At 66.4% G+C, this 230,686-nt stretch carries 185 protein-coding genes, 1 tRNA gene and 1 pseudogene (1 of these 187 cut by a window edge); 96 read left to right on the top strand and 91 right to left on the bottom strand.

Annotation, left to right across the window (positions count from 1 at the left end; translation table 11 throughout):
- The first annotated feature begins 171 nt into the window (after window positions 1-171).
- Entirely contained in the window at window positions 172-1,980 is a 1,809-nt protein-coding gene (locus FHW58_RS08315) for a family 16 glycosylhydrolase (RefSeq protein WP_179672568.1), read from the top strand.
- 93 nt (window positions 1,981-2,073) lie between these two features.
- Here FHW58_RS08315 and FHW58_RS08310 read toward each other — a convergent pair whose 3' ends face one another.
- Together FHW58_RS08310 and FHW58_RS08305 are read right to left on the bottom strand one after the other, a co-directional pair.
- Window positions 2,074-3,276, bottom strand: coding sequence for a DUF4861 family protein (locus tag FHW58_RS08310; RefSeq protein WP_179672567.1), 1,203 nt, complete (start codon window positions 3,274-3,276; stop codon window positions 2,074-2,076).
- 13 nt (window positions 3,277-3,289) lie between these two features.
- Complete coding sequence (locus FHW58_RS08305) at window positions 3,290-4,690, bottom strand: glycoside hydrolase family 88 protein (RefSeq protein ID WP_179672566.1); 1,401 nt, start codon at window positions 4,688-4,690, stop codon at window positions 3,290-3,292.
- Window positions 4,691-4,959: 269 nt separating this feature from the next.
- Here FHW58_RS08305 and FHW58_RS08300 point away from each other — a divergent pair, with 269 nt between their 5' ends.
- On the top strand, window positions 4,960-6,150 hold the full coding sequence (locus FHW58_RS08300) for an acyl-CoA dehydrogenase family protein (protein WP_179672565.1): 1,191 nt from the start codon (window positions 4,960-4,962) through the stop codon (window positions 6,148-6,150).
- Between the two features lie 9 nt (window positions 6,151-6,159).
- The gene (locus FHW58_RS08295; RefSeq protein WP_179672564.1) at window positions 6,160-7,296 is read left to right on the top strand and encodes an acyl-CoA dehydrogenase family protein; all 1,137 of its coding nucleotides are present in this window, start codon (window positions 6,160-6,162) and stop codon (window positions 7,294-7,296) included.
- Window positions 7,297-7,411: 115 nt separating this feature from the next.
- Here FHW58_RS08295 and FHW58_RS08290 read toward each other — a convergent pair whose 3' ends face one another.
- From FHW58_RS08290 to FHW58_RS08215, 16 genes are all read right to left on the bottom strand, one after another.
- On the bottom strand, window positions 7,412-8,338 hold the full coding sequence (locus tag FHW58_RS08290) for a diguanylate cyclase domain-containing protein (RefSeq protein WP_179672563.1): 927 nt from the start codon (window positions 8,336-8,338) through the stop codon (window positions 7,412-7,414).
- Window positions 8,335-12,864, bottom strand: a complete 4,530-nt coding sequence (locus tag FHW58_RS08285; protein ID WP_179672562.1) for a response regulator — start codon at window positions 12,862-12,864, stop codon at window positions 8,335-8,337. The genes FHW58_RS08290 and FHW58_RS08285 overlap by 4 nt, the downstream gene beginning before the upstream one ends.
- 105 nt (window positions 12,865-12,969) lie before the next feature.
- Window positions 12,970-14,037, bottom strand: a complete 1,068-nt coding sequence (locus FHW58_RS08280) for a phosphotransferase (RefSeq protein WP_179672561.1) — start codon at window positions 14,035-14,037, stop codon at window positions 12,970-12,972.
- A gap of 66 nt (window positions 14,038-14,103) precedes the next feature.
- Window positions 14,104-14,667, bottom strand: a complete 564-nt coding sequence (locus tag FHW58_RS08275; RefSeq protein WP_179672560.1) for a prepilin-type N-terminal cleavage/methylation domain-containing protein — start codon at window positions 14,665-14,667, stop codon at window positions 14,104-14,106.
- A gap of 40 nt (window positions 14,668-14,707) precedes the next feature.
- Window positions 14,708-15,511, bottom strand: a complete 804-nt coding sequence (locus tag FHW58_RS08270; RefSeq protein WP_229265084.1) for a hypothetical protein — start codon at window positions 15,509-15,511, stop codon at window positions 14,708-14,710.
- A gap of 7 nt (window positions 15,512-15,518) precedes the next feature.
- A complete protein-coding gene (locus tag FHW58_RS08265; protein ID WP_179672559.1) occupies window positions 15,519-16,286 on the bottom strand; it encodes an ABC transporter permease in 768 nt (255 codons plus the stop codon).
- On the bottom strand, window positions 16,283-16,996 hold the full coding sequence (locus FHW58_RS08260) for a type II secretion system protein (RefSeq protein ID WP_179672558.1): 714 nt from the start codon (window positions 16,994-16,996) through the stop codon (window positions 16,283-16,285). The genes FHW58_RS08265 and FHW58_RS08260 overlap by 4 nt, the downstream gene beginning before the upstream one ends.
- Window positions 16,986-17,558: a hypothetical protein gene (locus FHW58_RS08255; RefSeq protein WP_179672557.1), complete on the bottom strand. Its 573-nt coding sequence runs from the start codon at window positions 17,556-17,558 to the stop codon at window positions 16,986-16,988. The genes FHW58_RS08260 and FHW58_RS08255 overlap by 11 nt, the downstream gene beginning before the upstream one ends.
- Entirely contained in the window at window positions 17,555-18,244 is a 690-nt protein-coding gene (locus FHW58_RS08250; protein ID WP_179672556.1) for a hypothetical protein, read from the bottom strand. The genes FHW58_RS08255 and FHW58_RS08250 overlap by 4 nt, the downstream gene beginning before the upstream one ends.
- Window positions 18,241-19,815, bottom strand: a complete 1,575-nt coding sequence (locus tag FHW58_RS08245) for a hypothetical protein (protein WP_179672555.1) — start codon at window positions 19,813-19,815, stop codon at window positions 18,241-18,243. Before FHW58_RS08245 ends, FHW58_RS08250 begins: the two co-directional genes overlap by 4 nt.
- Window positions 19,816-19,822: 7 nt before the next feature.
- Window positions 19,823-21,025 (bottom strand): type II secretion system F family protein, encoded by a 1,203-nt coding sequence (locus FHW58_RS08240; protein WP_179672554.1) that lies wholly within the window; start codon window positions 21,023-21,025, stop codon window positions 19,823-19,825.
- A complete protein-coding gene (locus tag FHW58_RS08235; protein WP_179672553.1) occupies window positions 21,025-22,728 on the bottom strand; it encodes a GspE/PulE family protein in 1,704 nt (567 codons plus the stop codon). Before FHW58_RS08235 ends, FHW58_RS08240 begins: the two co-directional genes overlap by 1 nt.
- A 3-nt stretch (window positions 22,729-22,731) precedes the next feature.
- On the bottom strand, window positions 22,732-24,579 hold the full coding sequence (locus FHW58_RS08230) for a lipopolysaccharide assembly protein LapB (RefSeq protein WP_229265083.1): 1,848 nt from the start codon (window positions 24,577-24,579) through the stop codon (window positions 22,732-22,734).
- Complete coding sequence (gene mshL, locus FHW58_RS08225; protein ID WP_179672552.1) at window positions 24,576-26,396, bottom strand: pilus (MSHA type) biogenesis protein MshL; 1,821 nt, start codon at window positions 26,394-26,396, stop codon at window positions 24,576-24,578. The genes FHW58_RS08230 and mshL (FHW58_RS08225) overlap by 4 nt, the downstream gene beginning before the upstream one ends.
- A gap of 75 nt (window positions 26,397-26,471) precedes the next feature.
- Window positions 26,472-27,410 carry an ExeA family protein gene (locus tag FHW58_RS08220; RefSeq protein ID WP_373996642.1) on the bottom strand — a complete coding sequence of 313 codons (939 nt, stop codon included), beginning with the start codon at window positions 27,408-27,410 and terminating at the stop codon, window positions 26,472-26,474.
- A complete protein-coding gene (locus FHW58_RS08215; protein WP_179672551.1) occupies window positions 27,407-28,123 on the bottom strand; it encodes an ABC transporter ATP-binding protein in 717 nt (238 codons plus the stop codon). The genes FHW58_RS08220 and FHW58_RS08215 overlap by 4 nt, the downstream gene beginning before the upstream one ends.
- A 132-nt stretch (window positions 28,124-28,255) precedes the next feature.
- Here FHW58_RS08215 and FHW58_RS08210 point away from each other — a divergent pair, with 132 nt between their 5' ends.
- The 15 genes from FHW58_RS08210 to FHW58_RS08140 all read left to right on the top strand — a co-directional run bounded on the left by FHW58_RS08210 (window position 28,256) and on the right by FHW58_RS08140 (window position 41,747).
- Complete coding sequence (locus FHW58_RS08210; RefSeq protein ID WP_179672550.1) at window positions 28,256-29,962, top strand: GspE/PulE family protein; 1,707 nt, start codon at window positions 28,256-28,258, stop codon at window positions 29,960-29,962.
- A 3-nt stretch (window positions 29,963-29,965) separates the two neighbouring features.
- Window positions 29,966-31,192, top strand: coding sequence for a type II secretion system F family protein (locus FHW58_RS08205; protein ID WP_179672549.1), 1,227 nt, complete (start codon window positions 29,966-29,968; stop codon window positions 31,190-31,192).
- A gap of 10 nt (window positions 31,193-31,202) precedes the next feature.
- Window positions 31,203-31,721, top strand: coding sequence for a type II secretion system protein (locus tag FHW58_RS08200; RefSeq protein ID WP_179672548.1), 519 nt, complete (start codon window positions 31,203-31,205; stop codon window positions 31,719-31,721).
- A gap of 39 nt (window positions 31,722-31,760) precedes the next feature.
- On the top strand, window positions 31,761-32,297 hold the full coding sequence (locus tag FHW58_RS27785) for a type II secretion system protein (RefSeq protein WP_179672547.1): 537 nt from the start codon (window positions 31,761-31,763) through the stop codon (window positions 32,295-32,297).
- Window positions 32,297-32,920: a prepilin-type N-terminal cleavage/methylation domain-containing protein gene (locus tag FHW58_RS08190; RefSeq protein ID WP_179672546.1), complete on the top strand. Its 624-nt coding sequence runs from the start codon at window positions 32,297-32,299 to the stop codon at window positions 32,918-32,920. Before FHW58_RS27785 ends, FHW58_RS08190 begins: the two co-directional genes overlap by 1 nt.
- Window positions 32,910-33,560, top strand: a complete 651-nt coding sequence (locus FHW58_RS08185; protein ID WP_179672545.1) for a type II secretion system protein — start codon at window positions 32,910-32,912, stop codon at window positions 33,558-33,560. Before FHW58_RS08190 ends, FHW58_RS08185 begins: the two co-directional genes overlap by 11 nt.
- Window positions 33,557-34,495: a type II secretion system protein J gene (locus FHW58_RS08180; protein WP_179672544.1), complete on the top strand. Its 939-nt coding sequence runs from the start codon at window positions 33,557-33,559 to the stop codon at window positions 34,493-34,495. The genes FHW58_RS08185 and FHW58_RS08180 overlap by 4 nt, the downstream gene beginning before the upstream one ends.
- Window positions 34,492-34,989 carry an agglutinin biogenesis protein MshP gene (locus FHW58_RS08175; RefSeq protein WP_179672543.1) on the top strand — a complete coding sequence of 166 codons (498 nt, stop codon included), beginning with the start codon at window positions 34,492-34,494 and terminating at the stop codon, window positions 34,987-34,989. Before FHW58_RS08180 ends, FHW58_RS08175 begins: the two co-directional genes overlap by 4 nt.
- Window positions 34,990-35,107: 118 nt before the next feature.
- Window positions 35,108-36,052, top strand: a complete 945-nt coding sequence (locus FHW58_RS08170; RefSeq protein ID WP_179672542.1) for an agglutinin biogenesis protein MshI — start codon at window positions 35,108-35,110, stop codon at window positions 36,050-36,052.
- Window positions 36,049-36,729 carry a hypothetical protein gene (locus tag FHW58_RS08165; protein WP_179672541.1) on the top strand — a complete coding sequence of 227 codons (681 nt, stop codon included), beginning with the start codon at window positions 36,049-36,051 and terminating at the stop codon, window positions 36,727-36,729. The genes FHW58_RS08170 and FHW58_RS08165 overlap by 4 nt, the downstream gene beginning before the upstream one ends.
- A complete protein-coding gene (locus FHW58_RS08160; RefSeq protein WP_179672540.1) occupies window positions 36,726-37,466 on the top strand; it encodes a hypothetical protein in 741 nt (246 codons plus the stop codon). The genes FHW58_RS08165 and FHW58_RS08160 overlap by 4 nt, the downstream gene beginning before the upstream one ends.
- Complete coding sequence (locus tag FHW58_RS08155) at window positions 37,463-37,810, top strand: MSHA biogenesis protein MshK (RefSeq protein ID WP_179672539.1); 348 nt, start codon at window positions 37,463-37,465, stop codon at window positions 37,808-37,810. The genes FHW58_RS08160 and FHW58_RS08155 overlap by 4 nt, the downstream gene beginning before the upstream one ends.
- Before the next feature lie 15 nt (window positions 37,811-37,825).
- Window positions 37,826-39,589 (top strand): pilus (MSHA type) biogenesis protein MshL, encoded by a 1,764-nt coding sequence (gene mshL, locus FHW58_RS08150; RefSeq protein ID WP_179672538.1) that lies wholly within the window; start codon window positions 37,826-37,828, stop codon window positions 39,587-39,589.
- 2 nt (window positions 39,590-39,591) lie between these two features.
- Window positions 39,592-40,485, top strand: coding sequence for an ExeA family protein (locus tag FHW58_RS08145; RefSeq protein WP_179672537.1), 894 nt, complete (start codon window positions 39,592-39,594; stop codon window positions 40,483-40,485).
- Window positions 40,482-41,747, top strand: a complete 1,266-nt coding sequence (locus tag FHW58_RS08140; protein ID WP_179672536.1) for a tetratricopeptide repeat protein — start codon at window positions 40,482-40,484, stop codon at window positions 41,745-41,747. The genes FHW58_RS08145 and FHW58_RS08140 overlap by 4 nt, the downstream gene beginning before the upstream one ends.
- A 30-nt stretch (window positions 41,748-41,777) precedes the next feature.
- Here the strand turns inward: FHW58_RS08140 and FHW58_RS08135 are convergent, their stop codons facing one another.
- Genes FHW58_RS08135 through FHW58_RS08125 form a run of 3 tightly spaced genes read right to left on the bottom strand, consistent with a single transcriptional unit; the run spans window position 41,778 to window position 44,402 of the window.
- Window positions 41,778-42,749 carry an HD-GYP domain-containing protein gene (locus FHW58_RS08135; protein WP_179672535.1) on the bottom strand — a complete coding sequence of 324 codons (972 nt, stop codon included), beginning with the start codon at window positions 42,747-42,749 and terminating at the stop codon, window positions 41,778-41,780.
- A 13-nt stretch (window positions 42,750-42,762) separates the two neighbouring features.
- Window positions 42,763-43,941, bottom strand: coding sequence for a pyridoxal phosphate-dependent aminotransferase (locus FHW58_RS08130; RefSeq protein ID WP_179672534.1), 1,179 nt, complete (start codon window positions 43,939-43,941; stop codon window positions 42,763-42,765).
- Window positions 43,942-43,967: 26 nt separating this feature from the next.
- Window positions 43,968-44,402 (bottom strand): putative toxin-antitoxin system toxin component, PIN family, encoded by a 435-nt coding sequence (locus FHW58_RS08125; protein ID WP_179672533.1) that lies wholly within the window; start codon window positions 44,400-44,402, stop codon window positions 43,968-43,970.
- 36 nt (window positions 44,403-44,438) lie between these two features.
- Here FHW58_RS08125 and yaaA point away from each other — a divergent pair, with 36 nt between their 5' ends.
- Window positions 44,439-45,209, top strand: a complete 771-nt coding sequence (gene yaaA, locus FHW58_RS08120) for a peroxide stress protein YaaA (RefSeq protein WP_179672532.1) — start codon at window positions 44,439-44,441, stop codon at window positions 45,207-45,209.
- 94 nt (window positions 45,210-45,303) lie between these two features.
- On the opposite strand, the gene FHW58_RS08115 is transcribed toward yaaA, so the two are convergent.
- Window positions 45,304-46,119, bottom strand: coding sequence for an outer membrane protein assembly factor BamD (locus tag FHW58_RS08115; RefSeq protein ID WP_179672531.1), 816 nt, complete (start codon window positions 46,117-46,119; stop codon window positions 45,304-45,306).
- An 87-nt stretch (window positions 46,120-46,206) separates the two neighbouring features.
- Here FHW58_RS08115 and FHW58_RS08110 point away from each other — a divergent pair, with 87 nt between their 5' ends.
- Both FHW58_RS08110 and pgeF read left to right on the top strand, forming a co-directional pair.
- Entirely contained in the window at window positions 46,207-47,229 is a 1,023-nt protein-coding gene (locus tag FHW58_RS08110; protein ID WP_218892645.1) for an RluA family pseudouridine synthase, read from the top strand.
- Window positions 47,229-48,017: a peptidoglycan editing factor PgeF gene (gene pgeF, locus FHW58_RS08105; protein ID WP_179672529.1), complete on the top strand. Its 789-nt coding sequence runs from the start codon at window positions 47,229-47,231 to the stop codon at window positions 48,015-48,017. The genes FHW58_RS08110 and pgeF overlap by 1 nt, the downstream gene beginning before the upstream one ends.
- 2 nt (window positions 48,018-48,019) lie before the next feature.
- Here the strand turns inward: pgeF and FHW58_RS08100 are convergent, their stop codons facing one another.
- The gene (locus FHW58_RS08100; RefSeq protein WP_179672528.1) at window positions 48,020-48,238 is read right to left on the bottom strand and encodes a hypothetical protein; all 219 of its coding nucleotides are present in this window, start codon (window positions 48,236-48,238) and stop codon (window positions 48,020-48,022) included.
- A gap of 29 nt (window positions 48,239-48,267) precedes the next feature.
- Here FHW58_RS08100 and phaC point away from each other — a divergent pair, with 29 nt between their 5' ends.
- The 8 genes from phaC to FHW58_RS08060 all read left to right on the top strand — a co-directional run bounded on the left by phaC (window position 48,268) and on the right by FHW58_RS08060 (window position 59,101).
- The gene (phaC, locus tag FHW58_RS08095; protein WP_179672527.1) at window positions 48,268-49,917 is read left to right on the top strand and encodes a class I poly(R)-hydroxyalkanoic acid synthase; all 1,650 of its coding nucleotides are present in this window, start codon (window positions 48,268-48,270) and stop codon (window positions 49,915-49,917) included.
- Between the two features lie 255 nt (window positions 49,918-50,172).
- Complete coding sequence (phaR, locus tag FHW58_RS08090) at window positions 50,173-50,724, top strand: polyhydroxyalkanoate synthesis repressor PhaR (protein ID WP_179672526.1); 552 nt, start codon at window positions 50,173-50,175, stop codon at window positions 50,722-50,724.
- 188 nt (window positions 50,725-50,912) lie between these two features.
- Window positions 50,913-52,259 (top strand): GH1 family beta-glucosidase, encoded by a 1,347-nt coding sequence (locus FHW58_RS08085; RefSeq protein WP_179673328.1) that lies wholly within the window; start codon window positions 50,913-50,915, stop codon window positions 52,257-52,259.
- Window positions 52,260-52,302: 43 nt separating this feature from the next.
- Window positions 52,303-53,547, top strand: a complete 1,245-nt coding sequence (locus FHW58_RS08080; RefSeq protein ID WP_179672525.1) for an ABC transporter substrate-binding protein — start codon at window positions 52,303-52,305, stop codon at window positions 53,545-53,547.
- Window positions 53,548-53,550: 3 nt separating this feature from the next.
- The gene (locus FHW58_RS08075; protein ID WP_179672524.1) at window positions 53,551-54,435 is read left to right on the top strand and encodes a carbohydrate ABC transporter permease; all 885 of its coding nucleotides are present in this window, start codon (window positions 53,551-53,553) and stop codon (window positions 54,433-54,435) included.
- 50 nt (window positions 54,436-54,485) lie between these two features.
- Window positions 54,486-55,406 (top strand): carbohydrate ABC transporter permease, encoded by a 921-nt coding sequence (locus FHW58_RS08070; RefSeq protein ID WP_179673327.1) that lies wholly within the window; start codon window positions 54,486-54,488, stop codon window positions 55,404-55,406.
- Between the two features lie 3 nt (window positions 55,407-55,409).
- A complete protein-coding gene (locus FHW58_RS08065) occupies window positions 55,410-56,495 on the top strand; it encodes an ABC transporter ATP-binding protein (protein ID WP_179672523.1) in 1,086 nt (361 codons plus the stop codon).
- Between the two features lie 188 nt (window positions 56,496-56,683).
- A complete protein-coding gene (locus tag FHW58_RS08060) occupies window positions 56,684-59,101 on the top strand; it encodes a TonB-dependent receptor (RefSeq protein WP_179672522.1) in 2,418 nt (805 codons plus the stop codon).
- A gap of 111 nt (window positions 59,102-59,212) precedes the next feature.
- Here FHW58_RS08060 and FHW58_RS08055 read toward each other — a convergent pair whose 3' ends face one another.
- Window positions 59,213-60,247: a LacI family DNA-binding transcriptional regulator gene (locus FHW58_RS08055; RefSeq protein ID WP_179672521.1), complete on the bottom strand. Its 1,035-nt coding sequence runs from the start codon at window positions 60,245-60,247 to the stop codon at window positions 59,213-59,215.
- Between the two features lie 95 nt (window positions 60,248-60,342).
- Between FHW58_RS08055 and rimO the strand changes: the two genes are divergently transcribed.
- The 5 genes from rimO (at window position 60,343) to hisC (ending at window position 66,125) form a co-directional block, all read left to right on the top strand.
- Window positions 60,343-61,734, top strand: a complete 1,392-nt coding sequence (gene rimO / locus FHW58_RS08050) for a 30S ribosomal protein S12 methylthiotransferase RimO (RefSeq protein ID WP_179672520.1) — start codon at window positions 60,343-60,345, stop codon at window positions 61,732-61,734.
- Window positions 61,735-61,814: 80 nt separating this feature from the next.
- Entirely contained in the window at window positions 61,815-62,672 is an 858-nt protein-coding gene (locus FHW58_RS08045; protein WP_179672519.1) for a creatininase family protein, read from the top strand.
- Complete coding sequence (locus FHW58_RS08040) at window positions 62,669-63,898, top strand: YncE family protein (protein WP_179672518.1); 1,230 nt, start codon at window positions 62,669-62,671, stop codon at window positions 63,896-63,898. Before FHW58_RS08045 ends, FHW58_RS08040 begins: the two co-directional genes overlap by 4 nt.
- Before the next feature lie 2 nt (window positions 63,899-63,900).
- Window positions 63,901-65,070, top strand: coding sequence for a cystathionine beta-lyase (locus tag FHW58_RS08035; RefSeq protein WP_179672517.1), 1,170 nt, complete (start codon window positions 63,901-63,903; stop codon window positions 65,068-65,070).
- A complete protein-coding gene (gene hisC / locus FHW58_RS08030) occupies window positions 65,067-66,125 on the top strand; it encodes a histidinol-phosphate transaminase (RefSeq protein WP_179672516.1) in 1,059 nt (352 codons plus the stop codon). The genes FHW58_RS08035 and hisC overlap by 4 nt, the downstream gene beginning before the upstream one ends.
- Here hisC and FHW58_RS08025 read toward each other — a convergent pair.
- Together FHW58_RS08025 and FHW58_RS08020 are read right to left on the bottom strand one after the other, a co-directional pair.
- The gene (locus FHW58_RS08025) at window positions 66,106-67,491 is read right to left on the bottom strand and encodes an MFS transporter (protein ID WP_179672515.1); all 1,386 of its coding nucleotides are present in this window, start codon (window positions 67,489-67,491) and stop codon (window positions 66,106-66,108) included. The two genes, hisC and FHW58_RS08025, sit on opposite strands and share 20 nt — an antisense overlap.
- 80 nt (window positions 67,492-67,571) lie before the next feature.
- On the bottom strand, window positions 67,572-68,393 hold the full coding sequence (locus FHW58_RS08020) for a TauD/TfdA family dioxygenase (RefSeq protein WP_179672514.1): 822 nt from the start codon (window positions 68,391-68,393) through the stop codon (window positions 67,572-67,574).
- 325 nt (window positions 68,394-68,718) lie between these two features.
- Here FHW58_RS08020 and FHW58_RS08015 point away from each other — a divergent pair, with 325 nt between their 5' ends.
- Genes FHW58_RS08015 through FHW58_RS08005 form a run of 3 tightly spaced genes read left to right on the top strand, consistent with a single transcriptional unit; the run spans window position 68,719 to window position 73,077 of the window.
- Entirely contained in the window at window positions 68,719-70,344 is a 1,626-nt protein-coding gene (locus tag FHW58_RS08015; RefSeq protein WP_179672513.1) for a methyl-accepting chemotaxis protein, read from the top strand.
- A 58-nt stretch (window positions 70,345-70,402) separates the two neighbouring features.
- Window positions 70,403-71,635, top strand: a complete 1,233-nt coding sequence (locus FHW58_RS08010) for a putative DNA modification/repair radical SAM protein (protein ID WP_179672512.1) — start codon at window positions 70,403-70,405, stop codon at window positions 71,633-71,635.
- Entirely contained in the window at window positions 71,611-73,077 is a 1,467-nt protein-coding gene (locus tag FHW58_RS08005) for a UdgX family uracil-DNA binding protein (protein ID WP_229265081.1), read from the top strand. Before FHW58_RS08010 ends, FHW58_RS08005 begins: the two co-directional genes overlap by 25 nt.
- Here the strand turns inward: FHW58_RS08005 and FHW58_RS08000 are convergent.
- Together FHW58_RS08000 and FHW58_RS07995 are read right to left on the bottom strand one after the other, a co-directional pair.
- Window positions 73,049-73,411 (bottom strand): hypothetical protein, encoded by a 363-nt coding sequence (locus FHW58_RS08000; RefSeq protein ID WP_179672511.1) that lies wholly within the window; start codon window positions 73,409-73,411, stop codon window positions 73,049-73,051. The genes FHW58_RS08005 and FHW58_RS08000 overlap by 29 nt on opposite strands.
- Before the next feature lie 34 nt (window positions 73,412-73,445).
- Complete coding sequence (locus tag FHW58_RS07995; protein ID WP_179672510.1) at window positions 73,446-74,345, bottom strand: alpha/beta fold hydrolase; 900 nt, start codon at window positions 74,343-74,345, stop codon at window positions 73,446-73,448.
- A 58-nt stretch (window positions 74,346-74,403) separates the two neighbouring features.
- Here FHW58_RS07995 and FHW58_RS07990 point away from each other — a divergent pair, with 58 nt between their 5' ends.
- Window positions 74,404-74,880 carry a low molecular weight protein-tyrosine-phosphatase gene (locus FHW58_RS07990; RefSeq protein WP_179672509.1) on the top strand — a complete coding sequence of 159 codons (477 nt, stop codon included), beginning with the start codon at window positions 74,404-74,406 and terminating at the stop codon, window positions 74,878-74,880.
- A 59-nt stretch (window positions 74,881-74,939) separates the two neighbouring features.
- Window positions 74,940-75,908, top strand: coding sequence for a sensor domain-containing diguanylate cyclase (locus FHW58_RS07985; RefSeq protein WP_179672508.1), 969 nt, complete (start codon window positions 74,940-74,942; stop codon window positions 75,906-75,908).
- A gap of 24 nt (window positions 75,909-75,932) precedes the next feature.
- Here FHW58_RS07985 and serB read toward each other — a convergent pair whose 3' ends face one another.
- From serB to FHW58_RS07970, 3 genes are all read right to left on the bottom strand, one after another.
- Window positions 75,933-76,775: a phosphoserine phosphatase SerB gene (gene serB / locus FHW58_RS07980; RefSeq protein WP_179672507.1), complete on the bottom strand. Its 843-nt coding sequence runs from the start codon at window positions 76,773-76,775 to the stop codon at window positions 75,933-75,935.
- Between the two features lie 47 nt (window positions 76,776-76,822).
- Window positions 76,823-80,275 (bottom strand): transcription-repair coupling factor, encoded by a 3,453-nt coding sequence (gene mfd, locus FHW58_RS07975; RefSeq protein WP_218892644.1) that lies wholly within the window; start codon window positions 80,273-80,275, stop codon window positions 76,823-76,825.
- 155 nt (window positions 80,276-80,430) lie between these two features.
- Complete coding sequence (locus FHW58_RS07970; RefSeq protein WP_179672505.1) at window positions 80,431-81,357, bottom strand: 5'-nucleotidase; 927 nt, start codon at window positions 81,355-81,357, stop codon at window positions 80,431-80,433.
- 131 nt (window positions 81,358-81,488) lie between these two features.
- Between FHW58_RS07970 and FHW58_RS07965 the strand changes: the two genes are divergently transcribed.
- Window positions 81,489-82,622, top strand: a complete 1,134-nt coding sequence (locus tag FHW58_RS07965) for a GGDEF domain-containing protein (RefSeq protein ID WP_373996641.1) — start codon at window positions 81,489-81,491, stop codon at window positions 82,620-82,622.
- Window positions 82,623-82,674: 52 nt separating this feature from the next.
- Window positions 82,675-83,415: a TetR/AcrR family transcriptional regulator gene (locus tag FHW58_RS07960; protein ID WP_229265080.1), complete on the top strand. Its 741-nt coding sequence runs from the start codon at window positions 82,675-82,677 to the stop codon at window positions 83,413-83,415.
- Here the strand turns inward: FHW58_RS07960 and FHW58_RS07955 are convergent.
- Window positions 83,384-85,792 carry a penicillin-binding protein 1A gene (locus FHW58_RS07955; protein WP_179672504.1) on the bottom strand — a complete coding sequence of 803 codons (2,409 nt, stop codon included), beginning with the start codon at window positions 85,790-85,792 and terminating at the stop codon, window positions 83,384-83,386. The two genes, FHW58_RS07960 and FHW58_RS07955, sit on opposite strands and share 32 nt — an antisense overlap.
- Window positions 85,793-85,897: 105 nt before the next feature.
- On the opposite strand from FHW58_RS07955, the gene glpD reads away from it, so the two are divergent.
- A complete protein-coding gene (gene glpD / locus FHW58_RS07950) occupies window positions 85,898-87,430 on the top strand; it encodes a glycerol-3-phosphate dehydrogenase (protein ID WP_179672503.1) in 1,533 nt (510 codons plus the stop codon).
- A gap of 149 nt (window positions 87,431-87,579) precedes the next feature.
- Here the strand turns inward: glpD and FHW58_RS07945 are convergent, their stop codons facing one another.
- Window positions 87,580-89,079 carry a peptide MFS transporter gene (locus FHW58_RS07945; RefSeq protein WP_179672502.1) on the bottom strand — a complete coding sequence of 500 codons (1,500 nt, stop codon included), beginning with the start codon at window positions 89,077-89,079 and terminating at the stop codon, window positions 87,580-87,582.
- Window positions 89,080-89,299: 220 nt separating this feature from the next.
- Here FHW58_RS07945 and ppnN point away from each other — a divergent pair, with 220 nt between their 5' ends.
- Window positions 89,300-90,670 (top strand): nucleotide 5'-monophosphate nucleosidase PpnN, encoded by a 1,371-nt coding sequence (ppnN, locus tag FHW58_RS07940; RefSeq protein ID WP_179672501.1) that lies wholly within the window; start codon window positions 89,300-89,302, stop codon window positions 90,668-90,670.
- Window positions 90,671-90,852: 182 nt separating this feature from the next.
- Window positions 90,853-91,551 carry a hypothetical protein gene (locus FHW58_RS07935; protein WP_179672500.1) on the top strand — a complete coding sequence of 233 codons (699 nt, stop codon included), beginning with the start codon at window positions 90,853-90,855 and terminating at the stop codon, window positions 91,549-91,551.
- A 48-nt stretch (window positions 91,552-91,599) separates the two neighbouring features.
- Here the strand turns inward: FHW58_RS07935 and lysS are convergent, their stop codons facing one another.
- The 3 genes from lysS to prfB form a co-directional block, all read right to left on the bottom strand.
- Entirely contained in the window at window positions 91,600-93,138 is a 1,539-nt protein-coding gene (lysS, locus tag FHW58_RS07930) for a lysine--tRNA ligase (protein ID WP_179672499.1), read from the bottom strand.
- 27 nt (window positions 93,139-93,165) lie between these two features.
- Entirely contained in the window at window positions 93,166-93,834 is a 669-nt protein-coding gene (locus tag FHW58_RS07925) for an HAD family phosphatase (RefSeq protein WP_179672498.1), read from the bottom strand.
- Window positions 93,834-94,938, bottom strand: a protein-coding gene (gene prfB / locus FHW58_RS07920) for a peptide chain release factor 2 (RefSeq protein WP_179672497.1) whose coding sequence is annotated in 2 segments (ribosomal slippage) — window positions 93,834-94,856 and window positions 94,858-94,938 — 1,104 coding nt in all. Because the reading frame shifts where the segments join, the coding sequence is not laid out codon by codon here. The genes FHW58_RS07925 and prfB overlap by 1 nt, the downstream gene beginning before the upstream one ends.
- A 266-nt stretch (window positions 94,939-95,204) precedes the next feature.
- Here prfB and FHW58_RS07915 point away from each other — a divergent pair.
- The 6 genes from FHW58_RS07915 (at window position 95,205) to FHW58_RS07890 (ending at window position 102,821) form a co-directional block, all read left to right on the top strand.
- Window positions 95,205-97,220 carry a bifunctional 2',3'-cyclic-nucleotide 2'-phosphodiesterase/3'-nucleotidase gene (locus tag FHW58_RS07915; protein ID WP_229265079.1) on the top strand — a complete coding sequence of 672 codons (2,016 nt, stop codon included), beginning with the start codon at window positions 95,205-95,207 and terminating at the stop codon, window positions 97,218-97,220.
- Window positions 97,217-97,807 carry a tetratricopeptide repeat protein gene (locus FHW58_RS07910; protein WP_179672495.1) on the top strand — a complete coding sequence of 197 codons (591 nt, stop codon included), beginning with the start codon at window positions 97,217-97,219 and terminating at the stop codon, window positions 97,805-97,807. The genes FHW58_RS07915 and FHW58_RS07910 overlap by 4 nt, the downstream gene beginning before the upstream one ends.
- A 137-nt stretch (window positions 97,808-97,944) precedes the next feature.
- On the top strand, window positions 97,945-99,102 hold the full coding sequence (locus FHW58_RS07905) for an ABC transporter substrate-binding protein (RefSeq protein WP_179672494.1): 1,158 nt from the start codon (window positions 97,945-97,947) through the stop codon (window positions 99,100-99,102).
- A 137-nt stretch (window positions 99,103-99,239) separates the two neighbouring features.
- Window positions 99,240-100,130, top strand: coding sequence for a branched-chain amino acid ABC transporter permease (locus tag FHW58_RS07900; RefSeq protein ID WP_179672493.1), 891 nt, complete (start codon window positions 99,240-99,242; stop codon window positions 100,128-100,130).
- A gap of 3 nt (window positions 100,131-100,133) precedes the next feature.
- Complete coding sequence (locus tag FHW58_RS07895; protein WP_179672492.1) at window positions 100,134-102,086, top strand: ATP-binding cassette domain-containing protein; 1,953 nt, start codon at window positions 100,134-100,136, stop codon at window positions 102,084-102,086.
- A gap of 12 nt (window positions 102,087-102,098) precedes the next feature.
- On the top strand, window positions 102,099-102,821 hold the full coding sequence (locus FHW58_RS07890; RefSeq protein ID WP_179672491.1) for an ABC transporter ATP-binding protein: 723 nt from the start codon (window positions 102,099-102,101) through the stop codon (window positions 102,819-102,821).
- Window positions 102,822-102,851: 30 nt separating this feature from the next.
- Here FHW58_RS07890 and FHW58_RS07885 read toward each other — a convergent pair whose 3' ends face one another.
- Complete coding sequence (locus tag FHW58_RS07885) at window positions 102,852-103,688, bottom strand: transposase (protein ID WP_179672490.1); 837 nt, start codon at window positions 103,686-103,688, stop codon at window positions 102,852-102,854.
- A gap of 290 nt (window positions 103,689-103,978) precedes the next feature.
- Between FHW58_RS07885 and FHW58_RS07880 the strand changes: the two genes are divergently transcribed.
- The 5 genes from FHW58_RS07880 to FHW58_RS07860 all read left to right on the top strand — a co-directional run bounded on the left by FHW58_RS07880 (window position 103,979) and on the right by FHW58_RS07860 (window position 110,737).
- A complete protein-coding gene (locus tag FHW58_RS07880; protein WP_179672489.1) occupies window positions 103,979-104,674 on the top strand; it encodes a PEP-CTERM sorting domain-containing protein in 696 nt (231 codons plus the stop codon).
- A gap of 24 nt (window positions 104,675-104,698) precedes the next feature.
- Window positions 104,699-106,594 (top strand): S8 family serine peptidase, encoded by a 1,896-nt coding sequence (locus tag FHW58_RS07875; RefSeq protein ID WP_179672488.1) that lies wholly within the window; start codon window positions 104,699-104,701, stop codon window positions 106,592-106,594.
- Between the two features lie 86 nt (window positions 106,595-106,680).
- Window positions 106,681-107,517: an aldo/keto reductase gene (locus FHW58_RS07870; protein WP_179672487.1), complete on the top strand. Its 837-nt coding sequence runs from the start codon at window positions 106,681-106,683 to the stop codon at window positions 107,515-107,517.
- 13 nt (window positions 107,518-107,530) lie between these two features.
- Entirely contained in the window at window positions 107,531-108,613 is a 1,083-nt protein-coding gene (locus FHW58_RS07865) for a DUF4272 domain-containing protein (RefSeq protein WP_179672486.1), read from the top strand.
- Between the two features lie 72 nt (window positions 108,614-108,685).
- A complete protein-coding gene (locus FHW58_RS07860; protein ID WP_179672485.1) occupies window positions 108,686-110,737 on the top strand; it encodes an alpha/beta hydrolase domain-containing protein in 2,052 nt (683 codons plus the stop codon).
- Here FHW58_RS07860 and FHW58_RS07855 read toward each other — a convergent pair.
- From FHW58_RS07855 to FHW58_RS07835, 5 genes are all read right to left on the bottom strand, one after another.
- Window positions 110,703-111,020: a DUF2288 domain-containing protein gene (locus FHW58_RS07855; protein ID WP_179672484.1), complete on the bottom strand. Its 318-nt coding sequence runs from the start codon at window positions 111,018-111,020 to the stop codon at window positions 110,703-110,705. The two genes, FHW58_RS07860 and FHW58_RS07855, sit on opposite strands and share 35 nt — an antisense overlap.
- 1 nt (window position 111,021) lies before the next feature.
- Window positions 111,022-111,711 carry an RES family NAD+ phosphorylase gene (locus FHW58_RS07850; RefSeq protein ID WP_179672483.1) on the bottom strand — a complete coding sequence of 230 codons (690 nt, stop codon included), beginning with the start codon at window positions 111,709-111,711 and terminating at the stop codon, window positions 111,022-111,024.
- Window positions 111,712-112,146, bottom strand: coding sequence for an antitoxin Xre/MbcA/ParS toxin-binding domain-containing protein (locus tag FHW58_RS07845; RefSeq protein ID WP_179672482.1), 435 nt, complete (start codon window positions 112,144-112,146; stop codon window positions 111,712-111,714). It lies immediately after the preceding gene.
- 61 nt (window positions 112,147-112,207) lie between these two features.
- Window positions 112,208-113,902, bottom strand: a complete 1,695-nt coding sequence (gene recJ / locus FHW58_RS07840; RefSeq protein WP_179672481.1) for a single-stranded-DNA-specific exonuclease RecJ — start codon at window positions 113,900-113,902, stop codon at window positions 112,208-112,210.
- Window positions 113,899-114,918 (bottom strand): hypothetical protein, encoded by a 1,020-nt coding sequence (locus tag FHW58_RS07835; protein WP_179672480.1) that lies wholly within the window; start codon window positions 114,916-114,918, stop codon window positions 113,899-113,901. Before FHW58_RS07835 ends, recJ begins: the two co-directional genes overlap by 4 nt.
- Before the next feature lie 261 nt (window positions 114,919-115,179).
- Between FHW58_RS07835 and FHW58_RS07830 the strand changes: the two genes are divergently transcribed.
- The 5 genes from FHW58_RS07830 (at window position 115,180) to FHW58_RS07810 (ending at window position 126,734) form a co-directional block, all read left to right on the top strand.
- Window positions 115,180-123,150 carry an SdrD B-like domain-containing protein gene (locus tag FHW58_RS07830; RefSeq protein WP_179672479.1) on the top strand — a complete coding sequence of 2,657 codons (7,971 nt, stop codon included), beginning with the start codon at window positions 115,180-115,182 and terminating at the stop codon, window positions 123,148-123,150.
- 30 nt (window positions 123,151-123,180) lie between these two features.
- On the top strand, window positions 123,181-123,843 hold the full coding sequence (locus FHW58_RS07825) for a PEP-CTERM sorting domain-containing protein (protein ID WP_179672478.1): 663 nt from the start codon (window positions 123,181-123,183) through the stop codon (window positions 123,841-123,843).
- Window positions 123,844-123,987: 144 nt separating this feature from the next.
- Complete coding sequence (locus FHW58_RS07820) at window positions 123,988-125,253, top strand: lipoprotein-releasing ABC transporter permease subunit (protein WP_179672477.1); 1,266 nt, start codon at window positions 123,988-123,990, stop codon at window positions 125,251-125,253.
- Entirely contained in the window at window positions 125,246-125,935 is a 690-nt protein-coding gene (gene lolD, locus FHW58_RS07815) for a lipoprotein-releasing ABC transporter ATP-binding protein LolD (protein WP_179672476.1), read from the top strand. Before FHW58_RS07820 ends, lolD begins: the two co-directional genes overlap by 8 nt.
- 4 nt (window positions 125,936-125,939) lie before the next feature.
- A complete protein-coding gene (locus FHW58_RS07810; protein WP_179672475.1) occupies window positions 125,940-126,734 on the top strand; it encodes a TatD family hydrolase in 795 nt (264 codons plus the stop codon).
- 7 nt (window positions 126,735-126,741) lie between these two features.
- On the opposite strand, the gene FHW58_RS07805 is transcribed toward FHW58_RS07810, so the two are convergent.
- Complete coding sequence (locus FHW58_RS07805; protein ID WP_179672474.1) at window positions 126,742-129,699, bottom strand: TonB-dependent siderophore receptor; 2,958 nt, start codon at window positions 129,697-129,699, stop codon at window positions 126,742-126,744.
- 204 nt (window positions 129,700-129,903) lie between these two features.
- On the opposite strand from FHW58_RS07805, the gene FHW58_RS07800 reads away from it, so the two are divergent.
- Window positions 129,904-132,327: a DNA internalization-related competence protein ComEC/Rec2 gene (locus FHW58_RS07800; RefSeq protein ID WP_179672473.1), complete on the top strand. Its 2,424-nt coding sequence runs from the start codon at window positions 129,904-129,906 to the stop codon at window positions 132,325-132,327.
- On the opposite strand, the gene FHW58_RS07795 is transcribed toward FHW58_RS07800, so the two are convergent.
- Window positions 132,324-132,671 carry a hypothetical protein gene (locus FHW58_RS07795; protein ID WP_179672472.1) on the bottom strand — a complete coding sequence of 116 codons (348 nt, stop codon included), beginning with the start codon at window positions 132,669-132,671 and terminating at the stop codon, window positions 132,324-132,326. The two genes, FHW58_RS07800 and FHW58_RS07795, sit on opposite strands and share 4 nt — an antisense overlap.
- A gap of 121 nt (window positions 132,672-132,792) precedes the next feature.
- Between FHW58_RS07795 and FHW58_RS07790 the strand changes: the two genes are divergently transcribed.
- Together FHW58_RS07790 and dcd are read left to right on the top strand one after the other, a co-directional pair.
- A complete protein-coding gene (locus tag FHW58_RS07790; RefSeq protein ID WP_179672471.1) occupies window positions 132,793-133,632 on the top strand; it encodes an alpha/beta fold hydrolase in 840 nt (279 codons plus the stop codon).
- Window positions 133,633-133,669: 37 nt separating this feature from the next.
- Window positions 133,670-134,236: a dCTP deaminase gene (dcd, locus tag FHW58_RS07785; RefSeq protein WP_135200159.1), complete on the top strand. Its 567-nt coding sequence runs from the start codon at window positions 133,670-133,672 to the stop codon at window positions 134,234-134,236.
- A 27-nt stretch (window positions 134,237-134,263) separates the two neighbouring features.
- Here the strand turns inward: dcd and FHW58_RS07780 are convergent, their stop codons facing one another.
- Together FHW58_RS07780 and FHW58_RS07775 are read right to left on the bottom strand one after the other, a co-directional pair.
- A complete protein-coding gene (locus tag FHW58_RS07780) occupies window positions 134,264-135,808 on the bottom strand; it encodes an ATP-binding protein (RefSeq protein WP_179672470.1) in 1,545 nt (514 codons plus the stop codon).
- A gap of 3 nt (window positions 135,809-135,811) precedes the next feature.
- Window positions 135,812-136,504, bottom strand: a complete 693-nt coding sequence (locus FHW58_RS07775) for a response regulator transcription factor (RefSeq protein WP_179672469.1) — start codon at window positions 136,502-136,504, stop codon at window positions 135,812-135,814.
- Window positions 136,505-136,704: 200 nt separating this feature from the next.
- Here FHW58_RS07775 and FHW58_RS27780 point away from each other — a divergent pair, with 200 nt between their 5' ends.
- From FHW58_RS27780 to FHW58_RS07740, 7 genes are all read left to right on the top strand, one after another.
- Window positions 136,705-137,403: a Spy/CpxP family protein refolding chaperone gene (locus tag FHW58_RS27780; protein ID WP_304506255.1), complete on the top strand. Its 699-nt coding sequence runs from the start codon at window positions 136,705-136,707 to the stop codon at window positions 137,401-137,403.
- A 34-nt stretch (window positions 137,404-137,437) separates the two neighbouring features.
- Complete coding sequence (locus FHW58_RS07765; protein WP_179672468.1) at window positions 137,438-138,145, top strand: hypothetical protein; 708 nt, start codon at window positions 137,438-137,440, stop codon at window positions 138,143-138,145.
- A gap of 47 nt (window positions 138,146-138,192) precedes the next feature.
- Window positions 138,193-139,065: an intradiol ring-cleavage dioxygenase gene (locus tag FHW58_RS07760; RefSeq protein ID WP_179672467.1), complete on the top strand. Its 873-nt coding sequence runs from the start codon at window positions 138,193-138,195 to the stop codon at window positions 139,063-139,065.
- A 147-nt stretch (window positions 139,066-139,212) separates the two neighbouring features.
- Entirely contained in the window at window positions 139,213-140,430 is a 1,218-nt protein-coding gene (locus FHW58_RS27330; protein WP_218892642.1) for a hypothetical protein, read from the top strand.
- Between the two features lie 5 nt (window positions 140,431-140,435).
- Window positions 140,436-141,680: a hypothetical protein gene (locus tag FHW58_RS07750; protein ID WP_229265078.1), complete on the top strand. Its 1,245-nt coding sequence runs from the start codon at window positions 140,436-140,438 to the stop codon at window positions 141,678-141,680.
- 13 nt (window positions 141,681-141,693) lie between these two features.
- Window positions 141,694-143,856, top strand: coding sequence for an 8-amino-7-oxononanoate synthase (locus FHW58_RS07745; RefSeq protein ID WP_179672466.1), 2,163 nt, complete (start codon window positions 141,694-141,696; stop codon window positions 143,854-143,856).
- 18 nt (window positions 143,857-143,874) lie between these two features.
- Complete coding sequence (locus FHW58_RS07740; protein ID WP_179672465.1) at window positions 143,875-144,417, top strand: hypothetical protein; 543 nt, start codon at window positions 143,875-143,877, stop codon at window positions 144,415-144,417.
- On the opposite strand, the gene FHW58_RS07735 is transcribed toward FHW58_RS07740, so the two are convergent.
- The 17 genes from FHW58_RS07735 to wrbA form a co-directional block, all read right to left on the bottom strand.
- The gene (locus FHW58_RS07735) at window positions 144,414-145,766 is read right to left on the bottom strand and encodes a sigma 54-interacting transcriptional regulator (RefSeq protein ID WP_179672464.1); all 1,353 of its coding nucleotides are present in this window, start codon (window positions 145,764-145,766) and stop codon (window positions 144,414-144,416) included. The two genes, FHW58_RS07740 and FHW58_RS07735, sit on opposite strands and share 4 nt — an antisense overlap.
- Window positions 145,767-146,191: 425 nt before the next feature.
- The gene (locus FHW58_RS07730; protein ID WP_179672463.1) at window positions 146,192-148,444 is read right to left on the bottom strand and encodes an arginine/lysine/ornithine decarboxylase; all 2,253 of its coding nucleotides are present in this window, start codon (window positions 148,442-148,444) and stop codon (window positions 146,192-146,194) included.
- Between the two features lie 200 nt (window positions 148,445-148,644).
- Window positions 148,645-149,217, bottom strand: a complete 573-nt coding sequence (locus tag FHW58_RS07725) for a DUF4337 domain-containing protein (RefSeq protein ID WP_179672462.1) — start codon at window positions 149,215-149,217, stop codon at window positions 148,645-148,647.
- Between the two features lie 18 nt (window positions 149,218-149,235).
- Window positions 149,236-149,721, bottom strand: coding sequence for a dihydrofolate reductase (locus FHW58_RS07720; RefSeq protein WP_179672461.1), 486 nt, complete (start codon window positions 149,719-149,721; stop codon window positions 149,236-149,238).
- Between the two features lie 39 nt (window positions 149,722-149,760).
- On the bottom strand, window positions 149,761-150,186 hold the full coding sequence (gene yidD / locus FHW58_RS07715) for a membrane protein insertion efficiency factor YidD (RefSeq protein ID WP_179672460.1): 426 nt from the start codon (window positions 150,184-150,186) through the stop codon (window positions 149,761-149,763).
- The gene (locus FHW58_RS07710; protein ID WP_179672459.1) at window positions 150,183-150,881 is read right to left on the bottom strand and encodes an alpha/beta fold hydrolase; all 699 of its coding nucleotides are present in this window, start codon (window positions 150,879-150,881) and stop codon (window positions 150,183-150,185) included. Before FHW58_RS07710 ends, yidD begins: the two co-directional genes overlap by 4 nt.
- Entirely contained in the window at window positions 150,878-151,849 is a 972-nt protein-coding gene (locus FHW58_RS07705; protein WP_179672458.1) for a thymidylate synthase, read from the bottom strand. The genes FHW58_RS07710 and FHW58_RS07705 overlap by 4 nt, the downstream gene beginning before the upstream one ends.
- A gap of 63 nt (window positions 151,850-151,912) precedes the next feature.
- Window positions 151,913-153,520, bottom strand: a complete 1,608-nt coding sequence (locus FHW58_RS07700) for a DEAD/DEAH box helicase (RefSeq protein ID WP_179672457.1) — start codon at window positions 153,518-153,520, stop codon at window positions 151,913-151,915.
- Window positions 153,521-153,556: 36 nt separating this feature from the next.
- Window positions 153,557-154,645 carry a beta-eliminating lyase-related protein gene (locus FHW58_RS07695; protein WP_179672456.1) on the bottom strand — a complete coding sequence of 363 codons (1,089 nt, stop codon included), beginning with the start codon at window positions 154,643-154,645 and terminating at the stop codon, window positions 153,557-153,559.
- A 24-nt stretch (window positions 154,646-154,669) separates the two neighbouring features.
- Entirely contained in the window at window positions 154,670-155,410 is a 741-nt protein-coding gene (locus FHW58_RS07690) for a sterol desaturase family protein (protein WP_179672455.1), read from the bottom strand.
- Between the two features lie 66 nt (window positions 155,411-155,476).
- Entirely contained in the window at window positions 155,477-157,312 is a 1,836-nt protein-coding gene (locus FHW58_RS07685; protein WP_179672454.1) for an ABC transporter transmembrane domain-containing protein, read from the bottom strand.
- A 61-nt stretch (window positions 157,313-157,373) separates the two neighbouring features.
- Window positions 157,374-158,468 (bottom strand): lipocalin-like domain-containing protein, encoded by a 1,095-nt coding sequence (locus FHW58_RS07680; RefSeq protein ID WP_179673320.1) that lies wholly within the window; start codon window positions 158,466-158,468, stop codon window positions 157,374-157,376.
- A 5-nt stretch (window positions 158,469-158,473) separates the two neighbouring features.
- Complete coding sequence (locus tag FHW58_RS07675; RefSeq protein ID WP_179673319.1) at window positions 158,474-161,026, bottom strand: FtsX-like permease family protein; 2,553 nt, start codon at window positions 161,024-161,026, stop codon at window positions 158,474-158,476.
- 86 nt (window positions 161,027-161,112) lie between these two features.
- Window positions 161,113-161,544 (bottom strand): DUF4124 domain-containing protein, encoded by a 432-nt coding sequence (locus FHW58_RS07670; protein WP_179672453.1) that lies wholly within the window; start codon window positions 161,542-161,544, stop codon window positions 161,113-161,115.
- A gap of 11 nt (window positions 161,545-161,555) precedes the next feature.
- Window positions 161,556-162,962, bottom strand: a complete 1,407-nt coding sequence (locus FHW58_RS07665; protein WP_179672452.1) for an FAD-binding oxidoreductase — start codon at window positions 162,960-162,962, stop codon at window positions 161,556-161,558.
- Window positions 162,959-163,366 carry a DUF2069 domain-containing protein gene (locus tag FHW58_RS07660; RefSeq protein ID WP_179672451.1) on the bottom strand — a complete coding sequence of 136 codons (408 nt, stop codon included), beginning with the start codon at window positions 163,364-163,366 and terminating at the stop codon, window positions 162,959-162,961. Before FHW58_RS07660 ends, FHW58_RS07665 begins: the two co-directional genes overlap by 4 nt.
- 5 nt (window positions 163,367-163,371) lie before the next feature.
- A complete protein-coding gene (gene wrbA, locus FHW58_RS07655) occupies window positions 163,372-163,977 on the bottom strand; it encodes an NAD(P)H:quinone oxidoreductase (RefSeq protein ID WP_179672450.1) in 606 nt (201 codons plus the stop codon).
- A gap of 64 nt (window positions 163,978-164,041) precedes the next feature.
- On the opposite strand from wrbA, the gene FHW58_RS07650 reads away from it, so the two are divergent.
- Window positions 164,042-165,415: a YihY family inner membrane protein gene (locus tag FHW58_RS07650; protein WP_179672449.1), complete on the top strand. Its 1,374-nt coding sequence runs from the start codon at window positions 164,042-164,044 to the stop codon at window positions 165,413-165,415.
- Here FHW58_RS07650 and FHW58_RS07645 read toward each other — a convergent pair.
- Window positions 165,399-166,115 carry an alpha/beta fold hydrolase gene (locus tag FHW58_RS07645; RefSeq protein ID WP_179672448.1) on the bottom strand — a complete coding sequence of 239 codons (717 nt, stop codon included), beginning with the start codon at window positions 166,113-166,115 and terminating at the stop codon, window positions 165,399-165,401. The two genes, FHW58_RS07650 and FHW58_RS07645, sit on opposite strands and share 17 nt — an antisense overlap.
- A gap of 178 nt (window positions 166,116-166,293) precedes the next feature.
- On the opposite strand from FHW58_RS07645, the gene FHW58_RS07640 reads away from it, so the two are divergent.
- Window positions 166,294-166,749, top strand: a complete 456-nt coding sequence (locus FHW58_RS07640; protein WP_179672447.1) for a CBS domain-containing protein — start codon at window positions 166,294-166,296, stop codon at window positions 166,747-166,749.
- 85 nt (window positions 166,750-166,834) lie between these two features.
- Here the strand turns inward: FHW58_RS07640 and FHW58_RS07635 are convergent, their stop codons facing one another.
- Window positions 166,835-169,096 (bottom strand): EAL domain-containing protein, encoded by a 2,262-nt coding sequence (locus FHW58_RS07635; RefSeq protein WP_179672446.1) that lies wholly within the window; start codon window positions 169,094-169,096, stop codon window positions 166,835-166,837.
- A 265-nt stretch (window positions 169,097-169,361) separates the two neighbouring features.
- Between FHW58_RS07635 and aroC the strand changes: the two genes are divergently transcribed.
- From aroC to FHW58_RS07620, 3 genes are read left to right on the top strand one after another with little or no spacing between them, the layout of a single operon-like run.
- Window positions 169,362-170,459: a chorismate synthase gene (aroC, locus tag FHW58_RS07630; RefSeq protein WP_179672445.1), complete on the top strand. Its 1,098-nt coding sequence runs from the start codon at window positions 169,362-169,364 to the stop codon at window positions 170,457-170,459.
- Window positions 170,460-171,614 (top strand): MFS transporter, encoded by a 1,155-nt coding sequence (locus FHW58_RS07625; protein WP_179672444.1) that lies wholly within the window; start codon window positions 170,460-170,462, stop codon window positions 171,612-171,614.
- A 60-nt stretch (window positions 171,615-171,674) separates the two neighbouring features.
- Window positions 171,675-172,658 (top strand): cytosolic protein, encoded by a 984-nt coding sequence (locus tag FHW58_RS07620; RefSeq protein WP_179672443.1) that lies wholly within the window; start codon window positions 171,675-171,677, stop codon window positions 172,656-172,658.
- A 10-nt stretch (window positions 172,659-172,668) separates the two neighbouring features.
- Here FHW58_RS07620 and FHW58_RS07615 read toward each other — a convergent pair whose 3' ends face one another.
- From FHW58_RS07615 to FHW58_RS07600, 4 genes are all read right to left on the bottom strand, one after another.
- A complete protein-coding gene (locus FHW58_RS07615; protein WP_179672442.1) occupies window positions 172,669-174,165 on the bottom strand; it encodes an HDOD domain-containing protein in 1,497 nt (498 codons plus the stop codon).
- Window positions 174,162-175,883 carry a bifunctional diguanylate cyclase/phosphodiesterase gene (locus FHW58_RS07610; RefSeq protein ID WP_179672441.1) on the bottom strand — a complete coding sequence of 574 codons (1,722 nt, stop codon included), beginning with the start codon at window positions 175,881-175,883 and terminating at the stop codon, window positions 174,162-174,164. The genes FHW58_RS07615 and FHW58_RS07610 overlap by 4 nt, the downstream gene beginning before the upstream one ends.
- A 182-nt stretch (window positions 175,884-176,065) precedes the next feature.
- On the bottom strand, window positions 176,066-176,902 hold the full coding sequence (locus tag FHW58_RS07605) for an enoyl-CoA hydratase-related protein (protein ID WP_179672440.1): 837 nt from the start codon (window positions 176,900-176,902) through the stop codon (window positions 176,066-176,068).
- 2 nt (window positions 176,903-176,904) lie between these two features.
- Complete coding sequence (locus FHW58_RS07600; RefSeq protein WP_179672439.1) at window positions 176,905-178,095, bottom strand: acetyl-CoA C-acetyltransferase; 1,191 nt, start codon at window positions 178,093-178,095, stop codon at window positions 176,905-176,907.
- A gap of 74 nt (window positions 178,096-178,169) precedes the next feature.
- Here FHW58_RS07600 and FHW58_RS07595 point away from each other — a divergent pair, with 74 nt between their 5' ends.
- The 4 genes from FHW58_RS07595 (at window position 178,170) to FHW58_RS07580 (ending at window position 181,356) form a co-directional block, all read left to right on the top strand.
- A complete protein-coding gene (locus FHW58_RS07595) occupies window positions 178,170-179,849 on the top strand; it encodes an isovaleryl-CoA dehydrogenase (protein WP_179672438.1) in 1,680 nt (559 codons plus the stop codon).
- Between the two features lie 51 nt (window positions 179,850-179,900).
- Window positions 179,901-180,551 (top strand): uracil phosphoribosyltransferase, encoded by a 651-nt coding sequence (gene upp / locus FHW58_RS07590; protein ID WP_179672437.1) that lies wholly within the window; start codon window positions 179,901-179,903, stop codon window positions 180,549-180,551.
- 1 nt (window position 180,552) lies between these two features.
- On the top strand, window positions 180,553-180,906 hold the full coding sequence (locus tag FHW58_RS07585; RefSeq protein WP_179672436.1) for an Hpt domain-containing protein: 354 nt from the start codon (window positions 180,553-180,555) through the stop codon (window positions 180,904-180,906).
- A gap of 246 nt (window positions 180,907-181,152) precedes the next feature.
- Window positions 181,153-181,356, top strand: coding sequence for a cold-shock protein (locus FHW58_RS07580; RefSeq protein ID WP_008448165.1), 204 nt, complete (start codon window positions 181,153-181,155; stop codon window positions 181,354-181,356).
- Window positions 181,357-181,405: 49 nt separating this feature from the next.
- Here the strand turns inward: FHW58_RS07580 and FHW58_RS07575 are convergent, their stop codons facing one another.
- Complete coding sequence (locus FHW58_RS07575; RefSeq protein ID WP_179672435.1) at window positions 181,406-182,317, bottom strand: LysR family transcriptional regulator; 912 nt, start codon at window positions 182,315-182,317, stop codon at window positions 181,406-181,408.
- Between the two features lie 159 nt (window positions 182,318-182,476).
- Here FHW58_RS07575 and aceB point away from each other — a divergent pair, with 159 nt between their 5' ends.
- Window positions 182,477-184,069, top strand: coding sequence for a malate synthase A (gene aceB / locus FHW58_RS07570; protein WP_179672434.1), 1,593 nt, complete (start codon window positions 182,477-182,479; stop codon window positions 184,067-184,069).
- A gap of 3 nt (window positions 184,070-184,072) precedes the next feature.
- Here aceB and gloB read toward each other — a convergent pair whose 3' ends face one another.
- Window positions 184,073-184,879, bottom strand: a complete 807-nt coding sequence (gloB, locus tag FHW58_RS07565; protein ID WP_179672433.1) for a hydroxyacylglutathione hydrolase — start codon at window positions 184,877-184,879, stop codon at window positions 184,073-184,075.
- A gap of 20 nt (window positions 184,880-184,899) precedes the next feature.
- Here gloB and FHW58_RS07560 point away from each other — a divergent pair, with 20 nt between their 5' ends.
- The 7 genes from FHW58_RS07560 to FHW58_RS07530 all read left to right on the top strand — a co-directional run bounded on the left by FHW58_RS07560 (window position 184,900) and on the right by FHW58_RS07530 (window position 190,056).
- The gene (locus FHW58_RS07560; protein ID WP_179672432.1) at window positions 184,900-185,676 is read left to right on the top strand and encodes a class I SAM-dependent methyltransferase; all 777 of its coding nucleotides are present in this window, start codon (window positions 184,900-184,902) and stop codon (window positions 185,674-185,676) included.
- On the top strand, window positions 185,669-186,112 hold the full coding sequence (rnhA, locus tag FHW58_RS07555; RefSeq protein ID WP_179672431.1) for a ribonuclease HI: 444 nt from the start codon (window positions 185,669-185,671) through the stop codon (window positions 186,110-186,112). The genes FHW58_RS07560 and rnhA overlap by 8 nt, the downstream gene beginning before the upstream one ends.
- Window positions 186,113-186,145: 33 nt before the next feature.
- On the top strand, window positions 186,146-186,862 hold the full coding sequence (gene dnaQ, locus FHW58_RS07550; RefSeq protein ID WP_179672430.1) for a DNA polymerase III subunit epsilon: 717 nt from the start codon (window positions 186,146-186,148) through the stop codon (window positions 186,860-186,862).
- A 50-nt stretch (window positions 186,863-186,912) separates the two neighbouring features.
- Window positions 186,913-186,987: transfer RNA gene (locus FHW58_RS07545), tRNA-Val, on the top strand.
- A 1,112-nt stretch (window positions 186,988-188,099) separates the two neighbouring features.
- The gene (locus FHW58_RS07540) at window positions 188,100-189,173 is read left to right on the top strand and encodes a catalase family peroxidase (RefSeq protein WP_218892641.1); all 1,074 of its coding nucleotides are present in this window, start codon (window positions 188,100-188,102) and stop codon (window positions 189,171-189,173) included.
- Window positions 189,170-189,700, top strand: coding sequence for a cytochrome b (locus tag FHW58_RS07535; RefSeq protein WP_179672429.1), 531 nt, complete (start codon window positions 189,170-189,172; stop codon window positions 189,698-189,700). Before FHW58_RS07540 ends, FHW58_RS07535 begins: the two co-directional genes overlap by 4 nt.
- 83 nt (window positions 189,701-189,783) lie before the next feature.
- The gene (locus FHW58_RS07530; protein ID WP_179672428.1) at window positions 189,784-190,056 is read left to right on the top strand and encodes a DUF6447 family protein; all 273 of its coding nucleotides are present in this window, start codon (window positions 189,784-189,786) and stop codon (window positions 190,054-190,056) included.
- On the opposite strand, the gene kefC is transcribed toward FHW58_RS07530, so the two are convergent.
- The 6 genes from kefC to FHW58_RS07500 form a co-directional block, all read right to left on the bottom strand.
- A complete protein-coding gene (gene kefC, locus FHW58_RS07525) occupies window positions 190,034-191,878 on the bottom strand; it encodes a glutathione-regulated potassium-efflux system protein KefC (protein WP_179672427.1) in 1,845 nt (614 codons plus the stop codon). The two genes, FHW58_RS07530 and kefC, sit on opposite strands and share 23 nt — an antisense overlap.
- 64 nt (window positions 191,879-191,942) lie before the next feature.
- The gene (locus tag FHW58_RS07520; protein ID WP_179672426.1) at window positions 191,943-193,088 is read right to left on the bottom strand and encodes an FAD-dependent monooxygenase; all 1,146 of its coding nucleotides are present in this window, start codon (window positions 193,086-193,088) and stop codon (window positions 191,943-191,945) included.
- Window positions 193,081-193,725: a DsbA family oxidoreductase gene (locus FHW58_RS07515; RefSeq protein WP_179672425.1), complete on the bottom strand. Its 645-nt coding sequence runs from the start codon at window positions 193,723-193,725 to the stop codon at window positions 193,081-193,083. The genes FHW58_RS07520 and FHW58_RS07515 overlap by 8 nt, the downstream gene beginning before the upstream one ends.
- A gap of 21 nt (window positions 193,726-193,746) precedes the next feature.
- Window positions 193,747-193,872 carry a DUF2474 domain-containing protein gene (locus tag FHW58_RS07510; RefSeq protein WP_179672424.1) on the bottom strand — a complete coding sequence of 42 codons (126 nt, stop codon included), beginning with the start codon at window positions 193,870-193,872 and terminating at the stop codon, window positions 193,747-193,749.
- Window positions 193,872-194,894, bottom strand: coding sequence for a cytochrome d ubiquinol oxidase subunit II (cydB, locus tag FHW58_RS07505; RefSeq protein WP_179672423.1), 1,023 nt, complete (start codon window positions 194,892-194,894; stop codon window positions 193,872-193,874). Before cydB ends, FHW58_RS07510 begins: the two co-directional genes overlap by 1 nt.
- Complete coding sequence (locus tag FHW58_RS07500; RefSeq protein WP_179672422.1) at window positions 194,894-196,318, bottom strand: cytochrome ubiquinol oxidase subunit I; 1,425 nt, start codon at window positions 196,316-196,318, stop codon at window positions 194,894-194,896. Before FHW58_RS07500 ends, cydB begins: the two co-directional genes overlap by 1 nt.
- Before the next feature lie 258 nt (window positions 196,319-196,576).
- Between FHW58_RS07500 and FHW58_RS07495 the strand changes: the two genes are divergently transcribed.
- Window positions 196,577-196,975: a CrcB family protein gene (locus FHW58_RS07495; protein ID WP_179672421.1), complete on the top strand. Its 399-nt coding sequence runs from the start codon at window positions 196,577-196,579 to the stop codon at window positions 196,973-196,975.
- Window positions 196,976-197,101: 126 nt separating this feature from the next.
- Window positions 197,102-199,231, top strand: coding sequence for an ATP-binding protein (locus FHW58_RS07490; RefSeq protein WP_229265077.1), 2,130 nt, complete (start codon window positions 197,102-197,104; stop codon window positions 199,229-199,231).
- 4 nt (window positions 199,232-199,235) lie between these two features.
- Here FHW58_RS07490 and FHW58_RS07485 read toward each other — a convergent pair whose 3' ends face one another.
- From FHW58_RS07485 to galB, 5 genes are all read right to left on the bottom strand, one after another.
- A complete protein-coding gene (locus FHW58_RS07485) occupies window positions 199,236-203,405 on the bottom strand; it encodes an SNF2-related protein (protein ID WP_179672419.1) in 4,170 nt (1,389 codons plus the stop codon).
- Window positions 203,402-205,360: a hypothetical protein gene (locus tag FHW58_RS07480; RefSeq protein ID WP_179672418.1), complete on the bottom strand. Its 1,959-nt coding sequence runs from the start codon at window positions 205,358-205,360 to the stop codon at window positions 203,402-203,404. Before FHW58_RS07480 ends, FHW58_RS07485 begins: the two co-directional genes overlap by 4 nt.
- Window positions 205,353-206,579: a hypothetical protein gene (locus FHW58_RS07475; RefSeq protein WP_179672417.1), complete on the bottom strand. Its 1,227-nt coding sequence runs from the start codon at window positions 206,577-206,579 to the stop codon at window positions 205,353-205,355. Before FHW58_RS07475 ends, FHW58_RS07480 begins: the two co-directional genes overlap by 8 nt.
- Before the next feature lie 112 nt (window positions 206,580-206,691).
- On the bottom strand, window positions 206,692-208,674 hold the full coding sequence (locus FHW58_RS07470; protein ID WP_218892640.1) for a glycoside hydrolase 43 family protein: 1,983 nt from the start codon (window positions 208,672-208,674) through the stop codon (window positions 206,692-206,694).
- A gap of 27 nt (window positions 208,675-208,701) precedes the next feature.
- On the bottom strand, window positions 208,702-211,380 hold the full coding sequence (galB, locus tag FHW58_RS07465) for a beta-galactosidase GalB (protein WP_179672415.1): 2,679 nt from the start codon (window positions 211,378-211,380) through the stop codon (window positions 208,702-208,704).
- A gap of 113 nt (window positions 211,381-211,493) precedes the next feature.
- Between galB and FHW58_RS07460 the strand changes: the two genes are divergently transcribed.
- Window positions 211,494-212,504 (top strand): LacI family DNA-binding transcriptional regulator, encoded by a 1,011-nt coding sequence (locus tag FHW58_RS07460; protein WP_179672414.1) that lies wholly within the window; start codon window positions 211,494-211,496, stop codon window positions 212,502-212,504.
- On the opposite strand, the gene FHW58_RS07455 is transcribed toward FHW58_RS07460, so the two are convergent.
- Together FHW58_RS07455 and FHW58_RS07450 are read right to left on the bottom strand one after the other, a co-directional pair.
- Window positions 212,501-214,027 carry a cryptochrome/photolyase family protein gene (locus FHW58_RS07455; RefSeq protein WP_179672413.1) on the bottom strand — a complete coding sequence of 509 codons (1,527 nt, stop codon included), beginning with the start codon at window positions 214,025-214,027 and terminating at the stop codon, window positions 212,501-212,503. The two genes, FHW58_RS07460 and FHW58_RS07455, sit on opposite strands and share 4 nt — an antisense overlap.
- An 11-nt stretch (window positions 214,028-214,038) precedes the next feature.
- Window positions 214,039-214,962, bottom strand: a complete 924-nt coding sequence (locus FHW58_RS07450; RefSeq protein WP_229265076.1) for a MerR family transcriptional regulator — start codon at window positions 214,960-214,962, stop codon at window positions 214,039-214,041.
- 102 nt (window positions 214,963-215,064) lie between these two features.
- On the opposite strand from FHW58_RS07450, the pseudogene FHW58_RS27910 reads away from it, so the two are divergent.
- A pseudogene (locus FHW58_RS27910) lies at window positions 215,065-215,202 on the top strand (FAD-dependent oxidoreductase); the annotation flags it as partial.
- A 15-nt stretch (window positions 215,203-215,217) separates the two neighbouring features.
- A complete protein-coding gene (locus FHW58_RS07445) occupies window positions 215,218-215,559 on the top strand; it encodes a hypothetical protein (RefSeq protein ID WP_229265075.1) in 342 nt (113 codons plus the stop codon).
- Here the strand turns inward: FHW58_RS07445 and FHW58_RS07440 are convergent.
- Genes FHW58_RS07440 through FHW58_RS07430 form a run of 3 tightly spaced genes read right to left on the bottom strand, consistent with a single transcriptional unit; the run spans window position 215,552 to window position 220,215 of the window.
- Window positions 215,552-216,829: a M20/M25/M40 family metallo-hydrolase gene (locus FHW58_RS07440; protein ID WP_179672410.1), complete on the bottom strand. Its 1,278-nt coding sequence runs from the start codon at window positions 216,827-216,829 to the stop codon at window positions 215,552-215,554. The genes FHW58_RS07445 and FHW58_RS07440 overlap by 8 nt on opposite strands.
- A 9-nt stretch (window positions 216,830-216,838) precedes the next feature.
- Complete coding sequence (locus FHW58_RS07435; RefSeq protein WP_179672409.1) at window positions 216,839-219,043, bottom strand: ATP-binding protein; 2,205 nt, start codon at window positions 219,041-219,043, stop codon at window positions 216,839-216,841.
- An 8-nt stretch (window positions 219,044-219,051) separates the two neighbouring features.
- Window positions 219,052-220,215, bottom strand: a complete 1,164-nt coding sequence (locus FHW58_RS07430; protein WP_229265074.1) for a pyridoxal phosphate-dependent aminotransferase — start codon at window positions 220,213-220,215, stop codon at window positions 219,052-219,054.
- Between the two features lie 116 nt (window positions 220,216-220,331).
- Here FHW58_RS07430 and FHW58_RS07425 point away from each other — a divergent pair, with 116 nt between their 5' ends.
- Window positions 220,332-221,495: a branched-chain amino acid ABC transporter substrate-binding protein gene (locus tag FHW58_RS07425; RefSeq protein ID WP_179672408.1), complete on the top strand. Its 1,164-nt coding sequence runs from the start codon at window positions 220,332-220,334 to the stop codon at window positions 221,493-221,495.
- A 77-nt stretch (window positions 221,496-221,572) separates the two neighbouring features.
- Here FHW58_RS07425 and FHW58_RS07420 read toward each other — a convergent pair whose 3' ends face one another.
- Window positions 221,573-223,810 carry an outer membrane beta-barrel family protein gene (locus FHW58_RS07420; RefSeq protein WP_179672407.1) on the bottom strand — a complete coding sequence of 746 codons (2,238 nt, stop codon included), beginning with the start codon at window positions 223,808-223,810 and terminating at the stop codon, window positions 221,573-221,575.
- Between the two features lie 118 nt (window positions 223,811-223,928).
- Between FHW58_RS07420 and FHW58_RS07415 the strand changes: the two genes are divergently transcribed.
- The 3 genes from FHW58_RS07415 to FHW58_RS07405 all read left to right on the top strand — a co-directional run bounded on the left by FHW58_RS07415 (window position 223,929) and on the right by FHW58_RS07405 (window position 226,932).
- Window positions 223,929-224,318 (top strand): OsmC family protein, encoded by a 390-nt coding sequence (locus tag FHW58_RS07415; RefSeq protein ID WP_179672406.1) that lies wholly within the window; start codon window positions 223,929-223,931, stop codon window positions 224,316-224,318.
- A gap of 161 nt (window positions 224,319-224,479) precedes the next feature.
- Complete coding sequence (locus tag FHW58_RS07410) at window positions 224,480-225,532, top strand: choice-of-anchor J family PEP-CTERM protein (RefSeq protein ID WP_179672405.1); 1,053 nt, start codon at window positions 224,480-224,482, stop codon at window positions 225,530-225,532.
- The gene (locus FHW58_RS07405) at window positions 225,529-226,932 is read left to right on the top strand and encodes a PA domain-containing protein (protein WP_179672404.1); all 1,404 of its coding nucleotides are present in this window, start codon (window positions 225,529-225,531) and stop codon (window positions 226,930-226,932) included. Before FHW58_RS07410 ends, FHW58_RS07405 begins: the two co-directional genes overlap by 4 nt.
- Before the next feature lie 132 nt (window positions 226,933-227,064).
- Here the strand turns inward: FHW58_RS07405 and FHW58_RS07400 are convergent, their stop codons facing one another.
- The 3 genes in view from FHW58_RS07400 to FHW58_RS07390 are tightly spaced (at most 1 nt apart) and all read right to left on the bottom strand, a layout consistent with a single transcriptional unit that may run on beyond the window.
- A complete protein-coding gene (locus tag FHW58_RS07400) occupies window positions 227,065-228,486 on the bottom strand; it encodes an efflux transporter outer membrane subunit (protein WP_179672403.1) in 1,422 nt (473 codons plus the stop codon).
- Window positions 228,483-229,748, bottom strand: a complete 1,266-nt coding sequence (locus FHW58_RS07395) for an efflux RND transporter periplasmic adaptor subunit (RefSeq protein ID WP_179672402.1) — start codon at window positions 229,746-229,748, stop codon at window positions 228,483-228,485. The genes FHW58_RS07400 and FHW58_RS07395 overlap by 4 nt, the downstream gene beginning before the upstream one ends.
- A gap of 1 nt (window position 229,749) precedes the next feature.
- Window positions 229,750-230,686: the 3' end of an efflux RND transporter permease subunit gene (locus FHW58_RS07390; protein ID WP_179672401.1), read on the bottom strand. The gene runs 2,270 nt beyond the window's last position; only the last 937 of its 3,207 coding nucleotides appear in the window; its start codon lies beyond the right edge, outside the window; it ends in the stop codon at window positions 229,750-229,752.

The following is a 230,686-nucleotide window of genomic DNA, read 5'->3' as shown; positions in this document are numbered from 1 at the left end:
ATGGGTATTGCATAGCCTAGCATACGGAATTGTCGCGCAGTTGTCTATTTATTACAGCAGCGCGTTCCGTTTGCGCGGGGCGGTTGACAGGCAATATTAATCGGCCTATATTTTTCCGTAGCGATTGGAATCGTTTCCAAATCGCGTGGAGCGTGATCACAAGGAGACATAATGAACCACCAGAAATTCGTTTTGTCCGCCATTGCCGCCAGCGTCGCGCTGGCGTACGCCGCACCGGCGATGGCCAGCGTCACCAGTCCCGTCATCGGCACCTTGCTGTGGTCGGAAGAGTTCAACAATAGCACCCTCAACACCAGTTTGTGGAACACCTACGATGGCAACGGCTGCCAGATCAATCTGTGCGGCTACGGCAACCAGGAGCTGGAATACTACAGCCCCAACAACCTGGCCATCGTCAACGTGCCGTTCGAGCCGGCCACGCGGGCGCTGGCGATCCAGGCGCGCAGCCAGACGGTGGGCAGCAATGTCTTCACCTCCGGCAAGATCGATTCCTTCAACAAGGTGCAGATCCAGTACGGCATGATCGAGATCCGGCTGGCGACGCCGTCGCTGGGCACCGGCCTGTGGCCAGCCGCGTGGATGCTGGGCGTCAGTCCGCAGGCGTGGCCGCGCAAGGGCGAGATCGACATCATGGAAATGGGCCACAAGGCCAGCAGCCGGGCGGCGGCCGGCAGCCCGGCGCCAGCCATCGACAATTTCACCGGCGCCAACGTCATCACCTGGCAGCAGGCAGCCTGCGTGCCGGGCAACGAAAGCTGCGCCGCCTCGACCGCGTGGCAGACCAAGAACTGGTACGCGCCGGCGCAATCGCTGGCCAACCGCTTCGTCATCTACCGGCTGTACTGGACCGAATCGCAGATGCGCTTCACCGTGGTGGACAACGGCCTGGAGTACGACATGTACAACAGTCCGCTGCCGGTCAACTCGACCGCGCTGCAGGCGCCGTTCTACCTGCTGTTCAACCTGGCCGTGGGCGGCAACTTTACCGACGCCGCCACGCCGGCCCAGGTGACGGCGCCGCTGCCGGGCACGATGTACGTCGACTACGTGCGGGTGTACCAGCTGGACGGCAAGGGCTCGGTCAAGCTCGGCAACCAGACGCCGGCGGAGGTGGGCAAATTCGGCGTGTTCACCGACAACACCGTGGTCAACAACAAGCTGCAAGCCGGCACGACGTCGGATATTTTTGTGTGGAACAACGCATCCACCTCGGCCGGCACGATTCCGCCGTATGAAGGGGCCAACGCGCTGTCGTGGAGTTTCAACCAGCCGGGCTCGTGGTTTGGCGGCAGCGTGCAATCGCGGCAGGTGCGCGACATGAGCGGCTTCCGCAACGGCAATCTGAAGTTGAAGATCAAGATACCGGCCAACGTGGCGTTCACGGTGGGGATCCAGGACACCTACACCAACCAGAACGCGGTGAAGTTCCCGGCGAATGCCACCACCTACGGGCTGGTGCGCAATGGTGAGTGGGGCACGGCGACCATCCCGATTGCCGATCTGGCCGGGCCGAAGATCGCGTTGCAATCGATGCTGGACCTGTTCCAGATCGCCAGCGACGGCGCGGCCTTGCCGCAGGCGGCGTTCCAGATGTCGGTGGACGACATCATCTGGGACAGCGGCGTGCCGGCGCCCACCCCGACACCCACACCCACGCCAACGCCAACGCCAACGCCGACACCCACGCCAACGCCGACACCCACGCCAACGCCGGCCGCGGTGCAAACCAGCGCCACGATGCTGAAGTTCTCGCTGGCCAGCTCAAGCTGGGCGGACGTGCACTACACGGTCAACAACGGCGGCCAGTTGAACGTGCGGATGACGCAAAGCAGCGGCACCAACAGCTACACCGCCAGCGGCCTGAAGTCAGGCGACGTAGTCCGCTACAACTTCACCTACTGGGACAGCGCCAAGAACTACGCCGTCGACACCGCCCAGCAAACCTTCACCATGCAATAACACTCCGGGGTCAGGTCCTCCATTTCTACACGGCCTCTGCCGTACGCGCGCGTACGGCAGAGGCCGTGTAGAAATGGAGGACCTGACCCCGGGTTATGGGGCGACGGTGGCTTTTAGCGGGTGGGTGGCGCGGGCGGTCATGAGTTTGACTTTGTCTTGCCACTCGGCGGCCGTCCTGACGTGGCCGGCGCGGTCCCAGGCGGCGCCGATGTAGTAGCGCAGCGGCTTGCCGGATTCCACCGGCGCCAGGATCAGCTCGTTCAGCTTGTCTTCGGCGATGCCGCTGGCGCCCGGCAGCACGATGGCCGTGCCAAACGCGCCCTTGGTGGCTTGCGTTACCCACTGCGTCAGCGCCATGCCGTCCCGGCCGACGGTGATCTGCTCGTTCTGGTTCTTGTCGGCCGGCTTCTTGTTCAGGCCGACCGCCACCGTCAGCTGTTGCGGGCCGCTGAAGGTGAAGGTGCTGTCCATGGTGTCGAAGTCCTGCCCGGCGTCAACGGTGAAGCGCTTGACCTCGCTCACCCTGGTGCCGGCCGCGTCCCAGCCGTCATACGTCAGCTCGAAGACGCTGCGGATCGGGCCGTTGGCCAGCACTTTCCACGAGGCGTAGTTGCGGCCCACGTACAGTTGCTGGCCGTCCCACACGCCGGTGCCGCCGGCGCCGCGCGATTTGCCGACGTTGTACATGTCCATGCCTTCGCCCTCGTCGTGGTGGTAGTGGTCGTGCCCTTTGTTGTACCAGCGGTCGACGATCGGATAGCCAACGCGCTTGAACCAGATGTCCAGCCCGCTTGTGACCAGCACTTCCTTGCCCACGCCCGCGGTGTCCGGCGCGGCCAGCGCCGGGCCGTAGGTGCGGTGGCCGACATGGTCGTTTTCCCACGCGAAGTCGTCCAGCCGCTCGGGCACGTAACGCGCGAAGGTTTTGGCGGCGAACGGCGGCGTCACGCTGTCGGTTTTCTCAACCGTGAAGCTGGCCTGCTTCTCGCCTGCCGCAAAGCTGTGCTGGAAGTACAGCTCGCCATACGCGACGCCGATGCCTTTCGGGTCCTTGGCCTGCGGCGCCACATTGCTCACCTGGTAGGGCAGTACGTTGCCCTGGCTGTCCTTGACCGCGATTTTCTGGATCAACGCGCCCGGCAGCGCGCGATTGATCTCGCTCCACGGAATGGCGATGGTTTCCGCCGGCCGCGCCATGTCGAGGTCGTTGGTGACGGTGATCCTGGCCACCTCGGCGGCATGGGCGGCGCCGGCCGCCAGCAACGCGGCGGCGAGCGGCAAGAAACTGGTACGCATGACGGTGGTCTCCTTATTCATGGCTGTAGTTGGTGGCGCCGGCGTCTTTCGGCACGTAGTGGTAGGTGCGCAGCTTGACCTGGATGTCGATGTTCGGATTGGTGAGCAGCCGGATCATCTCGGCGCCGGCCAGCAGCGTCGGCCCGTAGCCGTGCAGGGCGTCGACGCTGGTCGGGCGGTTGTAGTAGTAGATGTGGTCGCTCGCGAAGGTGGTGCCGACGCAAGTGCCTTCCACCTGGCCGCGCCCGTTGATGCGGGTCGACAGGCCCACCCAGCCGGCCTGGGCGATCGAGCCATAGGTCGCCGGGCTGATCCAGCCTTCATTGATGGCGTGGGCGATGACGTAGGTGAACATGGCGCTGGCCGAGGTTTCCAGGTATGAATCGTGGCGCTCCAGCATCTGGTGCCACAGGCCTGCGCCGGATTGCTGTTCGGCGATGCCGCGCAGCGTGGTGCGCAGCTGCGCCAGTACTTTCGGATAGCCGGGATGGTCCTTGGGCAACACATCCAGCAGGTCGCTCATGGTCAGCACCGCCCAGCCGTTGGCGCGCGCCCAGTAGAAGCGCGGCGCGTCCGGGTTGTTGGCGTTCCAGCCGTGGGTGTACAGGCCCAGTTGCGGATTGAATAGGTAATGCGTCATCTGCAGCACGTTGCGGACGGCGTCGTCAAAGTAGGCGCGCTGGCCGGTCAGGTGGCCCAGTTCGGCCAGCGCCGGCACGCCCATGTACATATCGTCGGCCCACAGCGACACCGCTTGCGGCCGCTGGCGCGCCAGCGTGCCGTCCTTCAGGCGGAACTGCTGCTTGGACACCCAGTTGCCGCAGGTGTCGATGAACTGGCGCATGTCCGGCCCCACCTTGGCGAATTGGGCGCGGATCATGGCGGCGCACATGGAGCCGGCGTCGTCCAGCGAACGCGGCTCGATCACGCGGGCGAAGCTGTTGGCGCGCCCCAGGTGGAATTGCCGCTCCTGCGCGGCGAAGTAGGGCAGCTTGTCGGCCATGAACTGGAAGTGGCGCGCGGTCATGGCGGTGTACTTGCGGTCGCCGGTGACGGCGGCCATTTTCAGCAGTCCGGCATGCACCACGCCCATCTCGTACACCTGGATGCCCCAGTCGGCGCTGCTGGGTTCGACGATGGCGTCGGCCACCGGCTGGCTGAAGTCGGTGATCTGGATGCCGCTGTCCTTGTGGATCACGCGCGTTGGCGTGGTGGCTTCCATGTAGCCACGGATGCGGTCCAGCGAGGCGGTGATCTCGGCCACCGTCGGTTTCTTGTATGGCACCGGATACGTGCCTTCGCCGGCGTCGTAGACGCTTTTGTTGTCGGGGTTGCGGTAGGGGCCGTCGGCGTGGGCGGGCAGGGCGAGCAAAGCGGCGGCAACAGCCGCAATCAGGGCGGATGGGGAGGTCACAGGGTTGTCTCTTTATTTTAATTTGGTCAGACCATTCTAGATTGGTCCGGCCACTTTTGCAATCCGGACAGGCCACTTCGCGTCCCGCGTCGTTCCGGCGAAGGCCGAAACCCATAGAACGCTCGCCTGGGTATGGATTCCGGCCCGCAGCGGAATGACAACGCTGACTTAACGCCGCCAGCCCAAACGGTCGCCCTTTTTCCAGGACATGGGAGTACAATCATTTGGAACGGTCGTGCTTTTTCGTGCGCCGACAACAAGGAGACAGCATGGATTTGACTTACACGGCGGCGGATCTGGCGTTTCGTGACATGGTGCGCGCCTTTCTCGACGCCAACCTGCCCAGCGACCTGCAAAAGAAAGTGCGCAACCATCTGCGCCTGAGCCGGCAGGACTACGTGCGCTGGCACCAGATCGTCGCCCGCCAGGGCTGGGCGGCGCCGGCCTGGCCGGTCGAGTACGGCGGCCCGGGCTGGACGCCGACCCAGCGCCACATCTGGGAAGAAGAATGCGCCCGCGCCGGCACGCCGCCGATCCTGCCGTTCGGCGTCAACATGGTGGCGCCGGTCATCATGGCCTTCGGCAACGAGGCGCAGAAGGCGCACTACCTGCCGCGCATCCTCAATTGCGACGACTGGTGGTGCCAGGGCTATTCCGAGCCGGGCGCGGGTTCCGACCTGGCCTCGCTGAAAACCACCGCCGAGCGCGCCGGCGACCACTACATCGTCAACGGCCAGAAAACCTGGACCACGCTGGCCCAGCACGCCGACATGATCTTTTGCCTGGTGCGCACCGACACCACGGTGCGCAAGCAGGAGGGCATTTCCTTCCTGCTGATCGACATGAAAACGCCCGGCGTCACGGTGCGCCCGATCATCATGCTGGACGAAGACCACGAGGTGAACGAAGTCTTCTTCGACAACGTCAAGGTGCCGGTGCAAAACCTGATCGGCCAGGAAAACAAGGGCTGGACCTACGCCAAGTACCTGCTGGGCCATGAGCGCACCGGCATCACCGCCGTCGGCCGCTCCAAGCGCGAGTTGCTGTTCCTGAAAAAGATCGCCGCCGAACACTACAAGCACGGCAAGCCGCTGATGCAGGACCCGGTGTTTGCCGCCAGGATCGCCAACCTGGAGATCGATTTGATGGCGCTGGAAACCACGGTGCTGCGCGTCATCACGCGCGAGTCCCACGCGCCGGGGCCGGAAGCATCGATGCTCAAGGTGAAGGGCTCCGAACTCCAGCAGCAACTGACCGAGCTGATGGTGGAAGCGCTGGGGCCGGACGCGCTGCCGTTCGATACCGACTACCTCGAGGGCAAGGCCGACCACGCGGTCACCGGCGACGATGCCGCCGCACCGCTGGCCGCCTACTACTTCAACTACCGCAAGACCTCCATCTACGGCGGGTCGAACGAGATTCAGAAAAATATCATCACCCAGATGATTCTGGGCCTGTAAGGAGCGGCGATGGATTTCACTTTCAAGGAAGAACAGCAGCAGTTCGCGGACGCGCTGCGCCGCTGGGTGGACAAGGACTACACCTTCGACACCCGCAAGCGCATCGTGCATTCGGCCAGCGGGGTGTCGGACGTGGCATGGAACACGCTGGTCGAGCTGGGCATGACCGCCTTGCCGGTGCCGGAAGAGCAGGGCGGCTTCAGCGGCAGCGCGGTCGACATGCTGGTGGTGATGCAGGAACTCGGGCGCGGCCTGGTGGTCGAGCCGTACTTCGCCACCGTGTGGGGCGCCAAATTCCTGCAACTGGCCGGCAACCAGCACCACCGGCTGGAGGACGTGGCCGCGGGCAAACTGAAGCTGGCCTGCGCGCTGGGCGAAAAGCACGCGCGCCATGACCTGGCCGACATCAAGACCATCGCCAGCATCAACGGCGAAGGCTACCGCATCGACGGCACCAAGACCGTGGTGATCCACGGCGGCCAGGCTGACGCGCTGATCGTCTCGGCCCGCAGCGCCGGCACCCAGCGCGACACCAACGGCATCAGCCTGTTCGTGGTGCCGACCGAAACGCCGGGCGTGGTGGTGCGCGACTACCGCACCATCGACGGCCAGCGCGCGGCCACGGTGCAATTCAACCATGTGGCGGTGCCGGCCTCGGCGCTGCTGAGCAAGCTTGGCGGCGGCTGGGACCTGCTGGAAGAGGCGGCCGACTACGGCGTCAGCCTGCTGTGCGCGGAAGCGGTGGGGGCGATGGAGGCGCTGTTCAACGCCACGCTGGAGTACCTGAAAACGCGCAAGCAGTTCGGCACCGCCATCGGTGGTTTCCAGGCGCTGCAGCACCGCATGGCTGACATGTACATCCACCTGGAGCAGGCGCGCTCGATGGCGCTGCTGGTGGCGGCGCGCATGGTGTGTGATGCCGAGGAGCGCCGGCGCGTGGCCTCGGCGGCCAAGGCGCGCATCGGCCAGGCGGCCAGGTTCATCGGTCAGCAGGCGGTGCAGCTGCACGGCGGCATGGGCGTGACCGACGAACTGCCGGCCGCCCACCACTTCAAGCGCCTGAGCATGATTGAGCTGACCCTGGGCGATGTTGATCACCACCTGGAGCGTTTCGCCGCCCAGCGCGGCTTCCAGCAGCACTCCTGAACCGGAGCCGCGGCGGTGGATTGAGCGTTGGCCTACCCCGAAAAGGTCGGGGTCGGACCCCGTGCGGGGTCCGACCCCCGTTCGCCGCCGTGCGGGTTGTGCGGTTGCCGCCTGCTTAGCTGTCCAGGCTGATGCAGTAGCGGTTGCGGCCGGTTTGCTTGGCGCGGTAGAGGTTGTGGTCGGCCACGCGGATCAGGGGGCTGGGGTCGTGGCCTTCCAGCGGCGGCAGGGCGGTGGCCAGGCCCAGGCTGAGGCTGACGATGGGCGCGGTCGGCGAGGCGGCGTGGGGAATCGCCAGCTTGGCAACCTCGTCCAGGATGCGCTGCGCCACCACCTCGGCGCCGTCGGCCGCCTCCTGCGGCAGCAGCAGGATGAATTCTTCGCCGCCGTAGCGCGCCAGCAGATCCTGCGGCCGGGTGGCGCAGCGTTTCATCGCGGTGCTGACCTGCTGCAGGCAGGCGTCGCCGGCCTGGTGGCCGTAGTGGTCGTTGTACAGCTTGAAATGGTCGATGTCGATCATGATCACCGACAGCGGCAGGCCGGCGCGCGCGCAGCGGCGCCATTCGGCGTCGACGGTGTCGTTGAAGTTGCGGCGGTTGGCGACGCCGGTCAGGCCGTCGGTCATGCTCAGCTCGCGCATGGCGTCGGCCTGGCGCTTGATGGTCAGCTGGCTGCGCACCCGCGCCCGCACGACCGCCACGTTGAACGGCTTGCTGATGAAGTCGACCGCGCCGGCCTCCAGCGCGCGCGTCTCGTCTTCCGGCTGGCTCAGCGCGGTCACAAAGATCACCGGAATGTCCTGCAAGCGCGGCGAGGCGCGCAGCGCCGCCACCATCGCATAGCCGTCCATGCCGGGCATCACCGCGTCCAGCAGGATCAGGTCCGGCTGCTGGTCGCGCGCGATCTGCAGCGCCTGCTCGCCGTCCAGCGCGAACAGCACTTCGTGGTCCTCGCGCAGCGCGTGGTGCAGGATCTGGATGTTTTCCATGGCGTCGTCGACCACGAGGATGCGGCCATTCCGGGCCAGGTCGGTCCAACTCATGCACTTTCCTTTCGCTGCAACATCTCTTCCACCATCTGGCGCGCCGCCTTGAAGTTGAGGGTTTCCACTGCTTCACCCAGGGCTTGCGCGGCGCCGGCCGGGGCCAGCGCGGGACGCAAGGCCCGGAAGTGTTCAAGTGCTTTCAGATTGTTATTCTGAAGCAATTCTTGCAACTCCGCCAGTTTTTGCGCCAGGTCGGGCGGCGGCGTGTGGCTAGGCGCGACATCGGGGGCCGGCGCGGCCAGCGTGCGGGCGGTGCGGGCGACCAGCGCCAGGGCCTGTTCGAGGCGGTTGAGCGCGGCCGGCACGGCCAGCGTGTCGGCGGCGGCGTCGAGCAGCGCGGCCTCGGCGGCGGCGCTGAGGCGGGCAACGTCGCTGGCGCCGAGGTTGGCGGCCACGCCGCGCAGCCGGTGCAGCACCTGCGCCGCCGGCTGGCGCTGGCCGGCAGCCAGCAGTTGGCGCACTTCGCCGACGGCGCCGCCTTGCGACTGCTCGAAGCGCTTGAGCAGGCCGGTCAGCGCCGCCTGGTTGCCGCCCAGCCGGCCCAGCGCGGCATCGACGTCGATGCCGGGCAGCGGCGACAGCGGCGGCATCAGCGCGGCGGCCGGCACCGCGGCCGGCGGCGGCGCCACCATGTCGCGCGAGGCGTCGCGGATGGTCACCAGCCGCGTCAGCACCGCGATCAGCTCCTCGACGTCGATCGGCTTGGCCACGTGGGCGTTCATGCCGGCTTCGGCGGCGCGGCGGCGGTCGTCCTCCAGCACGTTGGCGGTCATGGCGATCACCGGCAAGGTCAGCAGGCCCTGGCGGCGGATTTCGCGGGTGGCGTCGTAGCCGTTCAGCACCGGCATCTGGATGTCCATCAGCACCACGTCGTAGCGCTCGGGCGCGGCGGCCAGCCGTTCGACAGCCAACTGGCCGTTGGACGCCACCTCGACCGAGGCGCCGGCGTGCAGCAGCATGTATTCCGCCACCTCCTGGTTGATTTCGTTGTCCTCCACCAGCAGGATGCGCATGCCACTGAGGCGGTCGTGCAGCGGCGTGTGTTCCAGTTGCGACAGGATGCCGGCCGTGGCCTGGTCGCCGGCCAGCAGCGCGCTGACCCGTTCCAGCAGCCGCGCCGGGCTGACCGGCTTGGCCAGCACCCCGGCCAGGCCCAGCGTGGTGGTCTGCTGGGCCAGCGCGGCGGCCCGGTGTTCCGAAGTCATCATCAGCACCGGCGGCAGTTCCAGCCCGTCCGGCAATTGTTGCAGCAGCGCCGGACCGTCGGTGCCGGGCATCTCGTGGTCCAGCAGCAGCAGGTCGTAGGGGCGGCCGGCGCGCGCGCGCTCCACCAGCAGTGTGCGGGCCTGCTCGGCACCGCTGGCGCAGGCAGTATGCCAGCCGAAGCTGCGGCCGGCATCCTGCAGCGCCTTGCGCACGCTGGCGTTGTCGTCGACGATCAGCACCGACAGCGTGGCGGTGGCCGGCGGCGGCGTGGTCGCGCCCAGCGGCCGGGTCGATTCCAGCGGGCAGGCGAACAGGAATTCGGCGCCCTGGCCCGGCGTACTGGTGACGCTGATGGCGCCGCCCATCATGTCGGCCAGCTGGCGGCAGATCGCCAGGCCCAGGCCGGCGCCGCCGAACTTGCGGCTGGTGCTGCTGTCGGCCTGCGAGAAGGCGTCGAAAATGTGGACCTGCTTGTCCGCCGGGATGCCGATGCCGGTGTCGCGCACGCGGAATTCCACCAGCAGCGCGTGGTCGCCCGGCCGCGCCGCGCCCGGCGCCGGCCGCACCGACAGCACCACCTCGCCGTGGGCGGTGAACTTGATGGCGTTGCTGACCAGGTTGAGCAGCACCTGCTGCAGCCGCATCGGATCGCCGCCCAGCTCGGTCGGCATGGCCGGATCGATGTCGTACACCAGCTCGATGCCCTTGTCGCTGGCGCTGCCGCTGAGCATGACGCTGATGCTGTCGAGGATGTGCTGCAGGTGGAAATGCGCGTGCTCCAGCACCAGCTGGCCGGCCTCGACCCGCGAGAAGTCCAGCACGTCGTTAACCAGACTCAGCAGCGACTGCGTGGCGAACTGGATTTTATGCAGGTAGCCGCGCTCGCGCGGCGCCAGCGGCGCCTCCTCCAGCAGCCGCGCCAGGCCGATGATGGCGTTCATCGGGGTGCGGATTTCGTGGCTCATATTGGCCAGGAACTCGCTCTTGGCGCGGCTGGCCGCCTCGGCGCGGTCGCGCGCCACGATCAGCTCTTCGTTGACTTCCTGCAGGTGCAATTCCGTTTCCTTTAACTCGGTGACATCGGAGACTAGCACAAAGAAACCCTTTACTGCGCCAGCCTCGTCCATATCGGGGATGTAATTGATCCAGGTATGGCTGGTGTCGCCGGACGGCCAGCGCAGTTTGCCGGCGAAACCCTGCGGCTCGCCGGCCAGCGCCGCCCGCACATAGGCCTCGCCCTCGGCGTATTCGTCGGCGCCCACCACGTCCGGCATGTAGGCCCCCATCATCTCCTCGTTGGCGCGGCCGTGCCACTCCCGGAAGAAGCGGTTGGCGAAGCGGCAGCGCAGCGTGGCGTCCCAGTAGGCCACCATGCCGGGCAGGTTGTCGGTGACGGCGCGCACGAAGTGCTCGCTGGCGGCCAGCCGCTCGGCGGTGGCGCGCAGCACCTCCTTGGCTTCCTTGCGGTCGGTGATGTCGAGCGAGATGCCGAGCACGTGGGTGGCGACGCCGTGCGCGTCGCGCAGCGCCACCTTGCGCGTGGTCAGGTAGCGGCTGCCGTCCGGCGTGGCGATCGGCTCCTCGGCGATCACGGTCACCTCGCCGGGCGCGCTGGCCAGCACGTGGCGGTCGGCGGCCTGGAATTCGGCGGCCTGCGCGGCCGGCACCAGGTCGTAGTCGTTCTTGCCGATGATCAGGTCGCTGCTGGTGCCCATGAGCTGGGCGCCGTGGCGGTTGAACATGGCGTAGCTGAGGTCGCCGGCGCGCTTGAGGAAGATCATCGCCGGCATGTGCTCGACCACCGAACTGAGCAGTTGGCGCGAGCGTTGCAGCTCGCTCTCCACCCGCTTGTAATCGGTTTCGTCCAGCACCAGCGCGGTGATGCCGATGATTTTGCCGTCGCTGCCGAATTGCGGGTAGTAGCTCAGCACCCAGTGGCGCAACTGCGCCGGCGCCGCCACCGCGTAGCCGGCGCGGCGGAGGCCGGTCAGCGGCTTGCCGCTTTCCAGCACGGCGCGGTAGTCGGCCAGCACCGCCGCGCGCATCGCGTCGTCGCGGATCACGTCGCCGATGTGGCGGCCCAGGTGCGCCACCACTTTTTCCTCGTTGAGCGCGGCCAGGTACTCGTTGATGCGGACGATGCGCAGTTCGCTGTCCACATAGCTCAGGCCGACCGGGGCGGTGGCGTACAGTGTTTCCAGCTGGGCGCGGTTGCGTTCGAGCTGGCTGGTGCGCTCGGCCACCAGGCTTTCCAGCTGGTGGTGGTGGCGCCGCAGGTCGCCCTCCAGCGCGAGCAGCGCCTGCGCCACCATGTCGGCCTCGCGGAAGGTGGTGGCCGGCATGACGTAGGGCTGGCCGCCGGCCAGCGCCTGCGCCGGCGCCACCAACTGGCGCACCGAGCGGGCGATGCGGCCGCCGACCGCCCACGCCAGCGAAAAGCCGGCCGCCAGCACCACGATCATGGTGGCGGCGATCGGCGCCACCGCGCGCAGCAGTTCGTGGTAGGCGCGCGCCTGCGGCGTGGCAATGCCGACCACGGCGCCGCTGACCGGGGCCCGGCTCAGGCCCAGGTACACCGGCGTGGCCTCGGCGTCCTCGGTGTCCAGCAGCGCTTCCGGCGCGCGCCGCAGGTGCTCGCGCAGCGTGGGCGCGGCCGCGTGGCCGAGCAGCAGGCGCGGCCCGCCGGCCTGGGCCATGACGTTGCCGTCGGCGTCGTACAAGGTCATGGCCTGGTCGGCGCCGATGTGTTCGTCCTTGAGGGTGCGCGCCAGCCGGTCCGGCTTGAGCAGCGCGGTCATGGCGTAGGCGACGTGGCTGTCGATGAACACCGGCACGTCGAGCGCCAGCAGGGCGCTGCCGGCCACCACCACCACCGACATCTGCGGCCGGCCGTGGCCGAACAGCGGCGCCAGCCGGCGGGCGTTGTTGACCGCGTTGAGCGTGTCCGGCAGCGCCGCGCCGACGTTCAGCGCCACGTCGCCGCCGCTGTTGCTCAAGATGAATTGCGATGCGGGAAATTGCGGACTGAGCAGGGCGCCGGCCTGCAGCCGCAGCGCGTCCAGGTCGCCGTTGCGCAGGCTGGGCGACGAGGCCAGCGCGCTGGCCGCGCCTTCGCTCTGCACCAGGTCGCGGTCGATGGCGGCAGCGACCGCGCGCGCGGCCTGCTGGGTGTCGTTCTTGAGGGTGTCCCGTTCGCGGCTGTAGAACTGGCCGACCAGGGCGCCGAAGCCGATCACGGTAGGCAGCGCGCATGCCAGCACCAGCAGCGCGATCTGCGAGCGGATGGATGGCAGTGGTTTGCGTTGTGTCTGTGGCACGCGCTTGGCCTCGGTCTGGTGCTGGCAGCACGATAGTAGCCGAGGCCGGGCTTTTCAGAAAGGGCTTTTGTCAGGGGCGGCGCCGGGCCGCCACACCCGCACGGCTCAGATCGGCTTGCCGCAGGCGTAGGCCCAGCCCAGTTCGGCCATCGGCCGCGCCATCTGGCCCGATTCCAGCGCCTGCGCGCTGGCGGCGGTGCCGTCCACATAACGTTTCATGATGCCTTGCATGATGCTGGCCAGGCGGAACATGTTGAACGCCAGGTAAAAGTTGAAGTCGCTCAGCTGGATGGTCTTGCCGGTGCGCTCGGCGTAGCGGGCGATGTACTCCTGCTGCGACGGGATGCCCAGCGCTGCCAGGTCCAGCCCGGCGATGCCGCGGAACTGGCCGGGCGGGATGTGCCAGCTCATGCAGTGGTAGGAAAAGTCGGCGAACGGGTGGCCCAGCGTCGACAGTTCCCAGTCCAGCACGGCCAGGATGCGCGGCTCGGTCGGGTGGAACAGCATGTTATCGAGGCGGAAGTCGCCGTGCACGATGGCGGTGTCGTCGCCGGGCGGGATGTGGGCCGGCAGCCAGGCGATCAGCTGGTCCATGGCCGCGATGGTCTCGGTCTGCGAGGCCAGGTATTGCCTGGTCCAGCGCTCGATCTGGCGCGCGAAGTAGTTGCCGGGCTTGCCGTAGTCCTGCAAGCCGATGGCGGCATAGTCGACCGTGTGCAACTGGGCGATCACACGGTTCAGTTCGTCATAGATGGCGGCCCGCTCGGGCGGCGTCATGCCGGGCAGCGACTGGTCCCACAGCACCCGCCCCTCGACGCATTCCATCACATAGAAAGCGCGGCCGATCACCGCTTCGTCGGTGCACAGCGCGTACTGGCGCGGCGCCGGGAAGCCGTGTTTCTGCAGCGCGTCCATGACGCGGTATTCGCGCTCGATGGCGTGGGCTGACGGCAGCAGCTTGGCCGCCGGTGCCGGCTTGGTGCGCAACACGTAGTGCTGGCCGCCGACGGTCAGCTTGAAGGTGGGGTTGGACTGGCCGCCCTTGAACTGCTCGGCGCTGAGTTCGCCGTCGGGGTAGCCTGCCACGTGCTGGCGCAGCCAGGCGTTGAGGGCGGCGGTGTCGAACTGGTGGCGCGCCGACACCGCCTTGGTGCCGATGAATTCTTCAAACATGCTGTCTCCCGCTTTTTTATGGTGACAGCCATTCTAGATTAAAAAAGTACGGTTGTGCTTTTAATTTCAGAAGAACACGGCGGTGCGCTGTATCACGCTGCCGTTGTTGGTGTAGGCGCCGGTGGCGCGCACCGAGCCGGTGTTGTATTTGCCGTCGTCCAGCTTGCTGTCGAGTTGTTCGGCGAACGAGTCGGGCAGGTTGTCGAGGCGGATGCCGTTGCCGCCGCGGCCGCCGACCACGTCGTTGTAGATGTAGACGGCGCCGCCCTGGGCGCTGGTCATGAAGTCGCTGGTGCCGTTGTAGGCGCCGGTGATGAAGCCGGCCAGCGCCAGGTGCTGCGGCGCCAGCAGGTACTCGGTGATCTGGCCGTCGCCGTTGCCGTTGCCGGTGGCGCCCGGCGCGTGGACCGTGCCTTGCACGTCGTCGCCGGGCAGGGCGCGGAATTTATCCTGGTAGGCATTGACGGCGGCGGTCAGCGAGGTCGATTGCTGGATGATGTTCTTGACGCGGGCGCTGTCGATCAGGCCCTGGCCCTTGAGCACGCCGCCCAGCAGCAGGCCGATGATGACCAGTACGATGGCGATCTCCACCAGGGTGAAGCCGCGTTGGCGTGCGTGATGTGGGCGCATGGCATGTCCTTTCTGATGATGGTGCGTAGTATAGCAAGCGCTAGTGTTTTTGGTTAAGCTGGTCCAGCCGTCCGGCCAGGAATTTCAGTTCGTTGGCATCGGTGATCTGGCCGCTTTGCAGCAGGCCGCCGATGAGGGCGCGCGCGGCGTCCGGTTCGTTCATGTCTTCGGCGATGAAGACTTCCATCTCCCTGGCCCAGGCGGGAACGCTGGCGGCGGTGGCTTGCATGCGGATCGCCGCCGCGTAACGGCGCGCCAGCGGCAGGTCGTGCAGGCGGTGCCTGGCCACCAGCGTGGCGTGGGCCAGCCATGGCCAGCGGCGGTTGGGGTCTTCGGTGAAGCGGGCGTAGACGAAGTCCAGCATCTGCCGCGCGCGCGCCGGGTCGCTGACCGAGCCGTAGACTTCGCTGGCGGCCAGCAGCGGGTATTGGCTGCGCGGGTCGAGGTCGAGCACGCGCTGCAGCCATTGCACCACCCGGGCGTAGTCGAGATTGCGCCAGGCGATGCTGATGCCGGCTTGGTCGTCGAAGCCCTGCACGTACAGCATGGTGGCTTTGGACAGCGCCACCGGGTCACCCAGCGCGGCCAGTTGCAGCGTGATGGTCGAAGGCGCCGGGGGCAGCTCCTGCGCGCGCGCGCGGGCCGGCGGGCGGCTGGCTTGCCAGAGGATATTCAGTGAGAGCGCCAGCAGCACGGCCAGCACGACCTGGCGCGGCGCGGCCCGTTGCCTGGCGCGCGGGTACGGCGGGGTCTGGGTCGGCGTCGGTTGCATCGGCGTCGGCGGTTGCGGGCGCGGCGGCGAAAGCGGGGATGGCGGCGGCGCGTTGGGCGGCGGCGTTGGCATGTGAGCCTCAGATGGCCTTGCGGTGCAGGTCGAACAGCGCGGCGGCGGCCAGCAGTGCGACGTAGAGCGCGGTCTGCGTGGCGATGGCGGCCAAGTCGGCGGCGCTGCCGCTGTGGTACACCAGCCAGTCGCTGCGCGTGAACTGGTCCAGATGCGGCAGCAGCAGCGCCAGGCCGTCGATGCCGGCGTTCAGCGCGTGCTGGCTTGCGCTTTGCACGGTGCTGGCGCCATGGCCGAGCAGTTGCAGCGTGCCGATCACGCGCGCCAGCAGGTAGAACGCAAACGCCGCCGCCAGCGCCGGCAGCACCTGGTGCAAGGTCAGCATGCACAACACGCTGAAGGCGGCCACGATCCAGCATTCGCACAGCAGCGAGCAAGCCCATAGCGCCGCCTGCGCCGGCGGCGCGAAGAACAGGCCGAGGACACCGAACAGGAGCGCGGGCAGCAGCGCCAGCGCGCCGAAGCCGGCCAGCTTGCCGGCCAGGTAGACCGCGCGCGGCAGGGGCAGCGCCATCAACAGTTCCAGGCCTTTGTCACTGGCCTCGCGCGCCATGCTGGTGACCACGAAGGTCGCCACCAGAAACACTGCCGCCAGCCGCAGCACCGCGCCCAGCAGCGCCGCCTGCAACTGGCGGCTTTCGGTCAGCGCCAGTTCGTTGAGAAAGCCGCTGACGGCTACCGCGCCGGCCATCAGGATCAACACCAGCCATAGCAGCCGGTTGCGCAAGGCTTCCAGCAGGGTGTAGCGGGCGACGGTGAGCGCGGGCCGCATCATGGCAGGCGCTGGGCCGCCACCATGCGGTTGTAGAGGATGTTCGGCGAGATCCACAACACCATGTCGTCGAAGGCGCCGCCGGGCGCGCGCGCGTCCTCGCTCGGGTCGCGCATGATCAGCGTGGTGCCGTCGTTTTGCAGATTGGTTTTTTCGTCAACGTTGCCAGCGCCGACGTCAGCGATGGTAGTGTTCTGATCACTGGTGGCACCGTAGCCATTGCGTCCGAACGAGATGATCGCCGCCGGAATATCGGCGATAGCGGTTGCCGCCACCAATTGGCCGCTTTGATTGCGGGTGCCGATGGTGATGTCACGTGGCGTTTGCAACGAGAACAGGTTGGCTGAATCGGTGAAGGCCGGTGTGACGCTATAGCCCATCAAACGCCCCCAGCCATCGAGCCGGCCAACGCCCAGCGTGGCCCAGGGCAGATAGCCGTAGCGCTTGTTGCATAGATTGCCGACGCGGTCTTCCAGCCCGTTGGTGGACGAGATGGCCGGGCAGGGCAGGTAGCCGTTGCGCAGCGCGAAGCCAAACAGCGCCTCACGTGCCTCCTCCATCGCGCGCTTGGTGTCGGTGACGTGACGCTGTTCGATTTGCGACGACAAGGGCGCCATCAGGCCGCCGATCATCAGGCCAACGATCAATAGCACAATGGCGATTTCCACCAGCGTGAAGCCGGACTGGCGGCGGCGCGTGGTCCTATGGTTCATTGATGTCCTTGATCCGGCCTTCATTCAGATCGTAGCGCTGGCCGGCTTTGAGCGTGACCTTCTTCCCCGACGGCAGGGTAACCGTCACGCTTGGCGTGGCGGCACCCTTGCTTTGCGAGGTGCTGCGCTGTGCACTGTACTGCGGCTGGTTATTGAGCCAAACGGTGGTGCGGTTGTCGCTACGTCGCAGCACGCCGCTCATCACCAGTGCGGGCGGCGGCGGTGGCGGTGGTGGCGGCGCTGCGCTGGCGGCCGTGCCACCCGGCATACCAGGGGGCGCGCCCTCGGGGCCTTGCGGGCCGGGATTTTGCGGCTGACCAGGGCCGGGGACGTAATTGGCATCCGGGGCCGGGCCGCCCGGGATGCCGGGCGCCGGTTGTTGGCCTGGCGAGTTGGGCGCGAGGGCGGCCGCGGCGCCCCGGCTGGCTTCCATCGTCGCGCGTTCGGCTGGCGTGGAAAATAGCCGGCCCATGGTCACCTGGGCCTGCGACTGCGCTGGCGCCAAGGCCAGCAGCGCGACGGCCAGCGACAGGCCGGCGGCGAGGGCGGAATGGCGCATCATGAGCGGCCTTTCTGCGGCTTGAGCGCGGCCAGTCGCGGCGCCTTGGGCGCGGTGTTCAGCGTGATCCAGTTCAGCGTGCAGTCGGCGCCCAGCGTCGGGGCGCCCGCCGCGCCGGCCACCACGCCCAGCCGCTTGATCGAGCAGTCCTGCACCGCGAAGTAGCTCCGCTGGCGCAGCGTCTGGAAGAAGTTGAACAGGTCCAGTTCATGCAGCAGTTCCATGTGCAGGCGCATGCGGCTGCCGCGCAGCTCGAAGTCGCCCAGGTCCAGCGGCGATTCGAGCCGCACCGTCTGCTGCGGCTCGATCTCGTAACTCAGCGGTGCCAGCTTGAGCTGCTCCTGCGTCTGGCGGATCGCGTCCAGCCACTCCAGCCGCCGCTCGTCGCCCACCAGGCCGCGCTGGCGCAGCGCGACAAAGCGCTGCTGGAAGTTGCGGATGTCGCGCTTCTCGCTGTCCACCTGGGCGTAGCGCGAGGCCGCCGCGTCGCGCGCGCGCTGGGTGGTTTCCAGCGTTTCGCTGGCGTCCTGCTTTTTCAGTTCGCTCAACAGCACGCCGGTCAGCGAGATGGTGATCGCCGCCACCAGCGTCAGGAAGGCCGTGCGGATCAGCGCAAACTCGGTGATCCAGTAGGGCAGCGCGATGGCCGGCGCCGTTTTTTTCTTGCCGGTGACAGGATTCGTGCTCATGGTTTCCACACCAGGTTCAGGGTAAAGCGCGCGTGGCCGGGCGCGGCCAGCTGGGTGCCGGCCTTGCCGGCCAGCTTGACCGACGAGCGGGTATCGACCGGCGGCTTTTCCACCTCCACCGTCAGGCGCGGGTGGCGCGCCAGCGCCTGGGCAAACTGCGTCATGCTGTCGACCGCATTGCGGTAGTCATCCTGGTCGCTGAGGATCTCGGCCTCCAGCACCAGGACCTGCGGCGCCCGTTCGGGAATGCCGGCCACCAGCGACGATATCGGCGTGGCCTGGGTGGCGTCCTGTCCCGGCGCCGGCGCGTTGGCCGCGGGGACGTTGACTTTCCAGTCCAGTTGCAGCAGGCGGATTTGCGGCGTGCTTTCCAGCGCCTCGCTGACCACCGTGGCCATGCCCAGCGGCGTGCCCGATTGCGTGGCCAGCATGCGCTCGACGTTGACCGCCGCCCGCATGTTGGCGGTGCTGGTCACGCGCGGCGGAATCTCGGCCATGGTGGCGCGGTAGCGCTGATCGAAGCTGGCCGCTTCGGCCGCCAGGCGCTTGCTGTCGCTGTGGTCCACGTGCTCCTGCCACAGGTTGGCGCCGGTCCACACCGCGCAACTGGCCGCGATGACGGCGCTGGCCGCGTACAGGCCCACGCGCGCGCGCCACAGCTTGAAGTAGCGCTGCCACAGGCCCAGCGTGTAATGGCTGGGCGGCGCGCGCCGCGCCAGCAATGCCAGCAGCAGCGGTTCGGCCATGCGGCCGGCCAGTTCGTCCACCTCGGCGCTGCCCGACTTCAGGCCGGCGCTGGCCGCCACCGACGCCAGCGACAGCAGGCGGAACACGGTTTCGGCGCCGTCCTCGCACTGCGCGTCCAGCGCGTCGGTGTCGGCGGCCGGCGTCACCACCACCGCCTGCAGCACGTTCCCGCGCGCCATCAGGCGCTGGCTGGTAAGGAACTGCTGGGTCTTGGCGGTCTCCGCGCCGATGTTGATCGGGTTGCCGTCGCGGTCGATGGCCGGCGTCAGGCGCGAGAACTTCAGCATGCCGTTCTGGAAGTAGCTCTGGCGCCAGCCGGCCGACTGCTGCGTGACCAGCAGCAGGTGCTCGTCGTTCAGGCGCAGCTGGCGCACCAGGTCCTCGCACAGCAGCGTGGTCGAATACAGGCCGGCCAGCGGCATTTGCAGCTGTTCCAGCGCTTCCACCCACGGCTGCACCGACGACGGATTGGTCAGCGCCGACAGCAGCACGATGTCGTCGCGCCGGGCGCCGGTTTCGCGGCCCTGCACCTCGTGGTGGCGGAACGGCGTTTCACGATACTGCTGCGTCAAGCGCCGCTGCAGCAGCTGGCGCGCGGCGCGGCCGCTAACGTGCGGCAGCGTCACGCGCTGGAAGTCTTCCTCGATCAGATCGGCCAGGATGTAGGCCGGCGAGAAGCGGTGGTGGCTGTCGATGTAGTCCATGAAGTCATCGATGCCGCCACGGTTGTTGACGAAGCATACGCCGCCGGTGACGCGGCCGTTGTGCCACTCGTAGGCGCACAGCTGTTCGCTGGTCAGATAGAAGAGATGTTTGGTGAACACGATGGCCTCAGGTCCTGATCTTGCTGATCGTGTCGTAGATCGGTCCCATCACCGACAGCATGATCCAGCCCACCATCACGCCCAGCACCACGGTGATGGCCGGCTCGATCATCGACTGCACCTTCTCGATCATCTCCTTCACTTCGCGGTTGTAGAAGTAGCTGACGTTATGCAGCGCGCCATCCAGCGCGCCGGTCGATTCGCCGACCTTGAGCATGCGGATCACCAGCGGCGGGAAGATGCCGGTATTCTGGAACGCCTGGGTGATGCCCTGGCCCTCGGAGATCTGTTGCGCCGCGCGCCGCAGGCCGGCCGCCACCACGCGGTTGCCGACGATGCCTTCCGACAGGCGGATGCATTCGAGGATGGTGATGCCGGAGGCGTACATCATGGCGAAGAAGGTGGCGAAGCGCGCCAGGATGATCTTGTGCAGCACCGGGCCGATCATCCATATACGCAGCTTGAAGCCGTCCGCCGCATAGCGCGCCTGTTCGCTGCGCGCCAGCCACGCGCGCCCGGCGAAGAAGCCGATCACCGGCACGGCGATCATCACGTACCAGTAATCGATGAAGATGTTCGACACGAAGATCAGCGCCTTGGTGTGCAGCGGCAGCGTGTTGCCCATGTTTTTGACGAAGGCGGTCAGCTGCGGCACCAGGTAGATCATCAGGAAAAACATCACGCCGGTGACGAACAGGCCGACGGCGGCCGGGTACATGATGATCTTCCGGGTCTGCGACGCCAGTTCGTCCTGCCACTTCAGCGTTTCCGACAGGTTGCGGAACACCTCCGCCAGCTTGCCGCTTTGCTCGCCGGCGGCAATCAGGCTGGTAAAGGTCAGGTCGAACACCTCCGGATAGGCCGCCATGGCGGCGGACAGCTGCTTGCCGCCCTCGATATTTTCAATCAGGCCGGTGATCATCTCGCGGAAGCGCGGGTGGTCGATGCTGTCGCGCAGATCGTTCAAGCCTTCCAGGATCGGCACGCCGGCGCCGGTCATCTGCTCCATGTGGAAGCAGAAGTTGATCAGGTCCTTGCGGGTGATGACGCGCTTGATGGCGATGACCTTGGTGCGCGAGACGCGGCAGTCGATCAGGTCCAGCCCCATGCGGTGCAGGCGCAGCTCCAGGTCCGGCTCGTTGGCGGCGTCCATGTTGCCCGGCTCGATGCGGCCGCTGGCGTCCATCGCGCGGTAGAGATATTGCGGCATCAGCCCAGCCTTTCGGTGAGGTCCACCACGCGGCCGACTTCCTCCAGCGTGGTCACGCCTTCGCGCACGCGGCGCAGGCCGTCGTCGATCAGGCTGTGGAAGCCGCCGGCGGCAGCCGCGGTTTTCAGCTCGCGGGTGGAGACGCGGCGCGCCACCAGTTCATCCAGCGCCGGCGTCATCTTCAGCAGCTCGATGATGGCGATGCGGCCCTTGTAGCCCTGGTGCGCGCACTTGTCGCAGCCCACCGGGTGGTACAGCGTCTGCGGGCCGGCGTCTTCCGGAATGCCGAGCAGCTGGCGTTCGATGTCGTCCGCCACGTGGGCTTCGCGGCAGGCGGTGCACAGCTTGCGCACCAGGCGCTGGGCGATGATGCCGATGATGTTGCCGGCCATGATGTCGGCCAGCACGCCAATGTCCAGCAGGCGCGGGATGGCGCCGATGGCGGAGTTGGTGTGCAGCGTGGAATACACCTGGTGGCCGGTCATGGCGGCGGAGAAGGCCATTTCGGCGGTCTCCTTGTCGCGGATTTCGCCGACCAGGATCACGTCCGGATCCTGCCGCATCATCGAGCGGATGCCTTCTGCGAAGCCCATCTTGGCCGATTCGTTGACCGAGGTCTGGCGGATCATGTTCATCGGGTATTCGACCGGGTCTTCCAGCGTCATGATGTTGACGCTCTCGGTGTTGATGTGGTTGAGGATCGAATACAGCGTGGTGGTCTTGCCGGAGCCGGTCGGCCCGGTCACCAGGATCACGCCGTCCGGGCGGGCGATCATCAGCTTGAGCAGATTCAGTTCGTTCTCGCCCAGGCCCAGGCCATCCAGCGGCACGATGCCTTTCTGCCGATCGAGCACGCGCAGCACGAAGTTTTCGCCGTGCGTGGTCGGCTGCGCCGAGGCGCGGAAGTCGATCTGGCGGCCGCTGAACTTGATCGAGATGCGGCCGTCCTGCGGCGCGCGCGTCTCGGCGATGTTCATGTTGGACATCACCTTCAGGCGCACCGCCATCGCCGGCCAGTACGATTTGTGCAGGCTGCGGATCTGGCGCAGGATGCCGTCGATGCGGTAGCGGATGCGCAGGAACGATTGTTCCGGCTCGAAGTGCAGGTCGGAGGCGCCGTTTTGCACCGCGTCGGCCAGGATGGCGTCGATCAGGCGCACCATCGGCTGGCTGTATTCGTCGGAGGTGGTGCCCAGGCTGGCGTAATTGACCTCGCCGGTTTCGATTTCGTGCAGGATGCCGTCGATCGACAGCTCGAAGCCGTAGTACTGGTCGATGGCGCGCTGGATGTCCGATTCGTTCACCAGCAGCGGCGTGATGGTGATGCCCTTGACCAGCATGGCGCTGATCTGGTCCAGCGCGACGATGTTGCTGGTGTCGGACATGGCCAGGATCAGGTTGTCGGCGGCGCGTTCGTAGACGATCGGGAACACGCGGTAGCGCTTGGCCACCTCCTTGGGAATCAGCTTGAGGGCGATGGCGTCCACCACCAGGCTGTTGAGGTCCGCGCTCTGGGTGTTGAGGTTTTCCGACAGCGCCTCGCGCACCGTGGCCTCGGTGACGAAGCCCAGTGTGATCAGCAGTTTTCCCAGTGGTTCATTGCTGCTTTTCTGCTCGATCAGCGCGATGCGCAACTGGTCTTCGCTGATGATGCCCTTCTGTATCAGCAGTTTGCCGAGCGGGAGTTTGGGTTGTTCTGCCATGGGTTAGTGCGTGACGGTGCTCAGTTCATGCATGCGTTTGCGCAGCGCGTTGCGGTCGAAGCCGACGGCCTTGTCCTGCGCCAGCGCCAGCGCGCGCTGGTAGTAGCCCAGCGCCAGTTTGCCCTGGTTCAGGCGGTCCAGGCCGATGGCCAGGTTGTAGGCGTAGTCCGGGTTGTCCGGCGCGGCGCCGACGGCGCGGAAGTAGGCTTGCTGCGCGTCCGGCCAGCGGCCTTGTTGCGCGTACAGGTTGCCGAGCGCGAACAGCACCGGGCCGGCGTCCGGGGTGTTGGCCAGGATGGCTTTCAGGCGCGCTTCGCTCTGGCTGATGTCGCCCTGGCGCAGGCCGATCAGGCCGGCGGTGGCGTCGGCGTCGTTGGGCGACAGTTCCAGCAGCCGCAGGTAGTAGCCGGCGGCCTTGTCTTTCAGGTTCTGGCGCGCGGCCACGTGGGCGGCGCCGAGCAGGGCGTCGCGGTTGTTGGCGTCCTGGGCCAGCGCGGCCTCGTATTGCTGCTGGGCGCCGGCGGTGTCGCCGCTGTTGAAGGCCTGGTAGGCGCTGTCCAGCGTCGGCGAGACCGGGGCGGGCTGCACCAGGCGGGTGATGCGGATGTCGTCGTTTTTCGGCGCGGCCAGCACCGGCATCTGCTCGGCGCGCGGCGCGGCGGCGGCCTGGATGGCTTGCTGGGCGGCGGCCAGTTCCTGTTCGGTGCGGGCCAGGCGGCGTTCCAGGTCTTGCTGGCTGGCGCGGCTGATGCCGGTGGGGGCCAGCAGCGGATCGTCGGCGTCAGTGCCTGGGCCGCCGGGGCCGGCGCCGGGGATGTCGCTGGCGCTGCCGGGGCCGCTGTTGGCGGCGATGATCTGGCCGGCGCCGGTGGTGGCGCCGGTGGCGCCGGCTGGCGGCATCGGCACCGGCGGCAGGCCGGCGCCAGCGCCGGGGCCGGTCAGGGCGATCCAGTAGTAGCCGCCCAGGCCGCCAACGACGATGACCAGCAGGGCGATCAGGCCGAACAGGCGCAGGCGTTCGGGATCGAAGCTGCTTGGTTCGGCGGCGGCGGCGGTGCGCGCGCGGGCGCGGGTGGCGCCATCGCTCCTTTTGCCGCCGCTGCCGCCATTGCCGCCATTGCCGCCGTTGCCGGCGGCGCCAGGCGCTCCGGCGGGCGCGGCGCCGCGCGGCGCGGATGCCGCGGTTGGGCCAGGGCTGGCTGCGCTTGCCGCGCTGGCAGCGGGCGCCGGCCGCGACGCGGCCGGCGATGCGGCGCCGGCGGCTGCGACGGTGCCGGCAAGCGCGCCGCCGATCGCGGCGGCGCTAGCGGCCGCTGTCCGCGCGGCGGACGTGCCGGCCGGCTCGGCGTAGGTGACGGCCGATTCGGCGGCGGACGAAGCAGTGGGCGTGCTACCCGCACCACGCGCCGCCGCTGCGCTGCCTGCGCTTGCGGTGGCGGGCGCGGGCGTGGTGGACGCTGTCAGCTCTGGCCCCGGCGCAAGCGCCGGCATCGGTGCGGCCACGGTCGGCGGCGCGGCGATCGGGTCGAGCGCCAGATCCATGGTCAGGCCCGGCTCCTTGTGGTCGCTGACGGCCGGCAGCGGGCTGGGCGAGGGACGCGGCTCGCTGGCGACCGAGGCCGACACCGGCGGCGCCATCGGTTCCAGGCTCAGGCCATCCATCGGCTCCAGGCTGAACTCGACCGGCGAGGCGGCGGGCGTGGACGGCGCGGCCGCGGCGCGCGGCGCCGGCTCCGGCGTCAGCGCCAGGATCTCGTCAAACGCTTGCGATGGCTTGTCCAGCTCCTCGTCGGGCAGCGCATTCTGTTTGGCGCGCTCGGCTTTCTTGAGCGCCTGCATTAATAGGCTCATGATCCATTCGCCTTTGGCACGGGATACGGTTCATTGTCCGGCTTCTGGCCCGGCAACATGTAGCGGTAGTCCTTGTAATCGCCGTTGATGCTGGCATCCTTGACCACCACCGGCCGCATGAAGATCACCAGCTCGGTCTTGGTGCTGCTCTCATTGCGGTAGGCGAACAGATTGCCCACCACCGGGATGCTGCTCAACAGCGGAATGCCGTCCTTGGCGTTGTCGACCGAATCCTGCATCAGCCCGCCCATGACGGCCACCTGGCCGCTGCTGACGCGCATGATCGATTCCAGCTCGCGCGCCTGAATCACCGGGATCTGGCTGGGCACATTGGCCAACGCCGGATTCGGGTCCTTGACGTAGTTGACCACGCGGGTGATGGTCGGGCGCACGTTCAGCGTCACCTCGTCGTTGTCGGAAATCTGTGGCGTCACGCTCATGACGAAGCCCACCGGCACCGTCTGCAGCGTCGACTCATACGTGGCCGGCGTGCTGACGCCGCCACTGGAGTTGAGTACCGCCGGCGTCACCTTGATCGAGAAAAACACATTATTGTCGACCACCTTCAGCAGCGCGGTCTGATTGTTCAGCACGCTGATTTTCGGGCTGGACAGCACCTTGACCTTGCCGAACGACTCCAGCAGCTGGATGGTGGTGGCGATGTCGCCCAGCCGGCTGGTCGGATTGGCATAGTTCAGCACAAATACGCCGGCGCTGCTGCCGGGCTGAACGCCGCTCGGCAGCGGCACATTGCTGACCTGCTGCTGGGTCAGCCGCAGGCCGCCTTTACCGACCGATTTCCAGTCGATGCCCTGCTGGTAGTTATCGCTCAGCTTGACTTCAATAATGGTCGCCTCGATCAGCACCTGGCGCTTGGCCGCGCCCACCACCACGTCCAGGAATTGCTGGATCTTCTCGTGCTGGCGCGAGGTGGCGCGCACCGCGATCAGGCCGCCTTCCGGATTGACGATGACCGAATTGCGCAGCCTGGCGCTGGCCGGGTCGGCGGTCGTTACCTGGGGCGCGAAAGCGCCGCCGCCGCCCGGTTGTTGCTGCTGCGATCCCAACGGATCGACCGGGTTGTCGGCCAGGTTGGAGGCGCGCAGCATGTCACGGATGTTCTTTTCCAGGTGATACCAGAAATTGTTGTCCGAACGGTTGCTGACCGAAGTGGTCGAGTTATTGCTGCCGTTGCCCTGCGGCGCGTTGCTGTACTGCTGCTGCGACTGTTGCGCGGCGCCGGCCGTTCCCAATCCCTGTGGCTGCGCAGGCGCCACCGCCTGCTGGACCGGGGACTGCGCGCTGCTGTCCGTGCCGCCACCGGTGGTGGAAATCTGGGTGGCGATGTTGACGCTGCTGGTGGTGGTGCGCGCGATGTTGACGTAGTCGACCTTGTAATTGCGCCACTCCGGCGTATCCGGCAGCACCGTCAGCGTGCTACCGTTGATTTCATAGCGCATGTCGACCTGGCGCTGGATGCGGCTCAGCAGTTGCGGCAGCGTCTGGTCGAGCGCGTTCAGCGTCACCGTGCCCTCGACGCCCGGGTGCACGTCGACGTTCATGCCGGCGTCGCGCGCCAGCGCAAACAGCAGCGACTGCACCGGCACCTTGTGCACCGTCACGCTGAACGTCTCGACCTTGGCGGCCGGCTTGGGCGGCGGCAGCGCCACGCTTTGCTGCACCGGTTCGGGAATGGCCCCGGCCGGCTGCGGCGCTTCGGTGATGTGCAACGGCGAGTTGGGAATGCTATGGCTGGCGCAAGCGCTCAGCAAGACACTGCAAACCACAGGGGCGAGAGGGGAGCTGAATTTTTTCATCGTGTCTTTCCGGCCCGGGATGATGCTGGAAGTGGTTGTTTTTGTTGTGCTTTTGCAATTGTGAATAACATGATCTTACAAATTTCGCGTTGCCGCAAGGATGGTCCAGCAAATTCCCCCAATTATCAGAAGCAGCAAACCCGTTAGCGCAACAGCTCTGGGTTGCAAGCCGCGGCGGCGGCGCCCAAACGGCGACTCGGCAATGGCCTGGCGCACGTGGCGCGCCTCGACCACGGTGGCGTCGGCGGCGAAGGCCGCTAGCAGCGCCTTGTCGGCCAAGATATTGATGCGGCGGACGATGCCTTCCGACGCCTCGGCGATCAGCCGCGCCGCGGCCGGGCTGAACAGCGCGCCGCCCTCGGCATGGCCGGCTGCCCGCAGCCGGTGGGCCAGGAATTCGCCGGTCAGCGCCGGCGGCAGCGGCGCCACGTGGAAGCTGTGGGTGATGCGCTCCTTCAGCTGGCGCATGCTGGCCAGGCCGAGGTGCTGGTCCAGCTCGGGCTGGCCGAACAGCACGATCTGCAGCAGCTTGCTGCGCGCGGTTTCCAGGTTGGTCAGCAGGCGGATGGCCTCCAGCGTGTCGAGCGGCATGGCCTGCGCTTCCTCGACCAGCAGCACCACCTGGCGGCCGGCGCTGTGGCGCGCGATCAGCTCGGCATGCAGGCTGCGCTGCACCTCGTCGGTGCGCAGGCCGTGCGTCGGCAGGCCCAGCTCGGCGGCGATGGCGTACTGCACCTCCTGCGGATCGAGGTTGGGATTGACCAGGTAAATCACGTCGATGTGCGGCGGCATGCGGCTTTCCAGCATGCGGCACAGCATGGTCTTGCCGGTGCCGACCTCGCCGGTCACCTTGATGATGCCCTCGCCATGGCCGACCGCGTACAACATGGCGTCGAGAATATCGCCGCGCTCGCTGCCGGCATAGAAGAAGGCCGGATTGGGCGTGATGTTGAAGGGCGACTCGCGCAGGCCGAAATGGGACTGGTACATGGTCTGGGTCTGGGTCTGGCTCACGCAATGCAAGCCAGGAAGGCTTGTTCGAGGGTGTCGGCGCTGTAGCGGGCGCGGCACTCGGCCGGGGTGCCGGCAAAGCGGATGCGGCCATCGTGCAGGATGGCCATGCGGTCGCACAGCTCGTCCACGTCGGCCAGCGCGTGCGAGGTCAGGAACAGCGTGCTGCCGGCACGGTGCAGCGCGCGCAGTTGCGCCTTCAGCAGCGCGCGCGCCTTGGGGTCGAGGCCGCTCATCGGCTCGTCCAGCACGTACAGCGGCTTGCGCGCCAGCAGGCAGGCGGCCAGGCCCAGCTTCTGGGTCATGCCCTTGGAATAGCTGCGCACGGTCTTTTTGAGGGCGTCCTGGTCCAGGTCGAGCGCGGCCAGCATGGCGGCCACCGCGTCCGGCTGGTAGGGCAGGCCCTGCAAGGTCAGCAGATAGCGGATGAAGTCGGCGCCGGTCAGGTAGTACGGCGGCGTGAAGCGTTCGGGCAGAAAGCCCAGCGGCTGGCGCGCGGCCGGCCGGTGGTGCGGCTGACCGAAAATGTCGATGCCGCCGCCGTCCAATGCACAAAAATCCAGCAAGCACTTGATCAGACTAGTCTTGCCGGCGCCGTTGACGCCAACCAGGCCAAAACACTCGCCGGCGCGCAGTTCCAGATCGACGCCATGCAGCACCGTGGCCGTGCCGTAGCGTTTGACGACGTGCTGAAAGCGCAGGGCGGGGACGGTCATGGATCGTGGCGACGAAAGAAACGAGCAACACTGTAGCGCATCCGTCCAAAGAAAGCGACACCTCACTCGCTCTGCCAGCCCATCTGTCATAGAATGGCCGCAAGTTTTGGTGACAATTGACAAGGAGCGGGCATGTCCAGGCCAGAAAAAGTACGGTTGGGTGAAATTCTGGTGCAGCAGAAACTGCTCTCCGAGGAGCAGCTGGGCCTGGCGCTGGCCGATCAGAAGCGCAGCGGACGCAAGCTGGGCCGCGTCTTCGTCGAGAACGGCTATGTTACTGAGGAACAGATCGCCGGCGCGCTGGCGCGGCAGCTCAACATCCCGTACCTGAACCTGAAATTCTTCAACATCAATCCGGAGATTGTCCGGCTGCTGCCGGAAACCCAGGCGCGGCGCTTCCGCGCGCTGGTGCTGGAAGACCGCCATGGCTCGCTGCTGGTCGGCATGTCCGACCCGACCGACCTGTTCGCCTACGACGAAATCGCCCGCATCGTGCGCCAGGATATCTCGCTGGCGGTGGTCAACGAAACCGAGGTGATGGCGGCCATCGACCGCATCTACCGCCGCACCGAGGACATTTCCGACCTGGCGCGCGAGCTGGAGCAGGACGTCGGCGACGTCTCGGTGGACTTTGGCGCGCTGGCCGCGGCCAATCCCAACGTTGAAGAAGCGCCGGTGGTCAAGCTGCTGCAATCGGTGTTCGAGGACGCGGCGCAGGTGCGCGCGTCCGACATCCACATCGAACCGCAGGAAGGCCGGCTGCAGATCCGCTTCCGCATCGACGGCGTGCTGCACCTGCAAACCGAGGCCGACATCAAGATCGCGCCGTCGCTGGCGCTGCGCCTGAAGCTGATGTCCGACCTCGACATTTCGGAAAAACGCCTGCCGCAGGACGGCCGCTTCGCCGTGCGCGTGAAAAACCAGCGCATCGACGTGCGTATCTCCACCATGCCGACCCAGTACGGCGAATCGGTGGTGATGCGTCTGCTGAACCAGGGCGGCACCCAGCTGAAGCTGGACGCCATCGGCATGCCGCGCGGCCTGCTGGAAAAGTTCCGCGCCATCGTCCAGCGCCCGAATGGGCTGGTGCTGGTGACCGGGCCGACCGGTTCCGGCAAGACCACCACCTTGTATTGCGCGCTGTCGGAGCTGAACTCGGTCGAGAAAAAGCTGATCACGGTTGAAGACCCGGTGGAATACCGGCTGGCCGGCATCAACCAGGTGCAGGTCAACGACAAGATCGACCTCAACTTCGCCCGCGTGCTGCGCTCGGCGCTGCGGCAAGACCCGGACATCGTGCTGGTCGGCGAGATGCGCGACCAGGAAACCGCCGCCATCGGCCTGCGCGCCGCCATGACCGGCCACCTGGTGCTGTCGACGCTGCACACCAACGACGCCGTCAGCACGCCGCTGCGCCTGATGGACATGGGCGTGCCGCGCTACATGGTCGGCTCGTCGTTGCAGGCAGTGCTGGCGCAGCGCCTGGTGCGGGTGATTTGCGAAAGCTGCACCACGCCGTACGAGCCGACGCCGACCGAGCGTGAATGGCTGAGCCTGGAACTGAACGACAAGGTCGACAAGGCGCGCTACTTCCACGGCAAAGGCTGCTCGCACTGCAACGGCATGGGCTATCGCGGCCGCACCGGCGTCTACGAACTGCTGGAAATGACGCGCTCGGTGGTGGACGCCGCCAACGATCCCGACCCGTCCAACTTCCTCAAGGTCGCGCAGCAGCAGATGGCTGGCGAAACGCTGCGCCGCCACGCCGTCCAGCTGGTCGTTCAGGGACGGACCACGATTTCGGAAGCCATGCGCATCAGCAACCAGGTCGAGGACTAAGCCGTGCCATTCTTTGCCTACAAGGGCCGCAACGCGCGCGGCGAGCTGATGCAAGGCGTGCTGGAGGCGGCCGACAGCGGCGCCGTGGCCGACCAGCTCTTTAATACGGGCGTGACGCCGATCGAGATCAACGTCACTACCCGCAAGACCGCCGATGGCGAAACCTGGTGGGCCAAGCTGCTGGAGAAAAAGGTCACGTCGATGGACGTGCAGCTGTTCAGCCGGCAGATGTATACGTTGCTCAAGTCGGGGGTGCCGATCATGCGCGGGCTGGCCGGCTTGCAGGAGTCGGCGGTCAGCAAATCGTTTGGCAAGGTGATCAAGGATTTGCGCGAGTCGCTGGACTCGGGCCGCGAGTTGTCATCCGCCATGCGCCGTCATCCGGACGTGTTCACGCCGTTTTACCTGTCGATGGTGCGGGTGGGGGAGATGACCGGCCGTCTGGAGGAAGTGTTCCTGCGCCTGTTCGACCACCTGGAGTTCGACCGCGACATGCGCGAGCGCGTCAAGACGGCGATGCGCTATCCGAGCTTCGTGGTGTTTGCCATGATTGCCGCGATGGTGGTGGTCAATATCTTCGTGATTCCCGCGTTCGTGGGCGTGTTCTCCAAATTTAACGCCGAGCTGCCGCTGATGACGCGGATTTTGATTGCCACGTCCAACTTCTCGGTACGCTACTGGCCGGTGCTGGCGGTGGCGGTGGCGGCATCCGTGTGGGGTTTCCGCATGTGGGTGGGTACGGCCAAGGGACTCTATCAGTGGGACAAGATCAAGCTGAAGATTCCGGTGGCCGGCAAGATCATTCTGAAGGCCACGCTGGCGCGGTTTGCCCGCAGCTTTTCTTTATCCAGCCGCAGCGGGGTGCCGATTGTGCAGGCACTGTCGGTGGTGGCGCAGACGGTTGATAACGCCTACCTGACGGCGCGCGTGGAACAGATGCGCGACGGCGTGGAGCGTGGCGAAAGCATTCTGCGCACGGCCACCGCCACCAACGTGTTCACGCCGATCGTGTTGCAAATGATCGCGGTGGGCGAGGAGAGCGGCTCCATCGACGAACTCATGGACGAAATCGCCCAGATGTACGAGCGCGAGGTGGACTACGAATTAAAAACATTGTCCTCGCAGATCGAGCCTATTTTGATTGTATTCCTGGGAGTTATGGTGCTGATTCTGGCGCTGGGCATCTTCTTGCCGATCTGGGACCTGGGCAAGGCTGCCTTGCATCATTGATTGTGAAATCATGGCTTTTTTGACAATGCTTGTGACTGGAAAACAACGCGGCGCAAGTTTATTGGAGTTCGCGGTGGCTATCCTTGTGGTAGGGATTTTGATGGGATTGCTGTTGCAACGGCTGTGGTTCTATCAGGGCGAGGCCGAGCGCGTGGCGGTGCAAATGACAGTGGCCAATGTACGTGCCGCCTTAGAAATTAAGGCTACGCAATCAAAATTGCTGGGACGCAGCAATGATTTAACGTTGTTGACCGAAGAAAATCCGCTGAATTTGTTAAAAAATAAACCTGTCAATTATGCAGGGGAGTTTTTCAGTCCAAGCGACGACGACATCGGCGAGGGGAATTGGTGCTTTGATCGCACCGATAAAAGTCTGATTTATTTGTTAAATTTCGGAAAATCTTTTGAAGATGCCCAAACGAAACGTTTGAAATTCAAGGTAAAATTGCTCCGGTTGCCCCATAGCCCCGCCAAGCCGTCAGGCGCACCCGAATCCGCAGGTGTGGCCTTTGAGCAAGTGAAGGACTAGCGCAATCCGCGCAAATTTTTCGACGATTTGGAGAGTGTAATGAACAAGCAAGCGAGCATCGCATCCCGTCAACGCGCCCAAGGCGGTTTCACCCTGATCGAACTGATAGTGGTGATCGTTATTCTGGGTATTCTGGCCGCGACTGCGTTGCCCAGGTTTGCCAATATGGGGGGGGACGCACGCGCGGCGTCGCTGAACGCTGCCCGTGGCGCTTTGAATACCACGGTGTCGATGATGCATGGTCAGTTTCTGATTAACCCGAATGGTCCGTTTGTCAACGAAGGCGTGACCATTACGAATACCAATGGCTATCCTGGCGCAGACGCGAACACGACAGCCGCAGCCGGGATTAATGCACCTGACTATTTCGTTACTGTAGGTTCGGCAGCGAATGCCGCAGCGACCGCGAACCGTCCGGGCGTTCCCGCCGGCAGTCTGCTTGTGCAGCCGCAAAGTGTGTCAGCCAATGCCGCAGGCCTGACCTGTTACGTGCTGTACACCGCTGCGACCTCGGCCAATAATGTGGTGACGCCACCGACTGTGGCGCTGCCGAACGCTATCAACTGCAACAACTGATGCGATCGGGCGGCGTAGCCAGCCGCCAGCGGGCGGACGGCTTCACGATTGTGGAGCTGGTCACGGTGATTGTGGTGGTCGGCATCCTGGGCGCCATCGGCGCCGCCCGGTTCTTTGACAACACGGCGTTCGAGAACCGCGCGTATGCCGATCAGGTCCGCAGCTTGCTCCGCTACGCGCAAAAAATGGCCATCGCGCAGAACCGCTCAATCTTCGTCCGTTCGGACGGTAACAGCTTTGCCGTGTGCTCCAATGCCGCCTGCGACGTCAACGGCATGATCGTCGCACCGGGCGGCAGCAACAACGGCAGCACCGCCACCAAACAATACTGCCAGCAGGGCAATGCCTACGCCGCGCAATGGATGTGCATCGGCCGTCCGGCCAACGTGGCCGTGGCCGCCGAGGCGACGCGTCCGGAACTGGGCAATGGCGGTTTCTTTTCCTTCGATGGCCTGGGGCGCCCATACAATCGCAATGGCACGCCAATGACATCAACGAATGACCAACAGGCCGGTGTGCCGATGGCGAACCTGCCGGCCATGACGTTGACCTTCAGCAGCGGCACCAACACCGCCCGCCTGAGCATCTGGCCGGAAACCGGATATGTGCAAAATGCGCCGTGACGCCCGCCGCCAGCGTGGCCTGACTATCATCGAGCTGGTGATTTTCATCGTCATCGTCGGCATCGCCGCCGCCGCGCTGGTGCAGGTGCTGAATCTGGCCAGCCGCAACAGCGTCGACCCGGTACGCCGCAAGCAGGCGATGCTGATTGCCGAGGCCTACATGGAAGAGGTGATGCAGGCGCAGTTTACAGCCTGCGATCCTGGTGATTCCAATGCCGCCAACGCCACCGTTAAAGCCGACTGCGCGAATGTACCGGAAGACTTCGGCCCGGAGACCGGCAACCTCAATCGTCCGTTTGATAACATCAACGATTACATCCCTAACCCTAACCAGGTGGGGACGCCTTACCGTGCTTTCCAGGCGACGATTGGCGGCAATGCGGTCGATGTCGATGTTGCCGGCAACCCGCTGGGCGCCAGTGCGGTTGGCGGTACGCTAGGCAAGAGCGGGCTGGAGGGCATCGTCACCACACTGACGCTGGACCCGGTGGCCACGCTGGGCAATTTGAGTTCCAGCTACGCCAACAACAACTACGACAACGTGCGCATACTGCACATCACCATCACCACCACGTACGCGCCTGGCCAGTCAATCGTGCTGGAAAGCTATCGTACGCGCTATGCGCCGGGGGCGCGATGATGGCGCCTACCGTCACGCGCGCGCGCGGCTTTACGCTGGTCGAGGCGATTGTCGTCATGGTGCTCACCGGCATTTTGGCCGGCATCATGGTGGTGTTCATCCGCAATCCGGTGAGCAGCTATGTCGACACCGCCGCCCGCGCCGAGTTGACCGATGTGGCCGACATTGCCCTGCGACGCATGGCGCGCGAAATTCGTACCGCGGTGCCCAACAGCATCCGCTTTACGGCGTCCGGCAACACTTCTTTCCTGGAATTCATCCCGAGCCACGCTGGCGGCCGCTACCTCGCCCAGGACGATGGGGCGGCGCCCGCGTCACCGCCGCATCAATCGCTGAACTTTGACCCCAGCATCACTTCTAACCAGTTTGAAGTAGTCGGTCCGATTGCGTCGGCGCAGCCGCAATCCGCCATCGCGCCAGGCGATTACATCATCCTCAGCAATTTCGGCACGGGCTTCCTCAACGTCAACGGCGACGCCTACGCAACCGATGGGAGCGGCAACCTCGCTAGAAATGTCGCCGTCGTCAGTGCGTTTGACGGCAAGGTTGTGACACTGGTGAGCAACCCCTTTCCCGGCGTCGTCAATCCGCCCGCCAGCAAGCGCTTTATTGTGGCAAACCAGCCAGTCACTTTCGCCTGCGTGAACGACCCGTCGACTGGCCGCGGACGGTTAATGCGCTATTCGAACTACGGTCTTCGGGCCAACCAGGTCGATCCGGGCAGCCTCAATTTGCTGCCGGCACAGCAAGTCAAGATGACGCTGATGGCTGATAACGTTGTGGGCTGCAACTTTTCCGTTACCGCCCTGGCCAACCGCCAGGCAGCGCTGGTCGGTCTGGGCATTGCGCTGGCGCGGCCCAAGCCGGGCGCGGCCGCCACCGATCTGGAGACGGTCACATTGGCCCAGCAAATTCACGTGGATAACACACCATGAAGCCATCGATATTCAGGCGCGGCCAATCGGCCGGTATCGCCATCGTGACGGCGATCTTTCTGCTGGTGGTGGTGGCCGGACTGGTGGTGGCCATCGTCTCGCTGACGACCACGCAACAGGATGCGTCAGCCAAGGACTTGCAAGGCACGCGCGCCTACCTGGCCGCGCGTTCCGGGATCGAGTGGGCGTTATACCAGGCGCTGCAGACACAGCAGCCCCCGCAGCCTTCGACGGCGCTGGGATGTAATCCGACTAGTCCGCCGCCCGTCAACATTACCGTCCCGGGTGCGACGCTGTCGGCGTTCCGGGTGACGGTGCGCGTGACTTGTGACCAAGGGGTAAGCGGCATCGCCGGTGGCGGGCCGAATGATGCAACTGCGTTTCACGTCTTCATCGAGTCCACCGCGTGCAGCCAGCCGGGAGCGGACGGGTTCTGCCCCAATGCCGCGCCGGGGCCGGATTATGTGCAGCGCCGGGTCACGGCGCAGCTTTAGTGTCGCATCTGTGGGGAAATGTGGCTGTTTTTACAGAAGTGTTGTCAATTTGGGCATGAATTGTCTGGTAAGTTGAATATAATCAAGCATCTAGCGCGTAAACCTCGTGTATTGAGATATGGGTTTCTTTAAAAGAGCGAAAAAGACCGATGGCTGGCTGACCGTCACGTTCCAAAAGGACGGCATTTGCGCCGCGCGCGTGCAGCGTGTGCGCGACGCCAAGGCTATTGTCGAGGTGGCGGCCTTCTATCCGGCCGACAGCAGCTTTTCGCCCGAGGCGCTGGAGCGCCTGAACAAGGATCTGAAGGCCGGCAGCTACTACAGCGGCACCATGCTCAGCGGCGGCGAGTATCAGTTGCTGATGGTGGACGCCCCCAACGTGCCGCAGGACGAGTTGAAAACCGCCGTGCGCTGGCGCTTGAAGGATATGCTCGACTTCCACATCGACGACGCCACCATCGATGTGCTGGACATTCCGGTCGACAGCAATGCCGCTGCGCGCGGCCATTCGATGTTTGCCATCGCCGCGCGCAACGCGCTGATCCAGTCGCGCCAGACGCTGTTCAGCGAAGCCGCGCTGGACCTGACCGTGATCGATATCCCGGAGATGGCACAACGGAACATCTCGGCGCTGCTGGAGACCGAGGGCCGCGGCCTGGCCATGCTGTCCTTCGACGCCGACGGCGGCTTGCTGACCATTACCTACAAGGCCGAGCTGTACCTGTCGCGCCGCATTGATGTGACGCTGGAGCAGTTGCTGGAGCGCGATTCGATCCGCCAGCAAAGCCACTTCGACAAGATCACGCTGGAGCTGCAGCGCTCGCTGGATCACTTCGACCGCCAGTTCTCGTTTGTGAACGTGCTGAAGCTGTTGCTGGCGCCGACCGGCGCCGAAGGCTTGCACGAGCACCTCACCGGCAACCTGTACATGCCGGTGGAGGCGATGGGGCTGGAGGACGTGTTCGACCTCGGCAAGGTGCCGGCATTGCAGGACGTAGAACAGCAGCGGCGTTTCTTCCTGCCGCTGGGCGCGGCCCTGCGGCACGAGGAGGTGCGGCTGTGAGCCAGCAGATCAATCTGTTCAATCCCATCTTCCTCAAGCAGAAGAAGATTTTCACCGCCTTGCCGATGGCCGAGGCGCTGGGCGTCATCGTGGCCGGCGCCTTGCTGCTGGACTGGTACGCGTCGCGCCAGGTAGCCGAGCTGCAGCGCGAGGCGGACGAGGGCAAGGCCATGCTGGCGGTGCGCGAGCAGCGTCTGGTCAAGGCCGGCCAGCAGTTCGCGCCGCGCGCCAGCGATCCGCGCCTGGCGGCCGAACTGGCGGACGCGCAGGCCGAGCTGAAGGCGCTGAATGATGTGTCGGCGGTGTTGCAGGGCGGCGCGCTGGGCAACACGAATGGCTATGCCGAGTACTTCCGCGCGTTGTCGCGCCAGAACGTCAGCGGTTTGTGGCTGACCGGCGTGACCATCAATGGCGCCGGCAATGATATCGGCGTGCAGGGCAGGGCCATGCAGGCGACGCTGATCCCGAATTACATCGCGCGCCTGACCGGCGAGCGCGTCATGCACGGCAAGAGTTTCGCCAGCCTGGATATCGGCCGGCCGGATGCGGCGCCGGCTGCGAGCACCACCGCGAGCGCCGCGCCGGCAGCGGCGACGGTGGCGTCAGCGGCGCCATCGTCCGCGCCGTTCGTGGAGTTCAGCCTGCAATCGACTCCGGCGCAGGAGACGGCCAAATGAAGCAGCAACTGTTGCAACAATGGATTAAGCTGAGCACCAGGCTGGATGCGATGACGCTGCGCGAACGCTCCATGGTGTTCTCGGCGGTGGTGGCCGCCATCCTGTTCCTGATCTACACGGTGTCGGCCGAGCCGTTGCTGAACAAGCAGAAGGCGCTGCGCCTGCAGATCAAGCAGCAGCAGAACCAGATCGCTGGCATCGATATGGAAATCGTCGCCAAGGCGCAGGGCTTCAAGGTGGATCCGGATGCGGGGATCCGCGAGCAGCTGGCCAAGGTGCGTAACCAGATCGACGCCACCAGCACCAGCCTGATGGCGGTGCAAAAAGGCCTGGTGGCGCCGGACAAGATCGCGCCGCTGCTGGAGCATCTGTTGCGCGGCAACGGCAAGCTGAAACTGATTTCGATGAAGACGCTGCCGGTGACCGGCCTGAACGAGGCGGCCAAGCCAGCGGCGGCTGCGCCGGCCCAGACGCCAGCGCCGGCAGCGGCTGCCGCTGCGGCGCCGGCCGGCCAGCCAGCGGCGGCCAAGCCGCACGAGTTGCTGTACCGCCATGGCGTGGAAATCGTCGTGCAAGGTGGTTATGTGGACATGGTCAATTACATGGCCGCGCTGGAGGCGCTGCCGGTACAGCTGTTCTGGGGCAAGGCCAGCCTGGACGCGCAGCAGTATCCGAATTCGCGCCTGACGCTGACCCTGTACACGCTGAGCCTGGATCAGAAATGGATGAAACTATGAACCGCCTGATGAAGCTGGGCGCCGGCGTCGCGTTGTCGCTGCTGCTGTTTGCCGCCGGCGCGCAGACGCTGACCGATCCGACCCAGCCGCCGCCGGAGTCGCGCCTGCTGCCAGCCAGCGTCAGCGATGTCCCGGTCTATACCGGCCCGCAACTGCAGTCGGTGCTGATCGGCTCGCACGGCCGGCAGGTGGCGGTGATCGACGGCCAGACCATCCGCAGGGGCGAGAAGTTCAAGGGCGCCACGCTGGTGCAGGTCAACAAGAATTCCGTGGTGCTGCAAAACGGCCGCAACAAGCAAGTGCTGACCTTGTTCCCGGACGAGGGCAAGAAGCCCGCTCATTAAACGCGAAGAACGCATATGCAAAAAATCCTCACCCTCGCTGTCGTGACCGCGCTGCTGCTCAGCGGCTGCCAGACGCCGTCCACGCGCGACACCTACGACAAGATCAGCAACGAGGTCAACGCGGCCGCCGCCAAGCCGGCCGTTGTGGGCCAGACCGATGCGGTGGCCAGCGCCTTGCTGCCGCCGGTGTCGCAGATGGCCGACCAGCTGCCGAAGGCGCGCGCGGTGCTGGAGGAGCGCTTCAATGTGTCGTTCAACAATGTGCCGGTGCAGCAGTTCTACAATTCCATCGTGGCCGGCACCCGCTACAACATGCTGATCAATCCGGAAGTGACCGGCACCGTCACCGCCAACCTCAAGGATGTGACGCTGTTCGAGGCGCTGGATGCGATCCGCGAGCTGTACGGCTACGATTACAAGGTGGAGGGCACGCGCATCTACATCCGTCCGCTGACCATGCAGACCAAGATGTTCAAGATCAACTATCTGACGGCCAAGCGCAAGGGGCAGTCCAGCCTGCGCGTGTCGTCGACCTCGGTCGCCAGTGCCGGCACCAGCAATAGCGGCGGCCAGAACAACAACGGCAACAACAATAACAACAACGGCGGCAATAACGGCGGCAGCGATCCGAACAATCCCAACGGCGGCACGCAGCAGCAGCGCGACTCGGCCAATGTGTCCACCACGTCGGAAAGCGATTTCTGGCTGGAGCTGAAGACGGCGCTGGAGGCGCTGGTCGACACCGCCAAGGAGGGCCGCAGCGTGACCATCAGCCCGCAGTCCGGTGTGATCGTGATCCGCGCCATGCCGGACGAGCTGCGCAACGTCGACATGTACCTGAAGGCGACGCAGATTTCGGTCGACCGCCAGGTGATTTTGGAGGCCAAGATTCTGGAAGTGGAGCTGAACAGCAATTACCAGAGCGGCGTCAACTGGGCGGCGTTCGGCAAGTTCGCGGCGGGTGGCAACAACCGCTTCTCGGCCGGCACCCTGCAGCCGGGCACCACGCTCGGGCCGCTGGGCACGCCGTTGAGCAGCGGCTCGGGCGGCATCACCGCGTCGCCGGGCAGCAGCATTGGCGCCGCCGGCGACGCGGTCGGCTCGCTGTTCGGCTTGGCGTTCCAGACCAGTAATTTCGCCGCGCTGATTTCCTTCCTGGAGGGACAGGGCACGGTGCATGTGCTGTCCAGCCCGCGTATCGCCACGCTGAACAACCAGAAAGCGCTGCTGAAGATCGGCACGGACGAGTTCTTTGTCACCGGCGTCAGCACCACCACGACCACCAGCGGCACCGGCACCGGCGTCACCACGCCGAGCCTGACGCTGCAACCGTTCTTCTCCGGCGTGGTGCTGGATGTGACGCCGCAGATCGATGAGGATGGCAACATCATCCTGCACGTGCACCCGTCGGTCAGCCAGGTGTCGACCGTCAACAAGGGCCTGAACCTCGGTTCGCTGGGCAACTTCACGTTGCCGCTGGCGTCGTCGTCGACGTCGGAGATGGATAGCATGGTGCGCGGCCAGAACGGCCAGGTGGTGGCCATCGGCGGCCTGATGCGTCAGGCCACGACCACCGATAATTCCGGCGTGCCGGGCGCCAACAAGGTGCCGGTGCTGGGCGCGCTGTTCGGCAGCAAGAGCGAGGTGCTGCAGAAGCGCGAGCTGGTGGTGTTGATCAAGCCGACCATCGTCGAGACCTCGTCCGACTGGAATCAGGATCTGCTGGACAGCGGCCGCCGCCTGAAAGAACTGGATCCGGGCCGGGGCAGGGGACGTTAATCATGTACAGCAAACACTTCGGCCTGCGCGAGGCGCCGTTCAGCATCACGCCGGACACCAGCTATTTCTTCACCAGCCCGCATTCGCAGGAGGCGCTGAATACCTTGCTGGTGGCGGCCAAGAGCGGTGAGGGCTTCATCAAGATCACCGGCGAGGTGGGCACCGGCAAGACGCTGCTGTGCCGCAAGTTCATCGCCACGGTGGGGCCGGAGTTCGTGACGGCGTATATTCCCAATCCGTACCTGGAGCCGCGCACGCTGATGCTGGCGCTGGCCGATGAGCTGGAGGTGGCGCTGGAGAAGGATGTCGATCAGCACCAGCTGCTGAAGTCGATCACGCAGCGGTTGATGGATCTGGCGCGCGAGGGCAAGCAGGTGCTGCTGTTGCTGGACGAGGCGCAGGCGATTCCGACCGAGAGCCTGGAGGCGCTGCGGCTGCTGACCAATCTGGAAACCGAGAAGCGCAAGCTGTTGCAGATCATTCTGTTCGGACAGCCGGAGCTGAATCAGCATCTGCAGGCGACGTCGATACGCCAGCTGGCGCAGCGCATCACCTTCCACTATCACCTGGGGCCGCTGTCGCGGGATGATATCGAGTATTACATCGCGCACCGGTTGCGCGTGGCCGGCTATACCGGCGGACGGCTGTTCAACCGGGCGGCGATTTCGCGGCTGTACAAGGCCAGCGGCGGCATTCCGCGGCTGGTCAACATCATGGCGAACAAGTCGCTGATGCTGTGCTTTGGCGAGGGCAAGCAGCAGGTGACGCGGCGTCATGTCAGCCTGGCGGCCAGCGATACGGTGTCGTCGGGCGGCCGATTGCGCTGGCCCTGGATGGCGGCTGGTGTAAGCTTGCTGATCGCCGCTTGCGGCCTGACCTGGGCGCTGACCAAATGAGCCTGATTAATAAAATGTTGCAGGACCTGGACGCGCGCGGCGGCGGCGCGGCATCGGCTGTGCAGCAGCCGGAGGTGAAATCGGTGCCGTCCGGCGAGCGCGATCGCCGGCCGCTGGTGATCGGCGGCGCGGTGGCGGGGGTGCTGGTGGTGGCGGCCGGTGGATGGTTCGGCTGGCGCTACTGGCAGGCCCATCGCGCGCCGGCCGGGCCGGTGCCGATTGTGCAGGATAACCGGATTCCGGATAAACCGCGCTTCCAGGAACCGCCGGCATCGGCCGCCGCGCTATCGTCCGCCGCCGCCCCGGTCGCTCAGGCGGGCGCGCAGGGCGAGGTCGCAGCGTTGGCCGCCGCCAAGCCCGCTGCGCCGCACACCGACGCGTCGCCCGCAGCGAAGGACGGAGCGCCGCGCGCCGATGCGCTATCCGCCGCCAAAGCAGGAATGCCGCACGACGACGGGCAGGCTGCCATGCATGGTGCGGCGCCAGTCTCGGATGCGCTCTCCGCCGGTGCGCCGGTCGCTGCGAACGCCAGGCGGACGCGTGCTGACATGCGTTCCGCCGCAGCTGATGCTGGCGAGGCGCCGGCGGAAACGACCGCAGCCGCACCAGTCGTCAAACCGGCGCGCAAAGCCGCGCGCGGCACCGCAGCCACTGGCGCTTCTCCTGCAGACGGTGTAGTCGTGCGCGAACTGACGCCCAAGCAGATGTCGGAAAATAGCTACCGCCGCGCCCTGGTGGCGCTGCAGGAAGGCCGCGTCAGCGCCGCCCTGGCCGATCTCGACAAAGCGGTCGAAGTCGACCCGCGCAACGACGCCGCGCGCCAAACCTACGTCAGCCTGCTGTTGGAAAACCGCCGCACCGACGACGCCATCCGCCAACTGCGGCTGGCGCTGGGCATCGAACCACGCCAGCCCGGCCTGGCCATGGTGCTGGCCCGCCTGCAACTGGAAAAAGGCGGCCCGGCGCTGGACACGCTGCTGAAAACCCTGCCATACGCCACCGGCAACGCCGACTACCAGGCTTTCCTGGCCGGCGTGCTGCAACGCGAACAGCGCCACGCCGAAGCCGCCCAGCACTACCGCGACGCGCTGGCCATCGCGCCCTCCAACGGCATCTGGTGGATGGGACTGGGCATCTCGCTGCAAGCCGACCAGCACCTGCCGGAAGCGCGCGAAGCCTACACCCGCGCGCGCGGCAGCGCCGGCCTCACGCCCGAACTGAAGGCCTTCGTCGACAAAAAGATCGAGCAACTGTCGCGCTAAGTCGCGGCGGGAGGGCGCCGGCAACGCCGGTCACAGGCTGGCCTGGGCGCCCCAGATCTGCTTCATGCTGAAGCGGGTCGAGGCCTGGTCCTCGCTCAGGCCCTCGGCGATGGGCAGCGGGCCGTCGCCGAGGCAGCGCGGTTGCGCCGGCGACAGCAGCGCGCCGCTGGCGTCGCGCAGGTAATGGATCTGCAGGCCGCTGCTGCAGCCCTGGCGGCGGCTGACCACGCCGATCTCGCCGCCCTCCAGCCGCACCAGGCAGCCCGGCGGAAAGTCGCCCAGCTCGCGCTGGAAGCAAGCGGCCAGTTGCGCGTCGACCGGCGCCTCCCTGTCCTCGATCAGGTTGCGCAGCGCCAGGCTGGGCAGGATGGACTTGCGGTAGTTGCGGGCCGACACCTGCGCGCAGTAGCGGTCGGCAAAACTCAGCAGCTTGGCGTTGAGCGTCACCTCCGGGCTGGCCAGGCCGGCCGGATAGCCGCTGCCCTCGTCGTTCTCGTGATGCATCAGCACGCACGAAATCCAGTCATCGTCATCGACGCCGACGCAGCGCAGCATGTCGGCGCTTTCCTCCGGATGGCGGCGCACGATGGCCATCTCTTCCTTGCTGAGCGGCGCGTTCTTGTTCTGGAAGCCCTCGTGATGGCGCAGCATGCCGACGTTCATGGTCAGCGCGGCGGCGGTCACGGTCAGCGTGTGGCCGGTGCCCATGCCCATGCTGCGGGCGATCACCACCGTCACCACGGCGGTTTCGATGCAGTGGCGCACCGCGTACATGCCGTTGATCTGGCTGAGGAAGATGCAGGCCAGCGCCACGTCCGGGTTGATGTCGACCGCGCGGATGACGTCGCGCGCGATGTCGCGCACCTCGGCCTCCGCGTTGTGCTCGTTGCGCAGGTTGTGCAGCAGGCGCTCCAGCCGGCGGTTGCACAGATTGAGCTGGTGCAGCACCGACGGCGTCGCTTCCGCCAGCAGCGGCGGTTCCAGGTGAGTCATCCCGGTCATGGTCGATCCGATCTTAAACTGTGGCCAGCCGCTCCAGGGCGAGCGCCAGCGTCTCATCTTGTTTGGCAAAGCAGAAGCGCACGATGCCCGATTCCTTGCCCTGCTGGTAAAACGCCGACACGGGAATGGCCGCCACCTTGATCTCGGTGGTCAGCCACTCGGCGAACGCGGCTTCCGTCAGTGTGGAGATTTTATCGTAGCGCACGCACTGGAAGTAGGTACCGTCGGCTGGCAGCAACTCAAAACGCGAATTTTTCAGGCCGTCGCGGAACAGGTCGCGCTTGCGCTGGTAAAACGCCGGCAGTTCCGTGTATGGCCGGGGATCGGTCATGTAGCTGGCGATGCCATGCTGCATCGGCGTGTTGACGCTGAAGACGTTGTACTGGTGCACCTTGCGGAATTCGGCCATCAGCGCGGCCGGCGCGGCCACGTAGCCGATCTTCCAGCCGGTGACGTGGTAGGTCTTGCCGAAGCTGGACACCACGAAGGCGCGCGCCGCCAGTTCCGGGTAGCGGCTGACCGATTCGTGCGGGTGGCCGTCGTAGACCATGTGTTCGTACACCTCGTCCGACAGGATCAGCACGTCGGTGCCGCGCACGATGTCGGCCAGCGCTTGCAGGTCGGCTGCGCGCAGCACGGTGCTGGTGGGATTGTGCGGCGTGTTGATGATGATCAGGCGCGTTTTGCCGCTGACGGCGGCGGCTACCTTGTCCCACGGTACGGTGTAGCCGGCGGCGCCGACTTCCATTTCCACCGGCACCGCCACGCCGCCGGCCAGCGTAATCGCCGGTACATAGCTGTCGTACACCGGCTCGATGACGATGACCTCGTCGCCTGGGTGGACGCAGCAGAAAATCGCCGTGGTCAGCGCCTGGGTGGCGCCGGCGGTGACGGTGATTTCGCTGTCGACGTGGTATTCATGCCCGTACAGCGCGGCGATCTTGGCGACGATGGCCTGGCGCAGCACCGGCGCGCCGCTCATCATCGGGTACTGGTTGAAGTCCGCCTGCATGGCGTCGTTGACGGCGGTGATCAGGCCGCGGTCGCAGCCAAAATCCGGGAAGCCCTGGCCAAGGTTGACCGCGCCGGCCTGCGCCGCCAGTTGCGACATGCGGGTGAAAACGGTGGTGCCCACCGCCGGCAGGCGGGTGGTCAGGGACGGCGTCATCGGCGGATCATTACGGCTGTTCATGGGCGGCGGAAGAGGTGATGGATGACCTATTCTAGCGCAATCCACTTTTCCGGTTGCATCACCTTGAACATGCCTTCGCGGGCCAGGCGGCGGGCCAGTTTCAGCAGCGCCTTGTCCTTGGTAATCAGCACCTCGGCGCCGGCGTCGCGGGCGATTTCGAGGAATTTCTGATCGGCCTTGTCGCTGCACACCGGCAGCTTGATGCCGTTGTCGGGCGGCGCCACCACCTTGATCATGGCGTCAAAGCGGGCGGCGGCCAGCGGGCGGCTGTCGTCGTCCAGCGGCAGGTGCTTGTAGTGCAGCACGATGTGGTATTCGTCGCGGCAATCGGCGCGGGTCACGGCTTCGATCTCGCCGCGTTCGATGGCGTCCACCAGCTTGGCCCAGCGCGGGTCGTTGAACACGAACAGGTCGAGGCAAACGTTGGTGTCGATAACGACTTTCTTTGGAACAGGTATCATGTAGGCTAGTTACGTAACAATGTATTTTGGAATCTTATGCTGATAGTGCTTTCCCCGGCAAAAAGTCTCGACCTGGAGACGCCACCGACCACCACGCTGCACACCGAACCGTCGTTTCTCGATCACTCCGAACAACTGATCCACCGCCTGCGCGAATTTTCGCCGGCCGAGCTGGGTGAGCTGATGGACCTGTCCGATAACCTGTCCGCGCTGAACGTCGCCCGCTATGCGAGCTGGACCAAGGATACCCGCGACGCCCGCCAGGCGGTGATGACCTTCAACGGCGATGTCTACGACGGGCTGGACGCGCGCACGCTGGCGCCCAAGCAACTGGATTACGCGCAAGCGCGCATCCGCATTCTTTCCGGCCTGTACGGCATGCTGCGGCCGCTGGACCTGATCCATCCGCACCGGCTGGAGATGGGCACGCGCCTGACCACGGCGCGCGGCAAGAGCCTGTACGATTTCTGGGGCGACACCATCGCCAACGCGCTGAACCAGACGGCGCGCGAGCAGGGGGCGGAGACGCTGGTTAACCTGGCGTCCGAGGAGTACTTTAAATCGGTGAAGCCGAAGGCGCTGGGGCTGCCGGTGCTGACGCCGCTGTTCGAGGACTTCAAGAACGGCAAGTACAAGATCATCTCGTTCTACGCCAAGCGCGCGCGTGGCCTGATGGCGCGCTACGCGGCCGTCAAGGGCATCACCGATCCGCAGAAGTTGAAAAAGTTCGACGTCGATGGCTATCGCTTTGTGCCGGACGCGTCTGACGAGAAGACCTGGATTTTCCGCCGCAAGCTGGAGGCCTGAACGCGTCATTCCGGCGCAAGCCGGAATCCATGCTGAGCGTGTTGTGACGCGTTCTATGGATTCCGGCCTGCGCCGGAATGACTGCGGGGTGGGGTTACATCGAGGCGTTGGAGCTCCAGAACCTCCACCAGTGGCGCTCGGCTTTCTTGCCTTCGTCCAGGAACTTGGAGTTCGGGTAGTTGAGCTTGAACACGCGCTCGGTGTCGTTCTTCAGCTCGGTCATGCCCAGCTTGTCGTAGCTGCGGATCATGATGAACAGCGCTTCCTCGATCGCCGGCGTGTCGCGGAAGTCGCTCATGATGCCCATCGCGCGGTTGGCGGCGGCCAGGTAGGCGCCGCGACGGTAGTAGTAGCGTGCCACGTGAATCTCGTACGACGCCATCGCGTTCAGCAGATAGCGCATGCGGTCCAGCGAATCCGGCGTATACTTGCTATTCGGGAACTTGGTCACCAGCTCCTTGAAAGCCGCGTACGCTTCGCGCGTGGCTTTCGGGTCGCGCTCGGTGGCGTCCTGCTCGTAGATAAAGTTCAGGAAGCTGACCTGGTCGTTGAAGTTGATCAGGCCGCGCAGGTAGTACATATAATCGACGTTGGCGTGGTTCGGGTGCAGCTTGATAAAGCGCTCGACCGCCGCCAGCGCCTGCGCCTGGTCCTGCGATTTGTAGTAGGCGTAGGCGATATTCATCTGCGCCTGCTGGGCGTAGGTGCCGAACGGATAGCTCGATTCCAGCTTCTCAAACAACTGAATTGCGCGCTCGTAGTGCTGGCCTTCCAGTTCTTCGTTCGCCTCCGAGTATAATTTCGATGCGCTCCAACCTTTTGTTTCGTCGATCTTTTCAGAGAAAAGGCCGCAACCGGACAAACCAAGCAGAACAACCGTTGCCGCAACTACCGATAATTTTTTTTGCATATCTTTTGCAAGAAACTGTTTAACCAAAGTTTTACGAGGCTAATTATAGCCGATAGGATTACCGTGATATTAAACGCAAAGCCGAATTTGGCCGAATCTTCCTCCGAACACGATGCCGACGCCGAGTTGCTGGCCAACGACGCCGATTTCGGCGACGAGGACGACGGCCTGGCGCCGATCGAACTGCAACTGGCCCCCGAACACTGCGGCCAGCGGCTGGACAAGGTCATCTCCGGCCTGGTGCCGCAATTCTCCCGCGGCCGCCTGCAGACCTGGATCACCGACGGTTTCGTGACGGTGGACGGCAAGCCGGCCAAAAGTACCAAGGACACCGTCTACGGCGACGAGAAGGTCATCATTCTGCCCCAACCGGAGCCGGAAGACGAGGCTTTTAAGCCGGAACCGATCGACCTTAACATAGTTTTTGAAGATGACCACCTGATCGTCATCAACAAACCGGCCGGCCTGGTGGTGCATCCGGGCGCCGGCAACTGGTCCGGCACGCTGCTCAACGGCCTGCTGCACCATTGCCCGCAACTGGCCGGCGTGCCGCGCGCCGGCATCGTCCACCGCCTGGACAAGGACACCAGCGGCCTGATGGTGGTCGGCAAGACGCTGGCCGCGCAGACCGACCTGGTGCGCCAGCTGGCCGCGCGCACCGTCAAGCGCGAGTATTTCGCTTTGGTGTGGGGCACGCCGCGGATTAGCGGTACTATTGATGCGGCGATGGGCCGTCACCCGCGCGACCGCATCAAGATGGCGGTGTCGACCGGCATGGGCTCCAAGCCGGCCATCACCCACTACCAGCTGCTCGCCAGCGGCAAGCTGGGCGAGGGCCGTCCCGTCAGCCTGGTGCAGTGCCGCCTGGAAACCGGCCGCACCCACCAGATCCGCGTGCACATGATGTCGATCGGCTTCCCGCTGGTGGGCGACACGGTGTACGGCAAGCAGCACCTGGCCGACTATTTCCCGCGCCAGGCGCTGCAGGCACGCCGCCTGGGCCTGACCCATCCGGCCACCGGCGAGGCCTGCGAGTGGCTGGTGCCGTTGGCCGAAGACTTTGCCGAATTGCTGGCACGGGCCGGCATCGAGGAACCGGAACAGATTTGATGTCTATACAGCAGCAGTGGTTGTTCCCGCACTGGCCGGGCTTGCCAGACAACGTGGGCGCGCTGTCGACCACGCGGCGCGGAGGCGTCAGTCCGGCGCCGTATGACGACGGCATGGGCGCCGGCGGCCTCAACCTTGGCACCCACGTCGGCGACCTGCCGCACAACGTCGCCCGCAACCGCGCCATCCTGCGCGCCATGCTGCCGGACGAGCCGGTGTGGCTGTCGCAGGTGCACGGCACCACGGTGGTTGACGTGGCCGAGGTCGGCCCGCAACAGGTGCCGGAGGCGGACGCCAGCCTGTCCACCACGCCCGGCAAGGTGTGCGTGATCATGACCGCCGACTGCCTGCCGGTGTTGTTTGCCGACAAACAGGGCAAGACCGTGGCCGCCGCCCATGCCGGCTGGCGCGGGCTGGCCGCCGGTGTGCTGGAAAATACCGTGGAAGCGATGCGCGCGGCCGGCGCCGGCGAACTGACCGCGTGGATGGGGCCGGCCATCGGCCAGTACCGCTTCGAGGTCGGGCCGGACGTCCGGCAGGCTTTCCTGCAAGGCGCGCGCGACGCCTCCGGCACGCGCCACGTGGAAGCCGCGTTCAGCGTCGTCGAGGACAAGCCGGGCAAGTACCTGGCCGACATCTACGCCCTGGCGCGTTATCTGCTGCACCGGGCCGGCGTGGCCGAGGTGCATGGCGGCGAGTTCTGCACTGTCTCCAATTCCGGCCGCTTCTATTCCTACCGCCGGGACGGCGTCACCGGCCGCCAGGCCACCTTGATCTGGCTCAAATGAACTTAGCGCGGGAGGGCTTGATCTTGTCGAGCGGCGTCCCGCATCTGCGCTTCCGCGGCGCGGCGGCGCGCCTTGCGTCGGCCGCTGCCGGCGATGTACATCACGGTGCTCAGCGGCAGCACACAGTAGAACAAAAACGTTACAATTCCCGCAACGATGGAAGGCTCGGTCAGCGCCATCAGGCCGACCACGTAGATCCAAGCAATAGCGACAATCAGCATGGTGTTTAACTCACTTTAGGGAACCACAGATGAATTTGCCCGATCCTCAAGCTTTTGCCACCGCCTGGATGCAGTCCAATCCCATGGCCGCCATGATGCAGGATGTCGGCGCCCACATCAAGCCGGAGGCAATGGAGGAACTGAAGAATGCTTACCTGAGGGATTTCGGCGCATTGTGGCAAGACTTGTTGGCCGGGAAGACGCCGGCCGTCAGCGACCGCCGCTTCAGCTCGGCCGCATGGCAGGGCAACCCGATGTCGGCGTTCAACGCCGCCGCCTATCTGCTGAACGCGAAGTTTCTCACCGCGATGGTGGACACGGTCGAGGCCACGCCGCAGCAAAAACAGAAGATCCGCTTCGCCGTGCAGCAGCTTGTCGACGCCATGTCGCCGGCCAACTTTCTGGCCACTAACCCGGAAGCGCAGCAAAAGCTGATCGAAACCAAGGGCGAGAGCCTGACGCGCGGCCTCGCCAATATGCTGGGCGACCTGCACAAGGGCCACATTTCGCTGTCGGACGAGTCGGCGTTTGAGGTCGGCCGCAACCTGGCGATCAGCGAGGGCACGGTGGTGTACGAAAATCCGCTGTTCCAGCTGATCCAGTACACGCCGAAGACCGCCACCGTCAACCAGACGCCGCTGCTGATGGTGCCGCCTTGCATCAACAAGTTCTACATCCTCGACTTGCAGCCGGAAAATTCGCTGGTCAAGTACGCGGTGGAGCAGGGCAATACGGTGTTCCTGGTGTCGTGGGCCAATCCCGACCAGTCGCTGGCGCAGACGACGTGGGACGATTACGTCGACAAAGGCGTGATCCAGGCCATCCGCGTGGTGCAGGAGATCAGCGGTGAACAGCAACTCAACATGTTCGGCTTTTGCGTCGGCGGCACCATCGTGGCCACCGCGCTGGCGGTGCTGGCCGCGCGCGGCGAGCAGGTCGCCAACAGCCTGACGCTGCTGACCACCTTCCTCGACTTCCGCGACACGGGCGTGCTGGATGTGTTTGTCGACGAAACCCAGGTATCGCTGCGCGAGCAGCAACTCAAGGGCGGCGGCCTGATGCCGGGGCGCGACCTGGCCACCACCTTCTCCAGCCTGCGTCCGAACGATCTGGTGTGGAACTACGTGCAGTCCAACTACCTGAAGGGCAACGACCCGGCCGCCTTCGACCTGTTGTACTGGAATTCGGACAGCACCAATCTGCCGGGGCCGATGTTCTGCTGGTATCTGCGCAACACCTACCTGGAGAACAAGCTCAAGGACGGCAAGCTGAAGGTGGCCGGCGAGACGGTCGACCTGCGCGCCATCGACGCCCCGGCCTTCGTCTACGGCTCGCGCGAGGACCACATTGTGCCGTGGCCGTCGGCCTTCGATTCGCTGGCGATTTTGAGCGGCCCGACGCGTTTCGTGCTGGGCGCCTCCGGCCACATCGCCGGCGTGATCAACTCGCCGGCCAAGAACAAGCGCAGCTACTGGACCAACGACAGCGGCAAGGCGAACACGGCCGACGCCTGGTTTGCCGGCGCCGCCGAGCACCCGGGCAGCTGGTGGCCGGAGTGGGCCGCCTTCCTGAATGAAAACGGGGGTAAAAAAGTCAAGCCGAAGTCGAAACCGGGCAACGCCAAATACAAGCCGATCGAAGCCGCGCCGGGACGTTACGTCAAAGTCAAAGCTGATTAGCACCCCGGACGGAAGGGGCGGACCCCGTACGGGGTCCGACCCTGGCTGCTGCGCTGTGCGGGTGGCGCCGGTGCCATCCGAACACGCAACAATTAGCTGCGTTGCAATAAAAGGGCAAAACTTATATCAGATTGTGCAAGTTATTCCTTTTCACCCCTATAATAAGGAAAGTAGGCACGCGGGAATTGGACAACCCGTCCACTTTCTTTCCGATTTTTAAGAGACATGCGCTGCGGCGCAATAAACGGACTTGTGATGAGTAGTGCGAAAAAAAATGCTGACCGCCTGATCAAAAAATATCCGAATCGTCGTCTGTACGACACGCAGACCAGCTCCTACATCACGTTGACCGACGTGAAACAGCTGGTGCTGGACAACGAGGAGTTCACCGTTGTCGATGCCAAGACCAATGAAGACCTGAGCCGCAGCATCTTGCTGCAGATCATCCTGGAGGAAGAGGCCAGCGGCGCGCCGATGTTCTCCAGCGACGTGCTGGCGCAGATCATCCGCTTCTACGGCCACGCCATGCAGGGCATGATGGGCTCCTACCTGGAAAAGAACGTCCAGGCCTTCACCGACATCCAGCGCAAGTTCACCAGCACGGCGGTGGGCGGCCAGCCGTTCAGCCCGGAAATGTGGACCCAGTTCATGAATGTGCAGGGTCCGATGATGCAGGGCATGATGAACAACTACATCGACCAGAGCAAGAGCCTGTTCGTGCAGATGCAGGAGCAGATGCAGAACCAGAGCAAGAACCTGTTCGGCAGCTTCCCGTTCGCGCCGGTGCCGCCAACCGACAAAAAGTAATTCCGCTACGTCGCCAACTGGTCGACAGACGGCACAGCTCCGCTCGGCGCTGTGCCGTTTTCGTAACTGGATTACAAATTTCCCACAATTCCGTTGACACCTGAATTTCTTCAGTATTACTATTGACAACATTATGTGGAAGCGCTTCCACTCCCTGTGTCAGTGAAGGAGTTTTTGTGGGTGAAGAGATGTTCGATCCGCCGGCCGACTCGGTCTTGTGGAACAAGGATTTCCTGATCGGCGCGGCCACCGCGGCGTATCAGATCGAGGGCGCAGTCCACGAGGACGGCCGCATCCCGTCGATCTGGGACACCTTCTCGGCCACGCCGGGCAAGGTGCTGGCCGGCGATACCGGCGAAGTGGCCTGCGACCACTACCACCGCTGGCAGGGCGACGTCGAGCTGCTGGCCAGCCTGAACGTGGGCGCCTACCGGCTGTCGATCGCCTGGCCGCGCGTGATGACGCAGGACGGCCAGCCGAACGAGAAGGGCATCGCCTTCTACCGCGATCTGCTGAAGGCGCTGCGCGCCAAGGGCCTGAAGACCTACGTCACGCTGTACCACTGGGACCTGCCGCAGCACCTGGAAGACAAGGGCGGCTGGGTCAACCGCGACACCGCCTACAAGTTTGCCGACTACGCCGATATGATCAGCAAGGCGCTGGCCGGCCTGGTCGACGCCTGGGCCACGTTGAACGAGCCATGGTGCTCGGCCATGCACGGCTACGGCACCGGCCACCACGCGCCGGGCAAGCAGGACGTGGTGTTCGCCACCCAGGCCATGCACCACCTGCTGCTGGGTCACGGCTTGGCGGTGCAACGCCTGCGCGCCAACGATCCGCAAGCGCAGGTGGGCATCGTCGCCAACGTCGGACGCGGCACCAGCACCGACAGCAGCGACGCCGGCCAGCGCGCCGCCTGGCTGTTCGAGCTGCAGCACAATAACTGGATCCTCGATCCGCTGCTGAAGAAGGCCTACCCATCGGCGCTGTGGGAGCTGTGGCCGGGCGCCGAGCCGACCATCCTGCACGGCGACATGGACATCATCGGCGCGCCGCTGGACTTCCTGGGCATCAATTACTACTTCCGCACCAACGTGGTCAGCGACGGCAAGCATGGCTACACGGAGGTGGATCTGGACGGCGTGGAGCGCACGCAGATGGGCTGGGAAGTGTACCCCGAAGGCCTGCGCCACCTGCTGGTCGGCTTCCACCGCGACTACCCGAACCTGCCGCCGATTTACATCACCGAGAACGGCATGGCCACCGACGATCAGGTCATCGACGGCGAGGTGAATGACCAGCAGCGCATCTCCTTCCTGCGCCGCCACCTGGCCGCCGTGGACGCGGCGGTGAAGCAGGGCGTCGACGTGCGCGGCTACTTTATCTGGTCGCTGATGGACAATTTCGAGTGGGCCTTTGGTTATGAGCGCCGTTTCGGTATCATCCACGTCGATTACGCCACGCAGAAGCGTACGCTGAAACGCAGCGCCAAGTTGGTTACACAATTTTTGGCGACGCGGGCGACCAAAAGTTAAGCTATCAGAATAAAATGGGCGCTCAACGCCCTCGGGAGACAGAATGTACAAAGCCACAAAAGTGGGCAGCGCCATCGCGCTCGCCTTCGCAGTGAGCGGCGCGCACGGTCAAGCACCAGCGCCGTTGAAAGCAACCGTGATTCATTGGTGGACATCGGGGGGCGAGTCCGCCGCGGTCAAGCAGTTCGCGGATGCCTACAACAAGGCGGGCGGGCAGTGGATCGACCAGGCGGTGGCCGGCGCCGACCAGTCGCGCGCCACCACCATCAACCGCATCGTCGGCGGCAACGCGCCGACCGCCGCGCAGTTCAACACCTCCAAGCAGTTCCGCGATTTCGTCGACCAGGGCTTGCTGAACAATGTGGACGACGTGGCCATTGCCGGCAAGTGGGATCAGATCATGCCGCCGTCGATTCTGCAGGCGATCAAGATCAACGGCCACTTCTACGCCGCGCCGGTGGACATTCACATGCCGGCATGGTTCTTCTACTCCAAGGCCGCGTATAAAAAAGCCGGCATCACCAACGAGCCGCAGACGTGGGAAGAGTTTCTCGCGCAGTTGGCCAAGCTGAAGGCGGCCGGCCTGGTGCCGCTGGCCTTCGGCGGCCAGGTGTGGCAGGAGAAGGTGACGTTCGACGCCATCTTCGCCATGGTCGGCGGCGCCGACCTGTATCTGAAGGTATACCGCGACCGCGACCAGAAGGCAGTGATGTCGCCGGCCTTCAAGCAGGTGCTGGTCGAATTCAAAAAGCTGAAAGGCTTCGTGGACGCCGGCTCGCCGGGCCGCAACTGGAACGACGCCACCGCGCTGGTGGTGCAGGGCAAGGCCGGCGTGCAGATCATGGGCGACTGGGCCAAGGGCGAATTCGCCTCCGCCAGGCAGGTGGCCGGCAAGGACTATGGCTGCTTCCCCGGCTTCGGACCGAAAGCGCCGTACATCGTGGCCGGCGACGCCTTCGTTTTCCCCAAGACGAACGACGCCAACGCCGTCAAGGCGCAAAAACTTTTAGCCAATGTGGTAACGTCTCCAACGGCGCAAGTGGCCTTCGCTTCGCGCAAGGGTGCGATCCCGATTCGCGGCGACGTCGATGAATCGCAGCTGGACATCTGCGCCCGCCAGGGCCTGGCGATCATGAGGGACAAGTCGCGCCAGCTGCCCAACACCGAGATGCTGGCCTCGCCGGACACCACCGGCGCGCTGCAGGATGTGCTGACCAGCTACTGGAACAAGAACCAGTCGCCGGAAGAAGCGCAAAAAGCGTTCGCCCGCGCGCTCAAGGGCGAGTAAGCCATGGCACAGAAACGTCACAGCGTTTCGCTCGCGGCCTACGTCGCCATGCTGCCGATGGCGCTGACCGTGCTGCTGGCCTACCTGGGCACCATGCTGTGGACCGCGCGCGTGTCGGTCAGCAGCTCGCGCACTTTCCCGGCCAGCGACTTTATTGGCGCGTCGCAGTACATCCGCCTGTTTAACAACGAGCGCTGGCTGCTGTCGCTGCAAAATGTGGCGGTGTACGGCGTGTTGTTTATCGCGGCCTGCCTGGTCATCGGCTTTCTGCTGGCGGTGTTCATCGACCAGAAGGTGATGGCGGAAGGCGCGCTGCGCACCGTGTTCCTGTACCCGTATGCGATGTCGTTCGTGGCCACGGGCCTGATCTGGCAGTGGATACTGAACCCGGAACTGGGCATCCAGGAAGTGCTGCACAAGCTCGGATGGACCAGCGCGCAATTCGACTGGATCGTCGATCAGGACATGGCGATCTACACCATCGTCATCGCCACCGTGTGGCAAGCCTCCGGCCTGGTGATGGCGCTGATGCTGTCCGGCCTGCGCGGCGTGGACGAGGAAATCTGGAAGGCCGCGCGCATCGACGGCATCCCGCGCTGGCGCGTCTACATCAGCATCGTGCTGCCGATGCTGGGGCCATCGGTGTCCACCGCGTTCGTGCTGCTGTTCGTGATGGTGGTGAAGGTGTTCGACGCGGTGGTGGCCATGACCCAGGGCGGTCCTGGCACGGCCAGCGAGGTGCCGGCCAAGTTCATCATGGATTATCTGTTTGGCCGCGCCAATATCGGCCTGGCTTCCGCCGCATCGATCGTGCTGCTGCTGACGGTGCTGGCCATCGTCGCGCCGCTGTACTACGTGCGCAACCGCCGCGCCGCTCTGGGGGCATGATGGGACAAGTTGTGAAACTCGATAAAACCGCCGCGGCGCGCGCCGCCGGCATGGCGCCCGGCGCCGAAGCCGGCGCTGCCAACGACGCCAGCATCCCGCTGCCGCGCCCGCGCCGCAGCCTGGCGTCGACGCCGGCCCGCATCGGCGTCTACGGCTTCCTGATCGTGGCCGCGCTGTTCTTCCTGCTGCCGCTGTACGTGATGCTGGTGACGTCGGTGAAACCGATGGAAGAGATCCGCCTCGGCACGCTGTTCGCGCTGCCGCAACACTTCACGCTGGAGCCGTGGACGCAGGCCTGGTCGTCGGCCTGCACCGGGCTCGAATGCAACGGCATACGCGGGGGCTTCTGGAACTCGGTCGCCATCGTGGTGCCGAGCACCATCCTGTCGATCGCCATCGGCGCGGTGAATGGTTACGCGCTGTCGTTCTGGCGTCCGCGCGGCGCCGGCGTGCTGTTCGCCATCCTGATGATGGGCGCCTTCATTCCGGTGCAGGTGATGATTTACCCGCTGGTGCGGGTGCTGGCGTCGGTCAACCTGTTCAGCTCTCTGCCGGGGATCATCATCATCCACACCATCTTCGGCATGCCGGTGATGACGCTCCTGTTCCGCAACTACTACGCGGCGCTGCCGATGGAGTTGTTCAAGGCGGCGCGCATCGACGGCGGCGGTTTCTGGCGCATCTTCCTGCAGCTGATGCTGCCGATGTCGACGCCGGTGATCGTGGTGGCCGTGATCATGCAGGTCACCGGCATCTGGAACGACTTCCTGCTTGGCCTGGTGTTCGCCGGCTCCGAGCATTTGCCGATGACGGTCCAGCTGAACAACATCATCAACACCACCACCGGCGAGCGCCTGTACAACGTCAACATGGCGGCCACGATCCTGACGTCGATCGTGCCACTGGCGCTCTACTTTATTTCTGGCCGCTGGTTCGTGCGCGGCATCGCCTCCGGCGCTGTGAAGGGTTAAATCATGTCTAACGTAGCTATTCGTAATTTGCAGATCCAGTTGGGTGGCAACAAGGTGATTGAATCGCTCAACCTCGATGTGAAGGCGGGGGAATTCGTGGTGCTGCTCGGGCCCTCGGGCTGCGGCAAGTCGACGCTGCTGCACAGTATCGCCGGCCTGATCGACACTAGCGCCGGCCAGATCGAGATCGGCGGGCGCGACATGACCTGGGCCGATCCCAAGGATCGCGGCATCGCGCTGGTGTTCCAGTCCTACGCGCTCTACCCGACCATGAACGTGGAAGCGAATATGTCCTTCGGCCTGCGCATCAACGGCACGCCGAAGGCGGAAATCGCCCGCCGCGTGTCGCGCGCGTCGGACATGCTGCAGCTTGGCGCGCTGCTGAAGCGCAAGCCGGCCAACCTGTCGGGCGGCCAGCGGCAGCGGGTGGCGATCGGCCGCGCCATCGTGCGCGAGGCGGACGTGATGCTGTTCGACGAGCCGCTGTCCAATCTCGACGCCAAGCTGCGCACCGAGCTGCGGCGCGAATTGAAACAGCTGCACAAGCAGCTCGGCGCCACCATGATCTACGTCACCCACGACCAGGTCGAGGCGATGACGCTGGCGCAGCGCATGGCGGTGATGAAGGGCGGCGTGGTGCAGCAGTTCGACACGCCGGACGTCATCTACAACACGCCGGCCAACCTGTTCGTGGCCACCTTCCTCGGTTCGCCGGGCATGAACCTGTTCAAGGGGACGCTGGAGCAGCAGGGCGGTCGCGTCATCTTCAGCAACCAGCATCTGTCGGTCGACGTGACCGGCTATCCATTCAAGGCGCAGCTGACCGGCAAGCACGAATGCGTGCTCGGTGTGCGGCCGGAAGACATCGACGTTGGGCATGGCGACGGCGTCGGTCAGGCGGTGCGCGCCTCGGTCTCGCTGATCGAGGCCATGGGCGCGCACCGTGTCGTGTGGCTGGACTTCCACGGCACGCAAGTCGCGGGCATCGTGCAGGACCAGCTGCAAATCGAAACCGAGAAGGACATCAGCTTCTCGATCCGCACCAATCGTATTTCCCTGTTTGACGGAGCCAGCGAACAGCGGCTCTAAACTCCGGGGTCAGGTCCTCCATTTCTACACGGCCTCAACCGCCGCGCGGTTGAGGCCGTGTAGAAATGGAGGACCTGACCCCGGATTTCCCGAAGCGTAAATCACCGGGTCTGCCACGGTAGGGCCCGACGCCTACATGCGTCTTGTGGTGGAACCGGTTCCACCTGGAAAAAGCGAGGAGACATCAAATGAAAAAAACCGTTTTAGCCTTGAGCATCGCGCAGATGATGTGGAGCGGCGGCGCAGCGTACGCGCAGCAGCAGGCGGCGGCCGACACCCCGGCCGCCGGCGACAACATGGAGAAGATCATCGTCACCGCCACCCGCCGCGACACGCTGGTGCAGGACACGCCGCTGGCCATCACCGCCTACACGCAGGACACGCTGGCCAACAACCAGGTCAAGGACCTGGCCACCATGACCGCCATGGTGCCCAGCCTGGTGGTGGAGCCGCACAGCGACTCGGGCGGCGTGCACGTCTACATGCGCGGCGTCGGCTCGGCCAATCACACCGAGCTGGGCGACCCGGCGGTGGCGTTCTATGTCGATGGCATCTATGTGCCGCGGCCGCAGGGCGCCACGGCGCTGATGTATGACCTGAACCACGTCGAGGTGGCGCGCGGCCCGCAGGGCACGCTGAATGGCCGTAACTCGACCGCCGGCGCGGTCAACCTGGTGTCCGGCGCGCCCAGCACCAGCAAGGTGTTCGGCTCGGCCAGCGTGGTGCTGGGCGACTATCACCGCATCCAGACGCAGGCCATGATCAACATCCCGCTCAGCGACGATATCGCGCTGCGCATCGCTGCCATTAAGGACCAGCATGACGGTTATGTCGATTTCCTCAAGGGCTCCAACGTGCCGTCCGGCGCGCAGAAGTACGGCGCCGGCAACCAGTCGGGCGCGCGCGCCTCGCTGCTGTGGAAGTTTACGCCGGAGCTGAAGGCCACCTTCATCGCCGACTACTACAGCGACACCGGCGCCGGCAACATCTACCTGTCGGCCGAGCCGAAGCCGGGCCAGAATCTGCGCGCGGCGCTGATCGACACGCCGGGCACGCTCGATCAATCCATCATCACCGCCAAGACCAAGGTGCAATACCGTCCGGTGGAGGGCATCGAGGCCCAGTACCTGGGGGCTTGGAGCCGCCTGAAACGCAGCAACGCCAGCGACGCGGACGCCGGCTTCTATCCCGGCTTCAAGGCCGAGAACCGCACCGAGTGGGGCCAGTTCGACAGCGTGTCCAACGAGCTGCAGCTGCGCTCCGATACCGACGCGCCGCTGCAATGGGTCGGTGGCCTGTTCTTCTTCCGCGAGAAGAACAAGATCCGCTTCGACATTGACCGCAGCCAGATTTCCGAGGAGATGCTGGCGCAGGACATCGCCAGCGGCAGCGTGATCTTCGTGCAGCCGACCGTGGGCCAGTATGCGTCGGCCATGTCCTTCATCCAGGGCGACCGCCAACTGCATTCCAAGGCCGCCTTCGCGCAGGCCAGCTATGAGCTGGATCCGATGTGGAAGCTGACCGCCGGCGCGCGCTATACCAAGGACCACAAGTACGACATCGGCGGGCAGAACTGGGCCTGCCCGAACTGGCCGGACAACGCCCCGCGCGGCGCCACGCTGACGCCGAACCAGATCGCGCAACTGGTGACGCCGGGCGTGGGCACCATCCACACCCACAACATCGGTCCGGGCGGCGTGGTCAACCAGGCCACTTGCGGCAACACCTACGGCGACAACACCGCCGATCTGGCCTACGGCCAGGCCACCTGGCTGGGGCGGGTGGAGTACAAGGTGTCGAAGGATATCCTGACCTTCGCCTCGGTCACCACCGGTTTCCACTCGCCGGCCATCGGCGACGGCGGCGCCACCACCAAGCCGGAAAAGCTGACCAGCTATGAACTCGGCTTCAAGTCCGACCTGCTGGACCGCAAGCTGTCGCTCAACATCGACGCCTTCTGGATGAAGTACAAGGACAAGCTGGAATCGCAGGTGGTCAACAACACGCTGCAAAACTTCAACGCCGCCGGCGCCACCGTCAAGGGTGTGGAAGCGGAATGGGCATGGCGCCCGACCAGCGTGGACCGCTTCAGCGGCAACGCCACCTGGCTGAAGGCGCGCTACGACGACTTCCTGTCGTGCGACGTCGACGCCGCGCGCGCCAACGGCCAGGTGTGCGGCACCACCGCGCCGACCGTCAACGTTGGTGGCAGTGTGCTGAAACACGCGCCGACCTTCGCCACCACGCTGATGTACGAGCGTGATTTCGACACCAGCAAGGGCCGCATCACGCCGCGCATCTCGGCGCACCACGAGACCGAGTCGTTCGTCGGCTCGGGCGCCTTCGCCAACGACGTGCCGGGCCATCCGGGCGTGAAGATGCAGGCCGCGTACACCACGCTGGACCTGAGCGTGCGCTACGAGCCGCGCGGCAAAGCCTACACGGCGGAGCTGTTCGTCAACAACGCCACCGACAAGGAGGTGAAGTACGACGCGATCGAGGTCTGCACCCAGGTCGGCGCGCCATGCCAGCCGACGCAGCAGATCTGGGCGGCGTACTACAACAACCCGCGTACTTTTGGCGCGCGCGTGTCGATGAAGTTTTAAGGGCGGTTAAGGGGGAGTTGTGTCCTTGGGCTGGCGGCTTGCGCCAGCCCTTTTTTGCGTGCGTTCACCCCCAAGCGGTGCGCACAGGTCGGGGTCTGACCCCGTACGGGGTCAGACCCCTGCGTGGCCCTGCGGGGTGCGCGGCCGCGAGGCGACGGAGCCGCGCCGGGTCACCGTCACCGGAAACTCGCGCGAAATCTCGTGCTGCGTGCCGTAGCAGATATTGAGCAGCCAGCGCACCGCGTTCTGCGTCAGCCGCTGCATCGGGATGTGGACCGAGGTCAGCCCCGGCGACGAGAACTCGGCCGAGTAATCGTCGTCGTAACCGACTATCGATACATCGTCCGGCACGCGCACGCCGGCGCGGTGGAAGCAGGACATCGCGCCGACCGCCATCTCGTCATTGGCGCAAAACAGGCCAGTGAAGTTACGGCCTTCGTTGATCAACTGCTGGGTGGCGGCAAAGCCGCCTTCGCGCGAGAAGTCGGAGGGGATCAGGCGCACGTCGTCGCGGGCGATGCCGTGCCGCGCCAGTTCGTCGAAGAAGCCGTGCAGGCGTTCCTCATTGTCGGAGGTGCCGGTGGGACCGGCGATGACCGCCAGCTGGCGGTGGCCGGCGTCCAGCAGCGTGCGCGCGGCCAGTTCGCCGCCGTGGTAGTGGTCGGGGCAGAACGACGAGCTTTCCAGTCCCGCGCTGCGACGGTTGAGGAAGGCCATCTTGGGATGCATCTTGTGCAGCATGTGCATGTCCTCGTCCAGCAGGTCGTGGCCGAGCACGACGATGCCGTCGCAATCGCGGCCGATCAGGAACTTGACCGCCTCGATGGCTTCCTCGCGCGGCGTGCCGTCGCCGCAGCCGGTGGCCACCACCACGTGGCGGCGCAGCGCGCGCAGCTCGATGTCGGTCTGCTTGAGGATGGTGCCGTAGTAGGCGCCGAAGAAGGACGGGCAGAAGATGCCGATCATGCCCAGCGACTGCGCCGACAGCGAGCGGCCGATGGACGACGGGCGGAAATTGAGCTGTTCGATCGCGGCCTGGACTTTTTTCATCGCCTCGGCCGATACCGGGCCGGCGCCGGAGATGGCGCGCGATGCTGTCGACATGCCTACGCCGGCAAGCATTGCGACGTCTTTCAGTGTTGCCACGCAAACTCCTATAAAACAAAGGGCGGTAAGGCGCTATCGTAACATGGTATAATCGTCGATTGCTCGTAATTCTTGTGACGTTTTAAGCAACCACTATGCAATCGCAACCACTCTCCCGTCTTCCCAAGCCAGCCGCCGGCGCGCCAGCACCGAAAGTGGGCTTCGTTTCGCTCGGCTGCCCCAAGGCGCTGGTGGACTCCGAACAGATCCTGACGCAACTGCGCGCCGAGGGCTACGAGACCGCCAAGTCCTACGACGGCGCCGATCTGGTGATCGTCAACACCTGCGGCTTCATCGACGCCGCCGTGCAGGAATCGCTGGACGCCATCGGCGAAGCGCTGGCCGAAAACGGCAAGGTGATCGTGACCGGCTGCCTGGGCGCCAAGAAGGACAGCGACGGCACGGACCTGATCACCAAGGTGCACCCGAAGGTGCTGGCCGTGACCGGCCCGCACGCGCTGGGCGAGGTGATGGACTCGGTGCACCAGCACCTGCCGAAACCGCACGAGCCGTTCATCGACCTGATTCCGGCGCAGGGCATCAAGCTGACGCCCAAGCACTACGCCTACCTGAAGATTTCGGAAGGCTGCAACCACCGCTGCTCGTTCTGCATCATCCCGTCGATGCGCGGCGACCTGGTGTCGCGTCCCATCGGCGAGCTGCTGCTGGAGGCGGAGAACCTGTTCAAGTCGGGCGTCAAGGAACTGCTGGTGATCTCGCAGGACACCTCGGCCTACGGCGTGGACGTCAAGTTCCGCACCGGCTTCTGGAACGGCCGTCCGATCAAGACCCACATGACGCAGCTGATGGAAGCGCTGGGCGAGCTGGCCAAGTCCTACGGCGCCTGGGTGCGCATGCACTATGTTTATCCGTACCCGCACGTCGACCAGGTGATCCCGCTGATGGGCGAGCACGTGCTGCCGTACCTGGACATCCCGCTGCAGCACGCGCATCCGGATGTGCTGAAGCGCATGAAGCGTCCGGCTAGCGGCGAGAAGAACCTGGACCGCATCCTGGCGTGGCGCGCGATGAACCCGGACCTGACCATCCGTTCGACCTTCATCGCCGGCTTCCCGGGCGAGACCGAGGCGGAATTCGAGTACCTGCTGGACTTCCTGAAGGAAGCGCAGATCGACCGCCTGGGCTGCTTCGCTTACTCGCCGGTGGAAGGCGCCACCGCCAACGAACTGGCCAATCCGGTGCCGGAAGAGGTGCGCGAGGAGCGCCGCGGCCGCGTCATGCTGCTGCAGGAGGAAATCTCCAAGAACCGCCTGAAAGCGAAAGTCGGTAAAACCGTGCGCGTGCTGATCGATGAAGTCAACCGCACCGGCGGCGTGGGCCGCTCGGCCGCCGACGCGCCGGAAATCGACGGCGTGGTGTACGTCAAGCCGCCGTTTGAACCGCACAAGAAGCTGGTGGTGGGCCAGTTTGTTGACGTTCAGATCACGGCGTCCGATGCGCACGATCTGTGGGGCGCCGCGCTTTAACGTCGTTTTTCACGGCACATCCACTATAATAAAGGCGGACCGGCGTTATCGCGGTCCGCCTTTTTTAGTTTATGGTGCTTATGCGTGATTTGAGATTCCCGGCGGCGCTGGCCGCCTGCCTGCTGGCCGCCGTGCTGGCAGGGCCCGTAATGGCCGCCGCGTCTCCCGATGCGCCGGTCATGCTGGAAGAAATGACCAGCACCGAACTGCGCGCCCGCATCGATGCCGGCGCCACCACCGCCATCATTCCCATCGGCGGCACCGAACAAAGCGGCCCCTATATCGCGCTGGGCAAGCACAATGTGCGCGCCACCGTGCTGGCGCGGATGATCGCGCAAAAACTGGGCAACGCCGTCGTGGCGCCGGTGGTGGCGTATGTCCCCGAGGGCAGCATCAATCCGCCGGTGGGCCACATGAAGTTTGCCGGCACCTTGTCGATTCCCGAATCCACGTTTGAAGACCTGCTGTACGCGACCGGGCAAAGCCTGCGCCAGCATGGCTTCCGCCACATCGTCTTCATCGGCGACCATGGCGGCTACCAGAAAAGCGAAACGCGCGTGGCGCAGAAGCTGAACAAGGCCTGGGCCAAGGACGGCAATGCCGCCGCGCTGGCGCTGCTGGCGTATTACGACGTGACGCAGGAGCCGTTCATCGCCGATCTTGAAAAGCGCGGCTACAGTAAGGCCGAAATCGGCCTGCACGCCGGCCTGGCCGACGCCGCGCTGATGCTGGCCACCGACAAATCCCTGGTGCGCACCGAGGCGCTGGCGCATGGCCCGTCGCCGACCGTGGCGCAAGGCGTGCGCGGCGATGCGCGCCGCGCCACCGCCGAACTGGGCAAGCTTGGCGTGCAGCGCATCGTCGATGCCTCGGTGACGGCGATTTCCGATTTTGCGGCGCATGGCGCGCCGCCTACTTCTAGTAAAGCATCCAAATGAAAACTAATCGACTCGTCTTGGCGGCGCTGGCCGTCTCTGGTTTGATCGGCGCCGGCGGCCTGCTGGCTGTCGCCAACACCCAAGCCGCGCAGGCCGCGCCAGCCGCCGCGCCGGCGACCCCGGTCAACGTCTACGCCGGCATCGGCCTGGCGAATATGAGCCCGTCGGTCAAGGATCACCTGCAGCGCGTCTACGTGCCCAACCTGCGTTCCAACGACGTGTATGTGATCGATCCTGAAACCCTGAAGGTGGTGGACAAGTTCAAGGTGGGCGTCGGCCCGCAGCACGTGGTGCCGGCGTTTGATCTGCAAACGCTGTGGGTGGCCAACAATGCCGAGCGCACCAACAAAGGCAGCCTGACGCCGATCGATCCGCGCACCGGCAAGCCAGGCCCGCAGGTGCCGGTGGACGATCCATACAATATGTACTTCTCGCCGGACGGCAAATCCGCCATCGTGGTGGCGGAGGCCTTGCACCGCCTGGACTTCCGCGATCCGAAGACGATGGCGGTGCAGTATGCGATCGACGTGCCGCAATGCGGCGGCATCAACCACGCCGATTTTTCGCCGGACGGCCGCTACGCCATGTTCACCTGCGAATTCGACGGCGCCGTGGCGCGCATCGACCTGAAGGAGCGCAAGGTGGACGGTTATCTGAAGCTGACCATGCCAACCACGCGCTTCTCGGAAAAGGATCCGATCGACCAACTGCTGGCCAGCGAAGTATGCAGCAAGAAGAAGGGCATGCCGCAGGACATCCGCGTCTCGCCGGACGGCAAGCGCTACTACATCGCCGACATGGACGCCGACGGCGTGCACATTGTCGACGCGGCCACCTTTACCAAGGTTGGCTTCATCCCGACCGGCGTCGGCGCACACGGCCTGTATCCTAGCCGCGACGGCACCAAGCTGTACGTGGCCAACCGCGGCACCCACAACATCCACGGCAAGCGCAAGGGCAAGGGCCGCGTGACGGTGATCGATTTCGCCACCGAGAAGGTGGTGGCCAACTGGCCGATTCCCGGCGGCGGCAGTCCGGACATGGGCAACGTCAGCGCCGACGGCAAGTGGCTGTGGCTCTCCGGCCGCTTTGACGATGTGGTCTACCGCATCGACACCAGCAACGGCGACGTCAAGCAGGTCAAGGTCGGCCAGGAGCCGCACGGCCTGACCGTGTGGCCGCAACCGGGCCGCTACTCGCTGGGCCACACCGGCAATATGCGCTGATCATGAGCGTGAAAAAATCTCCGCAGACGGCGCTGATCCATACGGACTACAAGGCGCCACAAGGGTTCGAGGCTTTCCCGGTCGGCATCCATCACGCCTCCACGGTGCTGTTCAAGAACGTGGCGGCCATGCGCTCGGGCGACTGGAAAGAGAAGAACGCCTATACCTACGGGCTGCACGGCACGCCAACCACCTTCACGCTGGAGGCGCGCCTGGCCGAAATCGAGGGTGGTAACTACTGCCTGCTGGCGCCGAGCGGCCTGTCGGCCATTTCGATGGTCGACCTGGCGCTGCTCAAGTCGGGCGACGATGTGCTGTTGCCGGACAATGTCTACAATCCTAACCGCGAGCTGGGACGCTGGCTGTCGGCCGATTTCGGCGTCACCGCGCGCTATTACGATCCGCTGATTGGCGCGGGCATCGCGGCGCTGATCCAGCCGAATACAAAGCTGATCTGGACCGAGGCGCCGGGATCGGTGTCGATGGAGGTGCCGGACCTGCCGGCCATCTGCAAGGCGGCGCACGCGCGCGGCGTGCTGGTGGCGCTGGATAACACCTGGGCCGCCGGCCTGGCGCTGCGCGGCTTCGATCTGGGCGTGGACATCATCATGCAGGCGCTGACCAAGTACCAGTCCGGCGGCTCGGATGTGCTGATGGGCGCCGTCATCACCCGCGACCGCGCGTTGTACGACCGCATCAGCCTCGCGCACATGCGCCTCGGCCTGGGCGTGGGCGCGGACGACGCCTACCTGGTGCAGCGCGGCCTGCCGACCATGCGCCTGCGTTTCGACGCGCACGACGCGGCGGCGCGCACGCTGGCGGCATGGCTGAAGGCGCGGCCGGAGGTGACCAAGGTGCTGCATCCGGCCTTCCCCGATTGTCCCGGCCACGAGGTCTGGAAGCGCGACTTTTCCGGCGCCGGCGGCCTGTTTTCGGTAATCTTCGATGAGCGCTATACCGAGGCCCAGACCGACCGCTTCGTCGACGCGCTCAAGCTGTTCAAGATCGGCTATAGCTGGGGCGGCGCGAACAGCCTGGTCATGCCTTACCGCATACAGCACATGCGCGACAACTGGAACGACAAGGGGGTGCTGATCCGCTTTAACGTCGGCCTGGAGGACGTGCAGGATCTGATCGCCGATATCGAGCAGGCATTCAAGGAAATGGCATGAGCAAGTTCTGGAGCAAAGTCGTCCACGGCCTGACGCCGTACACGCCGGGCGAGCAGGTGCAGATGCCCGGCCTGGTCAAGCTGAATACCAACGAGAACCCGTATGGCCCGTCGCCAAAGGCGATCGCCGCGATGCAGGCGGCGGCCGGCGAGGGCTTGCGCAAGTATTCCGATCCGTCCAATGCTGTGGTGAAGGACGCGGTGGCGCGCCGTTTCGGCCTGACGCGCGAGCAGGTCTTCGTCGGCAACAGCTCGGACGAGGTGCTGGCGCATACCTTCCACGCCTTGCTCAAGCACGATTTGCCGCTGCTGACGCCCGATATCAGCTACAGCTTCTATCCGACCTATTGCAGCCTGTATGGCATCGATGCGGTGTACGTGCCACTGAACCAGCGCTTCGAGATCGATGTGGCGGACTATCGGCAGCCGTGCGGCGCCATCATTCTGGCCAACCCGAACGCGCCGACCGGCATTGCGCTGTCGCTGGCGCAGATCGAGTCGCTGCTGGCGATGCATCCAGACCAGGTGGTGGTGATTGACGAGGCCTATGTGGACTTCGGCGCGCAAAGCGCCGCCGCGCTGCTGGGACACCATGACAATCTGCTGGTGATCCAGACGCTGTCCAAATCGCGTTCGCTGGCGGGCCTGCGCGTCGGCTTCGCGCTTGGCCACTCGGACCTGATCGCGGGGCTGGAGCGGGTGAAGAACAGTTTCAATTGCTATCCGTTGGGGCAGGTGCAGCAGGCCGGCGCGGTGGCGGCGCTGGACGATGTGGCTTACATGGAGCAGACAGCGCAGGCCATCATCGCCAGCCGCGCGTGGCTGACGGCGCAGATGCAGGCGCTGGGCTTTGAGGTGCTGCCGTCGCAGGCGAATTTCATTTTTGCCCGCCACCCCCGGCGGGACGGCGCGCAGCTGGCGGCGGCGTTGCGCGAGCGCGCGATTCTCGTGCGCCACTTCAAGGCGGCGCGCATCGACCAGTTCCTGCGCATTACCATCGGCACCGACGAGGAATGCGCCAAGCTGGTGGACGCGCTCAGGCAAATCCTGGCCTGACGCGCAGCCGCGCGAAGCTGGCGCAGGCGCCCACCGCGGCGAATGCCGCCGCCGCGACCAGCGCGTCGCGTGGTCCCTGGGCGCCGGCCAGCATGAAGCAGCCGGCGACGGTGGCGGCGCCGATGGCTTGCCCCGTCAGCCGCGCGGTGGCGACGATGCCGCTGGCGCTGCCGGCGCGCATGGCGGGCGCGCTGCCCATGATGGCTTTCATGTTCGGCGCCTGGAACAGGCCAAAGCCGATGCCGCACAAGGCCATGCGCCAGGCGATGGCGATATCGTCCGCCGCCGCCGGCAGCGCGATCAGCGCGACCACGCCCCCGCACAAGATCAGCAGGCCGGTGCCGCACAGCGCGCCGGCGGCGTGGCGTTCGCTCAGGCGTCCGGCGAGGGGCGCGGTGACGGCCACCAGCACCGGCCAGGGCGTGATCAGGAAGCCGGTGGCGATGTGCGATCGTCCCAGCGCCTCGAAATAAAAGGGCAGGGCGACGAAGGCCGCGCCCTGGACGGCGAAGGTGCAGACGGCGGTGAGGGCGGAGAGCGAGAACATCGGGTTGCGGAACAGGTCCACTGGCAGCAGCGGCGCGGTGTGGCTGCGCTGGCGGCGCAGCAGCAGGGCGAAACACAGGATGGCGATTCCCAGTTCCGCCAGCCAGTGCTCCGGCGCCGCGCCGTGCGCGCCTTCGCCCACCAGCAGCACCAGGCAGCCGAAGGCGGCGACGTTGTAGCCGGCGGCGAGGTAGTCGAAGCGGTGCGTGGCGCGGGCGCTGTCCGGCACCGTCTTGCGGGCGATGAGCCAGGCGGTAAGGCCGAACGGGACGTTGATGGCGAATAGCCACGGCCACGCGGCCACCGCGAGGATCAGCGAGCTGACGGTGGGGCCGACGGCAAAGGCGATGGCCACCACCAGCGCGTTGGTGCCGAAGCCGCGGCCTTGCAGTGCGGCCGGGTAGATGGTGCGCATCAGGGCGGTGGTCACGGCCATGACCGCGCTGGCGCCCACGCCTTGCAGCAGGCGCGCCACCACCAGCGAGGGCAGCGACCATGCCAGCGCGCAGCCCAGCGAGGCGACGCTGAACACCAGCAGGCCGGCGATGAACACGCGCCGGTAGCCGGCGATGTCGCCCAGCGCGGCGAAGGGCAGCAGCGTGGACACCATCGCCAGCTGGTAGATGTTGATGATCCAGACCGCGTCCGCCGGTGTGGCGCGCAACTGCGCGGCGATGGCCGGCAAGGCGGTGTTGGCGATGGCCGTGTCGAGCGACGCCATCGCCACCGCCGTCATCACCGCCAGCATGGCCAGCGCGCGCGGCCGCTCGGCCAGCCCGTCCCGCGCCACACCGGCCGCCCGCGTTACGCCCGCCGGCATGTCCGCCGTTACGTCCGCCGCTGCAGGTGGGCAGGACCGATCGCGTGCCGCTTCGGTGGCGGCGGAAGGCGCTGGCGTGCTCAATCGCGCACCACGCCGGAAGGGCCGATGCGCTGGGCGTTCGGCACTTCCGACATGCGGATGCGGATCAGGTGGCGCCGCTCGTCGGTGTAGGTGGTGCGGCCGTGCAGCATGCGGTGGTTATCGGCCAGCATCAGCGTGTCGGTCGGCAGCTGCTCCATGAAGCGCGTCGCTTCCCGCTCGGCAACGCGGTGCATGATCTCCACCGCGTCCTCCAGCGCCGGACTGCCCATGTCCGGCCGCGCCGCCAGGCCTTTTTTGATCGCGTCGTAGCGCCAGCGCATGGTGAAGCGGTCGCCCGCGCGCACCGGCGGCCCGAACACCGGCGCCACGTGGATCTCCAGATTGTCATCCCCCGCCGCGTACACCGCCGGCACGCGGAACGGCACCGGCGTTGTGCGCAGCAGTTCAAACGCGGCCGCGCCTTCCGGCGTGCGTTGCAGCGCGGCGTAGACGTCGTCCGCGTCGATCAGGATCGAGTGGCCGCCGTCGCATTGCGCGGCGTTCACCACGTACAGGATGAACTGCTCCTCCGGCATCGGGTAGAACGACGAATCGGTATGCATATCGGCGCTGCCCACCCGCTCGGAGAAGGTGACGAAGCGGCCATCGCTATCGCTGGCCGGCCGCGCCTTGACGTCCCAGGCCACGCGGCCGGTGCGCTGGTCGGTGGAGGTGGGATACCCCAGCATCAGCGTCAGCGCATACAGCACGGCGTTGCGGCGCTCTTCCGGCAGGTCGCGCAGCCCCAGATTGTGCAGCACCAGCCCGTTGACGTTCAGCGCGCCGATGCGTTCCGCCAGCCGGCGCAACGTGGACACCTCTTTCAGCTCCTGTCGCAAGACCACTTCATCCGGATGCGGATAAAAGCCATTGTCATTAAAACCATTAAACCGTTGGCTTAATATGTCAAAGATAATATTGAAATCATTATTCCATGAAAAATCAATATTCACCTTCGCGATCTTGCCCTGGTATTCGACGGATGACAGCATGATTACCTCCCTGTGTGATTAAAAATATTCTAGGGGATTTTTAATAATCGGTTTGTAGTTTAATTCTGACAGTGGCGATAAAACGCCGCCGGCTTACGTTATGATGAATTTCAAGAAGGGATAAACGTCTTTTTAACCGGGGAATATCATTATGCGATTAACTGAATTGCCTCTTGCAACCAAGCTGGCGGCCGCATTCTGCGCGGTTTTGTCCATGACAGCGATTGTGGGCATATTCTCAATAATGGAATTATCGCAAGTAAATGAAATATCGACACGCTTATCATCGCGTTGGTTACCAAGTGTGAGAATTATTGAGGATATTAAATCCCAAATAGCGCGAATTCGCACACGGGAATTGCAATATATTATTTCCAGCGAGCCCACCGAGCTGGATAAATACGATAAAGTCATCGCGACCGACCTGGACGACCTGAAAAAGATGCAGGATGAATACCAGGTGTTACTGGAAACGGTGGAGGAAAAAGCCATGTATGCGCAATTCACCGAGCAATGGGCACGCTACATGGAGGAGGACGCGAAGATCCGCGCCGCCGTGCGCGCTGGCGACGCCGACAACGCCAAGAAGCTGATCCGCGGCGAATCCAACAAGCTGATCGTCTCCATGCGCGCCCAGGTCGACAAGCTGGTCACCTTCTACAGCGATGGCGGCAAGGCGGCGGCGGCCGAGGGCGTGAAGCGCTACGCGTCATCGCGCACGCTGATCATCACGCTGATGCTGGTCAGCGTGGCGCTGGGCGCGGCCGCCGCGTTCATCATCACGCGCCGGCTGATGCGCAGTCTGGGCGGCGAGCCGGCCTACGCGGTGGACATCGTCAACCGCATCGCGGCCGGCGACCTGTCGGCGCAGGTGGAAACCCGCGCCGGCGACAGCCACAGCCTGCTGTTTGCGATGAAGACCATGCGCGACAATCTGGCCAAGATCGTCACCGACGTCCGTGGCTCGACCCACGTGATCGCCTCGGCCTCGGGGCAGATCGCGGCCGGCAACCTGGATCTGTCGTCGCGCACCGAGCAGCAAGCCAGTTCGCTGGAGGAGACGGCGGCGTCGATGGAGGAGCTGACGTCCACGGTGCGGCAGAATTCCGAGGCGGCGGCGCAGGCCAACCAGCTGGCCGGTTCGGCCTCCGACGTGGCGCAGGCGGGCAGCGAAGTGGTGGGCCGGGTGGTGCACACGATGGAGTCGATCAATGCCTCGTCGCGAAAGATCGGCGACATCATCGCCGTCATCGACGGTATCGCGTTCCAGACCAATATCCTGGCGCTGAACGCGGCGGTGGAGGCGGCGCGCGCCGGCGAGCAGGGACGCGGCTTCGCGGTGGTGGCGTCCGAGGTGCGCAATCTGGCGCAGCGTTCGGCCGGCGCGGCGCGCGAGATCAAGGAGTTGATCGGCAATTCGGTCAGCCAGGTGGAGGAGGGCAGCAAGCTGGTGGCGGAAGCCGGCAGCACGATGGAGCGCGTGGTGGCCAGCGTGCAGCGCGTGACCGATCTGATTTCCGAGATCACCAACGCCGGGCGCGAGCAAAGCCTGGGCATCGAGCAGGTCAACCAGGCCATCGCGCAAATGGACACGGTGACGCAGCAGAACGCGGAGCTGGTGGGGCAGGCGGCGACGGCGGCGCAGAGCATGCAGGAGCAGGCGACGTCGCTGGCGCAGCTGGTCAGCGTGTTCCAGTTGAACCAGCACGAGGAGGGCGCGTTGCGCAGGCTGACGGCGCCCGCGCAACAGCGACGGCAGTTGTCCATGACAAAATAGGCTGCCGCCGCGCATTTGCTGATATACTGTATATAAACACAGTGTATCGGAAAATGCGATGGAGATCAGGGACAAGCTGGAAATCCTGGCCGATGCGGCCAAATACGACGCCTCGTGCGCCAGCAGCGGTGCGCCGAAGCGCAATTCGATCGGCAAGGACGGTTTTGGCGCCACCACCGGCATGGGCATCTGCCACAGCTACACGCCGGATGGCCGCTGCGTCTCGCTGCTGAAGGTCCTGCTGACCAATTACTGCCTGTACGATTGCCAGTATTGCGTCAACCGACGCTCGTCGAACGTGCCGCGCGCGCGCTTTGCGGTGGCGGAGGTGGTGCGGCTGACAACCGATTTTTATCTCCGCAATTACATCGACGGGCTGTTTCTCAGTTCGGGCATCATCCAGTCGGCGGATTACACCATGGAGCAGCTGGTGCAGGTGGCGCGCGAGCTGCGCGAGGTGCACCAGTTCCGCGGCTATATCCATCTGAAGACGATCCCCGATGCCGATCCGGCGCTGATCGCGGCGGCGGGGCGTTATGCGGACCGGCTGAGCGTCAATATCGAGCTGCCAACGCAGGACAGCGTGCAGAAACTGGCGCCGGAGAAGAGCGTTCACACCATCAAGCTGGCCATGGGGGCGATCCGCCGCAAGCTGGATGAGAAGGCGGAGGAGCCGAAGGCGCCAGGCTTCGCGCCGGCCGGGCAAAGCACGCAGATGATCGTTGGCGCCGACGGCAGCGACGATCAGCAGATCCTGTCCACCGCGCAGACGCTGTACGGCAGCTATAAGCTCAAGCGTGTCTACTATTCGGCCTTTAGCCCGATTCCGCAAAGCCCCAAGAGCGTGCCGCTGGCGCCGCCGCCGATGCTGCGCGAGCACCGGTTGTACCAGGCGGATTTCCTGATGCGTGGCTATGGCTTTCAGGCGCAGGAGCTGTTGCCGTCCAGTGGTGGCAACCTGGCGCTGGATATCGATCCCAAGCTGGCGTGGGCGCTGGCGCACCGCGAGCATTTTCCTTTGGACCTGAATCGTGCGGAACCGCACATGATTGCGCGCGTGCCTGGCATAGGATTGCGCAATGCGCAGCGCATCGTCGAGTTGCGCCGCTTGCGGCAGGTGCGGTATGCCGACCTGTCGCGTTTGCGCTGCAGTATGAAGAAGATCGCGCCGTTCATCATTACGGCGGATTATTTTCCGGCGCGCGATACCAGCCCGTCCGAGCATCTGCGGCGGGCGATGGCGGATGCGCCGCAACAGATGAATTTATGGCCGGAGTTGCAGGCGGCATGATACGCAAGGTGGCGCGGTCGTTTGATGAGTGGCGGGCGGCGGCGCGGGATCTGGTCGCGCGCGCGGTGCCGCCGGCGTCCGTTGAGTGGGCGGCCAGCGAGGCGGATGGCGATCTGTTTTCGTTCGGCGCCGACGGCGCAGCCGGGCACTGGCACGGGCACGGGGCCGAGGCCGCGGCCGGGTCGGCGCTGCGCGTGCCGCGCGAGTTGATGGAGATGCTGGCCAGCGCGGCGTGCTTCAGCGCCGCCGACCGCTGGGCCTTTCTGTACAAGGTGCTGTGGCGCTGGCAGCGCGGCGAGCGCGATGTGATGTCGGCGGCGGACGTCGATGGCGCGCGCCTGTACGCGATGGTCAAAGCGGTCCGCCGCGAGGAGCACGACATGCATGCCTATGTACGATTCCGCGAACGCAAGGAGGAAGACGGCGCGCCACGCTTCGTCGCCTGGTTCGAGCCAACGCATGAGGTGCTGCCGCAGGTGGCGCGCCATTTCGCCCGCCGCATGGGTAACGCCACCTGGATGATCGCCACGCCCACCGCCACCGTGCTGTGGGACGGTGAACACCTGCACAACGCGCCGGCCCTGATGCGCGGCGCGGCCGACATCGACGACGCCGGCGAATCGTTGTGGCTCACCTACTACCGCAGCATCTTCAATCCGGCGCGCCTGAACGCCGATCTGCTGCGCAGCCATATTCCTTCGCGCTTCTGGAAAAATCTGCCGGAGGGGGCGATCGTGCCGGCCATGATCAGTGGCGCCGCCACCGGCGAACGCCGTACCGGCCAGACCGGCACCGTGGGCCGGCGCGGCGGCGCCACCACCATCGCGGTGACGCCGGAACGCGCGCAGCCGCGGCGCGACGCGCCGGACACGCTCGACCAGTGCCGCCGCTGCGAGCTGTGGCGCAACGCCACCCAGGCCGTGCCGGGCGTCGGCCCGCGCCAGGCGCGCATCATGCTGGTGGGCGAACAGCCGGGCGACCAGGAGGATCTGCAAGGCCTGCCGTTTGTCGGCCCGGCCGGCGCGGTGCTGGACCGGGCGCTGGCCGAAGCCGGCGTGGCGCGCGACGCGGTCTACCTGACCAACGCCGTCAAGCATTTCAAGTGGGAGCTGCGCGGCAAGCGCCGCCTGCACAAGACGCCGGCCCAGCGCGAGGTGGCGGCCTGTCACGTGTGGCTGGAGGAGGAGCTGCAGCAGGTCAGGCCGGAGGTGGTGGTGGCGCTGGGGGCGACCGCGCTGAAGTCGGTGCTGCGCGACGGCGGCGCCACCATGAGCGCCGTGATGGAGGCGCCGTTCCAGCACGAGGGACGCTGGGTGGTGGCGGTCTACCACCCGTCGTTTGTGCTGCGCGCGCGCGATGAGGAAAGCCGCAAGCAGGCCTACGACGTCATCGTCGCCGGCCTGCGGCAGGCGCTTAGATTGGCGCCGGCTCGTTCCGGTTGATGCGGCTGATGCCGACGATCAGGCGGTAGGCCTTCCATAGCCAGGCGCCGATCCAGATCAGCCATGCCACCGGGATGCCGATGAAGGTCATGAAGAAGGCGGCGCCCACCACCACCCACACCACGTACCACCAGAACGAACGGATCATCCAGGTGTGGTGGCTGTGCACGAAGGTGCCCTCGGTGCTGGGCCGCTGCAGATAATTGAGGATCAGTGGGATGATGGAGAACGCGCCCAGCGAAAAGACGAAGCTGACCGCGTGGATGACGTACAGCCACCACGCGGTGGTCTTGGCCGATTCGAGGCGGCCGTCCAGTACCAGTTGTTGGGACATGATTTCTCCTTGGTGTATTTTTGTCCGAGTATAGCTAGGCGGCGGCCGGCGTGTCGCACAGTGTCCGCCGCAGGAAGGCGGTCACGTCGGCGAAGAAGGCGGGCTGGATGCGCTCGCGGTCGAAGCCTTCCGGGTCCTGCGACGGCTTGAAGTTGGGCCGCGTCAGCTCCGGCGGGAACTTGCTCATGAAGGCAAAGTGGCCGGCGCCGGGGATGTCCTGGTGCTCCACCAGCGCCGGCTCGGCCACGCCCTCGATGATCTTGTGCGCGTGTTCGATCGGCGTGATCTCGTCCTTTTCGCCGGTGCGGATCAGGATCGGCACACGCACCGGCCGCAGCGAGCCGGCGATGAACCAGAAGGTGGCGGGATTGAGCAGCACCAGCGCGCGGATGCGCGGGTCCGGCGTCACCGGCACCGGCGCTGGCGGCGTGTCGGTGTCCTTGCGGTCGTAGGGGCCGCTCCATGGCAGGCCGCCGGCCGCCGCCAGCGCCGTGTAGCCGCCGATCGAGTGGCCGATGACGGCCACGCCGTCGCGCCGCACGTGCGGCGCCAGCGTGGCGTCGGCCAGCACCGCGTCGATGCTCAGCGTGATGTGGCGCGGCCGGTTGGCCAGGTTGGCGGCGGTGCCGGCCAGCGTGTTGTCGTCGCGCGTGTTGCCGGTGTGGGCGGGCAGGGCCACCACGAAGCCGGACAGCGCCAGGTGTTTGGCCAGTTCGCGGTAAGCCCACGGCGTGCCGGAGTGGCCGTGCGAGATCACCACCAGCGGATACACGCCGTCCGCCGGCGCGGCGTCGCTGACCACGTCCAGCGAATACGGGCCGAAATGCGCGGTGTGTTCGGCGCCGTGCGCCGGGTAGAGCACCGCCAGCGGAATGTCCGCGTCCTGCACCACGTCGCGCACATTGCGCACGCGGCAACCGCAACTCAGTTTCATGCCCGGTCCTTTTTCGCATAAAATGCAACGATGCTGATTATATAAGGAGCTGGCGGCAATGGCGAAACCTGTTTCGGTGCTGTTTGTCTGCATGGGCAATATCTGCCGCTCGCCGACGGCGGAGGGCGTGTTCCGGCGGCGCGTGGCGGCGGCGGGGCTGAGCGGGCGCTTTGTCATCGATTCGGCCGGCACGCATGGCTATCACGTCGGCGAGCCGCCGGACCAGCGATCGATGGAATACGCGTCGCGGCGCGGCTACGATCTGTCGGCGCAGCGCTCGCGCAAGGTGACGGCGCTCGATTTCGAGGACTTCGACCATCTGCTGGCGATGGACCACGACAACCTGGCGCTGCTGCGGGCCGCCTGTCCGCCGCAGCACCGGCACAAGCTGGGCCTGATGATGGCGCACGCCACCCGCAGCGCGGCGGACGTGGTGCCCGATCCGTACTACGGCGGCAGCCAGGGTTTCGACCTGGTGCTCGACTACTTGGAGGACGCCGCCGACGGCCTGCTCGCAACTTTGAATAAGAAGTAAGCCGCCGCGGTTTGGGGTATGATGGGGCCGACTACGCCCTTACAAGCATAGGAGATCCCTTGGAACAGCCAGGCATTCCCCACAACGAATCCTCCCGGCTTGCCAGTCTCAAGTCGCTGAATGTGCTGGACACCCCGGCCGAGGAGCGCTTTGACCGCGTCACCCGCATGGCCAAGCGCATGTTCCGCGTGCCGATCGCGCTGGTCAGCCTGGTCGACGCCAACCGCCAGTGGTTCAAGTCGGCGCAGGGGCTGGACGTGGGCGAGACGCCGCGCAATGTCTCGTTCTGCGGCCACGCCATCCTCGGCGACGGCATTTTTCTGATTCCCGACGCGCTGGCCGACCCGCGCTTTGCCGACAATCCGCTGGTGACCGGGGCGCCGCACATCCGCTTTTACGTCGGCTGCCCGCTGCGCGCGCCGGACGGCGCCAAGGTTGGCACGCTGTGCATCATCGACACCGTGCCGCGCGTGTTCGACGAGGAGGACGCGCTGGCGCTGCTCGACCTGGCGTCGATGGTGCAGGATGAGCTGGCGGCGTTCCAGACCTCCACCACCGACGACCTGACGCAAATCTCCAACCGCCGCGGCTTCCTGCAACTGGCCGACTATGGCCTGAATGTGTGCGTGCGCAACCGCCAGCCGGCGGCGCTGGCTTTCATCGACCTCGATCGCTTCAAGCCGATCAACGACCAGTTCGGGCACGCGGAGGGCGACCTCGCGCTGGTGGCGTTTGCCGAGGTGATGCAGGCCAGCTTCCGCAGCACCGATTTGTTCGCGCGGCTGGGCGGCGATGAATTCGTGGTACTGCTGACCGGCGCCGGCAAGGATGACGCCGAGCGGGTGCTGGACAAGTTCGGCGCGCTGCTGGGCGAGTACAACGCCCGCGCGCGGCGCGGCTACGACCTGCAGTTTTCCGCCGGCGTGGTGGAGTTCGACCCGGCCGCGCCGCGCTCGGTGGAGGCGCTGCTGGCTGCCGGCGACGCCGAGATGTACGCCATCAAGGCGGCCAGGAAGCGCCGGCATTAGGTCGCCGGCATCCGGCATCCGGCATCAGGTCAGCAGCGGCAGGATGCCATCCAGGCCGACGAAGTTGAGCGCCACGTTGGCCTGGTCGCGCACCACCGGCTTGGCGCGGAACGCCACCGACATGCCGGAGACGCCCATCATCTTCAGGTCGTTGGCGCCGTCGCCCATGACGATCGCCTGCGACGGCGCGATGCCCAGCTCCGCGCACACCCGTTCCACCGTGCGCTTCTTCTCCTCGGCGTCGACGATGCCGCCGACCACCTTGCCGGTCAGCTTGCCGTCGACGATTTCCAGCTGGTTGGCGTGGGTGTAGTCCAGGCCCAGGCGCTGCTGCAGGCGCTCGGTGAAGTAGGTGAAGCCGCCCGACACCAGCAGCGTCTTGAGGCCGGCCTTGCGCACCGCCTTCAGCATGCGCTCGGCGCCGGGTGACAGCCGCAGGCGCTCCTCGTAGACGCGCGCCAGCGCCGACGCGTCCAGCCCTGCCAGCAACGCCACGCGGCGCGTCAGGCTCGCGGCAAAATCCAGCTCGCCGCGCATGGCGGCCTCGGTGATCGCCGCCACTTCGGCCTTCAGGCCCTGCATGTCGGCGATTTCGTCGATGCACTCGATGGTGATCAGCGTCGAGTCCATGTCCATGGCCAGCAGCTTGTAGTCGCTCATCTTGTGCAGGCCGATCGAGTAGGTGGTGTCCAGCTGCGCGGCCTGGGCGGCCACCTCGATGGTCTGGCACAGCGCCGTCGAGAAGGCGAAGCCTTCGCAGCGCACCGCGTTGTCGCCCAGCCAGGTCAGGTGGTCCGAGGCGGTCAGCGCGGCGATGCGCTCCAGCCGCGCCTTGCAATCGCCCACGCCCTGCAGTACGAGGTTCATGGCGGTGTTTGCGTTAGTCATGTGCGTAAGAGGTAGTTAAGGGGCGTTTAGGCGGTCAGCTGCTTGATGGCGGCCTTGATCTGCGTGACGCGCGCGGCCAGGTCCGGCATGGCGGCGGTGATCTTCAGCTTGTCCTGGCCATTCAGCTTGATCTGGCGGTTCTTCTGGATCAGTTGAATGATGCGCATCGGGTCGATCGGCGGCTGGGGCATGAACTGCAGGTTGGCGGCCTCGGTGTGGGCGTCGATCTTGACGATGCCGACCGTCTTGGCGGCGATCCGCAGGCGGTGCGTTTCGATCAGCGCCTTGACGGCGTCCGGCAGCTTGCCGAAGCGGTCGATCAGCTCTTCCTGCATGTCGTCGATCTGGCCTGGCGTCGTGCAGTTGGCCAGGCGCTTGTAGATCGACAGCCGCTCGTGGACGTCGCCGCAGAAGTCGGCCGGCAGCAGCGCCGGCACGTGCAGGTTGATCTCGGTGGTGGACGACAGCGGCGCCGCCAGGTCCGGCTCCTTGCCGGCCTTGAGCGCGCGCACCGCCTCGTTCAGCATGTCCGAGTACAGCTGGAAGCCGATCTCGGTCATCTCGCCCGACTGGTTGTCGCCGAGCACCTCGCCGGCGCCGCGGATCTCCAGGTCGTGCATGGCCAGGTAGAAGCCGCTGCCCAGTTCCTCCATCTGCTGGATCGCGTCCAGGCGGCGCTGCGCCTGCTTGGTCAGCGACTGCACGTCGTGCACCAGCAGGTAGGCATAGGCCTGGTGGTGCGAGCGGCCGACGCGCCCGCGCAGCTGGTGCAGCTGCGCCAGGCCGAACTTGTCGGCGCGGTGCATGATGATGGTGTTGGCGGTCGGCACGTCGATGCCGGTCTCGATGATGGTGGTGCACAGCAGGATGTTGTAGCGCTGGGCGACGAAGTCGCGCATCACCTTTTCCAGGTCGCGCTCGTGCATCTGGCCATGGGCGACGGCGATGCGCGCCTCCGGCAGCAGCGCGGTCAGCATCGCCAGCCGGTTCTGGATGGTCTCGACCTCGTTGTGCAGGAAGTACACCTGGCCGCCGCGCTTGAGCTCACGCAGGCAGGCCTCGCGGATGATCGATTCGCTCTCGCTGCGCACGAAGGTCTTGATCGCCAGCCGTTTTTGCGGCGCGGTGGCGATCACCGAGAAGTCGCGCAGGCCTTCCAGCGCCATGCCCAGCGTGCGCGGGATCGGCGTGGCGGTCAGCGTCAGCACGTCGACCTCGGCGCGCAGCGACTTGAGCGCCTCCTTCTGGCGCACGCCGAAGCGGTGCTCCTCGTCGATGATGACCAGGCCGAGGCGGGTGAACTTGACGTCCTCCGACAGCAGCTTGTGGGTGCCGATGATGATGTCCAGCGTGCCGTCGGCCATGCCCTTGATGGCCTGGGCGATCTCCTTGCCGGTGCGGAAGCGCGACATCTCGGCGATCTTGACCGGCCAGTCGGCAAAGCGGTCGGCGAAGGTTTGCGCGTGCTGCTCGGCCAGCAGCGTGGTGGGCGCCAGGATGGCGACCTGCTTGCCGCCCATGACGGCGATGAAGGCGGCGCGCAGCGCCACCTCGGTCTTGCCGAAGCCGACGTCACCGCACACCAGGCGGTCCATCGGTTTGCCCGAGGTCATGTCGCGCACCACGTTGTTGATGGCTTCCTGCTGGTCCGGCGTTTCGTCGAAGCCGAAGCTGTCGGCGAAGCGCTCGTAGTCGTGCGCCGAGTACTCGAACGCGTGGCCCTGGCGCAGCGCGCGCCGGGCGTACAGGTTGAGCAGCTCGGCGGCGGTGTCGCGCACCTGCTCGGCGGCCTTGCGCTTGGCTTTTTCCCACTGGCCCGAGCCCAGCGTGTGCAGCGGCGCGTCGTCCGGCGCGGCGCCGGAGTAGCGCGAGATCACGTGCAGCTGCGACACCGGCACGTACAGCTTGGTCTCCTTGGCGTATTCGAGGTGCAGGAATTCCGCCTCGCCTTCGCCCAGGTCCATGCTGGTCAGGCCCATGTAGCGGCCGATGCCGTGGTTGATGTGCACCACCGGGTCGCCGATCTTCAGTTCCGACAGGTCGCGCACCATCGACTCGACCTGGGTGACCGCTTCCTGCTTCTTCCTGCCGGCGCGGCGGCCGGAGCCGGCGTACAGCTCGGTCTCGGTGATGAAGGCCAGTTGCAGGCCGTCGGCGTTCAGTTCGAAGCCGGCGTGCAGCGGCGCCACGCCCAGCGCCAGCCGGGCGTCGGACGCGGCGAAGCCGTCGTAGCCTTCGACCGGGGCCGGATCGAGGCCGTATTCGCTGAAGTACTGCTGCAGCGTTTCGCGCCGGCCGTTGGAGTCGGCGCAGATCATCACCCGGCGGTCGGTGCGCAGCAGGTAGGCGCGCAGGTTGGTCAGCGGGTCGTCCAGGTGGCGGTTGACGGCGATCTCGGGCAGCGGCGCCGACAGCTCGGAGGCGCCGGCGTCGGCGTGCTGGCGGAGGGCGATCTGCGGCGACGGCTTGGCCAGCACGAAGAACTGCTGGTCCGACAGGAACAGCGCCTCCGGCGCCAGGATCGGCCGCTCGCGGTCGGCCTTGAGGAAGCGGTAGCGCGCGTGGGTGTCGCTCCAGAAGCGCTGGATGGCGGCCTCGATGTCGCCCACCGTGGCCACCACCGTGCCCGGCGGCAGGTAGTCGAACAGCGTCGCGGTCTGCTCGAAGAACAGCGGCAGGTAGTATTCGATGCCGGCCGAGGCGATGCCGGCGCCGATGTCCTTGTACACCACGGCGCGCGACGGGTCGCCCTCGAAGTGCTCGCGCCAGCGGCTGCGGAAGGCGCTGCGCGCCGCCTCGTCCATCGGGAACTCGCGCCCCGGCAGCAGGCGCACCTGCTTGACCGGGTACAGCGAGCGCTGGCTGTCGGCGTCGAAGGTGCGGATGGTCTCGATGGTGTCGCCGAACAGGTCGAGCCGGTACGGCAGCGCCGAGCCCATCGGGAACAGGTCGATCAGGCCGCCGCGCACCGAGTATTCGCCGGGCGACATCACCTGCGTCACGTGGGTGTAGCCGGCCAGCGTCAGCTGCGACTTCAGCGCCGCCTCGTCGAGCGACTCGCCCTGCTGGAAGAAGAAGGTGTAGGCGGCCAGGAACGACGGCGGCGCCATGCGCACCAGCGCGGTGGTGGCCGGCACCAGCATGACGTCGCACTGGCCGCTGGCGATTTCGTGCAGCGTGGCCAGGCGCTCGGACACCAGGTCCTGGTGCGGCGAGAAGGCGTCGTAGGGCAGGGTTTCCCAGTCGGGCAGCAGGTGGCAGCGCAGCGCGGCGCCGCCGAACCAGGGCAGTTCGTCGCGCAGGCGCTGGGCGTCGCTGGCGCTGGCGACCACCACCGCCAGCATCTGGCCGCGCGCCTTCAGGGCCAGCGCGATCTGCGCCAGCGCGTAGGCGTCCGCCGAGCCGTGTAGCGCGGGCAGGGCATAGCGGTGGCCGGGTTTGGGGATGGATTTAGTTAAGGCTGAGGACACAACACACATTCAACGGTTATCCGGGCGCCGCCCGGGTGGCAACGCCGCTGCCGCCATTATAGACGAACCCCACTCCGGGGTCAGGTCCTCCATTTCTACACGACCTCTGCCGTACGCGCGCGTACGGCAGAGGTCGTGTAGAAATGGAGGACCTGACCCCGGAGTTAGCGGTTGGCCACGCCGAACGGGATGTGCACCATCGGGATGTCGCCGGCCGGCGAGTGCAGGTGGCTGAGCTGGTCGTCAAAGAACATGTGCGGCCGGAACACGCTGAGCACGCGGGCTTTTTCCATGCCGCCCAGGAAGAAGGTTTCGTTGGCCGATACCCCCCAGCTCTTCAGCGTGGTCACCACCCGCGCGTGCGCCGGCGCGCTGCGCGCGGTGATGATGGCGATGCGCAGGATTTTCTGGTAGGCCGGGTCGGCCCGCTGCGCCTCTTCCTCCAGCCGCTGCATCACGGACAGCTTGCGGAACAGGTCGGCCAGCGGGCCGGGCTGGTGCGGAATCGCCGCGCGCGCGGTCTCGTGGGCGTGGAACTCGGCAACGTCGTGGTTGCGCTTGAAGATGGTTTCCGATTCGTCGTCGGCGATCACGCCGTCGAAGTCGAAGGCGATGCGCAGCTCGCCGTCGGCAGCGTCGTCCTCGGGGCGCGACGGCAGCACCAGCCCGGCCGGGTAGTCGGCCGCCAGCGCGCGCCGCACGTCGTCCTCGTTGGCCGACAGGAACAGCGAGGTGTTGAAGGCCGGCAGGTAGCGGTACGGCGACTCGCCGGTCAGGAAGCAGGCGCGCGCGATGTCGAGGCCGTAGTGGGCGATCGAGTTCATCACGCGCAACCCGGTTTCCGGCGAGTTGCGCGAAAACAGCACCACCTCGACCGGCGCCGCCTGCGGGTGGGCCTGGTTGATGCTGAGGAAGCGGCGGATGAAGGGGAAGGCGACCCCCTTGTCGAGCACGCTGTTCAGGTGCGCCTCCTGGTAGCTGCGGTAGGCTTCCGGGCCGTGCTCCAGGTACACCTGGTGCGAGGCGCTGAGGTCAAACAGGGCGCTGGAGGCGATGCCGATCACCAGCTTGTGCTCGATAGGATAGGGCATGATGGGCGCTGTAGTGGACAGAGCGTTACTGTACCGCATCCGGCGTTGCTGCATGATTTCTTTTCCGCAATTTAATCATTGCCTGGCGGCGGGCGCTGCGCTACATTGGCAGCTCTTTTGCGGGGACGCGCGTGCTCAATCTCGATACTCTGTTGCTGGTGCAGGTCTGCGTGACGCTGCTGACCACCGCGCTGCTGGTGGTGGCGGCCTGCTACACCGAGAGCCCGCCGGAGCAGCGCTGGTGGGCCGGCGGCAATGTGCTGGCCTGCGTCGGGCTGGCGCTGAGCAACGCCACGGCGCTGCCGCTGCTGCTGCACGGGGTGCTCGGCTACGGCGTGGTCGCGCTCGGCCTGGCGCTGGTGTTGCGCGGCCTGCGCGTGCACACGGCGGCCGACTTGTCCTGGACGGCGGTGGCGGCCATCGTCGGCGTGGCGCTGCTGGTGCCGGCCTGGTTCACGCTGGGCGCGCCCAGCCTGCGCGCGCGGCTGTGCTTCAGCGGCCTGTATTTCGGCCTGCTCAACTGGCTGTGCGCGGCGGTGGTGGCGCGCCAGGGCGTGTGGCGCGTCGGCATCGTCAGCCTGGGCGGCTTTGTGCTGCTGGGGCTGGCGCTGGTGTTGCGCGGCGTGCACATGCTGCTGCACGGCGATCCGGCCGACCGCGGCGGCGCGCTGGTGATGGGCCTGAGCACGCTGGCGATACCGCTGGCGCAGATCTGCATCGCCTTCGGCCTGATCCAGATGGTCATGTGGCGCTACGCCGAGCGCCTGCGCCGGCTGTCGACGCTGGATCCGCTGACCGGGGCGCTGAACCGCGCCGGCCTGGAGCTGCAGGGCAAGCGCGTCGCCCTGCGCGCGCTGCGCGCCGCCCGGCCGCTGGCGGTGATCATGATCGACGCCGATTACTTCAAGCGCATCAACGACACCCATGGCCACCCGGTCGGCGACGCCGTGCTGCGCCATCTGGCGCTGCTGCTGCGGCTCGAGCTGCGGCCGCAGGATCTGCTGGCGCGCTTCGGCGGCGAGGAGTTCGTGCTGGTGCTGGACGGGGTCGACCTGGCGACGGCGCTGGGCATCGCCGAGCGGGTGCGCGCGCGCATCGCCGGCGAGGTGGTGGAGGACGCCGGCGTGGCGGTGCGCTACACGGCCAGCCTGGGCGTGGTGTGCTCGGACCAGCACAGCTACGATCTGTTCCGGCTGATGGCGGCCGGCGACGCCGCCATGTACGCCGCCAAGCGCGCCGGCCGCAACCAGGTGGCCGCCGGCTGAGGCGGCGCGCCTGCGCTATAATCCGGCAAAAAACACACCACGGGGACGAGCTTTGTCGGCGCCATTCGATTTCCACCAGTTTCAGGCCATGACGCCGCTCGACGGCACCACGGTCTGGGCGTATTTGTTCGACCGCTACGCCGACCGCATCACGGTCAAGCGCCGCCAGCCGGCGCTGCACAACCTGGCGCGGATATTCACCGCCACCTTCAAGCTGGCCAACGAGGTCGGCTTCCGCGCCATGAATCTGCGCGACCTGTGCGGCGAGACCGGGCTGTCGATGGGCGGGCTGTATGGCTACATCGGCAGCAAGGATCAGCTGGCGGAGATGATCGAGGACGTGGTGCGCCACGCCACCCACGAGGTGCCGCGCATGTTCGCCGCCGTGGCCGATCCGCGCGACCGGCTGGAGGCGCTGATTCGGGCCTCGATTTATGTGTCGGAGATCCTGCAGCCGTGGTTTTATTTCGTGTTCATGGATTCGCGCGTGCTGCCGGCCGCGCAGCGCGCCACCGCGCGGCAGTCGGAGCTGCATGTGCAGGCGCTGTTCGCCGGGGTGGTGGCGCAGGTGCCGGGGCTGCGCGCCGATCCGCAGCTGTTGGCCGCGCATCTGCTGGCCACCTTCCAGGACTGGTATGTCAAGCGCTGGAAGTACCGCGCGGCGGATATCGGCCCGGACCGCTTTGCCGACAGCGCGGTGGGCATGATGCGCGCCAGCCTGGCGGCGTGGTCCACCCCGTGCGCGGCGGGCGGGGACGCGCTCAGCGCCCCGGGCCGGTCGGCACCGGCTTGATGTTTTCGGCGTTCGGCGTGGCCGCCGGCGCGCCGGCGCCCGGCGTGCCGGCCGGCGCGGCCGGCACCATCACCTCGCCGGGCGCCACGTTCTCGGCGCCGGCCGGCACGTCGTCCATGTCCAGCGTGCGGCGCGCGGCGTCGCCGGTGAATTCGTCGTACAGCCATTCGCCGTCGACCTGGGTCAGCCCGGCCGGCACCGGCCGTTCCTGCGGCGGCCGGCTGGCCATGGCCACCTTCATGTAGTCGATCCAGATCGGCAGCGCCACCGTGGCGCCGAATTCCTTGCCGCCCAGCGAGCGCGAGTCGTCGTAGCCCATCCACGAGACGGCCACGATGCCGCCGCCGTAGCCGGCGAACCAGCCGTCCACCGCGTCGCTCGAGGTGCCGGTCTTGCCGGCCAGGTCGGGCCGGCCGAGGCGGGCGACGGCGCCGCCGGTGCCGGTGCGCGTCACCTGGCGCAGCATCGAGTCGGTGACAAACGCGTTGCGCGGGTCGATCACGCGCGCCTCGTCCGGCAGCGTGGCGCGCGGCTTGGCCTCGGCGATGACCTTGCCGTCGCCGTCGACGATGCGGGCGATCAGGTAAGGCTCGACCGCGTAGCCGCCGTTGGCGAACACCGCGTAGGCGCCGGCCAGCTGGGTCGGCGTCACCGCGCCGGTGCCCAGCGCCAGCGTCAGGTTTTTCGGGTGGCGCGCCAGGTCGAAGCCGAACTTGCCCAGGTAGCCGTGGGCGTACGGCACGCCGATCGCGCGCAAGATCCGCACCGACACCACGTTCTTCGATTCCGACAGCGCCGTGCGCATGCTGATCGGGCCGTCGAACTTGCCGTCGTCGTTCTTCGGCGACCACGCTTCGTTGCCGGTCTCGGCGCCGGTCAGGTTGAGCGGGGCGTCGTTGATGACGGTGGCCGGCGAGAAGCCTTTTTCCAGCGCCGCCGAGTAGACGAAGGGCTTGATCGAGGAGCCCGGCTGGCGCCAGGCCTGGGTCACGTGGTTGAACTTTTGCAGGTTGAAGTCGAAGCCGCCGACCAGCGCGTGGTAGCCGCCGCTGACGGCGTCCAGCGACACGAACGCGGCCGACACCTGCGGCACCTGCGTGACCGCCCAGCCGCCCTTGTCGCCCTGCATGATGCGGATCACCGCGCCGGGGCGCAGCCGCAGCGTGTCCCTGGCCTTGTCGGACAGCGCGCCGGCCACCAGCCGCAGGCCGTCGCCGCTGATGGTGAGCTCCTCGCCGGCCGGGTTCTGCACGGTGATGGCCGTGGCGCCCACCGTCAGCACCACCGCCGGGATCAGGCCGTCGCTGGCGGGGCGCTTTTGCAGCGCGTCCTCGATGGCGTCGTCGCGCTCGTCCTCGCCGGCCGGCAGCGGGATGAACGCTTCCGGGCCGCGGTAGCCGTGCCGCTGGTCGTAGTTCAGCACGTTGCGGCGCATCGACTCGTAGGCGGCCTTCTGGTCGGCCTTGAGGATGGTCGTGTAGACGCTGATGCCGCGCGTGTAGGCCTCGTCCTTGAACTGGGCGTAGACGGTCTGGCGCGCCAGCTCGGCCACGTACTCGGCGTGGACCTCGAAGTCCTGGCCCTTGCGGTTGATGTGCAGCGTCTCGTGCAGCGCCTTCTGGTACTGCGGCTCGGTGATGAAGTCGGCGTCGCGCATGGCGCGCAGCACCAGTTGCTGGCGTTGCTTGGCGCGCTTGGGGTTGACCGCCGGGTTGTGGCGCGCCGGGTTTTGCGGCAGGCCGGCCAGCATCGCCGTCTCGGCCACGTCCAGCTCTTTCAGCGGCTTGCCGAAGTAGGTCTGGGCGGCGGCGCCGAAGCCGAACGAGCGCTGGCCGAGGTAGATCTGGTTCATGTACAGCTCGAGGATCTGGTCCTTGTCGAGCGCGGCCTCGATCTTCAGCGCCAGCATCACCTCGGTCAGCTTGCGGCTGTAGAACTTGTCGCGCGTCAGGAAGAAGTTGCGCGCCACCTGCATCGTGATGGTCGAGCCGCCCTGGCGCAGCGCACCGCCCAGGTTGGCCTTGGCCGCGCCCAGCGCGCGCAGCCAGTCGATGCCGTGGTGCTCGTAAAAGCGCTTGTCCTCGATCGCCAGCAGCGATTTCTTCATCAGCTCGGGCATGTCCTTGATCGGGATGAAGTCGCGGTGTTCCTCGCCGAATTCGCCGATCAGGGCGTTGTCGGCGGTGTACACGCGCAGCGGGATCTTGGGCCGGTAGTCGGTGATGGCGTCCAGCGACGGCAGGTTGGGCGCCACGTACAGCAGCAGGTAGGCCAGCAGCAGGCCGCCGCCGACCAGGGCGGCCAGGCCGGCGCCCAGCGCGGCGCGCAGCAGGTTGCGGCGGGTGAGCCAGGCGGGCAGGGGAGGCGAGGTTGTCAAAGCACTATCTCTCGGTTGCGGAACGATGCGCGATTATAGAACATGGCTATTGTGGCTTGGCCGCACTTGACGTAACGTACAGGTATACAGCTCCGAAGGGACCACATGGCGCCACCCCAGCATATACTCGATTGCGATGTCCTGGTCATCGGCGGCGGCATCAATGGCGCCGGCATCGCCCGCGACGCCGCCGGCCGCGGGCTGTCGGTGGTGCTGTGCGAGCAGCACGACCTGGCCGCCCACACCTCGTCCGCCTCGACCAAGCTGATCCACGGCGGCCTGCGCTACCTGGAATACCGCGAGTTCGCGCTGGTGCGCAAGGCGCTGGCCGAGCGCGAGGTGCTGCTGCGGGCGGCGCCGCACATCATCTGGCCGCTGCGCTTCGTGCTGCCGCACGCGCCGGGCCAGCGGCCGGCGTGGCTGATCCGCGCCGGGCTGTTCCTGTACGACCGGCTGGCGCGGCGCGCGTTGCTGCCGGCCTCGGCCGGCGTGCGGCTGCGCGGCCACCCGCTCGGCCAGCCGCTGCAGCCGCGCTTCGCGCGCGGCTTCGTCTATGCCGACGGCTGGGTCGACGACGCCCGGCTGGTGGTGCTGAACGCCATCGACGCTGCCGAGAAGGGCGCCACCATCCTGACCCAGGCGGCGTGCACCGGGCTGCGGCGCCAGGCGGCCGACTGGCAGGCCACGCTGGTCAAGCCCGGCTGCGGGCCGATCCAGGTCAACGCCCGTTACGTGGTCAACGCCGCCGGGCCGTGGACCGCCGCGCTGCTGCAGGCGGCGCTGCCGCGCGCGGGCGGCGGCCAGCTGCGGCTGATCAAGGGCAGCCACATCGTGGTGCGCCGCCTGTTCGCGCATGACCACGCCTACATCTTCCAGCACGCGGACGGGCGCATCGTGTTTGCCCTGCCGTATGAGGGCGACTTCACGCTGATCGGCACCACCGACCGCGATTACCACGGCGACGCCGGCCAGGTCGCCATCGAGGAGGACGAGATCGCCTATCTGTGCGCGCTGGCCAGCGCGTATTTCGTGCGGCCGGTGACGCCGGCCGAGGTGGTGTGGAGCTATGCCGGCGTGCGCCCGCTGGTCGACGATGGCGCCGACGCCAAGGCGGTCACGCGCGATTACCGGCTGCAGATCGACCGCCACGGGCCGCCGATCCTGAGCGTGTTCGGCGGCAAGATCACCACCTTCCGCAAGCTGGCCGAGGAGGCGGTCGACCACATCGCCCGCGCGCTGGACAACCGCCACGGGCCGTGGACGCGCGACGCCTGCCTGCCCGGCGGCGACCTGTTTGGCGCGGCGCCCAGTGACCGGGCGGTGCTGGAATACGAGCGCTGGCGGGACGCCCAGCAGGCGCGCTATCCGTGGCTGCCGCCGGCGCTGCTGGCGCGCTATTGCCGCGCCTACGGCACCCGCGTGCACACGCTGCTGGCCGGGCGCGCGGCGCTGGCCGACCTGGGCGAGGAGATTGTGCCCGGCCTGTATGCCGCCGAGGTGGATTATCTGCGCCGCTACGAGTGGGCGCGCGCGGCGGCCGACATCCTGTGGCGCCGCACCAAGCTTGGCCTGCACCTGCCGGCCGACGCCGCCGGCCAGTTGCAGGCGTGGCTGGACGCCCATCCGCTGGTGCGCTGAGAGCCCCACGTCGTTCCGGCGCAGGCCGGAACCCATGGAAGGTTGGCGTGCCATGACGCGTGCCGTCGATGGATGCCGGCCGGCGCCGGAATGACTGCGCGGCAGTCGTCGCCGCCACGTAACAACGGCGCCCGCGGGCGCCGTTGGCCTTATTTCACGCCGTGCATCAGTTTCTGGATCAGCGGCGCCACCAGGAACAGCAGCACGCCGCCGGCCATCAGCGACCAGAAGCCGAAGGTGTAGCCGTGCAGCGCCGACGGCACCGACATGCCGCCCTCGCCCGACACCGCCGAGGCGAAAATGCCCGACAGGTTGTTGCCGATGCCGGTCGACAGGAACCAGCCGCCCATGCCCAGGCCGACCAGGCGCGTCGGCGCCAGCTTGGTCACCATCGACAGGCCGATCGGCGACAGGCACAGCTCGCCGATCGATTGCAGCACGTACACCATGAACAGGGTCCAGAACGGGATCTTGTTGTGCACGTCCACCAGGCTCGACAGCGCGTACATCAGCAGCAGGAAGGCGCTGCCGTTGAAGATCAGGCCGAGGCCGAACTTGCGCGGGATCGACGGGTTGGCGCGGCCCATGGCCACCCAGATGAAGGCCACCAGCGGCGCGAAGGCGATGATGGCCAGCGAGTTGACGGTCTGGAACCAGGCCACCGGGAAGGTCCAGTTGAACATCTCGCGGTCGACGATCTTCTCGGCCAGGAAGGTGAACGAGCTGCCGGCCTGCTCGAAGAAGCACCAGAACATGATGTTGAAGAAGAAGATCACCAGCATGGCGATGACCTTGTCGCGCGCCACCTTGCCGTTGCGGATGCCTTCGACCAGCAGCATCACCGACAGCAGGATGAACAGCACGCTCAGCACCGCCTGCAGGTTCTTGGCGCCGGTGGCCAACAGCGAGTACACCACCGGGATCACGCACACCGAGCCGATCACCACGTACAGCAGGCGCTTGGGATCGGCGTTGCGCGCGTCCGGCGCGCCGATGCCCTTGAGCTGGGCGCGGCCGATGAAGAACCACACCAGGCTGATCAGCATGCCGACGCCGGCCGCGATGAACACCACCTTGTAGGCCGGCATGCCGCCGCTGCCGAAGATCGCCGTGGCCAGCCACTCGGTCAGCACCGGCGCCACCAGCGCGCCCGAGTTGATGCCCATGTAGAACACCGTGAAGCCGGAGTCGCGCCGCGTGTCGCCGGTCGCGTACAGCTTGCCGACCATGGTCGAGATGTTGGGCTTGAACATGCCGTTGCCGACGATGATGGTGGCCAGCCCGAACTGGAACACCGTTTCGTTGGGGATGGCGATCATGAACAGGCCGGCCGCCATGAACGCGGCGCCGACCAGGATCGAGCGCTGGTAGCCCAGCACGCGGTCGGCCACATAGCCGCCGAACAGCGCGGCCGCGTACACCAGCGCCAGGTAGGAGCCGTACACCAGGTTGGCCGACGATTCGCCGGCCGGGTCGCCGTTGTAGAACTGCGCCACCACGTACAGCACCAGCGCCCAGCGGATGCCGTAGAACGCGAAGCGCTCCCAGAACTCGGTCATGAACAACATCCACAGCGGGGCCGGGTGGCCCATGATCTGCTTGAACTCCGGAATTGCGGCTTCCGTGGTGGGGGTGGTCGCACCGCTCATGCGGCTCCTCCTAATCATTATGGTCTAAAGGACGGGCCGGCCTTGTGGGCCGGCCAAATTGGGCGCCATTTTAATCCACAAACCGGCTGGCGATGCACTTTTTGATGCTGCGCCAGCAAACTTGTGTCATTTGTGTTAATAATTTGCCAGCCCACGCACGGCTGGTTTGTCGTATATTGGTGGCGCAACACCCATAGACACTGAATAGGATTTACGCACCATGGATTATGACGTTGTCGATACCCAGATTTCCCCCGAAGGCCACCTGGAGATTCTGTCCAAGGCGGAAGTGAATAAACTGCTCGATACCAGCCAGGGTGGCTTGTATAACGTCTTCCGCAAATGCGCGCTGGCGGTCCTCAACAGCGGCAGCACCATCGACGATGGCAAGGAGCTGCTGGAACGGTATAAATCGTTTGACATCAGCATCGTCCAGCGCGAGCGCGGCATCAAGCTGGACATCAAGGGCGCGCCGGCGATCGCCTTCGTCGACGGCAAAATGATCAAGGGCATCCACGAGCACCTGTTCTCGGTGCTGCGCGATATCGTCTTTGTCAGCAACGAGGTGACCGACAACCCCAAATTTGACCTCAACAAGACCGAGGGCATCACCGACGCCGTGTTCCACATCCTGCGCAACGCCGGCGTGCTCAAGCCCATGCTCAACCCCAACCTGGTGGTGTGCTGGGGGGGCCACTCGATCAACCGCGCCGAGTACAACTACTCGAAGGAGGTCGGTTACGCCATGGGCCTGCGCGACCTCGACATCTGCACCGGCTGCGGCCCCGGCGCCATGAAGGGCCCGATGAAGGGCGCCACCATCGGCCACGCCAAGCAGCGCCTGCACCGCGGCCGCTACCTGGGCATCACCGAGCCGGGCATCATCGCCGCCGAGTCGCCCAATCCGATCGTCAATGAACTGGTCATCATGCCGGACATCGAAAAGCGCCTGGAGGCCTTTGTGCGCACCGGCCACGGCATCGTCGTGTTCCCCGGCGGCGCCGGCACCGCCGAGGAAATCCTCTACATCCTCGGCATCCTGCTGCACCCGGATAACGCCGACATTCCGTTCCCGCTGGTGTTCACCGGCCCGGAAACCTCGCGCGACTACTTCGTGCAGATCAACCAGTTCATCGCCGACACGCTGGGCCCCGAGGCGCAGCAGCGCTACCAGATCATCATCGACGATCCGGAGGCGGTGGCGCGCGAAATGCAGGCCGGCATCAAGGCGGTGCGCGAGTTCCGCAAGGCGCGCAGCGATGCCTACTACTACAACTGGAGCCTGAAGATCGACGCCGAGTTCCAGCGCCCGTTCCCGCCCACGCACGAGAACATGCGCAATCTGCGCCTGCACAAGAACCAGCCGGTGCACCTGCTGGCCGCCAACCTGCGCCGCGCGTTTTCCGGCGTGGTGGCGGGCAATGTGAAGGAGGAGGGCATGCGCGCCATCGAGAAGTATGGCCACTTCGAGATCCACGGCGACAAGGAGATCATGGGGCCGATGGACGCGCTGCTGGCGTCCTTTGTCGCCCAGTCGCGCATGAAGCTGGCCGGCAAGCCGTACACGCCGTGCTACCGCGTCATCCAGTAAGCGGCGCGCCGGGAGTATGGGGGAGGGGAGTATGTTCTCTCCCCGTGTGGTAAACCCTCTTTTTCGCGTTCTCTTTTCTTCTCTTTTCTTCTCTTTTTCTCTCTTTTGAACTTTTTCTCCACCAGGAGATCTAAAAAAGAAGGAAAGAGAAGAAAAGAGAAGAAAAGAGAGGAGAAAAGAGAATGTTTACCACAGTGGCTGCCCACCTGCCTACCGATACCCTGCTCGACCTCCTTGAGCAGCTAAAACGCCGCGGCGGCACGCAAGACCTGTCCGAGGCCATAACAACGGCGGTCGAATTCTGGCTGGCCGACCAAAAGCAGTTTCCCAAAACAGCCGATCCGAACGGCCTGCGCGGCTACCAGTGGAAATGCCTGTTCCTGCCGGAAGGCACGGTGCTGCGTTCGTGGAGCTACGGCGACCACAATGACGCCTGCGTAAAAGGTAATGAAATCATCCATCGTGGCAAATCCGTGTCACCCAACGAATTCGCCCGCGCCTTCGCCCGCAGCAACCGCAACGCCTGGATAGACCTCAAAATTCGCCGTCCTGGCGACAAGCACTTCAAGCAGGCCAGCATACTGCGCCAGGAAATCCTGCGCGAGCAGGAAGAAGCGCGCAAGGCCAAAGCCGGCGCTGCCGGCCCAGGCCGCGAGCCTGCCCCGCCGAACGCCGGGCCATCGTCGACACCTGCCGCCGCGCTGCTAAGCCCAGCCTATGCCGCAGCGTCGCCAATACCGCCGATGCCGACAACGCCGCAGCCGCTCGCAGCCGAGCCACCGCAACCGCCCGCGCCGCGCGACACCAAACCGCGCGAAGACTGGACGCTGCCCGAGCGCCGCAAGTGGCGCATTCGCCTTGAAGACATCGCCTTCGACTAAAAAAAAGCCGCCCAGGCGGGCGGCTTTGTGCGACAGCGCGGCAGCAGATTACTCTTCGCGGCGCAGGTGCGGGAACAGCAGCACGTCGCGGATGTTTGGCGAATCGGTCAGCAGCATCATCAGGCGGTCGATGCCGATGCCGCAACCGCCGGCCGGCGGCATGCCGTATTCCAGCGCGCGGATGTAGTCGGCGTCGTAGAACATCGCCTCCTCATCGCCCGCATCCTTGGCCTCCACCTGCGCCAGGAAGCGTGCCGACTGGTCTTCCGCATCGTTCAGCTCCGAGAAGCCGTTGGCGATCTCGCGGCCCACCATGAACAGCTCGAAGCGCTCGGTAATGCCCTCGCGCGTATCGGAGGCGCGCGCCAGCGGCGACACTTCCACCGGATAATCGATGATGAAGGTCGGCTCCCACAGCTGCGCCTCGGCGGTTTCCTCGAACAGCGCCAGTTGCAGCGCGCCCAGGCCCGAGTGCGCGTGCGGCTTGACGCCGAACTTCAGCAGCTCGGCCTTGATGAAGTCCATGTCGTTCAGCTGCGCCTCGGTGTAGCCCGGCGCGTACTTGTTGATGGCGCCGACGATGGTCAGGCGCTGGAACGGCTTCGACAGGTCCAGCTCGCGGCCGCCGTAGGTCAGCACCGCCGTGCCCTTGGCGTCGATTGCCGCCTGGCGGATCACCTGCTCGGTGAAGTTCATGATCCACTCGTAATCGGTGTAGGCCGCGTAGAACTCCATCATGGTGAATTCCGGATTGTGGCGGACCGACACGCCCTCGTTGCGGAAGTTGCGGTTGATCTCGAACACGCGGTCGAAGCCGCCCACCACCAGGCGCTTCAGGTACAGCTCCGGCGCGATGCGCAGGAACATCTGCATGTCCAGCGCGTTGTGGTGGGTGATGAACGGCTTGGCCGCCGCGCCGCCCGGAATCGGGTGCAGCATCGGCGTTTCCACTTCCATGAAGTCGTGCTTTTCCATGAAGCGGCGGATCGACGACATGGCGGCGGTGCGCGCCTTGAAGGTGCGGCGCGTTTCCTCGTTCATGATCAGGTCGACGTAGCGCTGGCGGTACTTGGTCTCCTGGTCGGCCAGGCCGTGGAACTTGTCCGGCAGCGGCCGCAGCGACTTGGTGATCAGGCGCAGTTCGCTGACCTTGATGGTCAGCTCGTCGGTCTTGGTCTTGAACAGCGTGCCGACCACGCCCAGGATGTCGCCCAGGTCATAGTGGTGCAGCGCGGCCATGGCGGCCTCGCCGGTCAGGTCCAGCGTGGCGTAGATCTGGATGCGGCCATCGGCCTGCGGGCCCGACGCATCCTGCAGCGTGGCGAAGGCGGCCTTCTTGCCGGCCTCGCGCTTGAGCATCATGCGGCCGGCCAGCGTGACGGTGACCGGGTGGGCTTCCAGCTCCTCGCGCGATTTGCCGCCGTACTGCGCGTGCAGCTCGGCCGCCTTGTGCGCCGGCTTGAAATCGTTGGGGAAGGCCACGCCCTGGGCGCGGATGGCGGCCAGCTTGGCGCGGCGCTCCGCGATGATTTTATTGTCGTCCGGCGCTGCCGCGTTGCCTGCTTGGTCTTGAAGATCCGTAGTCATGGTCTGTACTTATGGTGAGGTGATGATTTAAAGGGGGGCGGAGGCGAACAGCGCGTCCACATCCAGCTCGCTGAAGTCGCGCGCGACGGCGATGACGTTGTCGAATTCCTGGAACGCCGCGGCCGGCAGGGTGGTGGTCAGCACCACCGCGCGCATGCCGGCGCGGCGCGCCGCCTCCACGCCCAGCGGCGCGTCCTCGAACACGATGCTGTCGGCCGGCCGCGCGCCGGCGCGCTCGGCGGCCAGCAGGAACACGTCCGGGTGCGGCTTGCCGCGCGCCACGTCGGCAGCGCCGGCGATGGCGTCGAATTGCTGGCGCAGCGCCAGCCCGTCCAGCGTGAAGTCGATGTTCTCCGGCGGCGCGGCGGTGGCCACGGCCAGCCTGACGCCGGCCGCGCGGGCGCGCCCGATGAAGTCGACGAAGCCGGCGGTCGGCGCCAGGTGCGGCGCGTACAGCTCGCGGTACAGCGCCTCCTTCTCGCAGTCCAGCGCCGCGCTTTCTTCCTTGCTGAGCGCGTTGCCGAAGTAGGTGCGCATGATTTCATGGCCCTGGCGGCCGGCCGTGTTGCGGAAAAAGTCGTCCGCGTCCAGCGTGTGGCCGCGGCGCGCGAAGAACGCCAGCCACGACTTGACGTGGTAGGCCATGTTGTCGACGATGGTGCCGTCCATGTCGAAGATGAATGCACGCTGGGTCATTACACGCCTTGTTTGAGCGAAGCCGAGATGAAGTCGTCGAGGTCGCCGTCCAGCACGCCCTTGGTGTTGCCGGTCTCGACGTTGGTGCGCAGGTCCTTGATGCGCGACTGGTCCAGCACGTACGAGCGGATCTGGTGGCCCCAGCCGACGTCGGTCTTGGAATCCTCCAGCTTCTGCTGCTCGCTCATGCGCTTGCGCAGTTCCAGCTCGTACAGCTTGGCCTTCAGCATCTCCATCGCCTCGGCCTTGTTGCGGTGCTGCGAGCGGTCGTTCTGGCACTGCACCACGATGCCGGTCGGGCCGTGGGTCAGGCGCACCGCCGAATCGGTTTTATTAATGTGCTGGCCGCCGGCGCCGGACGCGCGGTAGGTGTCGATGCGCAGGTCGGCCGGGTTGATCTCGATGTCGATCGAGTCATCCACCTCCGGGTAGACGAACAGCGACACGAACGAGGTGTGGCGGCCGCCGGCCGAGTCGAACGGCGACTTGCGCACCAGCCGGTGCACGCCGGTCTCGGTGCGCAGGAAGCCGTAGGCGTACTCGCCCTCGACCTTCAGGGTGGCGGTCTTGATGCCGGCCACCTCGCCCTCGGACTCCTCCATGACCTCGACCTTGAAGCCCTTGCGCTCGCAATAGCGCAGGTACTGGCGCAGCAGCATCGACGCCCAGTCCTGGGCCTCGGTGCCGCCGGCGCCGGCCTGGATGTCGATGAAGCAGTTGTTCGGGTCCATCGGGTTGTTGAACATGCGGCGGAACTCCATGCCCTCGATGACCTTGCGCACCGCCTCGGCGTCGACGATCAGCGCCTCCAGCGTGTCGTCGTCGCCTTCCGCCCTGGCCATGTCGATCAGGTCGGCCATGTCCTTGAGGTCGGCGTTGGCCTTGGTCAGGGCGCTGACCACCGCTTCCAGGGATTTCTTTTCCTTGCCCAGGTCCTGGGCTTTTTTCGGGTCGTTCCAGACGTCTGGATCTTCCAGCTCGCCGTTGACCTGTTCGAGTTTCTCCGACTTCTGATCGAAGTCAAAGATACCTCCGAAGTTCGGCTTCGCGCGTGGTCAGATCGGCGAGCAGGGCGGTGAGGGCGTTGATGCGTTCGGCTTCCATGGTTTTCTTCTTCTCTCAGGCTGAAATCAAACCCTGAATTATACCCTACGCCGCCGCGCTCTCCCAGCGCGACGCGCGCGGCCGCCGCCCGCCCCATCGCGCAGCCGTCCCCGCCGCGTCCCCGTCGCGCCCCCGCCGCGCCCCCGCCGCGCCCCCGCCGCGCCCACACCGCGTCCGCCGCCGCGCGGCAATACTGCCATTTTGGCCACAAAAAGCGGCCGAAACCGGCTAGAATAGCCGCTGCCCGTGACTACCCGATGCCGACCATGCGCCTTGCCCACCTCGCCGTGCCCCTGCTGCTGACCGCCTGCGCCGGCCTCCCGCACGTCGCTGGCGACGGCGACGGCCCACGCCCCGGCACGCAAGCCACGCTGGCGCTGCTGGAAACCACCGACCTGCACGCCAACGTCCTCAGCTACGACTACTACAAGCTGCAGCCCGATCCCGCGCTCGGCCTCGAACGCACCGCCACCCTGATCAAGCAGGCGCGCGCCGAGTACCCCAACAACCTGCTGATCGACAACGGCGACGCCCTGCAAGGCACCGCCCTGGCCGACTACCAGGCGCTGGTGCAGCCGCTGGCCTGCGCCGACACGCTGGCCATCTACAAGGCCATGAACCAGCTGAAGGTCGACATCGCCGGCGTCGGCAACCACGAATTCAACTACGGCCTGGCCTACCTGAACCAGGTCACCGCCAGCCACTTCGACGTCGACGGCGTGCCCGCCGACGCCCCGCGCTGCGCCGGCCCCGACTTCCCCATCGTGCTGGCCAACCTCTACAGCGCCCGCACGCGCCAGCCGCTGTTCGCCCCCTACCGCATCCTGACGCGTCAGATCCTCGCCAGCGGCCCGGACGGCAAAGCGCTGCGCGCCACGCTGAAAATCGGCGTCATCGGCTTCACGCCGCCCGGCGTGCTGGCCTGGGACAAGCACTGGCTGGCCGGCAAGGTCTACGCCGAGGGCGTGCGCGAAACGGCCGAAAAATACCTGCCGCGCATGCGCGCCGAGGGCGCCGACCTGATCGTCGCCGTCGCGCACGGCGGCATCGACGGCGCCCCGTACACGCCGCAGATGGAAAATGCCAACTACTACCTGGCGCAGGTGCCCGGCATCGACGCGCTGCTGATCGGCCACGAACACCTGCCATTCCCCGACGCCGCCAGCCAGCGCCCCGGCTTCAACCTGCCCGGCGTCGACAAGACCCGCGGCACGATCCACGGCGTGCCGGCCGTGATGGCCAACCTGTGGGGCAAGCACCTCGGCGTCATCGGCCTGCACCTGACCTACGACGGCCGGCGCTGGACGGTCGACCGCAGCCGCACCACGGTCGAGGCGCGCCCCACCAGGCAGGCCGACGGCAGCTACGTGGCCGCCGACCCGGCCATCGCCGCGCTGGTGGCCAGCGAGCACGCCGCCACTCTGCGCTACGTGCGCACGCCGCTCGGCAGCAGCGACTTTCGCATGAGCAGCTACTTCGCCGACGTCGGCGACATCAGCGCCATCGAACTGGTCAACCAGGCCCAGACCGCCTACGTGCGCGACTACGTGCGCGCCAACCTGCCGCAGTACGCGGCGCTGCCGGTGCTGTCGATGGCCTCGCCGTTCAAGACCGGCGCCGCCGGCGTGGCCGACTACACCGACGTCGCGCCCGGCGCGGTGGCGCTCAACAACGCCGCCGACCTGTACCTGTACCCGAACGCGCTGCACGCCGTCAAACTCAACGGCGCCCAGCTCAAGGCCTGGCTGGAAAAATCGGCCGAACGCTTCCGCCGCATCGACCCCGCCACCAGCGCGCCGCAGGAACTGATCAACACCGCCTTTGCCGGCTTCAACTTCGACATGCTGACCAGCGCCGACGTGCGCTACCAGATCGACGTCACCCGGCCGGTCGGCCAGCGCATCGTCAACCTGCAATACCGCGGCGCGCCGCTGGCGCCGACGCAGGAATTCCTGGTCGCCACCAACAACTACCGCGCCAGCGGCGGCGGCGGCTTCCCCGGCCTCGATGGCAGCCGCACCGTGATCGCCGCGCCGGACGCCAGCCGCGACGTGCTGATCGCCTACATCAAACAGACCGGCCAGCTGACGCGCGCCCGCAACGGCGCCGCGCGCAGCTGGCGCTTCGCCCCGGTCACGGTGCGCGGCCCGGTGGTGTTCCACACCGCGCCCAACATGCTGGCGCTGGCGCACGCCGCCGGTCTGACCAACATCCGCCAGCTGCAGGCCGACGACGGCGGCGGCAAGGGCTACGCCCTCTACGCCATCGACCTCAGCCAATGAGCGCCGTCCGCCACGCCCGCGCCGCCGTCGGTCACGCCCGCGCTGCCGCCCGTCACGCCAGCGCGAATCTCGCCGTCAGCCTCGCCGCCTGCCTGGCGCTGGCCGGCGCCATCGCGTCCGGCCACGCGGCGGCCGGGCCGGTGGAGGAGGGGCGGCTGTACCTGCGCGGCAGCGAGCGGGTGGCGGCCGACCCGGCGCGCGCCCTCCAGCTGTTCCGCGGTGCCGCCCAGCGCGGCGATCCGCAGGCCGCCTACTACCTCGGCATGATGTACCAGAGCGGCATGGCGGTCGCGCGCGACATGCAAGCCGCCGCCCACTGGCTGCGGTTTGCCGCCAGCCGCCAGAACCCGGCCGCGATGTACGCGCTGGCCAAGCTCTACCTGGCCGGCGAGGGCGTGCCGCGCGACGAGCAGGCCGCGCGCCGCTGGATCGAAAAAGCCGCCGACCTCGACTACCCGGAAGCAGTGATGACCATGGCCATCGGCCTGCGCGACGGCTCCATGGGCTTCGAGCGCAACGAGGCGCTGGCCGAAACCCAGCTGCGCTTCGCCCAGCGCGCCCTCAAGCAAGCCACGCCCGGCATGTAGGCCGGCGCCGCGCTTGTTGCGACGCCGCACATCTATCTGTTGCCCCTGTTGAAGTCCTCCCCTACAATCGGTTCCCGATGGGGCGATTTTCCAGCGTACGACTACGATAAAAAACGTTGTATAACAGGAGATGCGACATGAACTTCAAGTTGAACCTGCTGATGGCGGGCGTGGCACTCGGTTTCTCGGCATCCGCGCTGGCGGCGGACCCCATCAAGATCGGCGTGGCCGGCCCGTTCACCGGCGGCTCGGCGCCGATGGGCGTGTCGATGCGCGACGGCGTCAAGCTGGCGGTGGCCGACATCAACGCCAAGGGCGGCATCCTCGGCCGCCCGATCCAGCTGATCGAGCGCGACGACGAGGCCAAGCCCGAGCGCGGCGTGCAGATCGCCCAGGAACTGATCAACAAGGAAAAGGTGGTGGCCACGGTCGGCTACATCAACACCGGCGTGGCGCTGGCCTCGCAGCGCTTCTACCAGGACGCCAAGATCCCGGTGATGAACAACGTGGCCACCGGCTCCATCATCACCCGGCAGTTCGCCGACCAGCCGGAGAACTACATCTTCCGCAACTCCGCCAACGACCAGATCCAGTCGCAGATGATCATCAAGGAGGCGGTCGACCACCGCAAGTTCAAGAAGCTGGCCATCCTGGCCGACTCCACCAATTACGGCCAGCTGGGCCGCGAGGACCTGGAAAAAGTGCTGGCATCGCGCGGCATGAAGGCGGTGGCGGTTGAAAAATACAACATCAAGGACGTCGACATGACCGCCCAGCTGCTCAAGGCCAAGCAGGCCGGCGCCGAGGTGGTGCTGACCTACGGCATCGGCCCCGAGCTGGCGCAGATCGCCAACGGCATGGAAAAACTCAACTGGAAAGTGCCGCTGATCGGCAGCTGGACCCTGTCGATGGCCAACTTCATCGACAACGCCGGCAAGAACGGCAACGGTACCCGCATGCCGCAGACCTTCATCCAGGCGCCCGACACGCCCAAGCGCAAGGCCTTCATCGACGCCTACCTCAAGGCCTACAACCCGCCGCAGGGGCGGATGCCGTCGCCGGTGTCGGCCGCGCAGGGCTACGACTCGGTCTACCTGCTGGCCGCCGCCATCCGCCAGGCCGGCAGCACCGACGGCCCGAAAATCAAGGCCGCGCTGGAAAACCTGAGCGAGAAGGTGGACGGCGTGGTCACCACCTACGACAAGCCCTACAGCAAGGACGACCACGAGGCCATCAACGCCCAGACCACCGTCTTTGGCGAAGTGCGCGACGGCAAGGTGGTGCTGGCCAAATAAGGCGCGCCGCGCTGCCGCCGGCCGCCCGCTGCCGCTGCCCGCCGCCGGTCGCCCGCCGCCGGTCGCCCGTGGCCGGCCGCGCGGCGGCCACGGCTGTCTTGTTCGCTTTCTCGTCGTCTGTCGCAAAGGGACCACGCATGGAAATCCTGTTGCAACTGGTGTTCAGCGGCATCGCGCTGGGCATGATCTACGCGGTGATCGCCTTTGGCTACCAGCTCACCTTCGCCACCTCCGGCACGCTGAATTTCGGCCAGGGCGAATCGCTGATGCTGGGCGCGCTGGTCGGCCTCAGCCTGGTCGGCACCATCCACGGCGGCCCCTACCTGGGCTACCTGCTGATGATCCCGCTGGTGATGGTGTTCGGCGCGCTGCAAGGCATGCTGGTCGAATGGATCGGCGTGCGCCCGGCGATCAAGATCAAGTCCGAATTCGGCTGGATCATGTCGACCATCGCGCTGGCCATCATCTTCAAGAACGTCGCCGAAAACATCTGGGGCAAGGACGACCTGACCTTCCCGTCGCCGCTGTCGTCGGCGCCGATCGAGCTGTTCGGCGCCAACGTCCAGCCGATGCAGGTGGCGGTGGTGCTGGGCGCGCTGGCCATCATGGCCGCGGTGGAACTGTTCAACCGCAAGTCGATCTACGGCAAGGCAGTGGTGGCCACCGCCAACGACCGCGACGCCGCCGGCCTGATGGGCATCAACACCGGCGCCGTGATCACCTTCTCGTACGCGCTGTCGTCCGCCGTGGCCGCGTTCGCCGGCGTGCTGGTGGCGCCGCTGACGCTGACCGGCGCCACCATGGGCGCCTCGCTCGGCCTCAAGGCCTTCGCCGTGGCCATCATCGGCGGCCTGACCTCGGGCGTCGGCGCCATCGTCGGCGGCCTGATCCTGGGCATCGCCGAAACCACCGCCGGCTACTACATCTCGACCGGCTACAAGGACGTGCCGGGCCTGCTGCTATTGCTGCTGGTGCTGGCCGTCAAGCCCTCCGGCCTGTTCGGCAAAGCCGCCATCAAAAAGGTCTGACCCATGAACAAGACGATTGTCGCGGCCAGCGTGGCCGGGCTGGCGCTGCTGGCGCTGTACCCGGTGCTGCTGCCCAACCCGTACTACATCCACCTGCTGGAAACCATCCTGATCTACGCCATCCTGCTGTTCGGCCTCGACATCGTGGTCGGCTACACCGGCCAGGTGTCGCTCGGCCACGCCGGCCTGTTCGGCATCGGCTCCTACGCCACCGGCGTGCTGGTGGCCAAGCTGGGCGCGCCGTTCTGGCTGGCCCTGCCCGCCAGCGTGGCGGCCGCCGCGCTGTTCGGCGCGCTGCTGGCGCTGCCGGCGCTGCGCGTCACCGGCCCCTACCTGGCGATGGTCACGCTGGCCTTCGGCACCATCATCCAGATCCTGATCAACGAAATGACCTTCCTCACCGAAGGGCCGATGGGCCTCAAGATCGCCAAGCCGGTCGTGGCCGGCGCCAGGCTGAGCGAGGTGCAGTACTACTACCTGGTGGCGGCGCTGCTGGTGCTGTCGCTGCTGGTGGTGCACCGCATCCTCAAGTCCCACCTGGGGCGCGCCTTCGAGGCGCTGCGCGACAGCCCGATCGCCTCCGACTGCATGGGCGTGTCGGTCTACCGCTACAAGGTGTACGCCTTCATCCTCAGCGCCGGCTTCGCCGGCCTGGCCGGCAGCCTGTACGCCTACTCCGAGGAATACATCAACCCCAGCAGCTACAGCTTCGAGCTGACCATCTTGTTCCTGCTGGCGGTCATCATGGGCGGGCGCAAGACCCGCTCGGGCGCGCTGATCGGCGCGCTGATCGTGGTCATGCTGCCCAGCCTGCTGGCCGACATCGCGCTGTTCCGCCAGATCGCCGTTGGCGCCGCCGCGCTGGGCGTGCTGGGCGCCGCGCTGGCCATCGCCCGCCGGCGCGCCACGCCGCGCGGCGTCGCCGTGCCGCTGCTGGCCACGCTCGGCATGGCCGCCTTCTCGTTCAAGCTGGAAAACATCGTCGACTGGCGGCTGACCATCTTCGGCCTGATGACGCTGTTTGTCGTCTACTACCTGCAGGATGGCATCGTCGGCTACCTGCAGGGGCTGCTGGGCCGGGCGCGCCGCCCGGCGCCGGCGCTGGCGGCGGCCGGCGCCACCGCACCGTTCCCGCGCGTCGCCGCCGGCCAGGCCGGCGCGCCGCTGCTCGACGCCGGCCAGATCCTGATGCAGTTCGGCGGCCTGAAAGCGCTCAACCAGGTCGACCTGCGCGTGCGCCAGGGCGCGGTGCATGGCCTGATCGGTCCCAACGGCTCCGGCAAAAGCACCATGATGAACGTGCTGACCGGCATCTACACGCCCACCGCCGGGCGGGTCACCTTTGACGGCGCCGTCATCTCCGGCCGCACGCCGGCGCAGATCGCGCTGGGCGGCGTGGCCCGCACCTTCCAGAACGTCCAGCTGTTTGGCGAAATGAGCGCCACCGAAAACGTGCTGGTCGGCCTGCACCACAGCTTCCGCGCCAGCGTGCTGGACGTGATGCTGCGCACGCCGCGCCAGCGGCGCGAGGAACAGGCCGCGCGTGAGCGCGCCGCCAGCATCCTGGCCTTCGTCGGCCTGGCCGACCTGGCCGACGAGGAGGCCCGCAACCTGCCGTACGGCAAACAGCGGCTGCTGGAAATCGGCCGCGCGCTCGGCCTCAACCCGCGCCTGCTGCTGCTGGACGAACCGGCCGCCGGCCTGACCGCGCCCGACATCAAGGAACTGATGGCCATCATCCGCAAAATCCGCGAGCACGGCATCACCATCATCCTGATCGAACACCACATGGACGTGGTGATGGCCCTGTCCGACACCGTCACGGTGCTCGACTTCGGCCAAAAGATCGCCGAAGGCCAGCCGGCCGCCGTGCAAAGCGACCCCAAGGTGATCGAAGCGTACCTGGGCGGCAGCGGCGCCGAGCACGGCGGCGCGACGGCGCCGGCCCCCCACTGACAAGGACATGCCATGCTGACCATCTCCAACCTGCACGCCGGCTACGGCAAAGTCGAAGTCCTGCACGGCATCTCGCTGGACGTCCCCCAGGGCCAGCTGGTGACGCTGATCGGCTCCAACGGCGCCGGCAAGACCACCACCATGCGCGCCATCTCCGGCATGCTCAAGCCGCGCAGCGGCCGCGTCACCCTGGGCGGCAAGGACATCACCGGCAGCGCCGCGCACCGCATCGCGCGCGCCGGGCTGGCGCACTCGCCGGAAGGGCGGCGCGTGTTTGCCGCGATGAGCGTGACCGACAACCTGCTGCTGGGCGCGTTCCCGCGCTTCACCCGCGCGCGGCCGAAAGGCGACATCCAGCGCGACCTCGACCGAGCGCTGGCGCTGTTCCCGCGTCTCAAGGAGCGGCGGCAGCAGCTGGCCGGCACGCTGTCGGGCGGCGAGCAGCAGATGCTGGCGATGGCGCGCGCCATCATGCTCAATCCCGACGTGGTGTTGCTGGACGAACCGTCGATGGGGTTGGCGCCGATCCTGGTGGAAGAAGTATTCCGCATCATCCAGCGGCTGAAGGCGGACGGCGTGACGATGCTGCTGGTGGAACAATTCGCCGCCGCCGCGCTGAACGTGGCCGACTACGGCTACGTGCTGGAAAACGGCCGCATCGCCGTGCACGGCCCCGCCGCCAGCCTCAAAACCGACCCCAAAGTCATCGCCGCCTACCTCGGCGGCGCCCACTAACACCGGGGTCAGTGCCGACATTCGGACATTTCATCGCGCGCGATGTTTTTTGATGGCGCGGCTGACGGTTTTGGCGGAGACGCCAAAATGCGCGCTGATCTGCTCCATGGTGTAGGCGGTGGAGTGATAGGCATCGCTCATTGCCTGATCGCGGCTGGTGGCCTGTTGTTGGTATTCCGCCAGCGACATCGCCACCGCCCGGCGCTGTGACTTGGCGACGGCACGCAGCGATAGTGGTTGCCGCGGCGGGGCAGCCGCGGGCAGCGGCTGCTCGCCGAGAATCAGCTGGTGCCTGGTCTGGAGCAGCGGGCTCGGGGCATCAATCCCGGCCAACACGAAGCGGCGATAGGCATCGATGGCCGCCGCCGTTTCTGGAGAAAACGCCAGCAGGGTGGTGGCGACATCCAGCCACGTCGGGGCGGTAGAGGCGCCGACGCAATAGCGATAACTGCTCCACGGCCACTCGTCCGGCGACCGCACCAGGCCGGCGCGCACAGGATTGAGGATCACATAGCGCGCCACTGCCATCAGGTAGACGTCTTGCTGAACCAGGATGGCCTTGTAGCGTCCCTGAAAAACGTGGCCGACCAGTCCGTGGCGGCGGTTGAAGTACTGCGAGTAGACGCCGTTGAGTTGTTGCATCCCGCGCGCCAGATTGCCGTCCACCGTCTCCACGACGATATGGTAATGATTGGTCATCTGGCAAAAGCCGTGAATGACAAAATTGTGCCGTGCACAGACCTCGGCCAGAATGGCCAGCCACATGACACGGTCGCGGTCATCGACGTACACCGGCATCTTGCGATCGCCGCGGGAGGTGACGTGGTACAGCGCGCCCGGAAGCTGTAGTCGGAGAGGTCGGCTCATCCCGCCAGTCTAGATTGCTTGACGCCGCAAGCCGTGCGCTGGCGCAAACCGCCTGGATTTATTAAGGACCAGCTCGTGTCCGAATGTCGGCACTGACCCCGGTCGGGGGTTCATAAATCGTTGCGCCTGTCAATATGCAATCCAGGGTGTCGGGATTTTTGCGACAAAATAAATTTTCTTGAATAATTTTCAATTTTTCGGAATGGTTCAGGATAGAATTGATTGCATAGAAAACATGTAAATATGTCACGATTTTTCCATTGCAGTGTAACTTCCCCTAGGACCCGACGATGATCAAACAGTGCCACTTCAAGCAAACCTTGCGCGCGCTCGCGGGCGCCGCCCTGATGACGCTGGCCGCCGGCGCCGCCCACGCCGGTGCCGTCAGCGAGAGCGGCGACGCCGGCCAGCTGACCGCTTCGGCCCAGCAGTTCAGCGGCAGCGGCGCCATCTCCGCCATCAGCGGCTCGCTGCTGACCAGCTCCGCCAGCGACTACGCCGACCTGTTCCGCGTGTACCTGTACGCCGGCAGCACCTTCAGCGCCACCACCACCGCGTCCAGCATCTACACCAACAACTTCGACACCGCGCTGTTCCTGTTCGACAGCCATGGCCACGGCGTGGTGGCCAATGACGACGACCCCAACGTCGGCGCGCAGTCCACCATCACCATCACCCAGACCGTCGGCGCCAGCGGCTACTACTACCTGGCCATCGCCGGCGCCGGCTACACCCCGGTCAGCGCCGGCGGCGCGATCTTCGGCAGCCTGCTGGGCCAGGACCAGGTGGCGGCGGTCGGCCCCGGCGGCGGCGGCGCGCTGAGCGGCTGGCAAAGCATCAGCGGCCAAGGCGACAGCTACGAGATCGTGCTGCAGGGCGCCTACGCCAACGCGGCGCCGGTGCCGGAACCGGCCAGCATGTCGCTGCTGATGGCCGGCCTGGGCCTGGTGGGCGTGGCGGCGCGCCGTCGCCGCGCGCAAGTCTGATTGACGCAACCGGAAGATGACATCATGAAAACCACACACCTCACTCCTTTGCTGGCGCTGCTGCTGGCCGGCGCCACCGGCCTGGCCCAGGCCCAGCACGCCAAGCTCGACGCCGGCCTGTCCGACCTGGTCGACCAACTGAAAACCCCGGCCGTAGCCCGCCAGGCGGTGGTCGCCGGCCCGCAAGCCACGCATGAAGGCCTGACCGACAGCAACGGCCGCGTGCTGGTCGACCTGTATCTCGACGGCCAGCGCCCGCTGGACGCCGTGGTCGCCAGCCTGCAGGCCGCCGGCGCCCAGGTCACCGGCGTCAACGCCGCCTTCCGCCGCGGCGCCGTGTCGGCCTACGTGCCGCCCAACCAGATCGAGGGCCTGGCCGCCACCGCCGGCCTGCGCGTGATGAAGCTGTCGCTGCGCCCGCAACGCAACGTCGGCGTCACCACCTCGCAGGGCACCAAGGTGCTGCACTCGGACGCGGCCAACGCCGCCGGCATCACCGGCACCGGCATCACCGTCGGCGTGCTGTCCGATTCCTACGACGGCTCGCCGGCCAGCTTCACCACCATCCGCGCCGCCAACGACATCGCCAGCGGCGACCTGCGCACGCCCAAGTTCGTGATTGACCTGGTCGACCGCGGCAACACCGACGAGGGCCGCGCCATGATGCAGATCGTGCAGGACGTCGCTCCCGGCGCCGACCTGTGCTTCGCCACCGCCTTCGCCGGCGAGGCCGCCTTCGCCGACAATATCCGCACGCTGCGCACCCACCCGAGCTGCCGCGCTGACGTCATCGTCGACGACGTGTTCTACTACGACGAGCCGTTCTTCTCGGACGGCCAGGTGGCGCAGGCGGTCAACGACGTGGTCACCAGCACCACGCTGGCCGGCAAGCCGGTCAGCTACTTCTCGTCGGCCGGCAACCAGGGCGCGGCCGGCGGCGGCGGCGCCATCGACGTGCCCAACGCCACCTTCTCGACCACGCCGGCCAACCTCGGCAACATCAACCTGGCGTCGGTGAGCACCTGCAGCAGCTCGCCGGTGAGCGGCTCGACCAAGGCCAACGTCGGCGGCGGCTGGCTCGACTTCGGCGGCGGCACCTATGTCACCCGCGTGAACTACACGCCGACCGGTTCGCGCATGGTGATGCAGTGGGACGACCCGTTCTACGCCGGCGCCGTCAGCACCGACCTCAACCTGTACTTCTTCAACGACAGCGGCACCTGCGTGTTCACCTTTGCCAGCAACAACCTGGCCACCGACAACGGCATGGAGTACATCAGCCTGAGCGGCGGCGCCGGTCTGAGCTCGCTGCGCATCATGGTCGGCCGCACCAGCGCCGGCGCGCATACCGCCAGCCGGGTGCGCTTGGTCAACTTCGACGGCTTTGACGGCGGCCCGTTCGACGTACGCACCAGCCCGGTCACCTTCGGCCACAGCGCCGCCGTCAGCGCCAACAGCGTGGCGGCCTACCGCTACACCAACCCGGTCACCCAGGTGGCGCCGTACAAGCCGGTGCTGGAGCCGTTCAGCAGCCCGGGCCCGGTGGTGATCGCGCTGGACGCCGACGGCAACCGGCTGCCGGTGGCCGAGCAGCGCAAGAAGCCGGACATGGCGGCGCCGGATGGCGGCGACACCACCTTCTTCTATCCGGGCCAGGATTTCGAGGGCAACGGCCGGCCGAACTTCTTCGGCACCAGCGCGGCCGCGCCGCACGCCGCCGGCGTTGCCGCGCTGCTGCTGCAAAAGGCCGGCGGTCCGGGCAAGCTGACGCCGAAACAGGTCAAGAGCCTGCTGCAGACGTCGGCGCCGGCGCGCGTGCCGCCGTATTCGCCGGCCGGCACCGCCGCCACCAGGACCTGGAGCCTGTATGACGGCTTTGGCCTGATCGACGCCACCGCCACGCTGAACAAGCTGCCGTGAGCGCGCGGCCGTCCCGCTGAAGCGACCGGCGCCCCAGTGGCGCCGGTTTTTTTTATACTGTCGGTTGGACGAGACGGGAGGCCGGGATGAAAACTTTACGGATGGGCGCCGGCGAGGTGCCGGCGCTGGGGCAGGGCACATGGAACATGGGCGAACGCGCGGCCCACAGGCGGGACGAGGTGCGCGCGCTGCAACTCGGGCTGGACCTCGGCCTGACGCTGATCGACACCGCCGAAATGTACGGCGAGGGCGGCGCCGAAGAAGTGGTGGGCGCCGCCATCGCCGGCCGCCGCGACGACGCCTACATCGTCAGCAAGGTCTACCCGCACAACGCCAGCTACGACGGCGTGCGCGAGGCCTGCGAACGCAGCCTGCGCCGGCTCAACATCGACAGCATCGACCTGTACCTGCTGCACTGGCAGGGCCACCACCCGCTGGCCGAAACCTTCGACGGCTTTGAAGCGTTGAAGCAGGCCGGCAAGATCAAGGCCTGGGGCGTCAGCAATTTCGACCTGGAGAACATGGAGGAGGCGCTGACCTATGGCGCGCCGGCCACCAACCAGGTGCTGTACAACCTGATGAAGCGCGGCATCGAGTTCGACCTGCTGCCGTGGGCGCGCCAGCGCGGCATGCCGGTCATGGCCTACTCGCCGCTGGAAACCCAGGGCCGTGAACAGGCCGCGCTGCTCGGCCATCCCGGCCTGAAGGCGGTGGCCGCCGCCCATGGCGTCACGCCGGCGCAGATCGCGCTGGCCTGGGTGCTGCACCAGGATGGCGTGATCGCTATCCCCAAGGCCGTCGATCCTGTACACTTGCGCGCCAACCGCGCCGCGGCCGACATCGCGCTTTCCGCCGATGATCTGGCCGCACTGGACCAGGCATTTCCGCCACCGCGCCGCAGGCGCGCGCTGGATATGCGTTAACAGATAACTAACTATGCTCAACCGACTGAAGCAGCTGTTCTCCCCGAAGGACATCAGCAACCACATTCTGCTCAACGCCTACTGCACCGTGGGCGACGCGCCCCGGCCGGCGTTCCCGCACGTGCTGAACGGCCGCCGCGACCTCAAGGACCCCGAACTGGCGCCGCACCTGAACGGCTTCATGCACTATCTGGCCGAGCAGAACGGCGGCCAGATGACGCGCACCCGCTACCACGTCATCCGCCACCTGCAGCGCGTGCAGCAGCACCTGAGTTTTGCCGTCGATCCGGCCGACATGGCGCAGTTCCACGCCTGGGCGGAGACGGCCAACGCGCTGTTGTTCATGCAGGACGGCACGGTGCGCGATCCGCAGGGGCGGGTGCTGCTGGCCGCCGACGGCACCGATGGCCTGGTGGGCGCGGGCGGCGCCGCGATCCCGTATCCGCCGCAGGCCTGGCAGCGCAAGGCGCGCAGCGAGGCGCAACTGGCCGCGCGCCAGATCAGCGTGCCGGCCGACCTGCCGCCGCTGGTGTCCGAGCCGGAGCTGCGCCTGCGCGCGCCGGAGGACATCCTGCGCCGCATGCTGGCGCTGTTCGTGGTTGCCATCCGCGCCGAGTCGCTGAACAGCAAGACGCCGATTACCGTGGCCGACCTGCGGCAGCGTTTCCCGCCGGCCTTTGCCGCGCTGAGCGATGCCGAACGCGCCTTCCTCGACCAGGACGCGCCGGCCGGGCAGGACGTGACGCGCTTCCTGTGGCGTTACGAGGCCATCCTGGTGCTGCAATGGGCGCTCGGCCTGCAGGAGTCGCTGCCGTTCCCGGACGCGATCTGCGACGTGGCGTCGATCTCCAGCACCGTCATCGAGCGTGGCACCGAAGGCCTGCGCAAGCAGCCGGTGGCGCGCGCGGCCGGCGAGATTCTCGACGCGCTGGACCTGCACTATCGCCTGCACTGGGTCAGCCGCCAGGCCATCCTGAAGAAAACGCCGGTGCCGGCGGGCCTCAACGACGGCGTGCTGCAGGAGCGCCACCATGCGCTCAACTGGCTGGTGCGCTTCGAAGACCGCGACTGGGACGACGTCGACACCCCCACCTGACCAGGAGAATCCGCCGTGCGCCTTCCGCCGCTTCCCCCCGTTCCACGCAGGCCACGGCCGGCGGTCCGCGCCATGCTGGCGTGGGCCGGCCTGACGCTGGCCGTCGTCGCGCACGCCGCCGTCGAGCGCATCGAGGTCGTCGAACGGGTGCCGTTCGCGCCGGGCGTCAGCTTTGGCGATTACGGCGCGTATGAAAAGATCCGCGGCGTCGCCTACTACGCGCTGGACCCGAAGGCGCCCGCCAACGCCGCCATCGTCGACCTGCGCCGCGCGCCGCGCGACCGGCGCGGGCGGGTGCTGTTCTCCAGCGAGTTCGTGCTGCTGCGGCCCACGGTCGCGCAGCCGACCACCTTGCTCTACGATGTGAACAACCGCGGCAACATCGCCATTCTCGGTCAGGTCAACGGCCGCAGCCCGGCCCACAACGATCCCGCCACCGCCGCCGACGCCGGTGACGGCTTCCTGATGCGGCACGGTTTCTCGCTGCTGTTTTCCGCCTGGACCTGGGACGTGGCGCCGCAGCCGGCCGGCGCCCGGCCGCTGGTGTTCGCGCCGCCGGTGGTCAGGGGCGTCAAGGGCAGGGTGCAGAACGAATTCACCGTCAACGCGCCCGCTGATATCGCCACCTACGCCGGCATGCGCGGCCTGACCTACGAACCGGCCACGCCCAATGATCCGCATGCGCAGCTGACCCGGCGCGCCCGTCCCGACGACGCGCGCCGCGAGATCCCGCGCAGCGCCTGGCGCTTTGTCGCGCCCGAGCAGCCGGGCGGCGCCGGCCGGGTGCAGCTGGACGGCGGCTTCCAGCCCGACACGCTCTATGAACTGAGCTATGTGGCGAAAGACCCGTATGTCACCGGCGCCGGCCTGGCCGGTATCCGCGACCTGCTGTCCTACCTGCGCGACCACCCGTTTGAGGGCGCGCCGGCGCCGCGCAATGTGCTCATGTTCGGCATCAGCCAGTCCGGCCGCGTCATCGGCCGCATGCTGCACGATGGCCTCAACGTTGACGAGGGCGGCCGGCTGGCCTTCAACGGCGCCTACCTGCAGGTGCCGGGCGCCGGCGGCTCGGCCGGCTTCAACAGCCGCTTCGCGCAGCCGACGCGCCATCCGTCCATGCTCGAGGAGCACGACTATCCGGCCGACGCCTTCCCGTTCACCAGCGCGCCGTCGCGCGACCCGGCCAGCGGCCGGACCGCGTCCACGCTGGACAAGGCGCGCGACCGGCAGGGGCAGCTGCCCAAGCTAATTTACGCGAATACCTCCACCGAATTCTGGAACCGCGGCGCCTCGCTGATCGCCACCACGCCGGACGGCGCGCGCGACGTGGCGCCGGCCGACAACGTGCGCCTGTACGGTTTCATGGGGGCGCAGCACTACGTCGGCCGCTCCGGCAAGCGGGCGCCGTTCACCGCCTGCGTCTCGACCAGCGACCATTACCTGCCGATGCGCGCGCTGATCGTGGCGCTGGACGAGTGGAGCGTCAGCGGCAAGCCGCCGCCGCCCAGCGCTTATCCGGGCCTGGCCGACGGCACGCTGACCACGGTGGCCGATTACCGCGCCATCTTCCCCAACGCCGTCGGCCTGACGCCGCCGGCGCAAAACCTGCGCGAGCCGCGCCTGGACTTCGGCCGCCGCTTTGCCGCGCAGGGCATCGCCGACATCGTCCCGCCCCGGCATGGCGACGATTACGAAACACTGGTGCCGACGCCGGACGCCGATGGCAACGACAGGGGCGGCGTGCGGCTGGTGGAATTGCAGGCGCCGCTCGGCACCCACACCGGCTGGAACCTGCGCGCGCCGGACACCGGCTTTGCCTGGGCCACCTCGCGCTTCGACGGCAGCTTTGTGCCGTTCGCCCGCACCGAGGCGGAACGCGCGGCGGCCGGTGATCCGCGCCCCAGCCTGGCGGCGCGCTACGCCACGCGCGACGCCTACGTGGAGGCCGTGCGCGCCGCCGCCGCGCGGCAGGTTGCCGCCGGCCTGCTGCTGCCGGAGGATGTGGAGCGGACGATGCGTGAAAATGTCGGCCTGTACGACCGCATCATGGCGCGCGACCCGGCGGACCCGGGCTGCGGCTATCTGTTCCCTAGTTCAGGGCCTTCTGTTCCTGTACCAGGATAAACGGGCTGACCACGCAGGCCCACAGTTCGGCGTTGGCCTCCAGCCAGCCCTGGGCCTGCTGGTCGCTGACCTTGGCGATCAGGCCGGAGCTCATCCACTGGCTGATGTTGGCCTTGTCGTCGTGCGAGATGCGCACGGCCACGTCGACCAGGTCCAGCGAATTGGCGACCCACACCACGTTCCCCTGCGCGAAATGCTTGAGCAGCTCGGTCCACGGCAGGCGTGCCGTTTCGCGGTTGACTTTGTTGCGCAGTTCGAGGTCTTTTTCTGGTTTGGTTTGCATGTTAAATCACTTCTATCTTCGGCACGGGACTACCTTGCCATGTTAACCGATAGACCGCGCCTTTGCGAACATTGCCCACCAGCGCCGGGCGGAAGCAGGCCAGGTTGGTGCCGCCGGGGCGCCGCACGCTGGGGTAGATCACGCCCAGCGCGCCGCCCTCCAGCAGGCGCTCGGCCAGCGTCTGCGATGCGATGTAGCTGTCCGGCGCCAGGCAGTCCTCGTAGCGCGGCTGGTTGCGGATGTCGTGGAAGGTGGCGGTAAAGTCGGCCAGCATGCATTGATACTGCACGCTGTCGTCGAAGCGGTTGATCTCCGCGTACTCCACCGCCTTGTGGAAGCTGACTTCCGCCAGCGCCGTCTCAGCGTCGAAGGCGCAGTACCAGGCGCCGCGCCGGCCATCGTTGAAGCGGCTGCCCTGCGGATGCGCGTAGGTGAAGGCGGCGTTGACGATGCGGAAATTGGGCACGCCGAACACCAGTTCGTCGACATTGATGCCGGCCGCGCCGCCGTTCTGGGTGCGCAGGCGGGCGTTGGTGGCGTTATCGAGGTCGAACAGGTCGCGCAGGTGGGCGTCGCTGTCGGCCAGCGGCGCCAGCACGGAATCCTCCACGTCCGCGAAGCGGGAGGGCAGCAGACGGCAGGTGTCGAACTGGCGCAGCGTGGTTAAGGGCGGAACGAGGCTGACCGGCACTTACAGCCCTCCGCGACGGGCGTCCAGCAGCTGACGCACGGTTTGCATGGCGATCAGGCCGCCGCCCAGCATGTAGGCCAGCGGCGTGCGGCCCTCGAAAATCTGGTTGTTGTTGGGCAGGCTGACCCATTCATCGGCCAGCTTGTCGCCGTAGATGATGTGCAGCGCCTTGTAGATGCCCAGCAGGTAGGAAATGCGCGTGATGCAATCGACTTCCAGCGTGCGCTCGGGATTCTTTTTCCAGTCGTAATAGGCGCTGTTGGACAGGCCGCCGAGCAGTTGGCGCGCGTCCTCATCGCGCACCTTCCAAGTGGCGACCAGCTTGAAAAAGCCCTTCAGGGCGGACTTGGACAGCCGCTCGCGCTCGGCCTTGGCGTTCAGATCCACCAGTACGGTCGGTTCGAAGCGGCTGCGAGGGTAAGCATAGTTGAGCATAAATCCTCCGGTGATGGAGTTGTTATACTCCGTTTTCGGATAAAATGCAATCCGATTTCACTTACGCCGCCTCGGCGTGCTCGACCAGGAGTTGTACTTTTGTAACGCCGTTGTATTCGTTGGCGTCCAGCCGGAAGGCGACGCGGGCGCGCTCGCCCAGCGCGTCGGTATGGCCGAACCAGATGGCGTCGTAGCGGGCGCCGTTTTTCTCCAGCAGCAGCTTGAGGTGGCGCTCCTTCAGGATGCGCTGGCTGACCACGCGGAACTCGTCGCAGAACACCGGCGGCGCAAAGCCCTGGCCCCACACCTGGCCGTCCATCAGCTCGATGAAGGTGGTGGTGTAGTAGGCGTCCTCCAGCGGGCCGTCGGTTTCGATCACGCGTTCCAGCTGCGGCTTGCTCAGCCACGCGCGGCCGACTTCCTCGAAGGCCTGGGCGAATGCGTCGAAGGCGTCGGCGCGCAGCGTCAGGCCGGCCGCCATGGCGTGGCCGCCGAACTTGTCGATCAGCGACGGCGCCTTCTTGTACACCAGGTCGAGCGCATCGCGCAGGTGGAAGCCGGGGATGGAGCGCCCGGAACCCTTGATCCAGCCGTCGGCGCCGGGCGCGAAGGTGATGGTCGGGCGGTAGAACTTTTCCTTCAGGCGCGAGGCGACGATGCCGATCACGCCCTGGTGCCAGGCGTCGTCGAACACGCAGATGGTGCTGCGCTCGGCCGGCTCAAACGCGTCCAGGTGCAGCAGGGCGGTGTCCTGCATGTCGGCCTCGATCTCGCGCCGTTTCAGGTTGATCTCGTTGAGCTGCTGCGCCAGTTGCCAGGCGCGGCCCTCGTCGTCGGTGATCAGGCACTCGATCCCCAGCGACATGTCCTCCAGCCGGCCTGCCGCGTTCAGGCGCGGGCCGAGGGCGAAACCGAGATCGAAGGGATTGGCGTTGCGCGGCTCGCGCCCGGCCACGCGGAACAGCGCCGCCACGCCGGCGTGCATGCGGCCGGCGCGCATGCGCTTCAGGCCCTGCGCCACCAGGATGCGGTTGTTGGCGTCCAGCTTGACCACGTCGGCCACCGTGCCCAGCGCCACCAGGTCGAGCAGGTTGTCCAGCTTGGGCTGGGTCTGGGCGTCGAACACGCCGCGCTGGCGCAGTTCCGCGCGCAGCGCCAGCAGCACGTAGAACATCACGCCGACGCCGGCGATATGCTTGCTGGGGAAGCCGCACTCGGGCTGGTTGGGATTGACGATCACGCGCGCGGCCGGCAAGGTGTCGGCTGGCAGGTGGTGGTCGGTCACCACTACCTCGATGCCGCGCCGGTTGGCCTCGGCCACGCCATCGATGCTGGCGATGCCGTTGTCGACGGTGATGATGATGTCCGGCTGCTTCTCGCGCGCCGTCAGCGCAACGATTTCCGGCGTCAGGCCATAGCCGTACTCGAAGCGGTTGGGCACGATGAAATCGATCTGGGCGCCCATGGCGCGCAGGCCGCGCAGCGCCACCGCGCAGGCGGTGGCGCCGTCGCAGTCGTAGTCGGCCACGATCACCATGCGCTTGCGCGCGGCGATGGCGTCGGCCAGGAACACGGCGGCGGCGTCGATGTGCAGCAGGCCCGAGGGGGGAATCATCGCCGCCAGTTCGCTGGACAGCTCCTTCGGATCGCGCAGGCCGCGCGCCGCGTACAGGCGCGCCAGCACGGGGTGGACGCCGTTCTGGCGCAGCATTTCGGATTCGCGGAACGGGACGGAACGGGTACTAATGCGTGTCATGATTGCTTCAACAGGGGAGTCAGGGTCGGCTTGCGCCAGAATTTGCGCAGCGCCAGTCTGCTGGTGCTGACGGTGCTGGTGCCAAAGCGGTGGCTCAGCACCAGCCGCACGCCGCCGATGCGGCCGTCCTGCAGCGCGGCCAGCAGCGGCGCGAACCACTCCTGCTCCAGGCGTTGCACGCGCGCCAGCCAGTCGGCCCAGTCGCCGACCTGCGCCGGCGCGATCAGGTCCGCCAGCAGCGCCGCGCCGGGCTGGGCGATCAGTTGCGCGGCGCTAGCCTGGCGCGAATCCGGCGCCGCCAGCGCGTCCATCCACGCGGTGCCGCCCGCCACGGCCACGCGGCCAGCCGGCGCGGCCGGACCGGCGCCGCCCCACAGCCAGCAGGAATTCACCGGCTGCAAGCCGCGCGCCTGGCGCGCCTCGTTGATCGGGTGTTCATGCCACAGCATCTGCACCTCGTTCTGCAGCTTGCGGAAGGCGCGCGCGTGCTCGCCCTCGGGCAGCCAGTCGCCCATGCTCTGGGTGGTGGCGGCGTCCGGCGAGGCGGTGCTCAGGCCGGCCCAGTCGTCGGCGCGCAGGAACCACAGGCCGGGCGCGCCGTGCAGCAGCGGCTTGCCGATATCGTCGAAATACGGCCGGGCGATGTCGTACAGCCCGCGCGAATCGGCCTCGCCCAGTTGCAGACCGCGCAGGTCGGTCAGCAGGAAATGGGTGCGCGAGATTTGCACATAGGCCGGCTGCAGCAGGAACCAGTGGCCCTGGCTGGCTTCGGCCGCCAGTCCGCAGCCGCGCATGCAGGCGGTGGCAAAGGCACCGTCGGCGCCCAGGCCGAGCGTGTCGCCGAGCCAGGCCTCGTGCGGCAGCACCCGGCTGTCGTGGTTGAACACCTGGTATTGCAAATCGCTGTGGCGGCCCAGCAGGGTGGCCAGCGCCGGCGTTTCCAGGGCGCGCAGCAGGTCGTTGGCCAACTCCGCCGGCGGCAGGCCAAAGGGCAGGGCAAGGGTAATCTCAGTCATCCCGAGATTGTAGGGCATCCGGGCTTCGCATGAATTAATTCTTTATAGAAACTTAAATTACGAAAAAACCACAACGATGAGAAAAAACTTAATTATCGTAAGTAAATGTTAGCTATAATTGCGACAACTTAGATGTCCGCTTGGCAATCACTCCAACACCGTGATGCCCGATTTAGTACCTCCTGCCACTGCCTACCCAACCCGCGTAGCAGCCGCGCCGGCCCGATTATCAATTCAAAAAATTATTATTCAAGGCCCAGAATGAGCTCGATCAGTCTTGCTACCACCATTCACATTTGCGAAGATACCAACGGTACTTTCGATGTGCGCGACCTGCTGGCCAGCGCCGGCTACACCGCCAGCACCACGCTGCGCATCAACGCCATGTCGGTCGTGATGCCGGACGGTACTATCGCCACCAAGGACACGCCGCTGTTCGGCAAGGTCGACGCCGACACCATCTACGTGCGTCCCGGCCAGTGGGCGGAAAACTACAACGGCAAGTTCGCCACCTTCGAGTTCGTGCTGGACCAGGGCCCCGGCGTTTCCAACAACATCACCCTCAGCCTGCAGGTGGTGGTGGACCCGGTCAACGACGCGCCCACCGGCGCCGACAAGACCTTCAATCTGAGCAACGGCAACGCCATGGTGCTGGCGCAAGGCGACTTCGGCTTCGTCGACAAGGTCGAGCACGACGCCTTCAAGTCGGTCATCATCACCTCGCTGCCGACCGCCGGCAAGCTGACGCTGAACGGCGTGGCGCTGGCCGTGGGCGCGGAAGTGTCGGCCGACGACATCGCCGCCGGCAAGCTGGCCTTCGAGCCGAGCCAGACCACCTCGGGCAGCTTCGACATCGGCTTCAAGGTGCGCGACGCCGGTGGCCTGGTCGGCTGCGGCGCGGCCGACACCAGCGCCACGCCAAACTACCTGACCTTCAAGGTGCCGCAGGCGCACCTGGGCGATTTCGTGTGGGAAGACCTCAACGGCAACGGCGTGCAGGACAGCGGCGAGGCGGGCATCGCCGGCGTTACCGTGCAGCTGAAGGACGCTGGCGGCCAGGTGGTGGCCAGCACCACCACCGACGCCGCCGGCGCCTACCACTTCGACGTCAACGCCGGCACCTACTCGGTCACCGTGCAGGCCCCGGCCGGCTACGTGGCCACCCAGCAGGGCCAGGGCGGCAACAGCGCCGCCGACAGCGACATCAACGCCAGCGGCAGCACCGCGCCGATCGCGCTGGCGCCGGGCGAAACCAACAACAAGGCCGACGCCGGCCTGTACCGCCCGGTCTCGCTGGGCGACACCGTCTGGTACGACAGCAACCGCAACGGCGTGCAGGACAGCGGCGAAGCCGGCGTGGCCGGCGTCAAGGTCACGCTGCTGGACGCCAGCGGCAATCCGGTGGCCGGCGCCACCGCCACCACCGACGCCAGCGGCCACTACCAGTTCAGCAATCTAAAGCCGGGCAGCTACAGCGTGCAGTTCGACCAGACCACGCTGCCGGCCAACTACCTGTTCACCGCGCAGGGCCAGGGCGGCAACGCCGCCAAGGATTCCGACGCCGACGTCAGCACCGGCAAGACCGCGCAGGTGACGCTGAATTCGGGCGACAGCACCCAGCATTTGGACGCCGGCATCGTCATCAAGCAAGCCACCGTGGGCGACCGCGTGTGGGAAGACAGCAACGGCAACGGCGTGCAGGACGCCGGCGAGCAGGGCATCGACGGCGTGCAGGTGGCGCTGAAGGACGGCAGCGGCAAGGTGGTCAGCACGGTCACCACGCATGACGGCGGCCAGTACAGCTTTACCGTCGATCCGGGCACTTACTCGGTATCGGTCACGGCGCCCAACGGCTACGTGGCCACCGGCGCCACGCAGGGCGGCGACAGCGCTGCCGACAGCGACATCGACGCCGGCGGCAACACCGGCGCCATCACGCTGGCCCCGGGCCAGGTCAAGAGCGACATCGACGCCGGCTTCTACCGTCCGGCCTCGCTGGGCGACAAGGTGTGGCTGGATGCCAACCGCAACGGCGTGCAGGACGCGGGCGAAGCCGGCGTGGCCGGCGTCAAGGTGGTGCTGCTGGATGCCAGCGGCAATCCGACCGGCATCACTGCCACCACTGACGCCAGCGGCAACTACAGCTTCAACAACCTCAAGCCGGGCACCTACAGCGTGCAGTTCGACAAGGCCACGCTGCCGGCCAACTACGTGTTCACCACCGCCAGCCAGGGCGCGGCCGACACCGGCTCGGACGCCGACGTCAACACCGGCAAGAGCGCGCCGGTGACGCTGAACTCGGGCGACAACAACCATGACGTCGACGCCGGCATCGTGGTGGTCCAGGCCACCGTGGGCAACCGCGTGTGGGAGGACGCCAACGGCAACGGCGTGCAGGACGCCGGCGAGCAGGGCGTCGATGGCGCCACCGTGTCGCTGAAGGACGCCGGCGGCAACGTGGTCGGCACCACGGTCACCCATGACGGCGGCCAGTACAGCTTTACCGTGGATCCGGGCGCCTACACCGTGTCGGTGGCGCCGCCATCGGGCTATGTGTTCACCGGCGCCGGCAAGGGCGGCAACGGCGCGCTGGACAGCGACGTCAGCGCCACCGGCGACGCCAAGGTGACGCTGGCCTCGGGCGACGTCAACAACGACATCGACGCCGGCGTCTACCGCCCGGCCTCGCTGAGCCAGGTCGTGTGGTTCGACGCCAACCGCGACGGCCGCCTGAACAACGGCGAAACCGGCGCCGCCGGCGTCAAGGTCATCCTGCTGGACGCCAACGGCGTGGCCGTGCCGGGCGCGGTCGCCACCACCGACGCCGATGGCCACTACCAGTTCACCAATCTGGCGCCGGGCAAGTACAGCGTGCAGTTCGACAAGAGCAGCCTGCCGGATGGCTATGATTTCACCTCGGCCGCCCAGGGCGGTCCGGGCGGCGCCGGCTCGGACGCCGATACCGGCACCGGCAAGACCGCGCAAGTCACGCTGGCCTCGGGCCAGGACCTGACGCTGCGCGCCGGCCTGGTGGTGCAGCAAGCCACCGTGGGCGACCGCGTGTGGGAAGACAGCAACGGCAACGGCGTGCAGGATGCGGGCGAAGCCGGCATCGTTGGCGTCAAGGTCGATCTGAAGGACGAGAACGGCAACATCGTCAAGACCACCACCACCGGCGCCGACGGCAAGTACAGCTTTACCGTCGATCCGGGCAAGTACACCGTGTCGGTGACCGCGCCGGCTGGCATGAGCGCCACCGATCAGCACAAGGGCGCCGACGCGGTCGACAGCGACATCGACGCCAGCGGCCAGAGCGGCGTCATCACGCTGACCGCGGCGCAAGTCAACAACAACGTCGACGCCGGCTTCTACAAGGGCGCGACGCTGGGCGACAAGGTGTGGCTGGACGCCAACCAGAATGGCGTGCAGGACGCCGGCGAAACCGGCGTGGCCGGCGTCGGTGTGATCCTGCTGGACGCCGCCGGCAACCCGACCGGCGCCACCGCCACCACCGACGCCAACGGCAACTACAGCTTCACCAACCTCAAGCCGGGCACCTACAGCGTGCAGTTCGACAAGACCACGCTGCCGGCCAACTACCTGTTCACCGGCGCCGACCTGGGCGGCAACGACGCCAAGGATTCGGACGCCAACGTCAGCACCGGCAAGACCGGCCAGGTGACGCTGACCTCGGGCCAGGTCTACACCGACCTGGACGCCGGCATCGTCGCCGCCCCGGCCTCGCTGGGCGACAAGGTGTGGCTGGACGCCAACCGCAACGGCGTGCAGGACGCTGGCGAAACCGGCGTGGCCGGCGTCAAGGTCATCCTGCTGGACGCCAGCGGCAACCCGACCGGCGCCACCGCCACCACCGACGCCAACGGCAACTACAACTTCAGCAACCTCAAGCCTGGCACCTACAGCGTGCAGTTCGACAAGGCCAGCCTGCCGGCCAACTACGTGTTCACCACCGCCGGCCAGGGCGCGGCCGATACCGGCTCGGATGCCGATGTGGTCACCGGCAAGAGCGGCCAGGTCACGCTGGGCGCCGGCGAGAACAACCATGACATCGACGCCGGCATCGTCATCAAGCAAGCCACCGTGGGCAACCGCGTGTGGGAAGACAGCAACGGCAACGGCGTGCAGGACGCCGGCGAGCAGGGCGTCGATGGCGCCACCGTGTCGCTGAAGGACGCCGGCGGCAACGTGGTCGGCACCGTGGTGACCCACGATGGCGGCCAGTACAGCTTTACCGTCGATCCCGGCACTTACACCGTGTCGGTGGCGCCGCCGTCGGGCTATGTGTTCACCGGCGCCGGCAAGGGCGGCAATGGCGCGCTGGACAGCGACGTCAACGCCAGCGGCAGCGCCAAGGTCACGCTGGCGCCGGGCGACGTCAACAACGACATCGATGCCGGCGTCTACCGTCCGGCCTCGCTGAGCCAGGTCGTGTGGTTCGATGCCGACCGTGACGGCCGCCTGGACAACGGCGAAACCGGCGCCGCCGGCGTCAAGGTCATCCTGCTGGACGCCAACGGCGTGGCCGTGCCAGGCGCGGTCGCCACCACCGACGCCGATGGCCACTACCAGTTCACCAATCTGGCGCCGGGCAAGTACAGCGTGCAGTTTGACAAGAGCAGCCTGCCCGCCGGCTACGATTTCACCTCGGCCGCGCAAGGCGGTCCGGGCGGCGCTGGCTCCGATGCCGACACCGGCACCGGCAAGACCGCGCAAGTCACGCTGGCTTCCGGCCAGGACCTGACGCTGCGCGCCGGCCTGGTGATCCAGCAAGCCACCGTGGGCGACCGCGTGTGGGAAGACAGCAACGGCAACGGCGTGCAGGACAGCGGCGAAGCCGGCATCGTCGGCGTCAAGGTCGACCTCAAGGACGCCAGCGGCAACATCGTCAAGACCACCACCACCGGCGCCGACGGCAAGTACAGCTTCACCGTCGATCCGGGCAAGTACACCGTGTCGGTGACCGCCCCGGCCGGCATGACCGCGACCGGCCAGCACAAGGGCGCGGACGGCGTGGACAGCGATGTCGACGCCAACGGCCAGAGCGACCAGATCACCCTGGGCGCCGGCCAGACCAACAACAACGTCGACGCCGGCTTCTACAAGGGCGCGACGCTGGGCGACAAGGTGTGGATGGACGCCAACAAGAACGGCGTGCAGGACGCCGGCGAAACCGGCGTGGCCGACGTCAAGGTGATTCTGCTGGACGCCGCCGGCAACCCGACCGGCGCCACCGCCACCACCGACGCCAACGGCAACTACAGCTTCACCAACCTCAAGCCGGGCGCCTACAGCGTGCAGTTCGACAAGGCCACGCTGCCGGCCAACTACGTCTTCACCGGCGCCGACCTGGGCGGCAACGACGCCAAGGATTCGGACGCCAACGTCAGCACCGGCAAGACCGCGCAGGTGACGCTGACCTCCGGCCAGGTCTACACCGACCTGGACGCCGGCATCGCCGCTGTCCCGGCCAAGCTGGGCGACCTGGTGTTTGAGGACAAGAACGGCAACGGCGTGCAGGACGCCGGCGAAGCCGGCATCGGCGGCGTCACCGTGCAGCTGAAGGACAGCACCGGCAAGGTGGTGCAGACCACCACCACCGGCACCGACGGCAAGTACAGCTTCACCGCCGATCCGGGCAGCTACACGGTGTCGGTCACGGCGCCGTCCGGCTACAGCTTCACCGGCAAGGACGTCGGCGGCGACGACAGCGTCGACAGCGACTTCGGCAGCAACGGCCAGAGCAGCGCCATCACCCTCAAGGCGGGCGAGATCAACACCAGCGTCGACGCCGGCCTGTACAAGCTGGGCAGCATCGGCGACCGCGTCTGGCTGGACGCCAACAAGAACGGCCTGCAGGACAGCGGCGAAACCGGTGTCTGCGGCGTCAAGGTGATGCTGCTGGATGCCGACGGCAAACAGGTCGGCGCCACCGTCACCACCGACGCCAACGGCAACTACCAGTTCAGCAACCTCAAGCCGGGCAACTACACCGTGGTGTTCGACAAGGCCTCGCTGCCGGAAGGCATGGCCTTCACCAGCGCCAACGTCGGCAGCAACGACGCCATCGACTCCGACGTCAGCGCGGCCGGCGTGTCGCACGTGGTCAAGCTGACCTCGGGCCAGACCGACAAGACGGTGGACGCCGGCGTGCTGGCCGCCGCCACCATCGGCGACCGCGTGTGGATCGACAAGAACGCCAACGGCATCCAGGATGACGGCGAAAGCGGCAAGTCCGGCGTCACCGTCGAACTGCGCGACAGCACCGGCAACGTGGTCAAGACCACCACCACCGACAGCAACGGCAACTACAAGTTCTCGGTGGAAGCCGGCACCTATTCGGTCGGCATCAAGGCGCCGAGCGGCTTCCTGATCACCGCCAAGGACCAGGGCAGCAGCGGCGCCACCGACAGCGACGCCGACGCCAGCGGCAACCTCGGCGCGGTCACCGTGACCGCCGGCCAGAACGTCACCAGCCTGGACGCCGGCCTGTATCAGAAGGCCGAAGTGGGCGACAAGGTCTGGTACGACACCAATGGCGACGGCATCCAGCAAAGCGGCGAGGCCGCCGCCCGCGGCGTCACCGTCACGCTGCTGAACGAGAAGGGCGCCGCCGTGGCCACCGCCACCACCGACGCCAATGGCCTGTACTCGTTCAGCGACCTGATGCCGGGCAAGTACTCGGTCAAGTTCAGCGCGCCGGACGGCTATGTGTTCACCAAGCAAAATCAGGGCAGCAACGACAGCGCCGATTCGGACGCCGACGGCAACGGCGTGACCAGCCAGTTCACGCTCAGCTCCGGCCAGGTCGACAAGACCCGCGACGCCGGCCTGGTCAAATCGGCCAGCATCGGCGACCGCGTGTGGGAGGACAGCAACTACAACGGCGTGCAGGACAGCGGCGAGAAGGGCGTCGATGGCGTCACCGTCAAGCTGTACGACGCCGTCAGCGGCGCGCTCAAGGGCACCACCGTCACCCATGACGGCGGCCAGTACCTGTTCGACGACCTGCAGGCCGGCAGCTACAAGGTGGAAGTGGTCAACGGCAGCGGCTGGTACTTCACCAAGGGCGGCCAGGGCAACGACGCCAGCGATTCCGACATCACCAGCATTTCCGGCAGCAGCGGCAAGACCGACGCGATCACGCTGGCCACCGGCCAACACCTCACCACCGAGGACGCCGGCATCTACCGCAAGGCCAGCATCGGCGACAAGGTGTGGCGCGACGCCAACCACAACGGCATCCAGGACAGCGGCGAGGAGGGCATTGGCGGCATCAGCGTGTCGCTGTTCGACGCCGTGACCGGCAAGCAGATCGGCTCGACCATCAAGACCGATGCCAACGGCAACTACAAGTTCAGCGACCTGAATCCGGGCAATTACTACCTGGCGTTGGACAAGACCGACGTCAAGGTCTACTTCGCCTCGGACAAGGCTACCTACAACATGAGCACCTGGAAGTGGGGCCTGAAGAACGTCGGCAGCAATGATGCGATCGACTCGGACGTGATCGGCGACGCCAAGAACCTGGTCAACACCACCAAGACCGACACCATCACGCTGACCTCGGGCAAGAACGACATGAGCTGGGATGCCAGCATCACGCCGATCGCCATTGACCTCAACGGCGACGGCATCCACACCATCGCCCGCCAGGACATGACCGGCAGCTTCGACCTGCTGGGCACCGGCAAGGCGATCCAGTCGGGCTGGCTGTCGAAGAACGACGGCTTCCTGGCCATCGACAAGAACGGCAACGGCCAGATCGACGACATCGGCGAACTGTTCGGCGGCGCCAGCAAGGGGTCCGGCTTCGCCAAGCTGGCCAGCTACGACAGCAATGGCGACGGCGTGGTCAACGCCAAGGACGCGCAGTTCGCCAGCCTGCTGATCTGGCAGGACGCCAACAGCAACGGCAAGACCGATGCCGGCGAACTGATCAGCCTGGGCCAGGCCGGCATCGTCAGCCTGACGGTGGCGCACACCGAGCTGCCGTTCCTGGACGCCAACAACAACCTGCACCTGGAGCGCAGCAGCGTCACGCTGAGCAACGGCAAGACCGCTGACATGACCGACGTCTACTTCAACGTCGCCGCCAGCGACGCGGCCGCCGCCGGCATCCAGGCCCCGACCATCGCCGACCTGATGCAAGACAGCGCGCCGGCAACCCAGCAAGTCCAGCTGGTCGGCCAATGCCCGGCCGTCCACGCCTGATTCACCTTATTACTGACAGAGAGAGAAAATATGAACATCCAATTCGCACTGAAAGCCGCCGTCGTTGCCGCTACCCTGGCGTTCAGCCAGGCCAGCCACGCGATCAACATCGAATCCCAGTCGGCCACCATCTACCAGAACCAGGGCTCCAGCATTTTTGGCATGACGGCCACCACGATCGAACCTTGGAATGTGGTGAATGGCAGCAGCAGTATTCTGGCGTTCTGCATCGACCCATTCACCTGGGGTATCCCATCGGTGAAGAACTACCAGGCCGGCGCCTACGCGCCCAGCAATGCGGTGCGCAATCTGTACGAGAGCTCGTACAGCAAGATCTACGTGAACGGTGTCTACGATGAGTACAAGGCGGCGGCATTCCAGCTGGCGCTGTGGAGCATGACCAATCCGGCCAACAGCATTGTGCTGGCCGAGACCGGCGGCGTATTCGACGGTAACGACGCCATTTCCCATGACGCCAACGCCTGGGTGCAAGACGCTAACAATTATCAGTTCAATGGCGTGGCCCACTACGCCTACACGGAATACAAGAGCCTGGACCACAGCTCGCAGACCGTGCTGGCCGTAACGGCCGTGCCGGAAGTGGAAACCTGGGCCATGCTGGCCGCCGGCCTGGGCCTGGTGGGTGTTGTAGGCCGCCGCAAATCGAAAAAGAGCGAACCATTCGCCGCTTAAGAAGATCTTAAGATCGTCCGCCGCGCCCGCAGCCTCCGCTGCCGGCGCGGCTTTTTTATGGGCGGAAAGTTCGGTGTTTCACCCATGAAAGTGCGTTTGTATGGCACACTGCGGGCTTATTCGGTTTGATCCCACCCGGAGCCTATGAGTATAGTCAAGAATCTGCCGTTTGAATGGCTGGTTGGCCTGCGCTACACGCGCGCCGGCAAGCGCAGCGGCCGCAATAGTTTTATCTCGTTCATCTCGCTGATCTCCATGGCCGGCATCGGCCTCGGCGTCGCCGCGCTGATCGTGGTGCTGTCGGTGATGAACGGCTTTCAGAAGGAAGTGACGGACCGCATGCTGTCGGTGCTGGCCCACGTGGAGATCTTCGACAACCGCGGCGCCATGCCGGACTGGCGCCAGGAAGCCGCCGACGCCCGCAAGAACCCGGAAGTGATCGGCACCGCGCCGTTCGCCGAAACCCAGGGCATGCTGGTGCGCGACGACGTGCTGCGCCCGGCCATCGTGCGCGGCGTGCTGCCGGCGGAAGAGCCGCAAGTGTCGGACGTTGCCAGGCAGACCAAGCGCGGCAGCTTCAACGCGCTGCAGCCGGGCGCGTACAATATCGTGCTGGGCATCGAGCTGGCGCGCGCGTTGCGCGTCAACCTCGGCGACAAGGTGACGCTGGCGCTGGCCCAGGGCCAGCCGACGCCGGCCGGCGTGCTGCCGCGTCTGCGCTCGTTCACCGTGGTCGGCATCTTCGAGGCCGGCCACGCCGAGTTCGACTCGTCGCTGGCCTTCGTGCACCTGACCGACGCCGAAAAGCTGCTGCGCATCGACGCCCCGGCCGGCCTGCGCCTGCGCCTGAAGGACATGCACCGCGCGCCGGAAGTGGCGCAGGAGCTGAAAAAATCGATGCCGGGCGACCTGTTCGTGCGCGACTGGTCCAAGCTCAACGCCAACTGGTTCGCCGCCGTGCAGACCGAGAAGCGCATGATGTTCATCATCCTGACGCTGATCATCGCGGTGGCGGCGTTCAACCTGGTGTCGACGCTGGTGATGACCGTGACCGACAAGCAGGCCGACATCGCCATCCTGCGCACGCTGGGCGCCTCGCCGCCGTCGATCATGAAGATCTTCATGATCCAGGGTGCGCTGGTGGGCATCCTCGGCACCATCATCGGCGTCGGCCTGGGCGTGCTGGTGGCGCTGAACATCGACGTGATCGTACCGTTTATTGAACATTTATTGGGAGTGCAGTTCTTGTCCAAGGATATCTACTACATCAGCACCGTGCCGTCGGACCTGCGCTGGCCGGACGTCTTCAAGATCGGCGGCGTGGCCGTGGTCCTGGCGTTTGTCGCCACCCTGTACCCGAGCTGGTGGGCGGCCCGCGTCAAACCTGCGGAGGCGCTGCGCTATGAGTGAACCCGTCGTCCTGTCCTGCCGCAACCTCGGCAAGACCTTTACCCAGGGCTCGTACTCGGTGCAGGTGCTGGCCGGCATCGACCTCGACGTGCGGCGCGGCGAGCGCGTGGCCATCGTCGGCGCCTCCGGCTCCGGCAAATCGACGCTGCTGCACCTGCTGGGCGGCCTCGATACGCCGACCCAGGGCAGCGTGACCCTGCAAGGCAAGGACTTCGCCAGCCTGAGCGAAACCGCGCGCGGCGACCTGCGCAACACCTCGCTGGGCTTCGTCTACCAGTTCCACCACCTGCTGCCGGAATTCAGCGCGCTGGACAACGTGGCCATGCCGCTGATGATACGCCGCGCCAGGCGCGACGAGGCTCAGTCGGCCGCGCAGCAGGTCCTGCAGCGCGTCAACCTGGGCAAACGCGTGACGCACGTGCCGGGCGAGCTGTCGGGCGGCGAACGGCAGCGCGTGGCGCTGGCGCGCGCGCTGGTCACGCAGCCGGCCTGCGTGCTGGCCGATGAACCGACCGGCAACCTCGATCACGCCACCGCGCAGCAGATTTTCGACCTGATGCTGGAACTGTCGCGTACCCTCGGCACGGCCTTCGTCATCGTCACCCACGACATCGAACTGGCGCGCCGTTGCGACCGCGTGCTGCGCATGACCGACCAGGGCCTGCAGCCGGACCAGGCATAACACCATGTGGATCGACACCCACTGCCATCTGGACGCGCACGAATTCGGCGACGAATCGGCCGCGCAGGCCGCGCTGGCCAGGGCGCAGGGTGTCGGCATGATCGTGATCCCGGCCGTGGAAACGGCCAACTTTCCGGTTGTCGCCAAGCTGGCGGCCAGCGTGGACAACGCCTGCTACGCGCTGGGCATCCACCCGATCTACGTGCCGCACGCCAAGGAGGACGACCTGCGCGTGCTGCGCGAGCAGGTGGCCGCGGCGATGGAAGATCCGCGCTTCGTGGCGCTGGGCGAGATCGGCCTGGATTTCTTCATCCCCATGCTGACCGAGCCGGCGATGCGCGAGAAGCAGGTGTTCTTCTTCCGCGAGCAGCTGAAGATCGCCCGCGAATTTGGCCTGCCGGTGCTGATGCACGTGCGCCGCTCGCAGGACGTGATCCTCAAGCACGTGCGCCAGATCCCGCCGGCAGGCGGCATCGCCCACGCCTTCAACGGCAGTGCGCAGCAGGCCAACACCTACATCGACCTCGGCTTCAAGCTCGGCTTCGGCGGCGCCATGACCTTCACCCGCGCGCTGCAGATCCGTCGCCTGGCGGCCGAGCTGCCGCTGGACGCCATCGTGCTGGAAACCGACGCGCCAGACATCTCGCCGGCCTGGGTCCATCCCGGCCGCAACAGCCCGGACCAGATCCCCCGCATCGGCGCCGTGCTGGCCGAACTGCGCGGCATCACGCCGGAGCAGGTGGCGGAAGCAACCACCGCCAACGCCCGCGCCGCGCTGCCGCGCATGCCACTGAAGTAAGGCCGCCTCAGTAGTTGTAGCGCAGGCCGACCCGGTACTCCCGTCCGATCAGGTCATACAGCGCCGGATTGGCGCCCAGCGGAATGCCCGGCGCGGCAGGCGGCGACACATTGCCCACGTTGTTGATCTTGAAGTAGGCGGTCAGCTTTTTCGACAGCTTGAGACTGCCGCCCAGGTCGACGTAGAACGCGCCAGCCATGTGGTTGTTGTCGATGGTCTGGTGGTTGTTGGTCGACACCGGGCAGTTGGTCTGGCACTCGATGAACTCGTTGCTGACCACGCCGCTGCTGACCCAGCGCTCGGTCAGCGTCAGGCCGCCCCAGTCGGTGTCCCACGACTGCGAGGCCATGCCTTTCCAGCGCGGCGTGCTGCCACGGTTGGCGCCGGCGTTTTCGGTGGGGATGGTGCCGACCACGCCCGAATCCACCAGGAAGCTGATGGTGTGGGTGGCCAGCACGCGGAAGGTCAGCTTGCCGGGCAGGTTCAGCGACGCCAGGTTGGCGCGGTAGGCCATTTCGATGTCGTAGCCCTTCACGTATTGCGACGCCAGGTTGAATGCCTGCAGCGTCACGTAATTGGTGTTGGGGACCGGGCTGTTCAGCAGCATGGTCGAGCAGATTTCCTGGTTGCCCGCCACGCACAAGTCCACCAACTGCTGCGACGACAGCGTCGAAATCACGCCATTGATCTTGATGTCGAAGTAGTCCACCGACGCGCTGAAGCCAGGCGCCCAGCTCGGCTGGTTGAGCACCACGCCAAAGATGGAATTGCGCGCGATCTCCGGCCGCAGCTTGGTGTTGCCCACCGTCCGCTGCTGCACCGTCAGTGTGTTGCCCTGATACAGATTGGTGCCGTTGATGACCACCGGCGCCGCAAACAGCTCGCTCAGATTGGGCGCGCGCACGTCGCGCGAGGTCACCGCGCGCAGACGCAGGCCATCCAGCCCGGTCCAGGTGGCGCCCAGCTTCCAGCTGCCCACCATGCCCGAGGTGCTGTAGCGGGTGCGGCGGTCGGCCAGGTTGATATTGCCTTCGCCCCAGGTGGCGGACTTCAGCACCGGCACATTCAGCTCCACGTACGCTTCCTTGACGTTGTAGGCGCCGTTGGCGTTGTGGTAGTTCCCGGAAAACCAGTTGTTGCCGATGGTCGCGTTGAGCAGCGGATCGGCCGGATAGGTGGCGTTATTCGGCGTCTCGGCGGTGACGCCGGCGCCGTATGGGTCACCGACCACGCGATAGCTTTCGCGCCGGTATTCGGCGCCGGTGGCCAGCGACAGCGGCCCGGCCCAGGTAGGGAATAGTTCGCCACTCATGTTAGCGCTCACCACGTTTTGCCGCTGCACCGAGTGCTGGAAGGCGCCGGCCGGCGGCAGCACGTAGTTGAGCGCCTCGGCGCTGGGCGCGAAGTTGCCGAAGATATTCATCGGCTTGCAGCCGGACGCCACCGCGACCGGATTACGGCAAATGATCGTGCCGTCCGGCCCGCGGATGGCGTCGATGGCGGCGTTGTAATGCGCATTCAGCGACAAATCGCGCACGGCGATATCGGTCTGGTTGCGGCCATATTCAGCATAGGTGTCGTACGACCAGTCGACGCCAAACAGCGGGAATTTGCCGTTGGCGCCGATGACAAAGCGCTGCTGGGTACGCTCTGGATGGACGTTGATGCTGCGCGGGAACTGGCCGTTGCCGGTGCCGTACTGGAAACTGGTGATGTTGTTGGCCGCGCAGCCGGCGACGATGGACGCCGGCAAGTAAGGATTGTCGCACTGGATGGTCAGGTTGGCGTTCTTGATGGCGCCCGGCACCGGCGAAAACGCCGACGTGACCTTGGCCAGGTTGGCCGTGAAATACAGCTCGTGGTCGTTGTTGATGTTGAAGCCGGCGCGCAGGTAGCCGACCTTGCGCGTCAGGTCCATGGCCAGATTCGAGCCGCCCTGGATGGTGCCGCTGCGGTCGCCGCCGACGCAGGCGGGATTGATGCAGTTGGTCACGGCGCCAGTGCCGGTCGGCACGCCGTTGGAGCCGTAGAAGTACGGGTACGGCACGCCGGCGGCGCTGAACGCCGTGCCTTGCAGCGGGCCATTGGTGATGAGGCCGTAGCGCGCGTATTGATACGGCTGCGAACGGTGGACGAAGCGGATTTGCGGCTTGCCGTCGGTGGTTTCTGCGAGCGAGCGCGTTTGCAGATCGGGATTGGTGAACCAGTCGCGCCCGCCGACGCCGATTTCGCCAAAGCCGGCGGAATCGATGCCGCGCTCGCGGCCGAATTCGCCGCTGGCCACGACGTGCAGGCGGTCATCCAGGAATGCCTTGCCCCACGCGGCCTGCAAGGTGGCGTTCTTGTCGTCGCTGTAGGTGGTCTGGCCGCCTTCCAGGTTGCTCTTGAATCCCACAAACTTCTTGTCGGTGATGAAGTTGACCACGCCGCCAATGGCGTCCGAGCCGTAAGATGCCGAGGCGCCGCCGGTCACCACGTCCACGCGCTTGATCAGCAGTTGCGGGAACTGGCTGATGTCGGTCACGCCGGTGACGTTGGCGCCGATCACGCGCTGGCCATCAAGCAGCGTCAGCGTGCGGATCGGGCCCAGGCCACGCAGGCTCAGCGAGCTCAGGCCCTGCACGCCGCTGCTGGTGCTGTAGGTGAAGGTGGTGCGGCCGGTGCTGCCTTGCAGGGCGGGCAGCTCGACCAGCGTGTTGAACACGTTGGGCTCGGCGCTTTTGGCCAGGTCGTCCGCGCTCAGGGTGGTGGTCGGCGTCGGCTGCGTGAAGCCGCGCGTGGAGATGCGCGAACCGGATACCGTCACCACCTTCATGTCGCTGGCGGGCGCGTTGGCGCCATCATCGGTGGCGGGTGGCGGCTCCGCCTTGGTCTGCTGGGCCTCCTGCGCATGGCCGGGTACGGACAGTGCGCAGAAGGTGCTGGCCACGGCAATGCTGATCAGTTTTCGCTGAAATGGTTTCATGTGTCTGTGTCTCCTGTTATTTTTAATTGCGACTTTTAAGCGCTTTTCGAGGATAGTGGGTACATTGTTTTCCTGCTAATGACATCTTGAAGCGTTGCGATATCGTTATGGATATCGCTTGACAACGGCTGATTACGCGCTGTCTGACGTGCATCAAGCGCCGCTGGGCCGTTTGCGTGGTATCACCGGCGGGGAGGTGATGCGATGCGGCTGGCGATTATCGGTTTTGCCATCGGCGCGGCCTGGCTGCAGACGCGCGGGACGCTGCCGCCGCTCGCGTGGCTGCTGGCGGCCGTGGTCGTTGTTCCGCTGATGTGGTGGACGGCGCGGCGCCGCTTGCGTGCCGCGTGGCGAGGCGGCGTTGCCATGCTGGCCGGCGCGCTGGCCGGCTTCTGCTGGGCCGCCTGGCTGGCGCATGGCGCGCTGGCGCCGCAGCTGGCATGGGCCGACGAAGGGCAGGACATTCAGGTGACCGGCACCATCGATAACCTGCCGTATCGCTTCGCGCAAGGCGTGCGCTTCAATTTCGCGGTGGAGCGGCCCGCCGGCCGCGTGCCGCCGAAGATCGCGCTGTCGTGGTACGCCGGCTATCGTGATCAGCGCGCCGAGGTGCCGGACGTGCGGCCCGGCGAGCGCTGGCAACTGACCGTGCGCCTGCAACGTCCGCACGGCAACGCCAATCCCTACACCTTCGATTACGAAGCGTGGCTGCTGGAGCAGGGCGTGCGCGCCACCGGCTACGTGCGCGTGGCGCGCGACAACCGGCTTGTGGACGGCTTCGTCCTCAGCGCCGGCAATCTGATTGAGCACAGCCGCGCCGTGCTGCGCCAGCGCATCCTCGACGCGCTGCCCGGCAAGCCGTATGCCGGCGTCATCGTCGCACTGGTGGTGGGCGACCAGCGCGGCATCGATCAATCGGACTGGCAGGTATTCAACCGCACCGGCATCGGCCATCTGATTTCGATTTCGGGCCTGCACATCACCATGGTGGCGGGACTGTTCGCGCTGGCGACGTTCACGTTGTGGCGGCGCTCGTTCTTCACGCGCGCGCAACTGCCGCTGCTGCTGCCGGCGCAAAAGGTCGCGGCGCTGGTCGGCGCGGCGGTGGCGTTGTTGTATGTGCTGCTGGCCGGGTTTGGCGTGCCGGCGCAGCGCACGCTGTACATGCTGATGGTGGTGGCCGCCGCCCTGTGGCTCAACCGCCTGACCAGCATCTCGCACGTATTGTGCACCGCGCTGGGCGTGGTGCTGGTGATCGATCCGTGGGCGGTGTTGTGGCCGGGGTTCTGGCTGTCGTTCAGCGCTGTCGCCGTGATCATGTACGCGACGGTGGGCCGCACCACGCCGCCGCGCGCCGCCGCGCCGCGCGCGCAAGGCGGCGTCGCGCACGCGCCGGCGCCGCTGACGTATCGCGAGCGCCTCTGGCTGACGCTGCGCGTCGGCGCGCACACGCAATATGCGGTCACGCTCGGGCTGGTGCCGCTGACGATGCTGCTGTTCGGCCAGGTGTCGGTGGTCAGTCCGCTGGCCAACGCGGTGGCGATTCCGCTCATCAGCCTGGTGGTCACGCCGCTCGCGCTGATCGGCAGCATGCTGCCGGCCGTGCTGGCCGGGCCGCTGCTGGTCTGCGCGCACTGGCTGGTGGCGTTGCTGGCGCAGTGCCTGCAATGGTTCAGCGCCATGCGCTACGCCGTGTGGAGCGCGCCGCAGCCGCCGTTCTGGCTGTTTTGCTGGGCGACGCTGGGCACCCTCTGGCTACTGGCGCCGCGTGGCTGGCCGGTACGCTGGCTCGGCCTGGCGACGTGGATACCGCTGCTGGCCGCCGAACCCACGCATCCCGCGCCGGGCCGCATGACGGTGACGGCGTTCGACGTGGGGCAGGGCATGGCGTTGCTGATCGAGACCAGCGGCCATCGGCTGCTGTACGACACCGGCCCGGCCTACAGTCCCGAATCCAACGCCGGCAACCGCGTGTTGCTGCCGTATCTGCGGGCACGCGGCATCCACGCGCTGGATGGCGTCATCGTTTCGCACAGCGATGCCGATCATTCGGGCGGCGCGCTGTCGGTGCTGGAGGGCGTGCCGACGGGCTGGGTGCTGTCGTCGCTGTCGCCGCATCACGCCATCGCGCGCGCCGCGCGCCGGCACGTGCAGTGCGCGGCCGGCCAGCGCTGGCGGTGGGATGGTGTCGAATTCGAAGTCATGCATCCGCAGCCGGACAGCTACGCCAGCCATGCGCTAAAAGCCAACGCGCGCAGCTGCACGCTGAAGATCACGGCGGCCGGCAAATCGCTGCTGCTGGCGGGGGATATCGAAGCGGAGCAGGAGGCGCAGTTGCTGGAACGCGCCGCCGACCGCCTGCCGGCTGATGTGCTGATCGCGCCGCACCACGGCAGCGGCACGTCATCGACCTACGCGTTTCTGCAGGCCGTCAAGCCGCGGCTGGCGCTGTTTCTGGTCGGCCACCGCAACCGCTACCGGCATCCAAAGCAGGAAGTGGTGGAGCGCTACCGGCAACTGGGCATCACCTGCCTGCGCACCGACCAGTCAGGCGCCATCACGCTGGAATTTGGCGACGACGTCACCCCGTCAGCCTACCGGGAAGCAGCCGCCCGCTACTGGCGCTAGTATTTTTTCCAGGAGATGTTAGCCGGGCAGCTGATTTGTAATGCGCCTTTGCTGTGGCCAGCCGGCGAATTCACCGGCCCTTGCATCCAACATTTGGTTTCGCCGTGCAGCGTTTCGGTGTAATAGGCGATGCCATCCGGACTTTCGTAGTGGCCGCGGGCGTCGTTGGGGTTGGAGCCGACGTAGCCCCGCTCCATGGCTTTCGACAGCTGGGTGTAGCGATTGTCCGGCCTCACCTCCGGCACGGACGCGGTCTTGCCACGGATCTCCTTGTCGATCTCGGGCAGGGATTTTCTGACCGCCTCCATGTCCAGCGCGGCCAGCAATGCCAGGGTGAGGTGCATTTTTATCATCTTGAAATGATATCAACAGAATGTCGGCTTGTGGCAAATTAGAGCGTTTCCACCAGTCTCCGGCCATCACCCACATTACAATGAAGCAAAAACAACCACACGGAGACCGCTTGTGAGTAAGCCCAAGCTACATTTCGCCCACGCCAACAGCTATCCGGCGGGCGTGTACCGCCAGTTCTTCGCGCCGCTGTCCGCGCATTTCGACCTCCAGTCGCTCGACATGCACGCCCATAATCCGCGCTACCCGGTCACCGACTGCTGGCCGCATCTGGTGGACGAATACATCGACGAGCTGACCAGGCGTTACCACGGCGAGCCGGTGATTCTGGTCGGCCACTCGCTGGGCGGCATGCTGAGCCTGATGGTGGGCCACAAGCGGCCGGACCTGGTGCGCTGCGTGGTGATGCTGGACGCGCCGGTGGTCGGCGGCTGGCGCGCCTTCGCCTGGCACCTGATCAAGCGGCTGGGCCGCGCCTACAGCGTGCCGCCGGCCAAGTTCTCCATCCGCCGCCGCAATGTCTGGCCCGACGTCGGCGCCGCCTACCAGCACTTTGCCGCCAAGGACCTGTTTGCTGCGTGGGCGCCCGGCGTGCTGGCCGACTACATGGACAGCGGCCTCAAGCCGCACGCGCAGGGCGTCCAGCTGCGCTACACGCGCGAGAACGAGACGGCAGTGTACGCCACGCTGCCGCACCACCTGCCGAAGCTGCTGCGCAAGGGCTACCCGGTGCCGATCGGCTTCATCGGCGGCGACAACTCCTGGGAAACCAGCCAGTCCGGCCATCAGCACACCAAGGCGCTGGTGGGCCGTCATTTCCGCATCCTGCCTGGCGGCCATCTGTTCCCGATGGAGAATCCGGTGGCGGCAGCCGAAGCCACCCGGCAAATGATCAACGACCTGCTGGAAGAGCAATCTGGCAAAAAAGTTCTTAAAAGCGCGGCGGTAGCGTAAAATCCCGGGCAGTGTAAAACTTGAGGATGGCCTTGCAATGACGATTAAAAGCGATAAATGGATACGCCGGATGGCGGAAGAGCATGGGATGATCGAGCCTTTCTTCCCGGACCAGATACGCCAGGAAGACGGCCGCAAGGTGATTTCCTATGGCACCTCGTCGTACGGCTACGACATCCGCTGCGCCGATGAGTTCAAGGTCTTCACCAACATCAACAGCACCATCGTTGATCCGAAGAACTTCGACTCCAACTCTTTCGTGGACGTGAAAAGCGACGTCTGCATTATCCCGCCGAACTCGTTCGCGCTGGCCCGCACCATGGAATACTTCCGCATTCCGCGCAGCGTGCTGACGGTTTGCCTGGGCAAGTCGACCTATGCCCGTTGCGGCATCATCGTCAACGTCACGCCGTTCGAGCCGGAATGGGAAGGTTATGTGACGCTGGAATTCTCCAACACCACGCCGCTGCCGGCCAAGATCTACGCCGGCGAGGGTTGCGCCCAGGTGCTATTCTTCGAAAGCGACGAGGTGTGCGATGTGTCGTACAAGGACCGCAACGGCAAGTACCAGGGCCAGCACGGCGTGACCCTGCCAAAAGCATAAAAACAACGCGGGCTCCGGCCCGCGTTTTTATTTCTTCACCGGCAAAAGCATCTCGACGCACAGGCCGCCGCCAGCGCGGTTGCTGGCCTGGATGCTGCCGCCGTGGCCCTCGATCACGTGCTGGGCGATGGCCAGCCCCAGGCCATGGCCCTCGGCGCTGGCGTTGGCGGAGCGGAAGAAGGGCTGGAAGATGGTGGCCAGGTCGGCCGGCGCCACGCCCGGTCCGCTGTCCAGCACCTTGATCGACAGCTGCCGCGTGTCCGGCAGAATCCGCGTCTGCAACACCACCTCGCCGCCGTCGGGGCTGTGCTTGATGGCGTTGCGCACCACGTTTTCGATGGCGCGCCCCAGCAGGTCCGGCTGGCCGATCACCCGCACGTCGGCGTCGCCTTCCTGCACCACGCTGCGCTGCTGGCTGGCCGCCTCGTAGCGGGCGTCGTCGGCGATCTGGTCGAGCAGGTCGGCCATGCTGATTTCCTCCTGCGTGGCCTTGATGGCGCCGGCTTCCAGACGCGCCAGCGTCAGCAGTTCGCCAACCAGCTTGTCCATGCGCACGCTCTCGCGCTCGATGCGCTCCATCGACGCGCTCCATTTTTCCGGCTGCTGGTGCGCCAGGCCGATCGCCGCCTGCAGCCGCGCCAGCGGCGAGCGCAGTTCGTGCGAGACGTCGTGCAGCAGCCGCGTCTGGCCATCGATCAGGCTGCGCAGGCGGGCGGTCATGATGTCGAAGTCGCGGCCCAGATCGTTGAGTTCGGTGCCGCTCTTGCCGCTGGCGTTGGCGAAGCGCGGCGCCAGGTCGCCATGGGCGGCGGCGTGGAAGGCTTCGCGCAGCGCGCGGATCGGCCGCGAGAAGTACCACGCCAGCAGCACCGAGAACAGCAGGCTGGCCAGCACGGCGGCGGCGATTGGCACCCACGGGCCGAGCGGCTGGAAGCGCGGGCCCCACGGGCGGTCGCCGCCGATGTCGCCCGGCATACCGGGGCCGGCGCCGGGACCAGAACCAGGAGCGGCGCCGGCGTAGCCTTGCGGACGGTTGCCTGGCATCGAGCGGGGCGGGCCATGGCGGTCGCCATCGCCCTCCAGCACCGAGGCCGCCTTGATCGCCATCTGCGCGCCGCCGCCGAGGTTGCCCAGCACCGGCCGGTTGTCGCCATCCATGCCGCGCAGGTGTTCGCCGAAGGGCAGGAACAGCATGTAGCGCTTGCCGTCGTCGGCGGTCACCTGGCGCACCACGCGGCGGCGGCCGTCTTCCTTCAAGCGCACGCGGCTTTCCTGCAGCGTCTTGGGATTGACGATGCGGCCCAGCAGTTCATGCTCCTGCTCGTCCACCGCGTAGACGCGATGGCGGTCCATGTTCTCCAGCATCCGCCGCAGCGCCTTGACGCCGCCAAACTCCAGCGTGGCGGCGGCCGCGTTGATGGCCATCTCGGCTGGCGGGCTGGTGTCCAGGTTCATCAGCGGCAGGGGCTGCTGATTGCGGTTCTTCAGCCATATGGCGCCGCCGATGCCGACGGTGGCGGCAAACTGCGCCAGCAAGATGCACAGGAAAAACTTCCAGAACAGACGCCCCAAGGCTTACTCCTTGATCAGCTGGTAGCCGAGGCGGTACACGGTCTGCAGGCAGGAGCGGCCGTCGGCGATGGTGCCGAGCTTGTGGCGCAGCGAGCTCAGGTGAACGTCGATGTTGCGGTCGAAGCGCGCCAGCGGCCGGCCCAGGCCTTGTTCCGACAGCGTGTTCTTGCTGACCGGGCGGCCGGCATTGCGGGCCAGCACTTCCAGCAGGTTGAATTCGGTGCTGGTCAGTTCCAGCTTGTTGCCGGCCCAGGTGGCGCGGCGCTGCTCCGGCCACATGGTCAGCTGGCCGACGGTGAGGGCGCTTGGCTGGCTGTGGTCGGCCGGGGCGCCTTGCGCGCGGCGCAGGATGGCGCGGATGCGCGCGGTCAGCTCGCGCGGCGTGCAGGGCTTGGCGACGTAGTCGTCGGCGCCCAGTTCCAGGCCGACGATGCGGTCGGTGTCGTCGCCGCGGCCGGTCAGCATGAGGATGGGCAACTGGCTGTTGGTGCGGATGCGGCGCAGGGTTTCCAGGCCGTTCATGCGCGGCATCATCACGTCGAGGATGGCGATGGCATACAGGCCGGTGAAGGCCTGGGCGGTGCCGGCCTCGCCGTCGTGCACGGCCTTGACCTCGAATCCTTCCTGTTCAAGGTATTCCTTGAACATGCTCACCAGTTCGACATCGTCGTCGATCAACAGTACTTTGCTCTTCATTGCGGTTTTTTCAGATACAGATCGCTCATCATAACAGCCGCCTGCGGCCTGCCGGCGGGGTTTTACCCCGATTTACAACGGCTTGCCAGTCGTTAAGTGGATGTCATAAATGCATCTTTACGCAGATTTACCTTGTGCTAACGTCACTTAACGGCGGCCGCTCCGAGAATGGTGCTTCACCACCACTTGAGGATTCCTGCATGAATACATCCACACCTACCGCACGCAAAATCCTGCTGGCCGCCGCCGTGGCGATGCCGCTGCTGGCGCAGTCTGTCGCCGCCCGCGCCGACCAGCCGCCACCGGCAAAGGGCGATCAAGGCCCCGGCGGTCCCGACGGCGCGCCAGGCCAAGGAAGTGCGGCGGGCGGGGCGGATCACGGTCCCGGCTTGAGCCCCGGCTCTGGCCTGGGCCCCGCCCCCGGCTTTGGTCCGCCACCCGGCTTCGGTCCCGGCCCAGGTTTCGGTCCCGGCCCAGGTTTCGGTCCTGGCCAAGGCGTTGGCCCTGGCCCCGGCTTCGGCCAGCCCCATGGCTTCGACTCCGCTTCCGGCCTCGGTCCAGCGTTCGGCTTTGGTCGTGGCCGTCCGCCCATTTTCCCCGGCGTCACGCTGAGCGAGGCGCAGCAAGACAAGGTCTTCGCCATCCTGCATGCCGAAATGCCGTATCTGCGTGAGCAGGGCAAGGCAGCCGCCAAAGCCCACGAAGCACTGCGCGCCCTGGCCACCGCCGACCAGTACGACGACGCCAAGGCCGCCGCGCTGGCCAGGGAAGCCGCCACCGCCGAAGCCAATCTCGCCCTGCAGCACGTACGCACCCAACAGAAATTGCTGGCCGTACTGACGCCCGAACAGCGCAAACAGCAAGCGGCTCATCACCCGCGCCACCCGCAGCGCGATTAAGCACCCATCTTCAACCTGATAAGCGGAGAACAGCATGTCCATCAGCGCCTTGAGTTCCACCAGCGCCGCCAGCGCGCTCAGTTTCCTGAGCCGCCTGAGCAGCAACAACAGCATCAGCAGCATGAGCAACAATAGCAACAGCCTCGACAGCAGCCAAGGCGTCCGCCCGCCGCCGCCAGACGGTGGCGGCTTCGCCGACGCCATCGCCGCAGCGCTGCAATCGATCGGCATTACCGATACCTCGTCCAGCGGCTCGGACACCGACACCTCGGCCACCTCGGCCAGCAGCGACAGCACGACCAGCACCAGCACCACCGATGCCACCGAGGTGTCGGCCGCGCTGGGCAGCTTCCTGCAAAGCCTGATGGGCGCACTGCACGCGCAACACAGCGCTGGCGAAGCGCCGCCGCCCTACAGCGAGCAGCAGGCTGGCGGCCAGGGCGGTCCGGGCCGGCTGGAGTCTGACCTGCAAAGCCTGATCGCCAAGCTGGGCGCCAACACGGTCGAGGGCAACAGCGACAGCGGCGACGCGGTCGACGATTTGCAAAGCACCTTCGCCAACCTGCTGGACAAGTTGGGCACCAGCACCAGCACCAGCGACAGCGACAGCACGGCCAGCGCCGGCACCGGCAGCACCAGCACGAGCGACGCCCTCACCAAGCTGTCCGCCTTCCTGCAAGCACTGTCGGCACAGGTCGGCAACCACGGCAGCAGCGGCAACCTGGTCGACACCGCGGTGTAACGCCGCGCCGCCCACTGCGGCGGCTTGTTCAGCCACTCAGGAATCAGATGGAAACTCACGACGAAAAACACGAACACAGCCTGGCGGACGATCTGGCCGCCATGCTCAACCTCAACGGCGACCGTCGGCAGACGCTGCGCTGGCTGCTGGCTGGCGCCTCGACGCTGCCGGTGCTCGGATGCGGCGGTGGTTCCGACAGCACCAGCGGAACCACCAGCACCACCTCGGCCGCCACCACCACAACGACCACGACCACCACGCCCACCGTCGGCTCCTGCACGGTCATCCCGGAAGAAACGGGCGGCCCATATCCGGCCGACGGCACCAACAGCAACAGCGGCGGCGTGGTCAACGTGCTGACGCAACCCGGCGTGGTGCGCAGCGACATTCGCAGCAGCTTCGGCGGCGCCAGCGGCACAGCGGCCGGCGTTCCGCTGACCATCAAACTGCAGATCGTCAACGCCAACAACAATTGCGCCGCGCTGGCCGGCGCCGCCGTCTATCTGTGGCATTGCGACCGCGACGGCAACTACTCGCTGTATTCCAGCGGCGTCACCAACCAGAACTACCTGCGCGGCGTGCAGGAAACCGACAGCGGCGGCAACATCAGCTTCACCACCATCTACCCCGGCTGCTACACCGGCCGCGTACCGCACGTCCACTTCGAGGTCTACCCGTCGCTGGCCAAAGCCACCAGCGCGAGCAGCCGCATCAAGACCTCGCAGTTCACCTTCCCGGTGGCCACCAGCAACGAGGTTTACGCCACCACCGGCTACAGCGCCAGCGTCAGGAACCTGGCCGCCATCAGCTTTGCCACCGATAACGTGTTCAGTGACGGCTACACGCTGCAGATGGCCACCATCACCGGCAACGCCAGCGATGGCTACGTGGCCACGTTGACGGTGGCGGTGGCCGCCTGAGCCGAACAGACTTTCGCCGGTTCGCCGGCCTTGACCAGGCCCGCCGAAGCCCGCTTCGCCGGGCTTTTTTTACGCCCTCTGAGGCCGCGTGGCGCCGGCTGGCACAGCCTTTGCACAACCAGGGCAAAGCCTGCCACGGAGCGCGACATGGACCGCCTGCTGATCGACTACCGGCCTGAACTGGAATCGTCTTCCGCCGCCGACGCCGCCGCATGGCGCCAGGCCGAACAGGAAATGACGCAAGCCGCCGCGCTGCTGGAAGCACTGCAGGCCGGCCGCCTGCCAGCCTTCCTGCGCCAACTGGTGCGCCAGGCAGCGCTGCCGGGACCGATGTCATCGATCTTGCTCGACGCCTTGCGCCAGTTGGCACAGCGGCTGCTGGCGCCGGCCGCGCTGGCGCAGCCCAAGGTGCCGGCGCGGGTCTTCGGCATGGAACTCGAAGGCTTGAGCGCGGAAGACAAGGAGTTCGAACTGGCGCGCCACTTCCTGCGCTTCAGCAGCCACGCCCTGCGCCGCGCGCGCCAGCTGCAGCGCGGCGATCCGCGCCAGCGCGCCCGGCTGGCGCTGGCCCTGGCTGCGCGCCGCCACGCGCCCGGCCTGGTGGCCGTCACCGATTCGTTACGGGCGGCGCCGCCGTCCCGCCATTTGTTGTCTGACTTGAAAAGGGAGCTGACCATGCATGACATCGACCGCACCACGCTGGAATTCAACAACGAATCCGGCTACGAAGCAGAATTCGAATTCGGCCAGGGCGAATGGGAGGCCGGCGCCACCCTTAGCGAAGCCGAGGAAATGGAACTGGCCAGCGAACTGCTGGCCGTCAACAACGAGGAGGAACTGGAACAATTCCTCGGCGGCCTGATCCGCAAGGTGGCGTCGGGCGCGTCCAGCCTGATCAAATCCCCGGCCGGCAAGATGCTCGGCGGCCTGCTGAAAGGCGTGGCGAAGAAGGCGCTGCCGCTGGCTGGCGGCGCGCTGGGCGGCGTCATCGGCGGCCCGCTGGGCGCCAAGATCGGCAGCGGCCTGGCGTCGGCCGCCGGCAGCGCGCTGGGCCTGGAAGCCGAATACGAAATGAACAGCGAGGACCGCGAGTTCGAAGGCGCGCGCACCTTCGTCAAGCTGGCCACCGACACCATCAACCGCGTGGCCCAGTCGCCGGGCGGCGATCCGCGCCAGGCGGCGATGCAGGCCGCCACCGCCGCGGCGCGCCGCTACGCGCCCGGCTTGTTGACGCAGCAGGGTGGCGGCGCGCGCGGCCGCAGCGGCGCCGGGCAGGGGGCGGGCATGGGGCAGGGTGCCACGGCGCGCGGTGGCAGCGGACGCTGGGTGCGCCAGGGCCGCAAGATCGTGCTGTACGGCGCCTGACGGCCATGAGCCCGTTCGCTGCCTGGATGCTGGCGCAGGAGGCACGCGCGCTGCTGGCCCGGCTGGCGCGGCTGCAGCCGTTCGCGCTGATCGAGACCATGGTGCCGGCCGCCGCGCTGTCGCCAGCGGCGCAGCGGGCCATCGAGCGGCAACTGGCGCTGGGACGGCGCGAGCTGCGCCAGATGGTGCGCGGCTACCTCGGCTGGCTACGCCAGGCCGGGCCGGTGGCCAGCGCCGCCGAGGGACAGCGCCGCTTCACCTTTCTGCGCCTGAAGTTCAACGCCGCGCTGGCGCAGTTCGACCTGTTCAGCGACGTCGTCACCCAGCGCAGCGAGCACCGCAACGGCGTCTGGCTGGCCGGCCTGGACGTGGCGGCGGCCGACGCCCTGGCGCTGCACGGCGGCTACTACGCGGCGCCGCCGCTGGCCTGCTACCTGGAGCGCGGACCGGGCGCGGCCATCCGTCGCGCCCGTACCCGCCTGCCGGGCGGCGGCGACAATCCGGTGGCCGTGATCCGCGTCCCGCGCGAACGCATGATCGGCGCCGCCATCGCCTCGTCGCTGTTTCACGAGGTGGGCCACCAGGGCGCCGCGCTGCTGGAACTGGTCGGCTCGGTGCGGCCGGTGCTGCAGGCCTTGCAGGCCGGTGGCGGGCCGGCGCCGGTGTGGCGCTTGTGGGAGCGCTGGATTTCGGAAGTGGTGGCGGACTTCTGGTCGCTGGCGCGGGTCGGCGTGGCTGCCACGCTGGGGCTGATGGGCGTGGTCAGCCTGCCGCGGCCGTTCGTGTTCCGGCTCGACATGGACGATCCGCATCCGTCGCCGTGGATCCGCGTCAAGCTCAGTTGCGCCATGGGGCAGCTGCTGTACCCGCATCCGCAATGGCGCCGGCTGGCGGCGCTGTGGGACGACTACTACCCGCTGCACGACGTGCCGCAGCGGGCCTTGCTGGAGCAGTTGCAGGCCAGCCTGCCGGCGCTGGCCGGGCTGCTGGCGCAACACCGGCCGCGTCTGCTGCGCGGGCGGACGCTGGCCGAGGCGCTGGGCGTGGCGCGGCGCCAGCCGGCCTATCTGGCGCTGCTGTTCCGATGGTGGAGCCGCGCGCCGCAACAGCTGTACCAGGCGCCGCCGGCGCTGGTGCTTGCCGTGCTGGGCCAGGCGCGCGCCAGCGGCCGCCTGACGCCGGAAGACGAAAGCATCCTGCTGGGGCGCCTGCTGTCGCACTGGGCGCTGCGCAACACCCTGACCGATTGATGAGGAGAGTGACATGGACAACTTGAAGCAAGCTGCGGCGGGCACCGGCTCGCTCGCCGTGACGGTAAGCGCCGGGCCCGGACTGCCGGTGGTGGACGCCAGCATCCTGCTGTATCCCAATCCCACTGGCGGCCTGCCGGACGCGGCGCCGTGGGAGAGCGATGGCATGTACAAGGCCGCCCCGGCGGCATGGGCCAACTTTATTGGCAGCCGCACGGCGGTCGAGGCCCTCACCGGCGGCGATGGCCGCGCGGTGTTCGACAAGATCGGTGAAGGCCCCTACATCGTCATGTACAACCACGTCACGCCGTTCGATAGCGGCAATGTCTATTATTACGCGCTGGAGATCACGCCGGGTGGGGCGCTGGCGCGGGTGTTTGCGCTGACGCCGCATATTTCACTGGACACCGTGGTGTACAACAACGGCGCGGCGCGCAGCACGCCGCACGGCGTGGTCGGCGATACGCTGACGGTCAGCGCGCTGTACAACGTCAACAACCAGCAGTACCCGCTGCAAGCCGGCACGGCGGCCGACCCCGACCGGCCGCTGCGCCCCCGGCGCAGCGCCAGCAACGAGTTCCGTATGCGCATCGAGCGCACCGGCAAGCAAAGCGTGGGCGCGAATATCCGCATGGCGCAGTTGGGGCGGCAGGGCGGCGTCGGCGACCGCCAGCGCTTTGCCCACTATCACCTGACCGGCAGCTTCGTGGCCGATGAGATGACGCCGCTGCCGGTGTCCGGCAAGATCACCACCACCGCCTCGCGCACCGAAACCGAGAGCACGCCGGACCTGTCGCTGTGGACGCTGATCCGCAACAGCACCGAGGCGCTGTCGTTCAATAATTACGCCGCCTTCCTCGGCCAGCTGTTCTGCGCGCCGGGCGCCGGCGCCGTGCCGGACTACGAGCAGCAGCGCTTCCCGGCCTTCGAGCACACCTTCAAGCGGCTGGAGAAGCGGCGCGCGCTGCCGTTCACCGATGCCGAATCGTACCGCGTGCTGAAGGCCGCCACCGAGGCCTTCGTGATGGTCAATTGCGGCGTGCTGACCAAGCCGCTGGCCTTTGGCGACGACGACGCCGGCTACCTCGACCGGCGCGATCTGCCCAACGAGCAGTCGATGGAAAAGCTGCTCAGGCGCTACCTGACGGCGGTCGAGCCGCACCTGAAGACGCTGCCTTACCTGGCGCTCATCCGCAGCAAGCTGCCGGACGTGGAAATCCAGCTGCCGGCGCACCAGCCGGACGAAGCCAACCTGTGCGTCGGCCTGATCCGCCAGCGCCTGGCCCATCCCTGCCTGATGGAGTTGATCTGGTCGTATTGGCACGAGGAGGGCATGCTGGTGCAATCGACCAACGCCATCACGCGGCGCTTCCAGAACCTGCGCTCGTCGGCGCACGCGACCGGCATTGATCCGCTGGCCAACACCGAAATCGATGCGCTGCGGCCGGCCAACGCGCTGCTGTGGGGCTATGTGCAGGACGAGCAGCACCGGCTCAGCGTGGTGCGCCGCAATTACGAGTACGACCACCAGTACGGTTTGCACCTGGACGGCCGCGCGGTGCGCGATTTCCGGCCGGCCGACAGCCGCTCCAAGTTCATCGAGGCCTTCCACAACCTGCTGCGCCAGTTGACGCCGTTCTTCCGCCAGGATGACGACACCACCGTCAAGGCCGACGCCTTCCCGGTGCTGAACGCGCTGAAGGAGGTGCACCTGATCCTGTCGCAGGGCGCGCACAACCAGTACGGCGACTTGCCGGCCACGGCCCGCATCGAAATGATGATGCAGCAGTGGCTGCTGGCGCGGCCGGAGTTCCGCGAGTTCCTGCCGACGCGGGTGATGGTGGCCTATCCGGAACCATGGATGGACCGGGTGGACGCGATGAAGAAGCTGCAAGGCTGGACCGACACCAGCGTCGCGCATTTCCGCGACCTGGCCATGTTCGGCGAGCAGTTGCTGCTGTCGATCCGCTACGGCCACTGGAGCGATGTCTACGAGCCGGTGCAGGCGCACAACTGGGCCCGCTTCTGGCGGCCGCAGGCGCAGGGCTACATCCACGCCTACCGCGCCGTCACCGGCGTCGATCTGTCGGCCGAGCTGGCCAATCCGCAGCTGGAGTCGACGTTGCCGTCGGTGTTGCTGCGTCAGCGGCTGGAAGCGCAGCAGCGCCGCGCCTGAGCCAGGGGGAGCGCGATCATGTGCCAGGCATTTGAAACGCAGGAGTTCGAGGTGCTGGAGTTTATGCTGCCGAGGCTGCGTTCGCGCCTCGCGCGGCCCTCGCCGGGTTCCTCGACTCGATCCACGTCGCGTCCCCCGCCGCCGTTGCGGTCCGCGCGCGGCCATCCGGGGTTGGGCGCGCGGGCGACCAAGTTTGTGCCGCCGCTGCTGGCCGCGCTCGATCCCGCCGTATTGCCGGAGTATCGCCACATCGGCCAGCTGGACCGGGTTGATCAGCTGATGCCCAACCAGGGCCTGTACCTGCTGGAATTCACCATCGACGGCGAGCGGCGCGGCTACAGCGGCATGTCCACCAATCTGACGCGGCGGCTGATGGCGCACCGGCTGTGCGCCAGGGTCATGGGCATCAATGTGAACAAGATCGAGGTCTACGTGGCGACCGGCCCCGCCAACGTGGCGTGGCGCGACAAGGAAAAAGCGCTGCACCTGCTGATGCGCGACAAGGCGCGCAACGTGCTGACCAACCAGCGGCTGGAGCTGGAGCTGGAGCTGGACGGCTAGCCGGCTAGCCCCGCGCGCCCCTTGCGTCGCATCTGCAGCGCGCGGTCGGTCACGCCCAGCCGCGCCGCCGCGCGCTGGTTGTTGTGGTCTTCCTGCTCCAGCACCAGCTGGATCGCCACGTCGGCCGCCGTGTGCGCCAGTTGCGGCAGGCTGACGCCCATCGCCAGCGCGTGGCGGATGGTCTCGGTGAAGCCGTGGTCCGGCCACGTTGCCGGTCCGGCGCGGCGCTCGTCCGGCGGAATATCGCCGATGGTCAGCGGGCCCGGACCGGCATGGCGGTGCCAGATGCGGGTGACGGCCTGGCGCAGGTCGCGCACATTGCCGGGGTAGGCGCGCGTCAGCAGATGGTGGCGCACTGCCGGATCCAGCGCGCAGTCGCGGCCGGACAACTGGCGCAGGAAATGCATCACCAGCGGCAGAATATCGCCCGGCCGTTCGCGCAGCGGTGGTGTGCGGCAGCGCCAGGCAGCGATGCGGTAGTACAGGTCGGCACGGAAGGCGCCGCGCGCCACCTCGGCCTCCAGCTCGCGGTTGGTGGCGCACACCAGGCGGAACTTGGTCGGATGCCAGGCGTTGCTGCCGACGCGGCGATAATGCTGCTCCTGGATCACGCGCAGCAACTGCGCCTGCAAGGGCAGCGGCAGCTCGCCGACCTCGTCGAGAAATAGCACCCCGCCATTGGCCGCGGCGAAAGCGCCATCGCGCGCGTTGACCGCGCCGGTGAAGGCGCCGCGTTCGTGGCCAAACAATTCGCTGCCAGCCAGGTCGGGCGACAGCGTGGTGCAGTCCAGCACGGTCAGGTCGCCGTCGGTCCGGCTGAGCCGGTGGATGCTCTGCGCGATCAGGTCCTTGCCGGTGCCGGTTTCACCGGTGATCAACACCGGCGAGGTGGTGAAGGCCGCTACCTCCACCACCTCGCGCAGCAGCGCGCGCCAGACCGGGCTGTCGCCGACCAGGCAGCCTTGCACGGCGGGGGAGGCCATCAACTGTTGCACCGCACGCCAGCGCTGCAGCCGGGCGGCGATCTGCGCGCCCGGATCGCCGCCCGGTGGCCACAGCAGCAGGTCGGCCACGCCGGCGTCGAGCACCGCCCACATCGCGGCCGCGTCCGGCGCCGGCTGCGCGCGGCAGATCGCCAGCGTGGCGCCGGCGGCGTCGCGCAGCAGCGCGGCCAGCGCTGGCTGCCAGCGGGAAAACAGCAGCAAGCCAAAATCGTCCGGCGGCAGCGCCAGGCCCGGTGCCTGCCAAGGCTGCGGCTGCAGGCCGTGCGCCAACAGCGCTTCTTGCAGCGCCGCGCCGTCATTGCCGCTGACGTCGTCCGCGATGTGCAGGCGTACTGCGAGTGTCATGGGCTCCCCGCCGGTAGCGTCCGCCGACGCGGACAAGGAGCACACTATAAATTCCACCGGCCCCAGCGCGCCTTGATCGGGCACAAGCGCGGGGGCAAGGGGCTGGGTGGCTGTCGCTTTTCCTCCGGTTGCGCATGCGGCACCAACCCAACCCGCATACCGCCGCAGCCAGGGTCTGACCCCGTACGGGGTCAGACCCTTTCGTTTGGGGTGCTGCGAGCGGCGGAAAGGATGCCCGCAGTCGTAAAAAAAGGCAGCCGGAGCTGTAATGCTGTTCAGTTAGGGCTTGAACTGTCATTCCGGCGAACGCCGGAATCCATAGAAGGCCAGAGTTACCACAGCCCAGGCGTTCCATGGGTTCCGGCTTTCGCCGGAACGACAGGCTTAATTGAACGGCATTACAGCCGGAGCTGCCTTTTTAACATTTATTGTTTCACGCAATCGACGAAGTAGCCGCGCTTGCCGTCCACCTCGCGCTTGACCAGGCCGTGCACGTCGGTCTCGAAGCCGGGGAAGCGCTCGTTGAAGTCGCGCGCGAAGCGCAGGTAGTCGACGATGGTCTTGTTGAAGCGCTCGCCCGGAATCAGCAGCGGAATGCCCGGTGGATAGGGCGTCAGCAGGATCGACGTGATGCGGCCTTCCAGCTCGTCGATCGCCACGCGCTCGATTTCGCGGTGCGCCATCTTGGCGAACGCTTCCGATGGCTTCATCGCCGGCACCATGTCCGACAGGTACATCTCGGTGGTCAGGCGCGCCACGTCGTAGGCCTTGTAGAAGTCGTGGATCTGCTGGCACAGGTCGCGCAGGCCGACTTTTTCGTAGACCGGGTTGGCGGCCGCGAATTCCGGCAGGATGCGCCACATCGGCTGGTTCTTGTCGTAGTCGTCCTTGAACTGCTGCAGCGCGGTCAGCAGTGTGTTCCAGCGGCCCTTGGTGATGCCGATGGTGAACATGATGAAGAACGAGTACAGGCCGCACTTTTCAATGATCACGCCGTGCTCGGCCAGGTACTTGGTGACGATCGACGCCGGAATGCCGGTCTCGTCGAACTGGCCGTCCAGCGACAGGCCCGGGTTGACGATGGTGGCCTTGATCGGGTCCAGCATGTTGAAGCCCGGCGCCAGCTTGCCGAAGCCGTGCCAGTTGTCTTCCGCCTTGATGATCCAGTCCTGCTGCGAGCCGATGCCTTCCTCGGCGAAGTCGTCCGGGCCCCAGACCTTGAACCACCAGTCTTTGCCCCATTCCTGGTCGATCTTCTTCATGGCGCGGCGGAAGTCCAGCGCTTCCAGGATCGATTCCTCCACCAGCGCGGTGCCGCCCGGCGCTTCCATCATGGCGGCGGCGACGTCGCACGAGGCGATGATCGAGTACTGCGGCGAGGTCGAGGTGTGCATCAGGTAGGCCTCGTTGAAGGCGTCCTGGTCCAGCTTGACGGTTTCCGATTCGCGCACCAGCACCTGCGAGGCCTGCGACAGGCCGGCCAGCAGCTTGTGGGTCGACTGGGTCGAGAAGATCATCGACTCCTTGGCGCGTGGACGGTCCTTGCCGATCGCGTGCATGTTCTTGTAGAAGTCGTGGAAGGTGGCGTGCGGCAGCCAGGCTTCGTCGAAGTGCAGGGTGTCGATCTGGCCGTCCAGCAGTTCGCGCAGCGTCTCCACGTTGTAGACCACGCCGTCGTAGGTCGACTGGGTGATGGTCAGGATGCGCGGCTTCTTGTTCACGGCCTCGCGCGCGAACGGGTTGGCTTCGATCTTGCGCATGATGCTCTCCATCGAGAACTCTTCCAGCGGGATCGGGCCGATGATGCCGAGGTGGTTACGGGTCGGCATCAGGAACACCGGAATTGCGCCGCACATGATGATCGAGTGCAGGATCGACTTGTGGCAGTTACGGTCGACGACGACGATGTCGCCCGGTGCCACGGTCGAGTGCCACACCATCTTGTTGGAGGTCGAGGTGCCGTTGGTGACGAAGTAGCAGTGGTCGGCGTTGAAGATGCGCGCGGCGTTGCGCTCGGACTTGGCGACCGGACCGGTGTGGTCCAGCAGCTGGCCCAGCTCCTCGACGGCGTTGCAGACGTCGGCGCGCAGCATGTTCTCGCCGAAGAACTGGTGGAACATCTGGCCGATCGGCGACTTCAGGAAGGCCACGCCGCCCGAGTGGCCCGGGCAGTGCCACGAGTAGGAACCGTCGTTGGCGTATTCCACCAGCGCGCGGAAGAACGGCGGCGCCAGGCCGTCCAGGTAGGACTTGGCCTCGCGGATGATGTGGCGGGCGACGAATTCCGGCGTGTCCTCGAACATGTGGATGAAGCCGTGCAGCTCGCGCAGGATGTCGTTGGGGATGTGGCGCGAGGTGCGGGTTTCGCCGTACAGGTAGATCGGGATGTCGGCGTTCTTGTAGCGGATTTCCTCGACGAAGGCGCGCAGCGACTTCAGCGCGGTATCGGTGTCCTCCACCGAGCCGGTGCCGAATTCTTCATCGTCGATCGACAGCACGAAGGCCGACGCGCGCGATTGCTGCTGTGCGAACTGGGCCAGGTCGCCGTAGCTGGTCACGCCCACTACTTCCATGCCTTCTTTTTCCATCGCATCGGCCAGGGCGCGAATGCCCAGGCCGGACGTGTTCTCGGAACGGAAATCCTCGTCAATGATGACGATGGGGAAACGAAATTTCATGCATGTCTCCAAAAAAGCAAGCCGCCCCTGACGTGTGTGGAGGGGCGGGCAAGGGCGCGCCCCTTCAGGTGACGGGCCGCAAAAAAATAAGAACGGGATTCTCGCAGAAATAGCGCCGCTGCGGGAAAAAAATTATCGTAACAGAATGCATGAGCAGCATGACGCGCGTATTACACGTCATGCCATTCAGTTAATGTTGCTTAGTGACCACCGAACCAGGCCAGCAGGCCCAGCACGATGCCGACGCCAGCCACGCCGTAGGCCAGGCCCATCATCCACTTCTTGCGGGTCAGCAGGGTGATGGCGGCCAGCGAGATGGCGATCTGCTCGGCGGTGGTGGCCAGTGCCCACTGGTGGTGCTGGTGCATGGCCTCGTCCGACTTGTGGTTCCATTCCTTGGACGATTCCTCGAACTTCTCGGCGTCCTTCTTGATTTCTTCCTTGTCGTGCTTGTAGCGCGCGGCGTCCGCCTCGTAGCGCTTGGGATCGACGCCGGGCAGCGTCATCGCCAGCTCGGCCAGGTTCTGGCGGGCCGACTTGGCCTGGTAGTAGTTCCAGCGGTTGGCCGCCTCGGTTTTGTCGATGGCGGCGTTGTTCTTGAACAGGGCCGCGTCGTTCTGGGTGGCGCCGCCGAGATAGCCGAACGCCGCGCCAACGGTGGCGAGGATGGCCGTCATCACGGCGATGTTGTTGGAAAAGCCGTCGCTGCCGTGTGCAGCGTGTTCGACCGCGTGGTCGTGTGGGCCGTGGACGTGGAAGCCTTCGCTAGACATGGATTTCCTCTTACTTGTTTATGCCTTGCGGCGCAGGGTGACAAAAGCGTAGTGCAGACCGGATGCCTCGGAGACGTGGGCCTCGCGCGCGGTTTCCTGCCACGCGGCGGCGTCGATCTCGGGGAAGAAGGCATCGCAGTCGAAGGTATGGTCGATTTGCGTGATAATCAACTGGTCGGCCAGCGGCAGTGACTGCCGGTAGATCTCGGCGCCGCCGATGACGTAGCCTTCGGCGCCGTCCAGCAGCGCGATGGCGGCGTCGAGCGAGCCGACGGCTTCCACGCCGTCGTGCGACCATTTGTCGTTACGCGTAACGATAATGTTGCGGCGGTTCGGCAGCGGGCGGCCGATCGAGTCGAAGGTCTTGCGGCCCATGATGATCGGGTGGCCGGTGGTGGTGCGCTTGAAGTGCGCCAGGTCCTCCGGCAGCTTCCACGGCAGCGTGTTGTTGATGCCGATGCCGCGCTGGGCGTCGGTGGCGACGATGATGGTCAGTTTGCTCATGATTCGGTGTACGCTAAAGAGGCGTCATTATCGTTGAAATTACAGGCCAGGGGGAGGTGGCATGCGGACATACATCTCGTCATCGCGCCGCCGTCTCCTGCCCCAGTCCCGGCAGCTGGAGACATCGCAGCCGCTGCTGACGCAGTCCAGCGCCTGGCAGGCCTCATCGGCGCCGCAATGGAGGTGCGGGAGGTCGCAACTCGCGTCGCAATGGCCGGCTTGCGCGCGGTGGCGCATGCTGGTCCGTTGCGGCGCCTGGTGGTGGCGGTGGACCTCGCCGCACGCGTCCAGGCGGCGCCTCAGCAGCGTCAGTCCTTGCCACAGGCCATAGCGTGCGATCACGCGCTTGCCGTGAGCCGAGCAGCTATCGCGCCCGGTGTGGCGGCGGAAGGCGCAGACAAAGCCCTTGTAGGGCGACAGGTAGCGCTGGTAGAACGAGATGGCTGCCAGGGCCAGGAGTTTCATGCGGCGCGGTGGAAGGCCAGCAGCAAGTCCGCCAGCGTTTGCGGCGCTTCCAGCGGCATCATGTGGCCGCTGCCTTGCGCCAGCATGTGCAGTTGCGCGGACGGCCAGTTGGCGGCGAGGGCGCGGACGTCGTCCGCTGGCGCCAGGTTGTCGTGCTCCGCGCCGATGATCATGGCCGGGCACCGCAGCGCATGCACGCGGTCCATCAGGTCGGGACGCTCGATGGTGCTGCGGAACTGCGCCAGCAGCACGTCCTTGCCCAGATCCACCGCCATTTGCTGGATCACGCCGACGATGGCGGGATCGTCGAGGTGCTGCGGCGCGACGATTTCACGCAGCCGCATCTGGGTCATGCCGGTGTAATGGTTCTTCTCCAGTTGCGGAATGATGCGCAGGCGGGTGGCCTTTTCCTTGTCGAGCAGCTTTTTGCCGGCACTGCCGATGATGACCAGCGACGCCACGCGCTCGGGATGGGCCAGCGCGTATTCCATCGCCAGGTAGGCGCCCAGCGAAAAGCCGACCAGGTTGGCCTTGGTCGCGCTATGGGCGCCGATCAGTTCCAGCATCTGCTCGCGCGTGTGCGCCTTGTACAGCGGGATGTGGTTGAACGCAAAGCCATCGCCCAGCAGCGGCAGCAGCCGGGCCCACATGCGGTCATCGCACAGCGTGCCGGGGACGAAATCCAGTTGCGTCATACGGCCATGGGCGCGGTGATGGGGGCGTGATGCTGATAACCTTCCAGCGCGAAGTCGGACGGCTCGATTTTTTCCAGCCACTCCGGCGCATAGTTGCCGGTCTGCGCGTACGACGGCACGCGGTCGGAAATGATCAGCTGCGGCAGCGGGAAGGGCTCGCGCTTGAGCTGCTCCTGCACCATCTCCATGTGGTTTTCGTAGATGTGGGCGTCGCCGATGAAGTAGGTGAACCAGCGTGGCGTGTAGCCGGTCAGGCGGCCGACCAGGTGCATCAGCGCCGCGCCTTCGGCCAGATTGAACGGCGTGCCCAGACCCAGGTCGTTGGAGCGCACGTAGAGGCACATCGACAGTTCCCTGGTGGTCGGATTCGGGATGAATTGGTAGAGCAGGTGGCAGGCCGGCAGGGCGACCGCGTCCAGCACGGCCGGATTCCAGCCGTGGAACAGGATGCGGCGGCTGCTTGGGTTGTTGATGATGGTGTCCAGGCACTCGCGCAACTGGTCAATGGCCTTGTACAGCAGGACTTTCTTCACGCCGTTTTCTTCGATCGGCGCGACGATGGTGAAGCCGTTTTTCCGGGCGTTGGCCAGTTGGGCTTCCTGATCGGCGTCGATCACTTTGTAGCCGGGCCACTGGCGCCATTGCACGCCGTAGACCGGGCCCAGGTCGTCGGTGCCGAGGCGGTACGGGTTGTCCAGCCATTGCTGGTTTTCGTTGGCGTTCTGGTCCCAGACCTTGCAGCCCAGCGCGCGGAATTCGGCGGCGTTGCGCGAGGCGCGCAGGAAGGCGCACAGTTCACCGATCACGGACTTGAATGCCAGCTTCTTGGTTGTCACTGCCGGAAAACCCTTGGTCAGGTCATAGCGCATCATCGCGCCCGGCACGCTCAGCGTGCGGATGCCGGTGCGGTTGTCCTGCCAACTGCCGGTGTCGATGACGGTTTGGATCAGGTCCAGGTATTGCTGCATTCAGTTCTCCAACTTGGGGTGTCGACGGGGTTCGGTTATTTTAGCAGGGCTGGCGGCCCTGGTTTAGCGAGCGCCAGGCTTGCCCTTGCGGCCGGCCGGCTTGGCGGCAGCGCGTCCCTCGGCGCGCGCCTGCGACTTGACGCCGCGTCCACCAGCGACCACCACGGCGCCTTTCGGCGCGCCGTAGCCGCCGCCGCCCGATCCGCCGCCGTCGCGTGGCCCGGCAGAGCCGCCTCGCGGCCCGGCCGGGCGGCCATGCGACGATCCGCCGGTGCCGGGCGCACGGACGCCGGCTTTGCCGCCATGGCTGCCCATGCCTTCGCCCGGACCGCGATCACGCCCGCCTGGCTTGGCGGCTTTCTCCGGCGGCGTCCAGATGCCCAACGACTCGCTGCCGCCCGCCGGCCGCGCGACTGTCTTGTCGGCGATCGGCTTCTTGACCAGCGGCGCGGCGCCGGCAGGCCGTTTGTCGGCGTTGGGCGCCGGACCTTTACGTGCCGGCACAGCGGCGCCTTTGGCCGACGTCTCCGGCACACGGTGATCCGCCTCAAACCCCGGCTCCTCGAAACGCGGCACCGCCTGGCGCGTCAAGGTCTCGATCGCCTTCAGCATATCCACTTCATCCGCGCACACCAGCGACACCGCCTCGCCGTCCATGCCGGCCCGGCCGGTCCGGCCGATACGGTGGATATAATCCTCGGCCACGGTCGGCAGATCGAAGTTCACCACCAGCGGCAGCGCCTCGATATCCAGTCCACGCGCCGCCACGTCGGTGGCAATCAGCAGCGACACTTCCTTGCGCTTGAACCGCTCCAGCGCCCGCAAGCGGGCCGGCTGCGTCTTGTCGCCGTGAATTGCATCCGCTGCCAGGCCATGCTCCAGCAGGACGTTGACCAGCGCCTCCGCGCCCTTGCGTGTCTTGACGAACACCAGCGCCTGCGACCAACCCAGCTTGTTCAGCAGGTGCAGGAACAGCGCGGGCTTGCGGCGCTTGTCCGTGGTGACCAGCCACTGCCTGACCGACTTCACCGCCGTATTGGCCGCCGCCACCTGGATCGACACCGGATCGCGCAGCATGCCATTGGCCAGCTTGCGGATCTCATCCGAGAACGTGGCCGAGAACAGCAAGGTCTGACGCTGCTTCGGCAGGGCCTCCAGCAGAATATCCAGATCGCGCTCAAAGCCCAGGTCCAGCATGCGATCCGCCTCGTCCAGCACCAGGGTTTGCAGCAGCTCGAAACTGATCGCGCCCTGGTCGTGCAGATCGATCAGGCGGCCCGGCGTCGCCACCAGCACGTCCAGACCCTTGCGCAGCTTGGCCACCTGCGGCTCGATCGCCACGCCGCCATACGCGACGGCGCTGCGCAGCGGCAGGTTGCCGCCATAGCTGCGGAAGCTTTCATAGACCTGTTCCGCCAGCTCGCGCGTCGGCACCAGCACCAGTGCGCGCACGCACAGCGGCGCGGTCACGCCCTCCATCGTCAGGCGGTGCAGGATCGGCAGGGCGAAGCCGGCGGTCTTGCCGGTGCCGGTCTGCGCGGCGGCCATCACATCACGGCCCGCCAGCACGGCGGGGATGGCTTGCTTCTGCACCGGCGTGGGCTGCTTGTAGCCCAGTGCGTCCAGCGTACGCAGTAATGGATCGATCAGGCCGAGGGAGGGGAAGGTCATGGCGAAGTCAGTCAAACAAAAGGGGCGCAGTATAGCCTATGCGGTCGCCAGCGCGTCCGACCACAATGCCAGAATGTCGCGCACGCGCTGGTCCGACAGGTTCAGCAAGTTGTCGCCGATGTACAGTTCCGCGTAGCTGCGGCCGGGCAAGGGCGCATGATTGGCGCCGTTGAACAGCCACACGCCATGTTCATGCGCGATGTGGCTGCGGATCTCCAGCGCGCGTTCGCGGCTCACCGGCATATGTACGTGCAGCATGTTGGCCTGCGGGGCGGCGGGATTGGGCGTCAGCAGCGGGTAGTCGCGCAGCGCCTCGTACAGCCACTTTGTGCGACGGAAGTAGTCCGGCATGGCCGCCAGCCGCGCATCGAACTGCATGGCGGCGGCCACCACGTATGGCGTGCGCTGGTAGACGTTGCCGCCCTGGCGGCGATACCACTCCTGCGCCTTGGCGACGAAGGCGGCGCTGCCGGCCAGCATAGCGCCGCCCATACCGCCGATCCCTTTGTAGAGCGAGACGTACACGCTGTCAAAGCCCGCCGCGATCTCGTTCACAGGGCGGCCGTACGCCGCCGCCGTCTCCCACAGCCGCGCGCCGTCCATGTGCAGGTGGATGCCTTGCTCGCGGCAGTAGGCCTTGATGGCCGCCAGTTCGTCCCACTCCGGGCATTGGCCGCCAATTTCCCGCGCCGGCAGTTCAAGCTTGGCGGCGCCCAGTTGGTCGGGGATGGCTTTCAACTCATCCAGCGTCCAGGGACGGTGCGGGTCGCCGATCTGCAGCGCCTGGAAATGATCGAACAGCTGGTGGTTGCCGCGTTCATGCTTCAGGATGTGCGAGGTGGGATGCAGCGCCACCACCTTGCTGCCACGCTCCGCGCAGGCGATGCGCAGCGCGGTGGCCTGCGTCATGGTGCCGGTGATGCAGAATACCGCCGCTTCAAAGCCCAGCAGGCGCGCGACTTTCTGCTCGAACTCCTGGATCAGGGCGCCGCTGCCGTAGACGTCATGCGTGACGCCGCGCGCCTCGCACCATTCGCCCATCGCGGCAAACTGCTCGGCCGGCGAGGGGGCGCGGTGGCCGGGCAGGTGGGTGCGGCAGCTGAGTTTTAATTCGGCGTCGGTCACGGCGTTCTCCTGAAAGGCAGCATGTTACCACTTCGCCCTGTATTGTTCGTCGTAGTCCGGCGACAGGGTGCCCATCATGCGGTCCCAGAACAGGAAGTACCAACTGAAGTTGTAGCGCGCCCCGGCGTGGTGGATGTTGTGCGCCACCGAGGTGTTCATCCAACGCCCCAGCCAGTGGCGCGACAGCCCGCGCGGATATAGCTCGTAGCCCAGATGCGTATAAACCGCGTACACCGTGTTGATGATCGAAAAGGCAAAAATCGCCCAGCCGGTCATCGGTACGAGCAGCAATATCACTACGCCCGCCCCGCTATCGACGATCGCTTCCAGCGGGTTGACCGAGTAGGTCGTCCACGGATTGGTGTTGGTCGAGCGGTGATGCGTGCGGTGGAACCAGCGGAACAGGCGGCGCTGGTGCATCAGCCGGTGCGTCCAGTAGAAGTAAGTGTCCTGAACGATCATCGCCAGCAGGATGCTGAGGAAGAAGTACGGCCAGCCGTGATTATCGATGCGGGGATAGTAGTGCGTGTATTGGCCAAAGCCGAGCAGGAAAAGGATGGGCAGGAAGCTGGAGAAAACGATGATGCTGCCGATGGAGGTGACCAATTCTCGGCGGATCTGCGAGGCCGGCACCGGCGTTGCTTGCAACGGTTTGCGGCGGCCGGGGCGTTTGCGCCACCACAGCCAGAGCGCGGAGAACAAGCCGGCGATCACCAGGTAGTAGACGATGGTTTGCTGAAGGCTGTAGAGGATTCGGGACAGCATGGCGTCTCCGCGGATTGGGAGACGCCATCATAAGGTCGGCTTGCACCGCCTTTGCTTATAAAATGATTAATTGACGCCGTGCGCGTGGTGGAACTGCAGCGCGGCCAGGTTGGCGTAGATGCCGCCCAGCGCCACCAGCGATGCGTGGGTGCCGGTTTCGACGATCTTGCCGTCTTCCATGACGATGATGCGGTCGGCGCGCTGCACGGTCGCCAGGCGGTGGGCGATGATGACGGTGGTGCGGCCGACCATCGCCGCTTCCAGCGCGCTTTGCACCAGGCGCTCGGATTCCGCGTCCAGCGCGCTGGTGGCTTCGTCCAGCAGCAACAGGGGCGGATTTTTCAGCAGCGCGCGCGCGATCGCGATGCGTTGGCGCTGTCCGCCGGACAGGCGCACGCCGCGCTCGCCCAGGAAGGATTGGTAGCCCTGCGGCAGACGTTCGATGAATTCGTGGGCGGCGGCCAACCTGGCGGCGGCGACCACCTCCTCATCGGTGGCGTCGGCGCGGCCGTAGCGGATGTTTTCCATCGCGTTGGCCGAGAAGATCACCGTATCCTGCGGCACGATGCCGATGGCGTCGCGCAGCGTATGCAAATCCAGCTGCGTGATATCGACGCCATCCAGCTTGATGCTGCCGCGCTGAGGATCGTAGAAGCGCAGGAACAGCTGGAACAGCGTGGTCTTGCCGGCGCCCGAAGGACCGACCACCGCCACCGTTTCACCCGGCTTGATATCCAGCGAGACGTGGTCGAGCGAGTTGGTCTCCGGACGCGATGGATACGAGAAGCTGACGTCGTTCAGCGTCAACGCCGCGCCGTTGGCCGCGCGCGGCGGCAGCGCCAGCGGCGTGGCCGGCGACTGGATCTTCGACTTGACCGACATCAGCTCCAGCAGGCGCTCGGTGGCGCCGGCGGCGCGCTGCGCTTCGCCCATCACCTCGGACAGCGCGCCAATCGCGCCGGCCACGATGGAGGCGTACAGGATGAACTGGCCCAGATCACCGCCGGTCATCTCGCCCGACAGCACGGCGTGCGCGCCCAGCCACAGCACGAACACGATGGCGCCAAACACCAGCACAATCGCCAGCATGGTCAGCACGGCGCGCGCGCGGATGCGGCGCATGGCGGTCTGGAAGGCGCCTTCCACCGAGCCGCCAAAGCGCTGGGCCTCGATCTTCTCGTGCGTGAAGGCTTGCACGGTGGGCATGGCGTTGAGGATTTCGCCAGCCATGGCGGAAGCATCAGCCACGCGGTCCTGCGAGTCGCGCGACAGCTTGCGCACGCGGCGGCCGTACATCACGATCGGCAGCACGGTCAGGATCAGCAGGCCGATGATGATGGACGACAGTTTGGGGCTGGTCACGAACAGCATCACCAGGCCGCCGATGAACAGCAGCATATTCCGCAGCGCCATGGAGATGCTGGTGCCGACCACCGACTGGATCAGCGTGGTGTCGGTGGTGATCCGTGACAGGACTTCGCCGGTCTGCGTGGTTTCGAAGAATTCCGGGCTTTGCGTGACCACGTGTTTGTACACGGCGCTGCGGATGTCGGCGGTGACGCGTTCGCCGAGCCAGGAAACGGTATAGAAGCGCGCCGCCGTCGCCAGCGCCAGGATGGTGGCAAGGCCAAACAGCGCCAGGAACACCAGGTCCACGTGCTGGATGCTGCGCGCGCCGGCGCCGCCGAATCCGAGGTCGATCATTTGCTTGAAGGCGGCGGGAATCGCCAGCGTGGAGGCGGCGGCCACCACCAGCGCAATACCGGCCATGACGAACTGGCGCTTGTACGGCGCCAGGAAAGGCACCAGCCCGCGCAGGGTGGCGAGACTGCCTTTTTTGAGTTCCCGGGGAGCGTTGGGTGCAGCGGCGGTTGGCGTGCTGGCGGTGGTGCTGTTGGTCATTGTGTGGCTGCTGTTACGTGAATATGCTTGTGGTGACGGTTGGTGCTGCTGTTTATTGTGCTTACAGTTTCATGGCGCTGACATAGCCGGTCAATTCAAGATAGGCGCGGCCGGCCCGCTTGCCGTCACGGTTTAGCGTGACCGCGCCTTCCCAGTACACCGCGCCCACCGAGCGGCGCGAATCGAGTTCCTGATCGTCCTGCAGCGGCACCACGTCCCACACCGTGCCGCCGGTGCTCAGGCGGGTGGCGACCGGGTACTCGGCGTTGGTGCGCGGCGAGCGCCACTTCCGCTGTGGCGTGAACTGGACCTGGTCGCGCTCAAACTGCGTGATCTTACCGGATGCATCGCGCCATGTCGCGTGCGCCCATAGTTTAGCACCTGTCTTGCTTCGGATCTGGAATGCCATCAGGGCGCCGCCGTCGTCCAGATTGGCGCCGATCCAGTCCCACCCATCGCCCTCCGGATCGACGTACTCGCTGAACCACTCGTGGTCCAGCCATGCGGCGCCGGTGATCGCGGTCGGCTTGCCGTTGCGGGTGATATTTCCGCTAACTTGCAGGTGCGGCTCGCTGTAGTAATAGCTGGCCTGGCCGGGGCGCGGACCTTTGCGCGAGAAGCCGCGTTGGTCTTCCGGCATGACCGCTTGGGTCGGGCGCAGTCTGATGTCAAATTTGAACTGGGCGGCGTCGACGTGCACGGCGTAGCTGCCGTCGGCGGTGCGCAGCATGTGCCAGTCTTCCAGTTTGACGTCGGTGTCGCCGGTCTTGGCGTAGGACAGGCCGAAGCCCTCGCGCGCCGAGCGCTGGTCGTGCAGCAGCTTGCCGTTGGCCGGATCGGACAGCGCGGCGTGGCCGATGATCAGCTGCCGGGGCGCGAACTGGCTCGGGTTGTCGCGGTCGTGCGCGGTGGCGCTGCGGAAGAACGTGACCTGGAAGCCGACCGGCTTGCCGTCCGGCGTATTCAGCCAGCCGGTGACGTACCACCACTCGGTCTTGAAGTCGGGATGGGCACCGTAGTCGTTGGGGAAGCTCAGCGAGCCGCCCGGCGGCAACGGCGTGACGGTGGCGAACTGCGGGGCGGCGGCATACGCCGGCAGCGCCAGGGCGCAGGCGGCGATGGCCAGGCGCGCGGCGGCGCGGCGTAGCAGGTGCATCAACATTACCAGTCCTCCCTGACGGCGCGTATCGGCCCGCCGGACAGCGCCTGGCGACCGGCCAGCAGCGCGGTGAGCGCGGCCGCGCCCAGCAGCAGCCCGGCCACGGTGGTCAGCAGCGGCCAGGGCATGTGCAGCTGCATGGTCCAGTGGAAGGACTGCGGATTGACGACAAAAACCAATATCAGGCTGATCACCCAGCCCAGTACAAAGCCGGTGGCGATGCCGAGCGCCGTCAGCGAACCGCCTTCGATGGCGAGGATGGCCAGCACTTGCCGGCGCGTGACGCCGACGTGGCGCAGCATGCCGAATTCCTTGGCGCGCGCCAGCGTTTGCGCGGAGAAGGTGGCGGCCACGCCAAACAGGCCGATGACGATGGCGATGGCTTCCAGCAGATAGGTGATGGCGAAGCTGCGGTCAAATATCTTCATGCTCATGGCGCGGATCTGGGATGGCTCGCTGGCGTCCAGCGCGGCGGCGAAGGGCAGCTGTTTCAGTGCCTGCAGCGTGTCCTCGGCGCGGCTGCCTGGCTTGAGCGTCAGCGACACGCCGCTGGCTTCCTGTTCGCCGGTGATGGCGCGGTAGTCACTCAGGCGCATCTGGATGGTGCCAGTGGGGCGGGCGTAGTCGCGCCACACGCCGGCCACTGTGAAGGCATGCGGCGCGCCGGCCAGGGGCAGTTCGATGCGCTGGCCGACCTTCATGCCGTACAGGTCGACCATGGCTTCGGACACCCAGACCGGCGGCGGCCCGCCCGGCGCCGGCGTTTGCGTGTCGCCGACGATGGCCAGCGTGCGGCCGGGATTGGCGGCATCCACGGTGCGCGCCATCAACGTCACGGGCGGCCGGCCGGGTGCCAGCGCGATCGAACGCGTGGCGAGGAAGTCGGCGTGCTCGACGCCGGGCAGGGCGGCGATGGCGGCTTGTTCCTGCGGCTTCAGGCCGGCGGTGGCGCCGCCGCTGGCGGTGCTAATGTAGATATCGGCCGGCAGGACGTGCAGCAGCCAGTCGTCCAGCGAGACGCGGAAGCTGGCCACCATGATGGCCATGGCGACCATCAGGCTGAAACTGGACAGCACGCCACCCAGCGCGATGCCGGCCTGGCCGGAGGCGTTGGCGAGGCGCGACAGCGTGAGCGTCAGGACGGCCGAGGCGCGCGGTTTGTTGGCGGTGGCGGCGCTCCAGCGGTGGTGCGCGAAGCGGAACACGATGGCGGCGAGCCGCGGCATCAGCCCTATGGCGCCGATCAGCAGCAGGGCGATGGACAGGTAGCCGAACAGCGGCAGCTCGAATACCGGTGGCGCTTGCGACAGCAGCGCGGCCAGTGCCATGCAGGCCAGCGACGGCCATGCGCGCGACAGGCGGGCCATCGCTGCTTCCTCGGTGCCGGATTTGAGGGCGATGGCCGGCTTGGCGCGGGCGGCGTCCAGCGCCGGCGCGGCGCAGCCCAGCAGGGCGACAGCCACGCCGAGCACGAAGTAGATGGCGGCGGCGACCGGCGTGAATTGCACTTGCGGGCGCACGCCGGAGAAGAAGCCGGCGCCAAGGTCGGCGCCCATGAAGTGCAGCGCGGCGGCGGCCATGCCGTAGCCGGCGGCGATGCCGATAGCCGATCCGGCGATGCCGAGGCACAGTCCTTCGACCAGGATCTGGCGCAGCAGGTGTTTGCGGTCGAGTCCCAATACGCGCAGCAACGCGAACTGGCTGCGGCGGCGGATCACGGACAGCGCCTGCGTGGAAAAGACCAGGAAGGCGCCGGTGAACAGCGCCACCAGCGCCAGCACGGTGAGGTTGACGCGGTAGGCGCGGCTCATGCCTTCGTTGCGGCTGTTCTGTTCTTCGTCATTCGGCTGGTTGACGCGGAAGCGGCCGGGGTATTTGGCTTGCAACTGCTGTTCCAGCCGGGCTTTGAAGGCGTCGCGGTTGACGCCATCGCGCAGTTTGAGGTCGATGCGCGAGAGTTGGCCGAGTTTTTCAAAGCGCCATTGGGCGGCGCCGATGTCCATCACGGCGATGCGCTGGCCGGCGCGGGCGGCCGGCAGGGAGCCGGCGACGCGCAGTTTCACCTGGCCAGTGCCGACTTGCAGCGTAACCGTGCCGGCCTGCGCTTGCAGCCATTGCCGGGCGGCGGCGGACAGGAACAGGGCGTCGTCGGCGAGGGTGTCGTTGATATTGCCCTGGTCGGGCGTGCCGACCAGGTCCGGCGAGATGAAGCTGGCGCGGAAGGCGTCGGTGCCGATGATTTTCAGCGCGGTGCGCTGGCCGGGGACGGAAGCGTCGAATTCCAGCACCGGCGAGGCGACAGTCACGCCGTCCTGTTGCGCCAGGACGGGGTAGATGGCTTCGTCGAAGAACGGCTCGGTGCCGCGCACCTGGATGTCGGCCATGCCGGACAGGCTTTTGACGGCGGCGGAGAATTCATTGAAGGCGGCGGCGTTGATCAGGTGGATGGCGAAGCCGAGCGAGATGCCGACGGCGATCGCCGCAATCGCCACCAGCGCCCGCACCGGATGCGCGCGCCATTCGCCCAGCAGCAGCCAGCGCGACAGCCGCCGCATCGATGCGGCCGACGGAGGGGCGGCGGCCGGCGCGGCGGCGGGACCGGACGGTTGGCCGGTTGCGGGATCGGGCGGGTGGTGGGTCATCAGCGGGGACACTCCAGTGCCATCGCTTCGCCGGCACGATGGGCGCGCAGGCGGGCGGCTTCGGTAGCCTGGCCGGTGGCGCGGCGGGCGTCTTCGTCGGCCCAGCGTTTGTTGAGTTTGAGCTTGTCGCACTTCTTGCGCTGGACGGCGGCCGCCTGCGACGCCCGCGCCGCATCGCGTTCGTCCCGCTCCTCGCGCTTGAGCCGTGCCTTTTCCAGCGCATCCGCCTGCTTCTGCTGGCGGCGCAACGTTCCCGCCGCGGCGGCATCGCGCGGTGGCGCGGTTGGCGTCTCCAGCGTCGCGGCCTGCGCGCCGGCCGGGCAGGGCGTATCGCCGTAACTGGTCTTGCCATCCAACGTGCATTTGTGGACGGTTTGCGCGTACGCCACCACCGTGGCGGCCCACAGCACAACAACAATCAGCAGTTTCATGTCAGCCTCGGTCAAAGGATTTTCCCGGGATTCATGATACCCAGCGGGTCCAATGCCGCTTTGATGGCTCGCATCATAGTCAGTTCCACCGGCGACTTGTAGCGCGCCAGCTCATCGCGTTTCAGCGCCCCGATGCCATGTTCGGCCGAAATCGAACCGCCGAACGACATCACGCTGTCATGCACCACGCGGTTGACCTGCTCCTGATTGGCGAGGAACGCGTGGTTGGAAATGCCGGCCGGCGGCGCCACGTTGTAATGCAGGTTGCCGTCGCCCAGATGGCCGAAGCACACCAGCTGACAGCCCGGAAACGCCGCCTCCAGTTGCGGCCCGGTGGCGGCGATAAAGTCGGCGATGCGCGACACCGGCAGCGAAATGTCATGCTTGATGTTCTTGCCGGCCTTGGCCTGCGCCAGCGGGATATGCTCGCGCAGCTGCCACAGCCCGGCCGACTGCGCCACCGACGAAGCCACCACCGCATCCTCAACGACGCCACGCTCCAGCGCCGCGCCGATCGCCTGCTCCAGCAGCCCGACCGCATGCCGCTCGGATTCGCTGCTGCTCAACTCCAGCAGCACATACTGCGCATGCGGCGCGGCGAAGGGCTTGGGCAACTGCGGGAACTGCTGTGCCACCAGATCAAGACAGTAGCGCGACATCAGCTCGAAGCCGGTCAGGCTGGCGCCGCAATGGTCCTGCATCAGCACCAGCAATTGCAGCGCGGCGGCCGGCGAGGGTAATGCCGCCAGCGCGGTGATGCTGGCCTTCGGCTGCGGATACAGCTTGAGCACCGCGCCGGTGATGATGCCCAGCGTACCCTCGGCGCCGATGAACAGATCGCGCAAATCATAGCCGGTATTGTCCTTGCGCAGGCCGCGCAAGCCGCTCCAGATGTCGCCCTGCGGCGTGACGACCTCCAGGCCCAGGCACAACTCGCGCGTATTCCCGTAGCGCAGCACCGCCGTGCCGCCGGCGTTGGTGGAGAGATTGCCGCCGATGGTACAACTGCCTTCCGCCGCCAGCGACAGCGGAAATAGACAGCCCTCGGCGGCGGCGGCTTCCTGGATCTGCTGTAGGATGCAGCCCGCGTCCACCGTCATCGTGCGGTTGACCGGATCGACGTGGCGGATGCGGTTGAGCCGCGTCAGCGACAGCACCACCTGCGCGCCGCTGGCATCGGGCACGCTGCCCAGCACCAGACCGGTGTTGCCGCCCTGCGGCACCAGCGCCACGCGATGCGCCGCGCAAGCCCGCACCAGCGCCGCCACCTGCTCCACCGCGCCGGGACGCAGCACCGCCAGCGCTTTGCCGGTAAAGCGTCCGCGCCAGTCGGTGAGGAAGGGCGCCGTGTCGCATGGCGCGTCGAGCACGTACTCATCGCCTACGATGGCACGACATTGCGTGAGGAATGCCATCATTTGACCGTGTTGATCTTGACCTTGTCCAGCAGCTCGCGCGCCAGCTTTTTGGCGGCGCGCTTGTAGGGGCGCAGGTACAGCACCGCGCAGACAAAGTACACGCACACCACCGCCGCCTCGCCCCAGCCCAGCCACGACGAGACGTTTTCAGTGTCGCTCCAGCCGCGCACCACGCCCTCGGCGAAGTACAGCAGGATCATCATCGAGGTCCACTGCAGCGTGTAGATGTCGCGCTTCCAGACGCCGTACAGCGGCAGCAGCAGCGGCACGGCCTTCAGCACCAGCCACGAGCCACCCGGCTTCAGCGGCGCCAGCACCATCTCCCACAATACGCACAAGATGATCAACGCCACCAGGCTGCCGATGGCGCCGCGGTGAAAATACCTCTGCAGTGTGGTTTCCATGGCGTTTATCCGTTCAGTTTGACGGCCGTGTCGGCCAGCCGTTTGCCCAGCGCGATGGCCAACCGTTTCTCGTCCTCGGTGATGGCCTTTTTGCCATCGAGGCCGGCCCAGTGGCTGGCGCCGTACGGCGTGCCGCCGCTGGCGGTGGTCATCAGTTCGGGATGCGTGTAGGGCAGGCCGAGCACCATCAGGCCATGGTGGAACAGCGGGATCATCATCGACAGCAGCGTCGACTCCTGGCCGCCGTGCAGGCTGCCGGTGGAGGTGAACACGCAGGCCGGCTTGCCCGCCAGCGCGCCGGACAGCCACTGACTGGCGGTGCCGTCCCAGAAATACTTCATCGCCGCTGCCATGTTGCCGAAGCGGGTGGGCGAGCCGACCGCGATGCCGGCGCATTCCGCCAGGTCTTCCGGCTCGACATAGGGGGCGCCGTCGGCCGGTACGTCCGGCTCGGTGGCCTCGGTCACGGTGGACACCGCTGGCACCGTGCGCAGGCGCGCATCGCAGCCCGGCACGCTCTCGATGCCCTGGGCAATCAGCTCCGCCAGCTTGCGGGTGGCGCCGTGGCGGGAATAGTAGAGAACAAGAATAGTCAGATTAGGATGGTTCATCGGCGTTATTATAGGGCGCTTTAGCGGATGGCATCATTGCCACTGTTGTAATACGATAGCGCCCATGTACGAAAAATATCTCCGCCCCGTTTTCTTATACCTCTTCCGCAGCTGCCGCAGCGGCATCCAGACCGTCCGGTCGCTGTCCTGGCCCGAGGTGCGCGACCTGTTCCTGTTCGCGCGCCGGCGCCTGCAGGAAGAGAGCCTGCCGCAGGTGGCCGGCAGCCTGACCTTCACCACCGTGTTCGCGCTGGTGCCGCTGCTGACCATCGCGCTGGCGATTTTCACCACCTTCCCGATGTTTAACACCTTCCGCAGCTCGCTCGAAGCCTACTTCGTGCAGAGCGTGATGCCGAAGACAATCTCCAGCACCATCCTCAATTACCTGACGCTGTTCGCCTCCAAGGCCACGCGGCTGTCGGCGGTGGGCGCGGTAGCGCTGATCTTCACCTCGATCGCGATGATGAACCTGATCGAGCGGGTGTTCAACCGCATCTGGCGCGTGCGCGGCCAGCGCTCGTGGACCAAGCGGATACTCGTGTATTGGGCGCTGGTCACGCTGGGCCCTTTGTTCATCGGCGTGTCGCTGACGATGTCGTCGCAGGTGTTCATGGCCACCAGCGATCTGGTCGGCCATGTGCCGTTCCTTGGCGCGCTGATTTATACGGTGCTGTCGTTCGCGCTGACCATGGCCACCTTCACGCTGCTGTACGTGGCGGTGCCCAACCGCGACGTTGACTGGCACGACGCGGCCTGGGGCGGGCTGGTGGCCGGCCTGGCGTTTGAAATCGCCAAGCGCGGCTTCGCCATCTTCATCACGCAATTTCCGACCTATTCCAAGATTTACGGCGCGCTGGCGGCCATGCCGCTGTTCCTGCTGTGGGTGTACGTGTCGTGGATGATCACCCTGTTCGGCGCCTTGCTGACGGCCGCGCTGCCGGTGGTGAAATACGAGCGCTGGTGGCACGAGGCCCAGCCGGGCGGCGAGTTTGTCGACGCCATGGCGGTGCTGCGGGTCCTGTACGTGGCCTCGAAATGCGGCGATACGGCGCTGGTCAGCGCGGGCCAGATGCGCGAACGCACGCGCCTCGGCTTCGACGAAATGGACAATCTGCTGGAGCGCATGATGGCCGAGGGCTGGGTCGGCCGGGTGCCGGTGGCCACGCCGCCGCGCGTGCAGTGGGGCAAGCGGGTCAGCGACGGCGACAACTGGGTCATCCTGGCCAACACCGAGAAGCTGCTGCTGGCCGACGTCTACCGCCTGTTCGTGTTTGCCGGCATGCCGGTCAACGCCGGCGTGGTGGCGGACGGCGACGATGAGCGCGACCAGCAGGCCGCGCGCGAAGCGGCCCTGCTGGCGCGCGAGGTGGAAACCGCCGTGGAGGCGGGCCTGGGCAAGACCCTGGCCGCGCACTTCGGCCCTATCGACTGCCTATGAAAGCGGCGAGGGCGTCGCTGACGGCGTCCGGCTGTTCGGCCATCATCGCGTGGCCGGCGTCCAGCGTGACGGTTTGGGCGTGCGGCATGGCCTCCGTCAGACGGCGCGCGGCTTTGGGCGGCGTCATCACGTCGCTGGCGCCGAACAGGAACAGGGTGGGGCAGCGCACCGCGCGGGCGGCGGCTTCGCCATGGTCGTAGGCGTTGCAGGCGGCGAGGTCGGTGTGCAGCAGTTGCGCGGGATGGGCGGCCGCCAGGCGGCGCATCAGCTGGCGCAGCGGCTCGGTGTCCGCATGGCCGGGCGCGTGCGACCACTTGGTGACCATGTCGATGGCGCGCGATTCGTCGTTGCGGGCGGTGTCCAGCAGTGTGTCCGCGACTTTCATCGGGAAGGCAGCCCCCAGCAGCGCCAGGTGCGTGACGCGCTGCGGCGCCCTGGCGGCGGCTTCCAGCGCGATCAGGGCGCCCATGCTGTGGCCCGCCAGCGCGGCGTGCCGCACGCCGTCGGCGTCCAGTTTTGCCAGCAGCCAGTCGGCCATCGCGCCGATGCTGGTCAGCGCCGGGCCAGGCGTGGTGCCGTGTCCCGGCAGGTCGATGGCGTGGACGGCATGGTCCAGGTGGGCCAAATGGCGGCGTTGTGCGGCCCACACGGTATGGTCGTTGAGCGCGCCGTGGACAAGAACGATTGCAGGCTGCGGCATTGTCGGTCTCCGGTTTTTGCGGCTATCCTACAGTATTCCCCGGCAACGGTGGCATGTTGTGTTTTGCTTATCCGAAGCGCTGGCTTTTTTGCCGGGCATAGGCTACATTCGCAACAAGGCTCAGAACAATTAGAACTCCCATTCACAGAGCGCACATCAGCGAACAGGACGGCCCAACATGAAAGTCTCCGAAATTCTCCAGGTAAAAGGCTCCATCCTTTACACCATCTCCCCCGATCAACCCCTGGCGGACGCCGCCAACACCATGGCCGAGAAGGATATCGGTTCGCTGGTCGTCATGGAATTTGGCGATCTGGTGGGCATGCTGACCTTCCGCGAAGTGCTGCGCGCGTTGCACGACAATCAAGGCTCGGTGGGCGGCGGCACGGTACGCAAGCACATGGACGACGCGCCGATCACCGTGACCCCGGACACCGAGGTCAACGAAGTGCGCCGCATCATGCTGGAAAAACACGCGCGCTACCTGCCGGTGATGAATGCCAAGACCATACTGGGCGTGATCTCGTTCTACGACGTGGCCCGCGCGGTGCTGGAAGCGCAGAGCTTCGAGAACCGCATGCTGAAAGCCTACATCCGCGACTGGCCGGCCGAAGCAGAGCAAGCCGCCGATTAAACCCAAACCGGGGTCAGTGCCGACATTCGGACATTCGCTCGCACGCGAGCGAATGTCCGAATGTCGGCACTGACCCCGGTGTTTATCAGGCGGCGCCCTCCAAGGCGTCGTTGCTGAGCCAGCTGTCCAGCGCGCTGGCGGTCATGGGCCGGGCGAACAGGAAGCCCTGGGCCAGCGGGCAGCCGAGCGTTTGCAGGATTTGCGCCTGGCGTTCGTCTTCCACCCCTTCCGCGATCACCGCCAGGCCCAGGTTGCGGCCCAGCTGGATCACCATTTCCGCAATGCTGCTGCCGCGCGCCGAGCCAGTGATTTCGGTGACGAAGGCGCGGTCGATCTTCAGGCGGTCGATCTGCAGCCGTTGCAGGTAGGACAGCGACGAGAAGCCGGTGCCAAAGTCGTCAATCGCGATGCTGACGCCGGTCTGCTTGATCTGCCCCAGCATCTTGATCAGCAAATCCGGCTCTTCCATGGCCATCGATTCGGTGATTTCCAGCTCGATGTTCTGCGGCGGCGCGCCGGTGTCTTCCAGCGCGCGCTTCAGCATGTCGAGGAACAGCGGGTGGCGGAACTGCACCTGCGAGACGTTGATCGACATCATGAAATCGTGGTGGCCGGCCTTGCGCAGGTCGACCAGCTCGCGGCAGGCGGTGCGCATCACCCATTCGCCGAGGTCGATGATCAGGCCGGAATACTCGGCAATCGGGATGAAGCGGTCGGGCGAGATGAACTTGCCGTCCGGCGTCTGCCAGCGCAGCAGCGCCTCGGCGCCCACCGGCCGGCGCGTGGCCAGGTCGATCTGCGGCTGGTAGACCACGAACAGCTGGTTCTGGCCAAACGCCGTGCGCAGCGCGTGCATCATGCGCACCCGTTCGCGGATTTCCACCCCCATCGAGCGCGAGAAATAGAAGTGGCCGGCGCGCTGTTGCGATTTGGCGCGCTTCAGCGCGATGTCGGCGTCCTTCAGCGCGTCGGCGCCGCTGCCCTCGTGCTCATTCAGGCGCACCAGGCCCAGCGTGGCGGACAGCTGCACCTCCTGGCCGTCGATGTGGAAGCCGCGCTGGAACAGCGACAGTATGCGCGCCGGATTGACCTGGGCCGAATCGCCCAGCACGCAGAAAATGTCGCCGCCGATGCGGGCCACGGTGACGTTTTCGCCCAGCTCGGTCTGCAGCCGGCCGGCCACCGCCACCAGCAGCAGGTCGCCGAACTGGTGGCCAAGGGCGTCGTTGGTTTCGGCGAAGTGGTCGAGGTCGACCAGCGACAGCGTGGCCTCGTCGCGCGCCGGGCCGGCCAGCGTGGCGTCGAGGATTTCCACCAGCCGCGTGCGGTTGGGCAGCTTGGACAGCTGGTCGTAGAAGGCGGCGTTGTGCAGGTGCGTCACCAGTTCCACGTTGTCCAGGCCGACCGCGACGTTGCTGCAGAACACTTCCAGCAGGCGCTCGTCGATCTCGCTCGGCGCCCGTTTGACTTCCAGGAAGGCGACGAAGTCGCGGCTGGCCTTGCCGGCAAAGTACAGCACCACGTAATCCGGGCCGTAGACGTTGCGCCGCTGGGCCAGCGCCCGCTCCAGCGCGGCGTGGATGCGCGGGTCCTCGCGCACTGTCAGCGTGATGTTGTCGAGGTGGCGGAAGGTGCCGGCGGTGGCCATCACCATCAGCTCGTGGCAGCCGTCGTCGGGGCATTCCTGCACGCACAGCACACCGTTGGCCTCGCAGCCGAGCAGGTCGCCGATCTGCGTCAGCACGCCGGCGGCGAAGTTCTGCACGCCGTGCAGCGTCATCAGCTCGGTGCTGGCCTGGACGATCTGGTTCAGGCCGCGGCGGCTGTCGTTGATCTTGCGGATCTGCTCGTAGGAGCGGATGGCCGCCGTGACCGTGGTGAACAGCTTGATGCGGGTCAGCTCGGACTTGGTCTTGTAATCGTTGATGTCGAAATCGCGGATGGCGTCGATTTCCGGCGCGTAGCCGGGCTGGCCGGTGCGCAGGATGATGCGCACGTCGTGCAGCTTCAGCGTTTCGCGGATGTAACGCACCAGATGCAGGCCGGCGTCGTCCTGTTCCATCACCACGTCCAGCAGGATGACGGCGATTTCCTGCTCGTGCTTGAGCATCTCGCGCGCCTGGCCGGCGGAATAGGCGTGGACGAACTCCAGCGGACGGTGCTGCATGTCCAGGTTGCCGAGCGCAAAGGTGGTGGTCGAATGGACGTCTTCGTCATCATCGATGATCATCACGCGCCACACGTTGCGCGCGCCCGGGGTCGCGGGGGCAGCCGGATGTTCTTCTAAGAATACCAAATCGTCTTGATCATCCTTGGACTGCTCAAGGGGGGTGACCGGTGCGGGCATGTGTAGCTTCTCCAAGATTACTCGGTGTTCTTTGCGTTCAAGTATATAGCGGATTGTCAAAAAGAATGCAGTTTTCCGGCGCTTTCGGCGATGGCGCGTGCGCCGGCGTCCAGGCCGTGTACAACTTACAGCATACTTGTATCAAAAGAATGATATTTTACCAAGCTAAAATTGCTTTGTGGAAATTATTATTGAGGCGGCCCGCCACGGGGCGCTGGCTGGTAGAATAAGGAACTTTCCCCCTTTTTCCGAAGATTCTTTTCCTATGTCCGGCAATACTTTTGGCAAATTGTTCTCTGTAACCACTTTTGGCGAGTCCCACGGTCCTGCGATTGGTTGTGTGATCGATGGCTGTCCGCCCGGGTTGCCGTTGTCGGAAGCCGACATTCAGCCGGAACTGGACCGCCGCAAGCCCGGCACCTCGCGCCACGTCACCCAGCGCCAGGAGTCGGACACGGTGGAGATTCTGTCGGGCGTGTACGAGGGCGTGACCACCGGCACGCCGATCGCGCTGCTGATCCGCAACGAGGACCAGCGCAGCAAGGACTATGGCAACATCGCCGACACTTTCCGTCCCGGCCACGCCGATTACACCTACTGGCACAAATACGGCGTGCGCGATCCGCGCGGCGGCGGCCGCTCGTCGGCGCGCCTGACCGCGCCCGTCGTCGGCGCGGCGGCGATCGCCAAGAAGTGGCTGCACCAGCAGTACGGCACGGTGTTCAGGGGCTGCATGAGCCAGCTGGGCGAGATCGCGGTGCCGTTCCAGGACTTCCAGCACGTGCCGGACAACCCGTTCTTCGCCGCCACCGGCGACGCCGCCGTCATCGCGCGCATGGAGGCCTACATGGACGAGCTGCGCAAGGCCGGCGATTCGATCGGCGCGCGCATCGACGTGGTGGCGCAAAACATCCCGGTCGGCCTCGGCCAGCCGATCTACGACAAGCTGGACGCCGACATCGCTTATGCCATGATGGGCATTAACGCCGTCAAGGGCGTGGAGATCGGCGCCGGCTTCCGGTCGGTGGCGCAGAAGGGCACCGAGCATGGCGACCCGCTGACGCCGCAGGGCTTCGTCGGCAATAACGCCGGCGGCGTGCTGGGCGGCCTGTCGACCGGCCAGGACATCACGGTGTCGATCGCCATCAAGCCGACGTCGTCGATCCGCACGCCGCGGCCGTCGATCGACAAGGCCGGCAATCCGGTGATGGTGGAGACGTTCGGCCGCCACGACCCGTGCGTGGGCATCCGCGCCACGCCGATCGCCGAGGCGATGCTGGCGCTGGTGCTGATCGATCACGCGCTGATGCACCGCGCCCAGTGCGGCGACGTGAAAGTGTCGACGCCAAACATCGCGCTGTAATTGGTTCCCCCACAAGCGCCCGGTTTCGCTGTCTTCCTCTTCTGCTATTACGCCCACGCGGGCACCTGGTCGACCTACGCGACGCTGTTCTTTGCCGACAAGGGCATGACGGTTGCGCAGATCGGCGTGCTGATGTCGATGATCCAGGTGCTGCGCATCGTCGGTCCCAATGTGTGGGGCTATGTGGCCGATCATTACGACCGCCGCGTGCTGGTGCTGCGCATGGCCGGCTTTGCGGCGCTGGCGGGCTTCTCAGGCTTTTTCTTCGGCGCTAGCTTTGGCCACTTCATGCTGGCCATGATCGTCCTCAATCTGTTCACCAGCGGGCAGGCGCCGATCTGCGAGGCGCTGATGCTGTCCGAGATGAAGGGCGACCTCAGTTACTATGGCCGCATCCGCATGTGGGGCTCGATCGGCTTTATCGTGTCGGTGACGCTGGCCTCGGTCGCGCTGGAGCATTACGGCATCGTCACGCTGCCGTGGATCGCGGCCGGGCTGCTGGTGGCCACCATCGCCGCCGCGTTCCGCCTGCGCGACGTGCCGCGCCGCGCGCACCGGGAGGCGCCGCCGCCGTTGCTGCCGCTGCTGCGGCGGCGCGAGGTGATCGCCTTCTTTGCCTCCACCGCGCTGATGGTGGCGGCGCATACCTCGCTGTACACCTTCTATTCGCTGTACCTGGAGCGCCACGGCTACAGCAAGACGCTGATCGGCGCCATGTGGTCGCTGGGCGTGCTGGCCGAGGTGAGCTTGTTCTATTTTCAGGCGTCGCTGTTCCGGCGCTGGGGCGCGATGCGGATGATGTATCTGGCGCTGGGCATCGGCGTGGTGCGCTTCGTGATGATCGGCGCCGGCTCGCGCGAGGTGTGGCTGCTGGTGGTGGCGCAGCTGATGCACGCGGCCACGTTCGCGCTGCATCACTCGTCGTCGGTGATGTCCTTGCAGCGCTGGTTTGCCGGGCCGTTGCAGGCGCGCGGCCAGGCGCTGTACATGAGCATCTCCTACGGCATCGGCGGCTCGCTGGGCGGCCTGTTCCTGGCGCAGTGGTGGGAGCGCGCGGGGGCGGAATCGGTCTATTACGTGGCGGCGGTGCTGGTGGCGCTGTCCGCGGTGGCGGCAACGCTCTCCTTCCGTTGGCAGCGCATCGACCGCCATTAATCCAGCGAGGCTTTGCAGCACCTCAATGCGGCCTGGCAGGGGCGGACGTAGACTGGGCGGATGTCTCATCCGACCGCTCACTATGACTCGCCCTGGAAAACCGCGCTGGCGCATGCTTTCCGCGCCTTCATGGCTTTTTTCTTCGCCGATCTTTGCGCGCAGATCGATTGGTCAAGACGTCCGCGCTCCCGCGACAAGGAGCTGGCGGGCATCGGCTTCGGCACAGGGCCCGGCGGACTGATCGTCGATAAGTTGGTGGAAGTGTTCCTGCTGGATGGCGGCGTGCAATGGGTGCTGATCCACATTGAAGTGCAGGCGCAGCGTGACGCGTTGTTCGCGCGGCGTGTACTCGACTACAACTACCGGATTTTCACCGAGTATCGGCAGCCTGTGGCCAGCCTGGTGTTGCTGGCCGACGATGATCCCCAATGGCGGCCTGAGGCTTTCCACAATCGGGTGCTGGGCACCGTGATGGGCATCTCGTTTGCGACTGCGAAACTGCTGGATTATGCTGGACAACAGGATGAGTTGCTGGCTTCGCACAATCCGTTCGCCTGGATCACGCTGGCGCATGTGCGTACGCAGCAAGCGCGGCGCGATCCGGACGCGATGTACGCCGCCAAGTGGCAACTGACCAAGCTACTGTATCAACATGGCTGGCGCAAGGAGCGCATAATTGTGCTGTTCAAGGTGATGAACTGGATGATGGTTTTGCCTCAGCCGTATCAGGAGCGCTACTGGCAAGCTGTTCTTCAGATGGAGAAGGAGCGCAAAATGGAATGGATCAGTCCGCTGGAACAGTCCTTTATCGACAAAGGGCGAGAGATAGGCCTGAAGCAAGGCTTGGAGCAAGGGCTGGAGCAAGGGCTGGAAAAGGGCCGTAAGGAAGGCGCGGCTTTGGTGCTGGAGCGGCAGTTCGCGCAGCGTTTTGGCCCCTTGTCGCAGACTACTCGCAAAAAGCTGGCGCGCGCGAGTGTCGAGCAGCTTGCGGCCTGGAGCGACGCGCTGCCGCAGGCGCAAACGCTCAAGCAGGTGTTTGGCTAAGGACGAACCCTCAGCGCGTCACCGCTTCCGGCGCCACGCCATGCCGGCGTTCGACGGCGCGGACCACCATGGCGCGCATGTCGTTCAGCAGCGAGAACTCGGTCTGGCTCAGCTGGATCGGCGGGAAGGATTCGTCCCAGTCGCCGTACAGGAAGCCGGCCGGCTGGCCATTGGCCGACAGCGGCAGGATCACGAAACTGCGCGCCTCCGCCAGCGAACTGCGCCACCACAGCGGCAGCTTGGCCGAGAACTTGGCGTCATGCGCGTTCTCGATGAAGATCACGCGGTCGCTGTTCAGCGCCGCATGGAATACGTTCGGCTCATAGGTATCGTCGAACACCATCGACGGCAGCAGCTCCTTCGTGCCCTCGCCGAAGCTGATCTTGGCCGCGTACTTGTTTTCCTTGCGGTTGCGTACAAACGCCACCGCGCGCGAGAAGTCCAGGCCCTTGTAGACCGTCTCCAGCGCGATCTGCACCATCTGGCCGGGGCTGGCGGTGTCCAGCACATCGCGCATGTCGGACAAGCCGCTCAGCAGGATCTTGTTGCCGGCCGCGCGCTGACGCGTCTTGGCCAGCGCCTTGGCGCGGCGCTCGGCCGGGCGCGACAGCGGCGCGATGGTCAGGTCGTTCGCCGCGATCACCTTGGCCTGCTCGATGGCGTGCTGCAGATTCGCCGCTTCCACGCCCAGCATGCCGGCGTAGCTCTCGGTCAGCTGGCGCACCTGCTCGGCGCCCTCCGCATCGTCGTGCCACAGCGATTCGGCGCAGCGCGCGGCCATGGTCGACAGGCCGGCGATCCAGTCGGACGGCGAAATCTCTTCGCCCGGCGCCAGCGGCGCCAGCGTGCGCATGCCGTTCAATAGCGACTTCGGCAACCCCCAGTGCACAGCTGCCGCGTGCCCGACTTCCTCCAGGCTCAGGCCCAGCAACTCCGGCGCCACCGCCTCCACCGAGCGCGCCGACTGGTCGGCCAGCCGCTGCAGCTCGTTCCAGCGCTCCGGCATGTAGAAGGTCAGCATCATGCGGCCCAGCGTGTGCAGCATCGAACACACCACGGCTTCCTCGCCATGGCGGCTCTCGGCGCTGTAGGCGATCTGCTGCGCCACCAGCCCGGCCAGCACCGCTTTTTCCATCTCGATGTGGGCGATGGTGGTGTCGGTGGAACCGGCCGCCAGTTCTTCAATCAGTTTCAGCCCCAGCGCCAGATGGCCGATGGCTTCCGTGCCCAGCACCAGCACCGCCTTCGACACCGTGTTCACATGCTGGCCAAACGCCGAGTACATGCCGCTGTTGGCCAGCCGCAGCACCTTCTGCGTCAGCACCGGGTCGGACAGCACGGTGCGGGTCATGTTGAATTCCTGCTCGTCCTCGCCGCGCATGGCGCCGAGGATGGCGGTGATGGCCTTGGCGAAGCCGGGCATGTCGCCGCGCCGGCGGGTGCAATCGCCCAGCTCGGACAGCGTCTTGTTGCCGAGCGCCGTACTGGCCTTGTAGCTGTTGTTCATGGATGCACCTGCCGCAGTTCGGCCGGCACCACCTTGGCGTGGATGCTTTCCTTCAGCGCCGCCAACGCCACGTTGGCGGCCATCGGCTTGCCGGTCAGGTAGCCTTGGATGTACTGGCAGCCGCGCTGCTCCAGGTACTGCAACTGCTCCTCGGTTTCCACGCCTTCCGCCACTACCGACAGGTCGAGGTGCTTGGCCAGGTCCAGCACGGCGTTGCAGATGGCGCCATCCTTCTGCGAGCCGGGCAGGTCGCGGATGAAGGTGCGGTCGATCTTCAGCACCGAGATCGGGAAGCGCTTCAGGTAGGCGAGAGAGGAATAGCCGGTGCCGAAATCGTCAATCGCGATGCGCGCCTTGCGTTCAGCCATTTTGGACAGGATGGACTCGGCATGCACCGGGTCGATCATCAGTGTGCCTTCTGTGATTTCTAACACCAATTGCTCACCAAGCAGGCCGGAGAAAGCGATCGCGTCATCCAGCACATCCAAGAATTTATCGTTGCGGAATTGTCGGGGACTGATATTAACAGAGATGTACAAACTGCGCTTGGCCACCTCCTCGAACTGCTTCAGCTGCACGCAGGCGGCCTTCAGCGCCCACGCCCCCAGCAGGTTGATCAGGCCATTGGTCTCGGCAATCGGGATGAAGCGCGCCGGCGGCACCATGCCCAGCGTCGGATGCTTCCAGCGCATCAGCGTCTCGAAGCCCTGGATCTCGCGCGTGTGGGCGTCGACGATGGGCTGGTAGTACAGCAGGAATTCGCCTTCGCGCACCGCCTGGAACATGGCCGCTTCCAGCGAGATGTCGTGCTGCGGCGGCCCGGCCAGTTCCTGGCTGTAGACCACCGCGCGCGCCTTGCCGGTTTCCTTGGCGCGCGACATGGCGGCGTCGGCCAGCGCCAGCAGGCGGATCTCGTCCTCGCCGTGCTGCGGATAGACCGACACGCCGACCGAGGCGCCGATGTAGATGGTGTGGGAGTCGATTTCAAACGGCGACTGCAGCGTGGCGATCAGGCGGCCGGTCACCAGCTTGATCTGCGCTTCGGTGGCGGTGCCGGGCAGGATGGCGACGAACTCGTCGCCGCCCACGCGCGCCAGCGTGTCGCTGTCGCGCAGAGTCTTGCGCAGGCGCTGCGCGGCCAGGCGCAGCAGGGCGTCGCCGATCGGGTGGCCGAGGCCGTCGTTGACCTTCTTGAAGCCGTCCAGGCCGATGGAGGCGACGGCAAAGCCCTGGCCCGAGCGGCGCGCGTGGGCGATCACCATGCGCATGCGGTCGGACAGCAGCAGGCGGTTGGGCAGCTCGGTCAGCGCGTCGTGCGTGGCCATGTGGCGCAGGCGTTCTTCGGTGGCGTGCTGCACCGTCATGTCGCGGCCGACCACCAGCAGCTCCGGCTCGCCGTTGGCGCCGGTGTAGCGGGAGACGCGCAGTTCGTGCCAGATTTCGATGTCGGCGGTCTTGATGCGCGCTTCCAGCAGGCGCGGGGCGCGTGTCTCCAGCACGGCCGCCAGCACCGGCGCCAGCAGCGGCTGGTCGGCGTCGGCCAGCAGCCTGACCAGCGCCATGCCCTCCAGCGGCGCGGCGTTGCCGATGCGGGCATGCGCGCGCTGGCTGGCAAACAGCAGCTGGCCGAGCGGGTTCAAGCGGAACACAACATCACCAGCCTCTTGCAAGAGGTCATCCAATTCATGACGCGGCTGGGGCAGAACACTGGTTGGCATCGCGAAGATCTATTCTTTCAATTTATGCATGTAACTGTTTGGTGGCGCAAATCTTGCAAAACCAGAACGCAATGTATCACCGATGCCCGTGAAATTACATGAAAAAAGACAACATTCATGCGACTTTTGAAGAAATCTGTTGAGTTCGTCCCCAAAACCGCTGTCCAGAGTGAAAAACCGCCTTAACGCAGCGCCCGATTGATGGCTGTTTGACAAAAGTAGCGGCTCTCGATGCGCAGCGCGTTGTCGAAGTCCACCCGCAGTCCCTCGACCATCGCGCACAGGATGGCTTCCGCCGCCGGATGGGGACCGCCGGCGCGCTGGCGCAGCTGGGCCGGCGCGGTCTGCAGCAGGGCCCGCAGCGGCGCGGAGTCGAGTTCGCCGCCGGGCAGCCGGTACTGGCGCGTCCGCCACGGCTGGCGCGCGGCGCCGCCCTGGACGGCGGCGGCCAGCCGCGCCAGTTCCGCCTCGTCGGCGGCGACGGCGTGCAGCAGCCCCGCCTGTTGTGCCATGCCGGCATCCAGCACGGCGCCTTCCAGCAGCAGCGGCATGGCCGCGCGCAAGCCGGCCAGGCGCACGGCGCGGGCGATTTCGCCGCCCACCGGCGCCAATCCCTGCCGCACTTGCGGCAGGCTGAGGCGCACGTCGCGCTGGCCGATGCGGCGGTGGCAGGCCAGCGCCAGCCCCAGCGCATGGCCGCTGACCTCTCCCGCCAGGGTGGCGATGACGGGCAGGCCAAGCGTTTCCAGCCGCTGCAGCAGCGCGTTGTAGGCGTCCAGCATGTGCATGCAGTCGCCGGCCTGGGCGGGCGTCAGCGCCATCAGGTGTTCCAGCTCGTGGCTGGTGGCGCCGGCTTCGGCATCAAAGCCGAGGATGACCGCCGACAGCTGGCCGCGCCGGGCCGCCAGCTGTTCCAGCAGCGCTGCCAGTTCGCGCTGGAACAGCCGGCTCAGCGGATTGATGGCGCGCGCGGCCAGCACCACGCTGACGACGGTGCCGTTGTGGCGGGTGGTGATCATGCTCACACCCGTTCGATGATGGTGGCCACGCCCATGCCGGCGCCGGTGCACAGCGCCGCCAGGCCGCGCCGCAGGCGCCGGTGGTCGAGCGCGTCAAGCAGCGTCGCCAGCAGCATGGCGCCGCCGGCGCCCAGCGGATCGCCCAGCGCGATGGCGCCGCCGTGGAGGTTGACCTTGTCGGCCGCGATCTCCAGTTCGCGCACGCAGCGCAGCACGGCGGCGGCGCAGGTTTCGCCGATTTCAAACAGGTCGATCTGGTGGACCGACAGCCCGGCGTGGCGCAGCGCCTTGCGCGCGGCCGCTGCGGCGCCGGCCAGCATCAGTGTCGGATCGCTGCCGGTCACGGCCGCCGCGACGATGCGGGCGCGCGGCGCGATGCCCAGCCGCGCCCCGGCCGCCGCGTTGCCGATCAGGGCCAGCGCGGCGCCATCGGCGGCGCAGGCGGTGTTGCCGCTCGTGTGCAGATGGCGGATCTGCCGCAGTTGCGGGTGGCGGGCCAACGCCACGCTGTCGAAGCCGGCCGATTCCGGCGTGTCGAAGGCGGGCCGCAGGCCGGCCAGCGCCGCGATGCTGGTGGCGGGCTTCAGGCATTCGTCGTGGTCCAGGATCAGCACGCCGTTCTGGTCGCGCACCGGCACCAGGGCGGCACAGCTGGCAGCGGCCGCCAGTTGCTGCGAGCGCAGCGCCCAGCCGTCCAACTGCTCGCGCGGGTAGCCATCAAGCGTGGCCAGCAGATCGGCGCTGACGCCGGCCGGCACATAGCCGGTGCGCAAACTGGTGGCCGGGTCCAGCGACCAGGCGCCGCCGTCCGCGCCCGGCGCCACGCGCGACATCGATTCGACGCCGCCGGCCACCACCAGGTCTTCCCAGCCGGAGCGGACTTTCTGCGCGGCCAGGTTGATCGCGTCCAGCCCGCCGCCGCCGAAGCGGTGCAGCTGGACGCCGGCCGCTTTCCAGTCCCAGCCGGCGGCCAGCGCGGCGATGCGCGCCAGGTCGGCGCCCTGGTCGCCCACCGGGGTGGCGCAGCCGAGCAGCACGTCGTCGACGAGCGCGGTATCGAGCTGGTGGCGCTCGCGCAGCTCGCGCATCAGCCCGGTGACCAGCGCGATCGGCTTGACGCTGTGCAGGCTGCCCTCCGGCGTGCCGCGTCCGCAGGGCGTTCGCAACGCCTCGTAAAGATAGGCCTCGCTCATGGAAACTCCTTTTGAGTATGCTAGTCTGAGCATTGTTCAAGAAAACTTCCAACAACGATTTGAACGGAGACAAAATGCAGCCTTTCGAGACCCACGAAGTGCGCAATACTGTTGCGCCGTTTGAGAACATCAACCTGTTCGCGGCCGATCCGGCGCTGCAGGAAGCGCTGGTGCGCGAGGGCGGCGCGGACGCGGTCGCCTCGCTGCAGGCGCTGGGCGCCGAGTTGGGCCGGGCGGACACGCTGGACCTGGCGCGGCTGGCCAACCTCTACGGCCCCAGCCTGCATAATTTCGACCGCGCAGGACGCCGCATTGACGAGGTGGAATTCCATCCGGCCTGGCACCGGCTGATGGAACTGCTGATCAGCCACGGCGCGCACGCGTCGCCATGGCAGGGCGGCGCCGGTGCCCAGGTGGCGCGCGCGGCCCGCTACCTGCTGTTCGGCCAGGTGGAAAACGGTTCGCAGTGCCCGGTGACCATGACGTATGCCTCGGTGCCGGCGCTCAGGCAAGCGCCGCGCATCGCGCTGAAATGGCTGCCGAAAATCCTCTCCAACGCATACGATCCGCGCTCGCTGCCGATCGAGCAGAAGCACGGCGCGCTGATCGGCATGGGCATGACCGAGAAGCAGGGCGGGTCGGACGTGCGCACCAATACCACCCGCGCCGCGCCGGTGCCGCCGTCGGAGGCGCGCGCGCTGTTCGGCGAGGAGGGCGAGGAGGTGTTCCGCATCGTCGGCCACAAGTGGTTTTTCTCGGCGCCGCAAAGCGATGCCCACCTGATCCTGGCGCAGACTGACAGCGAAGGCAGCGCCGGCCTGTCGTGCTTCTTCCTGCCGCGCTACCTGCCCAATGGCGAGCGCAACGCCATCCGCGTGCAGCGCCTCAAGGACAAGGTCGGCAACCGCTCGAACGCGTCGTCGGAAGTGGAGTTCACCGGCGCCTACGGCTGGCTGATCGGCAAGGCCGGGCGCGGCATCCCGACCATCCTGGAAATGGGCAGCCACACCCGGCTCGATTGCGTGCTCGGTAGTGCCGGCGCGATGCGGGCGGCGCTGACCCATGCGCTGCACCACGCGCGTCGCCGCGTGGCGTTCGGCCGCCCGCTGGCCGAGCAGCCGCTGATGCAAAACGTGTTGGCCGACCTGGCGCTGGAATCCGAGGCCGCCACCGTGTTCGCCATGCGGCTGGCGCGCTGCTTCGACGAGTCCGCCGACCCGGCGCAGGCCATGCTGGCGCGGGTGCTGACGCCGGCCGGCAAATACTGGATCTGCAAGCGCGGCCCGGCCTTCGGCGCCGAGGCGATGGAGGTGATCGGCGGCAGCGGCTATGTCGAGGACGGTCCGCTGGCGCGCCTGTACCGCGAACTGCCGGTGAATTCGATCTGGGAGGGCTCGGGCAACGTGATGTGCCTGGACCTGCTGCGCGCGTTGAGCAAGTCCCCGGAAGCGCTGGAGGCGCTGGCGGCCGAGCTGGCCAAGGCCGGCAACAGCGATACCTTCTTCGTCGCCTACCGCAGCACCTTGCTGGCCGACCTGGCGCAACAGCAGCAGCCGGACGAGTTCGGCGCCCGCGTGCGCGCCGAGCGGGTGGTGCTGGCGGTGCAGGCGGCGCTGCTGCTGCGCCACGCGCCGGCATACGTGTCGTCGGCCTTCATCGCCTCGCGCCTGAAACGCGAGCCGGGCGGCGCCTACGGACGGCTGCCGTCGGGCGTGGACTGCGCGGCGATCCTGGCGCGGGCATTGGTGGAATAGGCGGCCGGGCTTGTATAATTCGGCTATAACTATCTGAACCAGAGCTACCCGATGAAACAAGATCCGCGTTTTCCTAACCTGTTCATTACCGACCATCCGCTGATCCAGCACAAACTGAGCCACATGCGCTCGAAGGATACGTCGACCCGCACCTTCCGCGACCTGCTCAAGGAAATCACGCTGCTGATGGGTTACGAAATCACGCGCGACCTGCCGCTGACCACGCGCACCATCGAAACCCCGCTGACCACCATCGACGCCCCGGTGATCGCCGGCCGCAAGCTGGCGGTGGTGCCCATCCTGCGCGCCGGCATCGGTATGAGCGACGGCCTGCTGGACCTGGTGCCGTCGGCCCGCGTTGGCCACATCGGCGTGTTCCGCGACCCGGAAACCCACCAGCCGGTGGAATACCTGGTGCGCCTGCCGGACACCGCCGAGCGCACCTTCATCCTGTGCGACCCGATGGTGGCGACCGGCAATTCGGCCGTGCACGCGGTGGACGTGCTGAAAAAACGCGGCGTCGGCGACGACCAGATCATCTTCCTGGCGCTGGTGGCGGCGCCGGAAGGCATCGAGGTGTTCCAGAAATCGCACCCGAACGTGAAGATCTACTGCGCCTCGCTGGACTCCCACCTGAACGACCACGCTTACATCGTGCCGGGCCTGGGCGACGCCGGCGACCGCATCTTCGGGACCAAATAAGATGGCGACGCCGGTCGATCCCGATTTCCGCGCCCGCCTGGCCGCGCTGAACGAAAAATTTGCCGCCACCGTGCCCGGCACGCTGGCCAAGATCCGCGCCGCGCTGGACGCATGCCTGGCCGACAGCGACCAGCCCGCGCAGGCCGCGCTGCACCAGTTGCACGAGGTGCTGCACGGCGTGGCGGGATCGGCCGGCACCTTTGGCTACGCCGTGTTTGGACAGGAGTCGCGCCGCGTCGAGCAGATGGTGCGCGCGGTGCTGGCCGGCAGTGCCGCCTGGCCGCCGGTGGTGCCGGAAGTGGAGAAATTGCTGGCCTGGGCGTTGCGCGACGCCAAGGCCGCTACCTTCGATTGAAACGTGCGCTTGATCTACCTCAAAACCTATACGATTTAGTTGTCTATAGTGACATTTACGGGCCCACGCGAGGGTTTTCTACCAAAAAATGCGGCGCAATGCATTTATTTTCGTGAAAACGTGCTTTTCTCTCGTAAATGGGTATAATGCGACATCGTTTAGATTCAAGAGTAGTACGGTTTGTATTTCTTGCCTCAAAAACGATATCACGGGCGCAAGCCCAAATTAACTGAAATAGGAATTGTAATGGCAACTGGTATCGTAAAATGGTTCAATGACTCGAAGGGTTTCGGCTTTATCACCCCTGACGAAGGCGGCGAAGATCTGTTCGCTCACTTCTCGGCGATTCAGTCGGCTGGCTTCAAGTCGCTGCAAGAGAACCAACGCGTTTCTTTCGAAGTAACTGCCGGCCCTAAAGGCAAGCAAGCTTCGAACATTCAGCCGCTGTAATACGCTGGATCTAACGATCAAGAAATCCTCGGTACCCGAGGATTTTTTTTTATCTGTTCACTTTGCGCCAGTAGTCCGGCTGGGCGTAGGTGTGGCGCAGGAAATCCACAAACGCGCGGATCCGTAGCGGCAAATGGCGGCGCTGCGCAAACACCGCGTAAATATCGTTGCCCGGCGCGGCGTAGCCGTCGAGCACCGTCTGCAGCTTGCCGGCTTCAATCGCGCTGCCCACTTCCCACATCGAACGCCACGCCAGGCCTTTGCCGGCCAGCGCCCATTCGTGCAGCACCTGGCCGTCGTTGCAGGCCATGTTGCCGTTCACCTTCAGCACCACGTTCTTGTCGCCTTCGCGGAAGGTCCAGCCGCGCTGGCTGCCCTCGCTGCTGATGGCCAGGCAGTTGTGTTTGGCCAGGTCGGCCAGCGTTTTCGGTTCGCCGTGGCGCTTGAGGTAGGCGGGCGCGCCCACCACCACGCGCTCGTTGTCGGCCAGCTTGACGCTGACCAGGTTGGAATCCGACAGGCTGGCGATGCGGATCGCCACATCGATGCCTTCGCCAACGATGTCGACCACGCGGTCGCTCATGTTCAGCGTGACCGTGACGTCGCGGTGCTCGGCCAGGAAGGAGGGCAGCAGCGGCGCCACGTGCTGGCGGCCGAAGCCGGCCGGCGCCGAGATCATCAGGTGGCCGGTGGCGTGCGCACTGCGCTCCGCCACGGCCGACTCCGCCTGCTCCAGCTCGGCCAGGATGCGCTGGCAATCTTCGAGGAAGGCGGCGCCCTCGTCAGTCAGCGCCAGCTTGCGCGTGGTGCGTTGCAGCAGCTTGACGCCCAGCCGCGCCTCCAGCGCATCCAGCCGGCGTCCGATCATGGCCGGCGCGATGCCCTCGGCGCGCGCTGCCGCCGACAAGCTGCCTCGTGCGACCACCTCGACAAAGGTGGAAATCTGCCTGAACTGCCCCATAAATTTTTGTCTCCGTCACTTTTTACAAAAACGCATAGATGAAGTGATTTTTAGTCTTGTTTGCATAACTATCGAGTGAATATACTTTATAAAAACACCGCATTGCAACAAGCTTATAATGACATCGATTCGTTAATATTTTTTTACGGAGACCAGCGTATGACCACCATCCCCCTGCCAGCAGGCATGCACATCACCGGCGACATCAAACCGGGCTACGAAACCATACTCACGCCGGACGCCCTGGCGCTGGTGGCCAAACTGAGCCGCGAATTTGAGGCGCGCCGCCAGCAATTGCTGGCCGTCCGTGTCGAGCGCGCCAAAAAGCTGGACGCCGGCGAGCGCCCCGACTTCCTGCCCGAAACCGCGCACATCCGCAGCGGCGACTGGAAGATCGCGCCGATTCCCAAGGCGCTGGAATGCCGCCGCGTGGAAATCACCGGTCCGGTCGAGCGCAAGATGGTGATCAACGCCCTGAACTCGGGCGCGGACAGCTACATGACCGACTTCGAGGACTCCAACACGCCCAACTGGGACAACCAGATCACCGGCCAGATCAACATGAAGGACGCCGTGCGCGGCACTATCGCGCTGGAACAGAACGGCAAGTCCTACAAGCTGAACGACAAGGTCGCCACGCTGGTGGTGCGTCCGCGCGGCTGGCACCTGGATGAGAAACACGTGCTGGTGGACGGCAAGCGCATCTCGGGCGGCATCTTCGACTTTGCCCTGTTCATGTTCCACAACGCCAAGGAACAACTGGCGCGCGGCGCCGGCCCGTACTTCTACCTGCCGAAAATGGAATCGCACCTGGAAGCGCGCCTGTGGAACGACATCTTCGTGATGACGCAGCAGGAACTGGGCCTGCCGCAAGGCACCATCAAGGCCACCGTGCTGATCGAAACCATCCTGGCCGCGTTCGAGATGGACGAAATCCTGTACGAGCTGCGCGAGCACAGCGCGGGCCTGAACGCGGGCCGCTGGGATTACATTTTCTCGTGCATCAAAAAGTTCAAGCTGGACAAGGACTTCTGCCTGGCCGACCGCGCCAAGGTGACGATGACCGCACCGTTCATGCGTGCCTACGCCTTGCTGCTGCTGAAGACCTGCCACAAGCGCAACGCGCCGGCCATCGGCGGCATGGCCGCGCTGATCCCGATCAAGAACGATCCGGAGAAAAACGAGATTGCCATGGGCGGCGTGCGCAACGACAAGGCGCGCGACGCCACCGACGGCTACGACGGCGGCTGGGTCGCGCACCCGGGCCTGGTCGACCTGGCGATGGCCGAATTCAAGAAGGTGCTGGGCGATAAGCCGAACCAGATCGACAAGCAGCGGCCCGACGTGGACGTGAGCGCCGCGCAGCTGCTGGACTTCAAGCCGGAAACGCCGATCACCGAGGCCGGCCTGCGCTACAACATCAACGTCGGCATCCACTACCTGGGCGCCTGGCTGACCGGCAACGGCTGTGTGCCGATCCACAATCTGATGGAAGACGCGGCCACGGCGGAAATCAGCCGCTCGCAAGTGTGGCAGTGGATCCGCTCGGACAAGGGCGTGCTGGACGATGGCCGCAAGGTCACCGCCGACATGGTGCGCGCGATGATTCCGGAGGAGCTGGCTAAGGTGCAGGCCGCCGCGCCCGGCGGCGACGGCCCGACCTACCCACGGGCGGCGCAAATCTTCGAGCAGATGTCGACCTCGGCGGCGTTTGAGGAATTCCTCACGCTGCCGCTGTACGAAGAAATCTAAGCCTTAGAAGTCGTTCTTCCACAAGCGCAGCGCGGTGAAGGTCGCCAGCGGCGTATCGATGCGATCGAGACGCCCGGCCTTCACCAGTTGCTCGGCTATCGCCGGCTCGCGATAACGCAGGAACGGGTTGGTGGCCTTTTCGATGCCGATGGTGCTGGGCACGGTCGGCACATCGTGCTCGCGCTTGTCGGTTTCCACCTTGACGCGCTCCTGCAGCGCCACATTGTCCGGCTCCACCACGCGCGCGAAGCGCAGGTTGGACAGCGTGTACTCGTGCGCGCAATACACCAGCGTGGCATCCGGCAGCGCCGCCAGCTTGCCCAGCGAACTGATCATCTGCGCCGGCGTCCCTTCGAACAGCCGGCCGCAGCCGCCGGCAAACAGCGTATCGCCGCAGAACAGCCAGGTTGGCGCATCGTCGGCCGCCTCGCGCACGTAGGCGATATGGCCCATCGTGTGGCCGGGCACATCCAGCACCGACAGTTTGAGCGCCAGGCCCGGCACATCGATGATCTTGCCTTCGCCCACCGGCAAGGTGACGGCGGCGATGGTCTCGTTGCGCGGACCGAAAACGGGAACCTGATAATGCTGTAATAATTCAGGAACGCCGCCAATATGGTCAGCATGGTGATGGGTGAGTAGAATGGCGGTGAGCTTGAGCCCGTGAGCCTTGAGCGCCGCCAGGATCGGTTTGGCGTCGCCGGGGTCGACTACCGCGGCATGTGTGCCATCATGTATCAACCACAGATAATTGTCGCGGAATGCGGGAACCGTTAGAACACTGAGAGCTTGAGTAGAAGATATGGTCATTGGATTGCTAAAGGCTAAGCATGGATAAGGCGGGGTCGGAGAAATCCATTATAGCGCTGGAAGGCTGGCTGCAAACGCCCGCAGGTGTGTACATGCGTGCGTGGGAACAAAGCTGTCTCGATAATTTAACAGCGGATATCTTCGGCTACAACGCGGTGCAGATCGGCATGCCGCAAATCGACGCCCTGGCCGCCAGCCGCATGCCCTACAAACTGCTGGCCGACCGCAAGCCGCGCGCCGCGCAACCGCCGCTGCGCGCGGTCGACCTCACGCTCGACTACACCGAACTGCCGTTCGCCTCGCAAAGCCTGGACCTGGTCGTGCTGCCGCACGTGCTGGAGTTCTCCACCGACCCGCACCAGGTGCTGCGCGAGGTCGAGCGGGTGCTGATCCCGGAAGGGCAGGTGATCATCTGCGGCTTCAATCCGGCCAGCCTGTGGGGCGCGCGCCATGTGCTGCGGCGCGTCGGCGGCACCTCCTTCCTGCCGCGCACCGAGGAGCTGATCTCTATGCCGCGCATGAAAGACTGGTTAAAATTGCTGAATATGAGCGCCAGCCAGAGCCACTTCGGCTGCTATGCGCCGGCCTGCCGCACAGAAAAATGGCTCAACCGCTACGCCTTCATGGATAATGCCGGCTCGCGCTGGTGGCCGTACCTCGGCGGCGTCTACATCATACAAGCAGTCAAGCGCGTCAAGGGCATGCGCTTGATCGGTCCGGCATGGACCAGAAAAACGGCAACCGCCCCGGCGGTGGTGCCGGTCACAAACAAACAACGGGAACAGCAGGATGGATGATAAGGTTGAAATTTTTACCGACGGCGCATGCAAGGGCAACCCTGGCCTGGGCGGCTGGGGCGCGCTGCTGGTGGCCGGCAACGCCGAGAAGGAAATCTTCGGCGGCGCGCGTGACACCACCAACAACCGCATGGAGCTGCAGGCGGTGATCGAAGCGCTGAGCGCGCTCAAGCGGCCGTGCACGGTGGTGCTGCACACCGACAGCCAGTACGTGCAGAAGGGCATCAGCGAGTGGATCCACGGCTGGAAGGCGCGCGGCTGGAAAACCTCGACCAAGGAACCGGTCAAGAACGACGACCTGTGGAAGGCGCTCGACGCGGCGCAGCAAATGCACACCGTCGAGTGGCGCTGGGTGCGCGGCCACAATGGCCACCCGGGCAACGAGCGGGCCGACCTGCTGGCCAATCGCGGCGTGGAAGTGGCGCGCGGGCGCTGATATACTGCGCTCTGCAATTAATTTCGGACTACTATGCGCCAAATCGTACTCGATACGGAAACCACCGGTATCAACCCCAAGCTGGGCAACCGCATCCTGGAAATCGGCTGCGTCGAGCTGCTCGACCGCAAGCTGACGGGCAACAACCTGCACTTCTACATCAATCCGGAGCGCGAATCGGAAGAGGGCGCGCTGAACGTCCACGGCCTGACCACCGAGTTCCTGAGCGACAAGCCGAAGTTCCACGAGATCATCGACCAGCTGCGCGCGTACATCCAGGGCGCCGAAGTCATTATCCACAACGCGCCGTTCGACCTCGGCTTCCTGAACCACGAGTTCAAGCTGCTCAACCTGCCGGACTTCACCGACCACATCGGCGGCGTGATCGACACGCTGGTGCAGGCCAAGGAGCTCCATCCTGGCAAGCGCAACTCGCTGGACGCGCTGTGCGACCGTTACGGCATCTCCAACGCCCACCGCAAACTGCACGGCGCACTGCTGGACGCCGAGCTGCTGGCCGACGTCTACCTGGCCATGACCCGCGGCCAGAACAGCCTGGGCATGGACGTGGAAGAAGAGGTGGTGGACCTCAGCGCGGCGCTGGAACCGGTGGCCATGGCCGAGATCATCTTCCTGCCGGCGTCGCAAGAGGAGCTGGCCGCCCACGCCGACACGCTCGCCGGGCTGGACAAGGCAGTCAAAGGCCAGTGCATCTGGACCGCCTCGATGACGCCGCAAGTGGCGGCATAAAACAGCTCTTGCGCTTCTTGCGGGCAAGGTCTATAATGCTCGCACTCGACGGGAGGTTAGCTCAGGGGTAGAGCACTGCATTCACACTGCAGGGGTCGCAAGTTCGAAACTTGCACTTCCCACCAAGAATTCAAAGTGAAATCAATCACTTACATAGAAAGCCGATCTTTAAACAGATCGGCTTTTTTGTTGAGTGTAATTTTTCAGTGTAATTTACTTTTTCCCCACCAGCTGCGAAAGCTTGTCCAGCGCCTCTCGCTGCGTCGTTTGCACGTTCGCGTGGCCCAGGATTTTGCTGATGGTGTAGAGCCCCCCCACAGGCTGAGCGTGATACTCGCACACGAGTGGCGCAGGTCGTGGAAGTTCGCAGCGGAGATGCCAGTCTTCACCCGCACGCGGCGCCATGCCGACTACACTGTATGCAAAGTCACTGCATGTCGGCGCAACTGCTGCTGGCTTGAGGAGGATTCCTCGTTATTTATATACTGCTCATCATTATCGACTGAAATCGAGTTCAATTCAGCTTCTAAGGGAAGTAAAAGAAATTCCAGACAGCCGCGATACCGAACAAACAGTAGCAAGTGGCGGTTAGCAATGCGAACCAAACAGGTGGTGCAGTGAGCGATTGAGAGACAGGCTTTCCCCACTTCGCAGTTGATTTTAGGAATTCATTCGTAGACAACATGAAAATTAGCAAGGCGCAGCCAAGATGAAATAAAACGCTCGGATCAACCCCGACCTCAGATTGTCTCAATGCCACATATAGCTGATATGTTGCAATGGAGCGTATGACCAGTTTCACGAAAAAATAGAGAACCGGCTTAAATGATCGCATGTCTACGAACCCCCCTTATCTAAGACTAGCCATTTACCGACCGCTTAAATTCACAAAAAGTAACAATGCTCATAAAAACAACATTAAGGTCTAGAAAAGATTGAGTTTGAGTAGGGCATCCGCGCAAGGAGCCATCCCGAGTTCTGCTGGCTGCGCGTCGGATATGTGCGGCCTCATCATTCGCAAATAGCGTTCCATTGATCTTCGAACGTGCGACTCACTTTTTATCGAGCTGAAATCCGTTCACGGACTGCGTCCCTGAATCTTTCCAGCGCACTCAAGCTGATCACCTTGGCAATCCACTAACGTACACCGATGAGTTCGACTTTGGCTTAAGATGTGGAGTTATCCACGCGACAATCGTTGTTGCTGGCTACTTAACCCACTGAAAGGCAGGCGAACATGCCCTCATCGACACCGCGCGGCTCCATGCTGCTGCTGTTACCTATTGCTTTGATTTTGGCCGTGGCCGCCGCGCTGTTCGCGTGGGTGGGCGGCTGGCTTGGCGGCCACGGCCTCACGCCGCAGAACATGATGGACACCGCCGAGGCGTCCGGCAAGCAGCAGCCGGGCTTCCGGCGCGCGCACAGCAAGGGCATCTGCTTTGCCGGCACGTTTGCGCCGACCGCCGAGGCGGCGAAGTTGTCGACCGCGCGGGCGTTTTCGCAGCCGTCGATCGCGGTCATCGGCCGCTTTTCGGCCTCGTCCAACAATCCCTATGCGCCGGACGGCGCGTCGCCGGTGCGTGGCATGGCGGTGCAGATCAAGACGGATGATGGCCAGGAGTGGCGCGTCGCCATGAACAGTTTTCCGTTCTTTGCCTCGTCCACGCCGCAGGGATTCCAGGCGCTGAACGAGGCCGGCTTGCCCGATCCTGCCACCGGCAAGCCGGATCCGAGCAAGATGAAGGCGGTGCTGGCCGCGCATCCGGAGATCGCCACCTTCCTGGCCTGGGCCAAGAGCGCGCCCCGCTCGGATAGCCTGGGCAACACGCGCTTCAACGGCGTCAACGCCTTCCGCCTGACCGACGCGCAGGGCGGCCAGCGCATGGTGCGCTGGTCGATGCGGCCGCGCACGCCGTTCGCGGCGATGACCGCCGAGCAGGCCGCCGATCCCAACTTCCTGTCGCAGGACCTCAACATCCGCCTGGCCGCCGGCCCGCTGCTGTGGGACATGGTGGTGCAAATCGCCGCGCCCGGCGATCCGATCACCGATCCGTCGAAGGCCTGGCCGGACACGCGCCAGGAAGTGACCATCGCCACCCTCAGCATCCAGCGCGCCGAAGCGCAGGCCGACGGCCCGTGCCGCGACCTCAATTTCGACCCGCTGATCCTGCCGACCGGCATCGCCGCCAGCGACGATCCTATCCTGCACGCGCGCTCGGCGGCCTATTCGGTGTCGTTCAACCGCCGCGAACACGAAATCAGCCAAGGCAAATCCGCCTATCCGACCAGCCAGAACGGGAGCGCCCGATGAATCGTCCACGTCACTTCAACCTGCTCGCGCGCCTGCTGCACTGGACGATGGCGCTCGCCATTCTCGCCATGCTGTTCATTGGCGCCGCCATGGTGGTGTCGCTGCGCCACCGCGATGAATTGCTGGCGCTGCACCGGCCGCTCGGCATCGCCATTCTGCTGCTGGCCATCGTGCGCCTGATTAACCGGATCACCCGGCCGACGCCGCCGCTGCCGGCCGATCTGCCGCTGATCCAGCAATTCGCCGCGCACGCGTCGCACTGGCTGCTGTACGGCCTGATGCTGACCATGCCGCTGATCGGCTGGGCCATGCTGTCGGCCGGTGGCTACCCGATCCCGATGTTCGGCGGCGTGCACCTGCCGGCCATCCTGCCGCACAACCCGGCGGTGTATGGCTGGCTGCGGCCGCTGCACGGCCTGCTGGCCTATGTGCTGTTCCTGACGGTGCTGGCGCACTTGGGCGCGGCCCTGTATCACGCCTGGGTGCGGCGCGATGAGGTGTTCGGCCAGATGGCCAAGGGCGAGTAAGCGCGGCGCCCGGCCTGCGTTGACAGTGCCGGGCATGAAAGCCATAATGCTGCGCTGAAAATTGTATTTACAAAAGGAACATAATGAGTTTGCCGCAATACATCACGATCAACGGAACCTCGTACGCCTCGGAGAACCTGAACGAAGCCGCCAAGATGCAAGCCCTGAACGTGCAGGTGGTCGACGCCGAACTGGCCCGTCTGCAGCAGCAGGTGGCGATCGCCCAGACCGCCCGCAACACCTATGTTGCCGCGCTGATCGAGGCGGTCAAGGGCAAGGGCCAGGCCGCCGAGGCGGTGGAAAAGCCGAAAAAGCCGCGCGCTCCGCGCAAGCCTAAGGCGACTGCCGCGGCGTAATCGCTGGCTGGTCGGCGCGGTTGTCGCCGGCCAGCACTTCCACATCCTTGAAGGCTTCGGCGTCGCCGGCCATCATTTCCTCCAGCTCCAGGCGGCCCTTGCGCGCCAGCGAGGCCATCTTTTCCTGATCCTGCTGGTGCGGATAGACTTCCATCAGCGTTTTCAGGTTGTGGGTGCGGAACAGGTTGGTGGCCTGCGCCGCGCGCTCGGCGCTCACGCCCAGCTGTTCCAGCACCTTGCCGCCCAGCTGCAGCGCCGCTTCAAACGTCTCGCGCTCGATCAGCGTGACGCCGCGGTTCAACAGCTCGTAGTAATGGTTGACGTTGCGCGCCCGCGCCAGCAGCGTCAGCGACGGGTAGCGCTCGCGCACCGCGTCCACCAGCGCCAGGCTGTCGGCCACGTCGTCGATGGCAATCACCAGCGCCCGCGCCTTGCCGATGCCGGCTGCTTCCAGCAGGTCGATGCGGGTGGCGTCGCCGTAGAATACTTCCAGGCCGAACCGGCGCAGCAGCTCGATCTGGTCGGGATCGTGGTCGAGCACGGTCACGCCGATGCGGTTGGCGCTCAGCAGACGGCCGATGATCTGGCCGAAGCGGCCGAAGCCGGCGATGATGACCGGGTTCTCGACCTCGATCTTGTCGGCCTGGCGCTGTTTCTTCGCGGCGCGCAGATGCGGCGCCACCAGCCGGTCGTGCAGCAACAGCAGCAGCGGCGTGGCCACCATCGACAAAGTCACCACCATCACCAGCATGGCCGAGGTTTCCGGCGCCAGCACCTTGGTGTCGACTGCGGTGCCGAACACCACGAAGGCGAACTCGCCGCCCTGCGACATCAGCAGCGCGAAGAACAGCCGCTGGCTGCGCGGGATCTCGAACCAGTAGGCCATGCCATACAGCAGCGCGCCCTTGACCAGCAGCAGGCCGCAGGTCAGGCCGACGATCAGCAGCGGCTGGGCGCGCAGGATGCCGAAGTCGGCCGACATGCCGACCGCCATGAAGAACAGGCCGAGCAGCAGGCCCTTGAACGGTTCCAGGTCGCTCACCAGCTGGTGCCGGTATTCCGAGTCCGCCAGCAGCACGCCGGCGGCAAAGGTGCCCAGCGCCAGCGACAGGCCGACCCATTCCATCAGCAGGCAGATGCCGATGATCAGCAACAGCGCAAAGGCGGTGAACAGTTCGCGCAGCCCGGTGCGCGCGAGCAGCCGCATGATGGGGTTGACCAGGCAGCGGCCAAAGGCCATCAGCGTCATGAACACGGCGCCGATTTTGACCACGCGCAGCCAGCCGCCGCCGCCATGTTCGGCGGCCACGCCGGCCAGCAGCGGCACCAGTGCGATCATCGGGATGGCGGCGATGTCCTGCAGCAGCAGGATCGAGAAGCTGGCCGAGCCGGCGGGACTGGACAGCAGCTTGCGCTCGCCCAGCGTGGCCAGCACGATGGCGGTGGACGAGAGCGACAGCCCCAGGCCGGCCACCAGCGCGATTTTCCAGTCGACGCCACACGCCACGCCGATGCCGGCCAGCACGGCGCTGACCACCAGCACCTGCGCGCCGCCCCAGCCAAAGATCGGCCGCCGCAGCGCCCACAGTTTTTTCGGCTCCAGCTCCAGCCCGATCAGGAACAGCATCAGCACCACGCCGAATTCCGAGATGCTCAGCACATCCTCGACATTGCCGATCAGCTTCAGGCCCCATGGGCCGATGATGGCGCCGGCGATCAGGTAGCCCAGCACCGCGCCCATGCCGACGCGCTTGGCCAGCGGCACCAGCAGCACGGCGGCAACCAGGTAAAAGGTGGTATGCAGCAGAAAACCATGTTCCATGAGATGAGCGGAGGCGTTGACGATGAGCCCATTGTAGCCGACCGTCCAGCTCGCGCCCTCTCTCTTACAGGCTCATGATCTGTTGGCCCATGGCGATGCCGGAGTCGGTCATGCGGTAGCCGGCTTCGCGCTGCTGGTGCTGCCATTCGCGCAGGCTGGCGTCGATGCCGGCGTGGTCGTTGCGCAGCGCCAGGGCCAGCGCCAGCGCGTTGGCGGCGGCCTTGGCCGAGCCGCCGGCGGTGTGCGGTCGCGGGATGAAGGCGGCGTCGCCCAGCAGGATGGCGCGGCCAAACACCATCTGGTCCATCTGCAGGTCCTGGATGGTTTGCAGGAAGATGTCGTCGGTGGCCGCCATCAGCTCCTGGAAGGCCGGCGCCAGCATGGCGCGGCCGTCGGCGCGCAGGGCCTCGGTGTCGGCCTGCTTGGCGGTGCCCGGCGGCAGCGAGTAGCTGTGCTGGCGGCCGGCGCGGTCGAGCAGCAGCGCCGGCAGCGCGGCGGCGTCGACCTTGCGATACCAGACCCAGTTCCAGCGCCGTTCGCCCGGCCGCACCGAGCCATCCTCGCCGGGCACCATGTATTCCAGCAGCATGTGGCCCGGTCCCTGCTGGAAGGCGAACGTGCCTTCCAGCAGGGAGCGCGCGCGCTCGGACACGCGCCGCTCCGGCGCCAGCCCGCGCCAGGCGACGTAGCCGGCGTAGCGCGGCAGGCTGCCGGGCCGCAGCAGTGCGCGCAGCGTCGAGTGCGGGCCGTCGGCGCCCACCAGCAGGTCGCCCACCGCGCTGCGGCCGCTGGCGAAGAGGGCGCGCACCTTGCCGTGGCCCGGCTCGAAGCCGACGAACTCCTCGCCGCTGTGGATCTGGTCGGCGGGGATGGTGGCGCGCATCATGCTGTACAGCGTGCCCCATGAGGTTTGCGTCTGCGGCATGAAATTGCGGTAGACCACGGCGTCGTCGCGGTCCAGGTAGATGCGGTCGGCCGACGGCACGCCGATGGCGTCGGTGACGCGGATGCCGGCGAAGCGCAGCGCCGCCAGCACGTCCGGCTGCAGCACCAGGCCGCCGCCGCGGCTATCGAGTTCGTGCGGCGAACGCTCGATGATTTCGAAGGTCCAGCCGATGGCGCGCAGCGTCACCGCCGTGAACAGGCCGCCGAGCGAGCCGCCGATGATGATGGCGTGGCGCGGCGTGAACTGGCGTCCGACGTCATTCATGGTAGTCCAGTTCGCGCAGCATGCGGCCCAGCGATTCGGCCGTCTGGGCGCCGGCGATGCGGCGGCCCTCGATCAACAGTTGCGGCACGCTGTTGACGTCGCGCTCGCGCGCCTCGCGCAGCGCGGCGGCGACCAGCGTTTCGGCCGCCGCGCCGTGCATATAGGCCAGCGCCGCCTCGGCGTCGAAGCCCTGGGCGGCGGCCAGGTAGGCCAGCGCCTTGGCGTCACCGATGTTGACGCCGTGCTCAAAATAGGCGGCGAAGATGGCGTCGAACAGCCGCGCGCTTCTGGCGCCGTCGCCTTGCTGCTGGGCGTAGGCCATCAGCTTGTGCGCCAGCCGCGTGTTGGGCGTGAGCCCGATGCGCTCGTAGTGAAACGCCAGGTCCACCAGCCGGCCGGCCAGCGTCACATCCTCGTCCATGCTTTGCGAGCGCGCCCAGTTGCCGAACTTGGCGCTGCGGTAGGCGTGCCGGCTCATGCCCTCGGCCGGCATGCCGGGATTGAGTTCAAACGGCAGGTAGCGGATATTGGCGCGGACGTGGTCGCGCGCCAGCGCGGTCTTCAGGTGCTGGTGCCCGATCCAGCACCACGGACAGATGAAATCCGAGGTGATATCGATGTCGATCGATGTAGCCATGATTGCTCCGAGGGTCAGAAATTAGTGCATGCCGGCGGCACGCATCAGCCAGTGCAGCAGCGTGGCCACCACGCCCAGGGCCGCCACGCTGAGGGTCCAGATCAGGGCCATCCAGCCCAGCCGGCCCAGCCAGAGTCGCGTGCCCATCAGTGGTATCCCTCGCCGAGCTTGACCTTGCCGCGGAACACGTAGTACGAGAAGCACGAGTAGCCCAGCACAAACGGCAGGATGAACAGCGTGCCGACCAGTGCGAAGCCCTGGCTGGCCGGCGCTGACGCGGCGGCCCAGATCGACAGCGTGGGCGGCACGATGTTGGGCCAGATGCTGATGGCCAGGCCGGTGTAGCCAAGGAAGATCAGCCCCAGCGAGGCCAGGAACGGCCCGTGGTGCGGCGCCTCGCCGGCCAGGGAGCGCAGCAGCAGCGCCACGCCGACCACCACCAGCACCGGCACCGGCGCGAACCACAGCATGCCGGGCCAGCTGAACCAGCGCGCGGCCACGGCCGGATCGGCCAGCGGGGTCCAGATGCTGACCGCGACAATGGCGCACACCAGCAGCAGCGCCAGCGGCCGCGCGGTGGTCAGCATGCGCTTTTGCAGCGCGCCCTCGGTGCGGAAGATCAGCCAGGTGCAGCCCAGCAGCGAGTAGGCCACCATCACGCCCAGCCCGCACATGACGGGGAAGGGCCGCAGCCAGTCCAGCGCGCGGCCGGCGAACTCCGGCCCGGCCGGGGTGTTGGCGATGGCGATGCCGTCCACGTAGGCGCCCAGCGCCACGCCCTGGAAGAACGCCGCCGTCAGCGAACCGCCGATGAAGGCCTTGTCCCAGATGTGCCGCTCGTGGTCCAGCGCCTTGAAGCGGAATTCGAAGGCGATGCCGCGGAAGATCAGGCCCAGCAGCATGAAGATCAGCGGCAGGTACAGCGCGCTGAGCACGATGGCGTAGGCGCGCGGGAAAGCCGCGAACAGCGCCGCGCCGCCCAGCACCAGCCAGGTTTCGTTGCCGTCCCAGACCGGCGCCACGGTGTTCATCATGACGTCGCGCTCGTGGCGGTCCGGCACGAAGGGGTAGAGCATGCCGATGCCGAGGTCAAAGCCATCCATCACCACGTACATGAACACGCCGACGAAGATGATGACGGCCCACAGGCTGGAAAGATCGATACCCATTATTGTGCACTCCCGTTGGTGGAAATCTGGTCCGGCGCGGCCGACAGCGGCCGGCTCGGCGTGTGCGCCTGGCCGGGACCGCCGGCCGGCGCGTGCCGGTCGTCGAACGGCACCGGCCCGCCGCGCATCAGGCGGAAGATGTAGACGATGGCGACGCCGAACACGAAGGCGTACACCAGCACGAACAGCAGCAGCGACAGCGCCAGCGTGTCGACCGAGTGCGCCGACACCGCGTCGCGGGTGCGCAGCAGGCCGTACACCACCCACGGCTGGCGGCCGATCTCGGTGGTGTACCAGCCGGCCAGGATGGCGACCAGGCCGGCCGGCCCCATCAGCGTGGTGGCGCGCAGCAACCACGGCGCGCGGTACAGGGCGCCGCCGCGGCGCTGCCACAGGCCGCACAGCGCCAGCAGGATCATGGCCATGCCCAGCCCCACCATCACGCGGAAGGTGTAGAAGATGATGGTGGCGTTGGGCCGGTCCTCTTTCGGGAAGTCCTTCAGGCCCTTGATCTGGCCGCCCCAGGTGTGGGTCAGGATCCAGCTGCCGACGCGCGGGATGGCGATCTGGAAGTGGTTGCGCTCCTGCTCCATGTCGGGAATGGCGAACAGGATCAGCGGCAGCGGCTCGTCGCCCTCGTTCTGCCAGTGGCCCTCGACGCCGGCGATCTTGGCCGGCTGGTGCGCCAGCGTGTTGATGCCGTGGGCGTCGCCGATCAGCGCCTGCAGCGGCGCGGTTACCAGCAGCATCCACATCGCCATCGAGAACATGGTGCGCACCGCCGGCGTGTCGTTCTTGCGCAGCAGGTGCCAGGCGCCGCAGGCCGCCACCACCATGGCGGTGGCCAGGAAGGCGCCCACGCTCATGTGCAGCAGGCGGAACGGGAACGAGGGATTGAAGATGATCTGCAGCCAGTCGCCCGGCACCAGCACGCCGTTGACGATCTGGTAACCTTGCGGCGTCTGCATGAAGCTGTTGGAGGCGAGGATCCAGGTGGTGGAGATCAGCGTGCCGATCGCCACCATGGCGCTGGCGAAGGCGTGCAGGCCGGGGCCGACGCGGTTCCAGCCGAACAGCATCACGCCAAGGAAGCCGGCTTCAAGGAAGAAGGCGGTCAGCACCTCGTAGGTCAGCAGCGGGCCGGTGATGCCGCCGGCGAACTGCGAGAAAAAGCTCCAGTTGGTACCGAACTGGTAGGCCAGCACGATGCCGGACACCACGCCGATGCCGAAGTTGACGGCAAAGATCTTCAGCCAGAAGTGGTACAGGTCGCGGTAGACCTCGCGTTTGGTGCGCAGCCAGCACAGTTCCAGCACCGTCAGGTAGCTGGCCAGGCCGATCGACAGGGCCGGAAAGATGATGTGGAAGGACACCGTAAAGCCGAACTGCACGCGGGCCAGATCCAGGGCGGTGAAACCGAGCATGTATATTCTCCCGATGATGGAGGGCGGGCGGCGGGCGTCCGTTACGCCCTGCCGCACGATCAACCTCCATCATAGTGAGGTATGATGCGCTGCGAAATTCGCATACGGTAGGCTTGCTGCTCTGACCTTTGGTGCGTGTGGCCCTCCCCGGAGTCGGGGGAGGCGTGCCCATGCCATTGGGATAGGCCATCTGGCGGTGGAGGCGGGCGGCGGCCTGCCCCTAGACTACAGCCCTGTCCATTTTTGGAATTCTTCCCCATGAACGATGCCGCCTATGCCATCCTCGCGGCCGGCGCCGGCGCCATGCTCGGCCCGCCGTTGCGCTACGGCTTGAGCCTGCCGCAGAGCCGCGATGTGGCGCAGATCGCCGTCAACGCGCTGCTGGTCAACCTGGTGGCCGCCTATTTCGTCGGCGCTGCCGCCGGCGTGTTTGACGTGCTGAACCTGCCGCCGCCGTGGAAACTGCTGTTCATCGCCGTGCTGTCGGCCGTGCTGTCGGCGTTTTCGACCTTTTCCGCCGAGCTGCTGGCGCGGCTGCGCGAACGGCGGCTGGGCTGGTCGTCCCTGCTGCTGTTGCTGCATGTCGCCGGTTCGCTGGTGATGACGGTGGCCGGCATCGCCAGCGTGTCGCTGCTGCACGGACCGGGGACGAATTGACAAAACTGCGCAAAATTGCGCTGCGCTGAGCAGTAATGCCAATATAATCAGAGGTTTGTAACGTTACTACATTATTCTATGCCCGCTCGGCCCCGGTTTTTGTTTCCTCTGCGGTACCTGTTGATCATGCTCACCGCGATCGGGCTGCTGCCGCTGGCGTTGCTGGGGGCGTGGAGCATCCACACCGTCAGCGACTATCAGCAGCGCGACCAGGAGCGGCTGCTGCTGGACCTGGCGCGCGCCGTCGCCACCGCGGTTGACGCCGAACTGGATGGCGTGGTGTCGACGCTGACCAGCCTGGGGCACGCGCCGGCGCTGCACAGCGGCGACCTGCGCGGCTTTTACGACGTCGCCAGCACGGTGGCCAAGGGCCAGCCGGAATGGCTGGGGATCATCCTGACCGACGACAGCGGCAAGGTGCTGTTGCGCACCATGGACGATTTTGGCGCCGCGCCATCGACGCCGGTGGTCGATCCGGCCAGCCTGCGCCAGGTGCTGACCACGCGCCGGCCGGTGGCCGGCCATGTCGCCCGCGGCCCGCGCGGGCGTGCCGCCTTCCCGGTGCGGGTGCCGCTGACCGCGGCCGATGGCAAGCGTTACACGCTGACGGCAGTGATCCTGCCGGACCGCATGGTGCGGCTGATCGAGCGCCAGCAGGCGCCCGGCGGCGCGGTCACCGCCATCCGCGACGGCGCGCTGTCGGTGGTGGCGCGCTCGCAGAACCAGGACAGCGCGGTCGGCAAGACCCCCAGTCCGTCGCTGGTGCGGCTGATGCGCGACAACGGCGCCGAAGGCGTGGGCCAGGCCGTCACCAGCGAAGGACAGGAGATGACGGCCGCCTACACCACGATGTCACATTACGGCTGGGCGACGGTGGTGGCGCGGCCGGCGGAACAGCGCCACGCCGGCGCGTTCCAGAGCCTGGGCACCTACGGCGCCGGCATCGTGGCGTCGCTGCTGCTGTGCATCGGTCTGGCCTCGCTGCTGTCGCGCCGCCTGGTCGCCGCCATCCACGCGCTGCAGCAGGGCGCGGCGGCGCTGGGCTCGGGCGCGCCGCTGGTGGTGGCGCCCTCGTCGATCGCCGAAATCGCCGCCATCGGCCAGGGGCTGGAGCAGGCCGATCTTCAGCGCGGCGCGCGCGAGCGCGAACGCAAGCAACTGCTCGATACCCTCAACCAGACGCTGGACGAGGCGCGCCGCGCCGGCCGCGCCAAGGACGAATTCCTGGCCGTGTTGGGCCACGAGTTGCGCAACCCGCTCAGTCCCATCGTCACCTCGCTCGACCTGCTGGACCGGCGCGACGACCCGGCCAGCCGCAAGGAGCGGGCGGTGATGCGGCGCCAGGTCATCCACTTGCGGCGGCTGGTCGACGACCTGTTGGACGTGTCGCGCATCACCACCGGCAAGTTCCAGATCGACGCCCAGCCGGTCAACCTGGCCGAGGTGGTGCGGCACGCGGTGGCGGCGGCGCCGGGGCAGCAGGTGACGCTGTCGGCGCCGGAGTCGGTGTGGGTGCAGGGCGACGACAGCCGCCTGACGCAGGTGCTGAACAATCTGTTGTCCAACGCCGCCCGCTTCGGCAGCAGCATCACCGACGTCACGCTGTCGCGCGACGACACGCATACCCGGCTGGTGGTCAGCGACAACGGTATCGGCATGAGCCAGGAGTTGTTGGCGCGGGTGTTCGAGCCGTTCCAGCAGGCGCCGCAATCGCTGGCGCGGCGCACCGGCGGCCTGGGGCTGGGGCTGGCCATCGTCCGCAAGATCGTCGAGCTGCACGGCGGCCAGGTGACGGCCAGCAGCGCCGGCGCCGGCCAGGGCAGCCGCTTCGAGGTGACGCTGCCGCTGGTGGCGCCGCCGGAGGTGGCAACGGCAGACGCGCCGCGGCCGGGCGCCGGCGGCCTGCGGGTGCTGCTGGTGGACGACAACATTGACGCCGCCGCCACCGGCGCCGCGCTGCTGGAACTGATGGGCCACGAGGTACGCGTGGCCCACACCGGCACCGGCGCGCTGGACGCCTTGCGCCAGCAGTTGCCGGACGTGGCCATCCTCGACATCGGCCTGCCGGACATGGACGGCTACGCGCTGGCGCGGGCGATGCGCGAGCAGGCCGCCGGCGCGCCGCTGCGGCTGGTGGCACTGACTGGCTACGGCCAGAAGGAAGACGTGGAACGCGCGTACCAAGCCAACTTCGACCTGCACCTGACCAAGCCGGCCGCGCTGGCCGACCTGCAGCGCGCCACGGCGCCGTTGTAGCCGTCTACTTCGTGTGGCCTAGCGCGGCGAAGAAACTGTCGCTGATGTACTTTTGCTGGAAGTTGGTGGTGCGCATCCGTTCCAGCACGTCGCACCAGAAGGACTGCAGCCGCTTGCGCTCACTGTCCCATTTGGCTGGATGGTGATAGAAAGTGGCGTAGCGGCGACCATCATATTCCGTGAAGCAGACCGCAGCCTCGCGCTCCGGGCCGGAATGCCAGACTCGCTCGCCTTCGTACGGCAAGTCTTCCCAGTCGTAGCCTTGCAGGTCCGGTTTCGGCCCCTTGGTGGCCAGGCTGGTCACCAGTTGCCACAGCATGCGCGGCCCGCTGACGGTGCCGTTGTCGTCCTGCGCGGCATGAAGCTGCAGATAGACTTCGATGTCGAAGCGCTCGGCGCCGGCGGTGCCGATGTGCAGCACGCCGTCCGGCAGCATGCGGATCGGCAGCGTCGACAGATCGCGCGCCTCGGCTGGCACGTCGCCGCCGTAGAGGGCCGACATCACGCTGTCGAACGCATCACCCAGCCATTGTTGCACGCCTGCCAGCAGGCGGCCGTGGGCCTGCAGATCGGTGAAGTTATTGCTCATGAATTGATCAGTCCTGCCTTGAAAGAAAAACGTGTGGGCGGCGGCGATGTCGGTGATGCTGGTCGTCGCGCGGTATGGCCAGTCGTTGCGGTCGGCGCCCCTGGTGTACAAATGCTGCAGGCGGTCGCCGATTTTGGCCAGCCGGGCGCCCAGCCGGTCGAGCCAGGCGCCGCCTGCGGACAGCGTCAGGCAAACAAACCAGACGATGTCATGCTCGACCACCAGGTAGCCCCAGCGGCGGCGCCGGTTTTCCTCGGCGATGATGTCGTGCCAGCGCGCCGCGCTGCCATCGTCGCCGAGACGCGCGATCGGCGTGCGCAGCAGGTAGTAGTCCTGCAGCCGCTCCAGCAACACGGTCTGATTGCGCTCGATGTGGTGGAGGAAGGGATTGCTGATGCTGATGTCCTGCGCCAGGGTGTTCCAGCGCGGCTGGTAGCGGAAGCGGGTCGGCTCCGGGAAGGTACTGACGGCAAACGCCATGTCCTGCTGCAAATCAGCCGGTGCCGGCTTGGCCGGCGCCTCGCATGGCAGCAGGTATTCCAGGTGGATCAGCGTGTCCCGCGCACGTTTGCCGGTGGACTTGCGCAGCAGCGGATGGGGGCCTTGCTGCTGGCGGCTGATGATCATGGCGTCCAGTTCGGGGGCGTGCACCTGGCCGTCGATGGCGGTCCTGGCGCCGGTGTCGAAAGCGCCGTGTTGGCCGATGGCACCATCCAGCAGCGGCGCGATGCTGGCGGGGTACTGCTCCCGCGCCTGCTCGGTGGCGTCGCCGTCGGCCTCGCGGGGATCGTCCAGGTTGCCGATGGTGATGTGGCCGATCTCGCTTTCCTGCTTGCCCAGGTCCATGCGCAAGTCGCTCTTGACCTTGGCGATCATGACGCGCTCAACCTGATAGCGGTCCAGCGTGCCCTCCAGATAGGGAAACTCGACCGACAATCGCGGCATCGGCGCGGCCGACGCCGCCGTGTGGCGCGCCAGCCGACGGCTGATCTGGCTGCCGAAGCGGTCGACGCGGCCGATGCGCTGCTCCAGGTCCCCCGAGGTCCAGGCCACGCCATAATGCACGATGTCGTCGCAGAACAAATGCATGTCCACGCCTTCTTTCAGCACATCGGTGCAGACCAGGATGTTGGGATAGGTGGGAAAATTGAACTGGGTGACCGCGTTCTGGTTGGGCAGCATGCCGGAGCGGCCGACTACCGGCGCCATGCGACGGAACTCCGGATCGACGTTGTGGTAGATGGCTTGCCAGTTGGCGGCGTCCTTGCGCAGGCATTTGTCGACGATCAGGTCGAAGTGGTCGATCCAGCGGCGCAGCCGCAGCTTCCAGTTGTGCAGATAGATGCGCAGCGGCGGCGGCAGGCGCTCGCCGTCAGCCAGCCGCAGCAGCGCCAGCAGCTTGTCGGCCAGCGCCGCGTCGTCCGGGGCGCCCGGCACGCTGCCCCGGTAGTTGTGCAGGATGTACAGGTCCACCAGGAAATCGCTGTAGCGCAGCGACTGCAGCAGGCAGCGCTTGAGCGTGGCGCTGCGCCAGCGCGCCTCGTCGGTCGCCGCCGCCGTGGTCAGCCAGTCCGGCAGCGGCTCGTCCAGCGTCAGCACGGCCAGCAGTTGCCGCCACTGGGCGTCGGCGCGTTCCCACACGGCGGGCGCGATGCCGGCCTCAGGATGGGCGATGCGGTCTTGCAGGAATCCGTCCAGCGGCGTGGAACGGTTCGGTGCCGCCAGCAGACCGGCCTGGAAAGAGTGCAGCTTGACCGGCAGGCCGGCCGCGCCCACCTTTTTCCGGCGCAGCGCGGCGAAATACGGCAAGCCCTGGGCGCGATCGTTCAGTTCGGACTCGTCATCGTCGCGTCCGGCGTCGGCCGCGGCGCCGTAATCGATCTCCTGCGGCGGCGGACCGCTGCGCACCGGCCGGGTCCAGAATTCGCCCGGGTGCCACACCTGGGTGCTGCCTTGGGCCGCCAGCAGGGCGCGCCACACGGCCAGGCGCTCGTCCAGTTGCCGCTGGAAGCGCGACATCAGGTCCAGCACCATTTCGTTGACGGTGTCGATGCGGCGCACGAACACCAGGGTCTTGTGCAGTGTGCCGTCACGCAGGCTGTCGGCCGCCAGCGCCTCGCAGACCTGGCTGAGTTTCGCGTGCGGCAGGTTGTATTGCGGATCAGGCGGGTCGCTGCGCTTGACGCCGGGCAGCATGGCGTTGAAGAAGCTGGCGTTGAGGTTGTTGATCAGGCCGCGGTCCGGGGTCTCCTCCGGCGGCTTGCCGCCGGTGCTGTCCTGGTGGTCGAACTCGCGCTGTAGCTGCTCGTTGCCGTCCTTGTCGACATGCAGGCGCTTGACCGAAGCCGACAGCGATTCGAAGGACGAGCATTCGCCCTGGCGGAAACGGTTGCTCTGGCCGTCGAGGATGTGCACCAGGTGCTTTTGCACCAGCGCCATGGTCAGCGCCAGGAAGGGATCGCCGGCGGCCGAGGTGGTGACCCGGCGGTAGCTGCGGTAATGCACCTTGCCGTGCGCCTTGTCGTCGCCATCGATGAAGGCGCGCGGGCGCCGCACCATGAATTCCTTGAGCAGGGTGACCACGTCGGCGCGCCGGCGGCCGTCGGTGTCGCGCATGCGGTAGGTGGCCTGCGTGCAACTGCCGGCCGTCGCGTGCGGGCAGTTGCCGCAGGCTTGCGCGTGGTTGTGGCCATCCGGCAGGCGGCACAAGTAGGTGTCCAGGCTCTTGATGTCGCCGCTGCCGCTGTGCAGCGGCGTGGCGCTGAGGAAGTGCCATTTCTGCACGTGGCCGCGCAGCACGTGCGCCAGGTTGGTGTTCTGCCGATTGTCGGTGTGGCGCAGGTACTGGGCCTCGTCCAGCGTCACGAGGTTGATGTTGCGGTGTTTCAGCAGCTTGCCGATGCGCTGCGCGTAGGCTTCGTTCAGCGCGGCGGTGAGCGCTTCGCGCCAGTCTTGCGGGCGCGGCTGCCGGCCGGCGTCGTGGACGATGCGCCGCTCGTGGTCGTCCATGGTATCGATGCCGATTTCGTGCAGGCTTTGCTCATACTGCGCGCGGATGTGGTCGGGCGTGTCGTCCTTGCTTTTGCCGCCAAACCAGATCGGGCGCCGGAACGAGGAATAACGCAGCAGGTGGATGCGGCGCTCGTTGAGCAGCAGCGACTTGGCGAAGTCGCTGAGCCGCTCGTAGCGCTGCGGACGGTGCAGGGGCCGGCCGTCCACTGTGCTGACCAGGCGGTCGTCCTTGCTCTTGTAGCAGGTGCGGATAAAGGTCTCCCACTCGCGCGCCCATTGCTGCTGCAGGGTCTTGCCCGGACAAACGATGACCACGTGGGAGTCCGGCTCGCTGAGGAACTGGGTGGCGATGACGCCCAGCGCCTGGCGCGTCTTGCCCATGCCGACCTCGTCGGCCAGATAAGCGTAGCCGCGGGTTTGCAGCAGGTGCCAGATCGCGGCCACGCCCTTGCTCTGCAGCCTGGCCTGGGTCGATCCGTCGAGGTCGATGTGGTCGGCGCCGTCAAAATTGATGTACGAGCGCACGGCGGCGGCGTTCAGCGGCGCCGGCAGGAGGTCGTGGCGGTTGGTCATGGCGTGTCGGCCTTATGTTTGAGCTCCTCGCGGAACCAGTTCAGGAAGGTGCGGGCGTCGGGCGGGCGCGGGCCAAACATGGCTTGCCAGTGCGGCGATGCGCTGAGCAGCGGCGCCAGTGAGGCCTCCAGTTGGCGCAGTTCGCTGTCGAGCAGGGCGGGCGCGGGGTGGGGCGCCTGGTCCGGGTAGCGTGCCTGGAGCCACGCCAGCGTTTCGCGCAGCTCGGCCAGTTGCACATAGCGGCCGATCTGATCGCTCGGCGTGGCGGCGGCCTGGACCGTGACGGCGCGGTACAGCGCGAACACGGTGGCCGTGCCGGTGCCGAGCGGATTGCCGGCCTGCTGGCCGGGGACGGCGTAGTAGCGCCGCAGCTTGTCCGTTGCCAGGAAAAAGCTGAAGAAGTCGAACACCGGATCGGCGTGGTCGAGGCCATCCGGATCGCTGTCCTCGCCATCCCCGCCACCGCCGGCGCGCAGGCGGGGGTGGGTCTTGCCGGGCACCAGTCCGAGCAGCAGCAACAGCAATTGGTCGAGGCGCGGCTTCGGCAGGTAGTCGAGCTGGTCGTCGTCGGCGTTCAATTGTGTGACCAGGCCAACGTGGATGGCGTCGACGCCGTTGCGCGCATAATGTAGCTGGTAGCTGCGCACCGGCTGGCGCAGTGTGAGCGGCAGCCGCGCATGCTGCGTGGCCGCATCGTCACAGCGGAACACGTGCTGCAGCGGGCCCACTTCCAGCGTCAGCGCGCCGAGCCGCGCTGCCGGGTCCGGCGTCACGCTGCAATGGAACTGCCGGCTGTGCCAGTCATAGGCCACCTCCGCCTGGAACGGTGGCAGCGGCGGGGCGCCTTCGTCGGCGTCGTCGCGCGCGCGGCCGGCCTCCTGGTCGAGCGCGGTGAGCATGCCGGACCAGTTGTAGTCCGGGCCGACCTGGTAGCGCAGCATGGCTTCCACGTTGGACAGATAGCCTTGGCCGTGCTGTAAGGCCGCCGCCGTGAAATTGGCCGAGCCGATGCATAACACCTTGCGTCCCGGCGCGCTCAACAGCATTGCCTTGGCGTGGGTGTAGCGTTCCGGTTCCTCCACAAAGCGGGCATAGTCGGCCGGCAACTGTGGCTGGATTGCCGGGAAGCTGTAGCCGTCCGCCGTTTGCATGGCCGGCACCAGCTCGAACGCGGCATGCCCGCCGCGCTCATCCCTGATCGTGTCCAGCAGCTTGCGGACGCCGCTCCAGAACGGCGAAATCACGCTGGCGCTTTGCCAGGACTGTCCACCCAGCAGCGCCGCCAACAGCGGCGGGTGCGCCTCGCGCACCGGCGCCGGCAGCGCCAGGTGCAGCGACGGCAGGCCGGCGGCGGCGGCGTCCGGCAGACTGTACTCGCGCAGCGCGTTCAGCAGGGACAACAGCACCTGGCGGGTTTCGCCTTCCTCTCGGGCCTCCAGGCCCGCCGCCCTGGCCTGGGCCTGCTGGCGCAGCCACTCCAGCAGGGGCGCCAGTTGCGCCGCATGCTGCGCGCTGACCGGGGTGGTGCCGAACACTTCGCGGTTGACGCCCCAGCCGCTGTAACTCAGATTGGCGCTGGTGACGCACAGCCAGAGTCCGGGCCGGCCGCTTTTTAGCCTCCCGTGCATGAGGATCAGCTTGGGATGGAAGCGGCCGCCGCGCAGCGCCACGCTCATCAGGCCGTAGCGCAGATTGCTTTTCGGCTCGGGATGCGCCGAGTGGTCGCAGGCCACCACGACCTGCATGTCGGCGAGCTGCTCGTTGAGGAACGCGCGCGACGGCGGCGACTCCTTGATGGTGTCGAGCGCCGTGCCGCACAGCAGCGGCAGCACATTGTTCTCAAAAAAGGCAGCGGAATAGTTAAAGCTGGTGAACAGCACTTGGCTCGGCTTGCCGTCGGCAAACTGCTCCAGCATGCCGCTGAGCGCGGTGCGCATCCAAGGTTGTTCAGACACGGGGGGATTCCTCCGCTTGTTGGTACAGGTTGCCGGCGGTGGCCAGGTAATAGCCGTTTTCCCATGGATAGCCGTCGGCCAGGCGCTTCAGAATGGCGTCGCGCTCGCGCTCGGGGCCGGACAATGAGAGGATGACGGCGCTTTCGCTGCGCACCATCGGATCGCGGCCGCGTTCCGATGCGACCACCGTGTGGTGTGACAGCACTGCCTGCAGAAAGGCGCGGACGCCACCGCAGGCGGCATCCGCCACGGCCAGCATTTGCTGGCTGCGCGGGTTTTTGGCGACATCCTTCAGCTTGAGAAAGGCGCGGGCGCGCGCCGCGATCACCGGGGCGTACGCGGCCAGCTGGTCGGCGACCGCGTCGAGTGTCAGTTCGCTGCTGCGGCGCAGATAGTCGAAGGCGTCCTGGACGGTGACCAGGAAGGGCTCGCATAATTCGACCTGCTCCAGTTGCCTGCCCAGTTCCGCGGCGGGATCTTCGCTGTCCTGCGCCAGCCTGGCGCGCAGGCGATGTACCAGTGAGCGTACGCCGCCGCCACGCAGTTGCGCGCAATGGCGTGCCAGGGCACTCTGGCTGGGCTTGCCGAACAGGCGCTCGAACAACAGTTGATTCAACGCCGGCGAGTCGATGCATTGATCGAGCGACTGGCGCAGCGCCGGAACGCTGGCCAGCAGCGCCTGCGGATGCAAGCGACGCTGGCTATTTTTGACCATGCAGGCGCGCAGTTCGTCGGCCAGCGGCGCATTGGCGGTCGCGTTCCAGTTGGCCGCGATGATGGCATGCGCTTCCGCCGCCAGCACACCATCCTGCAACAGACCCGCGCGGTTGCAAGTGCCGCGATAATACTGATACAAGCCGTTAACGGCGGTGCTGGCGTCCTTGTTCCCGACGCTGAATTCGCCCCGCGAGGCGAAGCTGCGTTCGCCAAAACAATGGCGCTGGTCCCTGGCATGCAAATAGGATTCCAGCAAACCCTCCACCAAGCGGAAATGGCCGCGGAAGCCGATTTTCTCGTGCGCGTCGTCGAACAGGGCGGCGTATGTGTAATGGATCAACAGGACGGCCTTGACGCCGTCCAGTTTGCCGACCGGGCCGGCGATGATGGGCACAAGCTGGCGGCCAAATTCGCTCCACACGGGGAGCAGGCCGAGGGGATCGCGGCCGGTGTCCGAGCGTAGCAGCTCCGGGTCGCGGGCGGTGAAAAACGGCAAGTTCAAGTCGGTTGGCTCCTTGGATGTGACCAGGATGAATAGTGTTTTACCAACCAAAAGTATTACATAGATAATTCCTAAAAGAAAGCATTTTGCGCGCGTATCAAGGCAACGTTGGCTACCGGGCCAGCGTCCAGTTGAAGCGCACGCCGTCCTTGCCGTCCGGCGCCGGGCCGGGGCTGTCGGCCCTGACCGCGCCGGTTTGCGGATCGATGCGCAGGAAGCGGTTGGTGGCCAGCGACATCAGCGTCAGTTCGCCGGTAGGCGTTTCCATCCACTGGAAGCTCTGGCCCGCGCCGGGGCGCACCTGCTGGAACGACACGCTGCCATCCGCCGCCACCGTCACAAAGCTTGGGCCGGATTGCAGCGCGGCGCGGCCCAGGCCCATGTCCACCACCGTAAGCGGCGTTTGCAGCCCCCCGCCGGCGCCAAGCCGGATCTGCTGGCCGTACGGAATGGGCCGCATCAGCCCACGCGGATTCGGTTGGGCGATGTCGATGCTGGCAAAATCCGCCATGCCGCCGTTCTGGTCGCCGGTGTTGTAGGCGAAGAGGGCGTAGCGCACGCCCTGGAAGGTGGTCAGCTGGAAGATCATGGTGAACTCCTCGCCGATCGGCTGGTAGTTGTCGCCATCGAGCGAATAGCTGAAGCGCGCCTTTTCGTTGAGGAAGTCGCAGTCGGCGCGCAGCCAGACCTTGGCGGCATTGAGGTCCACGCGGGTGCGCTGGTTGCGCGCCTGATCAAACAGCACCAGCGCCAGCTTGCCGCCTTTCTTCTCCACGCCCAGCGTGGCGTAGGGCAGGTTGAGCAGCCCCAGGCCCGCCACATCGTTCTCCAGCAACCGCGCCGCATCCAGCGCTACGGTGGGGGTGGAAAAGGGGCCGATGGCGCGCTGCGTCAGCGTGTTGCGCGCTTCCCAGAACGACGGCGCGGACAGCGTGTGTAGCCGCAGGAAGCCCGGCCGCTCGGTCAGCGACCACTTGTCGTCCACCGGCGCGTGATTCCACTGCCAGATCGGCTTGAGCGCCGGCTCGGCAAAGTCGTCGCTGCGCGTAAACGGCGTCTTGACCGGCTGCGGCTCGGCCACGCGCGGCTTGACCCAGGTGCGCGGATTGCGTCCCAGGTTGTTGGGCAGGCCGAAATACGGCCAGCCGTCCTGCCACGTCACCGGTGCCAGGCTGGTCAGGCGGCCGACCGAGTTATAGTCCATCATCGAGAAGCCCCACCATTCGCCGGCCTCGGTCTGGACGATGCCGCCCTGGTGCATGGCGGTGGCGTCACGCGACGCGGGATTAGGCGGCGAGACGTCGAACGGATACTGCTTGTTGTTCAGCCGATAGCCGCGCACCATGCCGAAGCCTTCATCCTTGCTGATCGCCTGATTGACCTCGTACGGCCCGAACACGCTGTTCGCGCGCGCCGCCGGCATGCGGAAACCACCGGCATAGTTGGAGCTGAGGATGTAATAGCGGCCGCCGATCTTGTAGAAATGCGCGCCTTCCCCCATGCCGTCGGTTTTCGAGAACAGCACCTGCTCGGTGTCCGGCACGATGTCCAGCAGGTCATCGGTGAGCTGCGCGATGTGCATGTCCTGGTGGCCCCAGACGGCGTACGCCTTGCCATCATCGTCGAACAGCACCGACAGGTCGTGCAGGCTGCGTTTCATCTCCCAGTGCGTCCACGGTCCGCGCGGGTTGATGGCGGAGTAGATCTGCGTGCCGCGTTTATTGACATTGCTGAAGATGTAGAACACGCCGTTGCGGTAGCGCAGGCTGGGCGCCCAGATGCCCTGGCCATAGATGTTCTGACCGTCTTCGAGCCGGTAAGCCGGGCCGAAATCCAGGCGGTCGGCCGCATAGCTGAGGAATTCCCAGTTGACCAGGTCTTTCGAACGAAACACCGGCAGGCCGGGCATGGCGTGCATGGTGGTGCCGGTGAGGTAGAACCAGTCGTTGACCCGGATGATGTCCGGATCGGAGAACTCGTCGTAAAACAGGGGATTGGTGAAGGTGCCGTTGCCGTTGTCCGGCGTCCAGGTGCGCGGCCCCGGTTGCGCGTGCGCGGGTAGCGACAGCGCGGCCACCAGCAGCGCTGCGAACATGGCTTTCTTCATCGGTCCCCCTTTTGATTATTTGCTATGTAATTCTACCTCTGCGCCGCGCAGGCCCGGCGCGCTGGCGCGGACCGTGATGGTGCCGTGCTGCCCCGGCTTTGCGCGCACGATGGCCAGCGCCAGACCGTTGAAGGCCGCGCGCTCCGACGACTTGAACGACTCCAGGTTGGTCGGGTCGCCGTTATCGGTGGCCACCAGTTCGCCCGTGCCCTCCACCGTGAAGCGGATGCGCTGCTCGGCGCGCGGCGCGGTGGTGCCGTTGGCGTCGGTCACGCGCACGGTGATGAAGGACAGATCCTGGCCATCGGCAGCGATGGTGGCGCGGTCCGCCTTGATCGCCAGCGTGGCTGGTGCCTGCGCGGTCTTCACCGTGTCACGCGCCCACTCCTTGCCGTCCTTGTACGCGACCACGCTGATTTCGCCGGGCTCGTAGACCACGTAGTCCCAGCGCAGCCGGTATTCATAGGGCGCCTTCTTCTTGCGACCCTGCGATTTGCCGTTGACGAACAGCTCCGCCTCGTCGCCGGAGGTGAACAGGTGCACCGGCGTCACTTCGCCCACGCGCTCAGGCCAGGTCCAATGCGGCAGCAGGTGCGCCAGCGGCAGGTCCGGCCGCCAGCGCGACTGGTACAGGTAGTAGCGGTCTTTCGGGAAGCCGGCCAGGTCGATGATGCCGGAATACGAGCTGCGCGCGCCGTAGTAGGGCGTCGGCTCGCCGAGATAATCGAAACCGGTCCAGACGAACTCGCCGGCCACGTAGGGATTCTGATCCTGCGCCGCCCACGAGCGGTCGGCCGAGCTGCCGAAATCGGCGGCAAACAGTTCGTAGGCGCTGACCTGCTGGCGTTTCGGATCGCCGCCCACGCCCGGCCGCACCGGCGCGCTGTTCACGCCCGGCACCGGAAACTGGTACTCGCCACGGCTGCTCAGCGCCGACGCGCTCTCGCTGGACAGGATCATCTTGTCCGGGAAGCGCTGGTGGAAGCTGGGGAACTGGCCGGGCAGGCTGCGGATGCCGGCGCCCTGGTAATTCAGGCTGATGACGTCCACCGTGGCCGGCAGCGGCATGTCGGACTTGGCGTAGTTCATGGCGCCGGTGGCCGGCCGCGTCGGATCTTCTTCGTGCGCGATGTCGACCAGCTGCTTGCCGATGGCCGCGCCGGCATCGCCGGTGTACTGCTCGCCGACCTCGTTCCCCACGCTCCACATGATGATGGACGGGTGGTTGCGGTCGCGGCGCAGCATGGCACGCAGGTCCTGCTCGCGCCAATCGGGGAAGATCAGGTGGAAGTCGAGCGGGGTTTTCTTGCGCTCCCACGAATCGAACACCTCGTCCATGACCAGGATGCCCATGCGGTCGGTCAGCTCCAGCAGCTCGGGTGCCGGCGGATTGTGGCTCATGCGCACGGCGTTGGCGCCCATCTCCTGCAGCATCTGCAACTGCCGTTCGGCGGCGCGCACATTGAAGGCCGCGCCCAGCGCGCCAAGGTCGTGGTGGTTGTTGACGCCATTGATCATGATCTTTTCGCCGTTGACGAACAGGCCCTGGTTGGCGTCGAAGCGCAGCGAGCGGATGCCGAACGGCGTGTCCTGCGTGTCCACCACCTTGCCATTGCGGCGGACGGTGGTCACGGCGACGTAGCGATTAGGGCGCTGTTGCGGCAGCGGCCCCCACAGGCGCGGTTGCGCCAGGCGTGCGCTGGCGTTGACGGTGCCGCGCTGGCCGGCGCCGAGATTGAGCCGCTGCGGCGGCAGCGTGGCGACCGCGTTGCCGGCGCGCTTGCCGCTGTCGTCCAGCGGGTACAGCGCGATGCCGACCTCCAGCGCGGCGGCATCCTTGCCGTCGTTGTCGATGGTGGCGGCGACATCGATCTGCGCCGCCTCGCGCGACACCTGCGGCGTGCGCACCACCGTGCCCCAATGCGCCACGTGCACCGGATCGGCCACCGTCAGCCACACATTGCGGTACAGGCCCGCGCCCGGATACCAGCGCGCCGACTCGGCCGGGTTGTCGAGGCGGATCGCCAACTGGTTCACGCCGCCGGGTGTGACGTACGGCGTCAGGTCGAGGCGGAACGAGTTGTAGCCATACGGCCAGCCGCCCACCAGCCGACCATTGAGCCACACGGTGGCATAGGACATGGCGCCGTCGATGTCGAGGAAGATCGATTTGCCCTGATCACGCGCCGGGATCTCGAGCTTCTTGCGATACCAGGCCGGGCCCCAGGTTTGCAGGCGGCCCATGCCGCCATAGGGGCCGGTGGCCAGGAACGGGCCCTCGATGGCCCAGTCGTGCGGCAGCGTCACCGCGCGCCAGGCGCGGTCGTCGAAGTTCGCGGCCAGCAGCGGCGGGGCGGCGGCGGCGGCGAGGGCCGACGGCTCGGCGGCGGGCCGCTGCGCGCGCCGCGCCGGATCGGCCACGAAGGCATTGCCGCTCGGGAGTATCCATGGCTTGAGCAGGCCCTCGGCCGGGCGCTGGACTTTTTCCGCTTCGTCCGGGCGGGCATCGGCCACCTTGCCGTCCGCGCTCTGGCGGATATCGGGGCGCACATCGTATTGCAGCGAGGCGCCGTAGCCTTGCGGGTCGCCGCGCTGGAAGCGCCAGCCGTCATTGATGGAGTGGCGTTCAGCGGCTTGCGCGGCGAGCGGCAACAGCGCCGCCAGCGTCACTCCGAGGTAGCGATGCGGTCTCAAAAAAGTCTCCTTGTTTTATGTAATGGTAGCGCAATCATTTTTCAGTGTAGGGAGTTGTGAGCCGGATGTCAATTGGATAGAATGGTCACGCTATCAACATCACGAAAGACACAATGCCTGCCACCCCCGTCACCCTGATTGATGTCGCCAAGGCGGCGGGCGTCTCCCCGATTACGGTATCGCGCGCATTGAACGAGCCGCACCTGGTGCGGCCGGCCACGCTGGCCAAGGTGCAGCAGGCGGTCAAGCAGACCGGTTACGTGAAGAATATGCTGGCCGGTGGCCTGGCCTCCAGCCGCAGCAAGCTGGTGGCGCTGGTGCTGCCCACCATCTCCACCCAGACCTTCGCCGACTTGGTGCAAGGCGCCACTGACCGCCTGACCGCGGCCGGCTACCAGCTGTTGCTGGGTATCGTCGGCTACGAAACCTGGCGCGAGGAGATTCTGGTCGAGACGATTCTGAGCCGCCGTCCGGACGGCGTGATCCTGACCGGCTCTCTGCACACCGACAGCACCCGTCAACGCCTGCTGCAAATCGGCACGCCGGTGGTCGAGGCTTGGGACCTGACCTCGCATCCCATCGACATGGCGATCGGCTTCTCGCACGAGGAAGTGGGCCATGCCTGCGCACAGCATCTGCTGAAACAGGGCTATCGCCGCTTCGGCATCCTGATCGCCAATGATCCGCGCGCCGGCCAGCGCACGCAGGGTTTCCAGGTGGCGGTGGCCCGGCACGGCGCCAGCGTGGTCGCCTCGCACGTGGTGCAGGCGCCGGGCGCCTTGCCGCATGGCCGTCTGGGCGCGGTCAGGCTGCTGGACGAGCATCCCGACCTGGACGCGATTTTCTGCAGCTCCGACACGCTGGCCCACGGTGTGCTGATCGAGGCACAAAGCCGCGGCTTGCGGGTGCCGCAGGACCTGGCCATCATGGGCTTCGGCGACCTGAATTTTTCCGAGTACACCAACCCGCCGCTATCGACGGTGAGAGTGGATGGCGCACGGATCGGCGCGCTGTCGGCGCAGGCCTTGCTGGACCGCCTGGCCGCCGGCGCGCATGCCGCCGAGGGGGAGGGCGAGCGCGTGATCAACACCGGCTTTGAGCTGATCCAGCGCGGCAGCACCTAAAGTTCCGCCACCCGCGCGCGCAGGTCGGCCGCGCGTTCACGCAGCGCCGTCAGGGCGCCGTCGTCCATGCGGCGTAGCTGCTGGTAGACCATGCCGAGGCGCTGGTTGTTGGCCAGCTTGTCCCGGTTCCTGTCGAAGAAATCCCAGTACAAGGCGTTGTAGGGACAGGCGCGCTCGCCGGTACGGGCCTTCTTGTCGTAGTGGCAGCCCTTGCAATAATCGCTCATGCGGTCGATATAGGCGGCGCTGGAGACATAGGGCTTGGTGGCCAGCAGGCCGCCGTCGGCGAACTGGCTCATGCCCAGCGTATTGGGCAGCTCGACCCACTCGAAGGCGTCGATGTAAATCCCCAGATACCATTGGTGCAGCGCTTGCGGCGACAGTCCGGCCAGCAGCGCGAAATTCCCGATCACCATCAGGCGGTTGATGTGGTGGCTGTGCGCATGCTCCAGCGACTGGCCGATGGCCGCCGCCACGCAGCGCATGCGCGTTTTGCCGTCCCAGAACCACCATGGCAGCGGCGTGCTGTGGCCGAAGGCGTTGAGCTGATCGTAGCCCGGCATGCGGTGCCAGTAGACGCCGCGCACGTATTCGCGCCAGCCGAGGATCTGGCGGATGTAGCCCTCGGCCGATGCCACCGGCACCGCGCCGTCGCGCCACGCCGCTTCCACGCGCTCGATCACGGTGCGCGGCGACAGCAGCTTGACGTTCATGGCGAACGACAGCAGCGAGTGGAACAGCCGCCAGGCCTTGACGCTCATCGCGTCCTGGAACCGCCCAAAGTGGGGCAAAGCCTGTTCAATGAAGCTGTCCAGATGCTCCATGGCCTCCTCGTGATTCAGCGGCCAGGCGAAATTGTCCGCATTGGGCTGGCCGAAGCTGTTGGCGCCGGCGGCCTGGATGGTCTGCCAAAGCGCGCTGTGATCGTGGCGGCCGCGCCAGTCGGACGGCTCCCATGGCAGGCCTTTCCACGCTTCGCGGTTGTCGTGGTCGAAGTTCCATTGGCCGCCCGCCGGCTTGCCAGTGGCGGACATCAGCACGCCGTGCTTGGCGCGCATGCGGCGGTAGAAATATTCCATCAGCCAGCTGTTGCGGCCTTCGAAGATGTGCGCCGCCTCGTCGCGCGTGGTGTAGAAATGCTCGGTGTCGTCCATCGCGGCGGGGATGGATAGCGCGGCGGCGTAGTCGGCCAGTTGCCGGTCCAGGCGCCATTCGTCCGGCGCCTGCCAGCGGAATTCGGTGGCGCGGTGGTGGGCCAGCAGATAGTCCAGGTTGGCGGGGACGGACTGGCGGTTGTCGGCGTCGTCGATGGCGAGATAATGCACGCGGTGGCCGTCGGCGCGCAGGCGGCGCGCAAAATCGCGCATGGCGGCGAAGATGGCGATGATTTTTTGCGCGTGGTGCAGCACGTAGTCGGTTTCCTGCCGCACCTCCATCATGACGAAAACCTGGTCGTCGCGCGGGTGGTCGAACCAGCTGTGTTGATGATTGAGCTGGTCGCCGAGTATCAGTTTGAGTTTCATCGTGTCCCGTGTTATCTGGCCGGCATGGGTAGTCCTTCCGCGTAGGCCAGGCGTTCTAGTGCGTCTTCCATCAGCATGCGGGCGTGGCCGGCGCTGCGCGCCAGGTCCTCGTGCAGGGCGGCGTCGGCCGCGTTGCGGTGCGCGCACTGCTTGCTGTAGCGTTCAAAGCTGGCCAGCATCATCAGGATGTCGGCCAGGTGGCGCGGGCATTCGCAGTTGATGCTGGTCGAGGCGGAGGCCAGCGCCGCCAGTTCCTCGTCGTTCAGCCGGCGCGGCGCGGCGGGCTTGGACGGCCCGGGCGGCGGCAGCGATGCGCCGGTGAGGGCGGTGCTGCACAATACCGCGATTTCCGATGCGTCCGACGGGGCGCGCGCCACCAGGCAGCCCTGTTCGCGCAGCCGCCGCACGGTGGCGCTGTCGCAGAAGCGGTACAGCACCACGACCGTCCTGACGGCGAGGGCGCGCCGCAGCGCGCGGATTTGCGGCACCGCGTCCGCCGTCATCTCCGGCGCTTCGATCAGCAGCACATCGGCGCGGGTGCCGGCCAGTTCCCCGGCCGCGTCGTCCAGTTGCGCGCTGGCGGCGACGATGTCCAGCACCGGCGCGGTGCGCGTGGCGCCAAGGCGCTGAGCCAGTGCGGTGCCCACCACCGCCAGCGTGAGCGCGTGCGCGCCGGTCGCCGCGGGCAGGGCGCCGGCCAGTTCCGCCAGGTCGGCGGCCTCCAGCCGGGCGACGGTGCCGATGGCGTGGCCGAGATCGACCACGCGCTTGAGCAGGCCCAGCCGGTGTACCTGCTCGGCCGAGTACAAGCGTTGTCCCTGCGGCGAACGGTTGGCATCGGACACGCCATAGCGCCGCTCCCATACACGCAGCGTTTCCACCGGCAGTCCGGCCAGCCGTGCGGCGACGCCGCTGCGATATCCCTTGATTTGCATGCGGTTCATTCTAACGACCCTCCCTGCCCGAATGCTAGCATGAACCGATATTGACCCGGGCTTGACGCACTATTCGTCCGGTTGCGCCGATATACTCGCCGCATGATGGAGACTCAATTTAAGCTAGCGATCATAGGGGCCGGCCTGGCCGGCATGTCGTGTGCGCGCCATCTGCAAAGCGATGCTTGCAGGGTGACGCTGTTTGACGCGTCCCGGGTCAGTCCCGGCGGTGCCGGGCTGACTATCCACCAGCGCATGACCATCTGCGACATCTGGCACGAGGATGGCTGGCGCGTGGCCTCGCTGGAGACGGGCGCCCACGACGAGGATTTCGACGCGCTGGTGCTGGCGCTGCCGGCCAAGCAGGCCTCGGCGCTGCTGGTGCCGCTGCTGCCGGCGACGGCGATGCAGGTGGCGGCCATGGCGCCGTCGGCGGAACAGTGTATGTGGCTGCCCGCCGTGCAGGTGGGCGTCTGCGGCGACTGGCTGTGCGGTGGGAACGAAGGCGACGCGTGGCTGAGCGGCCGGGCGCTGGCGGCCCGCATCCTCAGCCAGCGCGCGGCGGACCGGCACCCGGCGGCGTTGCCGCTTACCTGATCAGGGGCTCGGCCACGCCCTGTACGCCGGCCAGTCCAAGGATGGTCAGCATGACGTTCTGCGGGCCGGTGTGGGCATTCCGCGCCGACCACCATTCCAGCTTTTCCGAGTGGTAGCCGCCCGAGCTGCCGCCGCCGGACATGGTGATGGCCGGAATGCCGAGACTCATCGGCAGGTTGGCGTCCGTCGAATGTGCGCCGTCCAGCAGCGCGGGGCGGCCCTGCACCTTGGCCGCCGCCAGCGCGGTGCGGACAATCAGCGCGTCGGCGGCCACGCGTCCCGCCGGCCGGTCGCCGATCAACGCCACGCCGGCGGTGATGGCCTTGCTGTTCCAGCGCTGGTTGGTGTCGTCCACGCCCTGCTGGATGGCGGCCTTGATCTGCTGCTCGACTTTGGCCAGCAGCGGCGCATCGGCCGAGCGGATGTCGATCAGCAGCGAGGCCTCGGCCGCGATGCTGTTGACCGACTGCCCGCCTTCGACCACGCCGACATTGAACGTCACCTTGGGCTGCGCCGGCACGTGGATGGCGTCGATGCGCGCAATCGCGCGCCCGGCCGCATGGACGGCGGACGGCAAGCCGAAGCCTTCATAGCTGTGACCTCCCGGCCCGTGGAAGGTGACCTTGAAACGGCGGCTGCCGGTGCCGATGTGGGTGACAGGATCGCCGTCGGTGCCCAGCGCCGGCTCCAGGCCGACGAAGGCCTTGATGTCCTTGCGCTGGCTGAACAGGTACTTCACGCCTTTAAGGTCGCCCAGGCCTTCCTCGCCGACGTTGGCGACAAACAGCACGTCGCCCTCGGTCCGTACGTTGGCATCGCGCATGGCGTGGGCGATGGTCAGCATGGCCGCTAATGAGCGGCCGTTGTCGGCGATGCCGGGCGCGTACAGGCGGCCATCCTTGTCGTGCACGGTGAGGTCGGTGGCGGCGGGATAGACGGTGTCCAGGTGCGCAGCCAGCGCGATCACCGGGCCCTTGCCGCTGCCACGCCAGGTGCCGGTGACATTGCCGGCGTCGTCGATGCGCACATCGGCCAGGCCGGCGGCCTGCATGCGCTGCGCGTAGTCGCGGGCGCGCGCCGCTTCGGCGAAGGTGGGGGCGGGAATGGCGTTAATCGCCAACATGGTGGCCTGCGTGACCGGCTCATTTTTCTCGATGTAGGCCAGGGCCTGTCGCACCGCCGGCTGCGCGGCGATGCGCGCCAGCGTTGGTTCCTGCGCCTGCGCCGGCAGGATGGCGGCGATGGCCAGGCCAAGTAGCAGCTGTTTCATGAAACTCCATCAGGGAAGGCGGGCGATCAGCGCCAGCAGCGCTTCCACGTCCACCGGTTTGACAAAATAGTGATCGAAGCCGGCGGCGGTGGCTTGTTCGCGGTCTTCGCGGCGGCCGTAGCCGGTTACCGCCACCAGCGTGGCACCGGTGGTGTGCGGCAGCGCGCGCAGGCCGCGCGCCAGGTCGTAGCCACTGATGTCGGGCAGGCCGATATCCAGCAGGCACAGTTCCGGCGACGTCGCCTGCGCCGCTTCCAGCGCCGCCAGCGCGGTGTGGGCCACGCTGACCTGGTGGCCGGCCGCCGCCAGCAGCAGTTGCAGCGTTTGCGCGGCGTCGATGTTATCGTCCACCACCAGCACCCGCAGCTTGCGCGCCGGCGCGGCCTTGGGGCCGGGTTGCGGCGCGGCCGGCTGGCGGTCGGCGCCGGGCAGGATGATGGTGAAGGTGCTGCCTTTTTGTTCGCCCTCGCTGTCCACCGCGACCGACCCGCCGTGCAACTCCACCAGCGACTTGACCAGCGCCAGGCCCAGCCCCAGGCCGCCCTGCGAGCGGTCGGAGTTGCGGTCGGCCTGGGCGAACAGTTCGAACACGCGGCTGCGCAGTTCCGGCGACATGCCGATGCCGTTGTCGCTGATGGTCAGTTTGACGTTGCCGCCGTCGGCCCGCACCGTCAGCTTGATGGCGCCGCCCGGCGGCGTGTACTTGGCGGCGTTGTTGAGCACATTGACCAGCACCTGCACCAGCCGCTTATGGTCGCCCATCACCACCAGCGGCGCCGGCGGCAATTCGACGTCAAAGCGGTGCTGGCGCGACTTGAGCAGGGGCTCGGCCTGTTCCACCGCGTCGGCGACGATCTTCGCCACTTCCAGCGGCATGCGCGTCAGCGTCACCAGTCCGCGCGTGACGCGCGACACGTCCAGCAGGTCGTCCACCAGCCGCGTCATGTGGTGCACCTGGCGCACGATGATGCCGGCGGTGCGCTGCACGGCGGCGTCGGTGGCGTGGCCGCTTTGCAGCAGTTGGGCGCCGGCGCTGATCGGCGCCAGCGGGTTGCGCAGCTCGTGCGCCAGCATGGCCAGGAATTCGTCCTTGCGGCGATCCGCCTCGCGCAGCTGGCTTTCCGCCTTCAGGTGCTGCAGTTCCTTCTCCTGCAACGCTTCGGCCATGGCGTCCAGCGCCCGCGCCAGTTCGCTGATTTCCTCCTTGCCGTAGCGGATGCCGCTGCGCGCCTCCAGCGTGCCGGAGGCGATGCTGTTGGCGGTGGTGGCCAGCCGCTTCACGCGGCGCAGCACCAGCACGTCGCCAACGAACCACGCCGACAGCAGCGCCAGCGCGATGGTGGCGGCCAGCGCCAGGAAGTCCAGCACCTGGTCGTGGCGGGCGTTGGCGGTGATGGCATCGGATGGAATGCCTATGGTGACGGTGTAGTCGGACAGGCCGTTGCTGCCCACGCGCGCGAAGCGATGCAGCCGCTCGACGCCATCCGGCCCGGCCAGCAGCACCGGCTTGCCCGGGTCGGCCGCCATGGCGGTGCGCATGTCCGGCGACACCTGCTTGCCGAACCAGACCTCCGGATCGGGCTTGCGCGAGATGATCCTGCCCTCGGAGTCGGCGGTCAGCAGCAGCGAACCCGGTGGCAGCTGGATGTCGGCGACGAAGCGATCCAGCTTGGTCAGGTCGAGCGCGGCGAACACCACGGCCTTGACCTGCTCATTCTCGTCCAGCACCGGGTAGGTCAGGTTGACGGTGTGCTTCTGGATCACGCGGCCGAATACATAGCCGCCGGCGACGAAGCGCTTCAAATGCACGGCGCGGCGGAAGTGCGTGCGGTCGCGCAGGTTGACCGGCGTCTTGGACGGCACGGCGCTGCAGGTGACGTCGCCGTTCAGCTGTATCAGGCCGAAGTTGACGTAGTCGGGATTCTGGCGCTGGATGTTGGCCAGCAGGCGGCTGCACTGCGCCTGGTCGCCGGCCAAATCCGGAATGCTGGCCAGGTCGCGCAGGATCTGGCGCGCGCCGGCGATCGATTGCGCCTCGTTGGCGGCGGCCAGATTGGTCAGGCGCTGCAGGTTTTCCTCGGCCACCTCCACCGCGTGGGCGCGCTCGCGGGCGCCGTTAATCACGGTCATGACGGCGCTGGGCGCGATCGATAGCATGACCAGCAATATCAGCCGGCTGCGCAGGCTATTCAGCTGGAAAAGCAGGAAGGCCATGCGCGAGATCAGCCGGGTGACTGGCGCGCGCCATGACGCGCGTTGCCGAAGCTGATGATGGCCTGGACGCCGCGCCGCAGCGTGGCCACGTCATCCGAGATGTAGCCGATGCGGATGTAGCCCGGCGCGCCGAGCGCGTCGCCCGGCATCACCGCCACCGCGCTCTCGGCCAGCAGCTGTTCGCTGAAGGCCGGCGTATCGGTGGTCAGGCGCGAGATGTCGGCCCACAGGTAGGGGCCGGAGGCGGGACGGCGCATGGTCAGCCACGGCAGGCCGTGCACCAGGTCCAGCACCAGGTCGCGGCGCTGGCGGTAGTCGGCCAGCATGGCGGTCGGCTCGCCGGACTCGAAGGCGGCGGCCATGGCCAGTTGCGTCAGCATCGGCGCGGCGGCGGTGATCGGGCCTTGCAGCGTTTCCATCGCCGTCACCACGTGCGCGGGCGCCACCGCGAAGCCGGCGCGCCAACCCATCATGGCGTAGCTTTGCGAGGCCGAGAACAGCGTGACGATGCCCAGTTCGGGCCAGTCCGCCCGCGCGGCCAGGCTGGTGTGGACGCCGTCGAAGATCAGCTTTTCGTAGCTCTCGTCGACGATGGCGCGGGTGCCGGTGCGCCGCATCCAGGCGGCGATGCGGCCGATTTCCGCCGCGCTCAGCACCGCGCCGGTGGGATTGTGCGGATTGTTGATGATGAGGATGCGCGCCGGCGGCAGCGCGTCCAGCAGCGCGTCGGTGATCTCGTCCGGCAGGTCGACCAGCACCGGCTGCAGTTCCAGCAGTTTGCAGGTGGCCACGTAGGCCGGCCAGTGGGGCTTGAAGATGATGACGGCGTCGCCCGGATCGGCCATCACATACAGCGCCTGGTACAGGGCCTGCTTGCAGCCGCTGGTGACCAGGATCTCGGCTGCCGTGGCGGGAATGCGGTTTTCGCCGGCCACCTTGGCGGCCAGGCGCGCGCGCACCGCGGCGTCGCCGGCGACGGCGGTGTAGGGCAGGGAAGGCAGTTGCAGGCCGTCGCGCACCGCCGCCAGCACGGGGTCAGGGGCCTGGAAATGCGAGATGGCGATGGAAAAATCAATCACGTCCTCGCCGCGGGCTTTCATGGCGTCCACCCGCCCGTGCATGGCGGTGGTGGCCAGGGGACGGGAGCGGGCAATGCGGCGCGACAGGTCCAAATTGATTCTCCTCGGGAAAGAATTATTCTTACGTTAATCCGCGCTTTGCGCAAGGGGCAGTTGGCAATCGTGCGCGCAGGTCTGGTATCCTTACGTGGTTAACTAATGAGGAATTTATGCAGTTCACAACAAAAACAATTTGCCGCGCACTGGCGCTGGCCTTTATCGGCGTGGCCGGCGCCGCCACCGCGCAGGCGGAAGACATCATCAAGATCGGCCACGTGGCCGCCACTTCCGGTCCGGTGGCCCACCTGGGCAAGGACACCGAAAACGGCGCGCGCATGGCGGTCGATGAGCTGAACGCCAAGGGCGTGGTCATTGCTGGTAAAAAGTACAAGATCGCGCTGCTGGCGGAGGACGACGCCGGCGATCCGAAGCAGGCCACCACGGTGGCGCAGAAGCTGGTGGATGCCAAGGTGCAGGGGGTGGTCGGCCACCAGACGTCCGGCACCACGATTCCGGCCTCGCGCATCTATTACGGCGCCGGGATTCCGCAGATTACGCCCTCGGCCAGCTCGCCGCAGTACACGCACCAGCGCTACAACACCACCTTCCGCAACATCGCCAACGATGAGCAACTGGGCCCGGCGCTGGCGCGCTATGCGATGCAGACCATGCAGGTCAAGCGCATCGCCGTGGTGGACGACCGCACCGCCTACGGCAAGGGGCTGGCGGATGAATTCACCAAGACCGTCAAGCGCACTGGCGCCGCCACCGGCACCACCATCGTCTCGACCCAGTACACCAACGACAAGGCCACCGACCTGATGGCGATCCTGACCGCCATCAAGGCCACCAAGCCGGATATGGTGTTCTTCGGCGGCATGGACGCGGTGGCGGCGCCGATGCTGCGCCAGATGAAACAGCTGGGCTTCCCCATCAAGTTCATGGGCGGCGACGGCATGTGTTCGGATTCGGTGCCGCGCCTGGCCGGCGATGGCATGAGCGATGGCCAGGTGGTCTGCGCGGAGGCCGGCGGCGTCGAGAAGGCGCAGGAGAAGGGCATGGAAGACTTCCGCGTCGCGTACAAGAAGCGCTTTGGCGTCGAGGTGCAGACCTATGCCGGTTATGCGTATGACGCGGTGATGACGTTGGTGGAGGCGATGCAGAAGGCGGGCTCGCCGGATCCGGCCAAGTATCTGCCGGTGCTGGCCAAGATCCAGCACAAGGGGTTGCTGGGGAATGTGGCGTTTGATGCCAATGGCGATGTGCAGAATGGTCTGGTGACCATTTATAGCTTCAAGGATGGCCACCGGCAGAAGCTGGCGGTGGTCAAGTAAGCCCCGGACCCCGCACACCGCTGCGGCCGGGGTCTGACCCCGCATGGGGTCAGACCCCTTCGGCTTTGGGGTAAGGATCAGGCGCCGGGCGGTGGGCCGCCCGGGCCGGGGCGGGGCCCCCAGCCTTCCTCGCGGTGCTCGTTGTTGTTGGCGCCCGCGCCACCGAAGCGGTATGACAACCCCACGTAGAACACGCGGCCGTCAAACCGGCGGGTGCTGGTTTCGCGCAGCGTGTCGCTGTCGATGATGGTCTGCATCTTGTTGGTGTTGAACAGGTCCGTCACGTTGGCCACCAGCGTCAGTTGCGGCGTCACCGTGTGGCGCCAGCTCATGTTGAAGGTGTGGTTGGCCGAACGGTAGCCCTGGCCGGACAGCGTCTTGCCCATCACCTGCAGCGCCATCTGGATCTGGTTGGCCGCGTCATACGAATAGTTCAGCCGCGCGCGCCCGCTCAGCGAGTTGGCGGTGCGCGTCACCAGGTTGCCGCTGTCGTCGTAGAAGCTTTGCTGCGCGCGCGCCAGGTTGCCGCTGGTGTTCAGCGTCAGCGATGGCGTCAGCTTGCCGCTGACGGTGAATTCCAGTCCGCTCGAATGACTGCCTTCGCCATTGGCGCGGGTGGTCAGCAGCACATTGGGCGCGACGAAGTAGCGGTAGTCGACGATGGCGTCGGTGTCCTTGCGGTAGTAGCCGCGCAGATTGGTTTCCAGGCCGGCGATCCTGGTTTCGTAGCCGACCTCGAACGAATCGGTCTTGGTCGGCTTCAGGTTGGGGTTGCCCGAGAAGACGTTGAATTCGTCGCGGTAGGTCACGTACGGATTCAGGTCGTTGGCGTTGGGGCGGCGAATCCGGCGCGCGTAGGCAAAGCGCAGGTTGGCGTTGTCGCTCACCTTGTAGGTCGCGTAGGCGCTCGGGATGTAATTGATGTAGTGGTTCTTCGCCTCGACATTGCCGGTGATTTGGTTGATGTCCATGTCGGTGTACTCGGCGCGCAGGCCGGCCAGCGCGCCCCAGCGCTCGCTCAGGCGCATCTGGTAGGTGCCGTACAGCGCGTACACGGTTTCGTCCAGCTCGTAGGCGTTGGTGCGGCCGTTGTTGATCACCGCCGCGCCGCTGACCGGGTCGATGTCGGTGTACAGCGTGCTGACGTTGTTGTCATTGGTGGCGACCTTGTAGCCGGCCTTGGCAGTGCCGCCCCACAGCGGGCGCTCGTAGTCGCCGGTGAAGTCGACGATGCGCACGTCGTTGTGGTTGCGCTGGTTGGCCTTGGTGTCGACCCAGCCCGGCGTGGCGTAATCGTTGGCGTAGTTGTTGACGCTGTCGTTTTCCGAGGCCGAGACGCGCAGGTCGATCTTCAGCGTCTCGCCCGGCAGCGCGCCCTTGTGGTCGTAGCGCGCGCCCCAGCTGAAGTTGTCGCTGTCGCCGGTGCGGGTGGTGCTGCGCACGTAGTCGGCCGCCGGGATCAGGCTGGTGGCGCCGTTGATGTAGTGGTCGCTGCCGCGCTGGTCGTTGGTGCGGCTGTTGTACGAGGCGCTGCCGGTCAGCGTGTCGTTCTGGTTGAGGTTGTAGCTGACGGTGCCGTTCAGGCCAGCCATGTCGTTGAGGCCGCGGCCCACCGATTCCTGGCTGTTGTGGACGAACTGGCCGGTGCGCGGATCGAGCGTGTCGCGGGTCACCTCGGCGGTGGAGTTGCGGCCGTCGTGGCGCACGTTGGCGCTGCCCTGGAAGCCCCAGGCGCCCTGGTTGTAACTGCCGTTGACGGCGCTGTTGTAGCGCCCGGCCGTGCCGGCGTTGCCGTTGACGGTGGCCATGCCGCCGGGCTTGCGGTTGCGGCGCATCACCAGGTTCAGGATCGGGCCGCCGCCGGCCTCGTTGCCGAACTGGGCGCCGGGATTGTTGATCACCTCGACCGATTCGATATCGTCGGCCGCCATGGCCTGCAGCGCCGGGCCGCGGTTGTCGCCCTGCAGCATGGCCGACGGCTTGCCGTCCACCATGATCTGCACATTGGTGCTACCGCGCAGCGTGACGGTGCCGTCCGGATCGACGTTGACCGATGGCACGTTGTTCAGCGCATCGGCGGCGGTGCCGTTGGTGCTGGAGATGTCGGACTTGACGTCGTACACCTGGCGGTCGATGCGGTTGGTGGGGCGCTCGGCCGAGACCGTCACTTCCGGCACCACGTCCTTGGCCTTGGCGGGCGCGGCGGTGGTGGGAGTGGCTGGCTTGGCGGCTGGCTTTTCGGGAGTGGCGGTTTGGGCGTAAGCTGGCAGAATAGCGCTGCCGGTCAGGCAGCAGGTAAGCAGAATCTTTTGCATAATCTGGACGGCATGACGTCTCTAAGGGGTGAGTTGCCATTATACCAGTTGCATATTCGGGAACTGGCGGCATTTACACGTCTTTACGTGGCATTTACATAGCGAGAAAAGAGGAAATATGGCACGCGGCAGCGCCGTCATCGGCAAGGACAGTTACACCACCCGCATCGAGGTTGGCGGCCACGCGCTGACAGCCGACGAGCCGGCGCGCAACGGCGGCCACGGCGCCGGTCCGGCGCCCTACGACTACCTGCTGGCCGGGCTGGGCGCCTGCACCGCCATCACACTGCGCATGTATGCCGACCGCAAGCAGTGGCCGGTGTCGGCGGTGGCGGTCGAGCTGCACCTGACCCATGCCGAGGACGGCGCGCTGCTGGTGCGCCGCACGCTGAGCATCAGCGGCCAGGTGGACGCCGCGCAGCAAGCGCGCATGGCGGAGATCGCCGAAAAAACGCCGGTCACGCTGACACTCAAGGCCGGCATGCGCATCGACACCACGCTGGCTTGACACACCTGTACCGCGGCGCGCGACCGCAACCCGCGCGGGCTGGCGCCGCAGCGCGTTGAACTTCGTTTTGTGACGCTTTTGATCTTTTTCGGGAACCTGTTGACTGGGCTGTTGGTCTAACCATGGCAAGTTGAGCTGTATAACCGTTCCCGGGAGATGATATGAAGCTGATCCACGGTCTGGCGGGGCTGCTAGTGGCCGCCGCCTGTTGCTCTGCCGTCGCCGTCCCCTTGTTGGTCGAGGGTTTTGACGATGTCCGCACCCTGCCGGCCAGCGGCTGGGTATTGATCAACAACAGCGCGCCGCCTGGCACGACCGGGTGGTTCCAGGGTGATCCCGCCATATTCCCGGCCGCCGCCGGCCCGGCCGATGCCTACCTTGCCGCCAACTTCAACAACGCGGCCTATGGCGGCGCCGTCAGCAACTGGCTGCTGACGCCGGAAGTGGCGCTGGTCAACGGCGAGTCGCTGAACTTCTCGCTGCGCCTGCTGGGCGAGGGGCTGCTGGATCGGGTCGAGGTTTACTTCAGCCCGCACGGCGCCAGTACCGACGTCGGCGCCGGCTTCGCGCTGCTCGGCGCGTTCGAGGCGGACGCGGACACCGGCTGGCAAGAGCGCACCGTGCTGGTCAACGGACTGGCGGCGCCGGCCAGTGGCCGCTTCGGCTTTCGCTATGTGGTCGACGACACCAGTCTCAACGGCAACTACGTCGGCCTGGACAGCGTCAGCATCAACGCCATTCCTGAACCGTCCACCGTGGCGCTGGTCTGCCTGGGCGCCATTGCGCTGGGGAGTCGCCGCCTGCGCCGCCGCTGGCTGGCGGCCGGCGGCCTGGCCGGCGTCGCGCTGGCGGCCCACGCGGCGCACGCGGCGACCGCGGACGACCAAGGCGTGATGCGGTTTCCGCACGTGCAAGTCGTGGCTCAGCCGGCGACTGCGCCGGCGCCGCTCGCGCCGGACGGCCTCATGGCTTACAAGGATCCGGTCACCGGCCAGCTGACCGGACCGACGGCGGAGCAGTCGGCCTTGCTGACAGCCAAGCCGCGCGGCGCGGCGCCGCTGGCGCGCCAGGCGTCGCCGCAGGTGACGCGCGCCGCGCATGGCGGTGTGCGCCTGCGGCTCGACGAACGCCATGCGCGTTACGCCATGGCGCACAAGCAGACCGACGGCAGCGTCAGCACCACCTGCGAGCCTGCGCCGGGAGACCAGCCATGAACAAGCTGCTGACCGCATGCCTGGCGCTGCTGCTGTGTTCCACCAGTTGGGCGGCCGCCACCATCACCATCGTCAACGGCGACCCGCCAGGCGTTGGTTTCAACGATCCCGCGCCAGTGGCGCCGGTCGGCGGCAACGCCGGCACTACGCTCGGCGCGCAACGGCTGAACGCCTTCCAGGCCGCCGCCAGCAAATGGGGCGCAACGCTGGACAGCAGTGTCCCCATCCGTGTACTGGCGACCTGGGACGCGCTGCCGTGCAGCGACACCGCCGCCGTGCTGGGCAGCGCCGGTGCGCTGGAGGTGTTCGCCGATTTTCCCGGCGCGCCGCAGGCCAATGCCTGGTTCGGCAAAGCGGAAACCAACAAGCTGATCGGCGTTGACGCCGACCCCGAGGTGCCCGATATCCGCGCCCGCTTCAACGTTAACCTCGGCCAGCCAGGCTGCTTCACCGGCTCGCCGTTCTATCTCGGGCTGGACAACAACCACGGCCCGCACACCGACCTGGTGACCGTGCTGCTGCACGAGTTTGCCCATGGCCTGGGCTTCCAGACCTATACCGACGACGAGACCGGCGAACTGCTGGCCGGCGTGCCCAGCATCTGGGACTACTTCCTGCTGGACACCACCACCGGCAAGGTGTGGAAGGACATGAGCGATGCCGAACGGGCCGCCTCGGCCATCAAGTCGGGCAAGCTGGTGTGGAATGGCGTGCAGGTCACCAACGCCGCGCAGATCGTGCTGCAGCCCGGCACGCCGATCCTGACGGTGCTGACGCCGGCGTCGGTGGCGGGTGTCTACCAGGTGGGCACGGCGGCGTTCGGGCCGCCGCTTGGCAGCCCGGGCCTGACCGGCGAGGTGATGCCGGTGGTCGACACGCCGCCCGACCTGGGGCTGGCTTGCGCGCCGCTGTCGGCCGTCAACGCGCTGGCGGTACGCGGCAAGATCGCGCTGGTCGACCGCGGCGCCTGCACCTTCGTGGTCAAGTCGCGCAATGTGCAGGATGCCGGCGCCATCGGCCTGATCGTGGCCGACAATGTGGCCGGCGCGCCGCCGTCCGGCATCGGCGGCAGCGATCCGGGCATCCACATTCCGGTGGTGCGCATCACGCTGGAGGACGGGCAGGCGCTGAAGCGGGTGATCGCGCGCCGTTCGCGCAGCCATTCCGGGCTGTTTGCCAACCTGGGCGTCAACCTGGCGGTGCGCGCCGGCACCGACCCGCTGGGCCGCGTGCTGATGTATGCGCCGCGCCCCAATCAGCCGGGGTCGTCGGTGTCGCATTACGATACCAGCGCCACGCCCAACCAGTTGATGGAGCCGGCCATCAACGCCGATTTGACGCACGAGGTGAAGCCGCCGTTCGACCTGACTTATCCGCTGCTGAAGGATATTGGCTGGTGATCGGTGGCGGTCGTTAGCGCTTGACGCGTCATGTCGGCGCAGGCCGGCATCCATACCCCGCATGCGTCGTGGCGGGCAAACGTTCCATGGGCCCCCGGCCTGCGCCGGAACGACACCGTTGGCCGAACGGCGTTAGTGCCAGCCGCCACCCAGCGCCTTGATCAGGTAGACGGCGTTGACCATCTGCTTGCCGCGCAACTGGACGGCGGTGCGCTGGTTGGTCAGCAGCGTCTGCTGGGCGGTGATGACGTCGAAGTAGGTTTCAACGCCGCCGGTGTAGCGGTCGTTGGCCAGGTCCAGCACGCGGCGCGAGGCGGCCACGCTGGCCTCGGCCGACTGGTGGGCGCGTTGCAGCGTGGCGGCGCCGCTCATGCCGTCCTCGACTTCCTGCATCGCGGTCAGCACGCTTTGCCGGTAGCCGGCCACGGCGCCGGTGTAGCCGGCCTGGGCGATGGCGACGTTGGCGTCGGTCTTGCCGGCGTCGAACAGCGTTTGCGTCAGCGCGGCGCCCAGCGACCACAGCAGGCTGGGGGCTTCGATCAGCTTGCTCATCTGGCTGCTGTCCCAGCCGCCGCCGGCCTGCAGGTTGATGCTGGGGAAATAGGCGGCGCGGGCGACGCCGATGTTGGCGTTGGCGGCCGCCACCGCGCGCTCGGCGGCGGCGATGTCGGGCCGGCGCTGCAGCACCGTGGCCGGCAGTGCGACCGGCAGTGTGGGCGGCGTCAGCGTGCTGGTGGCCGGCGCCAGCTGGAACGATGGGGCCGGCGTGCCCGTCAGCGTGGCCAGCGCGTGCTGGTACTGGGCGCGCTGCTGGTTCAGCAATTCCAGCTGCGTTTGGCTGGCGTCCAGCAGTGATTGCTGTTGGGCCAGGTCGAGGCCGGTGGCGGCGCCGAGTTCGTGGCGTGCCTGGATGAAGTCGTAGGCCTTGCGTTGCAGCGCCAGGCTTTCGTTGAGCACGCCGATTTCGGCGTCCAGCTCGCGCAGGTTGAAGTAGTCGGCGGCCAGCTCGGCCACCAGCACCAGGCGGGCGTTTTCAAAGTCGGCGGCGGCCTGTTGGGCGGAGGCTTGTGCGCCGCTCACCGTGCTGCGCACGCGGCCGAACAGGTCGGCTTCGTAGTTGACGGCAAAGCCCAACTGGTAGTTGTTTTGCACCGTGGACTGGTTGGTGACGTTGTAGGCGTTCAGCGGGCGGTTGGCCGAGGTCTTCTGGCGTGCCGCGCCGGCCTGCAGGCTGGCCTGCGGGAACAGGCCGGCCGAGCTGACGGTGACCTGCGAGCGCGCCTGGTCGAGCCGGGCGGCGGCGGCGGCCAGGTTCTGGTTGCGCGCCAGCGCTTGCTGTACCAATTGGTTCAGTTGGGCGTCGCCGAAGATTTCCCACCAGTTGCCTTTCAGCGCGGCGTCGTCTGGCTTTGCGGCCTGGAACGGTACTGGCGATTGCCAAGCCGCCGGCACGTCGACGGCCGGCTGGTGATAGACCGGCGCGCTGGCACAGCCGGCCAGCAGCAGGGCGGCCACCAGCGGCGCCAAGGCTCCCTTGCGCAGCAACGGCTTCATGGCGCCGCCTTCGCGCCGCTGGCGCCCGCCCCGGCGCTGGCGCCCGCGCTGGCCCCGGCGGCGACGGTGCGCACCTGCACCACGTCGCCATCGGCCAGCGAGTCGGGCGGGTTGACCACCAGCTTGTCGGCGGTGGTCACGCCGCTCAGCAGTTCGATATTGGTGCCCAGGTCATGCCCCAGCGTCACCGGCTGCAGCCTGACCTTGCCGCCGTCGCCCACCACCGCCACGCGCGGCCCCTCGGGGCGGAACAGCAGTACGTTGGACGGCGCCAGCAGCGCGCCGGAGCTGCCGTCCAGCGGCAATGACACCTGCACATACGACCCGGCCAGCAGCGCGTTATCCTTGTTCGGCAGATTGATCTCCAGCTGCAGCGTGCGGGTGGCCGCGTCGATGGCGCCGGCCGTGCGCGCCACCGCCCCCTCGAACACCTTGCCCGGCAATTCCGCCTGCGTGATCGTCACCTTGTCGCCGACCTTGATGCGCTGCGCGTACGACTGCGGCACGTAGACATACACCCGCAAGGTGTCCACCTGCGCCAGCCGGAACAGCGCGTTGCCGGCGCCGCCGTTGCCGCCGTTGATCAGATCCCCGACCTCGACCGAGCGCGCCGTCACCACGCCGGCGAACGGCGCCAGCACGCGCTTGAACGCCTCGGTGCGCTGCAGCCGCCGCACATTGGCCTCGGCCGCCGCCAGGTTGGCCTGCGCCTGGGTGTAGGCGCTGGTACGCTCGTTGAGCTCCTGCTGGGTCACGGCGTCGCGCTTGCTCAGCGCCTCCCAGCGCTCCGCCGAGGTCTTGGCCAGCGCCAGGCTGGACGCCGCCTGCTCGCGCGCCGCCACCGCCTGCGACAATTGCTGGTCGACTTCCGGCGTGTCGATCTCCGCCAGCAGATCGCCCTTGTTGACGTGGGCGCCGATATCCTTGGTCCAGCGCAGCACATAGCCGCTGGCGCGCGCATAGATCGGCGACTCGATCAGGCCCTGCAAGGTGCCGGGCAGCGTCAAGCCTTCGCCGCTCTTGGCGGCCTTGGCGCTGGTGGTCACCACATACTGCTGGTTCAGCGCCACGCTGGCCTGATGCAGCCCGTCCGCGTGGACGGAACGCTGCGCCAGCGTCAGGCCGCCGCCCACCAGCAGCAGCGCGACGACGATGGCGCCGGCCAGCCTGGCGCGCTTGAATACCGCCGCGCGATGCGGATACGCGTGGCCTTCTCCCGAGGAGCTATGGATGCCGAGTGCGGCGTGACGATGTTCGGACATATCAAGTGTTCCCTTCAGCGACAGCAGGCATGGCGTGCGCGGCGCGGCCGGCACGCTGTTCAAAATAACGGTGCACGGTGGCGAATACCACCGGCACAAACAACAGCGTCGAAACGGTGGCGAACAGCAGGCCGCCGATCACGGCGCGGCCCAGCGGCGCGTTCTGCTCGGCGCCTTCGCCGAAGCCGATGGCCATCGGCACCATGCCGATGATCATGGCCAGCGCCGTCATCAGCACCGGCCGGATGCGCGTGGTGCCGGCCTCCAGCGCCGCCGACAGCGCCGACACGCCGGCATCGAGCTGCTGGCGCGCGAACGACACCATCAGGATCGAGTTGGAGGTGGCCACGCCCATCGTCATGATGGCCCCGGTCAGCGCCGGCACGCTCAGCGTGGTGCGCGTCAGGAACAGCATCCAGACGATGCCCGCCAGCGCCGCCGGCAGGGCGGTGATGATGATGAAGGCGTCCACCCACGACTGGAAGTTCACCACGATCAGCAGGTACACCAGCACGATCGCCATCGCCAGGCCGATGCCCAGGCCGGTGAACGACGACTGCATGGTCTCCACCTGGCCGCGCACGTCGATCTTGCTGCCGCGCGGCAGATGGGCGCGCGCATCTTTCACCAGCGTGTTGATGTCGGCGGCGGTGGAGCCGAGGTCGCGGCCTTCGACGCTGACGTAGATGTCGATCACCGGCGTCAGGTTGTAGTGCGAGACGTTGGCCTGCTGCACCGCCGGCACCACCTGTACCAGGCTGCTGAGCTGCTGGCTGGCGTCCTCGCCGTTGCCGGCGCCGCCCGGCGTGCCGGCCGCGCGCACCGGGGTGCGCAGCAGCGCGTCCAGGTCGTCGATATGATACTGGGGCGCCTGCACCGCCAGGTTGTACACCACGCCGTTGGCCGGATTGAGCCAGAACGCCGGCTGCGTCTGCGAG

The organism is Duganella sp. 1224 (genome assembly GCF_013408245.1).
GTDB lineage: Bacteria > Pseudomonadota > Gammaproteobacteria > Burkholderiales > Burkholderiaceae_D > Rugamonas.
The sequence above is the reverse complement of the archived record's forward strand: the minus strand, read 5'-3'. Positions and strand labels throughout refer to the sequence as shown.

Bases quoted from the DNA above. Each gene is read 5' to 3' on its own strand.
- FHW58_RS08315 (WP_179672568.1), top strand. From the start codon at position 172: ATGAACCACCAGAAATTCGTTTTGTCCGCCATTGCCGCCAGCGTCGCG.
- FHW58_RS08310 (WP_179672567.1), bottom strand. From the start codon at position 3,276: ATGCGTACCAGTTTCTTGCCGCTCGCCGCCGCGTTGCTGGCGGCCGGC.
- FHW58_RS08300 (WP_179672565.1), top strand. From the start codon at position 4,960: ATGGATTTGACTTACACGGCGGCGGATCTGGCGTTTCGTGACATGGTG.
- FHW58_RS08295 (WP_179672564.1), top strand. From the start codon at position 6,160: ATGGATTTCACTTTCAAGGAAGAACAGCAGCAGTTCGCGGACGCGCTG.
- FHW58_RS08290 (WP_179672563.1), bottom strand. From the start codon at position 8,338: ATGAGTTGGACCGACCTGGCCCGGAATGGCCGCATCCTCGTGGTCGAC.
- FHW58_RS08280 (WP_179672561.1), bottom strand. From the start codon at position 14,037: ATGTTTGAAGAATTCATCGGCACCAAGGCGGTGTCGGCGCGCCACCAG.
- FHW58_RS08275 (WP_179672560.1), bottom strand. From the start codon at position 14,667: ATGCGCCCACATCACGCACGCCAACGCGGCTTCACCCTGGTGGAGATC.
- FHW58_RS08270 (WP_229265084.1), bottom strand. From the start codon at position 15,511: ATGCCAACGCCGCCGCCCAACGCGCCGCCGCCATCCCCGCTTTCGCCG.
- FHW58_RS08265 (WP_179672559.1), bottom strand. From the start codon at position 16,286: ATGATGCGGCCCGCGCTCACCGTCGCCCGCTACACCCTGCTGGAAGCC.
- FHW58_RS08260 (WP_179672558.1), bottom strand. From the start codon at position 16,996: ATGAACCATAGGACCACGCGCCGCCGCCAGTCCGGCTTCACGCTGGTG.
- FHW58_RS08255 (WP_179672557.1), bottom strand. From the start codon at position 17,558: ATGATGCGCCATTCCGCCCTCGCCGCCGGCCTGTCGCTGGCCGTCGCG.
- FHW58_RS08250 (WP_179672556.1), bottom strand. From the start codon at position 18,244: ATGAGCACGAATCCTGTCACCGGCAAGAAAAAAACGGCGCCGGCCATC.
- FHW58_RS08240 (WP_179672554.1), bottom strand. From the start codon at position 21,025: ATGCCGCAATATCTCTACCGCGCGATGGACGCCAGCGGCCGCATCGAG.
- FHW58_RS08235 (WP_179672553.1), bottom strand. From the start codon at position 22,728: ATGGCAGAACAACCCAAACTCCCGCTCGGCAAACTGCTGATACAGAAG.
- FHW58_RS08230 (WP_229265083.1), bottom strand. From the start codon at position 24,579: ATGAGCCTATTAATGCAGGCGCTCAAGAAAGCCGAGCGCGCCAAACAG.
- mshL (WP_179672552.1), bottom strand. From the start codon at position 26,396: ATGAAAAAATTCAGCTCCCCTCTCGCCCCTGTGGTTTGCAGTGTCTTG.
- FHW58_RS08215 (WP_179672551.1), bottom strand. From the start codon at position 28,123: ATGACCGTCCCCGCCCTGCGCTTTCAGCACGTCGTCAAACGCTACGGC.
- FHW58_RS08210 (WP_179672550.1), top strand. From the start codon at position 28,256: ATGTCCAGGCCAGAAAAAGTACGGTTGGGTGAAATTCTGGTGCAGCAG.
- FHW58_RS08200 (WP_179672548.1), top strand. From the start codon at position 31,203: ATGGCTTTTTTGACAATGCTTGTGACTGGAAAACAACGCGGCGCAAGT.
- FHW58_RS27785 (WP_179672547.1), top strand. From the start codon at position 31,761: ATGAACAAGCAAGCGAGCATCGCATCCCGTCAACGCGCCCAAGGCGGT.
- FHW58_RS08190 (WP_179672546.1), top strand. From the start codon at position 32,297: ATGCGATCGGGCGGCGTAGCCAGCCGCCAGCGGGCGGACGGCTTCACG.
- FHW58_RS08185 (WP_179672545.1), top strand. From the start codon at position 32,910: ATGCGCCGTGACGCCCGCCGCCAGCGTGGCCTGACTATCATCGAGCTG.
- FHW58_RS08180 (WP_179672544.1), top strand. From the start codon at position 33,557: ATGATGGCGCCTACCGTCACGCGCGCGCGCGGCTTTACGCTGGTCGAG.
- FHW58_RS08175 (WP_179672543.1), top strand. From the start codon at position 34,492: ATGAAGCCATCGATATTCAGGCGCGGCCAATCGGCCGGTATCGCCATC.
- FHW58_RS08170 (WP_179672542.1), top strand. From the start codon at position 35,108: ATGGGTTTCTTTAAAAGAGCGAAAAAGACCGATGGCTGGCTGACCGTC.
- FHW58_RS08160 (WP_179672540.1), top strand. From the start codon at position 36,726: ATGAAGCAGCAACTGTTGCAACAATGGATTAAGCTGAGCACCAGGCTG.
- FHW58_RS08155 (WP_179672539.1), top strand. From the start codon at position 37,463: ATGAACCGCCTGATGAAGCTGGGCGCCGGCGTCGCGTTGTCGCTGCTG.
- mshL (WP_179672538.1), top strand. From the start codon at position 37,826: ATGCAAAAAATCCTCACCCTCGCTGTCGTGACCGCGCTGCTGCTCAGC.
- FHW58_RS08145 (WP_179672537.1), top strand. From the start codon at position 39,592: ATGTACAGCAAACACTTCGGCCTGCGCGAGGCGCCGTTCAGCATCACG.
- FHW58_RS08140 (WP_179672536.1), top strand. From the start codon at position 40,482: ATGAGCCTGATTAATAAAATGTTGCAGGACCTGGACGCGCGCGGCGGC.
- FHW58_RS08135 (WP_179672535.1), bottom strand. From the start codon at position 42,749: ATGACCGGGATGACTCACCTGGAACCGCCGCTGCTGGCGGAAGCGACG.
- FHW58_RS08130 (WP_179672534.1), bottom strand. From the start codon at position 43,941: ATGAACAGCCGTAATGATCCGCCGATGACGCCGTCCCTGACCACCCGC.
- FHW58_RS08125 (WP_179672533.1), bottom strand. From the start codon at position 44,402: ATGATACCTGTTCCAAAGAAAGTCGTTATCGACACCAACGTTTGCCTC.
- yaaA (WP_179672532.1), top strand. From the start codon at position 44,439: ATGCTGATAGTGCTTTCCCCGGCAAAAAGTCTCGACCTGGAGACGCCA.
- FHW58_RS08115 (WP_179672531.1), bottom strand. From the start codon at position 46,119: ATGCAAAAAAAATTATCGGTAGTTGCGGCAACGGTTGTTCTGCTTGGT.
- pgeF (WP_179672529.1), top strand. From the start codon at position 47,229: ATGTCTATACAGCAGCAGTGGTTGTTCCCGCACTGGCCGGGCTTGCCA.
- FHW58_RS08100 (WP_179672528.1), bottom strand. From the start codon at position 48,238: ATGCTGATTGTCGCTATTGCTTGGATCTACGTGGTCGGCCTGATGGCG.
- phaC (WP_179672527.1), top strand. From the start codon at position 48,268: ATGAATTTGCCCGATCCTCAAGCTTTTGCCACCGCCTGGATGCAGTCC.
- phaR (WP_179672526.1), top strand. From the start codon at position 50,173: ATGAGTAGTGCGAAAAAAAATGCTGACCGCCTGATCAAAAAATATCCG.
- FHW58_RS08085 (WP_179673328.1), top strand. From the start codon at position 50,913: ATGTTCGATCCGCCGGCCGACTCGGTCTTGTGGAACAAGGATTTCCTG.
- FHW58_RS08080 (WP_179672525.1), top strand. From the start codon at position 52,303: ATGTACAAAGCCACAAAAGTGGGCAGCGCCATCGCGCTCGCCTTCGCA.
- FHW58_RS08075 (WP_179672524.1), top strand. From the start codon at position 53,551: ATGGCACAGAAACGTCACAGCGTTTCGCTCGCGGCCTACGTCGCCATG.
- FHW58_RS08070 (WP_179673327.1), top strand. From the start codon at position 54,486: ATGGCGCCCGGCGCCGAAGCCGGCGCTGCCAACGACGCCAGCATCCCG.
- FHW58_RS08065 (WP_179672523.1), top strand. From the start codon at position 55,410: ATGTCTAACGTAGCTATTCGTAATTTGCAGATCCAGTTGGGTGGCAAC.
- FHW58_RS08060 (WP_179672522.1), top strand. From the start codon at position 56,684: ATGAAAAAAACCGTTTTAGCCTTGAGCATCGCGCAGATGATGTGGAGC.
- rimO (WP_179672520.1), top strand. From the start codon at position 60,343: ATGCAATCGCAACCACTCTCCCGTCTTCCCAAGCCAGCCGCCGGCGCG.
- FHW58_RS08045 (WP_179672519.1), top strand. From the start codon at position 61,815: ATGCGTGATTTGAGATTCCCGGCGGCGCTGGCCGCCTGCCTGCTGGCC.
- FHW58_RS08040 (WP_179672518.1), top strand. From the start codon at position 62,669: ATGAAAACTAATCGACTCGTCTTGGCGGCGCTGGCCGTCTCTGGTTTG.
- FHW58_RS08035 (WP_179672517.1), top strand. From the start codon at position 63,901: ATGAGCGTGAAAAAATCTCCGCAGACGGCGCTGATCCATACGGACTAC.
- hisC (WP_179672516.1), top strand. From the start codon at position 65,067: ATGAGCAAGTTCTGGAGCAAAGTCGTCCACGGCCTGACGCCGTACACG.
- FHW58_RS08025 (WP_179672515.1), bottom strand. From the start codon at position 67,491: ATGCCGGCGGGCGTAACGCGGGCGGCCGGTGTGGCGCGGGACGGGCTG.
- FHW58_RS08015 (WP_179672513.1), top strand. From the start codon at position 68,719: ATGCGATTAACTGAATTGCCTCTTGCAACCAAGCTGGCGGCCGCATTC.
- FHW58_RS08010 (WP_179672512.1), top strand. From the start codon at position 70,403: ATGGAGATCAGGGACAAGCTGGAAATCCTGGCCGATGCGGCCAAATAC.
- FHW58_RS08005 (WP_229265081.1), top strand. From the start codon at position 71,611: ATGGCCGGAGTTGCAGGCGGCATGATACGCAAGGTGGCGCGGTCGTTT.
- FHW58_RS08000 (WP_179672511.1), bottom strand. From the start codon at position 73,411: ATGTCCCAACAACTGGTACTGGACGGCCGCCTCGAATCGGCCAAGACC.
- FHW58_RS07995 (WP_179672510.1), bottom strand. From the start codon at position 74,345: ATGAAACTGAGTTGCGGTTGCCGCGTGCGCAATGTGCGCGACGTGGTG.
- FHW58_RS07990 (WP_179672509.1), top strand. From the start codon at position 74,404: ATGGCGAAACCTGTTTCGGTGCTGTTTGTCTGCATGGGCAATATCTGC.
- serB (WP_179672507.1), bottom strand. From the start codon at position 76,775: ATGAACCTCGTACTGCAGGGCGTGGGCGATTGCAAGGCGCGGCTGGAG.
- mfd (WP_218892644.1), bottom strand. From the start codon at position 80,275: ATGTGTGTTGTGTCCTCAGCCTTAACTAAATCCATCCCCAAACCCGGC.
- FHW58_RS07970 (WP_179672505.1), bottom strand. From the start codon at position 81,357: ATGCCCTATCCTATCGAGCACAAGCTGGTGATCGGCATCGCCTCCAGC.
- glpD (WP_179672503.1), top strand. From the start codon at position 85,898: ATGGCGCCACCCCAGCATATACTCGATTGCGATGTCCTGGTCATCGGC.
- FHW58_RS07945 (WP_179672502.1), bottom strand. From the start codon at position 89,079: ATGAGCGGTGCGACCACCCCCACCACGGAAGCCGCAATTCCGGAGTTC.
- ppnN (WP_179672501.1), top strand. From the start codon at position 89,300: ATGGATTATGACGTTGTCGATACCCAGATTTCCCCCGAAGGCCACCTG.
- FHW58_RS07935 (WP_179672500.1), top strand. From the start codon at position 90,853: ATGTTTACCACAGTGGCTGCCCACCTGCCTACCGATACCCTGCTCGAC.
- lysS (WP_179672499.1), bottom strand. From the start codon at position 93,138: ATGACTACGGATCTTCAAGACCAAGCAGGCAACGCGGCAGCGCCGGAC.
- FHW58_RS07925 (WP_179672498.1), bottom strand. From the start codon at position 93,834: ATGACCCAGCGTGCATTCATCTTCGACATGGACGGCACCATCGTCGAC.
- FHW58_RS07915 (WP_229265079.1), top strand. From the start codon at position 95,205: ATGCGCCTTGCCCACCTCGCCGTGCCCCTGCTGCTGACCGCCTGCGCC.
- FHW58_RS07910 (WP_179672495.1), top strand. From the start codon at position 97,217: ATGAGCGCCGTCCGCCACGCCCGCGCCGCCGTCGGTCACGCCCGCGCT.
- FHW58_RS07905 (WP_179672494.1), top strand. From the start codon at position 97,945: ATGAACTTCAAGTTGAACCTGCTGATGGCGGGCGTGGCACTCGGTTTC.
- FHW58_RS07900 (WP_179672493.1), top strand. From the start codon at position 99,240: ATGGAAATCCTGTTGCAACTGGTGTTCAGCGGCATCGCGCTGGGCATG.
- FHW58_RS07895 (WP_179672492.1), top strand. From the start codon at position 100,134: ATGAACAAGACGATTGTCGCGGCCAGCGTGGCCGGGCTGGCGCTGCTG.
- FHW58_RS07890 (WP_179672491.1), top strand. From the start codon at position 102,099: ATGCTGACCATCTCCAACCTGCACGCCGGCTACGGCAAAGTCGAAGTC.
- FHW58_RS07885 (WP_179672490.1), bottom strand. From the start codon at position 103,688: ATGAGCCGACCTCTCCGACTACAGCTTCCGGGCGCGCTGTACCACGTC.
- FHW58_RS07880 (WP_179672489.1), top strand. From the start codon at position 103,979: ATGATCAAACAGTGCCACTTCAAGCAAACCTTGCGCGCGCTCGCGGGC.
- FHW58_RS07875 (WP_179672488.1), top strand. From the start codon at position 104,699: ATGAAAACCACACACCTCACTCCTTTGCTGGCGCTGCTGCTGGCCGGC.
- FHW58_RS07870 (WP_179672487.1), top strand. From the start codon at position 106,681: ATGAAAACTTTACGGATGGGCGCCGGCGAGGTGCCGGCGCTGGGGCAG.
- FHW58_RS07865 (WP_179672486.1), top strand. From the start codon at position 107,531: ATGCTCAACCGACTGAAGCAGCTGTTCTCCCCGAAGGACATCAGCAAC.
- FHW58_RS07860 (WP_179672485.1), top strand. From the start codon at position 108,686: ATGCTGGCGTGGGCCGGCCTGACGCTGGCCGTCGTCGCGCACGCCGCC.
- FHW58_RS07855 (WP_179672484.1), bottom strand. From the start codon at position 111,020: ATGCAAACCAAACCAGAAAAAGACCTCGAACTGCGCAACAAAGTCAAC.
- FHW58_RS07845 (WP_179672482.1), bottom strand. From the start codon at position 112,146: ATGCTCAACTATGCTTACCCTCGCAGCCGCTTCGAACCGACCGTACTG.
- recJ (WP_179672481.1), bottom strand. From the start codon at position 113,902: ATGACACGCATTAGTACCCGTTCCGTCCCGTTCCGCGAATCCGAAATG.
- FHW58_RS07835 (WP_179672480.1), bottom strand. From the start codon at position 114,918: ATGACTGAGATTACCCTTGCCCTGCCCTTTGGCCTGCCGCCGGCGGAG.
- FHW58_RS07830 (WP_179672479.1), top strand. From the start codon at position 115,180: ATGAGCTCGATCAGTCTTGCTACCACCATTCACATTTGCGAAGATACC.
- FHW58_RS07825 (WP_179672478.1), top strand. From the start codon at position 123,181: ATGAACATCCAATTCGCACTGAAAGCCGCCGTCGTTGCCGCTACCCTG.
- FHW58_RS07820 (WP_179672477.1), top strand. From the start codon at position 123,988: ATGAGTATAGTCAAGAATCTGCCGTTTGAATGGCTGGTTGGCCTGCGC.
- lolD (WP_179672476.1), top strand. From the start codon at position 125,246: ATGAGTGAACCCGTCGTCCTGTCCTGCCGCAACCTCGGCAAGACCTTT.
- FHW58_RS07810 (WP_179672475.1), top strand. From the start codon at position 125,940: ATGTGGATCGACACCCACTGCCATCTGGACGCGCACGAATTCGGCGAC.
- FHW58_RS07805 (WP_179672474.1), bottom strand. From the start codon at position 129,699: ATGAAACCATTTCAGCGAAAACTGATCAGCATTGCCGTGGCCAGCACC.
- FHW58_RS07800 (WP_179672473.1), top strand. From the start codon at position 129,904: ATGCGGCTGGCGATTATCGGTTTTGCCATCGGCGCGGCCTGGCTGCAG.
- FHW58_RS07795 (WP_179672472.1), bottom strand. From the start codon at position 132,671: ATGCACCTCACCCTGGCATTGCTGGCCGCGCTGGACATGGAGGCGGTC.
- dcd (WP_135200159.1), top strand. From the start codon at position 133,670: ATGACGATTAAAAGCGATAAATGGATACGCCGGATGGCGGAAGAGCAT.
- FHW58_RS07775 (WP_179672469.1), bottom strand. From the start codon at position 136,504: ATGAAGAGCAAAGTACTGTTGATCGACGACGATGTCGAACTGGTGAGC.
- FHW58_RS27780 (WP_304506255.1), top strand. From the start codon at position 136,705: ATGAATACATCCACACCTACCGCACGCAAAATCCTGCTGGCCGCCGCC.
- FHW58_RS07765 (WP_179672468.1), top strand. From the start codon at position 137,438: ATGTCCATCAGCGCCTTGAGTTCCACCAGCGCCGCCAGCGCGCTCAGT.
- FHW58_RS07760 (WP_179672467.1), top strand. From the start codon at position 138,193: ATGGAAACTCACGACGAAAAACACGAACACAGCCTGGCGGACGATCTG.
- FHW58_RS27330 (WP_218892642.1), top strand. From the start codon at position 139,213: ATGGACCGCCTGCTGATCGACTACCGGCCTGAACTGGAATCGTCTTCC.
- FHW58_RS07750 (WP_229265078.1), top strand. From the start codon at position 140,436: ATGAGCCCGTTCGCTGCCTGGATGCTGGCGCAGGAGGCACGCGCGCTG.
- FHW58_RS07745 (WP_179672466.1), top strand. From the start codon at position 141,694: ATGGACAACTTGAAGCAAGCTGCGGCGGGCACCGGCTCGCTCGCCGTG.
- FHW58_RS07740 (WP_179672465.1), top strand. From the start codon at position 143,875: ATGTGCCAGGCATTTGAAACGCAGGAGTTCGAGGTGCTGGAGTTTATG.
- FHW58_RS07735 (WP_179672464.1), bottom strand. From the start codon at position 145,766: ATGACACTCGCAGTACGCCTGCACATCGCGGACGACGTCAGCGGCAAT.
- FHW58_RS07730 (WP_179672463.1), bottom strand. From the start codon at position 148,444: ATGAAATTTCGTTTCCCCATCGTCATCATTGACGAGGATTTCCGTTCC.
- FHW58_RS07725 (WP_179672462.1), bottom strand. From the start codon at position 149,217: ATGTCTAGCGAAGGCTTCCACGTCCACGGCCCACACGACCACGCGGTC.
- FHW58_RS07720 (WP_179672461.1), bottom strand. From the start codon at position 149,721: ATGAGCAAACTGACCATCATCGTCGCCACCGACGCCCAGCGCGGCATC.
- yidD (WP_179672460.1), bottom strand. From the start codon at position 150,186: ATGAAACTCCTGGCCCTGGCAGCCATCTCGTTCTACCAGCGCTACCTG.
- FHW58_RS07710 (WP_179672459.1), bottom strand. From the start codon at position 150,881: ATGACGCAACTGGATTTCGTCCCCGGCACGCTGTGCGATGACCGCATG.
- FHW58_RS07705 (WP_179672458.1), bottom strand. From the start codon at position 151,849: ATGCAGCAATACCTGGACCTGATCCAAACCGTCATCGACACCGGCAGT.
- FHW58_RS07700 (WP_179672457.1), bottom strand. From the start codon at position 153,520: ATGACCTTCCCCTCCCTCGGCCTGATCGATCCATTACTGCGTACGCTG.
- FHW58_RS07690 (WP_179672455.1), bottom strand. From the start codon at position 155,410: ATGCTGTCCCGAATCCTCTACAGCCTTCAGCAAACCATCGTCTACTAC.
- FHW58_RS07685 (WP_179672454.1), bottom strand. From the start codon at position 157,312: ATGACCAACAGCACCACCGCCAGCACGCCAACCGCCGCTGCACCCAAC.
- FHW58_RS07680 (WP_179673320.1), bottom strand. From the start codon at position 158,468: ATGCACCTGCTACGCCGCGCCGCCGCGCGCCTGGCCATCGCCGCCTGC.
- FHW58_RS07675 (WP_179673319.1), bottom strand. From the start codon at position 161,026: ATGCGGCGGCTGTCGCGCTGGCTGCTGCTGGGCGAATGGCGCGCGCAT.
- FHW58_RS07670 (WP_179672453.1), bottom strand. From the start codon at position 161,544: ATGAAACTGCTGATTGTTGTTGTGCTGTGGGCCGCCACGGTGGTGGCG.
- FHW58_RS07665 (WP_179672452.1), bottom strand. From the start codon at position 162,962: ATGATGGCATTCCTCACGCAATGTCGTGCCATCGTAGGCGATGAGTAC.
- FHW58_RS07660 (WP_179672451.1), bottom strand. From the start codon at position 163,366: ATGGAAACCACACTGCAGAGGTATTTTCACCGCGGCGCCATCGGCAGC.
- wrbA (WP_179672450.1), bottom strand. From the start codon at position 163,977: ATGAACCATCCTAATCTGACTATTCTTGTTCTCTACTATTCCCGCCAC.
- FHW58_RS07650 (WP_179672449.1), top strand. From the start codon at position 164,042: ATGTACGAAAAATATCTCCGCCCCGTTTTCTTATACCTCTTCCGCAGC.
- FHW58_RS07645 (WP_179672448.1), bottom strand. From the start codon at position 166,115: ATGCCGCAGCCTGCAATCGTTCTTGTCCACGGCGCGCTCAACGACCAT.
- FHW58_RS07640 (WP_179672447.1), top strand. From the start codon at position 166,294: ATGAAAGTCTCCGAAATTCTCCAGGTAAAAGGCTCCATCCTTTACACC.
- FHW58_RS07635 (WP_179672446.1), bottom strand. From the start codon at position 169,096: ATGCCCGCACCGGTCACCCCCCTTGAGCAGTCCAAGGATGATCAAGAC.
- aroC (WP_179672445.1), top strand. From the start codon at position 169,362: ATGTCCGGCAATACTTTTGGCAAATTGTTCTCTGTAACCACTTTTGGC.
- FHW58_RS07620 (WP_179672443.1), top strand. From the start codon at position 171,675: ATGTCTCATCCGACCGCTCACTATGACTCGCCCTGGAAAACCGCGCTG.
- FHW58_RS07615 (WP_179672442.1), bottom strand. From the start codon at position 174,165: ATGAACAACAGCTACAAGGCCAGTACGGCGCTCGGCAACAAGACGCTG.
- FHW58_RS07610 (WP_179672441.1), bottom strand. From the start codon at position 175,883: ATGCCAACCAGTGTTCTGCCCCAGCCGCGTCATGAATTGGATGACCTC.
- FHW58_RS07605 (WP_179672440.1), bottom strand. From the start codon at position 176,902: ATGATCACCACCCGCCACAACGGCACCGTCGTCAGCGTGGTGCTGGCC.
- FHW58_RS07600 (WP_179672439.1), bottom strand. From the start codon at position 178,095: ATGAGCGAGGCCTATCTTTACGAGGCGTTGCGAACGCCCTGCGGACGC.
- FHW58_RS07595 (WP_179672438.1), top strand. From the start codon at position 178,170: ATGCAGCCTTTCGAGACCCACGAAGTGCGCAATACTGTTGCGCCGTTT.
- upp (WP_179672437.1), top strand. From the start codon at position 179,901: ATGAAACAAGATCCGCGTTTTCCTAACCTGTTCATTACCGACCATCCG.
- FHW58_RS07585 (WP_179672436.1), top strand. From the start codon at position 180,553: ATGGCGACGCCGGTCGATCCCGATTTCCGCGCCCGCCTGGCCGCGCTG.
- FHW58_RS07580 (WP_008448165.1), top strand. From the start codon at position 181,153: ATGGCAACTGGTATCGTAAAATGGTTCAATGACTCGAAGGGTTTCGGC.
- FHW58_RS07575 (WP_179672435.1), bottom strand. From the start codon at position 182,317: ATGGGGCAGTTCAGGCAGATTTCCACCTTTGTCGAGGTGGTCGCACGA.
- aceB (WP_179672434.1), top strand. From the start codon at position 182,477: ATGACCACCATCCCCCTGCCAGCAGGCATGCACATCACCGGCGACATC.
- gloB (WP_179672433.1), bottom strand. From the start codon at position 184,879: ATGACCATATCTTCTACTCAAGCTCTCAGTGTTCTAACGGTTCCCGCA.
- FHW58_RS07560 (WP_179672432.1), top strand. From the start codon at position 184,900: ATGGATAAGGCGGGGTCGGAGAAATCCATTATAGCGCTGGAAGGCTGG.
- rnhA (WP_179672431.1), top strand. From the start codon at position 185,669: ATGGATGATAAGGTTGAAATTTTTACCGACGGCGCATGCAAGGGCAAC.
- dnaQ (WP_179672430.1), top strand. From the start codon at position 186,146: ATGCGCCAAATCGTACTCGATACGGAAACCACCGGTATCAACCCCAAG.
- FHW58_RS07540 (WP_218892641.1), top strand. From the start codon at position 188,100: ATGCCCTCATCGACACCGCGCGGCTCCATGCTGCTGCTGTTACCTATT.
- FHW58_RS07535 (WP_179672429.1), top strand. From the start codon at position 189,170: ATGAATCGTCCACGTCACTTCAACCTGCTCGCGCGCCTGCTGCACTGG.
- FHW58_RS07530 (WP_179672428.1), top strand. From the start codon at position 189,784: ATGAGTTTGCCGCAATACATCACGATCAACGGAACCTCGTACGCCTCG.
- kefC (WP_179672427.1), bottom strand. From the start codon at position 191,878: ATGGAACATGGTTTTCTGCTGCATACCACCTTTTACCTGGTTGCCGCC.
- FHW58_RS07520 (WP_179672426.1), bottom strand. From the start codon at position 193,088: ATGAATGACGTCGGACGCCAGTTCACGCCGCGCCACGCCATCATCATC.
- FHW58_RS07515 (WP_179672425.1), bottom strand. From the start codon at position 193,725: ATGGCTACATCGATCGACATCGATATCACCTCGGATTTCATCTGTCCG.
- FHW58_RS07510 (WP_179672424.1), bottom strand. From the start codon at position 193,872: ATGGGCACGCGACTCTGGCTGGGCCGGCTGGGCTGGATGGCCCTGATC.
- cydB (WP_179672423.1), bottom strand. From the start codon at position 194,894: ATGGGTATCGATCTTTCCAGCCTGTGGGCCGTCATCATCTTCGTCGGC.
- FHW58_RS07500 (WP_179672422.1), bottom strand. From the start codon at position 196,318: ATGCTCGGTTTCACCGCCCTGGATCTGGCCCGCGTGCAGTTCGGCTTT.
- FHW58_RS07495 (WP_179672421.1), top strand. From the start codon at position 196,577: ATGAACGATGCCGCCTATGCCATCCTCGCGGCCGGCGCCGGCGCCATG.
- FHW58_RS07490 (WP_229265077.1), top strand. From the start codon at position 197,102: ATGCTCACCGCGATCGGGCTGCTGCCGCTGGCGTTGCTGGGGGCGTGG.
- FHW58_RS07485 (WP_179672419.1), bottom strand. From the start codon at position 203,405: ATGACCAACCGCCACGACCTCCTGCCGGCGCCGCTGAACGCCGCCGCC.
- FHW58_RS07470 (WP_218892640.1), bottom strand. From the start codon at position 208,674: ATGTTCGCAGCGCTGCTGGTGGCCGCGCTGTCGCTACCCGCGCACGCG.
- FHW58_RS07460 (WP_179672414.1), top strand. From the start codon at position 211,494: ATGCCTGCCACCCCCGTCACCCTGATTGATGTCGCCAAGGCGGCGGGC.
- FHW58_RS07455 (WP_179672413.1), bottom strand. From the start codon at position 214,027: ATGAAACTCAAACTGATACTCGGCGACCAGCTCAATCATCAACACAGC.
- FHW58_RS07450 (WP_229265076.1), bottom strand. From the start codon at position 214,962: ATGCAAATCAAGGGATATCGCAGCGGCGTCGCCGCACGGCTGGCCGGA.
- FHW58_RS07445 (WP_229265075.1), top strand. From the start codon at position 215,218: ATGACCATCTGCGACATCTGGCACGAGGATGGCTGGCGCGTGGCCTCG.
- FHW58_RS07440 (WP_179672410.1), bottom strand. From the start codon at position 216,829: ATGAAACAGCTGCTACTTGGCCTGGCCATCGCCGCCATCCTGCCGGCG.
- FHW58_RS07435 (WP_179672409.1), bottom strand. From the start codon at position 219,043: ATGGCCTTCCTGCTTTTCCAGCTGAATAGCCTGCGCAGCCGGCTGATA.
- FHW58_RS07425 (WP_179672408.1), top strand. From the start codon at position 220,332: ATGCAGTTCACAACAAAAACAATTTGCCGCGCACTGGCGCTGGCCTTT.
- FHW58_RS07420 (WP_179672407.1), bottom strand. From the start codon at position 223,810: ATGCAAAAGATTCTGCTTACCTGCTGCCTGACCGGCAGCGCTATTCTG.
- FHW58_RS07415 (WP_179672406.1), top strand. From the start codon at position 223,929: ATGGCACGCGGCAGCGCCGTCATCGGCAAGGACAGTTACACCACCCGC.
- FHW58_RS07410 (WP_179672405.1), top strand. From the start codon at position 224,480: ATGAAGCTGATCCACGGTCTGGCGGGGCTGCTAGTGGCCGCCGCCTGT.
- FHW58_RS07405 (WP_179672404.1), top strand. From the start codon at position 225,529: ATGAACAAGCTGCTGACCGCATGCCTGGCGCTGCTGCTGTGTTCCACC.
- FHW58_RS07400 (WP_179672403.1), bottom strand. From the start codon at position 228,486: ATGAAGCCGTTGCTGCGCAAGGGAGCCTTGGCGCCGCTGGTGGCCGCC.
- FHW58_RS07395 (WP_179672402.1), bottom strand. From the start codon at position 229,748: ATGTCCGAACATCGTCACGCCGCACTCGGCATCCATAGCTCCTCGGGA.